Origin of the sequence: Kribbella sp. VKM Ac-2566 (assembly GCF_004366005.1) — a bacterium.
GTDB classification, from domain to species: Bacteria; Actinomycetota; Actinomycetes; order Propionibacteriales; family Kribbellaceae; genus Kribbella; species Kribbella pratensis.
In genome coordinates this window covers 1,097,408-1,323,738 of the sequence record NZ_SODT01000008.1, presented here as the reverse complement: position 1 = coordinate 1,323,738, position 226,331 = coordinate 1,097,408, and the positions used below count along the sequence as shown (strand labels likewise).

Genomic DNA, 226,331 nt, shown 5'->3' with positions numbered 1-226,331 from the left:
AACGGATTGTGGTCATGAGCGTCCAGACTGAAGCCAGAACGGTGCCGAGCAAGAGGGGCGAGCGTCAGGCGGCACGCGCACGCCGGATCCACGAGCCGCGCACGGACCGCATCTTCTTGTTCTGCGTGTACCTGCTGCTGGCAGTGTTCTTCCTGGTGGTGCTGCTGCCGCTGCTCTACATCGTGGCCAGCTCGTTCAGCAGTCCCGCGGCGGTGTCGTCGGGGCGGGTGCTGTTCTGGCCGGTGGACTTCTCGCTGCGCGGGTATCACGCGGTGTTCGAGAATCCGCAGATCGTCCAGGGGTACCTGAACTCGTTGTTCTACACGGTGGTCGGCACGATCGTCAGCGTCACCATGACGGTCGCGATCGCGTACCCGCTGTCGCGCCGTACGCTCGTCGGCCGCAATGTCGTGATGACGCTGATCCTGTTCACGATGCTGTTCACCGGCGGGCTCATCCCGACGTACCTGGTGGTGCAGTCGGCCGGCCTGCTGGACACCCGGTGGGCGCTGATCATCCCGCAGGCGATCGGTGTCTGGCAGGTCATCATCGCCCGCACCTATTTCCGTACGGCGATCCCCGAGGAACTGGTCGAGGCCTCCCAGCTGGACGGCTGCGGTGACCTCAGGTTCCTGTGGTCGGTGGTGATCCCGTTGGCCAAGCCAATGATCGCGGTGATCGCGCTGATGTACGCGATCATGCAGTGGAACTCGTACTTCGACGCCCTGATCTACCTGAAGAACCCGGACCTGTTCCCGCTGCAACTCGTGCTGCGCAACATCCTGATCCTGAACACCACCGGAGGCGGGGCGGTCGACGCCTCCATCGTGATCCAGCGCCAGGAACTCGCCGATCTGCTCAAGTACTCGCTGATCGTCGTCGCCAGCGTGCCGGTGCTGCTCATCTACCCGTTCGTCGCCCGCTATTTCACCAAGGGAATCCTGATCGGCGCCGTCAAGGGCTGATCCCGGTACCACCTCCGTATCACCCCAACCCCTGTGAGGGACGTAATGTCTGTGAAACTCAGTACGCGGAGGCGTGCCGCGATCGTCGGCACCAGCCTCCTGGCACTCGCCCTCGTGGCCTGCTCCGGCAGCAAATCGGACGACGACTCGGCGAACAAGCCGTTGCCGACGATCACCGGAAATCCCGACGTCACGCTGAACGTCTTCGCGCCGCAGTCGGCCGACACGAACCTGGCCACGAACGACTTCACCAAGCTGATGAAGCAGAAGTTCAACGTCACCATCAAGTGGCAGACCACGACGTTCGACGGCGGTCCGTCGAAGGAGAAACGGCAGATCTCGCTGGCCAGCGGCGACTACCCCGATCTGTACCTGCTGATCCCCTGGGTCGACCAGTTCACCACGGCGGAGCTGCTCAAGCTCGGCAACCAGGGTGTCGTCGTACCGCTGAACCAGCTGATCGACCAGTACGCGCCGAACATCAAGAAGGCGCTGGACTCCACGCCCGAGTGGAAGGCGATGGCGACCGCGCCGGACGGCAAGATCTACGGGATGCCGCAGTGGGTCGACTGCTTCCACTGTTCGTACCCGGACAAGCTGTGGATGAACTCGGCGTGGCTGAAGAAGCTGGGCCTCGAGCAGCCGAAGACCACCGAGGACCTGCGGAAGGTGCTCCAGGCGTTCAAGACCCAGGACCCGAACGGCAACGGCAAGGCCGACGAGATCGCGCTCAGCGCGAACGTCCGCGACAACCTCATCCCGTACTTCATGAACGCCTTCATCTACGACCCGCAAGGGCAGAACAACAGCGGCGGCAACAACGCCACACTGGTTCTCAACAACGGCAAGGTCGACGTCCAGGCGAACAAGGACGGCTGGCGCGAAGGCCTGCGGTACATCAACTCGCTCTACAAAGAAGGCCTGATCGACAAAGGTGCCTTCACGCAGAACCCGGACGCGATGCAGCAGCAGGGCAACCACGGCGGCTCGGTCATCCTCGGCGCGGGCACCGTCATGCATTCGGGCATCTTCGTCACCGTCGGTTCGGCGGACGGGCGGGACCAGCAGTACGACGCGGTACCGCCGCTGACCGGTCCGAGTGGCGCGAATTACGCCAGCTACGTCTTCCCGAGCATTCCCGGCGCCACGTTCGTCCTGACGTCGAAGGCCACACCGGAGAAGCAGATCCAGGCGATCAAGATGCTCGACTACATCTTCACCGATGAGGGACAGAACAACGGACAGTTCGGCATGGAGGGCAAGGCCTGGACCAAGCCCGGTCCCGGCGATGTGGCGCTCGACAAGTCGCTGAAGCCGAGCTTCAAGCAGATTCCCCTGAAGCCCGGGTCGAAACCGCGGAACAGCGGCTGGGGTCCGCTGGCGCAGTACAACAACACCGCGAAGTACCGCAACTCCGAGGTCATCGACACCGACACCCACTCGCAGGCGGGGTACGAACGCAAGCTGTTCGATGCCACCAAGCTGTACGCCGGTCACGAGGACAAGGCCCAGATCTACCCGTTCTGGAAGGTGTGGATCGATCCGACGCTGGCCAACGAGGTCGCGACGCTGCAGACCAACATCGAGAACTACATTCAACAGAACGCGCTCCAGTTCGTGACCGGTTCGAAGAACATCGACACCGACTGGGACAGCTACGTCAAGGGTCTCGACGGCCTCGGCCTGAAGCGGTACCTGGAGATCCAGCAAACGGCGTACGACAAGGTCCCCAACAAGTAGCCCACCCCTCGGGACCGGCCGGAAGGCCGGCCGGTCCCCAGCACTGATGAGGAGTCAAACCGTGGCTGTCGGCCCCTTCGAGCCGTCGTTCGAGTCCCTGACCACGTTCGAGTGCCCGGACTGGTTCCGGGACGCGAAGTTCGGCATCTGGTCGCACTGGGGGCCGCAGTCGGTGCCGCGGTACGGCGACTGGTACGCGCGGCACATGTATCGCCAGGACACCGATCAGTACCGCTACCACCTCCGCACCTACGGGCACCCGTCGACGGCCGGCTACAAGGACGTCGTACGGCAGTGGAAGGCGGAGCGGTTCGATCCGGACGGCCTGATGGAGCGGTTCGTCGCGGCCGGCGCGCGGTACTTCGTCGCGCAGGCCGTGCACCACGACAACTTCTTCAACTACGAATCCAGCCTCAATCACTGGAACTCGGTGAAGGTCGGGCCGGGCAAGGACATCGTCGGACTGTGGAAGGCGGCCGCCGACGAGCGCGGAATCCCGTTCGGGATCACCGAGCACCTCGGCGCCGCCTTCAGTTGGATGGCGGTCAACAAGGGCAGCGACAAGCACGGTCCGTTCGCCGGCGTCCCGTACGACGGAACAGATCCGGCCAACCGCGATTTCTACCTCGACAACAGCCGGTATCTCTCGGACGTCGAGGTCCCGGATCCCTGGTACTGCAACGACCCGCAGTGGCACCGCTACTGGCTCGACGCGGTGACCGAGATGATCGACCGGTACCAGCCCGACCTGCTGTACTCCGACGGGCCCCTGCCGTTCGGCGAGGTCGGTTACACGCCTGGTCTCGAGGCGGTCTCCCGGTTGTACAACACGAGCGTGCGACTCCATGGGACGAACCGTGCCGTCTATCAGCAGAAGGATCGCCGGCCCGAGGTGAGTGCCGTCGGTGTGATGGACATCGAGCGCAGTCAGACCCCGGCCATCCATCCGTTGCCGTGGCAGACCGATACCTCGGTCGGCGACTGGTTCTACAACGTCCGCGACGTGTACAAGACCGCCGGCCACGTGATCGAGATGCTGGTCGACATCGTCTCGAAGAACGGCAACCTCCTGCTGAACGTGCCGCAACAGCCCGACGGCACCGTCGACCTCGAGTGTTCGCAACTGCTCGACGACCTCGGTTCCTGGACCCAGACCTGCGGCGAAGGTATCTACGGCACCAGACCGTTCCGGGTGTTCGGCGAGGGGCCGGCGAGCGTGGTCATCGACGGGTTCACCGAAGACCGCGTGAACTGGACGAGCTCCGACTTCCGTTTCACCCGCCGAGACGACACCGTCTACGCATTCCAGATGGCGTGGCCGACCGATGGACGCGCGGTGATCCGCAGCCTCGCAGGGCACGAGTCCGTCGCCGCGGTCCGCCTGCTCGGCCACGGCCCCGTCCCCTTCGAGCAGGCCCACGGCATCCTGGTGGTCCGGCTCCCCGAAACACGACCGGTCAACGTCGCACACTGCCTAGCCATCGAGGTACACACCGAGTGACCCAGATGCGTACCCTCACCACGGTGCCCGACTGGGGCAGACCGATCGGTGATGTCAACGGGGCGGTCGGGTCCGGCAAGACCTCGGTGCCGATCGTCGTACTGACCACCGACGCCGGTCTCGGTTCACGCGGTCGTAGGGGCTGGGGTCAGGTTGCGGCGGATCCAGTTCTCGATGCCGGCGACGTGCGACAGCGACAACGCGGCGGCGACGCTGGGCTGCCGGTCGCCGATCGCGAGGGCGATCGCGCGATGCTCGCGCTTCGTCTGCTCGAAGGCGTCCTCCTGGGTGACCGCTCGCCAGGTCCGGGCTTGGTGAGTGCGTCCGGCGACGCTGTCGACCAGCGAGCACAGCACCGGATTGCCTGCTGCCGTCGCGATTCGGTGGTGGAACTCGAGGTCGTTCGCGACCATGTCGCCGACCGGGCTGTCGATGTCGACAGCCTCGGTCAGCGCGAGCAGCTCGGCCACGTCGTCGGCGCTCATCAGGAGCGCGGCCTTCTCGGCGGCCATCGGCTCGAGAGCACGGCGTACCTCGAACAGGTCGAGGATGCCCGAGTCCTGATGGAAGTCGATGATGAAGCTCATCGTCTCCAGGAGCAGGTCCGGCGTCAGGCTCGTGACATAGGTCCCGTCGCCCCGTCGTACGTCAAGGATCCGCAGCATCGACAGCACACTGACCGCCTCGCGCAACGGGCTCCGCGAGATGCCGAGCTGGTCGGCGAGATCCGCCTCGCGGGGCAGCTTGTCGCCCGGCTTGAGGCGGCCGTCGAGAATCATCGTCTTGATCTTCTCGATCGCGACATCGGTCAGCGCCATCCCGCTCCCTTCTCAGTCCTTCGGGCGTAGGCGCAGCGTAGCCATGCCGCCGTCGACAGCGAGCGCAGTACCCGCCGTCGAGCCGGAGGAAGGTCCGGCCAGGTAGACGACGGCGAGCGCGACCTCCTCGGCGGACACCAGTCGCCCGTGCGGCTGACGGGCGTCGAGGGCGGCCCGCTCGGCGACGGGATCGGGCGCCGCGTCGAGGAGGCGCTGCACCCAGGGAGTTGCCGCCGTACCGGGGTTCACGCAGTTGACCCGGATACCTTCGCGGAGATGGTCGGCGGCCATCGCCAGCGTCAGCGACTGCACCGCGCCTTTCGTTGTGGAGTAGAGCGCTCGCTGGGGGATGCCGGTGGTCGCGGCGACCGAGGCGACGTTGACGATCGCGGCGGCCGGCGACTGACGCAGGTACGCGAGAGCGGCCCGGCTGACCCGGACCGCGCCCATCACGTTGACGTCGAAGACCCGGTGCCACTGGTCGTCCGGGTTGTCCTCGATCGTGCCCTGGGCGCCGATGCCCGCGTTGTTGACCACCACGTCGATCCGCCCGAACGTGTCGGCGACCTGCTGAACCGCCGTACGCACACTCGCGTCATCCGTCACGTCGGCCTTGATACCGAGCACGCCCTGCGGGACATCGGCGGGTTCGAGGTCGAATGCCGCGACGCGTGCACCTCGTGTGGTGAGTTCGCGGGCGACGGCCGCGCCGATACCCGACCCGCCTCCGGTGACGATCGCGACCAGGCCGTCGAACTCGAGGCTCATTCGGCGGCCTCGAACGCCACGTACTCCTGGCGCTGCCGGCCCAGACCGTCGATCTCGACCTCGACGACGTCGCCGGGCCGCAGGTACGGGAACCGGCCCGACAGCGCCACGCCCTCCGGCGTTCCCGTCATGATCAGATCGCCCGGGTCGAGCACCATGTACTGGCTCAGGTGGTGGATGACCGTCGCGACGTCGAAGATCTGGTCAGCGGTGCTGGAGTCCTGCCGCGGCTCGCCGTTGACGAAGCTGCGCAGACTGAGCTTCTGGTGCTCGATCTCGTCGGGGGTGACCAGCCAGGGACCGACCGGGCTGAAGCCGGCCGCGATCTTGCCCTTGCTCCACTGGCCGCCGGACTGCTCGATCTGGAAGGCACGCTCGGACAGATCGTTGGCCACCACGAAACCGGCCACATGCTCCAGGCTGTCCGCGGGGGAGTCGAGGTACGACGCGCGCTTGCCGATCACTACTCCGAGCTCGACCTCCCAGTCCGTTTTCGTGCTGCCCTTGGGGATCGTGACGGGGTCGTTCGGGCCGGCCAACGTGTTCGGCGCCTTGAAGAAGATGACCGGCGACGTCGGCGGCTCGGCGCCCGACTCGGCGGCGTGCGCGGCGTAGTTCATGCCGATGCAGACGATCGCGCCCGGCCGGGCGATCGGTGCACCGATCCGCAGGTCGCCGGCGTTCTCGAGGAGCGGCAGTTCATCGGCGGCCAGTGCGGCCGCGACGCGGGCCGGCCCGTCCGACTCCCAGAACCCGGCGTCGAGATCCGCGGTGAGTCCGGCGAGGCTGCGGACGCCGTCCTCGGTGACGACGACCGGCGCTTCCGCGCCGAGAGGACCCAAGCGGGCGAACTTCATCGCACTACCTCCAGATCGTATCTTTCACCGCGTCTGAGTGGCTTCGTGGCGGCTCTCGTTCACATTGACAGGTGAAACATATGATGTCTAGCGTGCTGTCCACAGTTCAGAACGCTGGGGAGCAGACGTGATCCCTCGCCGCACGTAGTCTCACCGCTGGCCGCAGCGGTACAGGGTGTCAGGGGCGCCGCCGAGGATGGGCGGACGACCGCCGGTCGCCGACGGTGGCTTGCTGCCGTAGGTCTCGGGGGCCGATCGAACGCATGGTCGGCAACCTGGTCGACAATGCGATCGCCTACAACCGTCCAGGCGGCCGGATCGACATCACCACCGGACGGGAGAACGGTCAAGCGGTACTGCGCATCGGCAACAGCGGAGCCGTGGTCACCCCGGAGCAGGCGCACCGACTGCTCCAACCTTTCGTCCGTGGCGACGGTGCCCACGACGGCGACATCTCCATCACGGCCCGTCCGACCGGCGGCCTGGACATCACGCTCCGCTTCCCTCGGAACGCTCAGCTCAGGCGAGCAGAGCACCGAATCTCTGCTCGACTGCCTTCAGGGTCTGCTCGACTGTCTGACCATCGACCACGATGACGCGCGCGTCGGTCCCTCCGAGCTGACTTCGGACCAGCTCCCAACCCCAGACCAGACCGCTGTGATCGCCGCCCGGATTCCTGCCTTCCAGCCGTGCGAGCTGTTCGTCCTTGGAAGGCATCAGCCACACCGCGTTCTCGGCAACCCCAGCCATCGCGGGAGTGACAAAGGCGCCCTCGACAACAACCGATGTCCCCACCGGCAACGCCTGGACGTCCTCGACAATCATCGGCCGACGATCGAAGTCCCCCGGCCCGCTCCCCAACACATGAAGCCCCGCCGCAGCCGCCCGCTCCTCATGATCGGAGGCATGCGCATCCACGCTGTACCAGACAAATCCGTACTTCCGCGCCAGCAACCGACTGACCGTCGTCTTACCCGCCCCAGCAGGCCCACCCACCCAGAAGATCATATAAATCAAGTCTATCCAGGGCGTCCTAGTCAGCCGGGCCGGTCAGGTGCACGGTCTGGCCGGTGGTGATCGAGTCCTCGATCGCGCAGATGATCTGGGTGACGAGTACGCCGTGGTCGATGTCGGGTCCGAGGTCGCCACCGTCGACGAGCCCGGCCGCGAAGTCCTGCACCATCCACACCGCAGGGCCGACCTGTGATCGCCCGATCCGGCCGGAGACCGGCCACGCCGACCGATACTTGTCACTCACCACGGTGAGGCCCTGATGCGACAGATCCGCGGTCACCGACCCCTCGGTGCCGATCACCTGGAACCGGAAGTCGACGATGCCGTCACCGGCGTCCGGGAGCGTCCACGCCGATGAGAGCGTCGCCGTCGATCCGTCGTCGAAGGTGACCAAAGCATGGACGACGTCCCACGTGTCGACGCCGCGCTTCGCCAGGACACCACGAGATCCGACCGCGCTGACCGATGCGGGCCTCCGGCCCGTAAGCCACAGAACAAGGTCGACGGTGTGGGGCATCAGGAACCACGCCGGTGATGACTGCGCAGCCCACGACAGCATCGTGGTCGGCACGAAGAAGGAGTTGCTCAGGGTGGCTGATGCCGTGATCGGTTCACCAACGCTCCCCATCGCGGCCTTGGCTTGCACGACATGCGGGTTCCAGCGGTTCTCGAACCCGACGAGGCATCGAACGCCCGCGCGGTGGACCGCGACGGCAATGGCGCGGGCATCGTCCAGGGTGGTGGCGACCGGCTTCTCGATCAGCAGGTGCTTACCGGCTTCGGCCAGGTCGACGGCGACCTGGCGGTGGGCGAAGTCGGGTGTCGCCACGATCACGGCGTCCGGATCGAATGCCTCGAGCAACTCGGGATGCGACCCGGTGACAGGTAGACCCGTGGCGGCCCTGGCCTCCTCGGCCACCTTGGCCGAAGGCTCTGCGAGCCCGACGACGGTGACGTCCGGCTGTCCCTCGAGAGCCTCGGCGAACAGCCTCCCGCGCAGCCCGGCGCCGACAATGCCTATGGTGACCATCAGAACAGTGTGAAGCCGCCGTCGACCTTGACGACAGAGCCGGTCATGAAGCTGGACGCCTCGCTCGCGAGGAAGATCGCCACCGGCCCCAGTTCCGGCGGCAACCCGTAGCGCTTCATGGCGGCGGGATCGACACACCACTGCTTGAACTCCGGCTGGTCGACCGGCGACATCTCCGTGAGGAAGTACCCCGGTGCCATCGCGTTCACGCGGATCCCGTGCGGCGCCCACTCGGCCGCCAAGGCCTTGGTCAGTTGATGGACCGCGGCCTTGGACGACAGGTACGACGCCTGCCAGCGGGGCTGGTTGACGATCTCGGCCGACATCGAACCGACGTTCACGATCGTGCCTCCGCCCCGCTGCGCCATCCGGCGTCCGACCGCACGACTGCAGTACCAGACACCGTCGACGTTGACGGAGAACACCTCGTGCCAGGCTTCGTCGGGCGTCTCGAAGGCCCGGCCGGCGACACCGATGCCGGCGTTGTTGAGCAACACGTCGATCTCGCCGAACTCGGTGCTGACCTGCTCGACCGCACGTTCGACGTCCTCCACATCGGACACCTCGAGCTGGACGCCGTACGCGCGAATTCCGAGCTCGCGCAGTTCGTCCGCGGCGGCTTCGGCCGCGGCGAGCGTGCGCGCCGTCACCGCCACCGCCGCCCCCGCGTCACCGAGCGCCTCGGCCATCGCCCGTCCAAGCCCCCGGCTGCCACCGGTGACCAGAGCCACCTTGCCCTCGAGGGAGAACTTCTGCATGGCGTTCATGGCGTCCTTTCGCTCGGGTGCTCCGTCAGCCGGCGTGCCGTGGCTCGAGGATGACACGTGGGGAGCTGTCGTCGCTGCTGTTCATCGACCGGGACGGGGTTATCCGATGAAGGCTGTCATTCGGATCGAGACGAGTAGGCCGGGTAGGTCGGCGCCGAGTTTGGCGACGTATCGCGTCGGCGGATCGGACGGGAACCAGCGCGCGTATTCCTCGTTCAGGCCGGTGAAGTCGGTGGGGTTTGTGAGCAGCACGCCGACCTCGACGACGTCGTCCAGGGTGGCGCCGGCGGCGCGAAGGATCGCCTCGCAGTTCGTCAGTGCCTGCCTTGTCTGAGCTTGGATGGTGCTCTCGACGAGGCTGCCGGTGCTCGGGTCGATGCCGGCGGTGCCCGAGACGATCACGTGAGGTCCGGCTTTGACCCCTTGGCTGTAGAGCGGCGAAGTCGGAGCGTTCGCGGTCGTGATGATCTGCCGGGCCATGAGGGTTCCTCCCTGTTCTCACATTCCGTCCGCCAGGTTGGTCGGTCAGCTTGTGTAGCGGGTTATCAGGGTGTTCATGGCTTCGTCGATGCTGGGGTCGATGCGGCGGCGGGCCGGGTCTTCGTCGTACCAGCTGATGATCTCGCGGGCGCCGGATTCGAACGGGATGGTGGCGACGAAGTCCGGGACGACGCGGCGCAGTTTGGTGTTGTCGAAGACGGCTGAGTGGGTCTTGTCGCCGAGGAGACCGGCGCCCCACGCTGGATGTGCCGCGGCGATGGCGTCCGACGGAACGTGGACGATCTGCGCGGACGTGCCGGCCGCACTGGCCAGCGTCTGAGCGATCTGGTCCCAGGTGAGGACGTCGTCGGAGGTGATCTGGAAGGCCTCGCCGAGGGTGCGGGGGTGGCCGAGCAGCGGAACCAGGCCGCGCGCGAAGTCCCGGTGGTGGGTCAGGGTCCACAGGGAGCTGCCGTCGCCGTGGACCACGACGGGCTGACCGCGGCGCATGCGTTCGACGATCGTCCAGCCGCCGTCGAACGGGACGAGGGTCCGGTCGTAGGTGTGCGAGGGCCGCACGATCGTGACCGGATAGCCCTCGTCGCGGTACAGCGCGGTGAGGAGGTCTTCGCAGGCGATCTTGTTGCGTGAGTACTGCCAGAACGGGTTGCGCAAAGGCGTCGACTCGGTGATCGGCAGCCGGGCCGGTGGTGTCTGGTACGCCGATGCGGAACTGATGAAGACGTACTGGCCGACCCGTCCTCGCAGAGCGTCGGTCCGGGCGCGCACCTGATCAGGTGTGAACGCCAACCAGTCGACCACGACATCGAAGTCCTGGCCGGCCACTTCGGCGAAGGCCGATGCGTCGTCGACGTCGGCGGTGAGCACTCGCGCCTCCGGAGGAAGCGGGCGAGTCGAGGTCTTGCCGCGGTTGACGACCGTGAGGTCGAGCCCCGCCTCAACTGCTTGCCACGAGCAAGCCGAACTGATGATTCCCGTCCCGCCGAGAAAGAGCACACGCACGCCAGTCATCCAGACAACTCCTCGAGGTCGTAGCGCGATCATCGCATGAGCGAACCTGACGTCCAGGGAATGGACGGGGCGTGAGACGGGAACCGGGAGGGCGATTCCCGTTCCGCTGTTCGGAGGTCATCATGAGTACGACACCTGTACCGCCCGTGCCGCCGCTGCCCGATCCGACGGATCCGGACCGGTCCTTCCCGGGCCGGACCGACCCGGACACCGATCCGGACACCACGCCGTACCCGGACCCCGAGCCGCAGCCGGACGAAGACCCCGACGAGCAGCTTCCGAGGCCGGGCGGGATGAGCTAGCCTGCTCCGCCCGCCGACTTCGGGAGGTACCGGGGAGCGGTAGCCGGGGCCCTTCCCTCCACCACCTGCCGGAGGCGGTCGAGGGCACCCATCCACAGAGTGTCGAACTGGGCCAGCAGGCTGTGGCGGATGCCGCCGTGGGTCAGGATCAGGTGCGTTTCGTCGTGCCCTGGGACGACGTCCACCAAGACGGTGCTGGTGGGGTGCGGCGGATCGTCGAAAGCTGCCCGGAAGTAGTGCGGAGGTTCGCAGGCCGTCACGATCCCGGTCTGTTCGGCCCGCGCCTGTGTCGCGACCATGAACCCGCCGTACTGCGTGTCGCTCAGTACGGTCGGCCCGAGCCAGCTACTGAGATGCTCCGCCCTGGTAATGAGCCTCCACAAGCGGTCCGCATCACAACCGAACGTCCGTACATACCTCAACTGCGGCGCCCGATCGGTGCGCGTCGCTCGCGTCTCTGTTGTACGAGCCATACCGGGCCAGTGCCCCTTGACCGGCTTTCGCAATCACGGTTCTGCTGAGTAGAAAACCGACTCGTTGGGCACCCGATCCCCATTCGAAGCCGCACGCCGAAGTGGAGGATCGAGCCGGTGGGTATCGCGTTGGCGCTGGCGTCGGCACTGTGCTTCGGATTGTCGGACTTCGCGGCTGGACTGGCTGCCCGCCGAGTGCGCAGTCCGGTCGTGGTGTTCGTGGGGCAGCTCGTCGGATGCGTGCTGGTCACGGCCCTCGCTCTCGTCGTCTCCCATCCCCATGTCACCGGCGCGGATCTCGGGTGGGGAGCGCTGTCAGGGATCGGTACCGGGCTGGGCGCAGTGTGCCTCTTCCAGGCTATGAGGATCGGCCGGCTGAGTCTCGTCGTACCGCTGAGCGACGTTGCCGGGGTCGCCGTGCCGGTGATCATCGGCGTGTTCTTGCTGCACGATCAGATCGGGTGGACCGCGTGGTGCGGCTTCGCGATCGCCGCACCCGCGATCTGGCTGATGGCCGGCAGCCACCGGACCCGCGGTGCGCATTCCACCGGCGCCGGGTGGGCGCTTCTGTCCGGGGCAGGATTCGCGTTGCAGTACGTCGCTCTCGCGCGCGCCGACGCCGGCGCCGGCCTGTGGCCGCTGGCGCTGAACCGGCTCGTTGCCATGCTCACGGTCGCGCCGCTGGCGGCCCGGCCGGTCCACCTCCGGATGAACCGCCGCACCGCCGCACTCACCGTTGCCTCGGGGCTTCTGGGTACGTCGGCCATCGCGGCATTCCTTCTTGCGAGCCGCGAACAGGCGCTGTCCGTGGCGGTCGTGCTGACGTCGCTGTACCCCGCCGTACCCGTGCTTCTGGGCATCACGGTCCTTCGCGAACGTCTGACACGTCCCCAGGTCCTGGGCCTGGCCTGCGCGACAGCCACCGTCGTACTCGTTTCGTTGTAGTCGCCGGCACGATCGGGACTGGTGCGAAGTTCGGGATGGTGGCAAGCTCTGCCTTGGCGACTGTTGGGCAGTCAGCAGCCGGATGCTTCACTTGGGCTGTCCAGGAGGACCTATGGCCGTTAGCGGCGTTGACACAGCATGAGCGAGATCGAAAATGACGCTCTGGAGTTCGGCGCTCACGAGCCGGCATCCGAAAGCCGGCTGCGGCTGGCCGAGATGGTTGACGAGACGGCCGACATCTTTGCGCGACTGGCGGTCGACTTGCACAGCGCCGGTGGTGTCGAGGAAACCGTTGATGCGGTCGTGCAGTTCGCTCTGCAGGCGTTGGCCTGCACCTATTCCGGGGTGGCGCTCCACACCCGGGGCCGGCGGCCGGAGATCCCGGCCGTGACGGATCCCGTCGTCGCCGAGATCTTCAATCTGCAGATCGATGACGGGACCGGCCCGTTGATCGAGTCGTTGCGTCACCAGAGGGTGGTGCTGGTCCGCGACACCGCGGTGGATGCCCGGTGGCCGGTGTGGGCCGCGGAGGTGGCTCGTCTCGGGGTCCGCAGTGTGCTGGATGTGCCCTTGGCCGTCGGCGCCGCCAGTTCGCGGTCGTTCGGCGTGCTCGGGTTGTACTCCCCGGAGCCGGACGCCTTCGGTCCGGACGACGAGGCGATCGCCCACATCCTCGCCAGACACGCATCGGTCGCGGTCGCCACTGCCAGGCACGAGCAGACGATGGCGCAGGCGGTCGACGCGCGGAAGCTGGTCGGCCAGGCGATGGGGATCCTGATGGAACGGTACGGCCTCGACGGTGACCGCGCGTTCGCGATCCTCAAGCGCTACTCCCAGGACACCAACACCAAACTGCGCGACGTGGCCCAGCAACTCATCGACACCCGCAAGCTGCCCCGGACCTGACGTTCGGCCCGTTTCGTGCCTGCCCGCAGGCCTCGTCAGTGCGCCGAATGAAGTGCGAGGCATCGGGCACAAGGTCCGGTATGCCTGAGCTTCCCGCACCGCGACCTGTCCTGTGGCCGCTCCGGCCGCAGGCGTCGGCCCGCGTCTCGAGGACGGCCGCTGACGGCCAGGTGCGTGTGACCATCGAGCACGCTCCGCTCGCCGGTGTCACACCGGAGATGCTGGCCTGGTGGTACCGGCACGTGCCCGGCACCATGATGTACGCCGGCACCCGGCAGCCGCGCTACCTCGTCTGGCATCCGCTCGACCACATCTCCTACGAGATCGAGTCGCCAGGTGTCGACGGCGGCGTCAGCCCTGGCGCCCGGCTGCACATCACCGAGGCTCTCGGGCGGAATCTGGACACCCTCATCGACATCCACGTCGGTGTCGAGGAGATCGACGACCGCTCGGCCACGATCGCCAAACGCGTCCTCGGGTCGAGCCTCGTCCGCCTCGAGAACGAGTACCACGCGATCGGCGGCGACACCCGCTACGTCACCCACCTGGTCCTCGGAGACGACACCGTCCACGGCCACCTCCTGCTCAACAAGGTCGCCCGGACGAAGGCGTTCCCGGAGCGCAAACTCGGCCCGTGGATCCGCCACCACATCGAGGAGATCGGCAACCTGGAGAACTTCCTCCCCGACCTCGTCCGCTACCACGCCGACAACGAGCCGTAACTCACGATCTGAGCCGGATGCGCTGGGTCGCGAAGTAGGAGCCGGCGAGGATCAGGACACAGCCGAGCAGCTGGAGCGGAGTCGGCCGCTCGCCGAGGATCAGCGCACCCAGAGCGAGGGCGCCGACCGGAGTGAGCATCAGGAGTACGGCGCCGACGTGGCTGGGCAGATGCGGTGACGCCGTGGCGACGAGGAGCCAGCCGAGTACGGTGCCGGCGAGCGCGACACCGGTGAGCCAGCCGATGACCTTCCATCCCGGAGCGAGGTCGACGCCGTGCCACAGCGATCCGGCGGCCAGGGCGACCACGCACGCCGCGGCGATCACCACGGAGTAGTTCTGGATCGGTGAGCCTTGCCGGCCGCCTCGCCGAAGGAGGAACAGGAAGACCGAGTAGCAAACGGCCGCCAGCGTGGCATGAACGGTGCCTGCGAGCGGTTCGGTCCCGGACGCGCCGCCTCCCGCGACCCCTGAGGTGAGAACGACTCCGGCCAGCAGGACCGGTACCCAGGCCAGATAGCGAGCGGTCACGCCTTCGCGATCCGCGACCCACGCCAGCAGGGGAACCAGGACGACTTGTACGTTCACGAGCACCGTCGACAGGCCTGCACCGACCTCGAAGATCGCTTGCGTCCACAGGAGCATGTCGCCCGCGAAGAAGGCGCCGGCCAGCGCGGCGAACGAGACGTCGCGGCCGCGGAGCGGTCCCCCGCGACGCCTCTCGAACCAGGCGAGGACGATGAGCGGTGGCAGTGCCAGCAGACATCGATAGACACTGGCGGTGCCCGGGGTCGCGCCGGCCAGGTCGATGAGAACCGAGGACACGGACACCAGCAGCGCGCCGACCGCGAGGGTCAGCTGCGCCTGACGATCACTGACGAATCGGCGCCCACTCATCTCTCCGTCAGTGCCCTCAGCACGCGACATCATGCGTGCTGAGGGCGGCCGACCCGATCGGGGCTACTCGCCGAAGAGCTGCGGTTCTTTGCCGGGCTCGAGGATGTGGCGGAAGTAGACGGGGTCAGTGAAGGTTGCCGGGACCTTGCCGAGGCCCTGGATGACCGTCGAGGTGCCGTTGGCGTGGCCAACGGCGTACAGGTAGCCGGATCCGGTGTCCTTGTCGATGCCGAGCAGCAGCGATCCGTACGCGCCGCACTTCGTGAGCACCAGCGCCTCGAAGCCTTGCCAGGTCGAACTGCGGACCTTCTTGACGATCGGCTTCATCGGCGAGGTCAGGGGGAGCCGGATCGTGTAGAGGGCGCCGCCCCGCGTGGTCGCCAGGAAGGTGTCGTACGTCGACGTCTGGCTGAGCAACGCCATCGTCTTCACCGCCGCGAACCCGCCTGCGGATTGTGGGTTGGTCCAACCGAACCCGCCCTTGGAGTCCCACCGGGTGAGCGTGCCGTTGCTGCGCAGCGAGTAGTGGTTGACCAAGGCCCAGGGATCGGTATCGTTCGGGTAGCTCGACTCGAGGAAGGTCGCGTCACCCCAGCCGCCACCGACTCGGAAGTTGTGGTGCTGCTCCGGGTCGATCTCGCCGTTCTCCTTGACGATGTAGTAGCCGCTGTAGAGGCCCGAGCCGATCACCACGTGGCCGGAGTACATGCGGCCGGGACTGGGGAGGACGAGTCCGTTGGTGATCGCACTGCTCATCCGAGGCAGGCCCTCGGGGTAGATGTCGGGATAGCTCGGCTTCTCCTGCACCGTTGCCGGCGAGCCGGCGGTGATCACGCGGTCCGTGTGACCGCGAGCGGCGGTCACCGACCCGACCTCGATCTTGCACCCCGCGGTGGCGGCGGTGTCAGCAGCGAGTGCCTCGCCCGGAGTCCCGGCGAGAACGCCCGTCACCAGCGCGGCAGCAGCTGCCACACGCCCCGCCGTACAAAGTCGTCTCGACATGGTGATCATCACTCCCCGAACAGCATCGGGTTGTCGCCCGGGCGGAGGACGTGGCGGAAGTAGACGGGGTCGGTGAACGTCTTGGGCACCTTGCCGAGTCCCTTGATGACGGTGGCGGTTCCATTGGCATGACCAACGGCGTACAGGTATCCCGCACCGGTGTCCTTGTCGATGCCGAGCAGGATCGTTCCGTAGACGCCGCACTTCTCGATCACCATCGCCTCGAAGCCCTGCCAGGTCGAGGCGCGGACCTGCTTCACGATCGGCTTCATCGGCGAGGTCCGGGGGATCCGGATCGTGTAGAGCGCGCCGCCTCTGGTGTTCGCCAGGAAGGTGTCGTACGTCGCGGTCTGGCTGATCAGCGCCATCGTCTTGACCGCGGCGAACCCGGTCGCGGTCTGTTTGTTGCTCCAGACCGTCCCGGAACGGTCGTCCCAGCGGGTGAGGGTGCCGTCGCTGCGCAGCGAGTACTTCGAGGTGAGGACCGGGGGATCCGGATACTTCCAGTACGTCGTCGAGTCGAAGAAGGTCGCGTCACCCCAGCCGCCGCCCACCCGGCTGAGGCCGACCGTCGGCCGGTCGACCGAGCCGTCCTCCTTGAGCAGATAGCCGCTGCCGTACAGCGTCGAGCCCATCACCACGTAACCGGAGAACCGCCCGCCGGTACCGGTGACGTCCGGATCGTTCTCGAGCGACCCGCTCAGCCGGACTTGGCCGTCAGGGTAGATGTCGGTGTAAACAGGGGTCTCCTGCACCGTCGGCGGCGACGTGGCCGTCACGATCGTGCGCGTGTGGTCGCCGCCGGCCGTCACGGATCCCGGGGCCATGCGGCAGGCTGCGGAGGCGGCCGTACCGGCCGTCGTTCGTGCGGTCGCGACGCCGGTACCGGTCCCCGTCAGGAGAATCGCGGTGGCGGCTGCAGTGAGGGCAGTACTCAGACGAACGGACATCATGGTCCCTCGGGTCACAGTACGTGGTAACGCTTCTGCTTACTCGATACCACGCAGGACCGGAAAGTTGCGCCGGGCACGCACAAACCAACACCCGCCGGCGAATGAAATGATTGATTGATGGATCGACCGCAGGTATTCGCGTACTACTTCCCGGACTGGCACCGCGATCCGCGGAACGCGCAATGGTTCGGCGAGGACTGGGACGAGTGGCAGCTGCTCGAAGCGGCGCGGCCACGGTTCGAAGGACACCGGCAACCGCGCATCCCCATCGACGGCCGCTTCGACGAGGCCACGCCGGCCGCGGCGGAAGCGCAGATCCGGCTGGCCAAGCAGTATGGCGTCGACGGCTTCCTGGTCGACTACTACTGGTACGACGACGGTCCCTATCTCCAGGCGGCCCTCGACGACGGGCTGCTCGCCGCCCGGAACAGCAACGACGTCAAGTTCGCGTTGATGTGGGCGAACCACGAACTCGTCGACATCTTCCCGCACGACGACCCATTGAACGACTCACCCCAGCGGCTCAAGAACGGTGCGATCGATCGCGCCGCGTTCGAGAAGCTGGCCAGGCACGTCATCGACAGGTACTTCGCGCGCCCGAACTACCTCACCGTCGACGGCCGCCCGTGGCTGTCGATCTACGAACTCGGCAGCCTTATCGCCGGCCTCGGCGGAGTCGAGGAGACAGCGGACGCGTTGCAGTGGTTCGACGAACAGACCAGACAGGCGGGCTTCGTGGGACTCCACCTGGACGCGGTGATCTGGGGTGTCGGCGTACTGCCCGCGGCGATCACGCTCGACTCGCCGGCCGGCCTGGTGCGGAGACTCGGCTTCCGGTCCGCGACGTCGTACGTCTGGGTGCATCACGCCGACCTCACCGGGTTCGAGTTCCCGCGCGCCGAGATCGGGCCGTTGCGCGAGGCCGCCTTCGCCGAGTACGAGCGGTACGTCGCGGACCTCGACATACCGTTCTACCCGAATGTGACCGTCGGGTGGGACGCGTCCCCGCGCGCCGACCAGAGCCGCCCGTTCGAGCGCGGCCGCTACCCGTGGACAACGACGTTCGATCCGACGCCTGAGGAGTTCAAGGACGGATTACTGCTGGCCAAGTCCTTCCTCGAACGCCACCGCCAACCACATCCGATCATCACCGTCAACGCCTGGAACGAGTGGACCGAGGGCTCGTCCCTGCTCCCCGACACCCACAACGGCTACGCCTACCTCGAGAAGATCCGCGACGTGTTCGGCTGAGAACGGGCGCACCTCGTCCCTGGAGGGGCGCGGCTGGCGGATCCGGAGTGGATGCGATAATGATAACGGTTGTCATTTCACTCCGCTCGAAGATTGGTTCTGCCATGAGTCGCAGACTGTTCGCTGTGCCCGCTGTTGTCACCGTCGTCGCTCTGGGGCTGAGCGGCTGCTCGGGCGGTGCCGCCGCCGGGCCCACCTCGTCGCCCGGCGCGTCCGGCGGCGCGAAGATCAAGGTGGTCGCGTCGACCGACGTCTGGGGCGATCTGGCCGGCACCGTCGGTGGCGACAAGGTCGAGGTCACCTCGATCATCACCAGCCCGGATGCCGATCCGCACGAGTACGAAGCGAACACCCGCAACCAGTTGGCGCTGGCCGATGCCGCGGTGGTGCTCGAGAACGGCGGGGGCTACGACGACTTCATGGACCGGATGCTGAAGAGCGCCGAGAACACCTCGGCGACCGTGCTGAACGCGGTGACCATCTCCGGCAAGAAGGCGGCCGGAGGCGAGGAGCTCAACGAGCACGTCTGGTACGACTTCCCGACGGTCGCGAAGGTCGTCGATCAGATCCAGCAGGCCTACGCCAAGGCGGCGCCCGGCGACGCGTCGACGTTCCAGCAGAACGCGGCCGCGCTCAAGCAGAAGATCGAGGCGCTGACCCAGGAGGAGGCGACCCTGAAGGCGAAGTACGACGGTCAGCCTGTCGCCATCACCGAGCCGGTGCCGGTCTACCTGCTCGACGCGGTCGGCCTGCAGAACAAGACTCCGGACGAGTTCAGCGAGGCCATCGAGGAGGACACCGACGTACCGGCGAAGGTACTGAACGAGACCTTGCAGCTGTACAGCAGGCACGAGGTCAAGCTGCTCGCGTACAACGCGCAGACCACCGGTCCGGAGACCGAGAAGGTGCTGACCGCCGCCAAGCAGAACAACATCCCGGTGGTACCGGTCACCGAGACCCTCCCGAGCGGCAAGGACTACGTGGGCTGGATGTCGGCGAACCTCACGGCGGTCGGCGCCGCACTCGGGCAGTGAGCGTCGTACTGCGCCTGGAGCGAGCCGCGCTCGGCTTCGGCGCTCGCACGCTCTGGGAAGGACTCGATCTCGAGGTCAGCAGTGGCGAGTTGATCGCCGTACTGGGCGCCAACGGGTCGGGCAAGTCGAGCCTGCTGAAGGTCGTTCTCGGCCAGGTCCGGTTGTGGTCCGGGTCGGCGACGTTCCTTGGTACGCCGGTACGGCGGGGCGATCGGCGGATCGGCTACGTACCGCAACAGCGGCTGGCCGAGGACGGCGTACCGCTCCGCGGCCGGGACCTCGTGGCGCTCGGGGTGGACGGGCACCGGTGGGGTGTTCCGATCCCGTCCCGGGCGCGGCGTCAGCGGGTCAACCAGTTGCTCTCGTCGGTCGGAGCGGAGGCCTACGCGTCCACTCCGCTGTCGTCGCTGTCGGGCGGCGAGCAGCAAAGGTTGCGGATCGCGCAGGCGCTGGCGGCCGATCCGCGGCTGCTGTTGTGCGACGAACCGCTGCTGTCGCTCGACCTGCCGCACCAACGGCTGGTCAGCGATCTGGTCGACGACGCCCGCCGGCGGCTCGACCTCGGCGTCCTGTTCGTCACCCACGACATCAACCCGATCCTCGACAAGGTCGATCGGGTGCTCTACATCGCGAACCACCGGTTCCGGATCGGTACGCCGGACGAGGTGATGACCACCGACGTACTGAGTGAGCTGTTCGACGCCCCGGTCGAAGTGATCCGGCACAACGGACGGATCCTGGTCGCGGGTGTGCCGGACCAGGACCCGTACCACCACCCGGAAGCGGCGGTGCTCCGGTGATCGGCCTGGACAGTCTCGGCACAGTCTGGTCGGAGATCTTCGACTTCTCCGATTACGGACAACTCCTGCCCCTGTTGAAGAACTCGATCCTCGCCTGCGTCGTGCTCGGCATCGTCGGCGGCCTGATCGGCGTGTTCGTGATGATGCGCGACATGGCGTTCGCCGTGCACGGCGTCAGTGAGCTGTCCTTCGCCGGCGCGGCGGCCGGCCTGCTTTTCGGCGCCGGCGTCGTCACTGGGGCTCTTCTCGGCTCGCTGACGGCAGCGCTGTTGATCGGCGTACTCGGTGCGCGCGCCCGGGACCGCAACTCGGTGACCGCCGTCCTGATGCCGTTCGGCCTCGGACTCGGGATCCTGTGTCTCGGCCTCTACCACGGACGGGCGGCGAACAAGTTCGGCCTGCTCACCGGGCAGATCGTGGCGATCGACGATCCGCAGGTCACGTCGCTCATCGTCATCTCCGCCGTCGTGGCAGTCGGTCTGGTGGTGATCTGGCGGCCGTTGCTGTTCGCGAGTACGGACGCGGACGTTGCCGCTGCCCGCGGTGTCCCGGTCGGCGTCCTGTCGATCGTCTTCATGATCCTGCTCGGTCTCGCGGTCGCGGTCTCGGTCCAGATCGTCGGCGCGCTCCTGGTGCTCTCGCTCCTGGTCACACCCGCGGCCGCAGCGCTACGGGTCTCCTCGTCACCGGTCTGGGTTCCACTGCTCAGCACGGCCTTCGCCGTGGTCGCGTCGGTCGGAGGAATCCTGCTCGCCGCCGGCAGTTCGATCCCGATCAGCCCTTACATCACAAGCATCTCCTTCGCCATCTACCTGTCCTGCCGCCTCCTGTCCGTACGCCGCACCTCGCATGGATCGCCCGAGCCGGCCCCCGCCACCTGACGTGAGGAACTCGTCTGGCCTAGGGAGCTTGGGTCGTGCCGGTCGTTTTCTTGCGCCGTCGTGGTTCTGCTGACCGTGGCGGCGTTCGACGCATGTGGTCGCGCGCGCGGGCGAGGATGTCGGCGAGTGTCTCGATGTCGGAGCGGGACAGTGGGGCGAACAGCAGGTCGTCGAGCACCGCGATGTGACCAGGGAAGACCCTCGCGAGCACGGCACGTCCCTCGTCGGTGATGGTGACGGTGGTGCTGCGCTCGTCGTCGGAGGACGGCGTCCGGGTCACCAGGTCCCGCTTCTCCAGCGTCTGGGCCTGGTAGGTCAGTCCGCTGCGGCTGTAGACGACACCGTCGGCCAGATCGGTCATCCGCTGACTGCCCGTCGGGGAGTCACCGAGGGTGGCCAGGAGCTGGAACTGCACGTAGCTGAGATCTCCGGCCTCTCGCAGCTGCTGCTCGACGGCGTGCTTCAGCAGGCTGCTCGCCTCGATGAGGGCGAAGTACGCGCCCAGCTGCGTGGCGTCCAGCGAAGGCCGCGGTGAGGTCATGGGCCGAGTTTATCAGTGCTTCTAACTCGAAGTACTTGCTTCGACTTCGAAGCAGAGGTACGGTGGTTCTCAGTTGCTTCGAATCCGAAGCACATCGCCGAAGGGAAGAAATCATGAAGGCAGTACGGTTCCACGCAACGGGCGGCCCGGAGGTTCTGCGCTACGAGGATGCCGAGCAGCCGGTCCCCGGCGCCGGTGAGGTGCGCATCCAGGTCGCCGGCTCGGCGTACAACCCGGCCGACGGCGGCATCCGCGGCGGTTTCCTGCCGATCCCGGTGACGCTGCCGCACGTTCCGGGCTACGACGTCTCCGGCACGATCGACGCGCTCGGCGACGGGGTAGAGGGCCTCACCGTGGGCGAGAACGTCGTCGGGTTCATCCCCATGAACGCTGATGGTTCGGCAGCGCAGTACGTCGTCGCGCCGGCGAGCGCACTGGTGAAGGCGCCGGTGCGTATCCCGCTTGCCGATGCCGCCGGGCTGCCGTCGGTCGGGCTCACCGCCTCACAGGCACTCTTCGAGGCCGGCCAACTCAAGGCCGGTCAGCGGGTGCTGATCAACGGTGCCGGCGGCCCTGTGGGCGGGTACGCCGTGCAGTTGGCCAAGCGCGCCGGTGCGTACGTCATCGCCACAGCGAGCCCTCGCAGCAGCGAGATCGTCAAGGCGGCCGGTGCGGACGAGATCATCGATCACACGGTCACCTCTGTGCTCGATGCGGTCGCCGAGCAAGTCGACGTACTGCTCAATCTGGCCCCGATCACCCCGGACGGGTTCACCGCCCTGGTCACACGGGTCCGCGATGGCGGCGCGGTCGTTTCCACGACCCCGACCGTGACGACGCCAGGCGACGATGAGCGCAACGTGCGCGCGGCCACGATCTTCGTCCACCCCGACGCGGACGTGCTCTCGAACCTCGTCGCCCTCATCGACAGCGGCGACCTCCACGTCGAGATCGCCCGGCGTGTGCCGCTGAGCGAGCTGCCTGCGATCCACCAGCAGGCCGAGGCTGGACAGATCCACGGCAAGGTCGTGGCCGTCCCACCCGCCGTCTGACTTGCTGAAGGTTGGGCTGCTGCAGGCCGTGTCTGTTGGCTGTTCTTCCGAGCCGCACGCCGGGGGAGCGCCGCGGGCGTAGTGTGGGAGGACAGTGTGCGATTGGCAGTGACCGTGAGCATCTAGTTCATGACCTGCAGGCAGCGCGCAGTGCCGATGAGAGGGAAGCGATGGATGTGCTACCCACACCTTTACTGCGGCCGATGATGTTCCGGTGAGCGCCGACGAGCGGGCAGATCTCGCCGATCTGCGAGAGGCGGAGCTGGAGACGCGCGAAAGAGCCGTCGAGGACAAGGAGTCTGCGGCGCTGCTCCGTGACCGGAAGAACCGAGCCATCCTCGAGGCCGCCGAGGAGCGCGACGAGCGGGCTGACGAGCGCGACGTGGCTGCGGATGCGCGCGACCGAGCCGCCAGCCTGGACTCGTTCCTCGGTGACGCCGATTACAGCCCTGGGTACAAGTCCAGGATGTCGGCCGGCCTGGACCGGCAGGATTCGAAAGGCGACCGGGCCTCGGCCGCCGACGACCGGAGCAATCTGACCCAAGACAGCCGGGAGGAGTCCCAGCCCGACGACCAGGAGACGGGCTCCGGCGGTGCCGTCACCGACTAGTAGCCGGGGAAGACCTTTCGGAGCTCGTCGAGTGTGACGTTGCCGGTCACGCTCACACCCGCGGCGTGCTCGGTGCCGAGCCGGCCGGTCAGCAGCCGCACTACGGCCTCTGCGGGACCTTCGAAAGTGGCCGTCGGGTCGCCGACCGCGTTGGTCACGGTGACCGTGTCGGTGATCTCGATACCGCCGCCTCGGATCGCCAGACGGACCTCCTGCTCCAGCTGGTCGGCCTTGCCGGAGAAACCGAGGAGGAAACCCAGGGGCCCGCTGAAGAGCTCGATGAGCAGCTCGGCCGAGTCCGGATCCAAGGTCGCCGACGGGTCGACTCCGACACGTACATCCCAGGAATGGTTGGCGACTTCGTTCAGCCGCAGGCCGAGCGCGACCACCAGCGGCACCGGCTGCGGCAGAATGCCCAGGTCGATCTGGCGATCACGCTGCTCGGGACTGAGCCCGTCGACGGTGTCGAGGTACGCCGCGTTGTGTTTGACGAACGCGGCCGCCTGGTCGGCCGGCGACGAGGCGTCCCAGCGGGCCCAGATCGCCTGGTTGTCCTCGGCGTCGACCTGCTCGCCTGCGGCGATCGCGATCGGTTTGCGAGAGATCTCGGCACCGCTGCCGAGGTGCGAGAGCGCCTGAGCGACGGTCCACTCCGTCGCCCCGCTGCGGGCCCTCAACTGTTGCTCGGACAAGGTCGGCACCAACGCAGCGAGGGCATCGTGGTTGGCACGCAGCGCCGCGACGGCGCGGTCGACAAGAGTAGTCACACGGGCCTCAACCTCGCAGCCCACAACTTTCTTCCGCCCGGCTGAGTAGTAGTACCGATTCCAGGGGTGGCAGGGCCGGGCAGTCTGCTGGGTATGTCGAAGATCTGGGTGTTCTGCGGTGCCGTGGTCGTCACGATTGTCGCGGTCGTGCTGGTCGCGATCGCCGACGTACCACTCCAGGAGATCCTGTCGTTGTTCCTCGGCGTACTGTGCCTGCTCTGGTTGATTCTGCTGCTGACTGTGCCGTGGAACCTTTATTTCCAGGCGCACGCGCTGATTCACGAGATCCGGACGAGCCGTGACCGCGGCATCGACGTACCGGCCGACCGGGAGCCGGAGGCACGACGCATCGCCTCCCGAATGCGCTGGTTCGCGGTGGGGTCGCACCTGGTGTCGGCGGCACTCGTTGCCCTGATCACCTATCTGTCCGACGGCGCGATCGGCTACTACCTGGCCGGCCTCTACCTGGTCAGCACGTTCTTCCGCCCGGCCGGCGCCTACTTCGGCTACCTGCGCGAGCGGATGACCACCATGCTGCAAGACGTCAAGCACCCCCGCGACGACGTGATCGAAACCCTTCGCCGCCTGGACACCATGAAGGCCGACCTCGAGACCCTGCACGACGCATCAGACGATCAACGCCGCCGCCTCACTCACCTGGAGCAAAGCCTCGCGACCGCCGAAGCCGGCGCCACGGCCCGAGACAGAGCCTTGCACGCCAAGGTGGACGCTCACGCCCGCCAGTTCGAACACTCCCTGACCCGCCTCACCGACAACCAGGAAGTAATAGCCGGCCTCAAAGCCTTCCTCCGCCTGGCCCGGTCGGAACTCAGCTGACGCCTCAGCTCTCGGCTTCTGTCTCGACCTTCTTCTGGAGTTCGTCCTTGCTCAGGCCCGAGGTACCGGAGATGCCCGCGTTTCCGGCTTGCTGGGCGAGTTGTTCGCGGGTCATGTCGCCGGGTTGCTCGCCGAGGTGTTGTTTGCGGCTGGCAACGAAGGCTTCGCCGAGCTCCGTACGGCGTTCGTCGGACAGGTTGGACCGCATACCAGGCAGGACCTTGGTCTCCTCCTCCTCGACGTGGTGCGACACCGCGTCGATGAGGTTCTGCAGAACCTGGTCGAACTGGTCCGATTCCGGATCGGTCGCGGCGAGTTTCGCCAGCAACTGGTCGGCCTCGATGTGCTCCTGCTGACTGTGCGAGACCTCTTCCTTCTCGCCGGCCTCGGCGGCCGCGACCGGGTAGACCTCCGCCTCTTCGGCGCGGCTGTGAGCGGTGAGCAACGTGGTCAGCACCGGCAGCAGGTTCGGACGCTTCTCGGGGCTGTCCTTGAGCTCGTCGAACAGTCGCTCGACCTCACGGTGGTCCTGCATGATCAGATCGACAACGTCACTGGCCATCTCATTCGTCCTTTCACCCGTTGTGGTGATCACCCAGTACCCGGCTCTATGCGGCCATGGAGCACCTGCGATCGTGTTGGCCAGCACCGAAGTGTCAGTACCGCAGGTGTCCGCTTGGCTGTCACAGGGAGTTGAACGTGCAGGACGATGTTGTCGACCCCGTTGCCCACAATCGGGCAGCCTGGGACAAGTATGTCCAAGAGGGCAACGAGTGGTCGACGCCGGTGACTACTGAGGAAGTCGAGCGCGCCCGAAGGGGCGACTGGTCGATTGTTCTCATCGGGCATGAGCCGGTCGACCGCTCCTGGCTGCCGACGGACCTGACCGGCAAGGATGTGTTGTGTCTGGCCTCCGGCGGTGGCCAGCAGGGTCCGATCCTTGCCGCCGCAGGCGCGCGGGTCACCGTGTTCGACAACTCACCCGGCCAGCTCGGCCAAGACCAGTTGGTGGCGGCGCGCGACGGACTCGAGCTGCGCACCGTCCTGGGCGACATGAGCGACCTCAGCGCCTTCGGCGACGCGACATTCGACGTCGTGTTCCATCCGGTCTCCAACCTGTTCGTACCGGACTTGGCACCGGTGTGGCGGGAGTGCTTCCGGGTCCTGCGACCGGGCGGAAGCCTGCTCGCGGGCTTCCTCAACCCCGATGTGTACTTGTTCGACCACGAGGCGCTCGACGAGCGCGGCGAGCTGATCGTCGTGCACAAGCTGCCGTACAGCGATGTCACGCAGTACTCGGCCGAGGAACGCGCCACGAAGTTCGGCGCGGATGCCGCTCTTGAATACAGCCACACCCTCACCGCCCAGATCGGCGGGCAGCTCGCCGCGGGGTTCGTCCTCACCGGCTTCGCGGAAGCACCGCACCAGTCCGACGCATCCGCTCAGTACATGTCGCACTATTTCGCGACGCTGGCGGTCAAGCCGAGCTGACCCAGCAGGCCGACACGACCGCGGTCCGGAACGCCGGTGTCCCCCGGGGGATCGCCAGCAGATCCATCAGCCCGAAGAGGGCCGCGAGAAGGGCTCCCACGATGCCGATCAGCCACCCGCTCTGTGCATGTGGCTCATGATTCCTCCGCGACCTCAGTCGCCTATTTCGCCAGTACGCATTGGCGATAGAGGCCATTCCCTGCTGCTCGGGAAGGAGCTATGGGCCGTCTCAGGCGGGTTCGATGAGGACTTGTGGTGGTTGGCCGTTCGACCACTTCGCGGCCCATTGGGTTGCGAAGTGGAGGTCTGCCGGGGTGTCGCGAGGTAGGAGGACCGGTGCCGGGGCGAGGTTGCGCTGGCGGTCTGCTGTCTTTCGGAGGTCGGTGGTGACGTCGGCGAAGCGGTGTCCGACGGGCTTGACGCGGTTGTGTACGTCGAGCAGACCGAGGTCGTACTCGAGTGGCGCGAAGCCGCCGTGATCGGGTCGGATGTCGTGCGATGCCCACCAGGACAATCCGGAGACTCCGGGAACCGACAGGGCCTGACGGATCAGTTGTTCAGCGGCGTCCTCGACGGCGACGTCGGAGACCCATTCCGGGGCGATGCCGATTTCCTGCACCCAGATCGGCCGTGGGGTGGTTTGATGTGCCGCCGCGACCTGGGCGAGGTACGCGCCGATCGACCAGGCCAGGTCGTTGTTCTCGCCGAAGTGGTCGAGGAAGCCGCTGAAGTAGGGCCAGGCGTGGACGGTGGTGATGTCGGGTTCGTTGGCGAGGAGGGCCGGGCTGAAACCGATCTTGTCGGTGGTCCACGGCTGGTGGTCCGCGCCGAGGACGACGGGCAGGTCCGGCGCCGCGGATCGTACGGTCCCGATCAGGGCGCGCGCCCAGCTGTCCAGGTCCTCCTGGGTGACGGTCTGTGGTTCGTAGCCGACCAACATGTTCGGTTCGTTGCCGAGGTCGATGCCGGCGCCTGCCGGGTGTTCGGACACGAGTTCGGCGACCGAGCGGAGCAGGAGCCGGGCGGCGGAGATCGCCAGTGGGTCGGTGAAGAGGTTGTGCTTCGGTAGCCACGGAGGACGGAAGACCCAGCCGGAGAGGAACCCGTTCAGGACGGTCACCCAGACATCCAGGCCGACGTCGTGCGCGCGGTCGAGCACGATGGACAGCCGGGACATCGCGCTGGCCGACACGGAGGTCGGGAAGGGCTGGAAGACCGGCCACAGGCATTGGATGCGAATGTGGTCGCAGCCGAGCGCGGCGATCGCGGTCAGATCGTCGGCGATCGAGTTCTCGTCGAAGTCCAGCCAGGCGCTCCACCATTGCTCGCGCGGCACATAGTTGACCCCGAAGGCGGGCCGGTCCGGAGCCATCATCGGGCCCCGTCAAAGGTGTTCCACGTGATGACCTGCCCCCGGTCGACGAGCCGGTTCTGGAGGTCGGCGATGTCGAGGTTCTGTACGTCGGTCTGCGCGCGGAGTGACTGCACTGCCGCGACGGCCGCGGATTCGGCCAGCACGCAGAAGACCGGCTCCATGCGTGTCGCGGCATAACCGATGTGGGAGGCCGACAGGCAGACCGGAACCAGAAGGTTGCCGCAATCGGCCCTTCTCGGCGTGATGGCCCGGTACGGAACGGGGTATGGATGGCCGGTGCCGAGGTGACCGCCGATGAACATGTCGCCTTCGGTCGCCACGCCGAGCTGCCCGGTCTCCGGGTTGCGGTGCGGAATCCGTCGTACCGGATAGACGTCCACGCCGAAGAGCGCGAGGCCGATGCCGTCGCCGGGCCGGGTCTGGTTGCTCACGTCGTCGCGTGTGACGGTGTAGACGCCGTCGAGGCGTCGCGCCGCCCGCACATACAGTTGCGGCGGCCAGCCTTCGGTCTCCGGAAAGACGCTCGCATCGAGGCCGTACGCCGCTGTTTCCGCGCGGAACTCTGCCGGTACGGCGGGATCGGTCGACAGGAAGTGGTGGAGTCCGCGGAGGTAGTCGATGTGGTGGCGCCAGATCCGGGACCGGTCGTCCCAGTTCCCGTTCTGGTACGCGCGGCTCACTCCAAGCGGAGCGTTGGTGATCAGGGATGCGCGCTGATAGTTGTACTCACCCGAGTTGATCCATCCGGGGAAGATCCCGCGGAGGGCTTCGAGGTTCGGACCGAGGTGCGCGACGTAGCGTCGTACCAGCTCGTAGTCGGCAGGGGAGTAGCCGTCGGGCGGAGTGAGGTTCGCGCGGCGAGCCGGGTCGGTCGTGACGTAGAAGCGGTAGTTGTAGGCCTGCGTGTAGTCGTCGGCCGCGCCTACGGGCAGACCGTGGTCCGGCTCGATGAGGGGGAGCAGTCCGCTGGTCCTGTCTCCGGGCACCACGTACGGGTCGATCGGCGTCCAGTTGGTGACCGGGTGAACGCCGGCCAGGTCCTCACCGTAGGCGTCGCGCGCCTCGCGCCCGGTGCGGTAGGGGACGCCGGCGAGTGCCATCAGATCGCCCTCGTACGACGCGTCGATGAAGACTGCCGCGCGGACGTCGCCGCCGGGCACGGACTCCGAGGCCGGGAGTGGAACGCCCCACTTGTCCGGTCCCGAGGTCTCCAGGTGGATGGCGGTGATGCGGTTGCCGTCGCGGGTGACGGAACGGGCGCGGTGCTCGAAGATCACCTCGATGCCCGCACCGGCGATCCAGTCCTGGAATGCACGCTGGACGTCGTGAGGGTTGTTGCCGAACCCGAAGACCGTCGTACTGGTGAGGCCGCCGACGGCTGCCGGGATCGGGCAGTCCTGGGCCGGCTTGATACCGGCGCTGAGCATGCCGCCGAGCCATCGACTCGGCTCGATCAGGACGACCGATGCGCCTTCCTGATGAGCGGTCATCGCGGCAACGCAACCCGCGGGGGTACCTCCGTAGACACAGACATCGACCATGACCTGCACTCTGGCGCTCTGCGAACCCTCATGGACATGGCGGATCCGGGCATGAGCATGTACTTTTTTGCCGTGCTTACGCTCGACGGCTACCTGCTCGCGCCGCGCCGGGCCCGCTTCAGTCTCACGTACGACACCTACGAGACCTGGAGTCTGCTGTTGCCCCGGAGCGGAGCGTTCGCCTTCGAGGTTTCGGGGGCGCCGCCCGGGGTGGCGAGATTCGGAGACATCGTGATCTGCCCGCCGGGCGGGACGCTCCGGCGGAAGATGCAGACACCCGTGTCCTTCTTCCATGCTCGCTTCAGTACCGAACTGGAGCCACCCGTCGGCTGTCGGCGGGTGCGGGATCTCGACCGTCTCCGCGCCGACCTGTCGATGCTCGAGGCAACGGACGGTCACGCGGACCTGGTCGCGGCTCACGTCGTCACGGACCTCGTCCTGATGACTTTGCGCGCGCACCACGATGCACCCGCGGACGAGCTGGTGGAACGTGCGACGGCGTACATCCACGACCACTTCGCCGTACCGGACCTCTCGCTCGGCGGTCTGGCGACCGTTCTCGGTATCAGCCCCGCACAGCTCTCACGGCGATTCAAAGCGGTTCACGGCGTCACACCGGTCCTCTACCTGCGCCGCCTCCGGATACGGAAGGCGCGCGAGCTCCTCGTCGAGACCGACGACACGCTGCAGGCGGTCGCCGAGCGCTGTGGGTACCGCAGCGCCTTCTACCTCAGCCGCGTGTTCAGCAACCACACGGGCCAATCTCCCTCTCGGTACCGCCACACCAACCGGGTCTGACGGCGACGCCACAGGGCCAACCTGAGGTTGGGTCTGGTGTTTGCGAAAGCGCTTGCGCTACTCTGCGGAAACGGCCGCTCGCGCCCTATCCCCGCTGAGGAGTTCGCATGTACCGACCCCCGATCCGTTCCACCGCAGCGCTCACGACCTCCCTGGTCCTGCTGGCAGGGCTGGTGGCCTGCTCCAGCGCCCCCTCGTCCTCCTCGGCTGCGTCCGGTGGCTCCGGGCAGGTGACGCTCACGGTCGGTGACCGTCCGTCCAGTTCCGATCCCGCCAACCGGGCGTCCTTCGACAAGAAGGTGGCCGACTTCCAGAAGGTCAACCCGGACATCAAGCTGAACCCGGTCGAGACCGTCTGGGACGCGACGACGTTCCAGGCGCAGGCGGCCGGCGGACAGCTTCCCGACGTACTGAATGTGCCGTTCACCGAGCCGCAGGGCCTGATTGCCCGCAAGCAGGCCGCTGACCTGACCAAGGTGCTCAAGGACGACGGCCTGCTCGACGAGCTGAACCCGAACGTCCTGAAGATCGCCCAGGACCGGTCCGGCAATGTGTACGCCGTACCGACCGCCGCGTACTCGATCGGGCTGATCTACAACCGCGACCTGTTCACGAAGGCCGGACTGGACCCGGACAAGCCGCCGGCGACCTGGGACGAGCTGCGGGCGGACGCGAAGGCGATCACGCAGAAGACCGGGCAGGCCGGCTATGCGCAGATGACCACGAACAACACCGGCGGCTGGATGTTCACCACCCAGACCTACGCGTTCGGCGGGTCGATCGAGAACGAGGACGGCAGCAAGGCGACGTTCGACGACGCCCCGTCCAAGGCCGCACTGCAGCTGCTGCACGACATGAAGTGGACCGACAAGTCGATGGGCCAGGCGGTGCTGTACGACATGGACGGCATCTCCAAGGCGTTCGCGGCCGGCAAGGTCGGCATGTACATGGCGGCGCCCGACCAGTACCGCACGCTGGTCCAGACGAACGGCCTGAAGTCGTCGGCGTTCGGCATCGGTTCGTTGCCGCAGCAGGGCGGTGACCACGGCACGCTCAGCGGTGGCAGCGTCCAGATCGTCAGTCCGGATGCGACGGACGCCGAGAAGGCGGCGGCGGTCAAGTGGATCAAGTTCGCCTACCTGAACAAGTACGTGAACCAGGACGCGGCCGTGACGAGCGCCAAGAACAATGTGGCAGCGAAGCTGCCCGTCGGTGTGCCGGGCCTCCCGGTGGTCGCGGCCGACCAGTGGTCGACGTACCAGTCGTGGATCAAGCCGTACGTCAACGTGCCGCAGGAGAACTTCGCGCCGTACACCAAGGTGGCGGCCGACCAGAAGATCATTCCTGAGCCGCCGGTGAAGGCTCAGGAGGTGTACGCCGCGCTCGATCCGGTCGTGCAAACCGTGCTGGGGAACGCGAAGGCCGACATCCCGGCGCTGCTGACCAAGGCGGCCGGCGCCGTGAATGCCAAGCTCGGGCGCTGAGTTGCTCCGCCGCCTGCGCAACGGAGTGCCGGCAGTGCTGTTCGCGCTGCCGGTGCTCCTGATCTTCCTGGTGTTCTCGTGGGGCCCGATCGTCAAGGGCCTGGTGATGAGCGTTCAGCAGACCAACCTGATCGATCCGGTCAAGTGGGTCGGGCTGGAGAACTTCCGGTACGTGCTGACCGATCCGGCGGTCGGCCAGGCGTCGCTGAACACCCTGTGGTTCACCTTGCTCGCTCTGCTGTTCGGCTTCCCCGTGCCGGTGCTGCTGGCGATGTTCCTGTCCGAGCTGCGAGGCAGGTCCTGGCTGTACACGATGCTGGCCTATCTGCCGGTGATCACGCCGCCAGTGGTCGCCATCCTGCTCTGGCGGTTCTTCTACGACCCGTCGCCCAATGGCATGTTCAACACCATCCTCGGCCACGTCGGGCTCGGACCGTTCCTGTGGCTGGACAGCCCGGGCTCGGCGATGCCGTCGATCGTGCTGGAAGCGACCTGGGCCGGCGCCGGCAACGCGGTGATCATCTACCTGGCGGCACTGACGTCCGTACGCGCGGACCTGTACGAGGCGGCTGAGCTCGACGGTGCCGGAGTGGTACGTCGGGTGTGGCACGTGATGTTGCCGCACCTGCGGAGCGTCCTGCTGCTGATGCTGCTCCTGCAGGTGATCGGGACGATGCAATTGTTCACCGAACCGCTGCTGTTCACCGGTGGCGGACCACAGGGCTCGACCATGACGATTCTTCTGCTCATCTACAACTACGCCTTCGTCAACGGGGATTACGGCGCAGCCACCGCGTTGAGCGTCCTGCTGGCGCTAGGTCTCGCCGTACTGTCGGCTGTCTTCCAGTTGGCCACCCGCGGCTGGAGCACCGAGTGAGCGGGGAGCGGGGTGCGCTGTCGGACTCGGACCGCAGACTCACCCGGATCCGGGTCCCGTTCGTCGTCGGACAGGTCGTCGTACTCGTCGGATTGCTGATCGCCGGACTCGGTCCGCTGCTGTGGTTGCTCAAGGCAGCGATCTCGCCGACACAGGACAGCATCCGCTCACCACTCGCGTGGTTCCCCTCCGGCCAGGTGCAGTGGGGCAACCTCGCCACCGCCTGGCAGCAGGGTCACATCGGCTACTACCTGGGGAACACGGCCATGATCGCGGCAGGTACGGCGGTTGCGTCGCTGATCGTCTGTACGACGGCCGGGTACGTGCTGAGCGTCCTACGGCCGCGGTGGGGAGCCGTGCTGTCCGGAGCGATCCTCGCCACGCTGTTCGTGCCGCACATCGTGTCACTCGTCCCGCTGTACCTGACCGTGCTGAAAGTGCCGGTAGTGCACGCCAACCTGACGAACACGTTCTGGGCGGTCTGGCTGCCGCCCGCGGCCAGTGCGTTCAACGTGCTGATCGTGAAGCGGTTCTTCGACAGCATCCCCCGCGAATACTTCGAAGCTGCCCGTATCGACGGCGCCGGTTCGATCCGCGTGTTCACCTCGCTCGTGCTCCCGCTGTCGCGGCCGATCCTCGGTGTGGTCGTGCTGCTCAGCATCATCTCTTCGTGGAAGGACTACCTGTGGCCCCTGCTGGTGCTGACGAATCCGGATCTTCAGCCGGTCTCGGTGGCGTTGCCGAAGATCGCCAAGGTGACGGAGCTCAACATCCAGTTGGCGGGTCTGTTCCTGGCCCTGCTGATCCCGGTGCTGCTGTTCCTGGTCTTCCAGCGAGCATTTCTGCGTGGCGTGGGCCTGTCTGGGGGGATCAAGGCGTGAAGCGTGTTCTCGTGACGGGTGCGGACGGCTCGATCGGCCGGGCCGCCGTCATCGGGCTGCAGAAGAGCGGGTACGACGTCACCGGCCTGTCGCTGCGCTACGACCACACCAGTACGGCGGACCGTCCGCTGGCCGGTGATGCGCGATCGGCGAAGGATGTGACGGCAGCACTCGACGGTGTGGACGCCGTACTGCATCTCGCGGCGATTCCGCATCCCAGTCTGGGTACGCCGGAGGAGGTGTTCGAGAACAACGTCGCGGCGACGTTCAACGTCCTGGCGCAGGCCGGGCAGCAGGGGATCGACCGGGTCGTGATCGCCAGCAGTATCAACGCGTTCGGCGTACCGATGAACGTGAACGAGGTGCAGCCGGCGTACTACCCGCTGGACGAGGAGGTGGAGGCCGACATCGCGGATGCGTACTCGTTGTCCAAGAGCGTCGACGAGCAGAGTGCGCGGATGGCGTGGCGGCGATGGGGAACCAACGTGATCGCGCTGCGGTTCCCGCTGGTGAAGACCCGCGAGGAGCTGTTCAAGTTCGCGGCCATGGCCGAACGCGACCCATCCGTGATGGCTCGGGAAGGCTGGGCCTATCTCGACCTGCGCGACGGCGTCCGGGCGATCATCGCCGCGCTCGAGTCACCGGCCGGCGGGGCACATGTGGTCGGTCTGGCGGCGGACGACATCCTGATCGACCGGCAGACCGACGAACTGTTGCGTGAGTACGCGCCGACGGTGCCGCTGCGGCGGCCTGTCACGGGACGTGGATCGCTGGTCGACACCACCCGGGCGCGGGAGCTACTCGGCTTCAGGCCGCAGTACTCGATCCACGACGAGGATCAGGTGGTCTCCGCGGTCACGACCTGAGGAGCGACGTACTGGATGCCGGGCTGAGTGCCGGGCTCGAGGAGTTGGGCCGCTACCTGGCGGCCGATCTCCTCGAGGCCGACGTCGATGGTGGTCAGGTGCCGGGAGACGCGCTGGTCGTGCATCAGCTGCTCCCAGTTGTCGACGCCGATCAGCGCGACGTCACCGGGCACGTCCCGGCCGGACGCGCGGACGACGCGTTCGACGCCCCGGGCGATCTGGTCGCTGCCGCAGAAGATCGCGTCGACGTCCGGAACCTCGGCCAGCAGCTCGGCGGCCGCGTCGGCGCCCCAGCCCTCCCGCCAGCGGCCGAACCGCACCGGGCTCGCCCACTCGAGCCCGGCGTCCGCCAGCACCTCCTGAGCCCCGGCCGCCCGGCGCTGGGCGGCGTTGTCGCGCGGCTCCGCGGTGATGTGGGCGATCTTCCGGCGGCCCTTGGACAGCAGATGCCGTACGGCGAGCCGGCCGATCTCGTTGTCGTCGGCGGTGATCGTGACGTCGTCGGGGTCCTCGGTGAACGTGAACGCGTAGATCACCGGGACGTCGAAGCGGCTGGTCAGCGACGGCGTCGGGTACGACGTACCGGTGCCGATCACGATCACGCCGTCGATCCGGCGGGCGCGGAGCTGCAGGATGCTCTCGGTGACGTCATGTTCGTCGATCCGCGCGTCGTACAGCAGGATGGCCTGTTCCTTGGCGCCCAACTCGGTGGCGGCGGTGGCCAGCACCACGCGGGTGAACGGGTTCGACGCACGGTGGGTGAGCACGCCGATGGTCTGGCTGCGGCCGCGGGCGAACGAGCGGGCCAGGGCGTTGTGCCGGAACCCGAGCCGGTCCGCGGTCACACGGACATGCTCCCTGGTCGCCTCCGAGATCCGGTCGGTGCCGTTCAGCGCCTTGGAGGCCGTCGACAGCGACACCCCGGCCGCGGCGGCGACATCGGACAGCGTGATCACGGAATCGGCCATGTGCACATCGTAGTCAGCTTCGAGCCGTTGACAGCGGGCTCCGGCGGTATCAAGGTGTGATTTGCGAAACCGCTTTCGCTTCCGAGGAGGAGCACCCATGGCCCGTCGCCGCTCCGGCGTAGTCAGTCTTCTCACGGCCGGCCTGTTGCTGGCCGCCGTACTCCAGTCACCCGCCCGCGCGGCGGCAACCGCTGCGCCGGCCCTGACGATCACGCCGACGACGGTCGGCAACACCTTCACCGCAGGGCAGCAGGTGAAGCTGGGCTTCAGCACCGACGCCACCACCGTCAACTGGACGGTCCGTGACGCTGGTGGGACCGAGGTGGCCAAGGGTTCCGCGCCGGCCGCCACACTCAACGGGCAGCTCACGTTGGCGATCAGTGCGCCGGGCTGGTACCAGACCGATCTCACAGCGGTCGGATCCGACGGTACGACGACACTCGGCGGCACGGACTTCGCCGTACTGAGTCCGCACGACTTCTCGACGTCCACCGACACCCGGATCGGCGTCGCCGGCGCGCTGGCGTTCGGCGGCGCGGCCAATCCAGGTCTGGAAGCCGTACCGCTGATGGCCAAGGGCGGTATCTCCACCGACCGCGACGAGGCGTTCTGGTCGGCCGCGGAGACCACGAAGGGCGTCATTCAGTTCCCGCAGCGGTACAAGGACTACAAGGCCACGCTGGACGCCAACAACATCGACTTCCTGAACATCCTCGACTACGGGAACTCGCTGTACTACCCGGACGAGGCGCCGTCGACCGACGAGCAGCGTGCAGCCTTCACCCGGTACGCCGTTGCGGCCGTCGACGAGTGGGGCACCGAGCACACGACGTACGAGCTGTGGAACGAGTGGAACCTGCGCGACCCGAACGGCGCCGCGAAAGCCAGCCCGGAGAACTACGTCGCGCTGCTGAAGATGGTGAGCGCCGCGGTTCGGGCGAAGCACCCGGACGTGAAGCTGACCGGTCCGTCGCTGGCGGTCATCAACGACTGGCAGGGCTGGTTCACCAAGTTCGCCGACCTCGGCGGGCTGGACTACGTGGACGCGGTCACGATTCACCCGTATGTGCAGCCGCTGGACCCGGAGGCCTCGGTCACCTACGTGAACACCATCCGCAACATCATGACAGCACACGGCTCGAACAAGCCGATCTACATCACAGAGCAGGGCTGGGCGACCGGGACCAACCCGAGCTCGGTGTCCGAGCCCACGCAGGCCCGCGACCTGGTGCGCGGCCACTTGCTGGCCTACGGCAACGGTGTGGCGCGGTACAGCTCCTACAACTTCATGGACTCGGGCACGGACCCGTCGAACGTCGAGCACCGGTTCGGCCTGGTGCGCAACCGGCTCGACTCGCGCGGTGCGCTCGTACCCAAGCCGTCGTACGTCGCGACCGCCGTCCTGGCACGCCAGATCGACGAGTTGCCGTTGATCGGCCAGACCCGCTTCGGGAGCAACGGGTACGACGTTTCGTTCAACGCCGGCGGAGGACAAAGCGTCCACGCAGTCTGGTCCGCCACCCCCGGAGTCGTGGCCGCGACCGCACCTGCGGGCTCGACCGTCAAGGTGACGAACCTGTACGGCGTCGAGACTGCACTGACCGCAGACGCCGGCGGGCACGTCTGGGTCAGCGCAGGGCCGGAGCCGATCTATCTGCGGGGCGCGATCACCGGACCCATGCTGCCGTCGAGCCGATTCGCGTTGTCAGTCGCACCGGAGGTCTCCGGTGACCCGGCCACGGGCACGCTGACGTTCACGAATCCGGACCCCGTCACGCACGCCTTCACTGTCACCGCCGGCGGTGGTCAATCGAGCGGTTCGGTGACGGCGGGCGCCGCGGTGACTGTTCCGGTGAGCTATCCGGCACAAGAATCGACCGGTCCGCGGACCTACTCGGCCTCGGTGAACGTCGACGGCCGATCGGTTGCTTTGCTCTCAGTAGCCGGTACGGCGACCGCACCACTGGCGATCACCGGTTCACACGTTCTCAACGGAGCCGGCAAGGACCTGCTCCGGTTCCGGGTCACCAATGCGTCCTCTCGTCCACTGACAATCGACGGAGTGGACTGGGCATCGGGTTCTGCCTCCGGGACGTTGCTGACCGGTGTCACGGTCGCATCGCACGGTACGTCGTACGCCGATGTGGAGCTACCCGTTACCGCGGCGTCCACCTGGTCGGCCACCATCCGACGTACCGGTGCTGCCGGCATCCGCGCAACGGGCAAGCTCAATCCAGTGGTCGCAGCGACGCACGGTGTCAGGCGCACGGTCGCACTCGACGGCGTCATCGACCCTGGTGTGGCCGCGTTGCCTGCTCTCTCCCTGACCGGCACCGGAACACCGCCTGTCCAGGGATGGGGCGGACCTGACGACCTTTCGGGGTCGCTCTGGCTCACCCATGACGACACGAACCTCTACGTGTCCGCACGGGTGACCGACGACGTGTTCGCACAGCCGAACCGGAACGGCAACATCTGGGCCGGAGACAGTCTGCAGCTGGGCATGTCGGCCGGCGCACCAGGCGAAGCACCACAGGTCCAGGAAATTGGTGCCGCACTGACCGATGCGGGGACGGTGGACACCTGGCGTTGGACGCCGGTGAGTCAGGCCGGGACGCCATCCGGTGTGCAGGCCAAGGTCGGCCGTGACGCGGCCGCGCACACCACGACGTACGAGATTGCCATCCCCTGGACGACACTCCAGTTCGCGCCCGAGGATCGGTTGCTGTCGGCAACCGTGGTGATCAACGAGAACGACGGCACCGGCCGACGCGGCTGGCTGACCTGGGGCAAGGGTGTGGCGGAGGCCAAGAACCCGGCCGGATTCAACCCAGTCTTCCTCGACCCGTCGACCCACTGATGCCATGAAACGCCTACTCGCCATCGTCTTCGCAGTCTGCCTCCTCGGCTTCGGTACGGTTGCCACCGCCCAGGCCGCCGTACTGACGCTCACGCCGATCACTGTCGGAAACGTCTTCACCGACGGCCAGCCGGTGAGGTTCGGCCTCAACACGGACGCGGCCTCGGTCAGCTGGTCGGCGGCCGACGTCAACGGCACCGTCGTCGCCAGCGGCACCCAGGCCGCCGCCAGCACATTGCAGATCCCGCTCACCACCCGCGGGTGGTACAAGCTCACGGTCCAAGCCGGTACGACGACCGCGCAGACCACGTTCGCCGTCGTCAGTCCGGTCAGTACGTCGCCGATCGCCGGACTCACGTCCCACCGGATCGGCGACTTCGAGAACACCGCCGAAGGCTGGACGTTCTATCCCGGGAGCGAATATCCCGGCGCCACCGGCAGTTTCGCCCTCGACAGCACGAACAATCACTCCGGGTCGAGCTCGGGAAAGCTGTCCGCCAACTTCGGTGCCGGCGGCGCGTACGTCAGCGTCAAGCGGCCGTTGGCATCGGTCAACGCGACCAGCGTCAGCTTCTGGGCGAAGTCGCCGAACCTGTCGTTCCTCACGTTCCGGCTGACCGATTCCACCGGGCAGGTCCATCAGCAGCGCCTGACGTTGTCCGGGGCAACCGACTGGCAGGCGCTGGCCGTCACGAGGTTCGACGGGGGTAAGCAGTACGTGCACTTCGGTGGCGCCAACGACGGTGTCTGGCACGGCCCGGCCAAGGCGGTCGAGGTCGTGCTGGACAAGGCGGCCATCTCCGGCGCGACGACCACGACCCTGAACCTGGACGACCTCGCACTGAAGGCGCCGGCCGGCAAACCGACCACACCGCTCGGCGACTACGAAAGCGCGGCCGAGGGCTGGTCGTTCTATCCCGGCAGCGAGTTCCCAGGCGCGACGGGCAGCCTGGCGCTCGACGCGACCTCGGCCGCAGCCGGGACCCAGTCTGCCAAGCTCTCGGGAAACTTCGCCGGCGGCGGCAACTACGTCGCCATTCAACGAACCATGGTTCCTGTCGATCTGACCGCCCTCAGCCTGTCCGTCAAAACCAGCCAACTGTCGGCCATCGGGCTGCGGCTGACCGACGCCACCGGGCAGGTGCACCAGCAACGATTGCCGCTGTCCAGCTCGACCGCTTGGCAGCAACTGAACGTCACCCGGTTCGACGGCGGCACCGGCTACCTGCACTTCGGTGGCGCTGACGACGGCATCTGGCACGGGCCGGCGAAATCGATCGTGGTCACGCTGGACCGCAGCTCGATCATCGGCGGCGGTACGACGGCCACGGTCAACGTCGACGCGGTCGCGGCGACCACGGCTACATCGCTCATTGGCGCCGGTACTCACTTCGGCCAGTCGTGGAGCACGGCCCCGATGCCACTGCTCACTCTGTCCGGCGCCCGCGGTGGGCGTGACGAAGCACAGTGGTATCAGGCCGAGACGACCCGTGGGACCTACGCCTTTCCGGCGAAGGTCACCAACTACCTCCAGTCCTGGCAGGCGAACGGCATCGACCCGCTGCTGATCGCCGACTACGGCAACTCGCTGTACGACGACGTACCGGAGGACTACTTCGACGCACCGTTCACCGACACCGGCCGAGCCGCGTTCGCCAACTACGCCGACGCCCTCGCCACGCAGTTCCCGCAGATCAAGAACCTGGCGATCTGGAACGAGTGGGATGTCAACGCGGCCGGCCCGTCCAACAAGACACCGGAGAGTTATCTCGCGTTGCTGAAGGCAACGTACCCGAAGCTGAAGGCCAACCACCCGGGGCTGACGATCGTCGGCGGCGGTGACACCGACGTCACCCAGGTGGCCTGGTTCGAGGCGTTCTGCCAACTCGGCGGGCTGAAGTACCTCGATGTGGTGTCCATCCACCCGTACAACTTCCTGAACGCTCCCGAGGGGCTCAGCGCCGCGATCGACCGGGTCCGGGCGTTGATCCGGCAGTACAACGGCGGCGTGGACAAGCCGATCTGGGTCACCGAGTCCGGCTGGTACACGGGGACTTACCAGAGCAACGTCAGCGAGCCGACCCAGGCCATGTACGCCGCCCGGGCCCAGCTCGCCGTCCTCGGCCGCGGCGTCGACCGGTACTACCTCTACGACTTCATGAACGACGGCATCGACCCGGCGGACAAGGAGGACAACTTCGGTCTCGTACACAACCCGGCCGATGCTCTCGGTGCATACACACCCAAACCGTCGTACGTCGCCTACGCCACCGGCGCTCGCCAGCTCCGCGGCGCGACGTTCCTCGGCCAGGAGTTCCCGGGCAACGGGCTGATCGACCAGGTCTTCGCCGCCAACGACGGCACACCACTTCGGGCGATCTGGGCAGCCAGCGGCCCTGGCACCACAGTCACAATCAACGCGACCGGCCCGATCCAGGTCACCAACCTCTACGGAGTCTCGACGACCTACACCCCGGACACGAACGGCAAGGTCAACGTGCCGGTCGGCGTCTGGCCGACATACGTCACCGGATCCACCGTCACCTCAGTCACGACCCCATGACCGAGGGGCGGCCTTCGGATTCCTGAAGGGCCGCAGATCAGTCGTCCTCGTCGTCCTCGTCGTCCTCGTCGTCCTCGTCGTCCGGGGCGTCGGGGCGGCGGGTGGCGCCGGCCGCCTTCAACGCGCGGGCCTCGGTGAGGGCGTCGTCGTACGATTCCCAGCCCGGCGACTCGTAGACCATCTGATCACTGACCAGGAAGGTCTGGTTGGTGAAACCGTCCGCGGAGTTGAAGATCAGCCACTCCTCGTACGGCGTGACCCGGTAGCCCGCGAACATCTCCGCGGCGACCGGAGGGATGCCTTGCGGGAGATCCTCGTTGTGATATTCGGCGAGCCGCGCGTACGCACGGTCCAGCCTCTCCTGATCGATGCCCTCCGGCATACCCGTCCTCTCCGTCCCACTCACTTCGCGACCCCGTCCATCCACTTCTGACCTGGTCACACACAGCTGGAAAGGCATCGTACGTGGCCCTCCCGCCCCTGAAGTTCGCGGCGGGGAACGTTTGCTACCGTGGAAGGCGAGATTTCTGGAGGAGATCAGACGTGGTGGGTGAAGACGACATCTCCGGGTGAGTCCCGAGGTGACAGGCCGCTGGCTCGTGCAGCCGTGGCCATTTTGTCGTTCCGCCATCCCGTCTCCCGCTGAGCGGCGGCTGTTGCCTGCTCGGCAGCTCACCTCGAGGTCTTCTGCATGTCTGACGCCTTTGTCGTTGTGTCCGATCTGTCCTTCTCCTGGCCTGACGACACGCCTGTCTTCGACGGGCTGTCGTTCGCGTTCGGTGCCGGGCGCACCGGTCTCGTCGCGCCGAACGGCGCCGGCAAGAGCACTCTGCTAAAGCTGATCGCCGGCGAACTCAGCCCCACGGCGGGCAACGTCTCCGTCGAAGGCGTGGTCGGCTATCTGCCGCAAACTTTGCCCCTGGCCGGCGATCTGACCGTCGCGGAGGTGCTCGGCGTCGCGCCGATCATCCAGGCGCTCAACGCGATCGAATCCGGCGACGTCGCGGAGGAACACTTCACCACCGTCGGCGACGACTGGGACATCGAGGAGCGCACGATCGGCCAGCTCGACCGGCTCGGCCTCGGCCATCTCGAGCTCGAGCGGAACCTGAGTACGCTCAGCGGTGGCCAGGTCATCTCACTCGGCCTAGCGGCCCAGTTGCTCAGGCGACCGGACGTCCTGCTCCTCGACGAACCGACCAACAACCTCGACTTGGTTGCCCGGCGCAAGCTGTACGACGTACTCGAGGACTGGACCGGCTGCCTGGTTCTGGTCAGCCACGACCGCGCGCTGCTCGACCGGACGGACCGCATCGCCGAGCTGGATCGCGGCGAGATCCACACCTACGGCGGCAACTTCACGGCGTACGAGGACGCCGTGCAAGCAGCCCGCGAGGTCGCCGAGAAGAACGTGCGGAACGCCGAACAGGAGGTCAAGCGGGAGAAGCGTGAACTCCAGCAGGCCCGCGAACGTGCCGCGCGGCGAGCCGGCAACGCGAGCAAGAACCTGGGCAACGCGGGCCTGCCGAAGATCTTCGCCGGGACGATGAAGCGCAACGCGCAGGAGTCGGCAGGCAAGGCGAACGAGACGCACACCGCGCGGGTCAGCGATGCCAAGGCCCGGCTCGACGAGGCCGGCCGGGCGGTCCGGGACGAGCAGAAGATCGCCCTGCAACTCCCCGCGACGAACGTGCCGGCAGGCCGCACGCTGTTCCACAGCGAGGGTATTCGGGTCGAGCTGGGCGGCCGCGAGATCATCGCCGACGCCGACCTCACCATCCGCGGCCCGGAACGCATCGCGCTCATCGGCCCCAACGGCGCCGGGAAGTCCACCCTTCTCAGGCTGATCCACGGCGACCTCACCTCCTCGGCAGGCGAGATCAGACGAGCTGAGGGCCGCATCGCCTACCTCTCCCAACGCCTGGATCTGCTCGATCTCGACCGCACCATCGCCGAGAATCTCGCCGCCTTCGCCCCCGGCATGCTGCAAGCACAACGGATGAACCTCCTGGCCCGGTTCCTCTTCCGCGGCTCACGGATCCATCTACCGGTCGGTGTGCTGTCCGGCGGCGAGCGCCTCCGCGCGACCCTCGCCTGCGTCCTGTACGCCGAACCTGCGCCGCAGCTGCTTCTCCTGGATGAACCGACCAACAACCTCGATCTCCTCAGCGTGAGCCAGCTCGAAAGCGCCTTGAACGCCTACGAAGGTGCGTTCGTCGTCGTGAGCCATGACGACCGCTTCCTCACCGAGATCAAGGCGTCCAGATGGCTCCGCCTCGACGAACGGCGGTTGCTCGAGGCAAGCGCTCAGGACATTCGAGGCGCCGATGGCCGTGGCTGATCTACCTGCGGATGGTCGCGGACCGGCCTTGATCGCTCGGGATCTGGTCCGCACGTTCGGCACTCGGCGAGTGCTGGACGATGTATCGATGACCGCACGACGGTTCTGGCGACTCACGACCGCTGGCTCCGCACCCACTGGACTCATCAGCAGTTGTGCCTGTGAGGTGCGTCTTGGTTGATCAGAGGTCCGTTGCTGTCTCACGGCTTGATGAGAACGACCGTCTTGCCCTTGGCTCGCTCGGTGGAGTTGAAGGTGGCGACGGCGTCGTCGAGTGTCGTGGTCGTTCCGATGTTCGTGCGCAGTCTTCCGTCTTGCACCCGCCGGGCGATCTCGGTCAGTTGGCCGCGATCGGCCTCGACGACGAAGTCCACCACCCGGCCGTCGGCCGGCGCGGCCTCGACCGGGCCGACGATCGATACCAGTGATCCGCCGGCCTTGATCATGGCCGCGGACCTTTGCTGGATGTCGCCGCCGATGACGTCGAAGACCAGATCAACCGCACCGACGTCCTCCAGTGCGTCCTTCTCGAGGTCGACGAACTCGTGGGCGCCGAAATCGAGCGCCTTCCCACGGTCGGCGGCGCGGCCGGTACCGATGACGTGGGCGCCGGCCTCGCGAGCCAGCTGCGTCACCATCGTTCCGACTGCGCCGGCCGCACCGTGCGCGAGGACGCTCTGTCCAGACTTCAGGCGCCCGTGCTGGAACAGCCCTTGCCACGCGGTCAGCCCCGAAATCGGTAGGCTCGCGCCGACCGTGACGTCGAGGTCGTCGGGCAGCGGCGCGAGGTTGCGGGCTTCGATCGCCACGTACTCCGCCAGCGAACCGTCGCGGTGCCAGTCAGCGATACCGAACACGCGCTCGCCGACGGACAATCCCGTCGTACCGTAGCCGAGGGAAGTCACGACTCCGGCCAGCTCGTGCCCAGGGATCGAAGGTGCACGGTCGCGGCCGGCTCGGTCGGTCCATGTCGACGGCCACTCCAGCTCCGTCGAGATCCAGCCCGACGCATGAACTCGGACGACGACATCGTTGATGGCGGCCGCGGGCTCCGGACGCTCGGCCAGCGTCATCCCGGCTGTCCCTCCAGCCTGGTCCTGCACAACAATCGCCTTCATCAGGTGCCTCCTGTAGTCGGTTGTAGCCTTCACTGCGATCAGACGAAAGTGAACAGTTCGTCCGTATCGAACCGCGAGATCGGGTTGCTGTACTGCTTCTTGGGGTCGGGGTAGCCGAGTGCGAGCAGGACCGTGGTGGCGTGTCCGGTCTCACGGATCTTGAACGCCTTGTCGACAGTGGTGGGGTCGAACCCTTCGAGCGGCATGGCTTCGACACCGAGCTCGGCGGCCGCCATCATGGTCAGACCCATCACCAGATAGGTCTGCTTCTCCATCCAGTGGTTCACGTCCTTGTAGCCGAAATTGCGCAGGTCGAGGAAGTCTCGGGTCATCGACTCCCACAGTTCATGTTTCGCCGGGTCGGGGAACCGGCCGTCCGCGCGTTCCTTGCCGAACACCGCCTCGACGTGGCTCTCCGGCAGATGTGCCCGGGTGGTGAGGATGATGGTGTGTGAGGAGTTCAGGATCTTCGGTGAGTTGTCCTGGAAACGTTCGCCCAGGTTGTCCGCGAGCTGCCTTTTTCCTTCCGGCGTGGCAATGACGTAGAAGTGGTTCGGCTGGATGTTGGTCGACGTGGGCGTCGAGCGCAGAAACCGCAAGATCTGCTGAAGGGTCTCCTCGGGGATCGTCCTGCTCGGATCGAAGTACCTGGTGAGGTGCTTGCTCATGAGCTTGTCGAGATCCATGGCAATCTGCTTCCTTCGGGCGATCGTTGATGACGGGTGGATGGTTGGATTGACTCCGGCCGTCCGGCAGCTCGGCGACGGTGAGAACTTCGTCGGCCGGCGACACGAGGACGTTGACCGGTTTCGGTGGGCATGACGAGACCACCGTCGCGGGTGTGCAACGCCATGAACTTCTCGGCGAGCTCGGAGCCCGGCATATCGCATCGACCTCCACTAGGGGTTCGTGACTGGTTAGCGTCGAGCTGAGGCAGGTTCTTACCGCCGCGGCCGTAAGACGGAGGACGCTCATCGTGGCGACGCGGTGGTCAGGTGGCGGCGATGCCTTCCGCGCCCGCGGCGTTCGGTACGACGGTGGTGCCCGAGCGCGCGGTGACGTCGCAAGCCTTCGGACCAACGGGTAGAGGTGAGAGTCATGGCCGAGTGGAGGGAGACACTTGATCGATTCCTGGCCGCTGACCCGCGGGATGTCGGCTGTGACGAGGTGATGGCCGCGTTCTGCATCTGTACGCCGAACTGCAGGCGGCCGGTGTCGATCCGGCCGAGCAGTACCCCGGGGTCGCCTGCCACCTGAAGTTGAGCGGTGACGGGTGGACCAGGGGGATCCGGCCCGGGCCGTAGTCGCGGTAGGCACGGACGGTCTCGGTCAGGTTCTTCTTCGCCGCGGCGCCGAGATAGTGCTTCTGGGCATAGGTGCCGATGAGAACCGTGAGCCGGAGTTCGGGCATCAACCGCAGGATTCTCGGGTGTCAGAGTGTCGCCCGCTGGCGTCGTTCCAGGGGCGCTTCAGATCGGGTTGGACTAGACCGACCAGTTGAATTGACATTCCTGAGTGGACGACCTCCTAAAAGGACGATGTCGTCCATGTTATTGTCACGCCGGGTCGGCAGGGTGGATCCACGAAGAGTGAAGTCTGCGAGTCCTTGCCTCAGCTACGGGCCCTCTCTGCGGAGGCGGCGGCGGAGAACAGAGCCTGGGTTCGCGATCTGAGCGGTGGTGGCGTACGGCGTGAGTTGGCGAGCCGACGGCTGTACGACGTACTGCTCCGTGCGGCTCGTTCGGAGGTGGGTCGGCGAGCGGCGAGGCAGCGGCTCGCCGGTCCCGAGCTGGACGACATCGCGCACCAGGCTGCCGCGGACGCCCTGCTGGCGATCTGCGGCAAGGTCGAGACGTTCCGCGGCGACTGCAAGTTCACCACCTGGGCGTACAAGTTCGTGATCTTCGATGTGGCGGCCAAGGTCAACCGGCACTTCTGGCAGCGGGCCGGCATGGCCTTCGACGACGAGGACTGGGACCGTCTGCCGGCACGCCTGGGGATCGAGCCGGAGGCCCAGGCGGAGAGCAGGGATCTGATGCGAGCCGTCCATCGGGCCGTCGACGAGAAACTGACGGCGAGGCAACGGACCGTGTTCGTCGCGTTGGTGCTGAACGGGATGCCCAGCGACGTGCTCGCGGATCAACTCGGAGCGACACAGAATGCGATCTACAAGATGATGTTCGACGCCCGGCGCAAGTTGCGGACGGCACTGGCCGACGCCGGATACCTGCCGAACCAGCAGCTCGCGTAAGCATGCGGCGCCCTCGGGGCTACTCGACAAGCACTCGAGTGGTGTCGAAGGCGACGTATCCGGTGAAGTTGCGCCCCACCGTTTCGATCGCTGTCTGCTTGGGATGCGGATAGCACCACGCGGCGTCGACGTGCTGGTTGTGCGGGGTCGTCACGCTGTAGTAGCGCGCTTGTCCCTTCCACGGGCACACGTACGGCGTCGGGCTGTCCGTCAACGTGCCGATCGTGAGCGAGTCCAGGGGAAAGTAACAGTTCCCCCCGATCGAGATGATGTGTTCCGGTTCCGCATCGGCGAGGAGAACGCCGTCGATCGTCGCGCGCACTGTCGTCCTTCCGGTAGAGGGCCTGCACAGACTCTGTGTCCCGTCCGTGCGACGTCCTTACCGGCGAACACCGAGCCGGCCGATCTCGGCTCGGATAGGCTCTTGGCGTGCCCGAGACAGTGAACGACGTCGACCGCCGCCTGACCGCGCGCGGCGCGGCCACCAGAGCTCGGATCGTCGCGTCCGCCGACGAGCTGATCGCCCTCAAGGGCGCCGCCGCGACGACCCTCGACGAGGTGACGGCGGCGAGCGGGACCAGCAAGTCACAGCTCTATCGGCATTTCCCCGAGAAGAGCGCCTTGGTCCAGGCGGTCATCGCACTGCGCGGCGGCCGGGTGCTCGAGCGGGAGGAGCAGCACCTCCGCCGGATCGACTCCTTCAGCGGCCTCGACCGCTGGTGCAAGGCCATTCTGCAACGCGTCACCGCTCGCCGCGGAGCGATGGGCTGCGAGCTGGGATCCCTGTCGACCGAACTGTCCGATCACGATGAAGCCGCGCGACTCGACCTCGACGCCCACCTGACCACGTGGATCTCCCTCCTGGTCGCCGTACTCGAGCGGATGCAGGCCAACAACACCCTGTCCGCGGAGGCTGATCCCCAGCGCCTGGCGACAGGCATCATGGCTGCGATACAAGGTGGTTACGTTCTGGCTCAAGCGGCGCGAGATCCCGGACCGATGCAGATCGCGCTCGAGCTGGCGATGGACTCGGTCCGGGCATACGCGACGACAACTGGCAAGTAGGTCAGCGACCACTCTCGGCGAAGGAGCTGATGCGGTCCAATGCCATGTCCAGTGCGTCGGCCATCGGTGTGGAGTTGCGCGCGTTCTGGGCGAGGACGTAACCGCCTTGCAGAGCAGCCAGCAGGCCGGTTCCGAGCTTGTGAGTGTCGACGTCCGCCGCGAGGATTCCCTGATCGCGTAGGCGTTCCAAGGCATCGACGATGAGCTGTTGCCAGCTTCCGAAGGCCAGCGCGAGTGCTGCTCGGGATCGCTCGTCCTTGTCGGACAGCTCGGTCGACATCGCGCCGAGGGCGCATCCGTAGGACCCGTCCTGAAGGGTGTTGGACCGGACGAGCGCGTCGCGCCAGCGCCGCAGACCGGCAAGGGTGCTCACCGCCGCCAAGCGGCTCTCCTCCCGGGCGAGTACAGAGCGGGACTGTACGTCGATGACGGCGCGGATCAGGCTCGTCTTGTCCCGGAAGTGACCGGAGAGCTGCGATTCGCTGGCGCCGCTGGCCGTCTGGACGTCATTGAGCGAGGTTGATGCGACTCCTTTGGTGTAGAAGAGCGTGGCGGCGGAGTCGAGGATCCGCGCACGCGTTTCGGGATCAAGCGTGTCCTGCTTCGCCATAGCTTCACCGTCCTGACTGTTCGTTGCCCGAGCCAAGGATCAGACCGGCCGCGGCAGGGCGAGGAGATCGCCGTACTCGGGATTCTCTTCGACGAATTGGCGCACGATCGCGCAGTAGTTCGACACCGTCAGGAACCTTGTGCGGATGTCGTCGAGTGCGCGCCGGATGAGCTCCCACGACAGTCCTCGCCCGCGGTAGGCTTGGTCGATGACGGTGTGCGTGATCGACAGGTGGGAGCCGATCACGTGATAGACGAGGATGCCTGCCCGCTGCCCGTCGACGAGGAGCTCGTAGAACTCGTCGTCCGCGTGATGAGCCAGCGTGACTGATGTCAGCTCACGTATGTCGGGGTCTACGCCGTCGACGGTCAAGAAATCGGCCAACGGCGCGGTCCAGCCGGCGTCGAACGCTTCAGCGGGGAGACCGGCATGCCAGGTGAGACCAGATCCGGCCCGATTGCGGAAATGCAGAGTGAGCTGCCAGGTGCCCGCGGCGGCGTGCAGCGAGGACTCCGTCCGCAGTCGCACCCGCGTACTACTCGGAAGCGAATTGAGCATCAGTGCCTGCGTTCGCAGCGGCAGGACCAACAGGCCGTCCTCTGACCGCACGCCGCTCAAATCACCCGGCTCCGCGCTGCTCCAGGAGGCGACCACGACGTCCAGGTCGGTGCTGCCGAACAGACCCGCGGTGATGCTGAAGTCGATCGGCTGCTCGAACGCGATGACTTGCTCGGCGAAGCCGGCCATCGTCAGCTCGCCGCCGGCGAGGTAGAAGCCCGTTCCATCGGGCCGAACGACGTGCTCAGTCATCACCACTCCTGTTGCGCTTTCCGAATCCACCCTGACGCCGGCGTCGGAAGTGGACTATATCGTCCATGATAGAGGAAGTCCGCTCGGCCCCGCGACGGGCCGGGCGCTGATGCGATGGGCTCGCCGGGTCCGGCCTCAAGGACGAACGCGGATGATCGTCTTGCCTTTGACCCGCTCGGTCGGGTTGAGGGCGGCGACGGCGTCGTCGAGACTCGCGACGTTCCCGATCAGCGTCCGCAGTCGCCCGTCCCGCACCCGCTGGGCGATCTCACTCAGCTGACCGCGGTCCGCCTCGACGACGAAGTCGATCGCCAGACCGTCGGCGGGTCGAGCCTCTGGCGGACCGGCAATGGTCACCAGCGTTCCGCCGGCGCGAATCAGGTCCGACGACCGCTTCTGGATCTCGCCGCCGAAGATGTCGAACACCAGGTCGACCGCACCGACATCTGCCAGCGAGTCATCCTCGAGGTCGACGAACTCGTGGGCGCCGAGGTCGACTGCGGCCTGGCGGTCGCCGGCTCGTCCGGTGCCGATGACATAGGCACCGGCCGCCCGCGCGAGTTGCGTCACCATCGAGCCGACTCCACCGGCAGCGCCGTGCACCAGAACGCTCTGTCCCACCTGGAGGCGACCGTGCACGAACAGTCCCTGCCATGCGGTCAGACCTGAGATCGGCAGGCTGGCACCCACTGTGAAGTCGACATCGCCCGGCAGCGGCGAGAGGTTGCGCGCCTCGACGGCGGCGTACTCCGCCAGGGTGCCGTCGCGGGTCCAGTCAGCGAGGCCGAAAACCCGCTGGCCGACCGACAGCCCCCTCGTGCCGTAGCCGAGAGCGCAGACCACTCCGGCCAGTTCGTGCCCGGGAACCGACGGTGTCCGGTCACGACCGAGACGGTCGGTCCAGGTCGTGTCCCAGTCAAGCTCTCCCGGAGTGAAGCCCGACGCGTGAATCTCGACCAGTACGTCGTTCCCCGCCGGCTCAGGCACAGGTCGTTCGGTCAGCCGCATCCCGGCCGTTCCCGCGGCCTGATCGGCCACCACAATCGCCTTCATCCGGCACCCTTTCCGCAGGTTGCCGATCGAGGTCCCGGCAACTTCTCTGGACCGGTAGTCCAATTGGTTGACGCTAACCCGCTGACGACTTGGAATCTGGGTCCACTTGGGCCGTGCGAACGGGGACCACTCAGGGGTTCATCGCAGAGTGCGGACCAGTGCGTCCAGGGCGCCCGACCAGGCGCTGGCCGACGGTGTGGCGAATCCGATGGCCACGCCGTCACGATCCGAGCGGGATCCAGGGTGCCGGAAGGCGTCGAGCGGTTCGATCGTCAGTTGTTCCTCGGCGGCGCGGCACACGAGCTCGGCGCCGGTCCGGCGGGGGTGTTCGACAACGATGTGCAGTCCGGCGGCCATCCCGGTCACCCGTACCCACGGCGCGTGCCGGCTGATCGCGTCGACCAGTTGCCGCCGCCGGCGGCTGTACTGCGAACGCATCGCGCGAATGTGCCGGTCGTACGCCCCCGACTCGACGAAATCGGTCATCGCCAGCTGGTTGACGAATCCGACGGTCTCCTCCGCCCACCCCTTCTCCGCGAGAGTCGACTCGACCAGGTGATCGGGGACGACAAGCCACCCGAGGCGCAGGCCGGGCGCCAGCGACTTGCTCGCGGTTCCGAGGTAGATCACGCGGTCGTGATCCAGCCCCTGCAACGCGCCCACCGGAGATCGGTCGTAGCGGAACTCCCCGTCGTAGTCGTCCTCGATGATCAGCGCGTCCCGGCGCCGTGCCCAGTCCACGACCGCGGCCCGCCGGTCGGACTGCAGGGCCACGCCCAAGGGGAACTGGTGCGACGGCGTGAGCAGAACCGCTCCCGGGATGGGCGCGTCGTCGAGCGTGGACACGTCGGCGCCGTCCGCGTCCACTGAGATCGGGACGGCGTCGAGACCGGTCAGCAGCAGTGTCTCGCGCTGGGTCTGCAGGCCGAACTCCTCGACCGCAACAGTCGTCACGCCGGCCTTCGCCAGCACCGCGGCAACGAGCCGCAAGCCTTCGGCCGCTCCGCTGCACACCACGATGTTGTCGGCTCGCGCACGCAGTCCCCGCGCCCGAGCCAGATACCGGGCGATGGCGTCACGCAGTTCGCCGTGGCCGTGTGGGTCGGCGTACCCGAAGGCTTCGCACGGCGCCGTGGTCACCGTCCGCTTCACCGCCCGAACCCACTCCTGGCGCGGAAACGACGACAGGTCCGGCCAGCCTGGCCGCAGATCGTGCATCAGCGGCGGCCGTGCGGCCGTCGGCCGCTGTGGTTGCCGTTCGGTCGGTTGCTCCGTCGCCCGCTGTGCCACTTCGGTGCCGGAACCGTGCCGGGCCAGCAGCCAGCCCTCGTTGATCAGCTCCGAGTAGGCCCGTACGACGGTGTTCCGGCCCATCCCGAGATCGTCTGCCAGCACCCGGCTCGAGGGCACCCGGGTCCCCGGCGCCAGACGTCCCGTGCGGATCGCCTCCCGGAAGGCATCCATGAGCTCCGCTCGCCGATTGCGCCCGAGCTGACCTACGTGCAGGTCCAGGCCGGAGGTCCGGAGACCACCGGCCGATTCTTCGCCCATACTCGACGACGATACGGAACCGGTCGGCGAAGCGATCCGATCCACCGACCTTCGATCGATCAAACCGCCAGGCCGGCACCGCCCGGCACCGCCATCTCCTGCCGGTGAGGACGATTTGGTCCACTTTGGGGTGCGCGCCTCGCTCGAATGGTTCTCGTGCTCCGTAAGACGCCGCGACGGATCGACACTCACACATGGACGAGTTGGTGGTGTTCGAGACAGGAGAGAGGCACGCGTCAATGCACAACGTTGCCCCCGCGATCCGCCCGGTTCGCAACCCCAGGGCGCTGCGCCTTGTCTTCGCCGCTACCGTGGTCACCGGTGCAGGGCAAGGCATCGCGATCAGTGCTGCCACCCGCGGACTGCTGCACGGCAGCACCGTGGCCGACCGCGCTGCGATCTTCAGCGTCATCTACCTCATCTGCTACAGCTCCGCCGCCTTTCCGAGCCTGATCTCCGGCCAACTCTCGAAGACGTTCCCACCGCCGCAGATCGCCCTGGGGTACGGCGTCCTTGCCCTCGGGGCAACTGTGATCACTGTTCTCGCCGCCCGCAACCCAGACGCCGTACACAATGAGGAACCACGATGAAAGTGAGGGGCCGATGAGCGAGGAAGAGCTGATCGACAACACCGAGCAAGGTCGCTTCGAACTCCACCGCGACGAACACCTGGTCGGCTGGCTCTACTACACCCGCCTGAGGCCCAACCGCTACGCCCTCCGGCACACCGAAGTCGAAGCTGGTCATCAACACCAGGGCGTGGCGAGCGCGATGATCCGGCGAGTGTTCGACGAGATCCGTACGCGCGAAGGCACCGTGACTGCCATCTGCCCCTTCGTGGCCGACTTCGTCTCGCGTACGTCGACGTACGACGACCTGATCGATCCCCGGCACCCGGGCTATCCCGACCGCGCCACCGCGGAGGCGGCACAGCGAAAGACAACCAGCTGACCCCAGCCGACCCGAGCGACCTCGGCCCAAGGCGGAGAAACTCCGGCCGCGGGGCCGTGACGGCCTCGGCGTACAGGACTTCGCCCTGAGGCGGTCCGTTGGCGAGAATGCCGGGATGGATCTCCATCTGCACCTGGGCGAGGAGGGCGGGCTGGTCGAGCAGATCTACGCACAGCTGTACGAGCGAATCAGCACCGACGCTTTGCCCGCAGGAACGGTGCTGCCGTCCTCGCGTGACCTCGCCGCCCGGTTGTCGGTGTCGCGGGCGACGGTGGTCGCGGCGTACGAGCGGCTCGCCGCGCACGGGCTGATCCGCTCGCGCGCCGGAATCGGAACGATCGTCATCGATCGACGTAGCCACGCTTCGGCCGCACCGGCCGCGTCCCCGCTGCGGCCGCGCCCGATCTGGGCCGCCGAGCAGCTCGCAGTTCCGGATCTCGCCAGATCGGAACCTGAATTCGACTTCGGTCCCGGCATCCCCGGGCGCACCCAGTTCCCGTTCGCACGGTGGCGGGCGCTGCTCAACGACCAGCTGCGCATGCGTACCGAGGTCAACTACGCCGACCCGGCGGGCTCGGCCCGCCTGCGTGATGTGCTCGCGCGGCATCTGGTGGTGAGTCGTGGCGTCCGGATCGCGCCTGAGCAGCTCGTGATTACGACGGGTGCGCAGCAGGCGTTCGACATCGCCGCGCGCATTCTGCTCGAACCGGGCGACACGGTGGCAGTCGAGGATCCCGGTTACCTGCCGGCGTACCGAGGATTCCTCGCGCACGGAGCCCGCGTCGTCGGGGTGCCCGTCGACAATGAGGGGCTGGTTGTCGACCAACTCCCGGCCGAGGCACGGATGGTCTACGTGACGCCGTCGCACCAGTTTCCGCTCGGCATGCCGATGTCCGAGTCGCGCCGTACCGCGCTACTCGCCTGGGCCGCCCGGCACGACGCGGCGATCGTCGAGGACGACTACGACTCGGAGTTTCGCTTCACCGGACGTCCGCTCACGCCGCTGCAGGCGACCGACAGTGAGGGCCGCGTCCTGTACGTCGGGTCGTTCTCCAAGACGCTGCTGCCGGCCTTGCGGGTCGGGTTTCTCGGCGTTCCGGCGACGTTGGGTGAAGCCGCACGCCGCGCGAAGCTCGTCGCCGACTACGGCACTGCCGGCCACCTGCAGGCCGCGCTCGCAGCCTTCATCGAGGAGGGCGGCCTGGCTCGCCACATCCGGCGGATGCGGCGCGCGTACGAGCGCCGGCATCACTTGCTGATCGGCACTCTGCGCGAGCACTTCGCCGGCATCCTCGAGCCGATCGAGTCCATCGGCGGAACGCATATGGCCGCGCTGCTCGCGCCCGGACAACCGGATGACACGATCCTCGCCGCGCGCGCTCTTGCGGCGGGCGTGAGCGTTGGCACGATCTCGCGCTGGGGGATCGACCGCTCCGGTCCGAACGGCTTCGTCTTCGGGTACGGCGCCATCGCGTCCGAACGGATCCCCGACGGACTTGCCGCGCTGCGCCGCGTTATCTGATCGAGATTGGACTGGCGCAGAACAGCTCGAACCGGCCGTGCCACCGGGTCGGCGCCGTTCCTAAGCTGCCGCGGACACCCATCACCAGGAGGCCCGATGAAATCCCTGCGCATCGCCGCATTCGCGATCGCCTCTGCCTGCGCCGTCGTCGGCACATCCATGGCCAACGCCTCGCCCCGATGCGAGCAGATCGACGCGACGATCTACGACAAGGTCGTCACGGAGGGCTGCCCGCCCCCGGCCCAGGCCTGCGTCATCGGCACCGCCCGCGGTAAACACGGCTTCGACGCGAAGACCGTGTTCGTGCTCGGCTCCCGTGCCGATCCACCGTCGACATCACCCGGCTATCGCGCAGTCAGCGGCACGATCACGTACACCTTCAAGGACGGGGCGACGCTGACGGCCCTCGAGACCAGCATCGGCAACGTCAACACCACCACCGGCCTCGGCCACGCCGGCGGCACCCAGGAGTTCACCGGCGGCACCGGCCGTTACGAAGGTGCAACCGGCTTCACCTACCTCAGCCAACACTTCGAGACCGACCACTTCGTCACCCGAATCCAAGGCGAAGCCTGCCGCGCAAAGAGCTGACCGATGACAGGTCCGGCGCTCTGGTCCAGACACCAGACGTCCGCGGATTCGGTCAGCTGTCTCCACCGCTCCTGCGGGCCCGCCTGCTGCTCGCTGACCAGTAACGGAGAAATCTATGGCGCAGACGCAACTCGACCCCGCTCACATAATGCAGGTGGGCATGGGGTTCTGGCCCTCGAAGACGCTCCTCTCGGCCGTCGAGCTCGAACTCTTCACAGAGCTCGGCGACGACTCGATGACCGCCGAGGCGATCCGCGACGCGCTTGGCCTTCATCCGCGTGGGATTCTCGACTTCCTCGACGCGCTCGTCGCGCTCGGGTTCCTCGAACGCGACGGCGAAGGAAGTGAAGGCCGTTACTGCAACACCGCGGAAACCGCGGCCTTCCTCGACAAGCGGAGCCCCACGTACATAGGCGGCATCCTCGAGATGTCGAATGCACGGCTCTACGGCTTCTGGGGCGACCTGACAGAGGCGCTCAAATCGGGCAAGCCACAGAACGAGGTGAAGCACACGGGCAAGCAGATGTTCGAGGAGCTCTACGGCGACCCGGCGCGACTCGAGCAGTTCATGCAGGGGATGACGGGCTTGTCGCTCGGCAACTTCGAAGCGCTCGCCGAGACGTTCGACTTTTCACGCTACAAGACTGTCTGCGACATAGGCGGCGCAACCGGACAGCTGTGCGCCGTGCTCGCCGGCCACCACCCACACCTGCGCTTGACGACCTTCGACCTGCCCGTCGTAGCCCCGATCGCCGAGCGGGCAGTCGCCGCAGCGGGACTGGACGACCGCATCAGCATCGCCTCCGGTGACTTCTTCGCCGACCCGCTTCCGCAAGCGGACGTGATAACGATGGGCATGATCCTCCACGACTGGAACCTGGAACGGAAACAGCGCCTGGTCCGGGCGGCCTACGAGGCGCTCCCCGACGGCGGCGCCTACATAGTCATCGAGAACCTGATCGACGACGCCCGGCGCGAGAACTCATTCGGACTGATGATGTCGCTCAACATGCTGATCGAGTTCGGTGACGCGTTCGACTTCACCGGCGCCGATTTCGCCGGATGGTGCCGCGAGGCAGGCTTCCGCAACGTCGAGGTCCTGCCCCTCACAGGTCCCGCAAGCGCAGCAGTCGCCTACAAGTAGCGCGAGGGAAAGAATTACGCGTGGCGGCCGTGATCCTTTCTACAGCGGTCGAATTGGGGCTGGCTTTGATGAAAGCGAAATGAAAGCCGCGTGTGTTTATGGGGACTGGTCAGCGTGCGGTGGCTTCGGGCTCAGGCAGCCATGCTCCGTCTGGAACTGCCAACCAGTCAGTACTCGACAGCTCGTCGACTGCTCGGTGGAGGGCGTCGAGGCCGGGGTGGCGGAGATCGGCCCGCCAGATCATCGTCCACGGATACAGGGCAACGGGGTCCACGAGTGGACGTAGTACAGCACCGGCAACGGGCCGTTGCGTACTCATCGTCAAGATCGGCGCATTCCGGTTCCGGATGTGCTGCGCGAGTTCGTCGTTCCCCTCGACGTGCGGATGTGCGCCGGCGGGATCGACCCCGATCGACGCCAGGAGTTGCCGTACGGCGTGCTCCCAGCCCGGCGTTGCGTGATTCCCCGCCCGCGAACACAGTGCAGTACCACGCAAGGACTCCAGCGGTACGACGGCGAGCTCGGCCAGTGGATGCAGGTGAGGTAGTAACACGGCCAGCGGTTCGTACCGTACGAGGCGTTGCCGCAGACCATCCGCCGTACCGGGTACCCGACCGAAGGTAACGTCGAGTCGCTCCGCCAGGAGCAGCGGTATCGCGTCCTCACCACCGGTATGGAAGCGGGCGAAGAACTCCAGATCGGGCGCATGCAGCCGTGCGGCGGCGAGCACGAGGGCAGGACTGAGGCCGGGGCCGACCACGTCCACCGTCAAGGACGGAGCCTCGCCGCGGAGTTCTCGCACGACCTGGTCGTGCAGCTTCAGCAACTCCCGAGTACGGGCCAGGAACTTCTGGCCGGACGGCGTCAGCTCGACCTGGCGAGTGGTCCGATCCAGCAGCCTGACACCCAAACGGTCTTCCAGCCGGCGGATGTCGCGGCTCAGTGCCTGTTGCGCGATGAACAGTCGCTGCGCGGCGCGGCCGAAATGGAGCTCCTCAGCCACCGCGACGAAGTAGCGCAGCAGCCGGATATCCAGGTCGTCCACCGCACCATTAACGCACATTCTGTTGTCAATCGGCGGACAACAGGTGTTGGCCCTGACCCCAGTTATTCGGCGAGTGTTGAGGCACCGGAGCGCACCGGGCATCCGCAGAAGAAAAGCACCTGACTGCAGGGAGCAGGGAATGAACAACGTCATGACCGTCGGCAACAGCTACACGACCAGCCTCATCATCGCCAAGACACCCAGGGAGGTGTTCGCCGCCGTTCTGGATCCACGGTCCTGGTGGTCCGAAGGCATCCAGGGCGACACCGCCAAGGTGGGCGACGAGTTCCGTCACCGCTACCAGGATGTCCATTTCTGTCGTCTTCGGGTGACCCAGGTCGTTCCCGACAAGCTGGTCGAGTGGCTTGTTGTGGAGAACTCCTTCAACTTCGTGGCGGACAAGACCGAATGGGTCGGTACGACGGTCAGCTTCGTGATCACCGAGGTGCAGGACGGCACCGAACTCAGGTTCACCCATCACGGACTCGTCCCGGAGTACGAGTGCTACGACGCGTGCAGCCAGGGGTGGAACTTCTATATCGGCGAAAGCCTGTACGGCCTGGTCGCCACGGGACAGGGACAACCGAACGCGGAAGGCACTGCCCGCACCGCCGCCGAGCGCGATCTGGGCAGGTCGGGAAGATTCTCCACGGGATTCATGACCGACGCCGCACCCGACGTGGTCGTCGAGGCCATCCTCGACGCGCGCGGATGGTGGTCCCGCAGTATCGAGGGCAGCACCAACAGCCGGGGTGACGAGTTCACCTTCGAGGTAGCCGGTGTGCACTGGTGTCGCATCCGGCTGGCCGATGTTGTCCCTGGCAAGCAGGTCGTGTGGGACGTGCTGGATGCTCGGATCGAGGGCCTCGACGACCAGCGCGAGTGGATCGGCACGCGCATCGTCTTCGACGTCGCGGCCGAGGATGGAGGTTCGGTCGTCACGCTGACCCACATCGGGCTCCAGTCCGACCTGGAGTGTTACGAGCAGTGCTCCACGGCGTGGCAGCACCTGATGAGTGACAGCCTTCGTACCCTGATTGCAACCGGACAAGGTCACCCGTACCCGTGAGTGGAACGGCGGCCGGCCGGCGTTGCGGACAGTTCGATACCAACCCGGCCCCGGGTTATGGTCGTCGGATCGCTGACGGCGGGGGCGCCGCCGGCCGCCGGCACCCGGAGAACGCGGAACATGCGCGCTGCATTGGGCTGGAAGTGGCGGTAGGACCACGAGAAGATCGTGCGCGGATCCTCGCTGTCGTCACAGGTCAGCGCGTCGAGCGGAGCGTCCCGCAGCGAGGACACCACCTTGTCGAGGGACCAGGTCGGCCGGAGCTCGAGTTGGGCGGCGACCAGGGTGAGCGCCAGGGGAAGACCGGCGCACCGCGTGATCAGTTCGTCGATCGCGGCTGCGTCCTGACTCAGGCGATCCGACCCGACTCGCGCCGCCAGTAGCTGCCTGGCATCGGCCGGCGTCAACAGATCCAACCGGACCGGACGGGCCTGCTCCGCTGCGACGAGGCTGACCAGTTCGCTGCGGCTGGTGACCAAAGTGAGGCAGTTCGGACCGGTGGCCAGCAGCGGCCGGACCTGGTCCGCGGACCGGGCGTTGTCGAGCACGACCAGCACCGAACGATCAGCGAGAACGCTGCGGAACAACGTCGCTTGGTCCCCGACTGCGAGTTGGTCGGGCGAAAGCCCCAAGGCAACGAGGAACTGGTTCAGCACGTCCGCCGGTTCGGCCGGCTCTGCCGAGGGCGCGAAGCCCTTCAGATCGACATACAGGACGCCGTCGGGGAATCGGTCAGCGATGCGCCGGGCCCATTGGACCGCCAAGGCTGTCTTGCCGATTCCCGCTGGGCCGATGAGCAGCACTACGCCGGACCGGCGATCGTCGTGCAGCATCTCGTCGAGGTTTCGGAGCTCAGCGGTCCGGCCGGTGAACGCTCGGAGTCCGATAGGGAGCTGTTGTGGGATGACGGTGCTACCCGGCTCGGTCACGGCCAGCAAGGCTTGATGCAGCTCTCGCAACTCGGGCCCGGGGCCGGCCCCGAGCAGGTCGGCCAGGCGCCGCGAGACGTCGCTGTACGTCGCGAACGCGTCCGCCGGTCGACCGACAGCGTGCTGTGCACGCATCAGCATCGCCCAGAGATGCTCCCGGGTGGGATGCCGTCCCACGAGTTCCAGTAGTCGCGGAATTACCGCCGCGCTTTGTCCGAGTTCCATCTGAGCCTCCAGGTGGAGTTCGACGGCGTGCAGCCGTTCTTCCAGCAGCCTGGGAACCCCGTTCCGCGTCAACGCTTGGGTGTCGAGATCAGCCAGCGGCTCACCGCGCCAAACTTCACAGGCTTCCGCCAGCAGGGCTGCCCTGATCTCGGCGGAGGACTCTGTCTCAGCCTGTTCGACGAGTCGGCGGAATTCCGTCAGGTCAAGCTGCTCGACGTCCAAGTGGATGCAGTAGCCGGTCCCGTCGGTGCTGATCAATCTCCGGTCGACGTCACCGAGGGCGGCGCGCAGCCGTGACACATAGACCTGTAGTGCGCTGCGTGGCCGGCTGGGAAGCTCGTCGTCCCGCCACAGCAGATCGATCAGTTGACCGACCGGTATCGTGCGGTTCGGTCGCAGGAGGAGTGCTGCCAGCAGCACCCGCGGCCGATGCGACGGCAACTCGACAGGTCGCCCGTCCATCACTACCTCGACCGGGCCGAGGATGCCGAACCACCGTCCGGCTTGCCGACCTGATGAGCCATCCGACGCAACCATCTCCGGGCCTTTCTCACTAGCCGCCGACGATGACCGCGATGCAGGTAGACCGTCGGTACGTGGACCACGCCCGATGCCGAGGTCGCGGGCCGGGCCACTTCGGGAGGTGGTGGCCCGGCCCGCGGGGGAGGGTGTCAGCTTGGGGCGTCCAGGTAGGTGCCCTGGTCCAGGACGCCCAGCCAGTGACCGTGCTTGTACGTGTAGGTGACCGTGGTCAGCGCCCGCTGGTGGTAGTCAATGGACGGGATGTCGTACGTCGCGTCGTAGACGATCACCGCCGTACGGCAGCCGTCGACCCGCCGCGACAGCTCGGTCCACGACCAGATCGCCCACTTGCGCTCGAAGTGGGTCTTCGCGCCGGCCATGATCTGCTCGATGCCGTACGCCGCTTTGCCGCTCGGGTCGATGCTGATCGCCTCTGTGTCGTGCACCGCCCGCCACTCGTCGGCCTTGAAGTCGCGGAACGATTCCATGTCCTGCCGCTGGACGGCGTCGAACCGCTGCGCGCAGCGCCGGTCACTGTGGCCGGCGGCCGCGGGCGCCAGTGGTGCCGCGGCAGTTGCGGCGACGACAGCGACGCCGACGAGGTGCTTGATCGTGAACTGCATGATGCCTGACCTGCCGATCGGTAGCCCGGAGGACTGTCGGTCAGCACGCTAGTCAGCCGGGCACGCCCTGCCACGGGCCAGAACCGCACCGATCGACCTGGACCGGTCGCGAAAAGGTCACGGCACCGGCAGACATTGCCGCAGCAGCCGCAGGCCGTCGGCGATGTGGTTGACCGGGATCCCGCCGTACCCGATCAGCAGACCATTGCGGCGTTCCGTGATCGCGAACCTCGACAGCGAGTCGATCGCGACCCCGGCGTCTTTGGCACGCGCGACGACGCCCCTGTCCATCGGGCCGCCGGCGGCGATCGTGGCCGAGAGATGAAGGCCGGCCATCGCCGGCACCGGTTCCAACAGCCCGTCGAACTCGCGCCACAGCGTTTCCCTGATGGTGTGATGACGTTCGGCGTACAGGCGCCGCATCCGCCGAATGTGCCGCGCCAGGGAGCCGTCGTCGACGAAGCGCGCGAGCGCCGACTGCAGTGGAACCGCCGTGTGCCAATCGGTCAGCTGCTTGGCCTTGCGGAACGCAGCACCCAGCGTCGGTGGAACAACCAAGAACCCCAGCCGCAGCGTCGGCAGCAGCACCTTCGAGAAGGAGGCGGCGTAGATCACGCGGCCGTTCGGATCGAGACTGTGCAGCGGCTCGAGCGGCCGCCCGGCGTACCGGAACTCGCTGTCGTAGTCGTCCTCGACGATCACAGCTCCGACTCGTTCGGCCCAATGCAGCAGGGCCGTTCGCCGCGTCGGTGACATCGCCATGCCCAGCGGAAACTGATGCGACGGTGTCACGTAGACCAACCGTGCGTCGTCGGGCAGCGCATCGACGACCAGGCCTTCGCCGTCCACTGGGACGCCAACCACTCGGGCGCCGGCGGCTTCGAAGAGCAGCCGCGGCGGGTCGTACCCCGGATCCTCCACCGCTACGGTATCGCCGGGTTCGAGCAGTACCTTCGCCGTCAGGTCGGCTGCCTGCTGGATACCGCTGGTGACGATCAGGTCTTCGACCCGTGCGCGCACGCCCCGGGACACCGCGACATGTCGGGCGAGTGCTTCCCGGAGGGGCAGCAGTCCGGCCGGAGTGATATGAGCGCCACGACCGACCGCGCGCGGGCGTAGTTCGTCGGAGACGAGGCGGCGCCAGGCGGCGTACGGGAACGCGCCCGCGTCCGGAATACCGGCTCGGAAGTCGTAGGCCGGCGCGGCGGCCGACAGGTCGTCGAACTCGGGAATCAGGTCCCACGCCGCCCGAGCCCGCAACGGCGCACTGGGAGGGTCGGCAGCCGCCCGCGCCGATGGTGGTACGCCGTTGACGGTCGTACCGACGCCTGTTCGGCTGGTGAGGAAGCCCTCGGCAACCAGACGGTCGTACGCCACGGCGACGGTATTGCGTGACACGCCGAGCCGGCCGGACAGCTCGCGCGTCGACGGCACCGTCGCTCCGGCGCGCAGCTCATTCGCCAGGATCCGATCACGGATCTGCCGGTAGATCTGCCCCGCCAACTCCCGTTGCCCCACCAGGTTCAGGTGCAACTCCACCACTTCACCCTAGACCCGCCACCCGCCCTTCCAGCTGAGCCGCCGCCACGCCGCCCAGATCGCTCACACGGCCGGCGGTAGCTCAGCAGGAGCCGGGGTGGTGGCCGGGTCGTACTCGTGGATGTCGGCGACCGGGTACATCCCGACGTACACCTTGCCGCCGGAGACGGTCGCTCCCCAGCCGCCGGTGCCGGTCGACAGCGTCTGGTGCGCCACGATGGTGCGCGAGGCGAGATCGAACCGGCCGATCACGGCGGGCTGCAGCCCTCGCGTCACCAGATACAGGTCGTCGCCGTCGAGGGTGGCTCCGACCAGCGGGGCCGAGATGATGCCCGGGCCGAGCGGGGTGGGGCTGCAGCCGCCGGCCGCGACCGCCCGCACACTCGGCAGCGAAACCGCCGCACCGGCACCGGCTGCAAGACCCAGGAATTGTCTTCTGTGCATGATCGCCCCTAGCTGCCGGCTGATAACGGCAATGACCGTAATTCGCGTCAGCGGCCCTGTCAACGGCGGGTGAGCTCATCGCGGCTGCACGCGAAGTCGGCTGTCCTGCGCCCTCTTCTGCTGAGTGATCAGCCGAACCAGGTGCGCAGGTGGGGAAGCAGATCCTGCTGCTCTTCGCCGGCCCAGGCGACGTGGCCGTCCGGGCGCAGGAGTACGGCGGGGACGTCCAGGTCCTCGCTGGCGTCGACCACGTGGTCGACCCGGTCCTCCCAGCCCGCAACCGACAGCCGGCCGGTCTGGTCGAGCAGCAGCCCGCGGCCCGTACGCATTCGCTCGTAGAGCCGGCCGCTCTTCAGGTTGACGTCCCGCATCCGTCGGCCGAGCAGGTGATGGCCCTCGCCGAAGTCGTAGCGGATCCCGAGCCCGGTGATCTTCTCGATCAGATAGGTCTGCACCTCCGGGAACTCCATCAGCTCCGACACCAGCCGGCGCGCCGCCTGCGGACCTGGCTCGATGGACATCAGCTCGCTCTGCGCGCGGGTGTTGTCCAGTACGGCGGCCGCCACCGGGCGCCGTTCGGTCTCGTAGCTGTCCAGCAGTCCCTCCGGCGCCCAGCCCTTGATCTGGGCGGCCAATTTCCAGCCGAGGTTGAAGGCGTCCTGCATCCCGAGGCCGAGGCCCTGGCCGCCGAGTGGCGGGTGGATGTGCGCCGCATCGCCGGCCAGCAGCACGCGGCCGTCTCGGTACCGCTCGGCCAGCCTGGTCGCGTCGGCGAAACGGGACAGCCAGGTCGGCGAGTGCACGCCGAAGTCGGTGCCGGCGAACGCCTGCAGCTGTTGCTTCAGCTCGTCCATGGTGGGCGGAACCGTCCGGTCCTCGGCCACGGTGGCGGCCGGTACGACGACGCGATACAGATCTCCGTCGGACGGCCCGACGCCGAACCGCAGATCGGTCTTGCGGATTTCGGTGACCACGGCAACCACTTCTTCCAGCGGAGCGGTCACCTTCATCTCGCCCGTCAGCCATTGGGTGTGCGGCGGCTCGCCGGGGAAGTCGATGCCGAGCAGCTTGCGCACGGTGCTGCGGCCGCCGTCGCAGCCGACGAGGTAGCGCGACCGTTCCTGCGTGCCGTCTGACAGCTCGGCTGTCACTCCCTCGTCGTCCTGGCTCAGCCCGACCAGCTCACAGCCGCGCCGGATCTCGACACCGACCTCGGCGGCGTGCTCGATCAGCAGCCGCTCGACGACCGGCTGCTTGATGGCGAGAGTGAACGGATAGGGCGTGTCGAGGCGCACCGGCTGCGGCTTGGTGATGCCGGCGAAGTGGTTGCCGACCGGGTACTGCTGGCCCAGCTCGAAGAACCGGTCCAGCAGGCCGCGCTGGTCCAGCACCTCGAGACTGCGGACGTGCAGGCCGAGCGCGCGGATCTCCTTGGTCGGCTCCGCCAGCCGTTCGAGCACGAGCACACCGATGCCGTGCAATCGCAGTTCGCTCGCCAGCATGATGCCGGTCGGTCCGCCGCCGGCAATGATCACGTCAAACATGAATCCCCTGGGTCGAAGTTGCCTTCCGGCCGGCTGTTCCGCGGCCCTGCGCATCCCTCGCAGTTCCGGCGGGTTCCGGCCAAGGCCGAGGATTCTCCAGCACGACCCGGGGCTTGCGGCAAGTCCCCCCGTGCGCTATAGATTGGAAATGTGGCGAGGAGTTCAACTCCTTGCTAGTTAAGGAACCCGCGCCAGGTCACGGGACCATCAGTTGCCGTCAGCATCTACCTCGTCGTCGAATGAAGGCTGGGTGACTGAACTCTTCAGCGCGCCGATCGGCGTATTGCCACACCGTGCTGGACCGATCCCGGACCGTCAGCTGGGGGCGGTGCAGTCGAGGCGTACCTGGTCGGCGCCGATCAGGCCGAACTGCACCGCTTGCGGCGGCATGACGGTGTTGATCGCCCAGTCTGTCGCGGTCCGGGTGCGGTTCCCCGGCAGCGAGAGCAGGTGGTATCCGCGCGTGACCGCTTTGGCGGGGAGCCCGGACAGCGGGACCCCGAGCGGGTTGGCGGCCGACTGCCATCCGCCGAGATCGACCAGGAAGCCGAGATCGTGGTGCTTGTACGGCTCGAGGTCGGCGCCTGCCAGCGAGGCGGCGACGTTGCGGGCGACCAGCTTGCCCTGGCGCTGGGCGTGCTGCGCGGTCATCCCGGTGACCGACCCGGGCCGGGTGACGTCGGGGACGGCGGCGCAGTCCCCGACGGCGAACACGTGCGAGCGGCCCTCTACGACGAGCGTCTCGTGAACCCGGAGCCGGCCGCGATCGATGGGCAGTGAGAGCCCGTCGACCAACGGGTCCGGCCGTACCCCGACACACCAGATGAGCGATCGGGTGGGGATCTCCTCGCCCTTGGTCATCCGCAGGCAGTCCGGCGCGGCGTACTCGACGGACTCGCCGGTGCGGACGTCGACGCCGCGCTTGCGTAGTACGCGCTCGGCGGTTGCTGACATCCGCGGGTGGAGTCCCGGCAGGAGTCGGTCCGCGAGGTCGGCCAGCACCCAGCGCACCCGCTGGTTGCGCAGTGCGGGTAGTTGCTTGAGCAGCCGGCGGGTGAACAGCTGGCCTTGGGCGGCGACCTCGGTGCCGGTGTATCCGGCTCCGACCACGACGAAAGTGCATCGCGCGTCGCGTTCGTCACGGTCGTTGGTCGCCGCCGCGAGTTCCAGCTGACGGGTGATGTGGTCGCGCAGGAACAGCGCCTCGGAGATGCTCCGGAAACCGTGTGCGTACTCGGCGACGCCGGGAATCGGCAGCAGCTTGTTCACGCTGCCCGACGCCAGCACCAGCCGGTCGAACTCCGCCGTACTGCGTCGCCCTTCGGGGTCGACCCATTCGACGCCGTGGCCGTTGATGTCGATTGCCGTGACCATGCCGAGTTTGAGCTTCACCTTCGGTAGCCGCTCCGGCAGCGACACGCAGATCCGCCGCGGTTCCAGCACCCCGGCCGCGACCTCAGGCAGCAACGGCAGGTACAGGAAGTAGTCGGTCGGATTGATCAGCACGATCTCGGCCTCAGGCGCGACCCGCTGCAACCCTCGCGCCGCGTGATACCCCGCAAACCCCGCACCCACGATTACCACCCGCGCACTGCTCATCAGCTGTCAGGGCCACCAACCGGTGATCCCCTCCTCCTCTCGTCCACTCACGAACGACCACACACCAGCCAAGCATGGCTGATGACTTGGCGACGACCCTTACGGTCTACTTTCGGTGGTTCCGGTGAGGCCATCGCGAAGGCGACCAGCCTGCTGGCGCCTGGCGACGGCCGCGATGCCCTCGCGGTCAGCCGGCGACAGGGTACCGACTGGTGATGGCGACGCGGTTGAAGGCGTTGATCACTGTGACCAGCCAGGCGACGGCCGAGATCTGGACCGGGGTGAGGGCGGCCGCGGCGGCGTCGTAGTCGGCGTCGCTGACGTGCCCGTCCGACACGAGGGTGATCGCTTCGGTCAGGCGCAGGGCGGCGCGGTCGGTCTCGGAGAAGTAGCCGGTCTCCTCCCAGGCGGGCAGCACGGCGATCCGGTCGGGATTTTCGCCCTTCTTCCGGGCATCACCGGTGTGCATGCGCAGGCAGAACGCGCAGCCGTTGATCTGGGAAGCGCGGATCCTCACCAGCTCGACCAGGAGCGGGTCGAGGCCGGCCGCGGCGGCGTTGTTCTCCGCCTCCACGGACAATGCGATGAGGGCTTTGTAGGCGGTCGGGTGCTGCTTGTCGATGCTGACCCGCTGCGTGTTCGTCACGATTCCTCCGATTGTTTGGGTGGCCCTACGGCCGGTGGGTTTGAGGTAGGCGCCTGGCGGGTCAGGTCGGCCAGGGGGCTGACCGGACGCGGTCGACCACGCTGAGCCGACGGAAGCCCGGTACGAATTCCGCCAGTACGTCGGCGTTCATCGTGCCGAAGGTGGTGTCCGGCCGGTCCTTCAGCGCGTCGACGAACGTCTGCAGGAACTCCTGCTTGAAATCCCCGCGCGGATCGGCCGCCGTCACCGCCGCCACGTCCGCCGGTTCCAGCTGGTCGAGACCAAAGCCGATCGCGTCGGTCATCACGCCGTACGTCGTGACAGCGATCTCCGGCCCCATCCGGCTGGGCACCTCCGGCGTCGTGTGCAGCGCGATGGCCGTCCACACCACATCCGCCGCGCCCTTGCTGAATCCGCGCTCCAGCAGGAACCGGCGGGCGTGGTCCGCGCCGTCCAGCTCGAACCGCTGCTCGGTACCGGAGAACGGCGTGAGCAGGCCGGCGTCGTGAAAGAGGGCGGACAGGTAGACCAGCTCCGGATCCGGCTCCAGCCCCAGCAGCCGGGCGTGCAGCATCCCGAAGACGAACACCCGCCGGGAGTGGTGATAGATGAGCGGGCTGGAGTGCTCGCGGACCCACTGCGCGGCTTCGGCGGCCGCTGGTGTCTCGGGGATGCGCACTGCTGCGATGATCTCGGTCATGGACCTTGCACTTTCCGGTGTCGTTGCGGCGAACGGTTCGCCCGGTCTCCACGGTCACGCACTCCCCGTCTCGCGCGCCGCCTCGGTACGGCCATGAACCACCCGCATCCGGACACGCCTGCCCCACAGGTGTCGTCCGGGCCGCACCAGGTGGCGATCCTCGTGTACGACGGCGTCAAGTTGCTCGATATCGCGGGTCCGGCCGACGTGTTCGCCGAAGCCAATCGGTTGGGCGCCGAGTACCAGGTGGTACTGGTGTCGCCGACTGGTCAGCCCGTCACCTCGTCGATCGGCATCCGCATGGATGTCGACGGCGACACCGGCGCGGCGCCGGCCGCCGACACGTTCCTGGTCGCCGGTGGCGATGTCTACCCCCGAACCGCGATCGACCGCGACGTGGTCGAGGCGGCCCGCACACTGGCTGCACGTGCGGGCCGGGTGGGATCGATCTGCACCGGCGCGTTCGTCCTGGGCGCGGCCGGACTGCTCGACGGCAAGCGGGCCACGACGCACTGGAAGGTGGCACACGAACTCGCCGATCGGCACCCCTCGACGACGGTCGAGCCCGACTCGATCTACGTCCGCGACGGTACGACGTACACGTCGGCGGGCGTGAGTGCCGGCATCGACCTGGCGCTGGCACTCGTCGAGGAGGACCACGGGCCCGAGCTGACCCGGAACGCGGCCCGTCACCTCGTCGTGTACCTGCAGCGCTCGGGCGGTCAGTCGCAGTTCTCCGTCCCTCTGCAGGGCCCGCCGCCGAAGACGCCGGCGCTGCGTACGATCGTCGATCTGGTGACGGCCGATCCGTCCGGCGACTACTCACTCGCCGAACTCGCTCGGCACCTCAACGTGAGCCCGCGGCATCTCACCCGGCTCTTCCACGACGAACTGGCCACCACGCCGACGCGGTACGTGGAGCTGATCCGGTTCGACCTGGCCAAGGCGTTGCTCGACCAGGGCCACACCGCGACACAGGCGGCTGCGCGCGCCGGCTTCCCGAGCTACGAGAGCCTGCGTCGAGTCTTCGCTCGCGAGCTGGCGATCTCGCCGGCCGCGTACCAGCGCCGGTTCAGCACGGCGCGACGCGGCTCGAGCTAGCCGCCGCCGACCAACAGCCGCCGTCGTGTCGCGGAACTTCGCTCGAGACCCGGTGCTTGATCGAGCAGATATTGATCCCATGATTTTCTGGGGTCATGGCGGTCGTGTGGAGAATAGGTCATACTGGACGACGCTGGAGGGGAAGAAAGATCCCATCTATCGCCGATTGCGAGGGAGCCTGCCGTGACGAACTGCCTGGCTGTCGGCCTGCGGATCGAGTGAGATGTCGCGGATGTCTGACGCGGGGTTGCTGCGAACGGTCGTTGGGTCGGGCGGGCAGACGGAGCTGACGGACGGACCGGCGAAGGATCGATGGCGGCTGAACACGCGCTACCTACGGAGTCTCAGCGCCGGCAACCTGCTGCGGCCGTACCGTGTGGAGGCCGGCCTGTGGAGCTACTCCGGGTCGTGGGGTACGACGATCGGCGCCGCGGCCGCCGACGGGCCGGAGGACTGGCACTGGGGCTGGGAGTCGATCACCTGCGAGTTGCGTGGCCACATCCTCGGACATTGGCTGTCCGCAGCGGCCCGGATCGGCCGCCAGGACCCTGAGGTAGCCGCTCGAGCGTCCATGATCGTCGCTGAGCTCGCCGCGTGCCAGCGCGCCAACGGCGGACGATGGGCGGCGTCCATCCCACCGGCGTACTTCGAACGGCTGGTCGCGGGCAAGCCGGTGTGGGCTCCGCAGTACGTCGTCCACAAGACGCTGATGGGATTGCTCGATCAGTACCGGATCGCCGGCAACGAAGAGGCCCTCGGCGTGGTTTCGGCCTTCGCCGGTTGGTTCCACGACTGGACCGGGAAGCTGTCGCGCGAACAGTTGGACGACGTACTCGACCAGGAGACGGGTGGGATGCTCGAGGTGTGGGCGGACCTCCTCGCGTTCACCGGCGACCAGCGCGCCGCCGATCTCGTCGAGCGCTACGACCGTCCGCGGTTCTTCGAGCCGCTGCTCGCCGGTATCGATGTGCTGACCAACAAGCATGCGAACACGCAGATCGCAGAGATCTTGGGCGCCGCGCGGGCGTGGGAGGTCACTGGCGTGCAGCGCTGGCGCGACATCGTCGAGGCCTTCTGGAACGCTGCTGTGGAAACGCGTGGAACCTACTGCACGGGCGGCAGCAGTTGCGGCGAGGTCTGGCAGCCGCCGGGTGAACAGTCCGCACGTCTCCACGCGGTGCAGGAGCATTGCCTTGTCTACAACCTGATGCGACTCGCCGCCGTCTTGTTCCGCTGGACCGGCGATCACCGGTACGCCGACTACTGGGAACGCAACCTGGTCAACGGTATCTGGGCGCAGCAGCACCCGGATACCGGCATGCCGGCGTACTTCCTGCCCTTGGCAGCCGGAAGCCGCAAGCAGTGGGGCCGGCCGACCGAGGACTTCTGGTGCTGCCACGGAACGTTGCTCCAGGCACACGCCTCGATCGACGAGGCCGCGCTGTACGTCGACGGCACCGGGATCTCGATCAGCCAGTACCTGAACTCGGTCACGACCTGGCCCGATCTGTTCGGCGGACGTGTCCAGGTCACCATCTCGGCCGACCCCGAGGAAGGGGTCGTCCTCGGGCAACGACAGACCCTCCACGGTGCCGCCGGAATCCAGGAATTGCTGTCACGACCGCTACCGCCGCGGCGGCCGAACCACCGCGTCTACGTTGTCGACGTTCACTGCCATCGGCCGTCGAGGTTCGAGCTCAGGCTTCGGGTTCCGTCATGGGCCGTCGGGGCACCGATGCTCGAGATCGACGGCAAGCCGGTGCCGGTGACTGTGGACAACAGCTGGATTGTCGCCTCGCAGGTCTGGAGCAGCCAGCACATTCGGCTGACCGTGGGGTCAGAGCTGAGCACAGTGCCATTGGCGGATCAGCCCGATACGGTCGCGGTGCTCGACGGCCCGGTGGTCCTTGCCGGTCTGACGAGCCAAGAGTCCGTCCTGTTCGGCGAACCGGACGAGCCGACGAGTTTCCTCACACCCGACCAGGAACGACACCACAGTTGGTGGCGGACGGGGACCTATCGAACCGTGGGTCAGCCGACAGGCATCCGCTTCGTCCCGCTCGCCGAAATCCGTGACGAGCCGTACACCGTCTACTTCCCCCTGCAGGCCCAAAGAGCTTCTGATCGGGAGATGCCTTGATGACCGACGTGCGACTGGCGTACGGCGACAACGGATTGCGACTGGCAGTAGACCCGGATGTGACGACGGTTGTCGAACCAATGCACAGTGTCGCGGCTGCCGACCAACTGAAGGCCCTTCGCATGGCGCTGCGCGAGCCGGTGGCCGGCCTGCCGTTGCGTGAGCGGGTTCGCCCCGGGCAGTCGGTAGCCATCTCGGCCTGTGACGGTACCCGGCCACAGCCGCGGCAATTGATGATTCCTGCCATCCTCGAGGAGCTGGACGGAATCGTGGCCCTGGACGACGTCGTCGTCCTGGTCGCTACCGGCACCCACCGTGGAAACACCGAGGCTGAACTCCGCCTGATGTTCGGTGACGAGATCGCAGATTCGGTGCGGATCGTGAACCACGACAGCCGGGATTCGTCACAGTTGGTTTGGCGCGGCACGCACGGCAACGACGTACCGGTGTGGCTGAACCGGGAGTGGACCGAGGCGGACGTCAGGATCACCACCGGTTTCGTCGAGCCGCACTTCTTCGCGGGTTTCTCCGGAGGCCCGAAACTGGTGGCGCCCGGCCTCGCCGGCCTGGAGACGGTCCTGGTCCTGCACGACGCATCGAGGATCGGTGACTCGAGGGCGACCTGGGGTGTCACGAAGGGCAACCCGGTTCACGACGACGTCCGAGCCATCGCCGAGGCGACCGGCGTGACGTTCGCGCTGGACGTCGTACTGAACCGGGACAAGGACATCGTCGCGGCGTTCGGCGGTGATCTGCTGCCGATGCACACGGCCGCGGCGTCTTTCGCGCGCCACATCGCGATGCGGCCCGTCGACAGACGGTTCGATGTCGTCGTGACCACGAACTCCGGCTTCCCGCTCGACCAGAACCTGTACCAGGCCGTCAAGGGCATGTCGGCCGCCTATCAAGTCGTCCGGCCGGGCGGAACGATCATCTGTGCGGCCGAGTGCCGTGACGGGTTCCCGGACCACGGCCTGTACCGCAAGACCCTCGAGACGGCTCCTTCGCCGCAGGCGCTGCTGACAGAGATCGCCTCCCGGTCGGTCACCGTTCCCGATCAATGGCAGATACAGATCCAGGCCAAGATCCAGTCGGCGAATCGGGTCGTCATGCACACCGGATACCTGAGTGACGCGGACCTCGCCGCCGTCCAGCTCGAGCAGACGCACGACATCTCGGCAACCGCCGCAGAGGCCCTCGCGGCCGCCGGCCCGGGCGCGACGATGTGCGTCCTCCCGGAAGGACCACAAACCATCCCGTACCTGGCACGAGAGCACTAGCTGCCTCAGGTACGCGCTCCTCGGATCCCGCGGAGTGACCGGGCGGCGGGTTCGGTGGCGGCGGACGTGAGGCCACGAAGGCGAGTCCGAGCAACTGAAGCTCGATCGTCGTTGTTTCGGTCCAGGCCGATCCCCATGCTCAACCCCTTCGCACGGTCTGCGTCGGAGCACCGCCGGAGGCCGGAGTACGGCGCTGGATCCAGCCGGTGTGCGGTGTCGGGGTAGGTCGTCCCGCGCTCGACGACGTTGTCGGCGACGGGCGGCCGCGACCGCATGCGCAGCGCCGCTTTACGACGTCGGACGTGCGGCTCGGAGGGTGCTGTTCGCCACGCACGGCGGATCGTGGCAGGGCTGACGCCGGGCAGCCGAGGGCGCGGGATTGTCGGCTCGCTGAGCAAGACGCCGATCGGCGTCTTGAGGTAGCACGGCGCGACGCGGGGCGAACTAGCCGCCGTCGCCGACGATCAGCACGGTCCTGCCCGGCGCGCGGCCGCCGGGAGTGAGATGAAGGGCCTCGATCATGAGCAAGGCCGACCGGCGTCAGCCTTTGATGCCGGTCAGGGTCACGCCTTCCACGAAGTACCGCTGGAGGACGAAGAAGATCAGGATGATGGGCAGGATGACGACCAGGGAGGCGGCCATCAGGAAGCCCCACTGTGCGGTGTAGGTGGACTGGAATCCGGCCAGGCCGAGGGCGAGGGTGAACTTGTCGTCCGACGTGAGGTAGAGCAGCGGTCCGAGGAAGTCGTTCCAGACGCCGATGAAGGTGAAGATCACCACCACGACGACGACCGGCTTCGACAGCGGCATGACCACGCCCCAGAACACCTTCCACGGATTCGCGCCGTCGATGTACGCCGCCTCGTCGAGTTCGTACGGGATGGTCAGGAAGAACTGGCGGAACAGGAAGATGTTGAACACTCCGCCGCCGGCGCCCGCGAACCAGGCGGGCACGGTGAGCGGGACGAACGTGTCGAGTGCGCCGACGGAACCCCACATCACGAAGGTCGGGATGAGCGTCACGGCGTACGGCAGCATCACTCCGGTCAGCAGCAACCCGAAGATCAGGTTGCGCCCGCGCCAGCGGAGCCGGGAGAAGGCGAACGCCGCCAGCGCGCAGGTCAGCACAGTGCCGGTGACGACCAGCACCTCGATGATCATGGTGTTCAGGAAGTAGCGCGCGAATGGTTGTGAGCCGAGTGCGCCGCTGAAGTTCGACCAGGCGAACGGTTTCGGGATCCATTCCGGTGGCGACACGAAGATCTGGTTGTCGTCCATCAGCGCGCTGCGCACGAGCCAGACGAACGGCATGAGCATCACGAGCGCGCCGGCGCCCAGCAACACCCAGATGCCGGTACGGCGGATCACGCTCATCGGGCTGCTCCCATCTCGTAATACACCCATCGCCTCGCGTTCCGGAACAGCAGCACGGTGATCACGAGCACGATGACGAACAGCACCCAGGCCAGCGCACTGGCGTACCCGATCTCGCTGTCGGTGAAGGCCTTCGTGTAGAGGTAGTAGATGTAGAACTCGGTTGCGTTGTTGGGTCCGCCCTGCGTCATGATGTACGCCTGGTTGAACACCTGGAACGTGCCGATCACCCCGGTCACCAGGTTGTAGAAGATGACCGGTGTCATGAACGGCAACGTCACGTGCCGGAACCGGGCCCAGGTCCCACCGCCGTCGATCGCGACCGCCTCGTACAGTTGCTGTGGCACGCCCTGCAAGCCGGCGAGGAAGATCACCATCGCGTTGCCGAAGCCCCAGACGCTCATCAGGATCAGCGAGGGTACGGCGCTCTTCTCGCCGTAGATCCAGCTCGACTCCGGCAATCCGGCCTGTCTCAGCATGCTGTTCAGCAGTCCGAAGTCAGGGTTGAAGATCCAGATCCACAGCACCGAACTGGCGACTGCCGGCACCAGTGTCGGCAGGTAATAGATCGTCCGCCACAACGACCGGCCGCGGATGCCCTGGTTGACGAGGATCGCGATGACGAAGCCGACCAGGAGAGTCAGCGGCACGACGCCGAGTGTGTAGTAGGTGGTGACGTTCAACGACTTCCAGAACAGGTGGTCGTGGGCCAATCGGTCGTAGTTGCCCAGACCGATGAACCGGGCCGGTCCTCCGATCCGCCAGTCGGTCAGGCTGAAGACCGCGGAGGCGATCATCGGCCCGATCGTGAAGATCAGGAAGCCGAGAATCGCCGGTGCCGCGAGCAACAGTCCCCAGCGGGCCTCGGTTCGTCCGAGCCGCTCCTGGCGGCCCGGACGAACCGGCGATCGGTGCTCCGCCGCCGGCGGCGCCTTGGTAGTCCGGGTTGCCGTGCTCATCAGTTGCCGTCGGTGGGGTAGGTGCCCTTCAGGAGGCCGCCGTTCAACTTAGCGGCAAGGGGCTTGAGGACTTCGGCGGCCGGGGTCTTGCCCTGCTGGATGACCTGGATCGCGGGCGTCAGGACCTTGTCGATCGCCTCGATGTTGCGCAGCTTCTGGTAGAAGTACGGCGCCGAGTTGTTCACCGTGTAGTCGATCGCCGCGGTCTTGTACTCGGGCGGATGCGCGTCGTTCTTGGTCCACACGTCGATGTCCTTCGGGTCGGTGTAGTACCGCTTCTCCAACGGCATCCACAGGCCCGTGCTGAACAGGTCGACCTTCGTCGGGTTGTCGTGGAACAGGTACAGCTCGACCGCTTCCTCCACGTGCTTGGTCGAGGAGAAGATCGCCGTCGCACCGCCGAGCGTGATCGTCATCGGCTTGGCGTACTTCGGCAGTACGCCCATCCCGAACTCGAGCTTGCCCTGCGCCAGGTCCAGCAACGTCCACTGCCCGTCGATGACCATCGCCACGCGGCGGGTCTTCAGCTGCACCGTCGTACTCGGCGCGTTGTTGCCGAGCTGCGCAGGCGTCGGCGCCACGCGGTGCTTGTACATCAGGTCCGCGAGGTTCTGGAACACCTCGATCGCCTCGGGGGTGTCCAGCATGCTCTTGCGCCCGGTCTCGTCGGCGAAGTCGATGCCACGGCTGAGCAGCAGTGGATGCCAGACGATGGGACTCATCGCGGCGGAGACGCCGTACTGCCGGATCCGCTTCGGGTCGAAGCCGTCCTGATCGGGGTGCTTGCCGTTCTGGTCGACGGTGAGTTTGTAGGCGTTCTGGACGAAGGTGTCCCAGCTCCATGCCTTGTCGGCCTCGGCCGGTGGTGTCTCGATACCGGCGTCCTTCAGAGCGGGCTTGCTGTACCAGAGCGCCATGATCTCGTTCGCGCTCTGCGTGCCGTACGTCTTGCCCTTGTCCCACCAGAAGTAGGTACCGGGCAGCCGGTTGGCCAGGTCCGGGTACTTGTCGAAGTAGGGGAACAGGTTGACCAGCTTGCCCTGCTCGGCGAGCCGGTACCCCATCGGCGACTGCATGTAGCACAGGTCCGGCTGGCGATTGCTGGCCACCAGCGCGTTCAGCTTGGTGTCGTAGTCGGCCGGGGTGAAGACGGGCTTGACCGTGACACCGGACTTCTCCTTCTCGAAGTCCTTCAGCATGCCCGCGATCGCCTTCTGCTCGGCCGTCGAGCCCCAGAACATGAACTGCAACTGCTTGGCGTCTCCGCTGCCGCCGGAGCCGGTGTCCCCGAGCGACTTGCCGCTGCAGGCCGACAGTCCGGCGCCCAGGGCGGTCAGCCCGCCGAGCTCGAGCAGCCGGCGACGGCCGATGGATGATGACGGTGCCATGGAATTCTCCTCAGCTGAACTCGTGGACGTCGACACGGGTGCCGCGCTCGAACGAGGCGATCGCGGCCTGCGCGAGCTGCAGCGCCCGGCGGCCCGCGGAGGCGTGCACGGGTGGCGGGTCACCCGCCCGGAGCGCGCTGACAACCCGGTCGACATGACGGTCGAAGGTCGAATGGAAGGAACGCATTTCATCGTTGAAATAACCCGCCTGCCAAACAGCCGCGGTGTCGTCACCGGCCCGGCTCAGGGTGAGCTGCCGGACTGTGTCGTGGATGGTCGCGCGGCCTGTGGTGCCGTTGACCTCGATCAGCTGGCTGTCGGGATAGGCGTACGACGAGTCGTAGGTCCCGAGAATGGTGCCCACGGCCCCTGACTCGAAGGCGAGCGCGAGGGCGACCGTGCTGTACGCGCCGTAGGTCTTGTTCGTCATCTGCGCGGCGACCGAGGTGATCGGGCCGCCCAGGTGCTCGAGCATGTCGAAGCCGTGGCACTGGGTCTCGATGATGTTCGCATGCGGGGAGTTGCCGTAGTTCGCCTCACCGCCGAAGCGCCAGGTGAGGAAGAGCAGGTCACCGAGCACGCCGTCCTGGATCGCCTGCCGGGCGCGCAGCACGGGCTCGGCGTACCGGTGATTGAAGTTGATGCCGAAGAAGACGCCGCGGTCCTCGGCCCGGCGCAGCAGGTCGTCGGCCTCGGCCAGGTCGAAGACGAGCGGCTTCTCGACCAGCAGGTCGACTCCGGCGTCGATCAGCGTGCGGGTCGGTTCGAAATGTCCTTCGTTCGGGAGGCAGACGGTGACCAGGTCCGGACTCGTCTCCTTCACCATGGTCAGCAGATCCGTGTACGGCGCGGTGCCGAACTCGGCGGCCCGCCGCGCGGCGGACTCCGGCGTCCGGGCGGCGATCGCGATCAGGTCGCAGTCCGGCCGTCCGGCGAAGATCCGGGCGTGCTCGCGGCCCCATCCGCCGGCGCCGACTATCGCGACTCGTAGCGTCATGCGCCGGCCTCCTGCGTGACGACAACCTTGCCGGTCTCGCCGGAGAAGAACAGCCGGAACGCCTCGTCGAGATCGCCGACCGGCATCCGGTGCGTGATGACCTTGCCGATGTAGTCCTGGTGACGTTCGAGGAGCTCGAGGTTCTCCGGGAGTTCGTCGTACCGGAAGTACTCGCTGCCGACGATCGCGCGTTCGGGGGCGATCAGATCACGCGACACGTCGATGGACAGGCCTTCGCCGTGGCCGACGCAGATCAGCCCGCCGCGTTTGCCGCTGGCCTTCAGCGCGAGTTCACGGGCGGCCTGTTTCCCGGACGAGTCGAAGCTCATGTCGGGGGAGGCGTCGAGGATGGCCTCGTTGTCGCCGGCATCGAACGTCACGCCGCCGAGGCTCTCGGCGAACCTGCGTCGCCAGGCGCTGACGTCGGACAGGTAAACCGGGAAGTCCGGGCCGAAGCGGACCTTGGCCATCACGAGGAGGCCCAGCCCGATCGGGCCGGCGCCCGCGACGAAGATGCTCTCGATGTCCGGGCGGATCGCCCGGGCCCGGGTGAGGGCGTGCGAGCTCGTGCCCATGACGTCCAGCAGCATCGTCGCAGTGCCGAGGTCGAGGTTGTTGCCAACGGCAAAGAAATTCGTCTCGTGCACCACGGCGTACGGGCCGTAGCCGCCGTCGGTGTTCTGGCCGACGTCACCGCGCTTGGCGAAACACTGATTGGTCGCACCGGCCCGGCAGCTGCGGCAATCCCCGCAGTAGTCCATCAGGTAGACGACACCAGGGCTGCCGGTCTCGGTCGTCGTACCGGGACCGGCGTCGACGACGATGCCGGCCGCCTCGTGCCCCGGGACGATCGGGCTGCCGTCGTAGTACTCGTGCCTGTCCGTCCCGCAGATGGCGTTGGCGGCGATTCGGAGCCGGAGTTCGCCGGGGCCCGGCTCGCGGTACTCGTGATCGGCCCATTCGATCAGGGCGCCTCCCCGGAAGCGGGGAACGACAGCGGAAACGGGCACACCGGACTCCTTCACTCGACAGTGTGAGAGGCCACCGAAACATCACGGCAACATGTTTCCCGACTGTATGGGCGTGGGACTTCCTGGTCAAGAGCCGACCGCAGGCCTGCCACGGAAATCAGGTCAGCGGTCGGGTATGGTTGTTTCCGGAAACAGCGATCAGGGAGGGAATGCTTGAGTCAGGAGCGTCGATCGACGGTGCGGGATGTCGCGGCACGGGCAGGGGTATCGCCCGGCACCGTGTCGAAGGCGCTGAACGGTACCGGTCAGATCAGCGACGCCACCCGGGAGCGGATCCGGGCCGCCGCGGAGGAGATCGACTTCCGGCCGAACGCCCTGGCCCGAAGCGTGTTCGAGCGGCGCAGCTACACGGTCGGCATGATCACGACGGACAGCTTCGAGCGATTCAGCGTGCCGGTCATGCTCGGCGCCGAGGACGCGCTCGGGGCCGGCCAGATCTCGGTGTTCCTGTGCGACGGCCGTGGCGACCCGATCCGGGAGCAGCACTACGTGGATGTGTTGCTCGGCCGCCGTGTCGACGGCTTCATCGTGACCGGCCGTAGCTCGAACCGCCGGCCGCGGCTGATGGGCGCCGGTGACGTACCTGTCGTCTACGCACTGACACCGTCGGAGAACGAGTCGGACTGTTCCGTCGTGGTCGACGACGTCGCGTCGGGACGGATCGCGGCCGAGCACCTGCTACGGATCGGCCGCACGCGGATCGCCCACGTCACGGGACCTCAGCACTTCGACGCCGCCCGATGCAGGCACGAGGGTTTCGTCTCCGCACTGGCCGAGGCCGGCAAGGAGCTGACCGGATCGGTGATGTACGGCGGCTGGACCGAGGCGTGGGGGCGGCAGGCGACGCACATCCTGTTCCGCGCGCACCCGGACATCGACGCGATCCACTACGGCAGCGACCTGCTCGCCCGCGGTGGCGCGGACGCCCTGCGCGAACTCGGCCGGCGGATCCCCGAGGACGTCGCGATCGTCGGCACGGACAACTGGGAGATCATCGCCGAGGGTGCCCGTCCGCCGCTCACCTCGGTTGACCTCCGGCTGGCCGACGTGGGCCGGGTGGCCGCCCAGCGGTTGCTCGACGCAATCGAAGGGCGGCCGCACTCGGGCACGGAGATCGTGCCCTGCCAGCTGGTGGTGCGGGCGTCGACCGACGGGAACGCCGGCTGATCAGGCGAGGGGCAACCAGACCTTCATCGGGCCGATGTCACGGTTCGCCCACCGGTAGTAGGGCAGTGCGGTGATCTGTACGGCGTCGCCGAGCTCGGCGGGCTGATCGTCGTACAAGGCTGTCGATGCCTTCTGGCTCGCGCCTGTCCCGGCGATCAGCGGCGGTCCGTCCGTGGACGGGAGCTCGGTCAGGACAGTGCTGGTCAGCACGAGGTCGTCGACGACGACGCCGTCGGGCTGGTCGGCGTGTTCGACGGCGTACAGCAGCGGGCCGCGGCAGATCGCCACCGAGCCGCGGATTCCCTCGACGCGCGGATGGCCGTGCACCAGGCGGGGCGTCATCGGCAGGTCGAGGACCAGGCGGTCTCCGGGCTCCCAGGCCCTGTTGAAGCTGATGTAGCTGCCCGCGAGAGCGGCGTGTCTCTCGCCGTTGACCGTGATTTCCGCGCCGTGCGCCCAGCCGGGAACCCGCAGCGAGATCGCCTTGGCCTCCGTGGACGCCTGGTCGACCGCGACCGAGACCCGGCCGTTGAACGGGTAGTCGGTGACCACGGTCAACCGTAGGCCGGCGCCTTCGATCGAGCCCGCACCGTACTGGTGAATCTGCAGTCCACGTTCGGTTTCCGTTGCGACGTAGTGCTGGAGCGACGCGAACGTACGCATCAGGTTCGTCGGGCAGCAACTCGTCCCGAACCACGCCTGCCGGCCGTTGCTCGGAGCGCGGCTGTCGGCGTCCTCCGCGCCGGCGCGGACCTGAAGGGCGTTGACGTAGAAGTACTTCGATCGGTCGAGTGAGACGCCTGGCAGTACGGCGTTGTAGAGCTGCCACTCGATCAGATCGGCGTACTGCGCCTTGCCCGTTGCCAGTAGCAACCGCCAGGTCCACTGGATGCTCGCGATCGCGGCGCACGTCTCGCCGTACGCGACGTCGGACGGCAGTTCGTACGGGTTGCCGAACGCCTCGCCGTCCCACCGGCTGCCGAGGCCTCCGTTCACGTACATCTTGGTCTGCACCATGTTGGTCCACTGCGTCTCGAGTGCCTCGAGCAACTCGGTGTCCCCGGTCTCGATTGCCACGTCCGTCGCGCCGCCGGCCAGGTAGACCGCTCGTACGGCGTGCCCTTCCGGAGCCGTGGTCTTGCGAACGGGCACTCGGTCGGACAGGTAAGCGGCACGCTGCACGTTGCCGGGCGCAAGGAGTTGACGACCGTGGGCGTCGACGAAGTACTTCGCCTGGTCGAGATACCGCTGTTCACCGGTGGATCGGTAGAGCTCGACCAGCGCGTACTCGGCGAGCGGGTGCCCGCAGAAACCCTCACGCTGGTCCGTCCTGGTGCCGAACTCGCGGTGCAGGTGGTCGGCCGCCCTCTTCGCCACGTCGAGCAGCGTGGTCAGTCCGGTCGCGCGGTACTGAGCGACCGCCGACTGGATCAGCGCGCCCATGTTGAAGATCTCGTGGTCGAAGTCGAGCCGGCCGTACCGTTCGTCCCGCTGACCCGATTGCACGAAGGTGCCGATGTACCCGTCGTCGGCCTGCGCGTCGGCGATCAACTCCGACCGCGTCGCCAGCCAGTCGAGCAGCCGGGGGTCGTCACTGCGCGCCGCCTCCCAGGCAACGGCTTCGAGCCACTTGTATGCCTCACCGTCCTCGTAGTTCGGACCGTGGTACTCCACGCCCGTGAGCCCTTTGGCCACGTTCCGGTAGTTGTCCCACTGGTGCTCTAGATGCTCGGCCCCCAACGGGATCGACACCGCGCCGTTGCTGGCCTGCAGGTCGCCGAGAAAGCTTCCGTCAAGTCGTACGGCGCGCAGTCCGAGCGGCAGTAATGCCGTCCCAGCCACCGGCGCTACCGGTCCGAAGTCTTTGGTCATGAACACCCATGCTGGCAAATCCGGGATCCTTGGGCAACATGTTTCCGCAAGTTTCCTAAGTCTCCGTCGTGGCGTTTGGCTGTGACGTCGCGTGGCCCACCCGCTGCTGCCGCTGTGTATGTGCTGAACCGCACGCGTGGTGGCGCGTTCCTTGCCTTGGGGTTCAACACCGCTCGTCAATGCGTGACGAGGTCCCCGCGGCAGGACGCGGTCGCCTTGTCAGTCAGCGCTTGGTGACGGAATGGCTGTGCCTTGTTTGGGATGACATAAGCGTATAGGCTTTGGTTATGTCATCGAATACGGCGCGGTTCGGGCTGGTGTTGGCGCCGGGTGGGTTGCGGCTGGCGCAGGAGTTGGTGAACACGGCGCTCGACGAGTTGCAGGGAACCGAGGACCAGCTTGCTGATCCGGCCGCCGCGAACAACTGGTTGCGGGATGCGCTGACTCGGTGGGCGGATGCAACCGGCAAACCGGTGCCGGACCTGTGGCTGAGCGAGGCCGACCTCCCGCCGCTCAGACGTCTGCGTGAACAACTGCGGCAGGCGACTCGAGCACAGGCAGAGCATGTCCACCCGCCGGCTACCGCGCCTGCGGAGTTGGTGCCGGTCGACATCCGGCTGCAGCTCGAACCGGACGGGCATGTCGGCTACCGACCCGTGGAGCGCGGCTGGGAGGGTGTGGCCGCGCTGGTGTCCATGGAGTTGTTGCTTGCCCACAGCAACGGAACGCTGCCGCGGTTGAAGTCCTGCGCGGGAACGCGCTGCGGCGTCAGCTTCTACGACGAGTCACGCAACCAGGCACGTGTCTGGCACGACTCCAAGGTGTGCGGCAACGCCCCGAACCTCCGGGCGTCCCGCACCCGGCGCAAAAACCAACAATGAGGAGTACCCCTATGTCCACAGTCGTCGTCTTCGGCGCGACCGGTTACGCCGGCGGCCAGATCACCGAGGAACTGCTGAACCGCGGTCACAGCGTCGTCGGCGTGGCCCGCGACGTCAGCAAACTACCCGAACATCCACGACTCACGGCCACTGCAGGATCGGCGTACGACGAGGCGTTCGTCCGGGACGTCAGCAAGGGCGCCGACATCATCGTGCTCGCGATTCCCTCGATCCCGCCAGGAGCCCCGGAGCTGAAGGACGTCGTACCGACCATGCTCCAGGCCGCAGCCGAAACCGGCGCGCGCCTCGGCGTGGTCGGTGGAACCGGTAGCCTCGCTGCCTCGCCGGGCGGTCCGCTGGTGCTGGACCTGCCCGAGTGGCCGGCCGAGTACCTCGGTGAAGCACAAGCTCACGCTCGGGCCCTCGACGTACTGCGTAGCACCACGGTGGACGCCGACTGGTTCTACCTGAGCCCGCCGATGCTGTACGGATCGTTCAACCCGGGCACCCGCACCGGCAAGTTCCGAATCGGCGACGACATCCTGCTGCGCGACGAGAACGGCGTCTCCCAGATCTCCGGCCCGGACTACGCGATCGCCTTCGCCGACGAACTCGAGACGCCCAAACACCACCGCACCCGCTTCACCGTCGCTTACTGAACCAGCAGACGCCGCAGGCCTTCCGTCGCGACGGAAGGCCTGCGGATCACCCAGGGAGCGAGGATCAGCGGAGGTCGACTAGTTGGTTGAGAGCGACTGTCAGGTCGTGGTCTCGGCCGGCCGCCAGCATCCGTTGGTAGGTGGGGTCGCTGGAGGCGGCTTGTGTCATCAGGGTCAGCTGCAGGGTCAGGCGTTCGGCGATGAGGTCGAGGATGTCGCGGGTGGTGCCTTGCCAGTGGTATTCGCGGAGAAACAGCGAGAGTCGGGCCAGGCGTGAGTCGAAGTCGGTGAAGCCTTCGGCGGCCACGACGTGTGGAGCATGCAGTGGCGTCCAGGAAAAGGCGACCCAGGCGACGTCCAGCTCGACGCGTACCGGCCCGGCCATGTCCCAGTCGACGAATCCGACCAGGCCGTCGCTGTTCCATACCGCGTTGTACGGCGCTGCGTCGTTGTGCGCGACGATCATGCCTGGCCGCCACGCTTCTCCTTCGCGCCAGCGCGCATCTTGCGGCGGAACGAAGTCGGCAACGGCCGCGTGATAGCGCCGCAGCCATCGTGCAACGTCGGTCAAAGCCGAGGAGCTGTGTGTCCACGACGGCCAGGGCCGCGTGTTCCCGACCGTCTGCCCGGGTAGATAGCTGACCATCTCCCGTCCGTCGGTGTCGACACCCAACGGCCGTGGTGCGCCCGAGAACCCAGCAGCCTCGAGATGACCCAGGAGCGCATGGACCGAGGACGTCCAGGCTCCCGCGGTACGCCGTACGACGCCATCGACCAATGAGGCCCCACCGTCGAAACCACCCTCCAGCCGCTCGTCCATACCGACATCCTGCCAGCCGAAACCGCTCCAAGCGCCTCCCACAGTGCGCGGCGACGATGGCGTCGGCATCCGCGGTTCAGACTTTGAGCTCGCGGATCGTGAGGGCGCGGAAGGTTGCCTCGCCGTCGTTGACGAACAGCCGGATGTGGTCGTCGCCTGGAAGTGGGAAGACGCGATGCGAGTGCACGTGGCGACCTTCGTCGATGAAGTACTCGACGCTCGAGCGGTCGACAAGCGCGCGGATCGCCAGTCGACCGGTCGAGGGGTCGATCTGCGTCTGTGACTCGCCACCTGTCGGGTTGACGGTGGGGCGCCGGTTGACGTAGGCGTACGGCCCGTTGAGGAAGGCGCCGACGGCCACGTGCCGGCCGCCTTGCGGTTCGCGGCGCAGTTCGAATCCGATGTTGGACGGTGCCGACGCGGGGTTCCAGACCAGTTCGCAAGAGAGTTCGTACGCCGTCGCACGCAGATCCGGGTCGCGCACGCCGGATAGCTGTACGTCGCCGATCTGATGCGTGCGGGTGACGTAGTTCCGTAGCGCTGCCGTCGGGGACGAGGCGAGCGCGTACCCCGCGCCCGTCCGCAGCAGCCGGACGTCGTGCGTGATCATGTCTGTGCGGTGACGCACCAGCCGCAGTGGATGGCGATCATGGCCGGCCCGCGTTGCAGCGTCGGCCGCAACCTCGACGACCAGCCGTGGCTGGACCTGAACCAGTAGACGCCGCAGGCCTTCCGTCGTTGCGACGGAAGGCCTGCGGTCATCGGTGGATGAGGTGATCAGTCAATGCGCCCCGGTGTCTAGCCGATGAATGTGACGGAGTCGAACTGGTTGATGGCCGATTGGTTCACGTCGTGCGAGGTGGAGAAGATGCCGGCGTCCTGTTGTGCTGCGGCCGAGGTCAGGGTCACCGGGGCCCCGACCGGAGCGTAGTTCTTACCGTCGTAGGAGTAGGAGGCGCTGAACGACGTACCGGATCGGGTGAGCTTCACCCACACGGGACGGTAGCTGTCGACGCTCGCGCGCGCCTCGCTGTCCAGGTAGCCGTCGCCGTTGGCGTCCCACTCGAACACGACACCGTTGCGGGCGGTGGCCGCGACGACCGCGTAGCCGGCGGAGGCGCCCGCCTTCGTCATGTCGTTGCGGACCATGACTCCGGACTTGGCCCAGGCGTTGGCGTCGTTGACCGAGACGACCCTGGCAGAAACGCTCGCCTGTGATGCGAACGCGCCGGCCTTGTAGATCGAGCCGAACTGGTCGTCGTGCTGACCGCCCCCGCCCCAGACATCGGCACCGGCGGCCGCGATCCCGAAGGCTCCGCCACTCTGACCGAAGTACGAGCTGACAGCCGAGGCTTTGGCCGTGGCGAACCCGGAGGCGACAGCTGCATCGACCGAGCAGCCAGTGAAGCCGAACTGGTTCGCGTTGAGCGAGGTCCGGTACTGCGGTTCGACACCTGCAGCGCAGATCACCTCCCGCGCGCCCGCCGGCCAGTTGGCCCCACTGATCTTCACGTTGTTGATCAGCTTGTTGTTGTGCGCGGCGGCGTTGGGCGTGGAGGCCCCTCCGGAGTTGTACCAGTTGTTCTGGATCACGTTGTCGCTGGTGTTGTTCCGGAGGCTGTAGGCGTTGGTGAAGACGAACGAGCCGCCCTGGACCACGTTGTTCTCGTAGGTCATCGAGCGCGAGCCCTCGTCGAGGTACAGGCCGACCCCCGAGATGTTGAACAGGTAGTTCTTGCTGACCACCGTGCCGGGGCTCGCCGACAGGTTGTAGACCGATCCGCCGTCGGCGAAGCGTGCCTTCGTGTTGTGCACGAGGTTGCCCTCGACGCGGTTGTCCTTGAGCGTGGTCGGTGTCGAGTACAGCGTGTTCCACTTGTAGTAGCCGCGGTCGACGTAGTCGTTCGACCCTCCGGCGTCGTTGATCCCCCAGCCGTAGCCGGTGTCGATGCCGTCGTACGGCACGTTGGAGACCTCGTTGTGGAGGATCCTCGCGTCGGTGACGTAGGTGCTGAGGATGCCGCTGTTGTCCTTGTAGTCCACGGCAACCCGGTTGATCGTGTTGTTCTCGACGAGGATGTCCTGGTTGGTCATCCGCGGGTCGCTGGGGTGGTGCGCGTCGGGCAGTACGCCGCCGACGGCGACGCCGTGGCCGCTGCTCTCCGTGAACCGGTTGCCGACCACGTCGATGTCGCTCGCGCCGAGCCCGACTCCGGTGGTGGTGGCGTTCGCGTCGTTCCCGATCCCGAGTGCCGACTGTCCGAGGTTGGTGAACGTGTTTCCGGTGAACGAGATGCGGCCCGCGGCCGACACCTGGACCGCGGCCGGTTCCTGGTACCACGTGGTGCGCGCCCGCTCGAACATCTCACAGCCGCGCGAGCAACGGGCGAAGGCGTCGGCGGGGCGGTAGTCGTAGGAACCCTTGATGAACAGCCCGTTCTGCTGGTCGGCGTACCCGTCTGTCGAGGGGCCGAGCCACGACGTACCGGAGAACTGGATGCCCTCGAAGGTGAGTCCGGTGACCGGCTGGTCGTAGGTCCCGCCAATGCTGATCAGTGACTGCAGCCGGGGGAGTTCGACATCGAGCTGGTTCGGGTCCACGCCGTCGGCCGGCTTGTAGTAGAGCTTTCCGCCGGTCGGATCGATGTACCATTGGCCGACCTGGGTCAGGAAGCTCAGCGAGTTGTCGAGGTACCAGCTCGGCCCGGCCAGGAACGAGTTCTGGACCGTGTCCCAGCCCCAGGTGTTGTTGTCCCAGGCCGGCTGCGCCATCGTGATCTCGCTCGTGCTGATGCTCTTGACCGGAGAGTACCGGTTGGTGAAGTCGCCCAGTGACTCGAACTCGATCCTGCTCTGGTCGGGAAGCGTTGCCAGATAGCTCAGGGCAGGGTTCTTGATGGTGAGACCCGTCGCCGTCGGTGTGACGTCGGCGTTGGCGAGGCGGATGGACGCACGTGGCGCGATCACGCCGTTCACGTACAGCTGACGAGTGTCGAGGCCGCTCGGGGTGTCCGCCACCCAGATCCCGCGCCCCACGTCGGACTGGGACCAGCCGGTGACCTTCGACGCGCCCGTGATGACGGGGTGGGCGCCGGGTGCGGCAGTCCAGCGGATGGTGTGGTCGCCGCCGCCGTCCTCGGGCCCGAACCTGAGCGGCGCGTCGAGACGGTAGTTGCCATCGGCAAGTTGAACGGTCGCGTCGCCGTACTTCGCGGCGGGACGGACCACGTGCTGCGCTCGCTCCAGAGTGCACGGCATCGCCTGGCTGCAGTGTCCGGAGTCCTTGCCGTCGGGCGCTGCGTAGTAGACGGTCGCGGGCGCGGCCTGCGCACTCGACGGGCTGAGCACCGAGGCGATGACGGCGGCGGCGCCGAGCAACGCGAGAACGGCCGATCTGCGCCCCCCGGGCGTGGCCATCGAGCGTCGCGATTCAGACGTCAATGTCGTGTTCGATCGCTTCCTGTTGAGGGGGCGTCGATACCCCGGAACAGAGTTAGCATACGTATGATGTTTGCGACAAGAGCTCGTACGGCGTGAGTATGCCTAGCTCCGCCGGGCGGGGTCCGGGGCGAGACCGCTTGCGTGCAGCTCCTCCCAGAGCGACTCCGGGATGTCTTCCCGGTACCGGCTCACGGTGCTCCGAACGTGCTGCTCGGTCCGCATCCCGGTCACCACCGACACGACCGCGGGATGACGCAGCGGGTACTGGACGGCGGCCGCGGGAAGGCTCACGCCGTGCCGTTCGCAGACCTCGGCCACCCGGACAGCCAGGTCGACGACGGTGCTCGGCGCCTGCGAGTAGTCGTAGTGCGCTGAGGTGTCGACCGTCGCCTTGCTGAGCAGTCCGGAGTTGTAGATCGCCGCGGCGACAACGCCGACGCCTCGCTCATCGGCGATGGGCAGGAGATCGTCGAGAGCCGACTGGTCGAGGAGTGTGAACCGCCCGGCGACCATGACGACATCGACGTCGGTCCGCCTGACGAACTCGGTCAGCATCGCCGCTTGGTTCATGCCGGCGCCGATCGCGCCGACCACGCCTTGGTCCCGAAGCTCGACCAGGGCCGAGATTCCACTGGTGGAGGCCGCCTCCCAATGGTCGTCCGGATCGTGCAGATAGGCGAGATCCAGTCGGTCGGTACCGAGTCGTACGAGCGACTGCTCCACAGAACGGAGGATCCCGTCACGGCTGTAGTCCCAGACCCGTCTCTTCGTCGCCGGTACGACGAACCCGTCGTCGTCGAGTCGATCGGCCGTCTCCGGGCTCTCGACCAGCAGGCGCCCCACCTTCGAGGAGACGAGGACGTCGACGGCGATGTCGTGCAGGGCCTGGCCGAGCCGGTGTTCGGACAGACCCAAGCCGTAGTGGGGTGCCGTGTCGAAGTAGCGGATCCCCTCGTCGAGCGCTGCCTCGACGGCGCGCGCCGATTGCTCGTCGGTGGTTTCCGTGAACAGGTTGCCGAACTGGGAAGCGCCCAGTCCCAGCTCGGTGAGTTGGTGGCCGGTGCGAAGACGTCGCGTCGGCAACGGCTGAGTGGCCGCGCCGGAAGGGTGGTCGTTGTCCATGGCTGTGGACGGTATCGCATTTCAACATACGTATTACGTTTGTATCGGTCCTGGGTTAGGCTGCGCAGGCCCGCCGGCCCTTCCGGCCGCGGTGCCGATCGAGAAGGAAGTGAGAGCGATGTTGGCGGTGAACTATGTGGGTGACCGGACGATGGCGGTCGAGGAGCGCGCACCGGCCGATCTGCGCCGCGGCGAGGTCCGGATCGCGGTGGCCTATGTCGGCATCTGTGGCACCGATCTCCACGTGTTCCACGGTGACATGGACGGCCGCGTCAGCAAGCCGGCGACCATCGGGCACGAGATGTCGGGCACGATCGTCGACCTCGGCCCTGGTGTCGAGGGCTGGTCGATCGGTGACCCGGTGACCGTGATGCCGCTCGTCTGGGACGGCACGTGTCCCGCCTGCCGGGCAGGTAATGAGCACATCTGCCAGCACCTGGACTTCATCGGCATCGACAGTCCCGGGGCTCTCCAGCAGTACTGGAACGTCCCGGCATCGACCCTCGTACGACTGCCCTCCGGAGTCTCGCTGCGTGACGCCGCTCTCGTGGAGCCGGTAGCCGTCGCGGTCCACGACGTACGTCGGTCCGAGATCGAGGCGGGCGACAAGGCTGTCGTCATCGGTGCGGGCCCGATCGGTGTCCTGATCGCGACCGTCGCCGTCGCGTTCGGTGCTGAGGTCGTGATCGCGGAGATCGACCCCGCCCGCAGGGCCACTGCTGCCGAGCTAGGACTCGCAACGCTGGATCCTTCGTCCGTGGATCAGGCCGCCTGGGTGGAGGAGTGGACAGGTGGCGCCGGAGCGGATGTCGTGTTCGAGGTCTCCGGCTCCGCGGCCGCCGTTCAGGGCGCCACCGATCTGGTGAAGGTCCGCGGGACCCTCGTCGTGGTGGCCATCCATGCGCAACCGCGCCCGCTGGACCTTCATCGCGTGTTCTGGAGAGAGCTGCGGATCCTCGGCGCGCGGGTCTACGAGCGACGCGACTTCGAGCGCGCCGCCGAACTCGTTGCCGAAGGCACGATACCGGCGGACAAACTCGTCACCGCCGTCCTGCCGCTGACGGAGGTCCAATCGGCCTTCGGCGTCCTCGAAGCGGGGCAGGCGATGAAGCTGCTCGTGGAGCTGAACGCCTCATGAATCCCTTCGATCTGACCGGCCGCCTCGCTGTGGTGACCGGCGCGAAGCGCGGGATCGGGTTCGCTGTTGCCGAGGCGCTGGCTGCTGCCGGTGCCGACATCGTCGGTGTGTCGGCCACTCTCGACCCGGCGTCGTCGGCGATCGGAGATCGCGTGCGTCAGCTTGGCCGCGACTTTTCGGGACATCGCGTGGACTTCGCCGATCGCACAGCGGTGATCGCGTTTGCCGAAGCGCTCGCCGCGGCGGATCGTCAGGTAGACATCCTGGTCAACAACGCCGGAACCATCCGCCGCGCTCCCGCGGCCGAGCATCCCCTCGACTGGTTCGACGAGGTGCTCGAGGTCGATCTCACGAGCACGTTCGTGCTCAGCCAGATTCTGGGTCGGCGGATGCTGCAGGCCGAGTACGGCCGCATCGTCTTCACAGCCTCACTGCTGTCGTTCCAGGGCGGCATCAATGTCCCGGGCTACGCGGCCGCCAAGTCCGGTACGGCGGGGCTGATCCGCGCCCTGTCCAACGAGTGGGCGGGGCGCTGCGTGACGGTGAACGGCATCGCTCCCGGCTACATCGCGACCGACAACACGCAGGCGCTGCGGGACGACCCTGATCGCTCCCGGGCCATCCTCGAGCGGATCCCGGCGGGGCGATGGGGTACGGCGGAGGACATCGCCGGCGCTGCTGTCTTCTTGGCGTCGGACGCCGCTCGCTACGTCTCCGGGACGATCCTCCCGGTCGACGGCGGTTGGCTCGGCCGGTGACGTGACCACTGTTCTCAGCGTCACGGGTCTACTGGCAAACATCATACGTATGCCCTATAGTCTCGAATCACGACCCACTCCGATTCGTCAACGGAGTCGACAAGACAAGGACAACTCATGGCCGGAATCCACACTGGGGTTCGTTCGCGCCGCAGGTCGGCGCTGACAGTCGCCGGGCTCTGCGTCGGGACGGCGCTCCTGGCCCTCGCCGGTTGCAGTACCAAAGGCACCTCGGCGAACGGGTCGTTCGGCTTTCCCGAAGTGACGCAGGACGCGTCCGCGACGATCACCGTCTGGGTGGACGCCGACCGTCAGGCCGCCGCGAAGGCGTTCCAGAAGGCCAATCCGGACACGAAGATCGAGGTTGTCGCGTACGACGGGTCGGCGAACGGATCGAACTCGTTCCGCACGAAGATGCAGCTCTTCGACCGGGCCGGCAGCGGCTGGCCCGACGTCGTGTTCTCGACCCAGAACAACGACGCGGCTTGGGCCAGTCAGAAGAGCGGCGGCAAGCAGGCGTTCGCGGCCGTGCTGGACAAAGGTCTGGTCCCTGGTGACACGCTCGCGAAGTTCACCGGAGGGTCGCTCAACCCTTGCACTGTGGACGGCCAGGTGTATTGCCTCCGCAACGACCTCGCTCAGGCTGTGCTCTGGTACAACAAGAAGCTGATGGACCAGTTCGGCTACGCCGTGCCGACCACCTGGGAGGAGTACCAGGCCCTCGGGGAGAAAGTGGCGAAGGAGCATCCCGGATACATCATCGGCACAGCTGGTGACGCATGGACGCCGGAAGTGTTCCTGTGGGCCAGCAAGTGCCAGGCCAACGGCATCACCGGTCCCAAGTCGGTGAAGGTGAACACCGACACCACCGAGTGCAAGCGAGCGGCGTCGATGCTCGACACGCTCCGCGGGAACGGAACCGTCCCCGTCGTCAGCGTCTTCACCCCGGAGTTCGTGAAGAAGTACTCCGGCAAGGTGCTGATGATGCCCGGGCCGGCCTGGTATGCCGGGGCGATCTTCAACAACCCGCAGTCCCTGAACGTGCCCGCCGGCCAGCTCGGTATCGCCGCGCCGCTGCCGTGGAAGGGCGACGACAAACCTGTCACGGGCAACGTGGGTGGCGGGACATGGTTCGTCTCCAGCCATTCCAAGAACCTCGCGGCCGCCGAGAAGTTCGTCCAGTTCGTCACCACCGCCGACGACTACCAGGTGAGTGTCGCGCCCGGCTACCCCGCTTATGCGCCGGCGGCTGAGAAGTGGGTCGCGAAGCAGGAGTCCAGCAAGTACTTCGCAACCTCGCTTCAGCCGGTGGTGACCGCTGCCTCGCAGGTATGGGACGGCTGGGGTTACGGCATCTTCAGCCAGGAAGCGATCTGGGCGAAGACGATGACCACCGCGATCACCGGCGGCAAGTCGATCGTCGAACTGCTGCCGACGTGGCAGCAGGCGATCGAGAACCAAGCCAAGGTCAACGGATACTCGGTGAACTGAAATGACCATCGCTCCACCGAGCGACGAGCTGGCCGCCGGCGCCTTCGAGCGTCGGCGGCCGGGCCGGCCGACCGGCCGGGGACCCGGTCGCACGCCGATCGGCTACGTCTTCGTCTCGCTCTACGCCCTGCTCGCGCTCGCATTCGGGGTTGTTCCTTCGCTGTACGCGGTCCTGCTGGCGTTCACGAACGCCGACGGCGGGTTCGCCGGCGTCGGCAACTTCACGAAGGTCGTCAGTGACTTCAGGTTCTGGCCGGCTGTGCTGCATGTGACCCTCTACCTGGTCATCTGGCTCGTCGCGCTGGTCGTCTTCGTCGTGGGTCTGGCGTTGCTCGTCCACGCCGTACGTCTCCGGTGGGCGAGCACGGCACTGCGCTTCGTCTACTACCTCCCCGGCGCTCTCGCCGGCGCGTCCAGCGTCCTGCTCTGGCTGTTCGTCCTCGATCCGACGGCCAGCCCGGTCAGCGGCCTGCTGCGGGCGTTCGGGTTCGACAGTTTCGTGGCGGTCATCCAGCCCGGGAACCTGCCGGCGATCTTCGCGATCATCGCGTTCTGGACCGGAGCCGGCGGATGGATCGTGATCATGTACGGCGCGCTCAACAACATCAGCACGGAAGTGCTCGAAGCGGCCCAGGTCGACGGCGCCGGCGCCGTACAGATCGCACTCCGGATCCAGCTGCCGATGCTCCGCAAATGGATCGCCTACATGGGGGTCATGTCGCTCGCGGCCGGCACGCAACTGTTCGTCGAACCGCAACTGCTCAGTCAGGCCAGCAACGCGGTGGTCCCCAACGACTATTCGCTGAATCAGCTCGCCTATCAGTACGCGTTCCAGCAGAACGACTTCAACGGCGCAGCCGCCATCTCGCTGATCCTGCTGGTCGTCGCGCTGCTGCTGTCCTGGGTGTTCGTGACCCGCGGCGGCCTCTTCGAGAAGGAATGACCATGAGTGCAGTTTCCGCCGAACCTCGCCGCGTGAGCCTCCGAGGATGGAGCGGGCGAGCCGTTGCGGGCTTCGTCCTGACCCTGTTCGTGTTCTTCTTCGCCGTCCCGATCGTCTGGCTGCTGTTCGCGGTCACCAAGTCCGCCAAGGCGCTGACTGTCTCCAATCCGTTCGCGCTCGGATCATGGAGCGACTTCGTCTCCAACTGGCATCAGCTGTTCGGCTTCCAGGACGGCGCGGTCACGACCTGGATCGGGAACTCCGCGTTCTACGCACTGGGGGCTCTGGCGCTCACGCTGCTCGTGAGTGTCCCCGCCGGATACGCACTCGCGCTCACCGAGTTCAAGCTGCGCAAGGCGCTGCTCGTACTGACCCTGGTCGTCATGCTGATCCCCAGTACTGCGTTGGTGCTGCCGATCTTCCTGGAGCTGAACAGCGTCGGCCTGATCGGAAGCCCGCTGTCGGTGATCTTGCCGATGTCGTTCTTCCCCTTCGGCGTGTACCTCACCTACATCTACTTCTCGACGAGCATCCCGCGTGACCTGCTTGCGGCAGCCCGCATCGACGGCTGCACCGAGTTCCAGGTCTTCACGCGGATCGCCCTTCCGCTGGGCGCGCCGATCGTCGCTCTGGTCGCCTTCTTCAGCTTCGTGCAGAACTGGAACAACTTCTTCCTGCCGTTCGTGATGCTGCCCTCCAGCGACGGGTACCCCATCCAGGTCGGCCTCACCTCGCTGCTCGCCGCGACGCCCGCGTTCAACCCCAGCTCGGCCGGATCGGACTCCGTCCAGTTGCCTACCCTGGCGCTGGCGACAATCGTTTCGATCCTGCCCGTGCTGATCGTCTTCCTCTTCTCCCAGCGATTCCTCGTCGAGGGAATGACGGCGGGCGGAACCAAGGAATGACGACCGCCCCGGTTCTCAAGGAGGATTGACCATGAAGATCACTGGATATCGCAGCTTGAGTACGGTTCACGACTGGGGGAGGGTCACCGGCGACGTCAACGGCGTACAGAGTGGCGACACCACGCCGGTCCCCGTGCTCATCATCGAGACGGACGCCGGCATCGAGGGCGTCGGGCTCGGTCTCCACGCCGACATCGCGCGGGTCTTCCCCGCGGTCGAGGGCGAGGACCCACGGTCGGTGGTGGCTCTGTACGACCGGATGCTCGACTGGGTGTTCAAAGCCGGTCATTCCGGCCCTGTGTTCGGCACGATCGGGGCCGTCGACATGGCGCTGTGGGACCTCAAGGCCAAGCTGGCGGACGAGCCGCTCTGGCGGACTCTGGGGGCGCGCGAACGCTTCGTCCCGGGATACGCGTCGGGCCTCGAGTACGGCCTGACCGATGAGGAAGTCGCGCAACTGTACGGCCGGTTCGCGGACCGCGGGTTCAAGGCGGGCAAGGTCAAGGGCGGCCGCGACCTGGACCGTGACCTGCCCCGGCTGGAGATCGTTCGGGCGGCGCTCAGCCGCAATTCCCGTCGGCCGGCGCTCATGTTCGACGCCAACGAGTCGTGGAACCAGGCGCAGGCCGCCCGGTACGTGGCCGCCATCGAGGAACATCTGGACCTCACCTGGGTGGAGGAGCCGTTACGCCGGTGGGACGCGGCAGGATTGGCGGCGTTGCGCGGCAAGATCCGTGCGGCGATCGCGAGCGGTGAGAACCTGACCGGGCTCGAGCAGTATCGCCCACTGCTCGACGCCAAGGCCCTCGACGTCGTCCAGGTGGGCAACGTGTGGGGGATCACCCACTTCCTCCGGGTGGCGACGCTGGCGCACGGACATGACCTGCCGGTGAGTCCCGTGGCGTACAACGCGAATCCGATCGCGCACGCGGCCGCCGCCGTACCGAACCTGCTGACCTACGAGGTCCAGGATCTTCATTTCCCCGTCGGTCTGGACGTCGACCAGGAGTTCGACGACGGAGGGATCATCCTGGGCGACCGCCCGGGCATCGGCATCCTGGTGGACGAGTCCCAGCTGTCATCGGGAAACTCCGAGGCATCAGTTCCGGCAGCGACAGGACCGCACATCCGGCCTGAGCGCGCTGCTCTGCGGCTGGTGGCCGAGCCGGACGTCATCGACGTTCCCGCCGCACCGCTGAGGCCGGTCTCGTGACGCGCGCACCGGAGCGCCGGGCGTTCGTCGTCGGCGTACGACCCGAGAAGCGTGAGGAGTACCTGTCGTTGCACCGCGCCGTCTGGCCGGGTGTCGAGCAGAAGCTCGTCGAGTGCAACGTCCGCAACTACAGCATCTTCGTCTTCGGCGACATCTTGTTCGCGTACTACGAGTACGTCGGGGAAGACCACGAGGCGGACATGCAACGGATCGCGGACGACCCGGTCTCGCAGGAGTGGTGGACGCACACCGATCCGTGCCAGGTGCGGATCGCCGAAGAGCGGAACCCGGGGGCGTTGTGGCAGCCCGTCGACGAGGTGTGGCACCTCGGATGACCGCCGGCATCGACGCGCATGTGCATCTGTGGGACCGAGCGTTGGACCCGCAGGACTGGATCGATCCGGAGACAATGGCGCCGATCGCCCGTGACTTCGGCTCGTCCGACCTGCAGGTCATGCTCGCCTCGACGGGTCTCGGGCGTGCGGTGGTCGTCCAGTCGAGCAACAGCTTGGCGGAGAGCGTTCGGCTCGCTCGACTGGACCCGTCCGTCGTCGCCGGCCTGGTCGGCTGGGTCGATCTCTCCGCGCCCGTCGGTCCACAGCTCGACCAGATCCGTCGGCACGCAACCGTGACCCTGGTGGGAGTGCGGCACCTGGCACACATCGACCCGGATCCCGAGTGGATGTTGCGGGAGGATGTTGCCCTCGGCTTCACCGCGCTGGATCGCGAGGGCCTTTCTTTCGACCTGGTCGTTCGCGACTGGCAACTGCCGCAGGCGGCAGTCCTGAGTGGTCGGTACGAAGGAATGCGCTTCGTGCTCGACCATCTCGGCGGACCACCCGCGCCGGGAGCGGATACGCGGGTATGGGCAGCTGGACTGCGGGAGCTGGCTCGTCGTCCGAACGTCGTCGCGAAGCTGTCGGGCCTTGTTTCCGGCCTTGCCCCGGGATCTTGGCGGGCTGAGGATCTCGCCGATCGCGTGCTGATCGCCCTCGATGCCTTCGGTCCGGAACGCCTTCTCTACGGCTCCGACTGGCCGCTGGCCGAACTCGGCGGGGGAGCGGTGGCATGGAAGGCCGCGGTCGACCGCCTGTTGAGCGGGCTGTCCAGCGCAGAACGTGCGCAGGTGTTCGGCGGCAACGCCACCGACATCTACTGCCGCTTCTGACTGCGCTTGCGGCCACGTGGCCGGGGAGGCTGGTCGGACAGCCGACGGCGCTCCCACGACCCGTGGATGTGATCGTGCATCGCCTTCTCGGCGGCGGCCGCGTCGTTACGGGCGATGGCCTTGACGATCGCCTCGTGCTCCTTGAGGGTGAGGGTCACGGCGTCCGGCGGATTGATGCCCTGGTACCGGCTGGACTCGACGGCTCGTTTGTAGATGTGCTTGGCGATGTTCTCCGCCAGCCGGTTGCCGGAGATCTCCATGACCGCATAGTGGAAGACCACATCGGCCTGCCGGAACGAGTCCGTCTCGGACTCGCTCTCCCGCATCGCCGTCAACGCATTCTCCAGCCGCCGCAGCTCGTCGGCGGTGTGTGAGTTGGCCACGGCACCTGCCATCGCCGCTTCGAGACTCGCGCGCACGATCGTCAACTCGTCGAGGACGCCCACGCTCTCGTCGTTGTCGATCAGGGCCGAGAGCACCACTGGGTCGAGCATGTTCCAGTACCCCGGCGCCCGTACCTGAGTGCCACGACCCTGCGAGACGGTCACCAGGCCTTTTTCCTCGAGCCTCTTCACCGACTCACGCAACACCGTCCGGCTCACGCCGAAGTGCTCACTCAGCGGTCCTTCCGGAGGCAGCAGGTCGCCCTCCTTCAGCCGGCCGGTCACGATCAGGGCGACGAGCTCGGCGACAACGGACACCCCGAGCCGACCCACGGGAAGACGTCGCGGGATGAGCGGCACCGCGGGAACGGAGTTCTTCGCCATACGTATGATCTTAGGCGACCCGCTGGACCCTTCCTCAGCCGATCGCCGCCGGTCAGAAGATTTAGCATGCGTACTATTTTTGGGCGGCCCCGGACGCTGAGGCGGTTGCCTGCTCGGGGGGCGAGGCGAAGGCGGTGCGAGGCCGCGTGCGTGACGCGGTGAGGTGTGCGGGTACGGCTCGCAGACGCCGCGTTCGTACCAGCGCTCGGTTGACGGAGAGTATCGTCAGTTGGGACATCCGACCGAGTTAGCAGGTGGGGTTGTGAATGTGTATGACGTTGTAGAGGCTCTGCCTGCGCCGCCCCTGCGCGAATACGTGCGTTGCTACCACTACGCGCGGGTCGACCTCGGAGACGCGGTTATTCGGAAGCCGCTCACAGCCCGCCCGGAACAGATGATGCAGTTCAATCTCGCGCAACCGTTCGCTGTCGTGGATCGCCGTTCTGGAGCAGAAGCAAGCGCGCCGGATGTCGTCATTGTTGGTCGCCAGACGCGCCGAAATCTCGATCTGCGGGCAACAGGCCGACTCATCACGCTGACGGTCCACTTCCAACCGACTGGGTTCTATCGGCTGTTCCACGTCCCGCTTCGTCACGTTACCGATCTGACCCCTGACGCGACCGATGTCGTGGGAGTCGATGTGAGAGAAGTACACGAGCGCGTTGTCGAGACGCCCGATGACCTGTGGTCGATGGTCGCCATCCTCGAGCGGTTCCTTCTCACGAAGGTCTCGGATAGCCGACCCCTTCATCCGGTGCAGTCGGCCGCGCGTTCAATGCTGCATGGCTCGGCTCCGGTCGGCCTTGGGACGATGGCAGCGCAGAGCCAGATCAGTGTCCGGCAGTTCGAGCGTGTCTTCCTCGAACAGGTTGGTGTCGCCCCACAGATGTTCGGACGTATCGCGCGGTTCGCCCGCGCCCTACAGTCCAAGAGCGACGAACCTGACCGCACGTGGTCGGAGGTTGTGGCGGATGCCGGCTACTACGACCAGATGCACTTCGTCCGCGATTGCCGCGCGTTTGGGGGCGACACCCCGACGGCGCTGATGCGGACCTGGATCGACTGCCGCCCCTGAGCATCGCCGCCTGCATGTCGCGTCCGTACTATCCGTGGCGCTGTCAGGCATCTACGGTTGATCATCGGGGGATGATGACGAACGGGGAGGCCCAATCATGGGATCGAGAGGTCGCGTCGTGCCGCCGAGCGAAGGGAGCCGGCAGACGTTCATGCCCGGGGAACTCTTCACTTGGAAGATCTCCGGGGCCGAAACCGGCGGGGTCATCGACTTCGGCGAACTGTTGCTGGCGCCGGACGTCGGGGCTCCGGAGCATATCCACCACGAACACGACGAGGCGTACTACATTCTCGACGGCACGTATCGGTTCAAGATCGCCGACGACGTCAGCGAGGCGGCGGCGGGGGCCTTCGTGTTCATCCCACGCGGTACGCCGCACGCATGGGCAAACATCGGCGGCCAGCCCGGTCGAGTCACGGTCATGTTCACGCCCGGCGGGATGACGGGCTACTTCAAAGAACTCGAGCCGTTGCTCCCAGAACTGATGGCGGCCATGCCAGACCTCTCGAAGGTTGATCCCGACGTTCTTGCGAAGGCCGAGAACATCATGCGTCGGTATGGCTACGAACTCGTCGGACCTCCGTTGACCTGAATGTCCGCGCACCTCGGACCTTTGTGAGAGTCTGGACACCATCGAAACCAAGTCGTAGTCACGCGATTCGTCGATGCCTGCAGTATGGCCACGTTGCCGCTGGCAGCAAGCAGGTTGCCCGGGGCAACCTGGCGAAGGCCGCGGCGATCACATTCATCTGAACCCACCATTCACCGCCGGCCGCGCGGAGCCGGTGAGCCTGGGCGCGGCCGGCGGGGTGTCGCCGGGGTCGGGCACGTTCAGGTTTCCGCGGCCGGGGCCAGGTCGATGACCTGGCCGTCGAGGGCCTCGATCAGGTCGCGGTGGTCGGGTTTCAGGTCGCCGAGGAGGAGCGGCTGGACGCCGTGCCCGGCCAGGCCGAGCGCCATCCGACGTACCACCGTTGACTTCCCGAGCCCAGGCTTGCCAAGCACGAAGGCCGACGGGTTGGAGACAAGCCGCGACCGCGCGAAAGCAGCTGATCGGGTCGCAGCACACCGTGGCGTCGGAGTTGAGGGCGCGACCGAGACCCCACGACTCACCGTTTCCTGCAGGCTGCCGATCAACCGGCCCGCCGACTGGCTTCCCAATTCACCCGCCCGGGAACGGGCGACCACCGGAGCGAGGCCTTCGCCTTTGACGCGGACGATGGTGTGGGTGATCTCGACGGTGCCGGCTTCAAGGTCGACTTGGGACCAGGGGACGGCGAGGGATTCGCCGATGGGGACGCCGGTGCCGAGCATGAAGGCGACCAGGTCGGGTAGGTCGGCTTCGGCGGCGCGTTCGTCTGCGGCGAGGCTTGTTCGGAGGAGGGTGACTTCGTCGTTGGTCAGGGCTCGTGGCGGGCTCTTCGGCTGGGCCTCGATGGTCTCGATCTCGCGGACCGGGTTGACGGTGATGGCGCCGTAGCGGACGGCGAGGCTCATCATTCCGGACAGGACGGCGCGGCAGGTCTTGGCTCGTGGGGCGCCGGCGCGTTGCTTGATCTGCGCGACGACTGTGTCGATGCGGGGTGTGGTGGCTTCGCCGATGCGGAGTTCGCCCAGGGCGGGGCGGATGTGGTTCTTGATAGCGCCCTGGTAGTTGTCGAGCGTGGTGGGTGAGCGCGTGCCGTCCTTGACCCATTCGGTGAACTTCTTCTCGAACAGGTCGATGAGGTCGTTCATCTTGTGCATCGCGGTCAGTTCGCCGGCGTGGCGGCCTGTCTTCGCGCGGTCCTGGAGCTTCTTCAGGAGAGCGCGCTCAGCGGCGGTCTTGGTCTTGCCGTAGGCGGAGACCGGCCGGACATGGCCGTCGTAGTCGCGGAATCTGGCCTGCGACTTGTGCTTGACGGCGCGGCCCTTGTCGTCGGTCCACGACCCAGGTCGAGATCGCACCCCAGGTTCCGATGGGCAGTGGTGCTCTCGGCATGTCGGGCCTCCAACCGGTACGACGGCTGGCTGCTCAACGCTTGACGGCACGAAGAATCCGAGAAGTCGGCAGCGACGCGAAGCGATGTGATGTGACGCACAGTCACGATCAGATGAAGCCCGCAGGGAAGAGGTGGGGCGAGTGCCGACGGACCAGATCGGCGCAGAGATCCGGGAAAGTGGTGCGTAAGTGGTGCGCGATGGACACAAAGAAACCCAGGGCACCTTGGTGACCTGGGCTTTTGTGCGCCGCCAGGGACTCGAACCCCGAACCCGCTGAATTCCACCGCAGACTGATCGACGTTTGCCGATGATGAGCGAAAACTCTTACTGGTAGGGGATTCGAAGGTTGTCTCGTACGCATTGGTTCTCATCGCTCACCATCCTCTCGCGCTGATTGAGGTGCGTAAAGAGGTGTGTGGGTGCGCCTCTCGGATGGCTGCCGTGTCGTGAACCGAGTCCTTCTTTAGGCGCGACCGTCGGTGACGGCTACGACCGCTGTCGAGCCGGCCCATGTCGTTCGACCGGACTGGGATCCTCCGGAACAGATTGGATGAGCATGCCCGCCACCATGTGGCCACAACGTCTTTGTGATCCGCGTTGGTGCGGCTGCAAGCGGCGTCAGTGGCTTTGTCTATCTCACGGTGAACTTGCCCTTGCTCTTGGCTGTGCCGAGTGGTGTTGTGACGGAGATTGCTGCTGTTTTCGCTCCTGAGGGGACTATGGCGGTGATGCTCGTGCTCGAGTTCACCGTGAACTGCACGGCCGGGACGCTGCCGAAGGTGACGGAACTAGCGCCGAGCAGGCTGGTCCCTTGGATCGTGACCTGTGCGCCGACGCGGCCCGAGATGGGCGTGAATCCGGTGATCTTCGGCGGCCCGGCGAGAACTGATGCCGTCGTCGACCCGGTGATTGTCACTGAACTCTGAGCATCCCGGTAGGACGCCGCGATGGAGGCCGTACCGACGTCGACTCCCTTGAGCACGCCCTTCGCGTTGACCGTCGCGACCGCAGACCTACTGGACGTCCACGTCGACTTAGACGTCGCAGCCACAACTGTCCCGTCGGACATCGTCACAGTGGCAGCAAGCTGTACGCTTCCTCCGACCGTTACCAGCGGCGCCGCCGGCGCAATCACCAAACTCCGGGGCTCGACCGCCCGTACGTTGACGATGATCGTCGTCTTGATCGCAGGATTTCCGGTCAGTGTCGCAGTAATCTGCGCCTGCCCGACCGACACACCCTTCACTGTCAGACCGTCCACGGACACAGTCCCTGGCTTGTCACTGCTCAAGGTGACCATCGACGACGCATCCCCGGTCGTGCCGTCCGCATAGGTGGCCGTCACCGAAAGCGCCTTGGAATCGCCCTTCGCCAAGGAGACCGTCGACGGCGCGATTGCCAGAGTCTTCACCGGAGTAGTGCCGTGGATACCGGCCGCCCAATGCGACAGCGCGGTTTCGATGGCATTGGCGTAGACTTGGGCGCCTGCTTCGTTTGGGTGGCCCATCGAGGCGACAAGGCACTTGCCCTTGTCGAACGCAGTGGACCGCAGGATCGGTGCAGCATCCACGCAGCTCACTGCGCGGTCGACCCACATCGGATCGTTGGCGCCGGCATACAACTTACTGTTCGAGTCGAACAGGCCGTCGCCGGTGACGAATGTGGGATCGGCGAACACGAGCCAGGTTCCCGGCTGAGCAGCGAGTGCATTGTTGACGCTGGCAGTGGCCTGGAGCCTGAAGGCGTTGTCGAACGTGCTGGACCTGGCCTTCAGGAACTCCGAGGTCAATCCGGCCGCGGCTGCCTGTGAAATGCCGAACGTGCGGGCAAGTTGCAGCAACTGCGTGGGACTCAAGGTTTGATCGATGATCGGGTAGTACCCGGTGTATACGATCTGGGCGCTGGGGTGATCCGCGTGCAGCTTCAGCAACAGGTCGGTCACCTGTTTGCCGCACTTGTCCTGCACCGCCGTGTAGAGGTCGGTCAGCGGGTTCAGCAAGATGTTGACGACGTTGATGTCGTTGATACATCCGTCCACCAGGATCAGATCGGCTGCGGTCGACCCGACCGTCCCGGCCTGGCACTTTCCGATGTCCGGAGTAGACGTGGGCACCTCTTGGCCGGCTTCGTACCCGAGACTGGCCGCGACATCCGGCGAGCAGCCTGCGTTCGGATTGACGTTCGCACCCGAATGGGCGACGTTGTCGACCCAGGACCGGTACTCGACGGCGCGACCGGTCTTCCCGGTGATCCACGTCGAGACGAGCGCGGGATACTTCTTGTCGTCGAGCAGGCCTTGTCCCCAGGCAATCGAGTCGCCGAGGACAACCATCTTGATTCCGCCGCAGGCCTTGCTGAGCGAGGCTGTCCACATGGGGCCGGTTCCCACGGTGTCAGTGGCCTTGACCCGCAGGACCGAGCCCTCAGCCTTGATCTGAGCGGCGTTGACGGTGAAGCTCGCGGAGCCGTGGCGACCTGAGAGAGCGTGGTTTCCGCCGGTCGCGTAGTCCGCGCCATCCAGTGTTGCTGTCCAGCCGGTCAGGTCGGCGAAGGCATCGTCGAACGAGGCCGAGACGCTGACGTCGGCACCACACGAAGCGGTACTGGACAGCTTGACCCGCGTCCGCGGCTCGATGGCCTCTGTTGAGGGGGTGGCGTCGACGATGGGGTGAAGGAGGGTTCGGCGGCCGTTAACGATCGTGCTCACGGCGAACCACGCCTCGGAGCCTTGGGCGAGAGGTATTGTCGTCGTCGTGGCGTCGGCCGGCAGCGTCTGTACGGGTGCGGCGGGGAAATCGGTGATGCGATCGGGCGTCGAGTAGATCTCGTACCCGGTTGCGCCCGGAACGCTTTCCCACTTCAGACCCACGCGGTCCTTCAGACCCGATGCGGTCAGCAGCGGTGCGGTCGCCGGTGTTTGCTGGGGGGCATGGGTGGTGATCTTGGGGGTTGGGCCTTCGGCACCGGTGGCTTGGGTGATGAAGGTGGTGGCCAGGTTGAGGGTGCCGGAGATGTCGGGGGCGAGGATGTAGTCGTCGGTCCAGAACGTCGCACCGGGGTCGATCTGGGCGGTGGTTTGGCGGAGGGCTTCGCGGGGTTGATAGAGGTAGTGTTCCTTGCCCTGGCTGAGGAGTTCGACGGCGGCGTTGTAGATCGGTACGTCGGCGACGTTCTTCAGGCCGACCCGGACGTGGTACGGGTCGCGGTCCCAGAGGTCGTTGTCGGCGTCGACGGTGATCTCGATGGCCGATTTACCCCACACGTGCAGAGGTTCCGGCGTGGCGGCGTTCACCGTGATGGTGTCGCCGAACGGCTCGAGACCGGCGGCGTACGAGCTGGTCAGGTCATAGAAGCCTTCGGTATCACCGCGAACCACCCACGTCGCCGTGGCGCTCGATCCGCCCGGGATATCGGGCATGCTGACGGTCTGCGTCTGTGGCGATCCGGTCGGCGCGAGCGACAGTCCGCTCGGTAGCGGCAGCGTCGCGCTGCCGTGGTCGAGCACGAACGCGGGATCCGCGAGGTTCGTCACCATCATCTGGATGGAGAAGAACTCCTTGAGCCAGCTCGCCTTGGCGGGGATCACCAGCCAGACCAGCTGCGGCTGACCATGGGTGTACGACGTGTGCACCGTGATCACGTACTCATTCGTGACGATGCGCGCGGTCGAGTCCTTGCAGGTGACCTCGATCCCGTCAGCGGTGGGGCAGACCGGAAAGCCTCCGGTCGCCGCGTAGCCTCTGAACGAGGTACTGGACGGGCCGACCGCGAGGTTGACGGTGAACTGCTCGACCAGTTGGTTCGCCGGGTCGTCCGGGTCGATGCCCGCGGCCACGATCTGGTCATACGTCAGCGGGGTGGAGGTCAGGGAGGCCGTGGCGACCTGACCCTGCTTGAGAGTGAGCTTCGCGGTGCCGGCGTCATTGTTCACGGCAGCCGTGGTACTGGCAGGCACGTAGCCGCTCTTCCAGCCGTACACCGCGTACGATCCGTCTGCCAATCCATGCAGGTGTCCGGCGCCCGATTGGTCGGTGTGTGCTGAGTACTTCTGGCCGGCGCTGTCGATCACGACGAGCTCGGTGTCCGGCAGCGGGTTGTTGCCTTCGTCCTGCACCGCGACGACCAGACCACTCTCGGTCGGCGGTTCCTTCACGGCCACGATGGCCGTGTCCTCCGAGGTCTGGCCGTTGCTGGTCACCGTCAGCTTGGCGGTGTACGTCCCGACAGCAGCGTACGTGTGATCGGCAACAGCTTCTGAGGTGCTGCTCCCGTCACCGAACGTCCAGCGGTACGCCTCGATGCCGGCCGACGGAAGCGAAGCCGAACCATCCAGATGTACGGCGCTGTTCAGCGTGACCACCTGGTCGTCGCCGGCGTTCGCGGTCAACGGTCCGGACAACGCCGCGACGACGGTCGCCGTCCGCACGGTCGTCAGCTTACCGTCCCCGACCGCGAGACGTACCAGGTACGTCCCTGCCCTGGTGTAGGTGTGCGAGATGGGGGCCTGAGGCAATGAACCGCCCGCAGCTCCGGTGCCGTCGCCGAAGTCGAGCTTGTACGTCAGCGGATCGTTCTCCGCATCCGTCCCGGCAATCGTCGCGACGATCGGCAGCGGAACCATGCCGGCGGCGGTGTCGAGCGAGAGCCCGGCGGTAGGAGCCGTGTTCGCAGTCCCGGCGACCGGAATGTCGATCGCTCTGGTCGACGCTGCCCCGGCCGAGTTCGTGACCACGACCACGGCCCGGTACACGCCCGGGTTCGCGTACGTGTGCGGAACCTCGACCGGTGTGTATGGCGCGGCGACATCACCAGATGCTCCCGAGCCGCCGTCACCGAAGTTGACGCTGTAGTGCACGGTGCGGGCCGCGGGATCCGAGGTCTCGATGTGCAGCGTGGTCTGCAGCGGCGCGGGCCCGGTGGCCGGCGTGGCCGCGACGGTGAGGGGGAGAGCAGTCACGTCGACGACGACCGGGACGTCCGTCGCAACCCAGCTGTGACCCACCCCGAATGGATCGATCGAGGACACGACGGTTTGGAGCGTAGCGGGTCCGCTCTGCAGCGTTCCCGCGTACAGGCTGGTCCGCCAGGATCCATCCGGGGAGGCGTTGTAGATCGTCGCGCCGCCGCCGGTGTTGAAGTACGCCGAGACCTGGCTGACCGGGTATCCGGAGGTCGGCTGGAAGGCGAGCGTCGCCAGGCCGGCCAGGGTGTCGCCCGGTTTGGGCGCCGTCATACTGCCCGGTGTCCGCGTGTCGACGCCGATCTCGACGGTATCGTCGCCAGTCTTCCCCGCGCTGTCCACGGCGTGCAACCGGACCGTGTAGACGCCGTCGGCAACAGTCTTCCCGGTGTCGTCCGCGCCGTCCCAGCTGAAGTAATTGTTCCAGGTGCCGCAGCCAGGAATGCCCGTTCTTGCAGCCGGTTCGAGGGTCCGGATCGTGGCGCCGACCGAGTTTGTGATCGTCACGTCCACGGTCGCATCTGCCGAGAGACAGTAGTAGACCGTCGTGGCGTCGTCCTGGCCGTCGCCATTCGGGCTGAAGTATCGGCGGGAGTACGGATCGTAGATCGAAGTACTAGGGGCGTTTCCAATCGTCACGACGGTCGGTGGCGTGCTCCAGCTGCGGTAGTTGCCAAATGCATCACTCCAGCTGATGACAGCAGTCAAGGAGTTGGTACCTGCTCGACAACCGGTCGAATCGCCAGATCCGGTGAAGGATCCGTCGGGATCGGCCGTTGCCTTGTCGCCGAGCCACGTGCCCACGCAGTAGACGGCCACGCTATTCAGGTTGAATCCTGCGGTGGGCGTCACGGTCCAGTTCACGGTTCCTGTCAGTGCGGCGTTGGCGACAGGAGCGGTTAGCACACCCGGGTTCCGGACGTCGACGCCGATGTCGACGGTGTCGTGGGCGCTTCGCGCGGAGGCATCCACCGCGTGCACTCGCAGCGTGTAGATCCCGTCGGGTACGACCGTGCCTGCATCGTTCTTGCCGTCCCAGGGCAAGAAGTTGTTCCAGGGACCGCAGTTGTTGCCCCCGACTCTATTGGCGGCAGACTCCAGCGTGCGGACCAAAGCGCTGGTTGAGTCGGCGACGGTGATGGTGACGGTCGCGTTCTTCGAGAGACAGAAGTAGATCTCAGTGTCGTCATCTTGCCCGTCGCCGTTCGGGCTGAAGTACCGATGCGAGTACGGCCCGGATATCGTCACCTGCGGCGGGTTGTCGATCGTCACCAGAAGGGGGCGGCTGCTCCATGAATGGTGCGAGCCGAACGCATCGGTCCACGACGTGGTTGCGGTCAGCGCGTTGGCTCCGGGTTTGCAGTGAGAGGTGTCGCCCGATCCGCTGTAAGTCCCGTCGGGTGCTGTACTGGTCGCGGAGCCAAGGTACGAACCGTCGCAGTAGACATCCACCTGGTAGAGGTCGAAGGCTGCGTTCGGGGTGAACGTCCAGTTTGCCGTTCCCGAAAGCGTTGCGTCCTGTGCGGGGGCGGTCAAGGCACCCGGCGCCCGTGTGTCGACCCCGACCTGCACCGTGTCCTCCGCCGTACGGCCGGACGAGTCCGTAGCGGTGATCCGCAGCGTATAGATTGCGTCTGGAACGACCTGGCCGGCGTCGTCCTTGCCGTCCCAGGTGAGGTGGCTGTTCCAGCCGTAGCAGTTTGTGCCGCCTGTCGTCGGGGTTGCATCGACTGTACGCACGATCGTTCCGGTGGGATTCACAACGGTGAAACCGACGGACGCGCTCCTGGATAGGCAGTAGTAGACGTTGAGCGTGTCGTCCTGAGTGTCTGCGTTAGGACTGAAGTAGCGATGGCTGTTGGAGGAGATGCTGACCTGTGGAGGATTGTCGATTGTCACCGGAACCGGCAGCGCCGTCCAGGCGTGGCGACCGCCGAAAGGATCGGTCCAGTAGGCACTGGCGGTCAGCGCATTCGTCCCCGCGTTGCATTGCGCAGTGTCGCCCGAGTTGGAGAAGGTTCCATCCGAACCGGCGGTGGTCGTGTATCCGAGGAACCCACCGGCACAGGAGAGGTCGACCTCGTACACGTCGAAGCCCGTGGTGGGAGTAAAGGTCCAGTTCACCGTTCCCGACAGCGTGTCGTTGGGCGCGGGAGTGGTCAACGACCCGGGCGCACGAGTTTCGATACCGACCTCTACCGAGTCGTCCGCGGAATCGCCAGTGGCGTTGACGGTGTGAACGTGCACCGAATACAACCCGTCGGGAACGACGGTTCCGGACTCGTCCTTCCCGTCCCAGGACGTGTAGTTGTTCCAGCCCGAACAATTGGTTGACCCAGCGTGCGAGACGCCCGCCTCCACCGTGCGTACCAGCCGGTCGGCAGAGCTGACGGTGATCGTGACGTTGGACGATTCATCGAGACAGTAATAGATCCATCCGGTGTCTTCCTGCCCGTCGCCGTTCGGGCTGAAGTAAGTGTGCGATGCCGGCTCGTAGATCGTCACGCCAGGCATCGCCGCATCGCTTGCGAGGCCAAACGCGACCAGGCCGATGAAACCGGCAACCAACGCAAGCAACAGCCGACGTGGGTTTCTTACCAGCCGAGACGCGATTGCGCGCAGCACAGCAACACCCCGGACAGGCGACATAGTGGTCTCCCCCCACCGTCCCAGACCCCCAGGTGGACGAGACAGTACACCCAACTGGCCCAGACCGGGCAGGGTTCACCAATAAATCAGTCATTCGACTGAATTGACAAGGGCATTTGCCGCGCTCATCCTGGCGAATGCTGGCGCAAATCCTCGGCGGCACTATGATTCGCTACTGCGATCGCTCGAATGACCCTGCGCCGAGAACGATCAGACACTTCATCGCTAATGTCACTACCGTGGTCGGCGTGGGTTCGTGCGAGGATGAGTCGCGGAGCGTCGAGAACGGGGGACTGCATGGCGACGGCGCGCGTTGAAGCTGATGCGCGGGCATTGTGGGGGCGTCTCGTTGCAGAGAAGCACGTGCTGCCGGCAACCTACGACCGCGATCTGGTCGATCAGTTGCGGCAGGCAATGGGCCTGCCAAGCCGACGGGACATTGGGGTCGATCTTGCTGGTGTGTCGGCGCAGGACCTGGTCCGGTGCCTGCTCGGCATCGCCGAGCCGTTTGCCGCAGATGCTTGATGACTTGTTTCGGTTGTACGCGGACGTCGGTGCTCGTACCGCCGATCCGGAGAACTTGCGGCTGCGGTTCGACTTCGGTCGCGGTGATCCGCTCGATCTTCTCCTCTCCGCCTTCCGAGAGCAGGTGGAGCAGGTCCAGCAGGCCATGGTGGCGCGCAACGCCCGTCACTGGACGAGTGAGTCGCTGTGGGACTTGACGCGTCTGACTCCGCGTCATCGTTCACGCGAGAGCGACGACGAGCGGTTTCGCGCCTGGCAGCGTGAATACGACGGCCGGCGATGGCCGGACGTCGTCCCGCGACCGACCGGTACCGGCGTGACGATCGCAGACGAGGCCATTGCCAGCTGTGTGGCCGTCCTCGAGCAATTCACGCAGGATGCGCGATCGGCGGCGAGCGATCGCAACGCACTGAGACCCGCGATCTGGGGGAACCCGGTTCACGATCGGGGAAGCGCGGACCAGGCTGATCCGTCTGGGGTGACTATTTCGATGTGTACTGGGCTTGCCGCTGGTGCTGCCGAAGGTTCGCGACCTTAGGGAAGCGCTACATCCCCTTCGGCTGACCGCTGGCGTCTTCGTTGACGCCGTTCCGGGCCAACGTGGCCAGCCGGGAACCCCTGTTGCGTCACCCGTCGGACTGGGCACCTTGGATCTGCTGGACCTGACCCAGTCGACCCCTGTCCCTCCTCCGTGCCTCCCGCTATGGTGCCATCCATCGATCGCGGATGAAGACGATCCAGAGGGGGAGTTCCGTGGGCATTTTCGATCGCAAGGACAAGGAATCCAGGGAAGCGACTCTGCGCGCCCGTGAGGCTGAAGCCGAGCGGCTGGAGCGCGAGCGAACAGAGAATGCCGACCCTGCGCTGCAGTACTTCCTTGAGCTGATCTTCGAAGACATGCGCAAGGACTATGCCAGGGGTGCCCCGTACTACACCCTGCTCTACGGATCTGGCGGTCCCATCCCGCAGAAGGTCCGGCAACGATACGGACACGGCTACTTCGCGATCAAACACGAGGTGGTCGCACGGATTCTGCTGGAACGCGAGGGCTTGGTCTGCATCCGCAGCCCGATCCCCACTGGCGGCTGGGAAGTTCATTTCCCGAAAACCTGAGAGGAACGGACGATCTGGTCATATCAGCGTCTTCGCCACGCTGACCAAGCCGGCTGTCCTCTGGGTTCAGATACTGACGGGAATGTTCAGCGTGCCGGTCTTTGCCCCGGGCCATCGTACGGGTTGGTGCTGTCGGTGGTGCGTAGGCGCTTTGCGGGACGGTGGTCCAGCATGGGAAAGCGCGGAAGGCATCGACCCACTCGATGCTCTGCGTGAGTCGCGGCATGCGTCGACCAGCCCGAGGCGTGCGAGGTGGTCGGCAATACAGCGAAGCAGACGGCCGGTTCAAGAGGGTTGACTCGGCAGGTTCGTCCTCGACAATCAAACGCAGCTCGCAGAGCGGGCGCTGGTCTCGGTGCAAGCTAAGCAGACAATCGATCGTAGCCATCTTGATAACTTGGTCGATGAGTGCTGGGGGCACCGCGCGGATGGACATGCCTCCGCGGTCAGAAGTCACCCGTCCGATGCGACTGAGGGGGCGCTCGGCTCGGCGACTCCGATGTCATGACGTCGGGCAGCCAACGGGAGAAGCATCAGGTTCTGGGCAAACCTGGACGGAGGGTCCGTTGCGTGCCAAACGACCGACGTAGCGATTTGTAACGCCAGGACGGATCATTGCGATGTACGAGAGAACCGGCCTGGTGAATGGCGGGTCGCTGAACGCTGTGAGGCCATGAGCGTGGGGGGAAGATGGATTTCGATCGCTTGTTTGATCCCGGATATAGTGCGATCGACCTTTTTACCAATCGCTCGGCGGAAAACCTGTCATTCACGCAGGCCCTGACGACGCACGCGGAGCGCGTGTTCGACGGCTCGGCGAGACTGGATGCCGTGGAACGACGCAACGTCCTGACGTTCTACGGCATCGGTGGGATTGGTAAGACAGAGCTGTCGCATCGTCTGGAGGCGTGGGTTCGAGGCGAGCTTGCCGACCCGGGGGACTGGGGTGAAGCGCCACGGTTCGACCAGGAAGTCTCGGCTGTGCGTGTGGACTTCCACGGCAGCGCGGTCGTCGATGCGGTAGACATCGTTCTGCGTCTGCGCACTGTCCTCGGCGGAGCAGGTCGGCGTTTCCCGGCGTTCGATCTCGGATTGGCAGCCTGGTGGGCCCTCGCCCGCCCGGGATCCGAGCTACCCGAACTCCGTACTCGGAACGGATTCGATATTCGGGGGCAGATCGGAGACACCGTCAACGACTTACTTGGGGACCTCGTGGTCGGCCTGGGCGTCGGCGCGTTCGGAGTACGTTTGGCGGCCCGGGCGGTGGAGGCGATTCGCACGCGTCGGCTTACCGATCGGACGCTGGGCGACTGCGAGCCGTTGGTAACACTGATCGAAAAGGCGCGCACAGATCCCTCGCCTTACGTGGCGGCTACTTTGGCCGGTCTCCTGTCGTGGGACCTGGATCGGCTCGCAATGCCGCAACGACCGCTCGTTGTGGCGTTCGCAGACGCGATCGAGTACGTCCAGGACGACAATCGGGTGCAAGAGCGACTGTTCAATCGCGTCGTTCACTTGACTCCGGCTGTGTTATGGGTGATCACTTCGCGAAACAGTCTGGATTGGGATTCTTCGGAGCTCAATCGCCTGCTGCCGGCGTCAGGTCCCAGGGTGTGGCCCGGGCTCCGACTCGACGCGTGGGGAGAGCCGCGCCAGCACCTGGTCGGTGATCTCTCGGATGCAGACGTCGACCGCTATCTCACCACTGCCTCGGGCATGGCCGGCAATCCGCGACTGTCTCCCGATGTGATCGCCCGAGTCCGGGCCGGCGCCCATGGACTTCCGCTGTACCTTGATCTGTCTCTGACGATGGCGAGGGTGGCCGCGGCCGACGGAGATGGAGAGCTCGCCCCAGAAGCATTCGGTGGTCCGCTGCCGGAGTTGGTCGGGCTGGTGTTTTCCGATCTCCCGGAGGACGAACGCGAAGTCGCGCGTACAGCGAGTCTGCTGCCTCGCTTCAGCCCGGAGCTGGTTGCGAGGGCGTCCGGACGGTTGGTCGGTGCTGCACGCAGGTTCTGCCGGCGGACCATGGTGAGCCACGACGGCCACACGCTCTTTCCGTTCCGGCTGCACGATGCTGTGCGGTCTGCAATTGCCGGCGAACCGATCACGATGAGAGGCGCGTGGGCCGAAGCGGACAGACGTGATCGCGCCCAAGGGCTCGTTGACGCACTTCAGCAAGAATTTACCGCGGCTGTCGACAGTGTTAGTTGGCAGCGTGACATCCTGGAACTGACTGCAGGTCTCTGTGCCACCCACGACCTGCAAACGCCATGGTTGCTTGACGCTCTCGTGGATGTACCCGGCATGGCGCTCACCGCGGAGCGTATGCCGGCCGCAGATCCGGCCAGTTGGATCGGACAGGTGTCGAGGTTTCTGGATTGCTACCGCCAGCCAGACACGCCCCGGCGGATGGCTGCTCTCGAGTCGTTCATCGCGGAGCCACTCAGAGATGACGTTAGTGTGATGGCGTCACGCTTCCTGGCCTACGCTCTGCGTTCCGCCGCTACCGCAACACAATCGCAGCGGGGGCAAGCGCTGGCGATTTTGCAGCGTCAACTAGCTGCTGAGCCGGATTCGCAATTGCTGCGCTACCAAGTGGCGCGGACACTGAACTATCTCGAGGATTTCGAGCAGCTATCCACGCACCTCAGCCGATATCCGATGACAGATCCTGCCGCCGAACTGCGGATGCGAAGTGATCTCGCCTACCGGAATGGCCGACTTGCCGAGGCGATTGCTGGAGCCTCGGCTCGGGCCGAGTACCTACGATCTGTCGGCCGTCATCGGGTGGCTCTGGAGAATCAGGTGGTGGTGCTGTGGCGATCAGCACTGCTCGGTCGGACCACGGCGGCTGACTGTGATCCGGCCATCGCCGCCACCGACCGGTATGGGATGCGAAGCCCCATGCGGACGGCTATGGCTGCGAAGAGCCTGTGTCTGGCCGACGACGAGAGTTCGGTGCGGCAGTTCCTCGCAGACGGTGCTGCGCTGTCCCAGTTCCGCGGCGGAAAGCCTGGCTGGCGTGAGTGGTCAGTTTCCTTGATCCACGCCTTGCGCCGCGGTGCGTACCGCAGCGTGCAGGACATCAGAGGTGAGTGGGTTGCCGATCCTCGACCACCGACCTACGACTACCGGGTGATTGACCGCATCTTCGTCTACGCAGGCTACCCAGCCACGTACGATCCGCCCCAACTCGGCGGCTCGGACGGTGTGGCGGCGAGCTATGCGCGCTGGCACCAGGTTATCGACGATCTCGTCCACGGACGGCGGCTGGGAACGTAGCTGACGATGGAATTGACCCCGGGAATCCAGGAGGTGCGTCTGATGGGCTGAAGGCTCAATCGGCGACGGCCCACACAAGTCATCTGTTGGGGGCGAAGGTCCAGTTCCTGACTGAGATGTACTTGGTCGAGGTGAAGGCGCCGGGATTCGCGCGCCCGCGGCAACCGGACCTGTACAACGTGCCGTTGCTCGCCTTCGACTGAGTCCTGGATTTCGGCTGCCGGGTTCAGGGAGCGTCCGCTCGTGCTGAGGCTCGTTGTATGGGTAGCAGCCATGGGGGAGCAGGGAACAGGTTTCGCGTCACGGTCGATGATCTCCGTCGAGCTGTAGATGCCGAGGTGCAGCGGAACTGGTCTGATCGTCAGTGGATGCGATGGCTTGATGCGGCAGCGGATCTGCGTGGCCAGACGTTCAGGAACGTGGTTCTGATCAAGTTACAGATGCCTGATGCCATCTGGGTCGACGGCCGGCCTGGATGGCAGCGCCTGGGACGTCGCGTCGCGCGTGGTGCGTCGGGCATCCGGATCGTCGCGTCGGGGCGAGATATTGATCGGCTTACGGGGCCGGTGCAAGGGCACGGGGTTGCGACGGTCTGGGACGTGACGCAGACGGAGGGTCGCTTGCCCTCGCGGGGAATGGTCGGGACTGTACGACCACAAGATGTATACGCCGTGCTGGCGCGTGTCGCTGCTGATGCCGGGTTTCGGGTCGAGCGAGGACCGTTGCGGGACGCGCCGAGTGGTGCGGTCACGGACTTGCAGCGGCGGCGAGTCACCGTGAGCGAGGAGCTCGACGGCTCAGTGGCGGTGATGAGCCTCGCTCACCAGTTGGCGCACTTGCGCATGCACAAGCTGTCTCGTAACTCAGGCTGCCATGGCCTGGTCAGGTTGGAGGCGGAGTCGGTTGCCTACGTGACGCTCGCACGATTCGGCGTCCTGCCGGAATACCAGATGGCCAGTTCTGTAGCAACGCTCGGGCGCCGGCCCCCAGTGCGGCTTGTCGAGACGCTAGGTGGCCGTGTCGTCGCTGCCGCGGGACGCCTGATCGATTCCACAGAGCGGTACTTGCCAGCACCGCAGATCCTGCGCGGCGCCGCACGCAGTGAGCCGATCTCCTTCGATACCCAGGACCGAGAACTCGACCGCGGCCTCTGAGCTGTCGATTGCGTTCCGGTGCCGGTGGTCCAGGTCACCGCAGGCTCGTTGCCTGATACAACGAGTGATGGGAAGGCCGACGTTGCGCATGCCGTATCGATCTGCGCATGGTGGATAGGTGGACACGGCAACGGCGGCCCTGCGGCTGTACGGGTTGGAGCCCGAGCAGTTCACCGCGGCGCGTAATGAGTTCGCCAGGTCCGCGAGTGCTGCCGGGGATGAGACGACGGCGGCAGCGATCATGGCGATGCGGAAGCCGACGGTCACGGCATGGCTGGCCAATCAGCTTGTCCGCACCGACCCGGACGGTATCCATGCATTGACCGAACTGGGAGAGGAGCTGCGTCAGACCTACCTGTCGGCCGACGCTGCACGGCGCCGCGAACTCACTCGCCTACGGTATGAACTCGTGAGCGGCCTGGTGCGGACGGCCCGAGAACGAGCCGCCGGCGGCAGACGCGTCACTCCGCAGACCGCCGAGCGACTGGTCGAAACCCTCGATGCCGCCCTGGTCGATCCCGGCGCCGCACAGTTGCTCAGGTCGGGACAGCTAACGAGCGGGCTGCGGCATGTCGGTTTCGGCGTTGTCGACGAGAGCGGCGATCCAGCCCAGCTCGCCGCCATTCGGCCCCGGGTCGTCAGACGCTCGCCACCTCTGCGACCGGAATCCTCCAAGATCACGCCGCGTCGACAGCGCGCTGCGGAGCGCCGCCCGACGGTCGAAAGAACTCTTCAGGATCGCCGGGACGCGCAGCGCGCACGGGTCGACCAGGCCGAGGAGGACTACGCGGTGGCCGAAGCGGAGCGCGAGCAAGCCGAACTTGTCCTCGACGCACACCAGCACCGAATCGCCGACCTGGAAGCCGACCTCGTACGGCTCAACGACCAACTCGAGCAGACCCGCGAGACACTACGCCAGGCCCGCAAACAGACATCAAGTCTGCAGTCCGCCTTCAACCGGGCCGCCCGCAATGCTGCCGCCATCAAGAAGCGCCGCGACACTGAGCACCTGCGACTCAATCAACTCGACGGATGACTCGTCGTGTGCCGCTCCGGCAGGTCGAAGGCGCGGCAAACATGCGCATCGCAGTGCAACGGGTACGGGCTCGAAAGCCGCGCTTCGGGGCACTGGTTGCGGATCGCCTCGTGCGCGCTCCTGGTCCTGCCCGTCTTCGACGTCCGACAAGCGTCACAAACGATCGGGTTCAAGCGCGGCGCGGCTTCAGTAGTTCTGGCATCAGGCATCCATTCCTCTTGCTGAGCGCGCCAGCCAAAAACCGTCGAAGTACCTGACCGATTGCCTCACATAGTCGGCGACGACGGTATCCCGCGACTTGACGCCCAGCGCATCTGCAAGTCCACCGAGATCGAGGGCGTACAGAAGCGCTTTGAAGCCGGCAAATGCATGTCAACCGCCCCAGCGCCGAATCCCCCATCAATCCGCCTATTGTTTTCAGCGAAATGAAGGTCTCCGGCTAGGTTTGTATCTGGCTCCCGAGCACGAAGGCTTCACAGCAGGCTGCGTCAGACTCGCTGTGGCGACTGGATGGGGAGTAGGTAGATGCCGGTGTCCTCGGCTGCGACGTAGCGTGCAATCGGCGGAGCGCCAGAGGCGGGGTTTGCGAGTGCTTCGTGGTTGGTGAGATGCATGGTGGGGGCGTAGTACGTCAGCGTTCCGAGCTGGTAGGTCTTTCCGTTGAACTGGAACGTAGCGTTCTCGACGGACATGCGTATTCCGGCCCCTGGCCGGTTCGCGTGGGCATGGAGGAACTCGCTCACCTTGTCCGGCGCGATGTTCAGCACCAATTCGTCCGTCGCGAGCTGGACAGACTCGCCACGGATTGCGCATGCGATGCCTTCGAGGGCGCGTAGCTCTCGCGTGGATACGTCACCTGGCACGGTGATGTCCCGGCCGGTGTGGTCTTGGAGGGTGATGAGGTTTGCGACTAGGCCGGCGAGGTTCTGCAGGGTTGCCAGCTGGGGGAGGCCTGATGGCGCCTTTCCTCGGGCTTTGATTCCGCGGCCGAACCGGATCTGGAACTCGTCCCCGTCGTACACGGCGAGCAGAACCTGGAGCGTGGACTGGACGGGATCGGCGAGGCAGCCTGCGAATGGCCCGACTTCCAGCCGAACGGCTGGCTGAAGCTCGGCAGGCGCACTCGGATCGGGCACCGGGAGTTCGAGATGCAGACCGCCCGACTCATCGCGGGCATAGAGCGTGGCCCCGAACTTTCCCCGTCGTTGTTCGTACGACGTGATCCGCGTGCTCGCCGTGACCCGGGATCCGGCGCCGACGGACTCGAGGAAACCTGGCCGCGCGGGCGCGTCCGCATCGGGCGGCGTTCCAAGCTCGATCGACTCGACCGGTCCGGTCAGGAGATTTCCGAACAGGCGTGAGGTCTCCTCGGAGGCGGTGATATCGATAGCCTCCAGATATCGCCTGCCTATCGACATCTGTCCGCCGAATGCCACGACCTGGTCATAGGTCGCTTGTGCAAGCTTGATCGCGGCATGGTCGGTCGCATCAGGAGATCCGAACTGCAACTCGACCGCGATCGGGTCCAGTTCAGCCGACTCGGCGCTCTTCGGCTGAACGTGAATCACGGTCTGGCCATCGATCGTCGCAGGTTCGATCCGCCAGAACGGTGAAAGCTCGGTCGCGCGTTCGCCGAGACCGGTCTGACGTGCGGCGAGGTCAGGTATGCCGTCTGCGAGTACAGCCTGCTCCATCGCGTGCTGTTGTGCTCGCTTGAGTAGTCGGCTGTCCGGTCCTTCGACATAGCGGATGAGGTCTTCACGTGAGGCGAACTGTCCGTCGAGCCAATCACGTCCCCACCAATCAAGCGTCACCGGCGCAGCAAGCGAGGCGAGCGTTTGCGTGAACCATTCCTCCTCGCCTGGTGTGTGGTCGTGTGGGATGACCAGAACCCACTCGCTGATCTGCTGGTGGGTCAGCACGACCTGCAGGGAGCGTTGAATGTTGCGGCGTTGGCCGCCGCTGAGCGTGCGCGCGTGCGACTTGATCTCGAACACACGCATCCTGCCGTCCTGCAGCAGATACGCATCGCGCCCGCCGTCACCTCCTGACCCGTCCATGCTCCGTAGGCCGGGGTAAAGCTCGCGCAGCAGGATCTTGATCGCGCGCTCGACCTTGAGTGGATCGAGATCGTGCCAGTTGAGCATTTGCCCTCCCTGGTAGGCCTGTTCTGTTAACGGAGTCAGATGACGTGACGCCGGTCGAACGACTGAGGTCAGGGAGAAAAGGTTCCGGCGAGGTCCTTGCAGAGCTGGTTTCCGAATCGGTAGTCGAGGAGACGACGCCTATGCATCTGGTGAACGGCGACCCCGGGCGAGACTCCGACGCGCCGCGCGGCTGCAGCGATCGCGCTGTTGGTCGTCAACCCCTCGAACGGCTGCATCCCGGATTCGCCGAACAGGACTTCCATGGCGAAGGTGTTCGCGTTCCGCTCGGCGGCGCTGTTCCGCTTCTTCTCGGTCTTGTACTCGAGGTGCATCTCACCTCTCGGGTCATTGAGAACATGGCCGATCTCGTGGAACAGAGTCCAGATCACAAACCCGTCCTTTCCCCAGCGGCCCGTCTGCTGGATGACCGGCACACGCTTGTCGATCCACCTCGTCATGCCAAGCAGCGGGAACTTGGCTGGCGGCTCGACCACCATGAACACAACGCCGACCCCAGCCAGACCGCGGGCAATGTCTTGCAACATGTCTCCGTCCGGCCGTGCAGCACGGTCGCGTAGCTCTGGAAGAACCTCCCTGAGCCGGTCAGGATCGTAGACATAGCCACGTCCACGCTCGAATGTTTCTGAAAGCTCACCGGCACGGAGCCAGGTCGTCAGGACAGTGATGTCGATGGTGGCGCCCGCGTCCTTGAGCGCAGCGAGCGCGTAGTCGCCCGTCGTGGCTGACTCGTGAAGGTGGGTGTAGGCGGGCCAGGTTCCACATCGGTGGAAGGCGAGAAAGTCTGAGACGAGTCTTCCCGGGTCTCGTCGGGTCGCTCGTGTGGCCCCGAGGCGGCGAAGATATGCGATTGCGTTCGGGTCGATTTCGTCGATATGTGCGGCGAGATTCTCCTCGTCGGCGATCCGAGCAACGTCAGCACGGTAGGCGGCCTCATACCGTAGCCACGAGGCTGCAGGGATGCCTACCACCCGCTCCAGTCGCATTGCGGTCTCGCTTGTTACTGGCGCGTGGCCGTTGATGATCTCGTTGACCTGCTTTCGGCTACAGCCGAGAAGATCTGCGACACGCTGCTGAGACAAGCCTTCTTCGGCGATCCATTCCTCCAGGTACTCACCTGGGGCAACGGCATAGTTGGTCGCGGTCATGGCTCTCCTTCCGAGTCTCAGTGGTAGTCGACGATCTCGATCACGGTGACAGTTACGGCCTTCCAGGACTCGGCATCCCCTTCGGGCCTGATCAGCAGCCGGAAATTCCCGCTTAGCTTGCCGGCCCACATGCCATCCCTATCCGCACCAAGCTCGTGCCAGTACCCAATCGGATCGAGCGTCTGCAGCTCCCCGACCGTCTGTGCGATCTGCAGTGCGTTGATCCGCAGCCGGAGCCGGCTGGCGATGTCGGCCCGCTTCTTCCGCATCTCTCGCTCGTCGGTGCACAGCTTCTCGAGCTTCGAGTCCTCGTATCGTACTTCCACCTTGGTGTCACCGATCTCGTTACAGTGTAGCGCGCATGTTCGCACTATCATGCCCTAGTTGGTCAGTGGTATGTGCCACATCCACGTCGGCGCGTTCGCTGCGTCTTGCCAGACTGTTGTGAAGAGGTTTTGGGACTGTGAGGCGGCAGTGGTCGCACGTCAGGTACCTGGCGGCAGATTGCGTTGAGGATCGTCGATTGGCTCCGTGGCCGGGGCGATCTGCACCGGCACCTCCTGGTCCCCTGACGTAGAGCGGGACGTCGTACTCGGCCAGGCAGCTCGTCAGAGTCGGGCGGTCGCGGTCGTCGGTCGAGGTGCTACGGCTCTGATGTCCTGCTCCGTCACTGCTCCGTGGGATGTTGGCAAGCGTCGATCATCGGCGCGCCTCGACGAGCAACGAATGCGCAGGTCAGAGGCCAAATTGGAGCGGTTTGAGCACGAGCGGCCCTGAGCACCAGGATGATCCTCGACATCTTGGAAGGTCAGCACCACGCCCATCCGCCTCCGCAGTTCGTGGTCGTGCAGCCGATTCTGTCTTGGCCTTCAGGGCAGATCTAGATCGTCGAAGGCGTGTTCGAGGGCCTGGGCGGCAGCGGGGTTGGCTGCCTGGCGGCCCATGTAGATGTCTTGGGTGATGGAGACTTTGGCTTGGCCTAGTTGGTCGGCTATTTGGCGGGCTGTGTGGCCGGCTTGGTCTAGGGCGGTGGCGGTCGTCTTGCGGAGGGCGTGGGACCGGATCCAGGCGAGTTTGTCGGATTCGGCCGGTCGGATCGCGTCTTGGACCTGGGCGCGCAGACCGTGGAGATGGTCGAGGTCGATGCCGTATGTCGCGACGAGGGTTGTGACGAGTTGGTGGTCGACCTTGATGCGGCCGGTTTCCATGAGCTCAACCCTGGTTTGGGGCCAGTTGAGATGGTCGGCGACCTGTTTTCGGGTCATGCCGGTCTCGCTGCGTAGGGCTCGAAGGCTCAGGCCTAGGTCTCGACGGGCGGTGCTGCCGACGGGGGAGAGGGCGGTGCGGAGGGCTCGGCGGGTGTTGGAGGGATCGCGGTAGCCACCGCGTGTGTCGGCGAACACTGGGTCGTCGAGGCGGATGCCGGCAGCGTGGCGGGAGCGGAGGACGGCGAGTGTCCAGTTGGGGAGGTGGAGGAGGCGTTCGCCGGCCTTCGACTTGGTGGCCTTGCGGATGAGGCCTTCGCCCTTGATGCGGGCGATGGTGTGCGTGATTTCGACGGTGCCGGCTTCTAGGTCGATTTGCGACCAGAGGACGGCGAGGGATTCGCCGATGCGGACGCCGGTGCCGAGCATGAAGGCCACCAGATCGGGTAAGTCAGCCTCCACTGCGCGTTCGTCGGCTGCCAGGCTCTTGCGGAGGAGGGTGACTTCTTCGCCGGTGAGGGCGCGAGGTGGATTCTTGGGCGCGGCTTCGATGGTGTCGACCTCGCGGACCGGATTGACGGAGATGGCGCCGTAGCGGACGGCGAGTTTCATGGCGCCGGAGACGATGGCGCGGCAGGTCTTGGCGGTGGCGGCCCCGGCGGTGGTCTTGATTTTGGTCAGGACGGTGCCGATGCGTGGAGTGGTGGCCTCGCCGATGCGGAGTTCGCCGAGGGCGGGGCGGACGTGGTTCTTGAGGGCCCGCCGGTACGTGTCCAGAGAGGTCGGTGATCGTCTCCCGTCGGCGACCAGTCCTTCGAATCTCCCCTCCCACTGGTCGAGCAGATGGTTGATCTTGTGCATCGCTGTGAGGGCGCCGGACTGGTTGGTCCTGGCGCGGTCCTGGAGCTTCTGCTTCAGCGCGGTCTCAGCACCTGTCTTGCTCGTGCCGACCGCGCTGACTTGGCGGACGTGGCCATCGTGGTCGCAGAACTTGGTCTGCGCCTGGTGCTTGACGGGCTTGCCGTTCTTGTCGGTCTTGATGACCTTGGTGGAGATGCTTCCCCAAGTGCCGATGGGCAGCGGCGGTCTCGACATGTCAGGCCTCCAACCTGTCTAACGGTTGGAAGCTCAACGCTGGCTGGAGCGCCGAATCGGACAAGTCGGCAACGCTGCGAAGCGATGTGATGTGACGCACAGTCACGAGCAGATCGAGGCTCAGACGGTGCCGCGAAGAGTCGTGGCCGGGGTCCGCTGTGCGGTGCATCAGCTCAAAGTGATGAGTTTGAGATGACCTACGGACATGCAAAAGCCCAGGACACCGTCGTGACCTGGGCTTATGTGCGCCGCCAGGGACTCGAACCCCGAACCCGCTGATTAAGAGTCAGCTGCTCTGCCAATTGAGCTAGCGGCGCTTGGTGTTGCTTTCGAACGAAGAGGATCGTAGCAGGGGGATCGGGGAGATGCGAAATCGGTTAGCGGGTGAGGATGGTCATGGCGGCGTTGTGGCCGCCGAGGCCGGAGACGGCGCCGCCGCGGCGGGCGCCGGAGCCGCAGATCAGGAGGTTGGCGACGTCGGTTTCGGTGCCCCAGCGGCCGGTGTCGGAGGGGTCGGTCGCCCAGGGCCACTGGAGGTCGCCGTGGAAGATGTGGCCGCCGGGCATGCCGACGGATTCCTCGATGTCGTACGGCGTCTTGGCCTCGATGCACAGGTTGCCGTCGGCGTCGCGGGCGATGCAGTCCTCGAGCGGCTCGGCGAGGTAGGAGTCCAGGCCGGCCAGTACGCGCCGCGCGGACTCGGCCCGGGCCGAATCGTTGTCAGAGGCAAATAAACGGGCAGGGAAGTGCACGCCGAAGACGGTCAGGGTGTGGTGGCCGGAGGCAACCAGGTCGGGGGAGAGGATCGACGGGTCGGTCAGCGAGTGGCAGTACACCTCGGACGGCGGTACGGCGGGCAGTTCGCCGGACGCGGCGGATCGGTACGCCGTCTCGAGCTGGCTGTAGTCCTCGTCGATGTGGAACGTGCCGGCGAACGCCCGCGCAGGGTCGTCGCCGGACTTCAACGCCGGCAGGCGACGCAGCAGCAGGTTGATCTTCAGCTGCGACCCTTCCGGCTTCTCGACACCGGTCTGGCCACGCAGCGCAGCCAGCGTCGACGGTGCGACGTTGGACAGCACCCAGGAGCATTCGACGGATCGCTCACCGTCGCCACCGAGCCACGTGACCGAGCCACGGGTCCCGTCTGCTTCGACCGCGGTGACTGCTGCGTTGGTGACCAGTGCGGCACCAGCACGCCGAGCGGCAGCGGCCAGTGCGTCAGTGACCGCCCCCATACCGCCGACGGGCACCCGCCACTCGCCGGTGCCGTTGCCGATCAGGTGGTAGAGGAAGCACCTGTTCTGGATCAGTGACTCGTCGTGCAGCCCGGCGAACGTTCCGATGACGCCGTCCGTCGCGACGACCCCACGGACGGTGTCGTCGGTGAAGCGTCGCTCGATGGTCTCTCCGAGCGGCCGCTCGATCAGCTCGTCCCACAGTGCGCCGTCCACACGGGAGCGAAGCGCAGCTGCCGGCTGGAGCGGCTCTAGCAGAGTGGGAGCGACAGCGGCGGCCAGCGAAGCGACAGAGCCGTAGAAGTCCGTCCAGGCCTCGTACTCCGCGTCGCTCCCGGTGAGTGCGCGGAACGAGTCCCTGGTGCCGGCGCCTTCCGGCCGCTCGACCATCAGGCCGACGTCGCGTCCAGAGCGGCGTACCGGGGTGTACGACGCGACTGCGCGGGACCGGAGCTCCAGGTTGAGACCCAGGTCTGCGGCGATCTTGTCGGGCAGCAAGCTGACCAGGTACGAGTAGCGCGACAGCCGCGCGTCCACGCCCGGGAACACTCGCTCGCTGACCGCTGCGCCGCCGGTATGCGACTGCTGCTCCAGGATCAGCGTGGAGAGCCCGGACTGGGCCAGGTAGGCGGCGGCGACGAGACCGTTGTGCCCGCCGCCGACTATGACGACGTCGTAGAAGTCCTTCATCCCACCGGCCAATCCAGCTTGTGGTACGCGGCGTCCCAGAACATCCATTCGTAGCGGCACGTCATAGCGAAGTGCTGGTGACAACGTTCCCGCTCCGCGGCTCCCACGTCCAGCCCGTCCGTGACAGCGAGCACGGACTCGACTACAGCGTCGAACTCCTCGGAGCCGTACGTCTCGATCCACTTGCGATATGCCGGGTCCGGTGACGACCTCTTGAGTAGCTCGCGCCCCACGTCCCGGTAGATCCAGTAGCAAGGCAGTACGGCTGCCACGGCCTCGGCGTACGTACCTGTGGCGCACACAGCGGTCAGATAGGACATGTACGCCGTGGTGGTCGGACCGGATCCAGCCGCGTCGACGTCTTCAGTAGTCAGCCCCAGTGACGCCAGCAACGAGGTGTGGAGTTCCCGCTCTACCGCGATGGCGTTGGCGGCGTGCAGCGCGAACATGCTGACCGCATCCTCGTCGAGGGCGCGACCGGCGATCAGGCTGAGCGCCCGCGAGTACGCGCGGAGGTAGTGGCTGTCCTGGACGATGAAGTACCTGAACGCGTCGTGGTCGAGGGTGCCGTCGGTGAGCCCCGTGATGAACGGGTGCCGGACGATCTCGTCGTACACGGAGGCCGCCCCGCGCTCCCACAGCTCGCTGGAAAACGTCATCCCCACTCCTCGCCGTCGACTGGCACCGACCCTATCCAGAGGGCACCCGGTCAGGACGAGACGCAGATCACTCCTGGCCATACTCTGAGACATGAACATCCAGGAGATGCCGCCGGAGTCGCCGTTGCTGCGGCGGATCCGGGCGTCGGTGATCGGTGACGACCAGGTGATGCCGGGTCCGTACGGTCCGCGCCGCGTCACGTACGCCGACTACACCGCGTCCGGGCGGGCCTTGACCTTCCTGGAGGACTTCATCCGCGAGGAGGTTCTCCCGCGGTACGCGAACACTCACACCGAGTCGAGCGGGACCGGTCTGCAGACGACCCGGCTGCGTGAGGACGCCCGGCGCATCATCCACAACAGCGTCGGCGGCGACGACGAGACCGCGCTGATCTTCTGCGGCTCCGGCGCGACCGGGGCGATCGACAAGCTGATCGGGATCATGGGCCTGCGGATCCCGGCCGAGCTCGACGACAGGTATCACCTGACCGACCAGATCCCGTCCGAGCAGCGACCGGTCGTCTTCATCGGCCCGTACGAGCACCACTCGAACGAGCTGCCCTGGCGCGAGTCGATCGCCGATGTCGTGGTGATCTCCCAGGACGCGGACGGTCATATCGACATCGACCAACTCGAGGCGAGACTGCAGGAGTACGTCGACCGCCCGCTGAAGATCGGCTCGTTCTCGGCGGCGAGCAACGTCACGGGCATCGTCAGCAACACGCAGCGGGTCTCCGCTCTCCTGCATCGGTACGGCGCGCTGTCGTTCTGGGACTGCGCCGCGGCCGCGCCGTACGTCGAGATCGAGATGTACGGCGGACGCGACCAGGACCCGTTGTCGTACAAGGACGCGATCTTCCTCAGCCCGCACAAGTTGATCGGCGGTCCGGGGACGCCCGGCGTACTCGTTGCGCGCCGCGAACTGCTTCGCAACCGGGTGCCCGACGTACCGGGTGGGGGCACCGTCGCGTATGTGAACCCGCTCGAGCACCGGTACCTGGACGATCCGGTGCACCGCGAGGAGGGCGGGACGCCGGCGATCATCGGGTCGATCCGGGCCGGGCTGGCGTTCCAGCTGAAGCAGGCCGTCGGAATCGACGTGATCCGCGCGCACGAGGACGCCTACCTGCGGCGCGCGGTCGAGGCGTGGACGGCGGAGCCGAACCTGCAGATCCTCGGCAACCTGGACGCCGAGCGGCTGTCGATCGTGTCGTTCGTGGTGAAGGCGCCCTCGGGCCGGTACCTGCACCACAACTTCGTGGTCGCGTTGCTCAACGACCTGTTCGGTATCCAGTCCCGCGGCGGCTGCTCGTGTGCGGGCCCGTACGGTCACACCCTGCTCGGGATCGACCTGGACCGGTCGCACGAGTTCGAGGAGGAGATCCTGCACGGCTGCGAGGGGATCAAGCCCGGCTGGGTGCGCGTCAACTTCAACTACTTCATCTCGGACGCCGTCTTCACGTACGTCGTCGAGGCCGTCAAGCTCGTCGCCCGCGAGGGCTGGCGGCTGCTCGGCGACTACCGCTTCGACCCGGCCAACGGCCTGTGGCGACACCACCGCGGGCCGGTGGAGCCGCCGATGCGGCTGTCGCAGGTCGGGTACGACGCCGACGGCAAGCTCAGGTATCCGCGCCACGACCACACGGCTCCCGAGTCCGCCCTTGACGATTACCTCACCGAGGCCCGTGACCTGTTGTCCACCTGTCAGCAGAACCTCACCGATCCCGAGGGCCGGGTCAACACCGATTTCGACCACCTCCGCTGGTTCGAACTCCCGTCCCGCTGCCTCACCCACGACTGAAGGCGTCGCACTGCGCGACTTCTAACGGGCCTCGGCGGCGCGGAGGGTCTTTGCGATCTCGTCGTAGCCGCGGGACTCGGCGTGCCGCAGTGGGCTGACGCCCTCGGCGTCCGCCAGGTTGGGGTCGGCGCGGGCGTCGATGAGGATCTTGACGATGTCCTGCCACTGCTGCGTGCCCTTGCCGAGGATGATCGCCTCGAGCAGAGCCGTCCAGCCGAGGTTGTTCACGTGGTTGACGTTGATCTTCGTCTTGACGACCCGCCGGACGTAGTCGACGTGGCCGCGCTCGCTGGCCGGGATGACCGAGACGCCACCGAAGCGGTTCCGCAGCGTGAGGTCCGGGTTTGCGGGCAGCAGCGTCTCCAGCATCGCGACGCTCCCGGTGACGCCAGTGACCAACCAGGCAGAGTCCTGCCGGTCGTCCTGTGCGTCGGGGTCGGCACCGAGCGCGACGAGCAGCCTGGCGACCTCGACCCGGTAATTGAGCGAGGCGAGCAACAGCGCCGTACGGCGATGGTCGTCGCGGGACTCGATCGGCGCACCGGCAGCGAGTGCCGCGGCGACCTTGTTGGCGTCGCCTGATGCCGCAGCGGCCAGCAGCGCTTCGACCGCGGCGCGGGTGTCTCGGAGCTCGCCCGCAGTGTCGAGTACGGCGCTCACCGCTGTCTGGCCGCGGTCCTTTGCGGCCTGCATCGGGGTGGCACCGTCGCGGACAGCCGGCTTGGTGCGGTCCGCCCCGCCGGCGATCAGGAGCCGCACGGTGTCGACGTAGGCCGGCGTGCCCTTGCCCAGGATGACTGCCTCGTGCAGGGCGGTCCAGCCGAGGTTGTTGACGTGATTGACCGCCACGCCGGCCTTGATCAGTCGGCCGACCACGGCGGCGTGACCACGCTCGGCCGCCCGGATCAGCGCCGTACCGTCGTAGCTGTCGAGACTGCGGACGTCGGCACCGTGAGCGAGGGTCAGATCGAGGAGCTCGAGGTAGCCCTCGCTGGCGGCGATCAGGAACGCGCTCTGGACGGTGTCGTCGACCGCGTTGACGTCCGCGCCCGCGGTGATCAGGCGCTCGGCCTCGGCCACGTCGTTCTTCCAGGCGGCGGCGATCAGCTGACTGTCGAGGGTGGACGGCACAGCGGCGCTCCTAGAGGGCGAGCTAGTAGGTGAGGCAGCAGGCGTGCTGCGGGTCTCAGTGGAACATGCGGTGGTCACCGCCATCAGCAGGACGGCGCCCACGGCGATCGGAGGTCGCTTCATCGGCGCGGATTCAGGGTGATGACCTGGTACGGCGGGACCGCGGTCGCCTCGTCGAACTTGCTGTCGACCACCAGCAGCCGTCCCTGGGCGAGCTTCGCGGTCGTCAGCACCCGGTCCGGGTCGGTCGGCGTCGCGGACACGAGCCGTGCGGTCCGGCCGTCGGCTGACAGCCGCAGCGTGCTCAGCACCTTGGAGAAGTTGCGCACGACCCAGAGGCTGTCGCCCTGCTGGACGAGGCCGTCGGCGTTCACGAGGTCCGCGCGGCCGGTGTCGATAGTGGTGGCCTTCGCGGTCCGCAGGTCGAACCGCCACAGCTTGCCGACGTTGCTCTGGGCCACGACCAGCGCCCTGCGGTCCGGCGAGAGCACGATCCCGCCGAGGTTGAAGCCGGTCGTCGTTTCGATCGTCCCGGTCGCGTCGGCCCAGGTCGTGACGGTCCACCGGCCGTGCTGCTCGGCGACCCGGAAGATCTGCGGAGCGTTCGAGTTCGTGAAGTACGCCGCGCCGTCCGGACCGATCACGAGGTCGTTCAGGAACGCGTTCGGTACGCCGGTCCGCAGCGCGGCGAGCAGCTGCCCGTCGCGGTCGTACACCCACAGGTCCGGCGCGCCCGGGTGGTCGATCCCGTTCGGCCCGCCGGCGACGTACACCCGGCCCTGGGAGTCGACGTTCACACCGCGGGCGGTCCAGCGGCCGTCGGTGCCGTCGCCCTTCAGCCACTCGACCGCGTCGCCGGAGCGGAGCAGGCCGCGGTGGATCTCACCGCCGGTGGTCTCGGACACGTAGTAGTTCTTGGTACGCGCGTCGTACCCGATGCCCTCGAACTTCGACCCGCCGGCGTCACCAGGCAGCTCGTAAGTGGTGGGCCGTGCGGCGAAGGCCGTCGAGGCGCCGGCGCCGAGCAGAGTGGCGGAGAGCGCGAGGGTGGCGGACAGCGAACGGACAGACATCTAGGCCCCTAAACGGTCGGTGGATTTCGAGCTGCCTCCAGCGTCCGTCCGTCGGGCTGTCGGTACGACGGGTGTTCGGCCACCAATCCATAGCCGAACGGATGATTCGGAACCGGGTCTACGCCGCCTACGATCAACTGAACATGTCTACTGCACACACCCCGTCGATCCTGAGTCATGCGACCCGGCTGGTGACCGCACTGCACGCGGCCCTGGTGGTTCTCGTGCTGGCGTCGGTGGTCCGGTACCTCACCGGTCACGGGTTCGACGACCGCGGACCGTGGGTGCTGGTCGGGGCAGTGGTCCTGCTGGCGACGTACGCCGCCTACAGGGTGCTGCCCAGCCGGGTCTGGCTGGCGTTGCTGGTCGTGGAGTGGTGTGTGCTGGTGTTACTGGCGCCGTCGTTCGCTTGGTGCGCGGTGCCACTGTCTTTTGTTGCCCTGCGCATCCTGTCGTTCCGGCCGGCCTGTGTGGTCGTTGCGGGCATGGTGGTGGTCACCGTGGTGCAGTGGACCCGGATGACCGACCGCCTGGACCCGACGATCGTGCTGGGCCCGGTCTGCGTCGCAGTGCTTGCCGTGGGCGCCTATCGAGCGCTGGAGCGGGACGCACTGGCCAGACAGGCGCTGCTGGACGAGCTGCACGCAGCACAGGGCGATCTGGCCGACGCACAGCACCAGGCCGGTGTCATGGCCGAGCGGGCGCGGCTGTCGCGCGAGATCCACGACAGCGTGGCGCAGGGCCTGTCGAGCATCAACCTGCTGCTGCAGGCCGCAGAACGCGAGTGGGACGACAGACCGGCCGCTGCACGCGAGCACGCAGCTCAGGCTGCTGCTACGGCACGCGACGGACTCGACGAGGCCAGGAGGGTGGTCCGCGACCTGGCACCGGCAGAGCTCGCTGGTGGTCTACCGGAAGCGCTCCGCAAGACGTGTGAGCGTTTGATGGCCCACACAGACATCAAGGTCAACGTGCAGGTGCACGGAACGCCGGTCACGCTCGACTCGGAGGTGGAGACAGCACTGCTCCGCACGGCCCGCGGCGCCCTCGCCAATGTCCTCGAACACGCGCACGCGAAAGCGGCCGTGGTGACACTCACCTACCACCCGGACGCGGTGGTTCTCGACGTTGTGGATAACGGCCGGGGACTTCCGCGATCTCATGTCAAGATCGATTCCGACCGCGGCCACGGACTGGCCGGAATCCGGGAACGGCTGAGACAACTGGGAGGAACGCTGGTGCTGGAGAGTGAACCGGGAGACGGTACGGCGCTGGCCGCATCGATCCCGCTGCCAACGATGGCGCCGCCAACGACACCGGAGCGCCCGTGATCCGGGTTGCTCTGGTCGACGATCATCCCGTGGTGCGCGCGGGAGTTCGGGCGCTGCTCGAAGGGCAGGACGACCTGACCGTCGTCGGCGAGGCATCCGACGCGCACAGTGCCCAGCAGCTCGTCGCGGCCCTGCACCCGGACGTCGTTCTGATGGATCTCAACCTCGGGCCCGGCGCCGGCGGGGCCGAGGTCACCGCGCGCCTGCGCGCTTTGGCCGAGCCGCTGTACGTGCTGGTGCTGACGACGTACGACACCGAGGCCGACATCATGAGCGCGATCGACGCGGGGGCCTCCGGCTACCTGCTGAAGGACGCGCCGCCGGAGGACCTCTTCCGCGCGATCCGCGGCACCGCCCGCGGCGAGACAGTACTCGCCCCGGCCGTCGCCGCACGGCTGGTACGACGATCCGGCCCGACGCTGACCGAGCGCGAGGTCGAGATCCTCGGCCTGCTCGCCACCGGCAGGTCGAACCGCGACCTGGCCAAGAAGCTCTATGTCAGTGAGGCGACGATCAAGTCCCACCTGGCGCACATCTACTCGAAGCTGGAGGTGGACACCAGAGCGGCGGCCGTGGCACGCGCGATCGAACAGCGCATCATCCGGCCGGTCAGCTGAGTAAGGTCTGACTGTGAGCAGCTCGGAGGACGACGCATCCGGGGGCGAGAGCCTTCTGACAGTGCTGGTCGCGCTCGCGGCGAACCTGCTGATCGCCCTCGCCAAGACCGTGGTCGCCGTGATCACCGGGTCTGCTTCGATGACGGCGGAGGCGGCGCACTCCTGGGCCGACACCGGCAACGAGGTGTTCCTGCTGGTGGGGGAGCGGAGGGCGCGGAAGCCGGCCGATCAGTCGCATCCGCTCGGGTACGGGCGGGTCGGGTACATCTGGTCGATGTTCGCCGCGTTCGGGCTGTTCACGGTCGGCGCCGCGGTCTCGGTGTGGCACGGCATCCAGTCGCTGCAGCACGGGGATGCAGAAGGTACGTCGTACGGCTGGGCGTACGCCGTGCTCGGGGTCTCGTTCGTGCTCGAGGGGATCTCGTTCGCGCAGGCGCTGCGGCAGACCAAGGCGGGTGCGCTGGAGCGGATGCTGCGCCCGTGGCGGTACGTGCGGCTGACGTCAAACCCGGTGCTCCGGGCGGTGTTCGTCGAGGACCTGTCCGCGCTGATCGGCATCCTGATCGCGGCGCTGGCGATCCTGCTGCACCAACTGACCGGTAACGCGGTCTGGGACGCGATCGGCTCGATCGTGGTCGGGATCCTGCTCGGTTGTGTCGCGCTGTTCCTGATCGGCCGGAACATGGACTTCCTGACCGGTGAGGCGGTCACGCCGCTGGCCCGGAACCGGGTCCTCCGCGCGCTGCTCGCGCACCAGGACATTGAGCGCATCAGCTTCCTGCACATGGAGTGGGTCGGCGCCGACCGGATCTTCCTGGTCGCCGCGGTCGACGTCGTGGGCAACGACGTCGAGTCCGAGGTCGCCGCCCGCCTGTACGCGATCGAGGACGCGCTGAACGCCCGCCCGGAGATCCAGCAGGCGATCCTCACACTCTCCCGCCCCGGTGACCCGACGAGCCTCGAGCCCGGCGAGCTACCGCGCTGGTACGTCGAGCGACCCGTCTAGGGCACGTTCGCGAGGAAGCGTTCGCGGTCGACCACGACGCGTTCGAGCTCGCCGTCCGCGATCAGTTGCCCGGCCGAATTGGTGGCGCGGACCTGGAAGCGCAGATGGCGGCCGTCCACCTCGGGACCGTCCGCGACGACGTCCACGGTGTCGCCGACCCGGGTCGGCAACCGGTGGCGGACGCGTACCGACGTACCGACCGACGTCTGGCCGGGACCGAGCGCGCTCAGAGCTAGCTGGGCAGTCGTGTACTCCAGCCAGGTGATCAGGCGGGGGGTCGCGAGGACCTCGACGTCGCCGCTGCCCACAGCGAGTGCGGTGTCGGCGGCAGTCACCTCGTGGCGCACGGCGGGTCCTCTCTGAGCCGTGTACGCTCCCGACCGTGGAGCCCGTACACGTTGCGGTTTCGGCGTTGGCTGCATTGTTGCCGATCATGAACCCGATCGGCGCGCTGGCCACCTTCGCAGGTCTGACGGAGGGCGTCGACCGCGCCGCGATGAAGCGCCAGGCGGTGATGACCGGCGTCTACGTCCTGGCGATCCTGACCGTCTTCGCCCTGTTCGGCACGCTCGTGCTGGAAGGGCTGGGCATCGGTCTGCCCGCGCTGCAGATCGCCGGCGGTCTGGTGGTCGCGCATTCCGGCTTCGGGATGATCGTGGCCCGGCAGACCCTGACCGAGGACGAGAAGACGCACGGGTCGATCAAGCCGGACGTGTCGTTCTCGCCGATGGCATTGCCGCTGATCGCCGGACCGGGCGCGATCGGCGTGGTGATCGCCCTGACCGCACGGCACCCCGGGATCACCAACCGGCTGAGCGTGATCGTGGCGTCGGTCGTGATTGCCGCTCTTGTGGCGGCCCTGTTGCGCTTCGGTACGCCGCTCGTCGACAAGCTCGGCCCCACGGGCCTGGGCGCCCTGAGCCGCATCATCGGCTTTCTGACGCTCGCTATCGGCGTCGAGCTGGTAACCCACGGCGTACTCGCGGCGAAATAGCGAGCCCACCGCGTCCCTCCGACGAGGGGACGCGATGGGCTCATCGCACCTCTACTTCATGCCCTTCGAGGGGGAGACCGGAGGGAGTTTCCAGGCCTTGCTCTTCGCGAGGGCCGAGAGGTCCTCGACAGAGAGGAGGGGCTTGGGGCGGGTGTGCTGCTTGCCCTTCTCCGCCGGGCCGTTGTAGCTGGTGAGGTTGATGTTGCGGCCGTCGCGACGGAACAGGACCACGTAGTTGCTGACGACGCCGTACTCCGCCTGACGGCTGTCGGAGTACACGGGCGACTCCTTGGAGACGTAGAGGACCGACCCATCAGGCAGTGTGCTGCACCCCGCGCGCTTGGGGACGCACGGGTTCTGCTCGCCGCCGCCAGAGAGCAGTACGTCGACGCGGGCGGCGCCGTGACCGTCATTGACGACGTACGCCGCACCTGCGAAGTCGCCCTCGCCCCAGGTCTCGGGGTTCGAGAAGGTCCGGCCAGGCGCCGCGACCAGCCCCTTCAGCGTCGCCAGCGTCTGCTTCAGGTTCACCCCCGCGGGCTTGGCCGTCGGGGTGACCTTGGCCGACGGCTTTGCCGAGGGCTTGGCGGTCGGCACGGGCGAACCGGCGACCGCGGCGTTCGTGGGGGAGCCGGCCAGCTGGATCCCGCCCGCGATCAGCCCCGCGGTGGCCAGCACGGCCCCAGCACCGGAGGCCGTGGCGATCGCCGTACGCCGACGGCGCAGCCGCAGCCCCTGCGCAACGCTGCGTTCCAGCAGATCGGGTGTGACCGGCTCGAGGTTCTCGGTGGCCCGGTGCATCAAATCGGTGAGTTGGGTGTTCATGATTCTCCTCAGGCTCAGAGCGCGATCAACTGGTCGGCACCGTCACCGAGAACCGCCCGCAGACGGTCCAGGGCGCGGGCGGTGCGAGTGGTGATCGCACTGGTCTTCTTGCCAAGATCGAGCGCCACCTGCTCGACGCTGCGATCTTCGAAGAACCGCAGCACCAACACGGCCCGATCCAACGGCGCCAGCTCCGCCAGGGCACTCTGCAAAGCCATCCGCAGCTCCGGATCCCCGACCCGCTCGGCAGTCTCCGGCAGCTCAGCGGTAGGCCGCTCCGACCAGCTCTTACGCCGCCGCTGCGAGATGTACGTCCGCACCAGAGCAGTCCGCGCATAAGCAGCAGGACTGTCGATCCGCTGCCAGACCTTCAGCAGATTCGCGAGCGTCTCCTGCACCAGATCCTCAGCATGATGCCGATCCCCAGCCAGCAACCAAGCAGTCCGGTACAGCCGCGGTATCTGCACCCGCGCGAACTCCTCGAAGTCCTCAGTCGTACCCATCCACACCTCCTGTAGGCGCCTCTGCCACAAGAGACGCACTGAGGAGACGCTCAGATCACACCCAACTCAGAACACCTTCGAAAGAACCCAAACCGAGAACGCCAAGACCCCCACCACAAACGTCACAAGTACAACGACCGCATACCCAAACCACGCGCTCCCGCTCAACTTCACCAGAACATCCTCCCACGCGAGCTATCACCTACAGGCGAACTGGACCACCGCACCCGAGCGAACCGCCCAACCCAACCCCGCACCCGAGCGAGCCGCCGAACTGAACCCCCGCACCCGAGCGAACCGCCGAACTGAACCACCGAAGCCGAGCGAACCGCCGAACTGAACCACCGAAGCCGAGCGAACCGCCGAACTGAACCACCGAAGCCGAGCGAAGCGAAGGCGAAAGGGGGTGCGGGTGGCGGAGCCCCCGCCGGCGGCAAGCGAAGCGCAGCCGCACAAAATGACGAAGCCGACCAGGCCCGCGCTCTCCGCGGGCATGGCCGGCCATCGGGTGAGTGACGGGACTCGAACCCGCGACCACCTGGACCACAACCAGGTGCTCTACCAGCTGAGCTACACCCACCATTGCCGTCCGAACCGCGACGGCTGAGCAATCATAGCGACGAACTGTCCGGACCAGAAATCGAGGGCGGATCCGCAGGTCAGGCGCCGGTTGTGCTGTCCTCGGCGGGTGCTGCGACGAGGCTGGCGGCGGCCCGGGCGGTGCTGGAGTCGGGGCCGGGCTGCGGGACGAACACGGTCTCCCGGTAGTACCGCAGCTCGGAGATGCTTTCGGTGATGTCGGCGAGGGCGCGGTGGTTGCCGGTCTTGGCCGGCGTCGCGTAGTACACGCGCGGGTACCAGCGGCGTACCAGCTCCTTGATCGAGCTGACGTCGACGTTGCGGTAGTGCAGGTGGGATTCGACGCGCGGCATGTCGCGGACCAGGAAGGTCCGGTCGGTGCCGACGGAGTTCCCGGCGAGGGCGGCCTTGCGGGGCTCTTTGACGTACGACGTGATGAAGTCGAGGACCTGTTCCTCGGCGTCGGCGAGCGGGATGCCGCTGGCGAGCTCTTCGAGCAGCCCGGACGCGGTGTGCATGTCGCGGACGAAGTCACCCATCTGTTCGAGCGCGGCCGGTGGCGGCGCGATCACCAGGTCGATCCCGTCGCCGAGCACGTTCAGTTCGTAGTCGGTGACCAGGACCGCAACCTCGATCAGGGCGTCGTTTGCCAGGTCGAGGCCGGTCATCTCGCAGTCGATCCACACCAGCCGGTCGTTCATGGGCACCCACCTTACGGTGGCGGGCCGACAGTGCGGCGACGGCGTGCCTTGTCAGCGCGGCGCGTGCCCCAGGTGGACGCTGCGGACGGACAGTACGGCGAGGTCGGTGCGCCGCCCGAGGTAATGCGCGCTCGAGGGGTCCAGCAGCTGCCGCCAGGCGTCCAGATCCTCCGGAGCCAGCCATTCCTCGTCAGAAACCACGTGCCCATGACCGTGCCCATGACCGTGACCGTGACCGTGACCGTGATCGGAGCCGTGATCGGCGCCGGTGAGTCGCTCGATCCGCGTCCGGAACGCGCGTACGACGCCTTCGAGCCGCTCGGGCGGCAACGGCGCCGGCACCTCGGTCAGTACGCTCCGCGTGGTCGCCTCGGTCAGCCCGGCCCGGGTCAGCGCCTCGGTCCACCCGTACGGCATCGGCACCGACCGCGGCAGTGAGTCCCGCATCACCTTGAACCACCGGTCCTGGGCCAGGTCGAGCCGCAGCTCCAGCCCGGGCTCACCGACTCCGAGGTCCCACGGGAGGTGCCGCGCGGGCAGCCCGCCCTCAGCGAGCGCGAGCCGTCCGCCAGGCGCGAGCAGCGATGCCAATGCGTCCACAGCGGCCTGCTGGTCGGCAGCGTGGTGAACGGAGGCGGATGCCCAGATCAGGTCGGCCGGAGCGTCGATTGCCCGGCGCAACGGTTCCGCCCCGTCGTCCATCGACGCCAGCTCACACCGCACGAGGCCCGCGGTGTGCTCCCGCGCCTGCTCCAGTACGTCGGGATCCGCATCGATGGCCACCACCGTCGCGCCGGGCAACGCCTCGGCCAGTGCCTTGGCCATCCCGCCACCGCCGCAGCCGATGTCCGCGACGACCTTGTCGCCGTCCCGCACCAGACTGCGAGCCACTGCCGCGTTCCAGTCGGTCTCGCCCTCGGCCGCCGCGCGCAACCGTCCGGCCTCTCCAGCCCAATCGATCTCGATCATGACGACAGTCTCGTCCTCGCCGCCGACGAAGCCCACGTCATGTTGCCGGTACGGCAAATGGCGTTACCGTTGCGCGGGTGATCGCCACGGACCGCCTCACCCTGCTGCCGCTCGAGGTCGAGTACGCCGAACCGATGGCAGAGGTGCTGTCCGACCCCGCCCTCTACACCTTCACAGGCGGCGAACCGCCGTCCGTAGCGGCTCTGGAGGCACGCTACCGCCGCCAACTGGCCGGTCCGGGACGTCCGGACGAGCAGTGGCTCAACTGGGTGATCAAGTACGACGTCGCGCTGATCGGCTACGTCCAGGCGACCGTCATCGACGGTACGGCGGAGATCGCGTGGGTGATCGGCACCGCTTGGCAGGGCCGCGGGTTCGCGAAGGAGGCCGCCCAGGGGATGGTCACCTGGCTACGGGCTCAGAGAATCGGCCGGATCATCGCGCACGTACATCCGGACCACACCGCATCGGCTGCTGTCGCGGCCGCGATCGGTCTCGCTCGCACCGACGTACTGGAAGACGGCGAGTACCTGTGGAACACGGCAGACCCGGCGTGAGCCGGGTCTGCCGTTTACAGCATCAGACCGGGCGGACGTTCTCCGCCTGCAGGCCCTTCGGGCCCTGCGCGATCTCGAACTCGACCCGCTGGTTCTCGTCCAGGGAGCGGAAGCCCTGCGTCTGGATCGCCGAGTAGTGCACGAATACGTCGGCGCCGCCGTCCTCCTGGGAGATGAAGCCGAAGCCCTTCTCGCCGTTGAACCACTTAACTGTTCCCAAAGCCATGATTTTCTCCTGATACGACAAAACGCCCGGCGGATCACAAATCCGCGGGCGCTTCGACACGAACGTGGAACTGCAAAACTGCTATCGAGCCAAAACCCTAGCACGCTGGATGAGTCGTCAGCCACCCCTCGCCACGCCGTACGTCGTACTCGTCCGGGTGAGCGCTCAGCCGGAGGTCCCCGCGCTCACCCGCGAACGGGTACGGCGGCTGCTAGGGCCGGACGTACGTCGCCAACGATGCCGCGCCGGTCTGGACGACCGAGGCGAGCTGGAAGTGGACGGGTGCGTCGGACGGACCGAACAGCTTCTCGCCGGTGCCGACGACCGACGGGAAGGTCATCAGCCGGTACTCGTCGACCAGATCGGCTGCCTGCAGCGCCCGGATCACGCTGAGACTGCCGGTGACCGCGATGGTCCGCGACTCGGTCCGTACGTAGTCCGTCAGTGAGCCCTCCATGAGGGTCGAGTTGGGGAAGGCCGACAGGTCGGTCAGCGAGTGTGACGCCACGACCTTGGCCATCTTGTTCATCCGGAGCGAGAAGTCGTCGGTGCGGTTCGGCCAGAGCCGGCTGAACAGCTCCCAGGTGGTCCGGCCGAGCAGCAGTACGCCGCTGTCCATCAGTTCGCCGAGCCGGAACTTGTCGCCGCCGACGGTTTCGGGGCCGTGGCGGAACGCCCAGCCGCCGGTCGGGGTACCGCCGGAGCCGTCCGGGTCGGTGACGATGCCGTCGAGGCTGACGAATCCGGTGACGATGACGTGGCCCATGGTTCCTGCTCCTCGTGTCGAGTGATTCACGCCGGTACATACCGCCGAGCAGGCCCCGATTCATCGCCGCGCACCGAACTTTTTTTGGCGAGCGCTTGCCGCGGAGTGTGATCTTGACCGCATTCAGCCTCCAGCCTACTGTATTCGGTATACAAGCCTCCCGGAAGGCAGGGACCCTTATGAGAGTTGCGGTTCTCGGCGCCGGTGCGATCGGTGCGTACGTCGGCGCGGCGCTACACCGTGGTGGGACAGAGGTCCACCTGGTTGCCCGCGGCGCGCATCTGGAAGCGATCCGGTCGGACGGCGTGACGGTGCTCAGCCCACGCGGTGACTTCACGGCCCGGACACCGGCCACGGACGACCCGGTCGCGATCGGCCCGGTCGACTACGTCTTTCTCGGGCTCAAGGCGAACTCGTACGCGAACGCCGGCCCGTTGCTCGAGCCGCTGCTGCACGACCGCACGGTCGTGGTCGCGGCGCAGAACGGCATCCCCTGGTGGTACTTCCACGGTCTCAAGGGCCCGTACGAGGGCCGCCGGATCGAATCGGTCGACCCGGGTGGCGCCGTCACCCAGGTGCTCGACCTCGACCGCGCGATCGGCTGCGTCGTGTACTGCTCGACCGAACTCGAAGGTCCAGGCGTCGTACGGCACCTGGAAGGCACCCGCTTCTCGATCGGTGAACCCGGCGGCGGGCAGTCGGAGCGCTGTACGGCCTTCAGTACGGCGATGATCGCCGGCGGACTGAAGTGCCCGGTCGAGGACGACATCCGCAACGACATCTGGATCAAGCTGCTCGGGAACGCGGCGTTCAACCCGATCAGCGCGCTGGCCCGGGCGACCATGGTGGAGATCGCGACGCATCAGGGCACCCGGCAGATGGTCCGGCTGATGATGGAGGAGTCGCTGGAGATCGCCGCGGCGCTCGGCTGTCACCCGGACATCTCCGTGGAGAAACGGCTCGACGGCGCCGAACGCGTCGGCGGGCACAAGACCTCGATGCTGCAGGACCTGGAGAAGGACAAGCCGCTCGAACTCGACGTCATCCTCGCCGCGGTCGTCGAACTCGCCGACCTGACCGGCATCAAAGCCCCCACCCTACGAGCAGTCCACGCCGTAGCCGACCTACTAGCCAGCAAGATCGGCGTCTAAGCCGGGTGGGTCCGGCAAAACAGCGACGCCGGACCCACCTGTTCCAGTGCGTCCGGCTCGCCGTGCGCGGCGACGTGTTGACGCAAACATGTCTAAACTCCTCCACCACGGGAGGTGCCGGGTGGAAGGAACCTTGGGGAGGCGGCGGCGAGGTCCGTCGATGGCGGATGTGGCGCGACTGGCCGGGGTGTCCGGACAGACCGTGTCCCGCGTCGCGAACGGCCGGCAGAACGTCGACGCGGTCACCCGGGCCCGGGTCAAGGACGCGATGCGCCAACTCGGCTACCGACCCAACGGCGCCGCCCGCGCCCTGCGCAGCGGCGAGTTCCGCAGCATCGGCGTGATCGTCTTCGAGCTCTCCACCTTCGGTACGACGCGGACCCTCGACGCGATCGCCACGGCCGCGACCGCCCGCGGCTACTCGGTCAACTTGATGCCGGTGCTCGCGGTCAGCCGCCAGGCCGTGGCGGACGCGTTCACCAGGCTGGCGGAGCAGGCCGTGGACGGCGTCATCATGATGATCGAGGCGCACGTGCTCGACGACATACAACTGCCCGTGGGCCTGCCGGTCGTGGTCGTGCATGCAGGAGTTCACTACGACCACCCGGTCGTCGACACCGACCAGGCGCAGGGTGCCCGGCTGGCGACCGAGCACCTGCTCGGTCTGGGGCACAGGACGGTGTGGCATCTAGGCGGACCGCCGTCGTCGTTCGCCGCGGACCAGCGCCGCCGGTCCTGGGAGCAGACGCTCCGCGATCACGATTGCGTCGTACCGCCGCCACTCATCGGCGACTGGTCGTCGGCGGCCGGGTACGACGCGGGCTGCCGGCTCGCCGCGGACGAGGCCGTGACGGCGATCTTCGCCGCCAACGACCAGATGGCGCTCGGCCTGCTCCGCGCCCTGCACGAGCACGGCCGGATGGTCCCGGAGGACACGAGCGTGGTCGGCTTCGACGACATGGAAGAGGCGGCCCATTTCTGGCCGCCTCTCACCACAGTCCGTCAGACCTTCGCCGACATCGGCCGCCGCAGCGTCGACACCCTCCTCGCCGAGATCCACGCCACCGACCATCACGCCCCAATAGCAATCCCCACCGAACTGATCATCCGCCGCAGCACCGCTCCACCCCATTCCGGTGATCCCAACCCCTCGCGCCGAGCTGGAGGGTTCCACGGCGGCGCTGGCTTGGTGTGACGTGCAGTTCGACAGGAGGTGCCGGGTGGCCGGCTAGTGCACCTGAGCGTGAACGTGTCCGTGTGTACGGTGTCTCGCCGGTGCTCTACCTGTCGAGCTTGCACATCACGTGGCCGCGAGAAGCCGTGCCGCCATCAGCTGGGAGGTTGGTCAGGCCGGCTGGTGGGTGGAGGAGAGGGTGGTGCGTAGTAGGTGGGCGGTTTCGGTGGGGGTTTTGCCGACGCGTACGCCGGCTGCTTCCAGGGCTTCCTGTTTCGCGGCCGCCGTACCCGACGAGCCCGAGACGATCGCGCCGGCGTGGCCCATCGTCTTGCCCTCCGGTGCGGTGAAGCCCGCGACGTACCCGACGACCGGCTTGGTCACGTTCTCCTTGATGAACGCGGCCGCCCGCTCCTCGGCGTCACCGCCGATCTCACCGATCATCACGATCGCGTCGGTGTCCGGGTCGTCCTGGAACGCCCGCAGCGCGTCGATGTGCGTGGTCCCGATGATCGGGTCGCCGCCGATCCCGATCGCGGTCGAGAACCCGAAGTCCCGCAGCTCGTACATCATCTGGTACGTCAGCGTGCCCGACTTCGACACCAGACCGATCCGGCCGGGTCCCGCGATATCGGCGGGAATGATCCCCGCGTTGGCGCACCCGGGGCTGATGATCCCCGGACAGTTGGGCCCGATGACGCGCGTGCCATTGGCCTGTGCGTGCGCGAAGAACGCCGCAGTGTCGTGAACAGGGACGCCCTCGGTGATCACCACCACCAACGGGATTCCCGCATCGACGGCCTCGATGACGGCTCCGCGCGTGAACCGCGGCGGCACGAACACCACCGACACATCCGCGTCCGCCGCCTTCACCGCGTCCGCGCACGACCCGTACACCGGGATCGAGCGCCGCGCGAAGTCCACCGACTGCCCGCCCTTGCCGGGCGTGACGCCGCCGACGACATTGGTGCCGGCAGCAAGCATCCGGCTGGTGTGCTTCTGTCCCTCGGACCCGGTCATGCCCTGCACGACGACCCGGCTCTTCTCGGTCAGGAATATGGCCATCTCGAACAGTCCCTTCTAGGCGGCGAGTTCGGCGGCACGCGCCGCAGCGCCGTCCATCGTCTCGACCACGGTCACCAGCGGATGGTTGGCCTTGGCAAGGATCCTCCGGCCTTCCTCGACGTTGTTACCGTCCAACCGGACGACCAGCGGCTTGTCGGCCTGATCGCCTAGCAGCGCCAGTGCCTGCACGATGCCGTTCGAAACCGCGTCGCACGAGGTGATCCCGCCGAACACGTTCACGAAGACGCTGCGCACCTGCGGGTCGGACAGGATGATCCCGAGCCCGTTCGCCATCACCTCGGCCGACGCGCCGCCGCCGATGTCGAGGAAGTTGGCCGGCTTCACGCCGTACGGCGAACCCGCGTACGCGACCACGTCGAGTGTCGACATCACCAAGCCTGCGCCGTTGCCGATGATCCCGACCGAGCCGTCCAGCTTCACGTAGTTCAGGCCCTTGGCATGCGCCTCGGCCTCGAGTGGATCGGCGGCCGCCTTGTCGTCGAAGCCGATGTGATCCGGGTGCCGGTACGCCGCGTTGTCGTCGAGCGTGACCTTGCCGTCGAGCGCCTCCAGCGATCCGTCGCCGAGCTTCACCAGTGGATTCACCTCGACCAGCGAGGCGTCCTCGGCGATGAACACGTCCCACAACCGCTGCACCACCACGGACGCCTCGGCCGGGAACCCGGCAGCCGTCACGATCTCCGTGGCCTTCGCCTCGTCGACGCCAATCGCGGGGTCGATCGACACCTTCGCGATCGCGTCCGGGTTGGTGTGCGCGACCTCCTCGATCTCCACGCCGCCTTCGGTGCTGGCGATACACAGGTACTCGCGGTTCGCCCGGTCGACCAAGAACGAGAAGTAGTACTCCTCGGCGATGTCCGCGGCCGGTGCGAGCAGGACCCGCTGCACGGTGTGGCCCTTGATGTCCATCCCGAGGATCTCGGCCGCCTTCGCCTGCGCCTCGTCCGGGGTGGCGGCCAGCTTCACGCCGCCCGCCTTGCCGCGACCGCCGGTCTTCACCTGCGCCTTCACCACCACGCGCCCGCCGAGCTCGCGGGCCGCATCCGCGGCGTCGGCCGCGTCCTCGATCACCCGCCCCAGCGTCACCGGAACGCCGTGCCGAGCAAACAACTCCTTGGCTTGGTACTCCATGAGGTCCACGTCGCCTCCAAGAATGTGTGATGACGACTGTATGCGGTATGCAATCTGTCGACAAGAGTGACGCCTCAGGTCTGGACAGGTCGCAGCCGGAAGGAGTACCACAGACTTCATACGGTATGCAGTAGTCACGGGGCCCCCGGCCTGGACTGAGGAGCGGAGGGAGCGAAGCGACCGGAGCGACGAGGGAAGGCCGGGAGTCCAGGCCCCGTGACGACCGCGCGGATGCGCGGTATCAACAGAGTCAGGAGGCGATATGAATCACGTGACGCCCCGGGATGTGCGTGATGTCTACGGCCGGCGGTACCGGATCGGCGAGGACGCCCGTGAACTGACCGGGCACTCGCGCCGCTGGCAACTCTGGGCGGCCTGGGCCTGCATGGTCGCGATCAGCCCGTTGCAGTACTCGTTCGGTACCGCGGCCCTCGGCCTGGCCTCGGATCGGGGGTGGGGCGCGGCCCGAACCCTCTGGCTGCTCGCGGTCTTCGTCGCCTGCCAAGCACTCGTCGCGATCCCGGCCGCCTGGGCCCATCGGGTACGGCGGGCAACGCCGACGCAGCTCGTCGTGGGCGGTGGGGTGCTCGCGGCGATCGGCCTCGTCATGCTCGCCCACGTGCACAGCTACGCGACGGTCCTCGTCGGTTACTCGCTCCTCGGCGGCACCGGTGCGGGCCTCGTGTACGCCGCGTGCATCACCACGTCGGCGCGCTGGTTCCCGGACCGGCGTACCGCGACGATCGGCTTCGTCACCGGTGGATTCGCGGTCGGCGCCGTACCGAGCATCTTCCTGCTGACGCGGACGGATCAATCGACCGTGTTCGACCTGACCGCTCTGGTGGCGGTGCTGGTCGTCCTGGTCGCCGGTGGCCTGCTGAAGGATCCGCCGCGGCACTGGTGGCCTGCGGAGATCGACGCTCAGGTATGGGCCACCGACCGCAAGCTGAACCGCAGCATCCCGCACAACGCGCCCGCGGTCCGGCAGTACCGTCCGGGTGAGGCGATGCGGACCGGTGCGCTGCCGCTGATGTGGTTGCTGCTAGCAATCAGTACGGCGTTGTCGCTGCTCGGAATCGGCTTCATGGTGAGCTACGGAGTGAGCGCCGATCTCGGTCTCACGACGGCGGCGACGGCGGCCGGATTGCTTGCCGCAGTCAACGGTCTCGGCAGATCGTTCGCAGGCCACCTGTCCGATCGGTTCGGTCGCCGCCGGGTGCTGGCCGCCGTACTGATGATCGAGGGTTTCGCCCATGTCGGACTGGTCGCTGTCGACGTCGGCTGGGCGTTCGTCGTCTGCGCGATGTTCGCGGGCCTGGGAGGCGGTGCGTTCTACGCGATCATGGCCAACCTCGTGCTGGAGTTCTTCGGCGAGAACAGTCTGCTGCAGAACCAGGCCATCCTGTACTCCGCCAAGGCGGCCGGCGGCTTGATCGGCATCGGCGTCGCGGCGTCCGTGATCGCCGTGGTCGGTTACCGACCGTTGTTCCTCGGTGCCGGTCTGCTCGGCGTACTGACTGCGCTGAGTGTGCGCCTCCTCAAACAACCCGGTCGGCCGGCGTTGCCCGTGCGGCCCCAGCTCGGTACGCCGGTGGCGGGCGAGTGAACGGCTACGGGAAGGTTCGGCGACCCGATCCGTGCGTGATGGAACTGGTGTCCCGCCTCGCGCGGGAACCGTGGACGGACCGCCCCGCGTGCGTGCATCCCGTCCTGAGCGCGGTTGCGCGGGCAGCCCACGACCACAGCAGCTCGGCCGGTCGTCGGCACCTGCTGCCGCTCGCGCCACGCTTCATCAACACCAGCAGGGTTGGCTTCGAGGCATCGGCCCGTCTGGTCGCAGTGTGTGTTTCCACTGCGCTCGCGACCGGCGAGCTGACCGGTGACGAGCGGCGGAGGATGGCGAGGGCCCATCGGACAGCGCTGCACCTGCTCGGTACCGAGGAGGATCCTGGTGGAGCGGCGCGCTGGTGGCTGCCCACGCTCGGCCGACTGGGCTGGAGCGAGCCGTTCTACCGCACGTTCGTCGCCACGGAGCAGGCAGCAGAAGCAGTCGCGGTCACCGCTCGGACTGCGAGCGGTGACCGCGACGTACGCCTGCGAAGCCTGCTGAAGCTGTGCCTCGCAACTCAGCCCAGGCCTTCGTGCTCGACGTCTGCCCAGAACTCGGGGTCGTAGTCGTCGTCGGGGATCGCCACCAGTTCGTGCCGGCGCGGGGCTCGGACCTGCTGTTCGAGGCGCCGAAGGTCCGTCGTACACCGCTCCAGATCGTCCAGCAGCCGCAGTACGTCGAGATGCGGACCGACGCGATTTCTCAACGCCATAAGGGCTTTCTCCAGGGCGAGGAGCGCGGCGCGGCTCCGGTCGAGTTCGTCGGAAATCGTCATCACAGCCTCCTGGTGCCGAGCTCTGGACAACCACTACGCCCTGGGATAAGACTACGACTACACCATACGGTATGCAATCTACATCAAGCCGGATCCCGGCCGTTCCGAGGAGTTGACTGCAGATGGCGCAGACAGTGTCGGAGACCCAACCCACAGCGGTGGTCAAGGAGCCGGAGACCATCTCCGGCGGTCACCTCGTCGCGAAGGCCTTGAAGGCCGAGGGGATCGACGTGATCTTCACGCTCTGCGGCGGTCACATCATCGACATCTACGACGGCTGCGTGGACGAGGGCATCGCGGTGGTCGACGTGCGGCACGAGCAGGTCGCGGCGCATGCCGCCGACGGGTACGCACGGGTCACCGGCAAGCCCGGCTGCGCGGTCGTCACCGCCGGGCCCGGTACGACGGACGCGGTCACCGGCGTCGCGAACGCGTTCCGCGCCGAGAGCCCGATGCTGCTGATCGGCGGCCAGGGCGCACTGAACCAGCACAAGATGGGGTCCCTGCAGGACCTGCCGCACGTCGACATGATGACGCCGATCACCAAGTTCGCGGCGACCGTCCCGCACACCGCGCGGGCCGCGGACATGGTGTCGATGGCGTTCCGCGAGTGCTACAACGGCGCGCCCGGCCCGTCGTTCCTGGAGATCCCGCGCGACATCCTGGACAACTCGGTGCCGGTCGAGTCCGCGACCGTCCCCGAGGCCGGGCACTACCGGGCCTCGACGAAGAGCATCGGCGACCCGGCGAGTGTCGAGGCGCTCGCCGACCTGCTGGTGCGGGCCGAGAAGCCCGTCGTACTGCTCGGCAGCCAGGTCTGGACCTCGCGCGGCAGCGACGCGGCGATCGACTTCGTCCGGACGCTCGACATCCCGGCGTTCATGAACGGCTCGGCCCGCGGCACGCTGCTGCCCGGCGACCCGCACCACTTCCACCTGTCCCGGCGGTACGGCTTCAACAACGCGGACCTGATCCTGATCGTCGGCACGCCGTTCGACTTCCGGATGGGGTACGGGCGCCGGCTCCCGAAGAGCGCCACCGTCGTACAGATCGACCTGGACTACCGCACCGTCGGCAAGAACCGCGACATCGACCTCGGCCTCGTGGGCGATCCGGGCGCGATCCTGGCGGCCGTCACGCAGGCCGCGTCGGGCCGGCTGCACAAGACGGATCGCAAGGCCTGGTTCGCGGAGCTGCGGGCCGAGGAGGACGCGGCCTACCAGAAGCGGCTGCCGCGGCAGCTGTCCGACGCGAACCCGATCCACCCGCTACGGCTCGCGCACGAGATCAACGAGTTCCTCACCGAGGACTCGATCTACATCGGCGACGGCGGCGACATCGTGACGTTCTCCGGTGGCGTCGTACAGCCGAAGTCGCCCGGCCACTGGATGGACCCGGGCCCGCTCGGCACGCTCGGCGTCGGCATCCCGTTCGTGCTCGCGGCGAAGTACGCGCGGCCGGACAAGGAAGTGGTCGCACTGTTCGGCGACGGCGCGTTCTCGCTGACCGGCTGGGACTTCGAGACGCTGGTCCGCTACAAGCTTCCGTTCGTCGGTGTCGTCGGCAACAACTCGTCGATGAACCAGATCCGCTACGGCCAGGAAGCCAAGTACGGCAAGGACCGCGGCCGGATCGGCAACACCCTCGGCGACGTGAAGTACGACGAGTTCGCCCGGATGCTCGGCGGGTACGGCGAAGAAGTTCGCGACCCGAAGGACATCGGGCCGGCGCTGCTCCGGGCCCGCGAGTCGGGGCTGCCGTCGCTGATCAACGTCTGGGTCGACCCGGACGCCTACGCCCCCGGAACCATGAACCAGACCATGTACAAGTAGCGGAGGACCGCCATGACGAAGGCCCTCGAGGGTGTCCGTGTTCTCGACATGACCCACGTGCAGTCCGGACCGTCCTGCACCCAGCTCCTCGCCTGGCTCGGCGCCGACGTGATCAAGCTCGAGGCACCGACCGGCGACATCACCCGTCAGCAGCTGCGCGACCTCCCGGACGTCGACAGCCTCTACTTCACGATGCTGAACTGCAACAAGCGCAGCATCACGCTGAACATGAAGTCCGACCGCGGCAAGGAGATCTTCGTCGACCTGGTGAAGAACTCCGACGTCCTGGTGGAGAACTTCGCCCCCGGCGCGATCGACCGGATGGGCTTCACCTGGGAGCGTCTGCAGGAGCTCAACCCCGGCCTCGTGTTCGCGTCGATCAAGGGCTTCGGCCCCGGCCGGTACGAGAACTTCAAGGCGTACGAGGTCGTCGCCCAGGCGATGGGCGGCGCGATGAGTACGACGGGGTTCGAGGACGGACCGCCCACCGCGACCGGCGCACAGATCGGTGACTCGGGCACCGGCATCCACCTGGTCGCCGGCATCCTCGCCGCGCTGCTCCAGCGGACGCACACCGGCAAGGGTCAGCGGGTGACCGTGGCCATGCAGGAAGCAGTTCTGAACCTCACCCGGGTCAAGCTGCGCGACCAGCAGCGGCTGGCGCACGGGCCGCTGCGCGAGTACCCGAACGACAACTTCAACGGCGAGGTGCCGCGGTCCGGGAACGCGTCCGGCGGCGGCCAGCCCGGCTGGGCGCTGCGCTGCGCACCCGGCGGACCGAACGACTACATCTACGTGATCGTCCAGCCGCCGGGCTGGGCGCCGATCGCCAACCTGATCGGCAAGCCCGAGCTGGCCGAGGACCCGGACTGGGCGACGCCGGCCGCGCGGCTCGACAAGCTCGACAAGATGTTCGCGCTGATCGAGCAGTGGACCGAGCAGCACACCAAGTTCGAGGTGATGGACAAGCTCAACGCCCTGAACGTGCCGTGCGGGCCGATCATGTCCACCCGTGAGCTCATCGAGGACGAGACGCTCGCCGAGCTCGGCGCGGTGGTGGAGGTCAAGCACCCGCAGCGCGGCAGCTTCAAGACGGTCGGCTGCCCGATCAAGCTGTCCGACTCCCCGGTCGAGGTCCAGACCTCACCGGGCCTCGGCGAACACAACTCCGTCATCTACGGCGCGCTCGGCATCGACACGGCCGAGCTCTCCGAACTCAAAGCCGCCGGCGTCATCTAAAGGGAGATCGTTGCAATGACCTATGACAAGGCAGCAGTCCGGACCATCCTCGACCAGGCTCTGGCGGACGGCCGCACCTCGCTGAGCGCGCCGGAGGCCAAGCTGGTCGCCGATGCGTACGGCATCCCGACGCCGGGCGAGGGGCTGGCCACGACTGCCGAGGAGGCCGCCGGCCTCGCCGCCGAGATCGGTTTCCCGGTCGTGCTGAAGATCGTCTCGCCGGACATCCTGCACAAGACCGACGCCGGCGGCGTGGTGGTCGGCGTCGACACCGAGGATGCCGTGTTGGCGGCCTACAAGCAGATTGTCGACAACGCGACAGCCTACAAACCAGATGCAGACATTGTCGGCGTCCAGGTGCAGAAGATGCTGGTCACCGGCGGTGACGTGCAGGAGGTCATCGTCGGCGCGGTCACCGACCCGACGTTCGGCAAGGTGGTCGCGTTCGGGCTCGGCGGCGTACTCGTCGAAGTGCTCAAGGACGTCACCTTCCGGCTGGCTCCGCTGAGTGACGACGACGCGCGGGCGATGGTCGACGGGATCGAGGCGCACGAGATGCTCGAGGGCGTGCGGGGCGCGCGGCCGGTCGACAAGGAGATTGTCGGCAATCTGATCAAACGGGTGTCCGACCTGGTCACGGACTTCCCGCAGTTCGCGGAGGTCGACCTGAACCCGGTGCTCGCCGGGCCGGACGGCGCGACTGCGGTCGACTTCCGGATCATCGTGGACGCCGAGGCCGGCAAGCCGGTCGAGCGGTACAGCCAGGAGGAGATCCTGACCGCGATGACCCGGATCATGAAGCCGCGCGCGGTAGCCGTGATCGGGGCGTCCAACGAGGACGGCAAGATCGGCAACTCGGTGATGAAGAACCTGGTCAACGGCGGGTACGCCGGGGACATCTACCCGATCAACCCCAAAGGCGGCGAGGTCCTCGGGCTGAAGGCGTTTCCGAACATCTTGGATGTACCGGGTGACGTCGACGTTGCGGTGTTCGCCGTACCCGCCAAGTTCGTCGGGGCTGCGCTCGAGCAGTGCGGTCAGAAGGGTGTCGCGGGCGCGATCCTGATCCCGTCCGGGTTCGCCGAGACCGGTGAGCAGGCGCTCCAGGACGAGGTCGTCGCGATCGCCCGCAGACACAACGTCCGCATTCTGGGACCGAACATCTATGGCTACTACTACCTGCCGGAGAGCCTCTGCGCGACGTTCTGCACGCCGTACGACGTCCGCGGGTCCGTCGCCCTGTCGTCACAGTCCGGAGGCATCGGGATGGCGATCCTCGGATTCAGTCGGTCCAGCCGGATGGGAGTTTCCGCGATCGTTGGGGTAGGCAACAAGGCCGACATCGACGAGGATGACCTCCTGACGTTCTTCGAGAGCGACGACAACACCAACCTGATCGCCATGCATCTTGAGGATTTGAAGGACGGCCGGGCGTTCGCCGAGACGGCGGCCCGGGTGTCGAAGAAGAAGCCGGTCGTCGTACTGAAGGCCGGGCGTACCTCCATGGGCGCGCGGGCCGCCAGTTCGCACACCGGCGCCCTGGCCGGCGACGACAAGGTGTACGACGACATCCTCCGGCAGAGCGGGGTGGTCCGGGCGCCGGGGCTGAACGAGATGCTCCAGTACGCCCGCGGTATCCCGCTGCTGCCGACACCGAAGGGCGAGAACGTCGTCATCATCACCGGCGCGGGCGGGTCCGGCGTACTGCTGTCGGATGCGTGCGTGGACGCCGGGCTGACGCTGATGGACATCCCTTCCGACCTCGACCAGGCCTTCCGGAAGTTCATCCCGCCGTTCGGTGCGGCCGGGAACCCGGTCGACATCACGGGCGGTGAGCCGCCCTCGACGTACCGGAACACGATCGCGCTCGGGCTGTCCGACGAGCGGATCCACGCGCTGATCCTGGGGTACTGGCACACGATCGTGACACCGCCGATGGTGTTCGCGAAGCTGGTCGCCGAGGTGGTCGAGGAGTTCCGGGCCAAGGGCATCGACAAGCCCGTGGTCGCCTCGCTGTCCGGTGACGTCGAGGTCGAGGAAGCCGGCCAGTACCTGTTCGACCACGGTGTGGTCGCGTACCCGTACACCACCGAGACCCCGGTCCAGGTCCTCGGTGCCAAGTACCGCTGGGCCCGCAACGCCGGGCCGCTCGGCATCAGTTGATTGGAGGAAGGAGCGCGCGGGGGAATTAGGGCCTACCGGACGCTTCCCCGCCTACTGCGCGGCACTCGGCACCTGCTCGCTACGGCGGGGAAGCGTCCGCCACGCCCATGATCCGCTAGTTGGCGTCGAACTAAGGAGTCCGCCTTGGACGTCACGAGCAAGACCTCAGAAGTTCCCGAAGAGCCGGCCGCGGCCGCCGTGACCGAGAAGGTCTGGAAAGCGGGCAGGCTCGAACCGATGCCGATCCGGAAACTTCCGGACGCACCGCCCTCCTTGCACATCCTCGGCCCGACCGTGTTCCTGGTCGCGCTCGGTGTGGGTATGGGGGAGTCGTACATGTGGCCCCGGCTCGTCCTGGTGTTCGGGCCGGACATCCGCTGGTTGTTCATGGTCGGTGTCACGCTGCAGGCGTTCGTGCTGCTGGAGATGGCGCGGTACGCGATGGCCACCGGGGAGAGCATCTTCTTCGGCGCGGCCCGGATCTTCAAACCGCTGATGTGGTTCTTCTACGCGGCGGCGATCCTGATCTACATGTGGCCGGGCCATCTGTCCGCCGGCGCGGCCGCGTTCGAGGAGATCTCCGGCATACCTTGGCAGGTCACCGCGTGCGTGGCTCTGGTGTTCGTCGGTGTGCTGTTCAGCCTGCTGTCGGTGATCTACAACTTCCTCGAGAAGCTGCTCGGTCTGCTGATCGGGTTGCTGGTCGTCGGTACGTCGGTGATCGCGGCGATCGTCGGCAACTTCGACGACCTCGGCCGGACGGTGTCCGGGATGTTCGCCTTCGGGTACTTCCCCGACCAGGCGATGACGTCGGCCTGGTTCCCGGTCGTGGTCGGTTCGATCGCGTTCGCGGGGCCGTCCGGGATGCAGCAGATGTGGTACACGCTGCAGCTGCGCGACAGCGGGGCGGGCATGGGAGCGCACATCCCGAAGATCCGCGGGCTGCGGGCCGCGAACGAGGCGGAGTCGATGCCGTCGCGCGGGTTCATGTTCGACACCGAGGACCCGGCCGAGATGGCGAAGTGGAAGGGCTGGCGCAAGTGGGTGACGTTCGACGCGCTGCTGCTCTTCTGGGGCATCACGATGCTGGTCACGATCTCGTTCACCGTGCTGGCCATGTCGGCCTCCCGGGAGAACCCGAACGTCGCCACGCTGATCGAGGGCGGTGACCGGGAGGCGGCGCTGAAGGCGATGTCGGACGCGTTCGCGTCGGCCGGCTCGCCGATCCTCGGCACCTTGTTCTTCGCCTTCATCGCACTGATCGGGCTGAACGCGACCCTGGGGCTGTTCGACTCGTTCTCCCGCGGCCAGGCGGACATGACGTACTACTTCGTGCCGGGCGCCAAACGGTTCTCGATGTCGAGGCTGTACGCCGGGTTCCTGTGGGGCGTGATCCTGTTCGGCATCCTGATCCTGCTGTTCGGTCCCGCCGACGGCCCGGCCGGGATCCTGGACACGCTCGCGTTCCTGTCCACCTTCGCGATGGGCGCGTACTGCATCGTGCTGCTGCTGACCAACAACATGCTGCTGCCGAAGAAGATCCGTCCCGGCCCGGTGCGGAACGTGATCATCGGGTTCGGAGCGGTGTTCTACCTCGGGATGCTGTTCTACTGCCTGTTCCGCTTCGGCGTGGCTGTGGGCTGACCATGACCGACGTGAAGCAGTTGGCGCAGTACTGCGTTCCGGCCGCGTCGGTGGGCGCGGCGGCGGGACTCATTGCCGGTGGACTGGCCGCGTTCGTCGGCCAGCCAGCCGGTTGGGCAGTCGTCACCGGGCTCGGTCTCGGCGTACCACTGATGCTGTTCGGGTCCGGGTACGCCGTACTGGTTGCGCTCGGCAAGGTCCCCGCAGGCGTGTTCGCGCCGGCGGCGGTCTACTGGGTGATCGCGTTCCCGCTGGCGCTCCTGGTGCACTCGGTGGTCACCGCCTGGGTGATCACCGGGTCGCCCGGCCTGCCACCGGAACCGTGGAAGTTCCTCGCCTTCCGTGCTCTGGTGAGCATGGGATTCGCGATCGGCTTCCTCTGGATGCAAGAACAAATAGGGCGCTTCTGGTGGCCCCACATCCTCGACCGCAACGTCTACGCGCGACGGGTCGTGGAGCAGTACACCCACCTGGCCACCGCCCTAGCAGCCCGCAAAGCCGCCACCGGCCGCAACCGCTAACCCGCCAGTCGCCCGCAACCACCAGGCTGCGGGCGACTGGCGGCTGAAAAGGACACCGCTTCGCGGCGGCAGTTCTGTTGCCGCCTTCGGCGGGTGCGCGTCTCGTCTTGACAGCAACTGTGACCGACGCAGGTACTGGGATGGGTTTGAAAACCATGTGTCACGGCGGGTCGCACTACCCGTCGGGCCCAGCGGAGGTTTCCGGAACATTTCTGGCGGCCGCTCCGTGACGATTTTGTTCCGCTGTGAGCCCGCATGGGCGCTCAATGAGCGGCAGGTGGCTTGGCTTCGGCAAGCAGTTCGAGGTGAACTGGCACCTGGAGTGGCTCGACCATTGAGATCAGGGTTCGGGAACTTCACCGGATCCGCTGATCAGGGCGACGATCGTCGTGCCTGCGGGGAATGCGCCGCGACGTACCAGATCGAACAGCGCGTACATCATCTTCGCCTCGTAGACCCAGTCCAGCAGCAGACCGTGCCGCTTCTCGAACTCCTCGATGAATGCGTCCAGCTCGGCTGTTCGCTTCGCGTAGCCACCGAAGTGATAGTCGCACTCGAGACGCCAGGTGCCTGACCGCGCGCCATACGCCGATGTCTGGAGCTCGACGACCTCGCCCTCGAGGAAGGCACCACCTTTCAGAACCGGAATGCCGACAACGGACTGCCGCCCGTCAAGGCCTGCGGCAACCCCGGCAAGTGTGCCGCCGGTACCGACCGCGCAGAACAGCAGATCGAACGGCTGGGTCAGCTCGGCGGCGAGTTCCGCGCACCCTCGGACTGCCTCCGCGTTACTGCCGCCTTCGGGCAGCAGATAGAACTCGCCGAACTCCCGGTGCAACTCGTTGATCACGGCATCGGACGTCTTGGCGCGGTAGGCGGTTCGGTCGAGGTAGGTCAGCTGCATGCCGCGGGCGACGGCATACGAGAGCGAGGGGTTCAACGGCAGGTGTTCCTCGCCACGAATCACGCCGATGGTGTGGAAGTTCCCGTAGCGGCCGACAGCCGCGGTCGCGCGAATGTGATTCGAGTAGGCGCCGCCGAACGTCAGTAGCGTGTCGAGACCGAGCCTTTGCGCCGCGACGACGTTGTACTTCAGCTTGCGCCACTTGTTTCCAGAGATCTCCGGATCGATGAGGTCGTCGCGCTTCAGTAGCACCCGAACTCCAGCAACGCTCAGGCGGTCATCGCGAAGCTCCGACACCGGCGACGGCAACAAAGGAGTCACCGACCGAAGATCATCCACCACTCCACGATCGCACAAGGCTGGTGGAGCGGTGACACCAAACGACCCGGTTCGCGGTGGCTGTCTGTGGACACCTCCGATCGGCCGTGTGATGGTGGCGGTGATGACCATGAACTGGCGTCCTGCGACTGCCAAGGACGCGGTGTTTCTTGCTGAGTTGGCGAGCGTGGTTTCGGGTCGCGACTTCAGTGCCGACCAGGCGTCGGTGTTCCTTCGGAACTGGGATGTCGAGATCGCCGAGCACGATGCTGCCGCGGTGGCCGTACATCTGCCGACGGAAGGCCGTGGCAAGGGTTACGGCGCATGGTGGGTGAGCGGAGGTTCGGACCGGCTCACTGAGATCGCAAGCCGCTTGGTGCAATTGGCAAGCGCGACGCCCGGGCTGAGCACTCTGCAAGTCGCTCGGCCCGCCGACGAAGCCGTCGGTGATCCGCGCTTCGAACTTGCCTACCCGCTATGGACGATGGTCCACGACGGCACCACCTGGCCGCGGCCGCGAACAGAACTGCCGGCGCCCCTCCGCCATGCCCAATGGTCGGATGTGGTCCCGAGGGAGTTCCAGTCCGCCTACGAGCAGGCCTATCGCGACCAACGGGTCGTCGAGCCACGCGATGTCTCTACCTGGCAACGTTCCGCAGACGTCAGCGCACTGGCCGTATCTCCTGACGGTCGAGTGGCCGGATTCGTGCTCGGCTTCATCGAGGATCACGGTGCTGTCGAGCTCGGTCCGATCGGCACGGTCCCGTCGTGGCGTCGCCGCGGTGTGTCCTCTGCACTGCTGGCGTCCGTGCTGAAGCGCTGCCGCGAGCTGCGGCTAGGTCCGGTGACCCTCACGGTCGACGGCGACAGCCCGACAGGAGCTCAGGACATCTATCTGCGGCACGGGTTTCGGATCACCGAGAGCCTTGTCGCCTACCAGGTGCGGCTGTAGTCAGCTGGACCGGCGACGTCGGCGGGGGGCGTCAGGCTCGGGGGTTTCCGCCGGGGCGGTGGCTGCCTGGAGGTCGTGGTAGGCCTTGCGGGTGTGTTCGGTGTGTTCCCGCATGATCTGGGCGGCTTTGTCCTCGTCGCCTTCGCTGATCGCCTTGACCAGGCGGTTGTGTTCGCGCCAGGAGGCTGCGCCGCGGACGGGGGCGACGGGAGTGTAGTACCAGCGGACGCGGCGGTCGACCTGGGCGGCGAAGTCGACCAGGAAACGGTTGCCGGACATCTGCGTGATCAGGGTGTGGAGTTCGCCGTTCGTCCGCACCGTGCCGTCGATGTCGCCGGCTTCCTGGTACGTCGTGCCGACCTTGCACAGCTCGCGCAACTTGGCGACGTCGTCCTTCGACGCGTGCCGGGCCGCGAGCCGAGCGGACTCCGACTCCAGCGCCGCACGGGCCGCCAGCAACTGGTCGACCTCGTCCTCGGCGGGCACGTGCACCATCGCACCGAACCCGGGCCGCAGATCGACCCAGCCTTCGTTGTTCAGCCGCTGCAGCGCCTCGCGCACCGGCTGCCGCGAGACGCCCAGGATCCCGGCGAGCTCGACCTCGACCAGGTGCCTGCCGCGCTCGAGCGTGCCGTCGATGATCATCTCGGTGAGGGCCTCGTACACCGACTCCCGCAACGGCGTCGGCCGCTTGACGTGCCGCACACCGGCCGGTTCCGCACCCGCCCCTGGCCCCGCACTGATCGTCGTCATGAGGTCCCTTCCGGTCCTACAGCGATGGCACTTGGTAGACAGTCTACCAAGTGCCATGCCTTGACATATACCTCCGGCGCCGGTCGCCCGGTACGCCGGGTCAGGCCGCGGACTCGTCCGCGTTCCGGCGGCCGTCGTCGTGTGCGCCACGGGCCTCTCGGGCGGTCAGCTCGGCGAGCTCGGCATCGAGATCGACCGGCCTGTTCAGCTCCTGCAGCTCCGGGGCATCCGGGAACTGCGGCCGCGCCGCCAGAGCACCGAACCTACGGGTGAAAATCATCTCCAACATCTCCTTCTGAATTCTGGCTTCTGTATACATTCAACCAGCCGTACTCACCGGTTATGCCCCCGTCCCCTGTGATCCGGGTTACGTACGGCGTGATCCCCGTCTCATGCTCCGCGGAAGCGACGGGCCAGGAGAGCGTCGAAGGGGTGGAGTTGTACGCCGAGGCGGGCGCGGAGGCAGGCGGCGTCGTGGGCGAGTTCTGCCGTCCGCTCGGCGTCACCGCGGACCGCGGCGACCCAGCTGAGTCCTTCCAGACTTTCGGCCGCTCCCCACTCGGTTCCGGTGCCGTTCTGGACGAGTTCCGCCGCGAAGAGCTGCTCGGCGCGTTCCAGTTGGCCGTTGAGGAGGGCTGCGGCGGCAAGGTGGCGGTTGGCCCGCCTCAGGTACGTCTCGTCGCCCATTTCCGCGTACTGGCGCGCCGCGTCGACGAAGTGGTGTTCCGCTGCGGCGACGTCACCGGCGTGCAGTTCAGCCAGGCCGAGATTCAGCGCGGAAGTCGCGATCAGCCAAGGCTCGTCGGTCCCGCGCAGCGTCTCCTGTGCTGTGCGGAACGACGACCGCGCGGCGTCGGTTGCTCCCACTGCCATCTCCGTCATGCCACGAAGCGTCAGTGCGTTCCGTCGATGTACTGCGTCACGCGTGCGCTCGGCGACTCGCAGCAACTCCTCGACATAGATCGCTGTCTGCTCGACGTGGCCCTGGTGGAATGCCAGCCAGCCGGCGCCCCAAAGAGCCTTCGCCCGGTACTGCGGTTCACTGCCGTCGTCGGCGTCGAGCGCCTCGGTCACCCAGCGGTGGCCCTCTGGCATTCCACCTCGCCACAACCAGAACATCCACAGCGAGCCGGCCAGGGCAAGTGCGCGTGGTGGGTCAGTGGCGAGCAGCCGGCGATGAGCGCTGCGCACGTTGGACAGGTCGGCATCGAGGCGTAGGTGGGCGGCGCTCTGGCCCGTCGTACGCAGCAACGGCTCGAGGTCCTGGACCAACCTGAGGAAGTAGTCCGCGTGCCGGGCCTGCAGCATGGTGGTCTCGGCATGTACGGCGGCCTCGTGCGCGGCGTACTCACGGACCACATCCAGCATCTGGTACCGCGTCCCGCAGATCTCATGAGGTGACGCGGTCACCAGGTTGTGGTCGAGCAGCGTGGAGAGCAGCTCGAGCGAATCCTTCCCGCAGACGGCATCGGCAGCTTCGAGCGTCCACCCTGCGAAGACCGACAGCCGCCTCATCAGGACCTGCGCGGCCGGCTCCAGCAAGTCGTAGCTCCAGGCGACAGTTGCCTGCATCGACTCCTGACGTCGCGGCAGATCCCGCGGCCCACGCGCCAGGACGCGGCTCCCGCTCTCGAGTTGTCGCGCGAGATCGGTCAAGGACAGGTGGCGTGTCCGGGCCGCGGCCAGCTCGATGGCCAGCGGTACGCCGTCCAGCCGCCGGCAGACGTCCGCGACCAGCGATGCGTCGACGGCCACGTGACGGTTGGCGGCGTGCGCGCGATCGACGAACAACTCCTCCGCGGCCGCCATCGTCGACGCGTCGGCCGCAAGCAGCAGTGGTCCAAGTGCGAACTCGCGTTCACCGTTCAGCCGCAGCCGTGCCCGGGTCGTCACCAGCAGAGTCAGTCCGGGACAGCGGGACAGGAGATCGGACAGTCCCGGCGCTGCGGGCAGCAGATGCTCGAACGTGTCCAGGACCAACAGGTAGCGCCGTACGCCGATCGCTCGGGCCAAGCCGCCGAGCACGTCCGCGGCGATCGCGGTCGCGCCGACGGATCTGGCGATCTCGTGCAGCACCAGCGTGTGGTCCCCGAGTTGGCCGAGTTGCACCCAGTGGACCTCGGACAGCCTCGATGCGCGCGCTCGTGTTGCTTCCAGCGCGAGGCGCGTCTTACCGACGCCACCAGGCCCGGTGACAGTGATCAGTAGTGGGGGATCGCCGGCCAGCAGCTCGCCCAACTCCGCGAGCTCCCGCTGCCGCCCGAACAACGCCGTACGCGGCGCGGGAAGGTCACGGCCGGTGTCCGTCGGTGAGACGACGGGTGAAAGCCCGCGAGCGACCCGCTCGAAAGCGCTGCGGTCGGCCGCCTCCAGTCCCAGCGCGGTCGCGAGCTGTCTGGCGGTGGCTGGATAGATCCGGCGCCGGGCTCCGCGCTCGATGTCGCTCACGGCCCGCACGCTGATACCGGCTCGCTCGGCGAGCTCCTCCTGAGTCAGTGCGGCCAGCGACCGGAAACGCCGCAGTACGGCGGCCAGATCGGCCATCGCCGCACCTCCTCCCCGCCGCGGACCGAGCCGGTCAGCAAGTCGGTGGGTCAGTCGTCATGTTCTAGCCGCCCTCCGCCGGTCACGCTGAGAACGTCCAGATCCAGTCAAGGGAGGCCACGATGTCCACCGAGAACAACAAGCTACTCGTCCGGCGGCTGTACGACGAGGTGCTCAACCAGCAGCGCGCCGACTCCGTCGCGGAGCTGGCGACGCCGGACTACGTCGAGCACGATCCGGTTCCGGGCCAGGGTGAGGGCCCAGCCGGGCTGACCGACCGCATCCGCCTGCTGACGTCGGCGTTCGCTCCGCGGTTCGAGATCGAGGACCTGGTGGCCGAGGGAGACCGGGTCGTGGTCCGCTGGACGCACACCGGCACGCACATCGGCGACTTCGCGGGTATCCCGCCGACCGGCCGTTCCTTCCAGATCGCCGGCATCGATATCTACCGGATCGAGTCCGGCCGCCTCGCCGAACACTGGCATGTCATCGACGAGCTCCGCCTGCTCCAGCAGATCGGCGTGGTTCCAACCTTCGACGCTGCTTCCGCCTGAGATCTGGGCGTGGATCACTTCTGGGTTCGTCAGGCGTCTGCGGTCAAAGACTTGCTCGCTATGTCGAGATAGCCCGAGCCCATCAGGTGCACGTCGAGCAGGCTGTCCAGGGACTTGTGGACGCCGGCTTGCCGGGCGACGTCGAGCAGGGCGCGGGCGAGTACGGGTTCAGGGCTCCGGGCGGCGATCACCAGGCCGACCCGCGGCCCGTGCGCCGGGCGTTTGAGCGGCACGACGCGCATCCCGTCCGGTACGCCGAACATGTGCAGCCACGCGTGCGAGATCACCGTCGACCAGTGGTTGCCGTGCAGGTGACTGTAGAGACCGGAGACCGTGTCGCTCTCGATCGACGGTGTCGCGATCGCGCCGTCGTCGGTGAAGTACCCGTTCATGATCCGGCGGTTGCGCATCTCGGGGGAGAGCAGGCAGAGCGGCAGTTCGGCGACCTGCGCCCATGTCGCCACCGGCAGGTCGGCGAGTTCGGTGTCCTTCGGGGTGAGCAGCAGGTACCGCTCCTCGTACAGCGGCGTCTTGCGCACCTGGCCGAGCGTGTCGTCGTCGAGGTACGTCATCGCGACGTCCAGCTCGAACTCGGCCAGCTTCTGCGTGATGTCCCGCGACGACAGCGACTCGAGCGTGACGCGCGTGTTCGGGTGGCGCTCGCAGAACGGTGTCGTCAGCAGCGAGACAACCGGCATCGCGGTCGGGATCGCGCCGAGCCGGAGCGTTCCGTTCAGGCCGCCGCGCATCATCGACAACTCGTGCCGGAGCGCGTCCTGTTCGGCGAGGATCCGCTGCGCCCAGAGCAGCACCCGCTCGCCCTCGGGAGTCAGGCCCTCGAAGCGTCGGCCGCGGCGCACGATCGGTACGTCGAGCTCCTGCTCGAGCTTGCGGATCGCGGCGGACAGCGACGGCTGGGAGACGTAGCAGGTATCTGCCGCCCGGGCGAAGTGCTTCTCGCGGGCGAGGGCGACGAGGTACTCCAGTTGCCGGAGCAGCATCAAAGAGTCCGGATCGGTGTGCAGTCTCCTGTATACATAATCCAACTGTAGTGATGCTTCTGGCGAGCGGGAAGGTTTCGCGGTCGTGTGAGGTGGATCACACTGTGTCTGTCTGGTGACCCCTCGCTCGACGGTTGGGCAGAGACCTGTTCGGCAAAAGGAGTTTGTGATGGAGAAGATTGTCTCGAAGGACGGCACCGAGCTCGCGTACGACATCTACGGCAGTGGCCCCGTACTCGTGCTCGTCGCCGGAGGGTTCACCGACCGCTCGCGGTACTTTGAGGACGCCACAGCGCTCTCCGCGACGTTCACCGTCGTGAACTACGACCGGCGGGGCCGTGGTGATTCCGGCGACACGTTGCCGTACGCGGTGGAGCGTGAGTGGGAGGACCTCGACGCCGTGCGCACGGCGACCGGCGCGCGGTTCGCGTGCGCGTACTCGTCCGGGTCGATGGTGTTGCTGCAGGCCGGCCTGCCGTTCGAGAAGCAGGCGATCATGGAGCCGCCGTTCCGGGTCGATGGCGCACCGCCTGCTCCTGAGCGGTACCTCGAGCGGCTCCAGGAGTTCGTCGCCGCCGGGAACCCGGGTGGAGCGGCCGAACTGTTCATGGTCGAGGCAGTCGGCCAGCCGAAAGAGGTGGTCGACCAGATTCGGCAGACGCCGATGTGGGCCGGGTTGGAGGCCATCGCGCACACGCTGGTGTACGACGCGCTGCAGCTGGGGGACAGCTCCGTACCGGTGGAGCTGCTGGCGTCGGTCGACGTACCGACGCTGGGGCTGTACAGCAATGCCAGTCCGGAGTGGCTGCGGAGGTCCGTGCAGGAGGCCGTTGCTGCGTTGCCGCAGGGCACGGTGCAAGGACATGACGGGACGTTCCACACGCTGCCGTCGGCGACGCTGGCTCGGGTGCTGTCGGACTACTTCCTCACTGCGTGAACCACTCGACCGGGTCCTCTTCGACCGGGGAAGGCCCCGGTCGAAGAGGCGCGTGAGACGTGGCGCCAGCGGCCGCTCCACGCCGTAACGGGTGCCTCCGCTGGGTCTGTGTTTTCTGGTTGGAGCTGTAGATCGCGGGTTGGCATCAGGTTGGTAGGCGCATGGGCATCAGGATGTAGGCGGAGTCGGAGGTCGGCGCGTCGTCGGGGGAGTGCAGGCCGGTCAGGTTGGCTGGTTTGGTGGGTTGGGTGAAGGCGAAGTGCGCGATCGGGGCGCCCAGCGACGTCAGGCCGTCGAGCAGGTAGCCGGCGTTGAAGCCGGCCACGACCGGTTCGCCGGTGAGCGTGACCTCGACGGACTCCGAGGCCTGCGCCTCTTCGCCGTTGCCCGCGTCGAGCGTCGCCGTACCGTCCGCGAAGGTGACTCGCACCGGCGACGACCGCTCCGCCACCAGCGCCACCCGCTTGACGACCTCGATCAGCGCCGCCGTCTCCACCGTGATCGTGCTGGTGATCGCGCTCGCGGCCGGGATCAGGCCGCGAACCTTCGGAAACTCGCCGTCGATCAGCCGGCTCGTCGCCCGCCGCCCACCACCCTCGAACCCGATCAACCCGTCCCCAGTGCGGGTTGAACCGAGCGCAAGCGTCAGGTCGTGACCGGACATCGCCTTGGCGACGTTCAAGAGCAGTTTGGCCGGAACCAGCACGTTCGCCTCGACGCCGGCATCGGCCGGCTCCCAGGGGAACGTCCGGAGCGCCAGCCGGTACCGATCGGTGGCCAGCAGTGAAATGGCCGACCCGCGGAGCTCCAGCCGGATCCCGGTGAAGACCGGGAGTGTGTCGTCCCGGCCGGCCGCGCTCACCACCTGAGCGACCGCGTGCGCGAAGACGTCTCCGTCGACAACGCCACTCACCGCGGGCATCTCCGGTAGCGCCGGATACTCGTCGAGTGGCAGGGTGTGAAGGACGAATCGGGCGGACCCACTGCTCACCTGGACCCGAGCCGCCTCACTGCTCAGATCCACCGAGTCCCGGGGCATGCTCCGGCAGATGTCCGACAGCAACCGCCCGGACACCAGCACCCGCCCCTCGTCGGCCACCTCGGCCGGCACGCTGACCTGCCCCGAGCTCTCGTAGTCGAATCCGGACAACGTCACCTGCCCGTCCGCGGCCTCGACCACCATCCCGGCCAGAATCGGCACGCTCGGCCTGCTCGGCAGCCCACGCGCAACCCATCCGACCGCCTCGGCCAGCACCTCACGCCCGACTCGAACCTTCATCCCAGCTCCTCCCCATCGACAGGCCCAACTCAATCAGCTGCCTCCGACAGTTTCCGAAACGCGAACGATCCGGCCGCACACCAGGCGCGGCCGGATCGTCGACGAGCGAAGGTCAGTAGACAGTCACACCGTACGCCGACGCGGCTTCGGTGACGGGCTGGAAGAACGTCGTACCTCCGCTGCGGCAGTCGCCGCTGCCGCCGGAGGTGATGCCGATCGCCTTCGAGCCGTCGTACAGCGGACCGCCGGAGTCGCCAGGCTCGGCGCACACGTTGGTCTGGATCAGGCCGCCGACTTTGCCGGCGCCGGAGTACCGCACGGTGACGTTGAGGGCTGTCACCTTCCCGCTGTGGATGCCGGTCGTCGAGCCCTTGCGGGTGACGCTCTCACCGACGAACGCGTTCGCCGCCGTGAAGCCGCCCGGGTGGCTCAGCGAGGTGTTCGTGTACTGCACCAGCGCGTAGTCGTTGCCAGGGAAGCTGTAGCCGGCTGTCGGGCCGATCAGCGTGCTGTGGCTCGAGTTGGTGTACCAGGTCTTGGCGACCTTGCCGCAGTGGCCGGCTGTCAGGAAGTAGTAGCTGCCGCCCTTCTGCACGTTGAATCCGAGCGAGCAGCGGTACTGCCCGCCGTAGATCGCGTCGCCGGCTGACAGGAGCGGCCTGAAGACACCGCTCGTGCGGTTGACCTGAACGCCGTCGCGCTGCAGCGAGGCAAGGTCTTTGGCGGACACGGTGCTGTCGGCTGTGACGACAACCTTGCCCGCAGCCGCGTCGGTGTACCAAGCGACCCCTCGTACGGCGGACTGCTCGACAGCAGACTGCGCCGCGGCCAGTTGCGCAGCCGGCGACGGAGCCTTCGCCTCCGCCGGTACGGCGTACAGGGATGCTGCGACCGCACCGACGACGGCTAGGAGTTGGGCGGTGCGGCGCACGCGTGACGTACGTTCGATCCTCACGGGTTCCTCCTGAGGCATCACGGGACCGAGTGGGCGGGGTCCCTCGACACCAACATGTTCCCGCGTGAGGTCAGCGGCAACCAGACCTCGCGTAGTGGTCACCGAACGCGATCTGCTCCACCTGATCGGCTTCGCGCCGTGACAGGACCACCGCCGACAGTGCCCCCGGCACCACGCTGCCCGGGTCGCTCGCTGCCCTCGCGACCACGTCCGGCCACCGTCTGCAGTGGGTCTGCATGCTGGTCGACCGCACGACCCGTCCGCGGGCCCACTGGCCGGAGCGAGCTACGTCTCCCGGTACGTCGAGGAGGATGAGGTGCAGCGGAAGGCCTGCTTGGCGGGCACGCCAGCCGATGAGGTGTCGTGCCCAGGGACGGGTTGCGCAGTCGTGGATCACCAGCGGCCCGCGGCCGGGGCGCATCGCGTTCAAGAGGGTCACGTAGTACACCAGGTGCACGAGTGGTCGCCAGACGGCGTAGGGGATTGCGCCGAGGACAGGCATCCAGCGCTCCCGGATGTGGGCGGAGTCGAGCACTCGCACCGTGCTGTGGCCGGCGAACACTCGACGCAGGAACGTGCTCTTTCCTGCGCCGGGTATGCCGGCCAGCACTACGACAGCGTCAACGGCGTACCTCAGCTCCCGTCCCCGTACTACTCCTTCGATGACTCCTGCATGCATCAGGTGCGTCCTTCCCACGCGTACCGGTAAGACGAACGGCACGCGTGGATCGCCCCGAGAACGAACTGAGAAGTCGCTAGGAACTCCCTGAGATTCACGGTCCCGCAAACGTCCGGGCCCGGAACTTGAGTGGGAGATGCGAATCGTCGGCCGAGGGGTTGCGTGGGTTCGGAGGCGGTCAGAGACTGGCAGAAAGGGCCCCTCCGCCCCAGGGCTGTCGCCTTCGGTGAACCCGGCCGAAACTCCGAGGTGCCTGATGACCGAACCCCCGCCTACCCCCACTCCCTGTCCGATCCTGCACCTGGATCTAGGACCCCTCGATCTGAACCTACTGGGGCTCCACGTCCACCTGAACGAGGTGGTGCTCGACATCGAAGCCATCCCCGGCCCCGGCAACCTGCTGGGCAACTTGCTCTGCGCCATCGCCGGATTGCTGGACGGCATCGATCTCAGCGGGGTGCTGGGCAACCTGCTGCAGAATCTGATCGACGCCCTGATCCGGCTGCTCGAAGGCCTCGGCGCCGGCGGTGCGGCACGCCCGGCCGTCCCACCCACGTGAACGGTCCGCTAGACGACTCCGCTCAACAGATCGAGCGGGCGACCGCCGACCTCGAGGACCTGCGGCGACTGCTGGTGCGGGCGGGTGAAGGAGAGATCGATCCCGCCGAACTGCGGTCGGCGCTCGAGGCGTACTGGAGCGGCAACCGTCCCGTTCTGGTCGCGATGGCCGCATGGTTGGGCGAGCAACTGCGGGTACAGACCCTGCAAGCGCTGTACCAATGGCGGGCCGAGCTGACCCGATCCGTGTCGCCACGCCGTGATCCGCCCCGGTGACCATGTCGTGGGCTCCCGGCTCGTGACCTGGGAATTTGCGCAGCGCCCCCGGCAGGACTCGAACCTGCGACCAACGGATTAGAAGTCCGACGCTCTATCCAGCTGAGCTACGGGGGCGTATGGCACGGAAGAGTCTCTCAGATCTCCGGGTGATCGCGCCTCTGGGTTCCCGATCGTGGGGGTTCCGGGCGCGGCGAAGTACAGGGCTGTCGTTCCATCCCGGTAACGCTGAGTGGGTGGTCCTGCCGCTGGATCTGCACCCCAACTAGGCTGCGGGGCATGAGTTACCCCTCACCAGGCCAGTCCGGCGCGCCGCAACCCGCGGCGGGGTCGGCGTACTCGCCCGGCGGACCGTACCCGCAGCCCAACGTACTCGGGGAACATCCCGTGCCCGGGCAGCGGCGGAACCGCGGTGTGCTGATCGGCATCGTGATCGCGGTGGTCTTCGCGATCGCGGGTCTGGTGATCTTCGGGATCGTGGCCAAGTCGACCGGCGCCGGCGGCTTCACCTGGGGCCTGGTCTTCGCGTTCGTCCCGGTCATCCCGGTGATCGCGCTCTACCTCTGGCTGGACCGGTACGAGCCCGAGCCGACGAAGTACATCGTCTTCGCGCTCTGCTGGGGCGCGTTCATCGCCACGCTGGCCGCCATCTTCATCAACACCGAGGTGTCGCACCGGCTGGCCGAGACCGGCGTCGGCGGCGACCGGTCCGCGGTCTTCGTCGCGCCGCCGGTGGAGGAGTTCGCCAAGGGCTCCGTGATCCTGCTGCTGGCGCTGGTCCGGCGCAAGGAGTTCGACGGCATCATCGACGGCCTGGTGTACGCCGGGATGGTGGGCGTCGGCTTCGCCTTCACCGAGAACATCCTGTACTACGGCCGCGTCTTCAACACGCTCTCCGAGGAGGCCGGCAGCGACGCCGGTCTGCGCGGTGCGTTCGCGCTGTTCATCATCCGCGGCGTGATCTCTCCGTTCGCGCATCCACTCTTCACGTCGTTCACCGCGATCGGCATCGGCGTGGCGATCCGGCACCGAAGTACCGTCGTACGGTATCTGGCCCCGGTGGTCGGGTATCTGGCCGCGGTACTGGCGCATGCGGCGTGGAACGCGTCCGCGAGCTGGGCCGGGGGCGGGGGCTTCATCCTCGCGTACCTGTGCCTGATGGTCCCGCTCTTCATCTGCCTCGTGGTCTTCGCGCTGATGATGCGGTCACGGGAGGGGCAGATGATCGCGTCCAGGCTGTACGACTACGTGCGGTTCGGGTGGCTGGTGCCGCAGGACGTACCGCTGATCGCGACGCTGCGCGGGCGCAAGGCGCTGCGGCAGAACGCGCGGCGGTACGGCGCCCAGGCGGAGGTGGCCGCGAAGGCGTTCCAGCACAACGCCACCGAACTGGCGTACCTGCGAGACAAGATCGTCCGCCAGGTGATCGGGCCCGAGGCGCTGGAGACCGAGAAGGCGCTTCTCGACGAGCTCCGCGAGCGGCGTTCGACCGTCCCGTTCCCACCGATGCCGGCGTTCGCCCAGGCCGCCCCGCTGTACGCCGGTGCACCGGTGCCGCCTGGTGGGCCGATCGGACCCGGCGGGGCGATGCCCGGACCGGGTGGTGGACCAGGTGGCCAGGGCGCGTATCCGCGCCCGCAGGACGGTTATCCGCCCGCTCAGCCCGGGTATCCCGCTGGGCAATCCGGTCACGGGGCCGGTCAGCCCGGTTACCCACCGGGACCCCCTGGTCAACAAGGACCGCCGGGAGGATACGGTCCGTATCCACCACCGCAGTGACTGCCACCCGTCCACGCCGCCAAACGGGGATGACGATGACTTTGCTTCTGCGCTGTCCGACCGGGCACTCTGTGCTCGTGGGCGGACACCGTGGCTGACATCAGGTCAGCAGCTGGCGACGGTTCGGAACCGCGGGTTCCGAACCAGGATCAGCCTGCCCAGGAGCTGGCGAACCTCATCGCCCAGTCAACTCCCAAGCCCCGAGGCTTCTGGCGCCGCCGGCGCCGCAAGTCCACCCCTGAAGAACCAGTCCCGACCGACCAGCCCACGTCCCCGCCCGCCGACGCCTCGGGCGACGGCTCCGCCTCGGACACCCAGGCGAGCGACGGCGCAGATACTCCGGCTGAGGACAAAGCCGTGGCCGGGGACAAAGCAGTGTCTGGGGACGGTGCAGTGTCTGGGGACGTCGGCAGGTCAGCTGAGGATGGTTCCGTGGGTGGGTCGTCCGCGGAGGCCGCAGCTGAGTCGGCAGGCGCCGAGTCTGACGGTGCTTCGGGCGATGGTCCCGGGGAGGACAGCCAGGCTGAGGGGCGCACGGACGAAGAAGCAGGAGATCGTGCAGACGACCAGGCTTCGGCTGGGTCCGACGGCGTGGACGCTGGTACGTCGGGGGCCGAGCGCGACGACGTACCTGCGGACAACGCGGACGGCCGGCCGCGGTCGGCTATTGGGATCGTGTACGAGCCTGACGAGTCTCCTGACGGCTTCCCGCTTGAGTACGGCAACATCATTGTCGGTCTTCCTAAGCAGTCGGAGACGTCCGAGGCGTCGGCCGACGCGGATGTCGCGGGCGATGAGCAGGTAGGCGATGAGCAGGCGGGCGATACGCAGGCCTCGGTGCAGGCTGACGAAGCGACAGGCGCCGACGCGACGGCAGCCGGTGACAGCGCGCCCGCTCACGACGCTGCGCCTGTCGCCGCAGATCAGCCCGCAGACGACGCCGCGGATGAGCCTGCAGATGAAGTTGCAGCTGACGCCGACGATGGCGATGACGTTGCGGCCGAGAGCTCGGACGGGGCCGACGCCGTAGATGCGGATGACGCCTCCGGTGAGTCGGCGACTGATTCGACGGAGGGCACCACCTCCGACGGTGAAGCTGACGTTGCCGACGACGAGGGTGCGCCCAGCGACGCGGGAGTGGACGGCGTCGCGGTTGCAGATGCGCAGGCGGACGAAGCTGCCGAGGCGGACGTAGCTGACGAGGACCCGGGCGCGACCGGGGCAGATGCTGTGGGCAACGACCCGGTTGGCGCGGACGAGGACGACGCTGCTGGAGCGGATGAATCGGCCGGCGCGGACGCGGACGCTGCTGGTGAGGACCCGGGGACGGATGCGGCGGGTGCTGCTGGCGAGGAGTTGGCGGATGCTGCGGGCAACGACTCGGTGGGTGGGGACGAGGACGGTGCTGCGGGTGCTGGAGCCGGTGCAGTTGCGGATGGTGTTGGGGACGTCGACGAGGCTGTAGGCCAGGTTGATGGTGCTGGGGATGTGTCGGCGGATGGCTCCGGCGAGGGGTCGGCGGATGCTGCGGGCGACGACTCCGCGGGTGGTGGGGACGAGGACGGCGCTGCGGGTGCTGGATCGGGTGAGTCGGCTGGTGCGGACGCGGGTGCTGCTGGCGAGGAGCCGGGGACGGATGCGGCGGCTGCTGCCGGCGAGGAGTCGGCGGATGCTGCGGGCAACGACTCGGTAGGTGGGGACGAGGACGGTGCTGCGGGTGCTCAAGCCGGCGCGGCTGCGGATGGTGTTGGGGATGCCGACGAGGCTGTAGGCCAGGCTGATGGTGCTGGGGATGTGTCGGCGGATGGCTCCGGCGAGGAGTCGGCGGATGCTGCGGGCGACGACTCCGCGGGTGGTGGGGACGAGGACGCCGCCGCGGGTGCTGGATCGGGTGAGCCGGCTGGCGCGGGCGCGGGTGTTGCTGGCGAGGAGCCGGCGACGGATGCGGCGGGTGCTGCTGGCGAGGAGTTGGCGGATGCTGCGGGCAACGACTCGGTGGGTGGGGACGAGGACGGTGCTGCGGGCGCTGGAGCCGGTGCAGTTGCGGATGGTGTGGGGGACGTCGACGCGGCTGTAGGCCAGGCTGATGGTGCTGGAGACGTGTCGGCGGATGGCTCCGGCGGGGAGTCGGCGGGTGAGGGTGCGGGGGCTGATGCTGAGGAGCTGACTGCGGAGGAGTTGGCTGAGCGGTTGGCGGCTGAGCAGGCTGCTATGGCTTTGATTACTGCTCTGATGAAGTTGCGGGGTGTGCTGGCGGGGAGTCAGTTGCCGTTGGAGGTTGTGGGCGCTGATGAGGCTCGGCAGCAGCAGAAGTCGATGCTGGATCAGCTGGACGACTACCTGCTGCCTCGGCTCGTGCAGCTCGAGGCGCCGATTCTGGCCGTGGTCGGTGGGTCCACCGGGGCCGGGAAGTCGACACTCGTCAACACGGTGATCGGCAAGGTCGTGAGCGAGCCGGGCGTACTGCGGCCGACGACGCGGTCCCCGGTGCTGATCCATCACCCGGCGGACGCCGACTGGTTCGTCGGAGACCGGGTGCTGCCGGGCATGGCGCGGACGAGTTCGGACGAGCCTGGCGGGATGGAGGACGCGGGACAGTTGCGGCTGGCGGCGGCCGACAGCGTTCCGCGCGGGCTGGCGATTCTGGACGCGCCGGACATCGACTCGGTCGTCGAGGCGAACCGTGATCTTGCGACCCAGCTGCTCGCGGCGGCCGATCTCTGGCTGTTCGTGACGACCGCGGCCAGGTACTCCGACGCGGTGCCGTGGGAGTTCCTGCAGAGTGCCTCGGATCGCAGTACGGCGGTCGCGGTGGTGCTCGACCGGGCCCCGAGCGAGACGATCGACGACATCACCGGGCACCTCGCGCAGATGCTGCTCGAGCGCGGGCTCGGCGACTCGCCGCTGTTCTCGATCCAGGAGACGGTTGTCGACAGCAACGGAATGTTGCCGGAGCAGTCCGTTGCCTCGATCAAGGACTGGCTGGTCGACCTGGCCGCCGACGCGGAGGCGCGGGCGGCCGTCGTCCGCCGCACCCTGCAGGGCGCGGTCAGCGCGATGGTGAAGAAGACCCCGTCGTTCGCGGCCGCGGTGAGGGCGCAGGCCGAGGCCGCTGTCGAACTGCGGACCTCGGTGGAGTCGGCGTACGACCAGGGCGTCAAGGACATTGCGAAGGCGTGCCAGGACGGGACGTTGTTGCGCGGCGAGGTGCTGGCGCGGTGGCAGGAGTTCGTCGGGACCGGCGAGCTGCTGAAGGGGCTGCAGTCCAATGCGGGCCGGTTGCGGGACCGGTTGAAGGGCTCGCTCGGCAACAAACCGGCAGAGACCCGCGACGTCAGCGACGCGATCCAGTCCGGCTTGGAGTCGCTGCTGCGCGAGCACGCGGCTGCTGCGGCGGAGCGCGCCGAGAAGGCGTGGCAGGCAACCGCTCCGGGTCGCCAGCTCCTGGCCGCCGCCGAGGCCGGCCAAGCCGCTAACGGTGCCGAGGGCAACGATGGCCGGTCGCTCGGTGCGATGTCGGAGGAGTTCCCGGCAGCGGCGAGCCGGACGGTGCGGGAATGGCAGACGTTCGTCCTCGATCTGGTCCGCAGAGAAGGCGCGGACAAGAAGTCGACGGCGCGCATTCTGGAGTACGGCGTCAGCGGGCTCGGCCTTTCGCTCATGGTGGTGGTGTTCGCCAGCGGGGCCGGCATCCCGAAGGGCGCTCAGACCAGCGCCGGAGCGGGCAGTGCGGTCGTCGGGCAGCGGCTGCTGGAGGCAGTTTTCGGCGACAAGGCAGTTCAGGGCATGGTCGATAGGGCGCGCGAGGATCTTGACGGTAAGGTTCATGCCCTGATGGATGCCGAATTCGCCCGCTATCTGGCTGTCCTTGACCAGCATCCGGTCGACGCCGAGACGGCCAGGCAACTGACGGAGGCCGCGCGCGCGGTGGAGGACTGCACGTGACGGAAACAGTGGATACGGTCGAGACCCCGACGCGGGCCGAGACCGATGTCCTGAAGAAGATCGACGCGCTCAAGGCGGCCTCGGAGGCCGGCGACGGACGGCTGGATCCCGTCGTGCTCACGGAGGCCACGCAGATCGTCGACCGCGCCGGGCAGCGCCTGCGCATGTCGGGCGACCTGACGGTGGTCGCGCTCGCGGGCGCGACGGGCTCGGGGAAGTCCTCGCTGTTCAATGCGCTGACCGGGCTCGACCTGGCCGCGATCGGCACGCGCCGGCCGACCAGTTCGATGCCGCTCGCCTGTGTCTGGGGTGACGAACCGGCCGGTGAGGTGCTGACCTGGCTGGGTATCCCGCGCCGGCACCAGGTCCAGCACCGCAGCTCGCTCGAGGACGCCCGGTCCGAGGACCTGGACGGTCTGGTCCTGCTGGACCTTCCCGACCACGACTCGACCGAGGTGGAGCACCGCTTGATCGTCGACCGGCTCGTTGAGCTGGTCGACATGCTGGTGTGGGTAGTGGATCCGCAGAAGTACGCCGATGCGGCACTGCACAACCGCTACATCAAGCCGTTCGCCTCGCATTCCGGGGTGATGGTGTTCGCGCTGAACCACATGGACAAGCTGACGCCGGAGCAGCGGAAGAGCTGTCTCGAGGACCTGGACAAACTGCTCAAGTCGGACGGTCTCAAGTCGCCGACGGTCGTTGCCACGTCGGCGGTCAGCGGCGACGGTCTGGAAGAGGTTCGCTCCCTTCTGGTCAAGCGGGTCAGCAACAAGCGCGCAGCGCGCGTACGGCTCGCGGCCGATGTCGATCGGGTCGCGGACCGGATGGCGAGCCAGTGTGGCAACGCCAAGACGCCCGAGATCGCCGAGGCCGACGTCACCGAACTCGTCGACTCGCTCGCGGACGCGAGCGGATTGACGGTCGTGTCGGACGCCGTACGGCGCTCCTACCTGCAGCGCGCCCGGGCTGCGACGGGGTGGCCGCTGACCAAGTGGCTGGGACGGTTCCGTCCGGATCCGTTGCGGCGGCTGCACGGCGACCAGATGTCGCGCGAGGAAGGCAAGGCGTTGCGCAAGTCCGCGGCGAGCGAGGTCGCGATCGCCCGCTCTTCGTTGCCTGCGGCAACTCCTGTGCAGCGGGCCCGGATGGATGCGGCGGTCCGCACGATCACGAACAAGGCCGCCGAAGGGCTGTCGCGTCCGTGGGCGGACTCGGTGCGTTCGGCGATCCGGCGGCGCGAGGAGTCGCTCGGGGACGAGCTCGACCAGGCCGTCGCGCGGACCGACCTTGGTGTGTCCAGCAATCCCGGGTGGTGGAGCTTCGCCCGGGTGGTGCAATGGCTCCTCTTCCTCGTGACGCTCGGCGGCGCCGCCTGGCTGATCGCCTTGCTGGTGGCGCGGATCGCTGACCGGAACGAGCCGCCGCTGCCCGAGTGGAACGGCATTCCCTACGCGTGGATCATGCTGGTCGGTGGTGCCGTCCTGGGATTGGCGCTCTCCTTCGTCTGCCGCCTGGCCGCCACGAGCGGAGCGCTGCGGCGGTCCCGGCAGGTGGCGACGGCGCTGCGGGCCGAGCTGGTGAATGTCGCCGACAGCCACGTGGTTGCTCCGGCCCGCGAGGAGCTTGCGGCCTACACCAAGTGCCGCGACAGCGTCGCCACCGCCCGCCAGTAGTCGTACCGGCGGGCAGGCGACGCCCGCCCGCCGCACCTCCCGAGTAAGACTCAGAGCTCGGCGTCTGGCGCGTACTGCGACAGGGAGATCTTGGCGGCGCTGAGGAGATCCTCCTCCGCGGTGGTGCCGGATGCCCGGATGGCTTCGATCCAGGCGCGGACGGACTGCTCGTTGTAGTCGATGACTTCGGGGGAGTCGGCCATCTGGACCGGGTCGGCGTCGGGCGGCAGCTCGCCGGAGACGTAGAGCGCCAGGCCGAGCAGGCCGCCGTCCCAGCCCGGACCGACCCACAAGGCGCCGGCGCCACCCGGGGCCGGGGCCTCGCCCATCGAGTGTTCGAGCTCGAGCTCCGTGGAGGCGCCCGCGCCGGGCAGCAGCCGCAGCTCGAGCAGGCTGTTCGGACCGCCGAAGGTCACCTTGAAGCTCTTCGGCGGATCGCACTCCAGGATGTCGCCGCCGGCGTTGCCCTCCAGCTGGAACGAACCGCCGACCTTGAGGTCCCCGGTGACGGGCATGAACCAGCGCCGCATCCGGTCCGGGTCCGTCAGGGCGTCCCACACCTCCGCCGGCTCGGCCTGGTAGGAACGGCGCATCAGCACCGTCACGGTCTCGCCGGTGCGGCTGACCTCGCGCTGGACCGCGTTGATGTGCTCGAGGATGTCGATCACGGATGATTCCCTCTCCTGCTCGGCTGCTGCGACGATCCACAGAATGCCGGTCAGGACTTATATAAGTCAACATTGAGATAGTCATGCCGCCTCCGCGGTCGCGGACAGCGGGAGAGGCGCCACGGAGTACTCGTCGGGCGGGTACGGCGCGGCGGTCGTCTCGGTCGGGCGCTCGGCGGACTCGGCGGACCCGGCGGGCGTGCGGACCGAATCCGTGCGCGGCGCGTTCTTCGCGAAGGTCGTCGTACCGCGGTTGAGGTCGTGGCCGAGGGAGAAGGCTTCGAGGATGACGCGGCTGTGTTGCTCGCCGGAGTCGTCGGTCCATTCGTGGGTGCGGAGGCGGCCGCTGACGATGACGGGGTGGCCGACCCGGAGGGAGTCGAAGGCGTTCTGGGCGAGGCTCCGCCAGCACTGCACCGTGTACCACGTAGTGGGCTTGTCCACGTAGGTGTTGAGGGATCTGTCGAACTGGCGGGGTGTGGAGCCGAGCCGGAAGCTTGCGTGCGGAGTCTGGCGGATCTCCTTGAAATCGGGTTCGCTGCCGATCCAGCCCAGAACAGTGAGGTAGGTGTCGCCGAGGCTCATGACGGGTTCCTTCCGTTCGGAGAGCGTGTGCTGTCACCCGGAGAAGGTGCACCTGTCGCACCCCGATCGGCGGCCCGAACTTCGGGTCTGTGGACAACCGCCACGGCCTGGTTGGGAAACGGGCCACCCCAGCACATAGGCTCTGGGGTATGGCGGAATTCATCTACACGCTGCGCAACGTCCGGAAGGCGCACGGCGACAAGGTCGTTCTCGACAATGTCACGCTGAACTTCCTCACCGGCGCGAAGATCGGCGTGGTCGGGCCGAACGGCACCGGCAAGTCCTCGCTGTTCAAGATCATGGCGGGGCTCGACCAGCCCTCCAACGGCGAGGCCCGGCTGGCCGAGGGTGCGACGGTCGGGATCCTGCTGCAGGAACCGCCGCTGACCGAGGGCAAGACCGTGCTGGAGAACGTCCAGGAAGGGGTCGGCGACACCAAGCAGAAGCTGGACCGCTTCAACGAGATCTCCGCCGAGCTGGCCGATCCGGACGCCGACTACGACACGCTGCTGGCCGAGATGGGTGATCTGCAGACCGAGCTGGACCACCGCAACGCCTGGGATGTCGACGCCCAGCTGGAGCAGGCGATGGACGCGTTGCGTTGCCCGCCGGCCGACGTACTGGTGGACAACCTGTCCGGTGGTGAGCGCCGCCGGGTCGCGCTGTGCAAGCTGCTGCTGCAACAGCCCGACCTGCTGCTCCTCGACGAGCCCACCAACCATCTGGACGCGGAGTCCGTGCTCTGGCTCGAGCAGCACCTGCAGAAGTACTCCGGCGCCGTCATGGCGATCACCCACGACCGGTACTTCCTGGACAACGTCGCCGAGTGGATCCTCGAGCTCGACCGCGGCCGGACGTACGGCTACGAGGGCAACTACTCGAAGTACCTGGAGACCAAGCAGCAGCGGCTGGTCGTCGAGGGGCAGAAGGACGCCAAGCGGCAGAAGATCCTGGAGCGCGAGCTCGAGTGGGTCCGGTCGAACGCGAAGGCCCGGCAGACCAAGAGCAAGTCCCGGCTGGCCCGGTACGAGGAGCTCGCGGCCGAGGCCGAGCGGTCCCGGAAGCTGGACATCGACGAGATCAACATCCCCGGGGGTCCGCGGCTGGGCAGCACCGTGCTCGAGGTCTCGAAGCTGGTGAAGGGCTTCGGTGACCGCAAGCTGATCGACGGCCTGAGCTTCAGCTTGCCGCGGGCCGGCATCGTCGGCATCGTCGGCCCGAACGGCGTCGGCAAGTCGACGCTGTTCCGGATGATCGTCGGCGAGGAGCAGCCGGACGCGGGCTCGCTCAAACTCGGCGAGACGGTCAAGATCTCGTACGTCGACCAGTCGCGCGGTGGCCTGGACCCGAAGAAGACGGTCTGGCAGCAGGTGTCCGACGAGCTCGACTACATCAAGGTCGCGAACTTCGAGATGCCGAGCCGGGCGTACGTCGCCTCGTTCGGGTTCAAGGGCCCGGACCAGCAGAAGCCGACCGGCGTCCTGTCCGGCGGTGAGCGGAACCGGCTGAACCTGGCGCTGACGCTGAAAATGGGCGGCAACCTGCTGCTCCTCGACGAGCCGACCAACGACCTGGACGTCGAGACCCTGCAGTCGCTCGAGGACGCCTTGCTGGAGTTCCCGGGCTGTGCGGTGGTCGTGTCCCACGACCGGTGGTTCCTGGACCGCGTGGCGACCCACATCCTGGCCTGGGAGGGCACCGGCGACGACCCGGCGAAGTGGTTCTGGTTCGAGGGCAACTTCGCGTCATACGAGGCGAACAAGGTCGAGCGCCTCGGCCCGGAGGCCGCCCGGCCGCACCGCGTCACGTACCGCAAGCTCACGCGCGACTGAACGACCGAGCGATCGAGCGACTGGGCGACCGAGCAAGCCGTCGAAGGACCCCGCCTCCACGCAGGAGCCGGGGTCCTTCGTGCTTCTCGACACTTAGCCCTTGCGCTAACTATCGAGCCGTGCCAATACTTAGCCTCATGGCACAGTATTCGGCGGACGTCGACGGCGTGTTCGTGGCGCTGGCCGACCCGACGCGGCGGAGGGTGATCCGGCGGCTGGGACAGGGGCCGACGAGCGTGGGAGAGCTCGCGGCCGAGTTCCCGATCACGTTGCCGTCGTTCATGAAGCACGTCCGGACGCTCGAGTCGAACGGCCTGATCCGCACGGTGAAGACCGGGCGGGTGCGGACGTGTGTACTCAATCGGGAGCGGCTGGAACTGGTGGACGACTGGCTCGCCGAGCAGCGGCGGATCTGGGAGAACCGCACCGACCGGCTGGAGCGTTTCGTCACAACGGAGGGACCGGTGGAGGAATCGTGAGTCGTGAATTGTTCGATCCGGAGCTGGATCTGCTGGTTGAGCGGGTGATCCGTGCGCCCCGGGAGGCCGTGTGGCGGGCGTGGACCGATCCGGAGCGGTTCGAGCAATGGTGGGTGCCGGCGCCGGCGGTCTGCCGGGTCGAGAGGCTGGACGTGCGGCCGGGCGGGGCGATCGTGACGCGCTTGAGCGAGGACGGCGGTGAGTTCGTCCCGCATCTCGACGCGGTGATCCTGGCCGCCGAGGAGCTCGAGCGGATCGCGTTCACGAATGCGATCGACAGCACGTGGCGTCCGGCGGATCCACAGCCGATCGCGGTGACGGCCGACGTGTTCCTGGACGATCACCCCGACGGTACGGCGTACCGGATGGTGGCTCGGCACGGCGATCCCATGAGTCGCAAGCGCCACGCGGAGCTCGGGTTCGCCGACGGTTGGGGGACTGTCATCGTGCAGCTCGCGAAGTTGGTCGAGAAATGAGACTCGTGCTGACGGAGTTCGTCACCCTGGACGGCGTCAGTCAGGGGCCGGGGTCGCCGACCGAGGACACGACCGACGACTTCACCCGCGGCGGCTGGCTCGTGCCGTACATCGACGAGCTGTTCGTACGGCGGACCGCCGAGTGGCTGGAACAAGCCGACGGCCTCCTGCTCGGGCGACGCACGTACGACGCGTTCGCGCGGGACTGGCCGCAGATCACCGACCCCGACGACCCGTACACCGACCGCATGAACTCACTGCCGAAGTACGTCGTGAGCAGCACGCTCACCGCGGGCACGTGGCATCCGACGACTGTCCTGCGCAGCCTCGACGACGTGGAAGAGCTGAAACGACAGGCGGACGGTGAGTTGCAGGTTCATGGCAGTGCGCGTCTCGGGAACGCGCTGCTGAAGGCAGGGGCGGTCGACCTGATGCGCTTGGTCGTAGCGCCGACCGTGCTCGGCAGGGGGAGGCGGTTGTTCGAGCAACCCGGTGACGCGGCTGGGCTGCGGCTCAAGGCGCAGGAGGCGACTCCGAGCGGTCTCCTGCTGCTCGAGTACGAGACGGTGGGCGCGGCTCCGGTGGCGGAGTACGAAGGCGTGACGGCGTACCTCTGAGTCAGCCGTCGCCGCCGCCCCCTCCGTCGAAACCACCGCCGTCGAAACCACCGCCCCCGTCGAAGCCACCGAAGTCGTGTCCACCCGGGTCTCCCCAGCCGCCGACCGCGCCACCCTGCGTCTGGAAACTGGCGAGCGCGATGTAGCTCGCGCCTGCACCGGCTGTGAAGTACCCCATGCCGTACGGCGTGATTGCGGCGCCGGCCTCCCAGTACGGGACGCGGCGGCTGCCGTACCGGACGTGGCGGACCTCCGGCTCGTCACCGGCGCGGATACGGGCCGCGTCCTGCGCACACGCCGGTACGGTCCGGGTGCCGACCTTCGGCTGGGTCCAAACGATGTCGATCGCTGACGGCCCGTGCTGTGGATTGAAGAAGCACGGCACCCGTCGCTCCGGCACGGGTACGCCCCGCATGCGCGCCTGGACGCACGTGATCGCGTAGCGCCCGGTCGCCAAGGTGTCGGTGACCGCGCTGATCCCCTCGGCCTTGCGGATGCCTTTGACGGCCCGCTGCGCCGCTTCGTACGCGTCGAGCGCGACCTGGTAGTCCGATCGCGCGTCCGGGTCGAGCGGGCGACCTTCGACCTGCGTGTCCAGCCGCCGCAGCTCCTCGCCGAGCAGCGTCACGTCCTCGTCGGCCAGCTTGCGGATCTCCTCCAGCTCTTCGGCGTCACCGCGCTGCGCGGCTCGCCGGTCCCAGAGGTACCTGCCCGCGAGTGCTGTCCCTCCGCCCCCCAAGGCGGCCAGCAACCACCACATCTTCCGAAGGTAGCGCCGTCGAGCAGTCGCGTCTGCGTCCTAGGCCGTCTGAGTTCGGTAGTCGGTCAGGACGTTGTCGATGACCCGGAAGTCCTCGGTGATGAGGGCCTTCCAGAGGGCCCAGCCGCGGGCGCGGGCCCACGTGCCCGGGTCCTGATCGACAGCGTCACGGAACGTGGCGCGGGACGAGCCGGAGAAGAACGTGTAGGCGATGACCAGGTCGCAGGCAGGGTCGCCCACACCCGACGTACCGAAGTCGATCACGGCGGACAGATGACCGTCCTGGACCAAGAGGTTGCCGTTTGCGATGTCGCCGTGGAACCACACCGGCGACTGATCCCATGACGTCGCCAGCGCCGCGTCCCACACCTCACGCGCGAGATCGGTGTCGATCCTCCCCTTGAGTACGGCGAGGGCCGCGAGCGTCTCGTCGTGGTAGTACTCCGGTGGCGCGCCGCGATGGAAGCTGTGCGCACCGGCGGCTGGTCCACCGGTCGCGTCGATGCCCTGCAAGGCCAGGATGAACGCCGCGATCGACCGTGCGAACTCGTCCAGATCGGCAATGGTTTCGACCGACGCGGTCTCGCCCGGGATCCACCGCCGGATCGCCCACGGATACGGATATCCCTCACCGGGTGCGCCCTTGGCCACCGCTTCGGGAATCTCGACCGGGAGCTGCGGGCCGAGAACCGGCAGCCACTGGTGCTCCTTGTCGACGGCAGCCACGTAACTCGAGTGCGTCGGCAGCCGCGCGGTCAGCCCGGAGCCGAGCCGGTACGTCCGGTTGTCCCAGCCGTCGATCTTGACCGGCGTCACCGGCAGGTCGGCCCACTGCGGGAACTGCTGTGCGAGCAAGCGCCGTACGAGATCTGCGTCGATGCCGGCGCGGCCGTCCTGATGGAAATCCGTCATCGCACAAGCGTCCCGGAACCCGTCGACGGTCTCAAAAGGGTTTAGTCAGGGACTACAGCGTTGTCGATCGCGTCCTTGAGGAAGGCCGAGATCGTCCGGAGCTCGGTCTCGGAGCGGGTTGCCAGGACCGCCTGCATGCTCTCGCCCTGCTCGGCGTACAGCGGCACCAGCTTCTCCTGGATCGCCTGCAGCGACGGCGTGACGACGACCTTGCGGCGATCACGCGGATCGGCCTCCCGGGTGACGAAACCGTGCGACTCCAGCCGGTCGATCACGCCGGTCACCGTGCCCGACGTCAGGCCGGTGTGCTCGGCGAGTTGCCGGGGCGTCATCGGGCCGAAGGTCTGCAGAAGCGTCATGAACTGGGAGTCGCTGGCGCCGAGGCCGACCTTCGCGGAGACCGCGTGGTTGAACAGCACCACGCCGGCGATGAACCGAACCATCCGCTGCTGGATCTCGCCGGCGAGCTCTTCTCGGGAACTGGTCATGGTCCGCCTCAGCATAGAGCTTGCATTTCTCTCGGATCTCCAAGACACTCGAAACTCCAAGATACTTGAGAAGGCGAGAGATCATGAAGGTGCTGGTAATCGGCGGCGGGACCGGCGGGCTCGCGTTGGCGCACGGACTGCAGCGCGCGGGGATCGAGGTATCCGTGTTCGAGCGCGACGCGCTGCGGACGGACGGCCTGCACGGTTATCGGGTCGGTATCGACCCGGACGGCAGCCGGGCGCTGCACGCGCTGCTGCCGAAGGACCTCTACGACACGTTCGTGGCCACGAAGGCGCGCGACCCGAAGTACTTCAACATGCTGACCGAGGACCTCAAGGAGCTGCTCTCGCTCGAGCTGCCGGAGTCGACCGACCCCGTGGAGAGTGAGAAGTCGATCAGCCGGATGACCCTGCGCCAGGTGCTGCTGACCGGCCTCGACGGCATCGTGGAGTTCGGCAAGGAGTTCACCCACTTCGAACAGCACACAGACCACGTGACGGCGTACTTCGCCGACGGTACGAGTGCCACCGGCGATCTCCTGGTCGCCGCCGACGGTTCAGGATCCCGCGTACGCCGTCAGTACCTGCCGCAGGCGAAGACCGAGGAGACCGGGATCGTGGCGATCGCCGGCAAGCTGCCGATCACCGAGGAGAGCGCGAAACTCCTGCCGCCGAAGGTGTTCGAGGGGATCTCGCTGGTCAACGCACCGCGTGGGTTCGCCTGCATCCTGCACGTGATGGAGTTCCAGTGGGACCACGACGGGAACGTCAAGGACGGGATCGGCGGCAACACCGAGGAGCTGATCCGGCGCTGGCCGGGACTGCAGTTCGACAACACCCGCGACTACATCAACTGGGGACTGTCGGCGGCCAAGGACAAGCTGCCGGCGAACATCATGGAGCTCCGCGGCGCGGAACTGATCGAAACAGCGCTGGACGTGACGCCCGACTGGCATCCGAATCTGCGCCGGCTGTTCGAGCTGACCGATCCGGGCACGTGCTTCCCGGTGAACATCTGGACGTCGGTCCCGCTCGACCCTTGGGAGAGCAGCAATGTCACGCTCCTCGGCGATGCGATCCACACCATGACGCCGGGCCGCGGTGTCGGCGCGAACACCGCACTGCGCGACGCCGTGAACCTGTGCCGGAAGCTCATCGACGTCCGTGACGGCAAGCAAGAACTCGTTCCGGCCGTACGTGACTACGAGGCCCGGATGATCGAGTACGGCTTCGACGCGGTCCTCAAGTCACGCGCGCAGATGACGTCCGACGACCCGGTGCACAAGCCGGGCATCGGCCGGCTGGCGCTGGCAGGCATGCGTACGGCGATGCGCACGGTCAATCACCTGCCGCCCGCCAAGCGCCGGATGCGCGACCAGATGATGACCTACCGCGGCGCCAACCGCGACGAGCTCACCCTGGAGATCGCCCCGCGGCCCTGACTAACGCTGGCCGATGTGCTCGGAGACGGCGTCGAACACGCGGCCGACCGCGGCGAAGTCCTCGGGGCTCGCGAGGTCGACCAGGTTCTCCCGGACGCCTTCCACGTGGTACGGCGCGGCCTGCTCGAGCAGGGTGAAGCCGGCGTCGGTCAGCTCGGCCCAGACGCCGCGCTTGTCGCTCGTGCACGACGTACGGCGGACCAACTCGGCGGCCTCGAGGCGGCCGACCGTGTGGGTCAGGCGGGACCGGCTCTGGTGCAGCCGGTCGGCCAGGTCGGCCATCCGGAGCCGCCGGTCGGGCGCCTCGGAGAGCCGGACCAGGATCTCGTAGTCGTTGATTCCGAGGCCGAACTGGCGCAGGTCGTCGTCGAGTTTGGCCATCAGGCGTGCGGTGCCCAGCAGGTACGCACGCCACGCGACCTGCTGCTCGGCGTTGAGCCACCGAGTCCCCCGGTCCATCTCAGTCTCCATCGTCACGGGAACAGTGTAGCGGGAATGTAGTTGACTTTTAAACCGTTACTGCCTACTGTCGTAGTCATCGGTTGAAGTTTTAACTATAGACCTGGCTGCGTCGCCCCCGACCAGCAACAGCACTTTCCGAGAGGACCCCATGAGCGACACCACCACCGGCACCCTGACCAGCAGCATCCCCGGCCTGGTCGCCGGCACGTATGCCATCGATGCCGCGCACAGCGAGATCGGCTTCACCGTCCGTCACCTGATGACCAAGGTGCGCGGCACGTTCCAGGAGTTCAGCGGCGAGATCGTCGTCAAGGACACCATCGAGGACTCCGCGACCAACGTCTCCGTCGAGCTGGCCTCCGTGCACACCCGCAGCGAGCAGCGCGACGGGCACCTGCGCTCCGGCGACTTCTTCGACGCCGAGAACAGCCCGAAGATGACCTTCGTCAGCACCGCGATCAAGCCCGAGGGCGACGACTACGTCCTGGCCGGCGAGCTGACCATCAAGAACGTCACCAAGCCGATCGAGCTCGCGGTCGAGTTCCTCGGTGTCGACCAGAACGCGTACGGCCAGACCATCATCGGTTTCGAGGCCTCCGCGTCGATCAGCCGCAAGGAGTGGGGCATCGACTTCAACGTGCCGCTCGAGGGCGGCAAGCTGCTGATCGGTGACAAGGTGGACATCCACCTCGACGTCCAGGCCGCGCTGCAGGCCTGATCTCCGAGAAACCCCCGCACCAGGTGGTGCGGGGGTTTTGTCATGCCTGGACCATGCGGTGCGCGAGGTCGGCGTACAACTTGCCGAGAGCTGCGGGGTCGCCGCGGTGGGGCGTGTACCAGCGGGCTACGTCGATCGACAGCGAGAGCACGGCGAGGGTCGTGCCGGGCAGGTCGGCGACGGCGAAGGTGCCGTCCTGTACGCCGTCTGCCAGCACTTGCTCGATCTGGGCCGAGATGGCGCGGCGGATCGTCGCGACCTCTGCCAGGTGCTCGGGGCTCAACGCTGCGAGCTCGTACTGGACGACGCGCGCGATCGTGTGGTGTTGCGCGTGCCAGGCGGTGAATGCGGCGACCAGAGAGCGCAGCCGGTCCGCAGGTGTCGGGCCGGCGTCGGCGGACCGCAGTACGTCGAGGGCCGCGTTGTGGCCGTACAGGCTGATCTCGAAGAGCAGGCGTTCCTTGGACGGGTAGTGCACGTACAAGGCGGCCGGGCTCATACCGGCGCGAGAGGCGATGTCGCGGGTCGTCGTGGCCTGGTAACCGCGCTCCGCGAACGCGTCGACGGCACCGGTGAGCAGCCGGCGGGCTGCGGCCGGCTGAACGTGCTCCCACACCAGGGGATCGGTGACTGCGGACACGTTGACACCTTGCACCAAACGCGTGAAGCTAAGCAAGCGCTTAGCCACGCATCTCACACCTTGGGGAGGCCTAGATGGAGCGCGTCATCTTCAACGAGGACCATCACGCATTCCGAGCCAGCGCCAAGGAGTACTGCGAGCGCTCGCTGGTGCCGCGGATGGAGCAGTTCCTCGAAGAGAAGACGATCGACCGTGCTGCCTGGCTGGAGGCCGGCAAGCAGGGCTTCCTCGGGCTCGACGTGCCGGAGGAGTACGGCGGATCCAGCGTCGGCGACTACCGGTTCAACGCCGTGTTCGCGGAAGAGGTGTCGAAGGTCTCCGCGTCGCTGTCGAGCTGCTTCGGCATCCACTACGACTGCTGCGCGCCGTACTTCGTGGATCTCGGGACCGAGGAGCAGAAGCAGCGCTGGCTGCCGAAGTTCTGCGCCGGTGAGTACGTCGCCGCGATCGGGATGACCGAGCCGTCGGGCGGTTCGGACCTGGCCGCGCTGAAGACGACCGCGAAGAAGGCCGCCGGCGGCTGGGTGCTGAACGGGTCGAAGACCTTCATCACCAACGGCGACATGGCCGACCTGGTCATCGTCGCCGCACGGACCGACCCGTCGAAGGGCGCCAAGGGCATCACGCTGTTCGTGGTCGAGGAGGGCATGGAGGGCTTCGCCCGCGGCCGCAAGCTCGACAAGGTCGGCCAGACCGAGTCCGGTACGTCGGAGCTCTTCTTCGAGGACGTGTTCGTCGGTGACGACAACGTGCTCGGCGAGGTGGACCGCGGCTTCATCCACATGATGGAGCGGCTGGCGCAGGAGCGGGTCGGCGCCGCGGTGTCGAACATCGCGCACGCCACCCAGATCCTCGACGAGACCATCGAGTACGTGAAGCAGCGCAAGGCGTTCGGCCAGCCGGTCGGCTCGTTCCAGTACAACAAGTTCCTGGTCGCCGAGCTGGTCACCAAGGCCGAGGTCACCCAGGCGTACGTCGACAACGCGATCGTCGCGCACGACGAGGACCGGCTGTCCGCGGTCGACGCCGCGAAGACGAAGTGGTGGAGCGCCCACGTGCAGAACGAGATCCTGGACGCGTGCGTCCAGTTGCACGGCGGGTACGGCTACATGAACGAGTACCGGGTCGCCCGCGCCTGGCGCGACGCCCGCGTCACCAAGATCTGGGCCGGCTCGAACGAGATCATGAAGGAACTCATCGGCCGCGACCTGGGCCTGTAGAAAGGAACCGTTGTGCCTGAAGCAGTCATCGTGTCCACGGCCCGCTCGCCGATCGGCCGTGCGTACAAGGGGTCGCTGACCACGATCCGGCCGGACGACCTCGCCGTACAGATGATCAAGGCGGCGGTCGACAAAGTCGGGCTGACCGGTGACCAGATCGAGGACCTGGCGCTCGGCTGCGCGGAGCCGCACGACGAGCACGGCGGCAACATGGCGCGTCGGGTCGCGGTCCAGCTGGGCTGGGACAACACGCCGGCCACCACGGTCAACCGGTTCTGCGCGTCGTCTACGCAGACCGCGCGGATGGCGTACCACGCGATCAAGTCCGGTGAGGGCGACATCTTCGTCAGCGCCGGCGTCGAGTGCGTCTCGCGGTACAAGAACTTCGGCTCGGCCGGGGTCGGCGACCCGAGCTCGTTCAACCCGGTCTTCACCGACGCGGTCGCGCGGACCGAGAAGTACGCCGAGACCAACGACACCTGGCACGACCCGCGTGCGGACGGGCTGATCCCCGACATCTACATCTCGATGGGCCAGACCGCGGAGAACGTGGCGACGCTGCGGGGGATCAGCCGGGAGGATCAGGACGTGTTCGGCGTCCGCTCGCAGAACCTGGCCGAGAAGGCGATCAACAACGGGTTCTTCGAGCGCGAGATCACTCCGGTGACGCTGCCGGACGGGACCGTGGTGAGCAAGGACGACGGGCCGCGGGCCGGTACGACGCTGGAGAAGGTCAGCCAGCTGCAGCCGGTGTTCCGCCCCGACGGCACCGTGACGGCCGGGAACTGCTGCCCGCTGAACGACGGCGCCGCCGCGGTCGTGATCATGAGCGACACCAAGGCGCGCGAGCTCGGACTGACGCCGCTGGCGCGGATCGTGTCGACCGGTGTCAGCGGGCTGTCGCCGGAGATCATGGGCCTCGGTCCGGTCGAGGCGTCGAAGCAGGCGCTGGCGCGGGCCGGGATGAGCATCAGTGACATCGACCTGGTCGAGATCAACGAGGCGTTCGCGGTCCAGGTGATCGGGTCGGCGCGTGAGCTCGGCATCGACGAGGACAAGCTGAACGTGCACGGTGGGGCGATCGCGCTCGGCCACCCGTTCGGCTCGACCGGCGCGCGGATCATGACCACGCTGGTGAACGGCCTGCAGTTCGAGGACAAGCAGTTCGGTCTCGAGACGATGTGCGTCGGCGGCGGTCAGGGGATGGCGATCGTTCTCGAGCGCCTCAGCTGATGGCGCTGGACGGCCGAACGGCGATCGTCACCGGAGCGTCCCGCGGTATCGGGCTGGCGATCGCGCAGCGCCTGGTGGCCGACGGCGCTCGCGTCGTCATCACCGGCCGGACCCAGGAGACCCTCGACGAGGCGGTCAAGACCCTGGGCGGCCGGAAGCACGCGCTGGCCGTGGCCGGCAAGGCGGCCGACCCGACGCATCGGGGCACGGTCGTCGCCGCGGCGGTCGCGACGTACGGGTCGGTGGACCTGCTGGTCAACAACGCCGGCATCAACCCGATCTACGGGAAGCTGCTCGACGTCGACCAGACGGTCGCGGCCAAGATGGTGGACACCAACGTGCTGGCCACGATCGCCTGGGTGAAGGCCTGCCGGGACGCGTGGATGCGCGCCCACGGCGGGGCTGTGGTCAACCTGTCCTCGGTGGCCGGTCTGGGGCCGTCGCCGGGCATCGGGTGGTACGGCGCGACCAAGGCGATGCTGTCCCGGGTCACGCAGGAGCTGGCGGTCGAGCTGGCCCCGGAGATCCGGGTGAACGCCGTGGCTCCGGCGGTGGTCAAGACCAAGTTCGCCGGAGCGCTCTACGAAGGGCGTGAGGACAAGGTGGCGTCGACGTACCCGTTGCGTCGGCTGGGCCGGCCGGAGGACGTCGCCTCGCTGGTGTGGTTCCTGCTCTCCGACGAGGCGTCGTGGATCACCGGCCAGACCATCACCATCGACGGCGGCCTGATGCTGAACGGCGGGATCGCCTAGGGCCGGCGGCCCTGCCAGCCGGCCAGTTGGTCGTACGGCACGGCGTCGTCAGCCACTGGTACGACAGGAGCGAACGGAACGTGCCCGCCGCGTTGCTCGGCCGGGACGAACTGGCGCACCATCGGAAGCACCTGTGTCGCCAGAGCGTCGTCCAGCTCGTCCAGACGACCAGTGGCCTTCGCCAGGTCCCACGAGTGCGTGGTGAGCTCACCTGTGTACGCAGCGATCGCAGCTGCGCCGGGCAGAGTGCCCCACGGCAGCCTGCAGGTCCGGCCGAGTACGGCGTCGTCGGCGAGGGTGGCGTCCAGAGCGACGCGGCGTTCCTTCCAGGCAGCCGGTACGTCGTCGACTCCAGTGGTGACGACAGGGATGGTCAGCGGGTCGCCGCCGTTCAATGCGAGGTCGATGCGCGCGACGACGGTCAGCAGGTGGCCCAGCAGTGTGCGGACGTCGTACTCGTCGCAGGGGGTCGGTAGGACGAGGTCGTCGGGCCCGGTGGTGTCGACGAGTTGCTGGGTCTGGTCGAGTGCGCGGACGAACAGTGCGCGTGGGTCGTTGGTCATGGAGACAGCTTCCAGGGCTATATACGACATCTTCTGTCCCATATTGTTGGTGACATGCGAGCGGACCGGTTGTTGCAGATCATCCTGTTGCTGCAGCGGCACGAGCGGTTGAGTGCGCGGGACCTTGCCGAACGGTTGGAGGTGTCGACGCGGACGGTGATGCGCGACATGGAGGCGTTGTCCGCGGCCGGCGTACCGGTGTACTCCGAGCGGGGGCGCAACGGGGGCTGTGTGTTGCTGCCGGGGTACCGCGCCGACGTGAGTGAGCTGACACCGCGTGAGGCGCAGGCGTTGTTCGCGTGGTCCGGGCGGGCGGCGTTGTCGGAGGAGCTCGGGCTGCAGGATGCGTTGCACTCGGCGATGGGGAAGCTGTCCGCGACGTTGCCGGTGGAGTTGCAGGGGGACGCGGACGCGTTGTCCGGTGCGATCGTCGTGGACCGGCGACGGTGGTTCGCGGAGGCGGAGGACACCGGTGCGTTGCCCGTACTGCGGCAGGCCGTCGTCAAGCGGCGGCGGGTGCGACTGCGGTACGCATCGGCGAGTGAGGGCGTTCAGCAACGAACTGTGGACCCGTGGGGGCTCGTCGAGCAGGCAGGGCGGTGGTACCTGGTGGCGGCGCATCGCGGGGCGGCGCGGATGTACCGGGTGTCCCGGGTCGAGCAGGCCGACGTACTGGAAGAGGCGGCGGACCGGCCCGACGGGCTGGACGTTCGCGCCGAGTGGGAGCGGCTGCGGTCCGGCCTCGAGCGGCAGGCGCCCGTCGGGGTCGACGTACTGGTCCGGGTACGGCCGGAGAAGGTGGAACTGATCCGGCGGATCGCTTCGCCGATGCTCGCCAAAGGCGAGGTGGCGCGCGATGTCCCGTCGGACGACGAGTGGCCGCACTTGCGGTTGCACTTCCGGGTCCGGGAGGCGGCGTCCGGCGTACTGCTCGGATTCGCGGGCGACCTGGAGGTGCTCGAACCCGGCGACCTGCGCTCCCGGATGCTGGAGCTGGCCCAGGCCGCGCTGGCGACCTACGGCTGAAAGTCGGACGCCCCGCCGCCGGTGACCCCGTCGCGTGGAACCACGATGGCACTTCCGGCGGTCGGGGCGATCAGTCCGACAGCACCGCGCCACTTTAGTACGAGTCCGCTACACAGCCGAATCACAGGACTCTCGCCGCCGTTGCGATCGCGTTGCGCCTTGTTAATGCGTGGCGTGGGTACGGCGTGCTGGCTAGGGTCCGGGGCATGAGGACCCGGGCGGTGGTACGGCAGGCCGTGGCAGACGACGCCGAGGCAGTGGCGGCGGTACGGCGGGTGGTAGCGCCGTACAAGGTCATGTCGCCGGCGGCGACGCGGCACATGCTCACCGTCCAGTCGCCGGGGGAGCGGTTCCTGCCGTTGGTCGCCGAACGCGATGGCGAGGTCGTCGCGTGGGCGTCGGCCGGCCTGAACGTCTGGACGAGCGAGCCGGGCCAGGCCCACCTGAGCATCTACGTGCACCCGGACCACCGCAAGCAGGGCATCGGCAGCGAGCTCGCCGACAGACTGCACCAACACCTCACCGAGGTCGGAGCGGTCCGTGTGCGGACGTTCGTGCAGCCCGAGGGCCTCGAGTTCGCCCACAACCTCGGGTACGACGGGACACGACAGATGCACTTCTCCGGCGTCGAGCTGACGTCGTTGCCCGAACAGCCGGACACGCCCGAGGGGATCGAACTCGTCGCCTTCGACACCGTGGACCCGCACGCGGCGTACACGGCCGACGCGATCGCCTCGCTGGACGAGCCGAGTGATTCGCCGCTGGACTCGGTCGACTACGACCGGTGGCTGGAAGAGATCTGGAACGGCCCGGCACTGGACAAGTCGCTCAGTGTCGCGGCGATGGCCGGCGACGAGATGGCGTCGTTCACCGTCGTCGAGACGCACGGTGACCGGATGTGGTCGGGCATGACCGGCACGATTCCCGGGCACCGCGGGAGAGGGCTGGCGAAGCTGGTGAAGTCGGTCGCTCTGCGGCGGGCGGCGGCCGCCGGAATAAGCTCGGCGTATACCTCCAACGACGACGAGAACGGGCCGATGCTTGCCATCAACAACTGGCTCGGGTACCGACGGGTGCAGACTGAGTTGGGCCTGCTCAGAACCCTCTGAGACAGACCTGTAACGGGTTGCCTTCCGGTATGCACCTGAAATGGCGTTAGATTCCGGGGGACTTCGCTGTCGTTGGAGTGCCCAAGGAGTTTCAGATGGAGATCAGGGCGGCTGAACCGGGGGATGTGGACGGGGCCGTCGCGCTCCACGACGCGCTGGTGCCGTACCTGGTCGTCACCCGGAACTCGCTGGTCCGCAGACTCGCCGGGCCGACCGCGCCGGGGCGCGGAACGTTCGCGGCGCTGGGCGACGGTGAGCTGGTGGGCTGGGCGTCGTGCGGACTGATCGGCGGCTCGGACCCGCTGGGCGGCGAGCTGCGGTTGCTGGTGCGGCCGGAGGCCCGCGGCCAGGGGATCGGCACCCGGCTGCTCGAGGAGATTCACGCCGATCTGCGGTCGGCGGGAGCCACCTCGGCGCGGGTGTTCGCGGACCCGAACAGTGTGGAATGGGCGGCGCGATTCGGTTACCGGCAGACCCGGCAGGTGCACTACGCAGGGATCGATCCGCGCAAGGTGCCGGACCTTCCCGAGGTCCCGAGCGGGGTGGAGCTGGTCCCGTTCACCGCGGTCGATCCGCGGTTGCTGCACGCCGCCGATGAGGTTGCCCAGCGCACCAAGCCGGGTGACGCGAAGATCTCCTCCCAGCCGTACGACGGATGGCTCGCCGACATCTGGAACTCGCCGGACCTGATGCGCGCTGTGAGCGTGGCTGCCAGGTACGAGGGCCGGATCATCGCGTTCACCCGTAACCACGGCGACGGCACCAAGATGTGGTCGAGGATGACGTCGACGCTGCCGGAATACCGCGGTCGCGGGCTCGCCAAGCTGGTCAAGACCGCCGCGCTGCACCGCGCCGCCGAGGCCGGCGTGCAGGGCGCCTACACCGCCAACTACGACGGCAACACGCCGATGCTCGCCGTCAACGAATGGCTCGGCTACCACCGCATCGCCACCCACGCGGTGCTGATCTGCCCGCTCTAGGCACGAAAACTACGGCACGAGCAGTACGACGGTTTCCGCGACGCAGGCGGGCTTGGTGGAGCCTTCGAGCTCGATCACCCAGTTCAGTGAGACCTGGACGCCGGCGGCCGTCTCGACGGCATTGGAGATCGAGGCGCCGGCGCGGACCCGGCTGCCGACCGGGACCGGGGCGGGGAAGCGGACCTTGTTGACGCCGTAGTTGAGCTTCGCGGTCACGCCCTCGACCTTGAACAGCTCCTCGCCGAAGCGGGCGATCAAGCTCAGCGTGAGGTAGCCGTGTGCGATCGTTCCGCCGTACGGACCCTTGGCGGCCCGCTCGACGTCGACATGGATCCACTGGTGGTCACCGGTCGCCTCGGCGAACTGGTTCACCTGCTCCTGGGTGATCTCCAGCCACACGGTCTCGCCGAGCGGCGTGCCGACCGCGTGCACCACCTCGTCGACGCCGTCGAACGTCTGCGGCATGTCGGCTTCTCCTCAGTTCCCTGTTAGTTGCGGGGTCCGCCGGCGACGTACAGGACCTGGCCGGACACGAACCCGGCCTCCTCGCTGCAGAAGAACGAGGCCGCCGCGGCGATGTCCTCCGGCTTGCCGGTCCGCTGCACCGGGATGCTCGCGGCGGTGGCTTTCTTGAACTCCTCGAAGTCGACGCCGACCCGGGCCGCGGTGGCCGCGGTCATGTCGGTCTCGATGAAGCCCGGCGCGATCGCGTTCGCGGTGACGCCGAACTTGCCCAGCTCGATCGCGAGCGTCTTCGCCAGACCCTGCAGACCCGCCTTCGCGGACGCGTAGTTCGCCTGGCCGCGGTTGCCGAGCGCCGAGGTCGACGAGAGGAAGACGAGCCGTCCGTACTTGGCCTCGACCATGTGCGCCTGGCAGGCCTTCGACATCAGGAAGCTGCCCTTGAGGTGCACCGACATGACCGTGTCCCAGTCGTCCTCGGACATCTTGAACAGCAGGTTGTCCCGCAGTACGCCGGCGTTGTTGACCAGGATCGTCGGCGCGCCGAGCTCCGCGACCACCCGCTCGACCGCGGCCGTGACCTGGTCGGACTTGCTGACGTCGGCGCCGACCCCGATCGCCTTGCCGCCGGCCTCGGTGATCGCCTTGACAGTCGCGTCGCAGGCGCCCTCGTCGAGGTCGATGACCGCGACGGCGTTGCCGTCCGCGGCGAGCCGCTGCGCGACGGCCGCGCCGATTCCCCGGGCCGCCCCGGTCACGATCGCCACCCGCTGCTGCGTGCTCACGCCTCCACCTCGCTTCGCTCGGCTCCGGCGTGAGCACAGTGGGCTGCTCTGCTATTTGTTCGCTCGCTACGCTCGCTCACGCCACTCCAATCGGTGCACTGGTCTGCCGGGGATGACATTACCCACGGTCAGTCACCGGGGTAGTGCCCCGGATGACATGATCGTCGTGTGGATCATCACAACCGCCACGTCTACCACTGCCCGTTGCGCTGGGGCGACATGGACGCACTCGGACACGTGAACAACGGCCGGTACGTCGACTACCTCCAGGACGCCCGCGTCGATTTCCTGTTCCGGACCGCCAAGGAGCTCGGCGCCGACAACCTCGAGACCGGCCTGCTGGTGGCCCGGCACGAGGTGCAGTACCGCTCGCCGCTGCACTTCCGGCCCGAACCGGTGCGGATCGAGCTGTGGATCAGCGAGATCCGGGCCGCGTCGTTCACGGTCGACTACGAGATCCTCGACGCCGAACCGGACCGCCGTACCTATGTCGAGGCGAAGACCAAGCTGGTCCCGTTCGACTTCGCGGCCAACCGCCTGCGCCGGATCACCCCGGTCGAGCGGGTCGCCCTCGAGAAGTTGGTGGGCGCGTGATGTACACACACCCTGTTCTGGTGCGATGGTCGGACATCGACTCGTACGACCACGTGAACAACGTGCGGTACTTCGACTACCTGCAGGAGGCGCGGATCGCGTTCCTCGGGCAGGTGATGGAGACCACGGGCGACTTCTTCGCGCAGTACCCGTGTGTGCTGGTCAGCCAGACGGTGGACTACCTGCGGCCGATCCTGCTGCGGCACCCGCCGTACGACGTGGACGTGTGGATCGCATCCGTCGGTACGTCGTCGTACACGCTCGGCTCGCGGATCGTCGATCGCAGTGGCGAGTCGGAGGACGTGTATGCCAAGGCGGAGTCGGTGATCGTCGCCGTGGACGGTACGACGCATGCGAAACGACCCCTCGGAGACCCCGAACGGGCAGCCCTGCTCAAGCATCTTGTGACCACTTGAGAGACTAGATCCCGAGATGACTGAGCAGCAGAGCTTCTACGACGCCGTCGGTGGGGCGGAGACCTTCCACCGATTGGTGGCAGCGTTCTACCGTGGTGTTGCCGCCGACCCGGAACTGCGGGCGATGTACCCGGAGGAGGACCTCGGTCCGGCCGAGGTGCGCTTCCGGATGTTCCTGGAGCAGTACTGGGGCGGCCCCAAGACGTACTCCGAGCAGCGTGGGCACCCCCGGCTGCGGATGCGGCACGCCCCGTTCGCCGTCACCCCGACCGCGCGGGACCGCTGGCTCGGCCACATGCGGGCCGCGCTCGACGAGATCGGCCTGTCCCCGGAGCGGGACGAGGAGATCTGGCGCTACATGGTGATGGCCGCCCACAGCATGGTGAACACCGACGAACCGCAGTACCCGGGCGCGATCGACGTGTCCGGCCGCTGAACCTTCTTCTAAGGAGAAACACGAGCATGGCTGCTACCCGTACCGCCAAGGCCCACTGGGAAGGCTCGCTGCTGGAGGGCGGCGGTCAGGTCAACCTGGAGTCGTCCGGGCTGGGCTCCTTCGACGTGACCTGGGCCGCGCGCACCGAGCCGGAGGCGAGCGGCCGGACCAGCCCCGAGGAGCTGCTCGGCGCTGCTCACTCGGCGTGCTTCTCGATGGCGCTGTCGCACGCGCTCGCGCAGGCCGGCAACCCGCCGGCGTCGCTGGACACCCAGGCCGACGTGACCTTCCAGCCCGGTGAGGGCATCACCGGCATCAAGCTGTCCGTGAACGGCAACGTCCCCGGCCTGACCGCCGACGAGTTCGCCGAGTTCGCCGAGGGCGCGAAGAAGAACTGCCCGGTCTCGCAGGCACTGACCGGCACGACCATCACCCTGGACGTCACCTTCACCGCCTGAGCCTCCGGCCCCGAACGCCTCCCGCGCAGAGTCCTGCGCGGGAGGCGTTTTGTCGGTGGGGCGGTGCAGACTCCGCGCATGTTCGGCTCGTGCCCTGGAGTGGAGCGGGGTGGGAAGAGCGGTTGGCCGCGGCGGGGTTCGAGGCTGCCGAGGTGCTGGTGCACATGGAGGCGCCGGCCGGGTCAGCGGTTGGAGAGCCGGTGGCTGCGATCGACACGGAGGCGGACGCGGTGGCGTTCGCCGAGGTCCAGAGTGCGGTGTTTCTCGACGTGGGGGAGCCGGACTACGACTGGTGGCAGAAGATGTTCGTCCAGCAGGCCTTGCAGAACTACCGGCAGCCCGCCCAGTCGCTCTACCTGCTACGCGTGGACGGAGATCCAGCCTCGATCACGTTGGTACTGCGGACCGGGTCGGTCGCCGGCGTGTACGCGGTCGCGACCAAACCGCAGTACCGCGGCCGTGGTCTGGCGACGCGGCTGCTCGCGCAGGCGCGCCGGGACGCGGCCGGCGGGCGGCTCACCTTGCAGGTGGTCGAGGGTTCGGACGCCGAGCGCCTGTACCTCAGCGTCGGCTTTCGTCCTGCTTACCGCTCGCCACACCTTCGTCGGTCTTGACCTCTTCTTCCTTCTCGGTGGCGGAACCGACACCGGAGGAGGCGCCGCTGTTCGGGTCGCGGCTGGTCAGGTTGCCGACCCGGAGCACTTCGCCGTTGCGGACGTACCAGGTGGTGCCGTCCTCGCCGCGCAGGGTGGTGATCCGCAGGCCCACCGCGACCACGACGCCGGTCGCCTTCTCCATGTCGATCAGGTCGCCGACGCCGTACTGGTCCTCGAAGATCATGAACACGCCGGCCAGGAAGTCCTTCACGAGCGTCTGCGCGCCGAACCCGAGCGCCACGCCGATGATGCTCGCGGACGCGATCACCGGCATGATGTTGAAGCCGAGCTCGGCGAGCACCATCACCACCAGGACGGCACTCAGCACGATGGTGACCGCACTGCACAGCAGCGAGGCGATCGTCTCGGCGCGCTGGGACCGGCGCTCGGTGGCGAGCGTGCTCTCCACGAACCCCTGGCCGAGCTTCGACTTGGCCAGGACACCGGCCACGGTGCCGTTGCCGGTCCGCCGGGCGAACCGCCGGATCACCTTGTGCAGCAGCCAGCGGAGCACGAAGAAGCCGATGATCAGGCCGGCGATCCGGGCAGGCACGACGACGACCTGGTCGGTCACCTCCAGCTTGCCGTCGTTGCCGGTCCGGAAGAAGGTCGGGAAGGCATCTGGCAGGCTCAGCAACGGTGAAAGCAGGGGGTGACTGACTAAGGACACAAGGTAGCTGGTCAGAATAGGCATCTCGCCGCCTGATGTTAGTAGGGCAGACAAGGAGACGGAAAAGCATGTCGAGCCGGCTGGACGACGAGCTTTCCAGGCTCGTGAGTGCTGGTGTGCTGCGCCAGTACCAGGCCGACTCGATCCGGGATGCCGCCGACGCGGAGATCGACGCGGCACTCGCGGACCCAGGTCGGCCGCGCCCGCCGCAGGAGCCCGAGGGGCCTGAGTCGGCCGAGGCGGAGCCGCTGCCCGTTGCGGGCCACACCAGCGCGCTGGTCGAGGTGCTCGGCTACATCGGCGGTGCCCTGCTGCTCGGTGCGGTCGCGCTTCTGACCTTGGCGAACTGGGGCGAGATGGGGCGTGCCGCGCGGATCACCACCGGTTCGGCGGCCGCGGTCGCCCTGCTCGTTTCGGCCGTGGTGCTGGCGCTGCTGCGGCGCCGGGAGCAGCTGAGTTCGGCGCTCGCCGCCCTGGGGTGTTGTGTGGCCGGGTTCGCGACGTTCGTGGCGATCGAGGGGGAGGCCGGGCGGGTCGTCGGGGTGGCGGTCGCACTGGCGCTGGCCGCCGGTGGACTGTGGTGGCTCAAGGAGCCTTCGTTGCTTGTGGCAACGTTTGGGATCCTGGCCGTGGGTGTGTTGGTGATCACGGCAGATGTCCTCACTCCGGACACCGGATCGGCTGCCAACAGCGCAGGGATCGCCGGCACCGGGTTCATCCTCGTCGCGTTCGTGTTCGCGATGCTGGGTCTGGTCCGCGATCAGGTGACGTCGTGGTCACTGGCCGGAGCGGCGATGTTCAGTTCCTCGATCTGCTGGCTCGTGCAGGAGCGCGGCGAGATCATGGCGCTCGCTGTCGGTACGGCGGGACCCGCGGCGCTGCTGGTCGCGTACGGTCGGACACGGCGTTCGGCGTACGCTGTGGTGGGCTGCTCGATCCTCCTGGTCATCTGGCCGACCGCCCTGTACCAGCTGACCGACAACCTGGCCGGCGTGGCCATCGGCCTCGTCGTAGCCAGCGCGGTCCTCCTGCTCGCCGTACTGATGCTGAGCCGCCGCCGCTCGAACGAGTAGCGCAACGCGCGCCGTTTGGCCGTTGGTGGCGTTGATGCGGCAGACTCGCTGGGGTGACTGCTCCCACTCCGGACCTTGTCGAGCTAGCGGTCGCCCATGGCGTGGCGACGGAGTACTGGAACTGGCAGGGCGAGCATGTGATCGTCTCCAGTGAGGTCGTGGCCGACGTACTCGCGGCACTCGGTGTGGACGCGTCGACACCGGAGAAGGCAGCCCTGGCGTTGGCCGAGCACCAGCAGGCGCGCTGGCGTCGTACGTTGCCCGCCACTGTGGTGATGCGGGAGGGCTGGACCCCGTGGTTCGCCGTACACCTGCCGCACGGGTCGTCTGCGGAGGTGTGGGTCGACCTCGAGGACGGCGGTCAGCGGCGGGACATCCCGCAGCAGGACCACTGGGTCGAGCCGGAGTGGGTCGACGGCGTACAGGTCGGTGAGGCGACGTTACAGCTGCCGGGGGACCTTCCGCTCGGGTACCACCGGCTGTGCGCACGGATCGGTACCAACCCGGAGATCTCGGTCAGCACGCTGATCGTCACGCCGACGAAACTGGAGCCGGAGAAGCTGCACCGCACCTGGGGCTGGGTGCTGCAGCTGTACTCCGTTCGCTCCCGGCGCTCCTGGGGCATCGGTGATCTGCACGACCTGGCCGACCTGGCCGCGTGGTCGGCGCACGACCTGGGCGCCGGTTTCGTGCTGGTGAACCCGCTGCACGCTGCGGAGCTGGCGGGCCGCATGGAGCCCTCGCCGTACCTGCCGGCGTCGCGGCGCTTCGCGAACCCGATCTACCTGCGGATCGAGGACATCGAGGAGTACGGCGACCTGGCCCCGGCGGAGCGCGACCGGGTCCGGACGCTGGCCCTGCAGGCACGGGCACTCAGTGAGGACTCGACGGCACTCGACCGGGACACGGTGTGGGCGGCGAAGCGTGAGGCACTGCAGGTGTTGTTCCGCGTGCAGCCGTCGGTGGGGCGGATCGCGGAGTACGGCGCGTACTGCGACCGCGAGAGCCAGGGGCTGATCGACTTCGCCACCTGGGCCGCGATCGCCGACGTGCACGGGCCGGAGTGGAGCAAGTGGCCCGAGGAGCTTCAGGAACCGACGACACCGGAGGTCGTTGCCTTCCGCAACGAGAACCCGGATGCGGTGGAGTTCCACTGCTGGCTCCAGTGGCAGCTCGACGAGCAGCTCGCGCGGACACAGGCCCGTGCGAAGGCGGCCGGCATGTCGCTGGGCGTCGTACACGACCTGGCCGTCGGTGTTCATCCGGACGGTGCGGACGCGTGGGCTCTGCAGAACGTGCTGGCGCCGAACATCCACGTGGGTGCGCCGCCGGACGCGTTCAACCAGCAGGGGCAGGACTGGTCGCAGCCGCCGTGGCGGCCCAACGCGCTGGCTGAGACCGGGTACGCCGCTTGGCGGGACCTGGTGCGTGCGGTGATGCGGCACGGTGGCGGATTGCGGATCGACCACATCCTCGGGATGTTCCGGCTGTGGTGGGTGACGTCGCCGGAGCGGCCTACCGAGGGCACCTACGTGCGATACGACCATGAGGCGCTGATCGGCATCCTGGTGCTGGAGGCGCAGCGGTCCGGCGTGACGGTGATCGGCGAGGACCTGGGCACCGTAGAGCCCTGGGTGCGGGACTACCTGACCGAACGCGGCATTCTCGGTACGTCGGTGTTGTGGTTCGAGCGGGATGCCGACGGGAAGCCGCTGGCGCCGGAGCGGTGGCGGGAGCTGTGCCTGGCCACTGTCACGACCCACGACCTGCCGCCGACCGCCGGGTACCTCGCAGGCGATCACGTGGAGCTGCGGAACCGTCTTGGTCTGTTGACTCGCCCTGTGGAGGAAGAGCTCGCTGTCGACGAGGCGGACCGTGACGCCTGGCTCAACGCGCTCCGCGAACGTCATCTGCTCAGCAACACCGACGGCGACGTCGCGCGGATCATCGAGGCCCTGCACCGGTACGTCGCCCACACGCCGGCCAAGCTCGTCGGTGTCGCGCTGACGGATGCGGTCGGGGAGCGGCGTACCCAGAACCAGCCCGGCACCACGGACGAGTACCCGAACTGGCGGGTGCCGCTCGGCGGGCCGGAGGGCGAGGCCCTGCTGATCGAGGACCTGCCGAACAACCAGCGCCTCCGCCGGTTGATCGGCGCGCTGAACATCTAGCTTTCCGTATTCGCCTGCTCACGAACCGTTGACAATAGATTTGAACGGTTGTTTTCTATTGAGCAGGAGAGGCGCCCTTCCTTCACTGTCCACCGCCCCAACAGTGCAGGAGTTCGCATGCTGCGACAACGGAAACTCAGCATGGCCGGAATTGCCGTCGGAGCACTCGCTTTGACGGTGTGTACGTCGGTTCCGCTCGCCTACGGCCACGGGTACACCACCGGGCCGGTCAGCCGGGCCAAGAACTGTCAGAACGGGGTCGTCGCGAACTGCGGGCAGATCCAGTGGGAGCCGCAGAGCGTCGAAGGCCCCAAGGGCTTCCCGCAGAGTGGTCCGGCGGACGGGAAGCTCTGCTCGGCAGGGCTCGGTCAGTTCGCCGAGCTCGACGACCAGCGCGGCGGAGCCTGGCCGGCCACACAGCTCCAGGGTGGCCAGGGGTTCACGTTCTCGTGGCACCTGACTGCGGCGCACTCGACCACCGACTTCAAGTACTACATGACCAAGCAGGGCTGGGATCCGACGCAGCCGCTGACCCGGTCCGCGCTCGATCTGAATCCCTTCCTCACCGTCTCGATGAACGGTGCCCGGCCGCCGAGCGACGTGTCGCACCCGGGCACGATCCCGACCGGTCGGTCCGGACGGCACATGATCCTCGCGGTCTGGACCATCGCCGACACCGCGAACGCCTTCTACCAGTGCTCGGATGTTAGTTTCTAATTCAACCTGAGGTTTCGCCAATAACTTTCTTGGGCAGTGCACTCCTTGAAATAACCGCCCCATATTTCAAGGAGTGTCCCCATGAAGTCATTGCTCCGTCGCGTCGCCGTACCTCTCGTCGCCGTCGTCGTCGGCCTGCTGCCCGGCGTGGTGGCGGTCGAGCAGGCGTCCGCCCTGACCAAGCTGACGCACTCGCAGGCGACCTCGATCTTCCGGGCCGCCGGCATCACCTGGTCGTCCAGCGGTGGCTGCTCCGACCGCTACAACTCCACTTGCACGTCGTTCGAGCAGATCAACGACAGCACGGTGTACGGCGTGCGCACGCTGAAGACCGCCAGCGGGTGCGCGGTCAACATCACCGGTGGCACCGAGGTGGGCCACGCCAGCGGCACGTACAGCCACTGGAACGGGTACAAGGTCGACATCTCGAAGTACACGTGTGTCGGCAACTACATCCACAACACGTTCACCCGGATCGCGAACCGCGGCGACGGCGCCGCCCAGTGGCGCTCGGGCGCCGGCAACATCTACGCCGACGAAGGAAGCCACTGGGACATCACCTACTACAACTGCGGCGGCTGCTGACAAGAACAACAAGCAGCCGCGCTCCGCGCGGGTTGTGAAGGAGGACTGCGGCGGCTGTTGACAAGAACGACAAGCAGCCGCGCTTCGCGCGGGTTGTGGTGGAGGACTGCGGCGGCTGCTGACCGGTCGCTGGGCCTGGACGGGAGGGGTGTCGGCCCCTCCCGTGCAGGAGGTACTAGGCTTCAGGCCGTGATTGTCGAATTGTCCGGGCACTCGTTGCTGGTGTTCGTCGGGATTCCTGTGCTGGTCATCGCCGTGCTGGCGCTGCTGGTGTTCGCGTCGTCGATCGCGAACGGGCCGCGGTACCGCCCGGGCCTGTCCTGGTGGGCCCCGCCGGTCTGGATCAACGGACCGACGGCGACCAAGCCGGACCCGGCCAACCTGCCCGAGCTGCCTGAGCTGAACAGTGCGCCCGGTTCCACCGCGACTGCCGCCACCGGCGTCGCCCGCACGCTCGGAGGCGCAAGTGCCAGCTGGTGACGCATTCACCCCGGACCAGCTCTACGACATCGAGAAGGCCGTCCGGTACGCCGAGGAGACCTCCGGCCTGCACTTCTCGGTGTACGTCGGCGGCGCGGACTCGGAGACCCGTCCGTTCGCCATCGAGCTGCTGAACGAGCTGGACGACCCGGACCGCTCGGTCCTGGTGTACGTCGACCCTGCCGGCCGGCGTCTCGAGATCGTCATCGGCGAGCTGGCCAAGCGGCAGCTGTCGGACTCGTCCGCGGGTCTGGCCGCACTCACGATGCAGACGTCGTTCGCCACCGGCGACCTGACCGGCGGCCTGGTCACCGGCGTGCAGCAGCTGGGCACGCACGCGCATCAGCCGCCGATGCTGCACGCCAACGACGAGGCGCACAAGCTCTGACGTGCCTGCCCTGGAGCCGCATCGCATCGACCTGGGCGACGTAGTACTCCGCCCGTTCGTGGCGTCCGACGAGCCCGCGGTGGCGCTGGCCCTGCAGGACCCGGGGATCCTGCGCTGGACCGCGGGTACGGCAGTGATCAGCTCACCCGCCGACAAGCGTGCCCGCCGTTGGCTGGAGCCCCGCATCGACGGCTGGGCGCGCGGCAACGCGGTCTTCGCGATCGCCGACGCGGAGACCGATCAGGTGATCGGCAACGTGGCACTCCGGGACGTCCACCGCGTACCCGACCAGGCGGTCGCGGCGTACTGGGTGAGTCCGCTGGCCCGTGGCCGCCGGCTGGGCGCTCGCGCGCTCGACGCGGCCGCGCGGTGGGGCTTCACGAGCGGCCTCCGGCTGCACCGCATCTCGCTCGACCATTCACTGGTCAACGAGGGGTCGTGTCACGTCGCACAGCGCGCCGGATTCCAGCTCGAAGGCGTGATGCGCGACTACTACGTCGAGGTGACGGGGCAGCGCCATGACTCCCACCTGCACGCCCGGCTCGCGACGGACGCACCACCTGACCTAGGACCTCAGCCTGCTGGTTCGTAGGTCGGGCAGGCGCTCTGGTACGCCGCCTGCGTGCGCGGATCCAGGCACAGGTTGAGGATCTGCTCCGAGGACGTGCCCGGGCCGAGGTACACCACCCAGGTGCCGGTGACCGGTGCCAGTGAGCTGTTGGTGATGCCCGGGTACTGACCGTTGACCAGCATGGCCTTCGCCGGGATACCGGCCCGCGTGATCCTGGCTGCGGTGTCCTTGGCCATCTCACCCGCGTCGGCCGGGTACTTGTCCAGCATCGCGATCCACTGGCCGTGCTTGAACTTCGGCGAGGTCGGACCGGTGTTCACAGGTGGCGGTGTGGTCGTCTGGGCCTTCGGCGTCGGGTTCGGCGCCGCAGCGGACACCGGCGGCCTGCGATCCGCCTTCGTGGCGCTCCCAGTGGCGCTGGTGGTCGGCTCGGCCGGTGCAGCGGCGCCGTTGTCGGTGCCCGAACCCATCCGGAGCCCGTCGGCCGGCGAATCCGACGCCGTACCCCGGGTGAGGATGAACGCGAACACCGCGACCATCGCCAGGCCGGCCACGATGGCCGCTCCGATGGCACTGTGCGAACGCTGGGCGCGCGCGCGTGGCTTGCGGTGGTCGACGCGTGTCACGGCAAGGGCCCCTCCCCAGACACCCTGGATGGATATATCCGGTGCAGCTTAAACCCAACCACTGAGTAAATGAGCCTTTCTCAGGTGGCGATAATCTCTTTCTCCGCAACGGAATCGCGCACCGCGCACGTCGTTTCACGATCCGCCGACGAGCAAGCGTTTGAACCGCACCGAACGCAGTCGGGCGGGTACGAAATCGCGATGTCCCTAGGTGCCGGAGGGAATGCCGTTGGGGTGCGGTTCCGGGCGGGTGTCCAGGGCGTCGTCGAGCCAGGAATCGACGTCCACGTCGGCGGAGAGGATGTGCTTCACGTACGACGTGCGCTCGTGGCTGAGCACCTCCAACTCCCACACGCACGGAGCGGCGCCGATCGGAGCCGGCCGGAGGTCGTCGACGTCCATGCCGCTGAAGATGCTCAGGCGGGACTGGAAGTCCTTCGCCCAGCTCTGCACCACCAGGTAGATGCCGTCGTCGCCGAGGTGCAGTACGACGACGCCGAGTCCGACGGACCCCATCGCGTCGTCGAACTCGAGCTGCCGCGTGGCAGTCGTACGGGCGATATCGACCATCTGGTCGTCCCACTGCCGTCCGCGTGCTGTGACGACGTAGGGCTTCACGAGGCGGTTGGCGTAGCGCCAGGGCATCAGTGGGGTGACTGGGCGGGGTAGGTACGCGTCTGCGAGTCCGGTCAGCGCAACAGCTGCCGCACCGGCCAGGGCGGGGTCAGAGGCGGGCACCGGTCCAGTCTTACCGCACTGCGAGGTTCAACGCGACAGGGCCGGTCTCGGATGAGACCGGCCCTGTCGGAGACGTCGGTCAGGCGACGCTGTCCTGCGCCTGCGCGGCGATCGCGCGGGTCAGGTCCGCCTGGGCCTCGGTGACGTACCGGAGCGTCGGAGCGTCCACAGACGACGACTCCGCGGCCAGCCAGCCGGTCAGCGCGTCCAGCGCCGACTGGTCGGCCAGGTGCCGCGGCGACAGGTACACCAGCACGTTCTCGCCCATCGACGAGCCCAGCCGGGTGTACACGTCCTTGGCCGCGTTCAGGTACTTGTCGACGTACGGCCGCAACAGGTCCTCCTGGCCCGGCTGCTGGAAGCCGAGGATGGTCCGGAACTGGGTCTCGTTCGGAGTGTCCTCGGACTCGACCGCGATCCGCCAGGCCTCTTCCTTCGCCTCCGCGGTCGGCCGGGCGGCACGGGCCTGGGCGGCCCGCTCCTGACCGGTGATCGTGGTGTCGCGGGTCAGCTCGTCCTCGATCTCGTCCGCACCGATCCGGCCGAGCCGGGCCAGTGCGACGATCAGCGTCCAGCGCAGGTCGGTGTCGACGACCAGACCCTGCGGCAGATCACGGCCCTCCAGCCAGCCGGCGAGCCGGTCGGCGCCGCCGTCGGAGAACACCGCCGAGCTGTACGCCCGGACGAACGCCAGCTGGTGGTCGCTGCCCGGCTCGGAGTCGGCGACCAGTCCGGCCAGCGCCTCCTCGAACTGCGCGCGCAGGGCGGGCCGGTTCTGTGGAGCGGCGTACTGGTTGATCGCGCTGCTCGCCTGGTTGAGCAGGGAGCGGACACCGGTCAGGTCGGTCTCGGCCCGGATGCCGCGCAGCACGATGCCGACGTACTGGCTGGCCGGCATCTCCGCGTCCCGGGTCATGTCCCACGCCGAACCCCAGGCGAGCGCCCGCGGCAACGACTCGGTGAGCTGGTCGATCGACTCCACCAGCGTGGCCCGCGACCGCTCGTCCAACCGGATCTTCGCGTAGGTGAGGTCGTCGTCGTTCAGCAGCACCAGGTCCGGCTGGGTCGCGCCGGTCAGCTCCGGGAGCTCGGTGCGCGGCCCGTCGATGTCCACCTCGAAGCGCTCGGTCCGGACCAGGCCGGACTCGGTCCGCCGGTACAGGCCGACCGCGAGGCGGTGCGGCCGCAGGACCGGGAACTTCTCGGTCGCGGTCTGCTCGATCGCGAACGACGTGAACGCGCCCTGGTCGTCGACTGTGAAGTCGGCGCGCAGCGTGTTCACGCCGGCGGTCCGCAGCCAGCGCTCGGTCCAGTCGTCGAGGTCACGGCCGGACGCCTTCTCGAGCGGCTTCAGCAGGTCGGCGAGCTCGGTGTTGGAGAACGCGTGGTCGTGGAAGTACTCCTTCAGCGCGGTGACGAAGGTCTCCTCACCGACGAACGCGACCAGCTGCCGCAGCGTCGATGCGCCCTTGGCGTACGTGATGCCGTCGAAGTTCACCTCGACCGCGTGGAAGTCGATCATGTCAGCCGCGATCGGGTGCGTCGACGGCAGCTGGTCCTGCCGGTACGCCCAGTTCTTCCGGGCGTTGCAGAACGTCGTCCAGGCGTCGGAGTACTTCGTCGTCGCGACCACCTGGGCCCAGTGGCTGGCCCACTCGGCGAACGACTCGTTCAGCCACAGGTCGTCCCACCAGGTCATCGTCACCAGGTCGCCGAACCACATGTGCGCCAGCTCGTGCAGCACGGTGTTGGCGCGGGCCTCCAGCTCCGCGTGCGTCGTACGGCTGCGGAACAGGTACTCGTCCCGGAGCGTCACGCAGCCCGCGTTCTCCATCGCGCCCATGTTGTACTCCGGCACGAAGGCCTGGTCGTACTTGTGGAACGGGTACGGCGTACCGAACGCCTCCTCGAACAGCGCGAAGCCCTGCTTGGTGACCTCGAACAGGTCCTCGACGTCCAGCGCCTCCTTCAGCGACGGACGGCACAGCAGCGACAACGGGTACGTCCCGTGCGGACCCTCGTACACGTCCGTCACGACGTGGTACGGACCCGCTACGACCGCGGTGATGTACGTCGAGATCCGCTCGGTCGGCGGGAACTCCCAGCGAGCCAGCTCCTCGGCGTTCGGACCGGCGTACTGCGTGGGCTCGGGCGTCGGGGCGTTCGAGATGACGACCCAGCGGGCCGGTGCGGAGACGGTGAAGGTGAACGGGGCCTTGAGGTCGGGCTGCTCGAAGGTGGCGAACACCCGGCGGGCGTCCGGCACCTCGAACTGGGTGTAGAGGTAGGTCTCCTTGTCGGCCGGGTCGACCGAGCGGTGCAGCCCTTCACCGGTCCGTGAGTACAGGCAGTCGGCCACCACGGTGAGCTCGTTGCGCTCGGCCAGCCCGTCGAGCTGGATGCGGGCGCCGTCGTAGACCACCTCGGGGTCGAGGGCGACGCCGTTCAGCGTCACCTCGCGGACCTTGTCCGCGATCAGGTCGGCGAACGTGCTCGCGCCGGCGGTGGCCGCGAAGGTGATGGTGGTCACCGACGGGTACGTCGGGGCGCCACTCGGGGCGTTGGCCAGATCGAGCTCGACGGCGTAGCTCACGTCACTGACCACGCCCGCACGGGAACGCGCCTCGTCGCGCGTCAGGTTGGTTCCAGGCATGTCGGCATCCTATGCACCTGGCTGACGGCTTGGATGCGGGTTTCCCCCCGACATGGGGTATTGGATACCGAGTCGGTATAACCGTTCCTTCAACTTTGTATGATGGTGAATATGACTGCCTCTGCAGATTTCTGGTTCGACCCGGCCTGCCCCTGGGCCTGGATGACGTCCCGCTGGATGCTCGAGGTCGAGCAGGTCCGGGATGTGAAGACGACCTGGCACGTGATGAGCCTCGCCGTGCTGAACGACGGTCGCGACGAGCTCGACGAGAAGTACAAGGCCAACCTGCGCAACCTGTGGGGCCCGGTCCGGGTACTGATCGCCGCCGAGCAGGCGCACGGCAACGACGTCCTGCTGCCGCTCTACACCGCACTCGGCACCCGCATCCACGTCGACGGCCGCGGCGTCGGCGACGGCAAGGGTGACGTGGTGAAGGAAGCACTCGCCGAGGTCGGGCTGCCGGCGTCGCTGATCGAGGCGGCCGACACCGACCGCTATGACGACGCGCTGAAGAAGTCGCACCACGCCGGCATGGACCAGGTCGGTATGGAGGTCGGTACGCCGGTGATCTCGGTGGAAGGCACCGCGTTCTTCGGCCCGGTGGTGACCCCGGCGCCCAAGGGCGAGGCGGCCGGCAAGCTCTGGGACGGCGTTCGCCTGGTGGCCGGCACCGAGGGCTTCTTCGAGATCAAGCGCACCCGGGACCGCGGCCCGATCTTCGACTGACGGTTCAGGGGTTGAACTGGAGCCGCCCGGCCGGTGAAAGTTGCTCACTCAGGAATCCGTCCAGTTGTGAGTAGGTTTCAGATGACCTTGCCCCAGACCCTGACCGCCGGCATCGCCGTGTTCGATCGCGAGGCAGGGCAGTTCGTCCACCAGCAGGACGCCGACCGGCAGTTCCGGTCGGCGTCGGTGGTGAAGCTGCTGATCGCGCTGGACTTCCTCTGGGTCCGCGGTCCGGAGTACCACGTACCGCCCGCGGACCAGGAGCGGCTCGGCGTCATGCTGCGGAGCAGTGACGACGACGCGGCGAGCTACTACTGGGAGCAGCTCGGCGGCGCGGCCATTGTCGAGCGCATGGTCGAGCGGCTCGGTCTGACGCACACGGCCGGGCCGCCGGCCAGTCACCCGGGCTTCTGGGGGTACGTCGCGATCACGGCCGCTGACACCGTCCGGATCTACCGCTATCTGCTGGAGGAGGCTCCGGTGCCCGTGCGCGAGTACGTGATGGGACAGCTGCACCAGGCGACCCGCCACGGCACCGACGGCTTCGACCAGTACTTCGGGATCGCATCGGTCTTCGAGACGGGCTACAGCATCAAACAGGGCTGGTCCGGGTTCCACGGGTCCAGCGGCTACCGGTCCGACAAGGAGAAGCCGCAGTCAGTGGTGGACCTGGTCAACGACGCACTGCATACGACCGGGACGGTCGGAGCGGACGACCGGAGCATTGTCGCGGTGTTCACGTTGCACCCGAGCGGTACGCCGTACGACAAGGCCTATGCCGCTGTGACGCAGCTGACCGCGGGCCTGACGGTGCCGGGCGGCGTACGCGTGCCGACGGCCGACAAGTAGATTGCGGGCCATGCGAGTGCACATCGGCTCCGACCATGCCGGCTTCGAACTGAAGAACCACCTGGTGCAGCACCTGACCGCTGCCGGGCACGACGTCGTGGACCACGGTCCTGCCGTGTACGACGCCGTCGACGACTACCCGCCGTACTGCCTGCGCACCGGACAGGCGGTGGTCGACGAGCCGGGCAGTCTGGGCATCGTGGTCGGTGGCTCGGGCAACGGCGAGCAGATCGCCGCGAACAAGGTGAAGGGGGTCCGGGCAGTGCTGGCCTGGAGCACCGACACCGCACGCCTCGGCCGCGAGCACAACAACGCCAATGTCATCAGCGTCGGCGCCCGGATGCACTCCGAGAAGGAGGCCACCGGGTTCGTCGAGACGTTCCTGGCGACCGACTACTCCGGCGAGGAGCGGCACACCCGCCGGATCGAGATGCTGTCCGGTTACGAGTCGACCGGCGAGCTCCCGCCGTTGCCCTGATCGTCCTGCTCGTCCGCGTCGGTCTTGGGCAGCACCGGCCGCCGTACGACGGGCTGACGGGGCCGCGACACGTCACGAGCCCGCATACTCCGGCCGGTGCCGACCACGGCCGGAGTGGGTGCCTTGGAACCACCTGTCGTCCCCATAAGAGGAATCATGCCTGAAGGTCATACGCTGCATCGGCTGGCGAACGACGTCTGGGATGCGTTCGGCGGCCGTCCAGTACGGACGTCGAGTCCGCAGGGCCGGTTCGCCGAGGGCGCCGCGCTGCTCGACGGGCACCTGCTGCGTCAGACCGAGGCCCATGGGAAGCACTTCCTCGCCGACTTCGAGGGGGCGGGCTGGCTGCACATCCATCTCGGGCTGATCGGCAAGATGGACATCCGTCCGGCGCCGGTGCCGGAACCCGTCGGCCAGGTCCGGCTCAGGCTGCAGAACGCCACGTCGTACGCCGATCTGCGCGGCGCGACCGTGTGTGAGGTGATCACCGACGAGGAGCGCGACAAGCTGCTCGGGCGGCTCGGTCCGGACCCGCTGCGCGACGACGCGGATCCGGACCTGGCATGGAACCGCATCCACCGTAGCAAGCTGCCGATCGGTCAGCTGCTGATGAACCAGGACGTGCTGAGCGGTGTCGGCAACGTGTACCGCGCCGAGGTGCTGTTCCGGGCGAAGCTGAACCCGATGACCCCCGGGAACGTGGTGAAGAAGCGCGAGTGGCAGGGCATGTGGGACGACCTGCTCGCGCTCATGAAGTACGGCGTGGAGACCGGCCGGATCGACACCGTTGCCGACGACCACACCCCGGAGGCGATGGGCCGTGACCCGCGCCGGGACGACCACGGCGGTGAGGTGTACGTGTACCGGCGCCAAGGGCAACGGTGCTACGTCTGCCAGTCGGTGATCCGGACGAAGATCCTCGCGGGCCGTAACTTGTTCTGGTGTCCCAGATGCCAGCGAACCGGACTCACTCGCAAGAGCTGAAAGCCATCGGTTGTGTTGCGAATTGATGCGCGGACCGATCGGTACCGTTATGTTCTTCACACCATGAGGAAGCGCGGCGGTCTTGTGCTGGCACGACGCATCGGCCGCCGGGTCGAGGCGCTGGGCCGTCGTGCCCGCCGTTCTCACCGGGTGGCGTTCGTCGCCCTCGTGCTGGTGCAGCTGGTCGTCTCCGTCGCGAGCGGGATGTGGACGACCGTCGTCCCGGAGTCCTTCCTGATCGTCCCGCTGGTGGTCGGCGGCGTTCTGCTGCGGTTCGGCGAACTGGTGGCGCTGACCGGGATCACGACGGCGTTCGGTGCGTACGTCGTCCTGTCGCGGGGACTGACGATGCCCCGGATCGGTTTCCTGCTGGTGCTCCTGATCGTCGGCTGGATCATGATCACCAGCGCCAAGGTGCGCAGCCGGCTGGGCGTCGCCGGCACCCGGAGCGAGTCGATGCTGATGGAGTTGCGGGACACGCTCACCGCGCAGGGGGAGATCCCGCCGTTGCCGCCGGGCTGGCGGGTCGAGGTCGCGATCCAGTCCGCCGGCGGGTCGACGTTCTCCGGCGACTTCGTGGTGTCGACGATGCACGACGACCTGCTCGAGGTGGCGCTGGTCGATGTCTCCGGCAAGGGAATCGACGCGGGGACGCGCGCGCTGCTGCTGTCGGGTGCGTTCGGCGGTCTGCTGGGAGTCGTACCCGTCGAGGAGTTCCTGCCGTCGGCGAACCGGTATCTGCGGCGCCAGGACTGGGACGACGACTTCGCGACCGTGGTGCATGTCGTCGTGGACCTGCGGACCGGCGACTTCGACGTACGGACGGCCGGTCATCCGCCGGCGATCCAGTTCGACGCGTGGTCGGGGCGGTGGCAGACGCGGGACGCGGACGGTCCACTGCTCGGTCTGGTGGAGGCGCCGGAGTTCGAGGTGAACCACGGGCTGCTGCGGTTCGGGGACGCGTTGTTCCTCTACAGCGACGGGATGGTCGAAACGCCGCGGCAGGACATCGGTCGCGGCACGGACCGGCTGACCGGGTTCGCGGAACGGCTGGTCGGACAGGGGTTCGTTGGGGCGGCCGACAAGTTGGTCGCCTCGGCCGGCGGACCGGGAGACGACTCGGCGATCGTCATCATCCACCGCACAGCCCATGCCTGAGGCAACCAAGTCTCTCGTTGTCATTCCCCGGTTTTGTTGACTTGGGCAACGAGAGGGTCATACTGCAGATGAGAAGTCTGCCCGGCTGTGACCGCAGGTAGAACAGGGGACTGGGGATGCTCACCATGGGGGTTCGCGCTCAGGCTGCCGCAATTGTGGCGGCCGCTGGAGCGCTCACGATTCTGATCGGTGCCGGTGCGATGCTGGTCCGGCCGGACGAGGTCTTCGGGCCGGCCGGTGCGGCGATGGCCGCGCCGCCGGGGAACAACGGGACCATCAAGATCGACGGGGTGGAGGTCGGCGACAAGCCGCCGGAGAACAACCCGCACCAGGGATGTTCGTTCACCGTCGAGTTCTACAACTTCGACCAAGGGCCGTACAACGCGCAGGTGATCTTCCAGGACCAGGCGCCGACGGCCGACGGCGGGCTGCAGGTCGTGTCCGGTGACCTCACGCCGTTCATCGGCGGTGATCCGGCGGGTGGCGGCAACGATCTCGACGCTCGGCAGGTCTACACGCTGAAGTTCACCGGCGAGCCGCATCCTGTCCAGGGCTATCACGTCAAGGTGACCGTGCACGCCCCTGGCTCGCAGGGCAACGACACCAAACACAAGGTCTTCTGGGTCAAGGGTTGCGACACCCCACCCACCACGCCGCCGACCACGCCGCCGACCACGCCGCCGACGACACCGCCCACTACACCTCCGACGACGCCGCCGACGACACCGCCCACCACGCCGCCGACTACACCTCCGACGACGCCGCCGACCACGTCTACGACAGTGCCTCCGTCGAGCACGGTGCCGAGTAGCGCGCCGCCGACCACATCGCGTTCGAGTGCGCCGTCGACGAGTTCGACGCACCGCACGAGTTCGACGACCTCCGGCCTGCCGACTGCCGTGGATGCCGGTCTGCCCGGTCCGCCGACCCACGCGGTCGCGGCAACCAACGACAGCCGGCCCAGCGAAACCGGCGGCATTCTGATGACGCTCGGAGGCATGCTCCTCGCGGGTGGGGCGATCGCATCCCTCCGCCGCCACGGCCGCCACGCCAGGTAAGCCGAATCACGCCCGGCAGTCACAACGATCGACCGCGCGGTTGTCCACAGGCTTCATCGCGAAGGCCTGTGGACAACCGCACGGACACGACGCCAATCGTTACCGAACGACCTTGACTGCTGTAACGGAACCGAAATACTTCTCTAGGCTTACCCCCTGCACTCTCGTACGAGGACGGATATGACCCACACGGGCGTTCGCTCCAGGGCCGCCGGCATCTTTGCCGGCGCCGGAGCACTTTCCCTGCTTCTCGGCGCAACGGCACTGCTCGTCGCGCCCTCCGCCAACGCCGACCAGACCGGCCACACCGGCCAGACCGTCGCGACCGGCGGCCAGAAAGGCAACCCGCCGGGCAACAACGGCACGGTGAAGATCGAAGGCGCCGACATCCAGAGCGGCCCGCCGGACAACAACCCGCACCAGGGCTGCACGTTCACCGTCGAGTTCTACAACTACGACAAGGACGACTCGTACAAGGCCAAGGTGACCTTCGAGGACCAGGCCCCGACGGCCGACGCCGGACTGCAGGTTGTCTCCGGCAACCTCAACCCGTTCATCGGCGAGGACGCGGCCGGCGGCGGCACCGACCTGGACGCGCGCGAGGTCTACACGCTGAAGTTCACCGGTGAGCCGCACCCGAAACAGGGCTATCACGTGAAGCTCACCGTGAACGCGCCCGGCTCGATCGGCGCCGACAAGAAGCACAAGGTGTTCTGGGTCGAGGGTTGCGACACCACGCCGCCGACCACGCCGCCGACCACCCCGCCGACGTCGACGGACACTCCGCCCACCACGCCGCCGACGACGCCTCCGACGACCACGGACACTCCGCCGACGACTCCGCCGACCACGACGGACACTCCGCCGACCACTCCGCCCACGACGACGGACACTCCGCCGGTGAGCCCGTCGGAGAAGCCGTCCACGACGCCGACGTCGCCCGGTACTTCGACCAGCCCGTCGGACACGCCCCCGACGGTCACCGAGTCGACGCCGGCCTCCGACGTACCGAGTGACACCCCGACGGCCGGTGTGCCGACCGAGGTCGACGCCGGTGCGGCCGGACCGGGCTCCAACTCGGTTGCTGACAGCAACAGTCCGTTCGGTCTCGCGGGTGGTCTGCTGCTCGCGGCCGGCGGTGCGATGCTGGCCGGGGCCGGAATCGTGTCGCTCCGTCGACGCGGGACGCACAGCGCCTAGCCGGACCTTGTAGGACTCGGTATGACCTCTGCCCGTCGACGCGGCCGCCCTGCTCCACTTCGGTGGAGTGGGGTGGTCGCGCTCGTGGGTGTCGGCGTACTCGGGGTCGGCGCCTACCTGCAGTTCGGTGGTAACCAGCAAGCCGGGGCGACCCCGTCGGCGACATCCGCGTCGCCGTCAGCAGCGGCCTTGGGCAGGCCTGCGGTCGTTCCGAAGTCGTCGGCCGGCCGTACGTCGACAGCACGTGCCGGAAGGCCCACGCGCATCGACATCCCGCAGTTGGGCGTTGTCGCACCGGTCGTGGCGATCGACGCCGTACATGCCGCGTTGACCCCGCCTTCCGACGCATCCACGGTCGGCTGGTGGTCCGGAGGAGCGCAGCCCGGGAGCAAGCGCGGTTCCGCGGTCATCACCGGCCACACGGTTCACAACGGTGGCGGCGCGTTCGACAACCTCGGCAAGTTGGTGCCCGGATCCGTTGTGCGGGTGTCGACGGCTCGTGGCCAGTTGCCGTACCGGGTTGCCACTGTGACGACGTACCGGAAGGCCACGCTGGCGAAGCGTGCCGCGCAGTTGTTCGACCAGAGCGTTCGCGGCCGGCTCGTTCTCGTGACGTGCGAGGACTGGAACGGCGAGGTCTATCTCAGCAACGTGGTCGTCGTCGCCCTGCCGATGGCGTAGCCTGCTCCGTCGTGACGATCGATGGGCTGGGCGACACCTTCGGCGCTCGCGCGGATCGGGCGGCGCCGGACGTCTCGTTCGAGGAACTGGTCGCGATGATGCCGGAGGCGTTGCGGGAGGTGTTCCCGCCGTACCGCTGGCAACTCGCGAAGCTCTGGGAGCTCGATCTGAAGGTCGAGCCGGTGGAGATCGCGGACCTGGTCTGGATGTTCGACCTGCCGCTGTGGCAGCTCGAGGGTGAGCGGTTCAAGGTCACGCCGCATCAGGTCGCGGAGACGCCGATGAACTTCCGCGCGCACTACCAGCGGGTGATGGACGCGGATCTCGACTTCCCGATCAACCTGGTCGCCTACCGCGGCCGGCTGGTCGTGCTGGACGGCGTACACCGGCTCCTGAAGGCGCACTTCCTGCGCCGCCGGTGGGTCGAGGCGACCATCGCGACCGCGACGCAACTCAAGTCGTGCGCCGTTTGAGGGGCAGGATGGTCGGCATGGACAGCGTTGAGCGTGAGGTGTACGTCGAGGCCCGGCCGGAGACGGTATGGGCCGCCGTGACGCAGCCCGAGGTGTTCGCCCGGTGGTACGCGTTCGGCGGCGCGGAGATCGACCTGCGGCCGGGCGGGCGGCTGGTGATGCGGTGGGACGAGCACGGGGAGTTCTTCGGATTCGTGGAGAAGGTCGAGCCGGGCCGGCGGTTCGCCTACCGGTACGCCGTCGATCCCGGAGTGGAACCGGCGCCGGGTAACGCGAACCTGGTCGAGTTCACCCTCACCCCGGAAGCCGAAGGCACCCGCCTGCTGGTCGTCGAATCGGGCTTCGACCGCCTGGACGACGAACAGAACCCCGACCGGTCCGCGCAGGCCTGGGACAACGCCCTCACTGCCCTGACCGCCGTGGCCCCGACACTCTGACCACGCCGGGAGGTGTCGATGTTGATGTGTCACCATTATCATTGGTGACATGACATCGAACAATGACGACTACGCTCCGAGCCCCACCGGCTGGGTGCGGGACCAGGTCGAGAAGGTCGCCGCGGCCGGGACCACCGAAGCGGTCGACATCATGGGTATGAAGGTGGTGCTGCTGACCATGCGCGGCGCCAAGTCCGGCAAGATCCGGAAGGTCCCGCTGATGCGCGTCGAGCACGACGGCGTGTACGCCGCGGTCGCCTCGCTGGGCGGCGCTCCCAAGAACCCCGTCTGGTACTACAACTTGAAGGCCGACCCGAAGCTCACCCTGCAGGACGGCGAGACCACCAAGGAGTACGTGGCCCGCGAGATCGAGGGCGAGGAGTACGACGAGTGGTGGCAGCGGGCCGTCGCCGCCTACCCGCCGTACGCCGAGTACCAGACGAAGACCACCCGGAAGATCCCGCTCTTCGTGCTCGACCCCGTCACGTAGTTCCCCGGGCCCCGTGACTGACCCAGAGGTCCCGCGGACCTCTGGTCCTTGCAAAGATCTGCGGGAGATGACGGTCGGTCACTGGGGCGGGACCAGGCTTGTGAGACGCTGGCGGAGGCTGGGTCCACCTCGACCCGGCCCGACGCGCTGCGTCGCCTGAGTTCTGGGAGTTGTCCTGACCACACACGACGCGGTGCGGGAACCGTTCGTCGGGTCGACGCGGCTGCGTCTGGCCGGACTTGCACTGCATGCCTATACCGCGAGCGGAACGGTGCTCGCGTTGCTGATCGTGATCGCCGCTATCGACGGCGACGCCGTCCGGGCGCTCTGGCTCGGGCTGGCGGCCCTGGTGATCGACGGAACCGACGGGATGCTCGCACGCCGGCTGCGGGTGAAGGAGACCATCCCGTGGTTCGACGGCGCGATGCTGGACAACATCGTCGACTACCTGACGTACGCGTTCGCGCCGATCGTGCTGCTGTGGACCGGTGGCTATCTCCCGTCCGGGAGTTGGGGTGCGGTCCTCGGTGCACTGCCGCTGCTTGCGTCCAGCTATCAGTTCTGCCGGGTCGACGCGAAGACCGAGGACCACTTCTTCCTCGGCTTCCCGAGCTACTGGAACGTAGTTGCGTTCTATGTGGTGGTGCTCGGCCTCAGCCCGGTCAGCACCGGCATCATCCTGGTGGTCTGCTCGGTGCTCGTCTTCATCCCGGTGAAGTACGTGTACCCGTCGCGCACGAGGGCATTCCGCTCACTCAACCTGTTGACGACCGCGATCTGGCTCGCGTCGTACGCCGTACTGCTCGCGCAGATGCCGAACCCGAACGCGATCGTGGTCGCGATCTCGCTGGCCTACCTCGTCTACTACGGCGGCCTCAGCCTCTACCTCACCTGGCGCCGTAGGATCGTTTCGTAGTGGTTCTCGGTCTCGGCGCGGCGCTCGGCGCCGCGGTGCTGTTCGGTGTCGGGGCGATCCTGCAGGCCGTCGGTTCGCGGAAGGTGCCGACCGAGTCGGAGCTGGATCCACGGCGGCTCGGTGGGTTCGTGGTCGCGCTGCTCAGGCAACCGGCGTTCCTTGGTGCGCTGGCGCTGAACCTGGCTGGTTTCGGGCTGCACTTCGTCGCGCTGCGGTTGCTGCCGTTGTATCTGGCGCAGGCGGGGATCGCGGTCAGTCTGGTCGTGACCGCGTTGCTCGCGACCCGGTTGATGTCGGACAAGCTGAGTACGCTCGAGTGGTCCGCGGTGATCGGTGTCTGCGTCGGGCTCGGTCTGCTCGCGGTGGCGGCGGGCGATGCGGGCGCCAGCGCGCAGCATCACGGCCTCACGATCGGCATCATCGTGGGACTCGTCGTCATCGCCGTACTCGGTGCCGTTGCCAGTCGTTCGCAGCACGGTGTCTCCACGGCGCTGCTCGGGATGCTCGCAGGACTCGGGTACGCCGGGGTTGCGATCTCGGCGCGCTTGTTGCAGGACGGGTCGATGAGCGAACTCGTCCGGAGCCCAACGCTGTACACGCTGCCGATCAGCGGAGCGCTCGCGTTCATCCTCTACTCGTTGGCCCTGCAGCGTGGTTCGGTGACGCTGGCCACCACGCCGATGATCGCGTTGCAGACCATCACCCCGGCCGCGGTCGGCGTGTTCGTCCTCGACGACGCCGTACGCGCCGGATGGTGGCCGGCCGCGATCGCCGGCTTCGTCCTGTCCGCGGCCGGATCCGTGATCCTCGTCCGCTTCGAGAGCGTCAAGCCTCCCGACGACAAGCCCTAGCGGGTCGGCCATTTCCACGGCGGCTCGTCCAAGGGGCCTTGGCCGGTGATGGTGGTCGCGCCTTTCTCCTTCACGAGTTCGATCGTCGAGAGGTCGGGGGAGAGGGCCTCGATCGACGCGATGAACGGGCGGGAGTGGGTGACGACGATGACCTGGGTCTCCTTCGCCGCGGTGATCACCAGGTTGGCCAGCGCCGGGAGGAGATCGGGGTGCAGGCTCGTCTCGGGCTCGTTGAGGACGAGGAGTTCGGGTGGTCTCGGCGTGAGCAAAGCGGCGACCCACAGGAGATATCTGAGGGTGCCGTCGGAAAGCTCGGCGCCGGAGAGCGGACGCAGCAACCCGTGCTGGTGAAAGGCGATCTCGAAACGCCCTGCGGTGTTGGTGATCTGGACGCGGCTGCCGGGGAACGCGAGCTCGATCGCCTCGTCCAAAGCTCCTCGAGGACCTAGCTCCCGCACCGTCTGCAGGGCCGCAGCCACGTCCGCGCCGTCCGCGGAGAGTACGGGGGTGCGCGTACCGACCTGAACTCGGCGAGCGGGCGCTGTCGCGTCGGTGCGGAAGTGGTCGTAGAACCGCCAGCCCCGCAGGCGTTCCCGCACCAGGAGCAGTTCGGGCGCGCGCTCCGGGTCCGCGAACTCGCTCAGCATGCTGTCGAACGTCTGCAGCTGGTGCCCGCCCCGCTGCCATTCGCCACTCGCCGTACGGATCCGCACCTCGTGGTTGGTGCGCTCGACCAGCAACGCCGCCGGCCGCAGGAACGGCCCCGCCCACAAGGCTTCCCGCTTGATCTCCGGATCCAGATCGAACTCCGATCCGTTCGGGATCGGCAGCCCGAGATCCATCAGATAGCCGTAGTCGTCCCCCGCGAACCCCATCCGCAACGTCACCGGACCGGTCCTCCGGGTGCCTTGCGTGGGCCGGTCCTTCCGGACATGCTCAGGTCCCGCCCACAGCGTCGACTGCAGACCGCCCTCCCGAGCCAGCGCCGCCACCGCACCGTTGCGCGAAGCATCAGCCAGCAACCGAAGAGCCCGGTAGAGACTCGACTTCCCCGTCCCGTTCGCGCCGGTCACGACATTCAGACCACGCAACGGCATGACCACCCGCCGCAGCGACCGGTAGTTCTCCACCGCCAGCGTCGTCAACATGCCCTTCACGGTACCGACGCCCTGCGACAGTTCTGCGCCGTTGTCATGTCACAGGCGGCGGTGCTGTCTCGTCTCGGGAGCGAAGCCGAACGAGGAGCGTGTTGAAGATGCGGGTGTTCGTGGCAGGTGGAAGCGGTGTGCTCGGGCGGCGGCTGGTGCCGCAGTTGGTGGCTCGTGGGCATCAGGTGACGGCTAGTACGACGAGTGCGGCGAAGCTGGAGCTGATCGCGGCGGCAGGTGCTGAAGGTGTGGTGATGGACGGGCTGGACGGGGCCGCGGTCGGCGAGGCGGTCGCGCTGGCGAGGCCGGACGTGATCGTGCATCAGATGACCGCGATCTCGATGACGCACGCGGGGAAGCCGGACATCAAGCATCCGGACCGCTGGTTCGCGAAGACGAACAGACTGCGTACCGAGGGCACTGACCACCTGCTGGCCGCAGCCGAGGCAGTAGGCGTCCCGCACTTCGTTGCGCAGGGCTACGCGAGCTGGAACGGCATCCGCGGGGGCGGCTGGGTCAAGACCGAGGAGGACCCGCTGGATCTCCTGGAGGGAACAGCGGCGTACGTCGGCCTCAAGGCACTCAGCCGCATCGAGGACCTGGTGCTGAGGATCGGCGGGGCTGTGATGAGGTACGGCGCCTTCTACGGGCCGGGCGCCATCGACGACCAGGTGGAGCTGGTGCGCAAACGCCAGTACCCGCTGGTGGGCCGCGGGACTGGCTACAGTTCCTGGGTGCATCTCGATGACGCTGCTAGCGCTACCGTGCTGGCTGTCGAACAGAAGGTCACTGGTGTGTTCAACATCGTCGACGACGACCCGGCGCCGGCCAGCGACTGGCTGCCGTACCTGGCGGAGTGCGCGGGTGCGAAGCGGCCGCTGCGCGTGCCGGTGTGGCTGGCGCGGCGGCTGGCGGGGGACCAGGCTGTGGTGATGATGACCGAGGGACGCGGCTTCTCCAACGCCAAGGCGAAGCGGGAGCTCGGCTGGGAGCTGCAGTACCCGTCGTGGCGGCAGGGCTTCAAGGCAGAGCTGGCGTGATGCGCACGCGCGACGAGGAGTTCGAGGAGCTGCGACCGCTGCTGTTCTCGATCGCCTACCGGATCCTCGGCAGCGTCAGCGAGGCAGAGGACGCCGTACAGGACACGTGGCTCCGGTACGCCGGGTCGCGAACGGAGCCGGTGTCACCGAAGGCCTTCCTGTCCGCGGTCGTCACCCGCATCTCTGTCGACGTACTGCGGTCTGCTCGTCGCCGGCGGGAGGAGTACGTCGGGCCGTGGCTCCCGGAGCCGTTGCTGTCCGACCCGTACGAGGACCCGGAGCGGGCGGCTGAGCTGGCTGACTCGGTGTCGATGGCCGCGCTGCTCCTGCTGGAGCGGTTGTCCCCGCTGGAGAGGGCGGCCTTCGTGCTGCGGGAGGTGTTCGGGTTCGGCTTCGCGGAGGTGGCCTCGGCCTTGGGACGCTCGGAGGCGGCGTGCCGTCAACTGGTGGTCCGTGCCCGTCGGCACATGGATGCGGGACGGCCGAGGTTCGCAGCTGACCAGCGAGAGCGGGAGGAGCTGGCAGTGCGGTTCTTCGAGGCGTTCAAAGAGGGTGCTGTCGGCAACTTGATGGAATTCCTGGCCGCGGACGTGCAGCTGGTCGGCGACGCGGGCGGCAAGGCGCCGCAGTGGGGCCGAGGTGTCGTTGCCGGCGCCCGCAACGTGGCAGGACTGCTGGCTGCGCTGGCCGGGCCGTTCGCGCAGATCGGCGGCGTCGTGGAGCCGCAGTTGGTGAACGGTCAGCCGGGAGCGGTCTTCCGCGACAGCGACGGCAGAGTGGTCAACACGTGGACGCTCGACATCGCCGACGGGCAGATCCAGGAGATCCGCGCGGTCGTGAACCCGGACAAGCTCCGGCACGTCGGACCGGTCGCCGACGCGTGGGCCGTCGTACAGGAGACGAATGCGGCCCGCCGTAGAACGTAGAACGGACCGGGCGCATGGGGAGAACCCCACGCGCCCGGTGCCGTCAGGCCAGTGAGTCTTCCCAGGCCTGGTGGAGTCCGGCGTAGTGGCCGTCGTCCATGGTGATGAGGTGGTCGGGAGGGCCGTCCTCGATGATCCGGCCGTGTTCCAGGACCAGGACGCGGTCGGCGGTCTCGACGGTGGACAACCGGTGCGCGATGACGATCGCCGTACGGTCGGCCAGGATCGTCTTCAGCGCCCGCTGGATGAGGCGTTCGCTGGGGATGTCCAGGCTCGACGTCGCCTCGTCCAGGATCAGTACGGCGGGGTTGGCCAGGAACGCCCGCGCGAACGCGACCAGCTGCCGCTGACCCGCCGAGAGCCGGGAACCGCGCTTCTCGACCGCGGTCTCGTACCCGTTGGGCAGCGCCATGATGAAGTCGTGCGCGCCGATCACCTTCGCGGCCTCGACGACCTCCTCCATCGTCGCGTCCGGTTTGCCGAACCGGATGTTGTCGGCGACCGAGCCGGTGAACAGGAAGTTCTCCTGCGTCACCATCACGACCCGCTCGCGCAGGTCGTCCTCGGCCAGGTCCCGGAGGTCGACGCCGTCGAGCAGCAGATGCCCGCTCGTCGGGTCGTAGAACCGCGCCACCAGTTTGGCGATCGTGGTCTTGCCGGCACCCGTCGTACCGACCAGGGCGAGGGTCTGACCGGCCGGCACGTCCAGCTGCAGACCGGGCAGCACCGGTACGCCGTCGACGTACTCGAAGCGCACGTTCCGCAGCTCCAGGTGACCGTGGGCCGGGCCTGGCTTGGCCGGCTTGATCGGCTCCGGGACGTCCGGCGTCTCGTTCAGCACGCCGGACAGCTTCTCCAGCGCCGCCGACGCGGACAGGAACGTGTTGTAGAACTGCGAGATGTCCTGCAGCGGCTCGAAGAACTGCCGCAGGTACAGCAGGAACGCGGTCAGGACGCCGACCGTCACGTGACCGTGGTACGCCTGGTAACCGCCGTACGCCAGGATCGCGACGATGGTGATGTTGCCGACGCCCTTGATCGACGGCATGAAGATCGCGTTCAGCCGGAACGCCTCGAGGTTCGCCTTCCGGTAGCGGTCGTTGACGCCGTGGAAGATCTCCTCGTTGCGCGGCTCCCGGCGGAACGCCTGCACCGCGCGGATGCCGGTCATCGACTCGACGAAGTGCACGATGACCAGTACGACGGCCTCACGCGTCTGCCGGTAGACGGCCCCGGACCGCTTCCGGAACCACGCCGTCAGCACCATCAGCGCCGGGAACGACAGCAGCGCGATCAGACCGAGCTTGACGTCCAGCGTGAGCAGGATGATCGCCGTACCCACCAGCGTCAGGAGCGCGGTCACCAGACCGTCGAACCCGTTCGCCAGCATCTCGTCGATGACCTGTACGTCGGACGTCAGCCGGGAGATCACCCGGCCCGACGTGAACTTGTCGTGGAACGCCGGGCTGAGCCGCTGGAAGTGGTCGAACACCCGGCGCCGCAGACCGAGCAGGATGGTCTGGCCGAGCCGGCCGGAGCGCATCAGGAACAGCTGCCGCGCCCAGGCCTGCAGGAGCGCCGACGCCAGCACGGCGATGACGATCGTGATCAGCTCCTGGGAGCCCTTGCCCGCCAGGATCGGCGGGATGCCGTTGTCGATGCCCAGGTGGACCAGGTACGGCACGGCGAGCCGGGCGCCGTTCTCGACGATCACGATCACCACGAGCAGCCAGATCAGCTTCTGGTAGGGCCGGAGCAGCTCACCGAGCAGCTTCCGGGAGTCCTCCTTCAGCCGGATGCTGGTCGCGCGCGAGACCTCCCGGTCGGGGTCGTCCTCGAAGACGCCCCGCCACTTCTGCTCTTTCGGTTGCTGCTCGTCCTCCTTCGCCTCAGAGGCCTCCGGAGGTGTCTGCTGGGTCTGGGTCGTCATGCGTGCACCTCCTCTTCCTCCGCTGCGAGCAGGTGCCGGTACGCCGGGACCGTTGTCAGCAGCTCGTGATGGGTTCCTACGTGGGTGACCGTGCCGTTCTGCAGCAGAGCGACCTGGTCGGCCAGCATCACCGTCGACGCGCGGTGCGCGACCACGATGCCAGTGGTCTCGGACAGCACGTTCCGTAGTGCTTCCTCGACCAATGCCTCGGTGTGTACGTCGAGAGCCGACAGGGTGTCGTCCAGCACCAGTACGGCGGGCTTGGCGAGCACTGCACGGGCCAGTGCGAGCCGCTGCCGCTGACCACCCGACAGCGACATGCCCTGCTCACCGACGCGTGTCTCCAGGCCCCACGGGAGGTCGTTGGCGAACTGCGCCTGAGCGACCTCCAGCGCCTGCTGGACGTCTGCCTCGGATGCGTCCGGACGGCCGAGGGTCAGGTTCTCCCGGACGCTCATGGAGAACAGCGTGGGGTCGTCGAACGCGGACGCGACAGCCGTCCGCAGCGACACCAGGGACAGGTCCCGGATGTCGTGCCCGTCGATGGTGATCCGCCCGGCGGTCACGTCGTACAGCCGGGGGACCAGTGCGGTCAGGGTGGTTTTCCCGGACCCGGTGGCGCCGACCAGTGCGAGCGTCGTACCAGGGGTCAGGTCCAGGTTGATGTCGTGCAGCACCTCGGTGGAGTCGTCGGAGAACCGGAACCCGACGTGCTCGAAGCGCAGGTGGCCCCGCGGGTTCGTGAGCTCCTCCGAGCCGTCCTTGATCACCGAATGGGTGTCCAGGATCTCGCTGATCCGGTCCGCCGCGGTCATCGACTCCTGCGCCATCGCCAGGATCGCGCCGAGCGAGGTGACCGGCCAGACCAGGGACAGCATCAGCGTGATGAACGCGACCAGGGTGCCGAGCGTGATCGCCTCCCGGCCGACGGCGAGCGCGCCGAGCAGCAGCACGATCACCAGGGTCAGGTTCGGGATGACGCCGAGGAAGCTCCAGAACCGCGACGCGAGCCGGACCTTCTCGACCTCGGTGTCGTACAGCCTGGTCGCCTCGTCGTCGAACTGGCCCTGGACGTGCGGCCGCCGGCCGAACGACTTGATCACCCGGAAGCCGAGCGCCGACTCCTCGATCCGGGTGGCCAGGTCACCTTGCTGGTCCTGGACCTTGCGGGAGATCCGCAGGTACTTCTTCTCGAACTTCAGCGACACCATGACGATCGGCACGGCGGCCACCAGGACCACAAGGCCGAGCGGCCAGTACAGCTGGAGCAGCAGGACCGTGACCACGGCCAGCTGCAGGATGTTCATCACCAGGAACAGCAGGCCGAACCCCATGAACCGGCGGATCGTGGACAGGTCGGTGGTGACGCGGGAGAGCAGCTGACCGCTCTGCCAGCGGGTGTGGAACTCCATCGGCAGTGACTGCAGACGGACGTACAGGTCGTGCCGGAGCGTGGCCTCGAGGTCGCTGACGGTCCGGGACTGCGCCCAGCGGCGCATCCAGACCAGGATGACCTCGGAGATGCTGAGCCCGAGGGCCAGCAGTGCGAGCGGGACCAGCATGCTCAGCTCGCGGCGGGTGACCGGACCGTCGATGATGGCTCGGGTGACCAGCGGAACGGCGAGGCTGACGCCGACGCCCAGCATGGCGGTGGAGAACATCACCGCGAGGCGCCAGCGGTGTGGCTTCAGGTAGGGACGGAGCCGCCACAGGTTGCGGCTGCGTTCTGGGGCACGGGTGGTAGGGGCTGCGATCGACGGCGCTTGGACAGTGTGCTCTGAGGGCATCTGGACGGGCGCACTTCCCATCTACTTCGACTCAAAAGGGCTTTGACGACCGGAAAACGGCGCACTTTCCAGTATCGCTCAGTAGGTAAGCGCTTGTCGCGCGAATTCCATTCCCTGCCAATGAAACGCAATAGCCCACCCGATGCCCAGGCGGGCATCCCCTCTCGACCTATCACGATCCGCGATCAGTCCTACGCCATCGATCGCCCGACCGGTTCCCCTTCGGGCAGATCCTGCAGCCCGCGGAGCGAGGAGAAGGCGGCGACCAGGAGGCCGGCGAGCATGCCGGCGGTGCCGATCAGGAGGGTGGGGCGGATGTCGAGGGCGGTGGCGAGCACGCCGGAGGCAGCCGCGCCGACCGTCTGGCCGCCGATGACCAAGGTGCGCCAGGACGCGGTGACCTGCCCCACGAGGTGCGGCGGCGCGAGCGCCTGGCGCAGGGTGCGTTGCGGGACGCCGAACAGGGACATACCGAGTCCGGCGAGTACCTGCCCGAGGAGGATCACCGGCGTCACACCGGTGAACAGAGCGACGCCGTTGAACGACGCGAGGAACACGCCGGTCAGATAGGAGCGGCCGAGGCCGACCCGGCGGCACCAGGCGGGAGCGATGAAGGTACCGGCCACGGCAGCGGCTCCGAACGCGGTCATGGTCAGCCCCACGAACGCCGGTGACTTGTCGAGCTCGCGGATCAGGAAGAGAACCACCAGCGGGCCTTGCATCGATCCGGCCATGGCAGCGATACCTGCCGAGAGCACGAGCGGCCTGAGCATCCGGTGGCCGAAGAGCACCCGCAGTCCCGCCGAAAGTCGTACCTCGGACCGCTCGGGTGCAGGTGCGCGGGTGGGCTCGCGGAGCAGGTACGCCGCGATCGTGGACACGACGTACGACGCCGCGTCGACGAGGATCGCGAACGGTGCTGTGAGCACCTGGACGAGGAACCCGGCTACGGACGGTCCGAGCGTGGAGGCCAGGTTGAGATTGAGCAGGGCCGCGCTGTTCGCCCGCATCAGGTCCTCACGTGGCACCAGCCACGGGATCATCGTCTGCGACGCGGTGTCCGACAGCAGAGTCAGCACTCCGGTCAGTACGGCGACGGCGTACAGCTGCTCGATGTGCAGCCACCCCAGTGCGGCCGCAGCAGGCACCGAGCCGAGCAGGACGAGCCGTCCGACGTCGGACCAGATCAGCACGCGACGCAGGGGCCACCTGTCGACCCAGACGCCGGCCAACAGCCCGAGCACCAGATGCGGTGCGATCGTCAACGCTGACAACGCACCCATCTCCACAGCCGACGCCTGCAGCGTCACCACAGCCACCAGCGGCAGCGCGACAGTGGTGACCGCGCTGCCCGACGCGGACACCAGCTGCCCGATCCACAGCTTCCGGAACTCGCCCCTCACAACCCATGCCATCCCGTGAACCTGTCACTCAGCAGAGCCACCCAACTACACCTGTTCGCCCGCAGCAGACGCTGTTCACTCGACGCGAAATACAGGACCCCTGGCGGTGAAGGGGAGGGATGTGCTGCGGGGGATCAGCCAGGCGTGTTCGCGCCGTACGCGGACGACGTCGCACTGGCCGTCTGTGATGAGAAGGATGGGGCCGTGGGCCGGGAAGTCGTCTGCTCGCTCCAGCAGGTCCACGCCGGGCTGTAGAACGGTCCCACCGCGACCGTGGATCTTCACGCGTCCGGCGATGTCGTCCACCGGCACGTAGCCGGCGTCGTACGCCGCGGCGTCGCAGTAGACCACTCGCGCGGCCGGTACGTCGCGAGCGCGTGAGTACGACGCGATCGCTCCGAGTGCCTTGCCGAGCAGCTCGCGGTCCATGGAACCCGAGGTGTCCAGGACGACGCCGTACGTCGGGAGTCGTTCCAGCTCGACCGGGCGGATCCAGCCGGGGCGCGGGATGTCCGGCGTACCGGATTGGCGTCGGGAGGCGCGTGCGTACGTGCGGGCCTTCTCGACCGCGGGGACGTGCTCCTCGAACCAGCGCGCCAGCTGTGCGTCCCAGGCGAGTGGCGGGTGGTCCAGCGCGCGGATCTCCTCGACCAGTCCGGCAGGCAGTGTGCCGCGTGCTGGGTCGTGGTACGCCAACCCGGTGCTCAGGGCACGTCGGTAGATGTCGTCGAGACCGGCTGCCCGTGCGGCCTCACCGGAGTGTGGGAGCGGGTGGCCGAGTACGTCACCCAGACCGACGCCGCGCAGCGTCGCCAGCTTGCGGTAGCGCCGCAGGTCCGTAGCGATGCGGTCGTAGACCTCCTCCGCGGACATGCCCTTCAGCGCCGGGTCGTAGAGCCCGCCGTCGGGCAGGGTGCCGACACCCATCTCCACGAGCCAGCCGTTGATCACCAGATCGGCGGCGACGTTCCACAGGTACGGGTCACGGCCGCCGACGCGCTCGCCGTGCCGCAGCGCGGCGTGCAGCATCTCGTGCGCCATGACGAACCGCCACTCGCTCAACGTCAGGCTGGTCAGCGGGTTCACGTAGATCTCGCCGGCGGACGCGTTGACCGCCGCGACCCGGATGTCCCAGCCGCGGGCGAGCTCGGCGTCGGCGACGACCGTCATGCTCGCAGCGATAGCACCGAGCAGCGGGTACGACGAGACGAACCAGCCGAGGGCCAGGTCCCACTTGTCCCGGCCGCCGCTGCCTGCACTCAGCGACGAGCGTGCGCCACCAGCAACCTCGACAGCCGCAGCAGCCGCGGCGGACAGACCTGCGGCGAACAGTTCGCCCCAGTTCGGCGGCGTGCCCCAACCGTTCCAGCGGGCGGTGTGGACATCAGGCACGTGACCTGCCACGCCCAGTCGCTCGTACTCCGCCGGTACGCCGGCGCGCCGCCACAGTCGCGCCAGCGCGTCTTCGTCCATCGCGGGGAAGTCTGACGGCAGTTCAACGACCGGCGTACCCAGTTTGAGCGACTGGAGGTAGCGGTTGACCGCCACGTCGTTTGCGGTGCTGGTGGCCTGGTCAGGTGCTGGCAGATCCCGTTCGGCGTGGCCGAGGCCCAGGTGGATCAGGAGGTGCGCGAAGACCCACGCCCACTCCTCTGGTGTGGCGCGACGCGTCCGGTGCGTGTGGATCTGCCCGTTCGAGTCGATCGTGGCCCAGCCGTCCGCCGGGCAGCTGTCGTCCCTGAGCGGGGTGTGCGCCCAGTCCGCCATCGGTGCGAACAGCGGGTGCCGCACGATGACGCCCCAGCCGGAGTGGATCGCCTCCCACGCCGGGTCCCGGTGCGAATTCTTCCGCTTAGGCACGGGCCGCCACCAGCCGCGGCAGGTCGCGGCTGACTTCGACCAGGAACCACGTCGGAAGCACCGGGCGGCCGTCGTCGTCGGCCGCGATCACCACCTGCGCCACCTCGAGCGAGATCTCCGCGAGCTCGACCAGCAGCGCCTTGCCACGATGGGCGAGCTGACGAGCCGCAGGGCTCGCCGACGCCTTGTCCGCGGCCAGCTCCTTGATCAGGCGGGCACGGAACGTCTCGGCCAGGAAGTACAGCAGGTCCCGGTCCTCCGGGGCGGACGGCCAGCCGGTCTCACCCTTCAGCACGGCATCCAGCCCGAACGCGTGCCGGACCGTCTTCACGTACGCGCGGAACGCCGACGCGTGCGCCGCGGACAAGGTGCCGAAGGCAAGGACCCGGAGCGTCTCGTCGGACACGTCGGCGCCGTACGAGTGCAGGGCGTCCGACAGCATGTGCCAGCTGCGCGGCGTCGAGAACGGCTCCTCGGTCTTCGGCGGCGCGGTCCACAGGTGGTCTGGTCGGTTGCGCAGGTAGTCGAGGACCCACGGGTGGATCCCAGCCGTAACGGCCCATTGCAGCCAGTCGGTCGCGGACGCGCGCAGGTGGATGTGCACGAGCCGGTTCACCAGGGCGCTCGCCATCGGTCGGGCCAGGGCGTTGTCCGTAGCCCGGTTGCCGGCGCCGATCACGACAGACCCCGCGGGCAGCTCGTACTCGCCGATGCGGCGGTCCAGGATGAGCGAGTAGAACGCCTTCTGCACCTCGGCCGAGGAGGCGTTCAGCTCGTCGAGGAACAGGCAGTACGGCTCGTCGCGGGCGATCGCCACGGGTGGTGCGAACCGGCTGCGGCCGTCGACGATCTGCGGTACGCCGATGAGGTCCTCCGGCGCGAGCTGCGTGCCCAGGAGCGTGACGCACTCCAGACCGAGCGATTCCGCGAACGCCCGCACCAGGCTGCTCTTCCCGATCCCCGGTGCGCCCCAGAGGAAGACCGGGCGTACCACTGCCACGTGCAGCAGTACCTCGGGCAGTTCGGCCGCCGATACCGTGATTCCCGCTTGCATCCGTCCCTTTCGTTGCTGGTCAGCCTTTCAGGATCCTCTTGAGGTCTCGGGGTGTCACCCGGTTTTCCACGGCGCTTCCGTTACTGGTGGTTACTGACTAGGGTGCGGCGCGAAGTCATCGGTGTACTGGGGGTCTCTCGTGCTGGGCTTACGTGTCAAGGCGGCCGTGGTGTGTGCCGTCGTACTGCTGCCGTTGACGGCGTCACAGGTGATGGCTGCCGATCCACCGCAGCACCTGGGGGAGGGCGTCCTCGTTCCCGGGCGTACGGCGGTCGACGTCGGCATGTCGGGCGCCCGCGTGGTCGTTTCGAACCCTGTCTACGAGACGAGCAACAACGGGACCACGTGGACAGCCTCCGGCGGCTCGAACGACGGCAAGCCGATCCAGGTCGAGGGGCCTTCGCTACTGACATTCGACGGGAGTACGGCGAAGGTCGGTGGGCTCACGTTCCCCGCTGCGGACGAAGTGGTGCTCGGGAAGGGCGGCAAGCTCGTCTCGCATCGTGCACCGGCTGCTGCGACCGCTGAGGTGTACAACGTCGCCAGTAAGACCAAGGTGGCCGACGTCGCCCCGCCGTTCGCGCTGTCCGGTGACACGGTGTGGAAAGTGACCGAGCCGGGCCACCTGGACGGTAAGAACCTGACCACCGGTGTCGTGAAGACCGTACTGGTCGCCAGTGCGTGCACCGTCGGCCCGGACGACGTCAACGGCCGTTGGGCGCTACTAAGCGGCTGCAACCAGGTTGTAGACGTCAACGGGCCGCAGCCGCCGCGGAACCTGACCGTGGCCGCGGACGCCCAGCTGGGCAACGGATTCACCGTGCAGGCCTCCGGCTCAGACCTGCTGGTCACGGACCTCAACGACCCAGCACTGGGACAGCGCCGCTACGGGCCGATCCGCACCACCACCCCCAGCTTCCGGGCAGACGGATCCGGCCTGGCGAAGATCGTGTACGCCGACGCGACCAGCAAGCCCCGCGTGATCAGCCTGACCTGGCTGACCGCCGACCCGCAGCAGCACCCGGACACCGTCGCGCCCGTACTGACCAACGCGTCCGCGGGCGATCGCATCCGCGACAACACCAGCCTGTCCTTCGAGTGGGCGTACGACGACCCGCAGGACCCGAACTCACCTGCGACCGGTGTGGACAGCTACGACCTGCGAATCCAGCAACGCCCCAACCGCACGTCGCCGTACGGCGCCTGGAACCAGGTGCCCGCGTGGCAGGGGCTCAAGACCACTGGAGCGAGTCTGACGGCACCGATCGGCACGGACACCTGCTGGCAGGTGCGTGCGCGCGACTACGCCGGCAACCTGAGCGCCTGGAGTACGTCGTACTGCAGTGAAGTGGACGGTACGGCGCCCTCACTGGTCACGTGGCGCATCGGCGACCGCGTGCAGCTGAGCGGGTCCGCGACAGTCCGCTGGGCCTACAAGGACGACACCGACATTGCGTCGTACGACGTGGTCTACAAGGTGGCCGCAACAGGTGCCGCGTTCGGCAAGTGGATCTACCCGGCTGTCTGGCAGAACACGCGCATCACCGGGATCACCTGGTCGCCGCGACTCGGCTGGGACGAGTGTTTCATGGTGCGCGCCCGCGACTACCTGGGGAACCTGTCCGCCTGGTCCGCACCGATCTGCTCGGTCGCGCCGGAGGACGACCGTGCTCTGACCTCTGCCGGTACTGTCACGCGTTCCACCAGCACGCTGGCCTTCCAAGGCACCACGACCATCCTCAAAGCGAACGGCGCGTACCTGACCAAGGCCACCGAGTCCGGCCTGCGCATCGCCCTGGTAGCGATTCACGGCCCGGGCCAAGGCCGCGTGGACATCTACCACGCGAACATCAGGATCGGCACGGTCTCTCTGGCCGCAACCACCACCAGCCGCGCCGTCACCTACCTCCCCACAACCCCCTTCCGTACAGGGGCTCTCAAGATCATCTCTACCTCCACTGCGCCCGCCAGTGTCGACGGCATCGCATTTCTGAGAGCCCCGTAGGAATTTCGGCACGTATCGGTCCGGTTCGCGGTTTCAAGCCGTTGGGCGCGGGTAGGTTGCGGGCGGGAGACACCACGAAGGACCGACTCGGGGACTGGACTGGGAGGGAACCCTTGTCAACGCAGTGTCCGTCGGCCGCCTGGGCCGACGACAGGCAATACCTGCTGCCCGCTGACGGGCCGATCGCTTCACTCGAGGAGCTGCCTTCTCGAGCCGGATAGCGACTTCCTATGGATGCCAACGCCCTCCAGCGCAGCTGGGACCGGGTGACAGAGCACGGAGAACAGGTGCCGCTGTACTTCTACTCGCACTTGTTCGTGTCCTATCCCGAGGTGCGGTCTATGTTTCCGCTCTCCATGTCGCACCAGCGGGACAAGTTCGTCGGCGCCCTCGGCCGGATCGTCAGCCATGCCGATCAGATCGAGAACGATGCGGCGTTCCTGCAGCATCTCGGCCGCGATCATCGCAAGTACGCCGTACTCGCGGAGCACTACGACGCGGTCGGAGCCTCGTTGTGCGCGACCCTGAAACACTTCCTCGGATCCGAGTGGGACGAGGAGCTGGCCGGCCATTGGACGGCGGCCTACCAGGTGATCGCGCGGATGATGGTCGAGGCCGCGGAGACCTCCTCGGAGTCCACTCCTGACTGGTGGGACGCCGACGTGGTCGCGGTCGAGCGGCGGACCATGGACCTCACGCTGCTGACGATCCGGCCGCGGCGCGAGTTCCAGTTCCTCCCGGGCCAGTCGGTCTCCATGGAGATCCCGCAACGGCCCCGGGCGTGGCGGTACTTCAGTCCGGCCAACGCCCCGCGCCGGGACGGCTCGATCGACCTGCACGTGCAGCAGATCGACGGCGGCCAGGTGAGCCCGGCCGTGGTGCGGTCGCTGAAGGTCGGCGACGTCGTGAAACTGGGCGCCCCGGTCGGTGAACGGCTGACTCGGCGCACAGACGACGTACGGGACGTGCTGATGGTCGCCGGCGGAACCGGTCTCGCCCCACTGCTCGCGGTGCTCGAACAGATAGACAACGAGTGGGCGCGGTCGCGCACCGCTCCACGGGTCCATCTGCTCCACGGGGTCCGGATGCCCTGGCACCTCTACGACCGGCCGCAGTTGCGGGAAATGGCGCAGAAGCGGCCCTGGTTCGAATACACCGAAGTTGTGTCCGACGACGCGTCCTATCCCGGGACGCGCGGGAAGGTCGGCATGGTCGCGGCCCGGCAGGACCTGTACGGGCGGACGGCGATGGTGTGCGGCGGCCCGCAGATGGTCGCGCACACGCTGGAGCGACTGGCCGGCGCCGGCATGGACCCCGAGCACATCAAGTACGAGCACTTCTACTACGCGCCCGTGGACGAGCACAGGGCCGATCCAGCGCTCACCAGGTCAGGAGACAACCAGTGACTAACGGAAAGCACCGCCACGGCTCTCCGCACTACCAGACCCCCGATGCGATCCGGGGCGAGACGTTCCGGCGCAGACTCCGGGGGCTCGATTCGGACCAGGTGTACGGGTACATCGACCTGCTCGCCGACCAGGTGCACGCGACCGCGAGAGAGGTCAGCGAGTGCCGCGCCGAGAACGAACGGCTCCAGGCGGAGCTGCGGCGAGCCCGGGCGGAGGTGAAGCGTGTGCAGAGTGAGCTGGACGAGTACGAGCAGGTCGGCGAGCGTGTCAACGACCAGATCGTCCAGCTGTTCAGCCAGGCGCAGCTGGTGGCCGAGGAGATGGTCGAGGACGTCAGCCGCGACACCCGCGAGCGCATCGGCCAGGCGCGCGCCCACGAGCGCAGGATCGTCGAGGAGGCCATGGACACGGCCGGGCAGCAGGTCCGGTCGTACGCCCAGAACGCGCAGAGCCGGATGCAGTCGATCGTGGACTCGTTCTCGACCGAGGTCGAGCGGCTCGGGAGCACGGGACAGGCCGGCGAACAGGCGTCCCGCGAGAAGAAGGACGCCTGGTTCGACGACCTGAGCGATTGGCAGGTCCGCCTGCAGAACGGGCATGCGAACGGGAACGGGCACGGGGGAGCGAACGGTCGCGGTCCGGGGTCTCCGGGCTCGGAGTGACCCGTGCGAACTCTTCCGAACCCCGCCCGGACGGAGGAACACCGCGCGGAAGCTCCGACAAGCCGGCAGCCTGCCCGTAGCCGTCGGCCCTTGGCGCTGCCACTCGCAGTCCTCGGACTGGCCGTGGCAGGCGCCGCCCTCGGCGCGCTCCAACTCGGCCGGAGGGCGCCCATCGGTGTCTCGACCGAGCTGGCGATCGCGCTCAGCCTCGCAGGTCTTCTGCTCGCCGTAGGAATCTGCGTCCGACAGGTCGTCTCGGCCGGCGCCGGGGAGCAGCTGCTCCAGGTCGCCGGCACGCGGTGGGGCACAGCCCGGCGTGCCCGCCGTACGGCGTCTCGGTACGCCGTGAGGGTCACACCGCCGCCTGATCACCCGCCGGTGCCTGATCATCCGCCAGTGTCCGGTCACCCGCCGGTGAGCCGGTCCGAGCCGGAACTCGACGTCGAGACGGTCCGTGCCGCGGCGAAGGAGTTCCTCGAGCTCTACCACGGCGAGGACCCGCACGCCGGGCCGCTGGAGCCCCGGCTGACCGAGGTCATGCGCGAGATCGACACGACCGGCACCTACTGGCACACCGCCGAGGAGTTGGCGTTCGGTGCGCGCGTCGCCTGGCGCAACAACAAACGCTGCATCGGCCGCCTGTACTGGCACAGCCTGCAGGTGCGCGACCTGAGAACGGTCTCCGACGCCGGCAGCGTCGCCGCGCACTGCTTCGAGCATCTGAGCACGGCGTACAACGGCGGCAAGATCCGGCCGATGATCAGCGTCTTCGCTCCCGAGACGCCGTCGCGGCCCGCTCCGAGGATCTGGAACGAACTGCTCATCCGGTACGCCGGGTACGAGCAAGCGGACGGTCGCACGCTCGGGGATCCGCGGTACCGCGCTTTCACGAGCAAACTGATCCAACGCGGGTGGCGACCGCCTGAGCGGCCGGGAGCGTTCGATGTGCTCCCGCTGGTCGTGGAGACGGTCGAGGAGGGGCCGCGGATGTTCCAGTTGCCCGACCAGGTGGTCCACGAGGTTCCGCTCGAGCACCCGGAGCTGAAGTGGTTCGCGGACCTGGAACTGCGGTGGCACGCGGTCCCGGTGATCAGTAACAACCGGCTGGAGATCGGCGGTGTCTCCTACCCGGCCGCGCCGTTCAACGGCTGGTACATGGGCACCGAGATCGGGGCCCGCAACCTGGGCGACAGCGACCGCTACGACATGGTCCCGGTGGTCGCGGAGCGGATGAGGCTCGACACCTCGCACGAGGCGACCCTGTGGCGGGACCAGGCCCTGGTCGAGATCAACCGGGCGGTCCTGCACTCGTTCACCACGAACGGCGTGACGGTCACCGACCACCACACCGAGTCCCGCAGGTTCCTCATCCACCTCGAGAAGGAGCAACGCGCCGGCCGCGGCTGCCCCGCCGACTGGAGCTGGATCGTCCCTCCCATGTCCGGCTCCCAGACCCCGGTCTTCCACCGCTACTACGAAGCCGACAACCAGGTCCCCAACTTCGTCAACGACCCCGAATCCACCTGCCGAGCCCTAAGAGGCGGCCCCCCAGCATTCCCCTGAATCAACACCTTGTTCAACCGCCACCCAGCCCAAGCCCCGCGCCCGACCACCCAACCCAACCCCAACGCCCGCGCCCGACCGCACAACCCGAGCCCAACGCCCGCGCCCGACCGCACAACCCGAGCCCAACGCCCGCGCCCGACCGCACAACCCGAGC

219 protein-coding genes and 3 tRNA genes (1 of these 222 cut by a window edge) are annotated in these 226,331 nt (G+C 67.3%); 123 read left to right on the top strand and 99 right to left on the bottom strand.

Features of this window, described 5'->3' with window-relative positions:
- From EV647_RS09255 to EV647_RS09240, 4 genes are all read left to right on the top strand, one after another.
- Positions 1-18 carry the 3' end of a sugar ABC transporter permease gene (locus tag EV647_RS09255; RefSeq protein WP_134000967.1) on the top strand. 975 nt of this gene lie to the left of the window's left edge, so only the last 18 of its 993 coding nucleotides appear in the window; the start codon falls outside the window, past its left edge; it ends in the stop codon at positions 16-18.
- Entirely contained in the window at positions 15-965 is a 951-nt protein-coding gene (locus EV647_RS09250) for a carbohydrate ABC transporter permease (protein ID WP_134000965.1), read from the top strand. The genes EV647_RS09255 and EV647_RS09250 overlap by 4 nt, the downstream gene beginning before the upstream one ends.
- Positions 966-1,016: 51 nt before the next feature.
- A complete protein-coding gene (locus tag EV647_RS09245; RefSeq protein WP_238177112.1) occupies positions 1,017-2,705 on the top strand; it encodes an ABC transporter substrate-binding protein in 1,689 nt (562 codons plus the stop codon).
- A 61-nt stretch (positions 2,706-2,766) separates the two neighbouring features.
- Positions 2,767-4,206 (top strand): alpha-L-fucosidase, encoded by a 1,440-nt coding sequence (locus EV647_RS09240; protein WP_202876084.1) that lies wholly within the window; start codon positions 2,767-2,769, stop codon positions 4,204-4,206.
- Between the two features lie 125 nt (positions 4,207-4,331).
- Here the strand turns inward: EV647_RS09240 and EV647_RS09235 are convergent, their stop codons facing one another.
- From EV647_RS09235 to EV647_RS09225, 3 genes are read right to left on the bottom strand one after another with little or no spacing between them, the layout of a single operon-like run.
- The gene (locus tag EV647_RS09235) at positions 4,332-5,024 is read right to left on the bottom strand and encodes a FadR/GntR family transcriptional regulator (RefSeq protein ID WP_134000959.1); all 693 of its coding nucleotides are present in this window, start codon (positions 5,022-5,024) and stop codon (positions 4,332-4,334) included.
- 12 nt (positions 5,025-5,036) lie between these two features.
- Positions 5,037-5,792 carry an SDR family NAD(P)-dependent oxidoreductase gene (locus tag EV647_RS09230; RefSeq protein ID WP_134000957.1) on the bottom strand — a complete coding sequence of 252 codons (756 nt, stop codon included), beginning with the start codon at positions 5,790-5,792 and terminating at the stop codon, positions 5,037-5,039.
- A complete protein-coding gene (locus EV647_RS09225) occupies positions 5,789-6,649 on the bottom strand; it encodes a fumarylacetoacetate hydrolase family protein (protein ID WP_134000955.1) in 861 nt (286 codons plus the stop codon). Before EV647_RS09225 ends, EV647_RS09230 begins: the two co-directional genes overlap by 4 nt.
- Before the next feature lie 263 nt (positions 6,650-6,912).
- Between EV647_RS09225 and EV647_RS43650 the strand changes: the two genes are divergently transcribed.
- The gene (locus tag EV647_RS43650; protein ID WP_134000953.1) at positions 6,913-7,245 is read left to right on the top strand and encodes an ATP-binding protein; all 333 of its coding nucleotides are present in this window, start codon (positions 6,913-6,915) and stop codon (positions 7,243-7,245) included.
- Here the strand turns inward: EV647_RS43650 and EV647_RS09215 are convergent.
- The 5 genes from EV647_RS09215 to EV647_RS09195 form a co-directional block, all read right to left on the bottom strand.
- On the bottom strand, positions 7,169-7,603 hold the full coding sequence (locus EV647_RS09215; protein WP_134000951.1) for a hypothetical protein: 435 nt from the start codon (positions 7,601-7,603) through the stop codon (positions 7,169-7,171). The two genes, EV647_RS43650 and EV647_RS09215, sit on opposite strands and share 77 nt — an antisense overlap.
- Positions 7,604-7,682: 79 nt before the next feature.
- Positions 7,683-8,693, bottom strand: coding sequence for a Gfo/Idh/MocA family protein (locus EV647_RS09210; protein WP_134000949.1), 1,011 nt, complete (start codon positions 8,691-8,693; stop codon positions 7,683-7,685).
- Positions 8,693-9,460 carry an SDR family NAD(P)-dependent oxidoreductase gene (locus EV647_RS09205; protein ID WP_134000947.1) on the bottom strand — a complete coding sequence of 256 codons (768 nt, stop codon included), beginning with the start codon at positions 9,458-9,460 and terminating at the stop codon, positions 8,693-8,695. Before EV647_RS09205 ends, EV647_RS09210 begins: the two co-directional genes overlap by 1 nt.
- A 99-nt stretch (positions 9,461-9,559) precedes the next feature.
- Entirely contained in the window at positions 9,560-9,940 is a 381-nt protein-coding gene (locus tag EV647_RS09200) for a RidA family protein (RefSeq protein ID WP_134000945.1), read from the bottom strand.
- 45 nt (positions 9,941-9,985) lie between these two features.
- Positions 9,986-10,972, bottom strand: coding sequence for an NAD-dependent epimerase/dehydratase family protein (locus tag EV647_RS09195; protein WP_134000943.1), 987 nt, complete (start codon positions 10,970-10,972; stop codon positions 9,986-9,988).
- A gap of 122 nt (positions 10,973-11,094) precedes the next feature.
- Here EV647_RS09195 and EV647_RS09190 point away from each other — a divergent pair, with 122 nt between their 5' ends.
- Positions 11,095-11,274: a hypothetical protein gene (locus tag EV647_RS09190; protein ID WP_134000941.1), complete on the top strand. Its 180-nt coding sequence runs from the start codon at positions 11,095-11,097 to the stop codon at positions 11,272-11,274.
- Here EV647_RS09190 and EV647_RS09185 read toward each other — a convergent pair.
- Positions 11,271-11,657 carry an SRPBCC domain-containing protein gene (locus tag EV647_RS09185; protein ID WP_166679835.1) on the bottom strand — a complete coding sequence of 129 codons (387 nt, stop codon included), beginning with the start codon at positions 11,655-11,657 and terminating at the stop codon, positions 11,271-11,273. The two genes, EV647_RS09190 and EV647_RS09185, sit on opposite strands and share 4 nt — an antisense overlap.
- Positions 11,658-11,864: 207 nt before the next feature.
- Here EV647_RS09185 and EV647_RS09180 point away from each other — a divergent pair, with 207 nt between their 5' ends.
- From EV647_RS09180 to EV647_RS09170, 3 genes are all read left to right on the top strand, one after another.
- A complete protein-coding gene (locus tag EV647_RS09180) occupies positions 11,865-12,692 on the top strand; it encodes a GRP family sugar transporter (protein ID WP_134000937.1) in 828 nt (275 codons plus the stop codon).
- Positions 12,693-12,908: 216 nt separating this feature from the next.
- On the top strand, positions 12,909-13,598 hold the full coding sequence (locus EV647_RS09175) for a GAF and ANTAR domain-containing protein (RefSeq protein WP_134001905.1): 690 nt from the start codon (positions 12,909-12,911) through the stop codon (positions 13,596-13,598).
- Positions 13,599-13,678: 80 nt separating this feature from the next.
- Entirely contained in the window at positions 13,679-14,320 is a 642-nt protein-coding gene (locus tag EV647_RS09170; protein WP_134000935.1) for a hypothetical protein, read from the top strand.
- Between the two features lies 1 nt (position 14,321).
- Here EV647_RS09170 and EV647_RS09165 read toward each other — a convergent pair whose 3' ends face one another.
- The 3 genes from EV647_RS09165 to EV647_RS09155 all read right to left on the bottom strand — a co-directional run bounded on the left by EV647_RS09165 (position 14,322) and on the right by EV647_RS09155 (position 17,167).
- Complete coding sequence (locus EV647_RS09165) at positions 14,322-15,215, bottom strand: DMT family transporter (RefSeq protein WP_134000933.1); 894 nt, start codon at positions 15,213-15,215, stop codon at positions 14,322-14,324.
- Between the two features lie 63 nt (positions 15,216-15,278).
- Positions 15,279-16,217, bottom strand: a complete 939-nt coding sequence (locus EV647_RS09160; protein WP_238175235.1) for a hypothetical protein — start codon at positions 16,215-16,217, stop codon at positions 15,279-15,281.
- 8 nt (positions 16,218-16,225) lie between these two features.
- Complete coding sequence (locus EV647_RS09155) at positions 16,226-17,167, bottom strand: hypothetical protein (RefSeq protein ID WP_238177111.1); 942 nt, start codon at positions 17,165-17,167, stop codon at positions 16,226-16,228.
- Between the two features lie 120 nt (positions 17,168-17,287).
- Between EV647_RS09155 and EV647_RS09150 the strand changes: the two genes are divergently transcribed.
- The 4 genes from EV647_RS09150 (at position 17,288) to EV647_RS09135 (ending at position 21,136) form a co-directional block, all read left to right on the top strand.
- A complete protein-coding gene (locus tag EV647_RS09150) occupies positions 17,288-18,421 on the top strand; it encodes a glycoside hydrolase family 99-like domain-containing protein (RefSeq protein ID WP_134000924.1) in 1,134 nt (377 codons plus the stop codon).
- A gap of 104 nt (positions 18,422-18,525) precedes the next feature.
- Complete coding sequence (locus tag EV647_RS09145) at positions 18,526-19,455, top strand: metal ABC transporter solute-binding protein, Zn/Mn family (protein ID WP_134000922.1); 930 nt, start codon at positions 18,526-18,528, stop codon at positions 19,453-19,455.
- Positions 19,452-20,255: a metal ABC transporter ATP-binding protein gene (locus EV647_RS09140; RefSeq protein ID WP_134000920.1), complete on the top strand. Its 804-nt coding sequence runs from the start codon at positions 19,452-19,454 to the stop codon at positions 20,253-20,255. The genes EV647_RS09145 and EV647_RS09140 overlap by 4 nt, the downstream gene beginning before the upstream one ends.
- Before the next feature lie 5 nt (positions 20,256-20,260).
- Positions 20,261-21,136, top strand: coding sequence for a metal ABC transporter permease (locus EV647_RS09135; RefSeq protein WP_202876129.1), 876 nt, complete (start codon positions 20,261-20,263; stop codon positions 21,134-21,136).
- Positions 21,137-21,155: 19 nt separating this feature from the next.
- On the opposite strand, the gene EV647_RS09130 is transcribed toward EV647_RS09135, so the two are convergent.
- Entirely contained in the window at positions 21,156-21,677 is a 522-nt protein-coding gene (locus EV647_RS09130) for a MarR family winged helix-turn-helix transcriptional regulator (protein ID WP_134000916.1), read from the bottom strand.
- A gap of 113 nt (positions 21,678-21,790) precedes the next feature.
- Between EV647_RS09130 and EV647_RS09125 the strand changes: the two genes are divergently transcribed.
- Positions 21,791-22,729, top strand: a complete 939-nt coding sequence (locus EV647_RS09125) for an NADP-dependent oxidoreductase (protein WP_134000914.1) — start codon at positions 21,791-21,793, stop codon at positions 22,727-22,729.
- Positions 22,730-22,943: 214 nt separating this feature from the next.
- Complete coding sequence (locus EV647_RS09120) at positions 22,944-23,339, top strand: hypothetical protein (protein ID WP_134000912.1); 396 nt, start codon at positions 22,944-22,946, stop codon at positions 23,337-23,339.
- On the opposite strand, the gene EV647_RS09115 is transcribed toward EV647_RS09120, so the two are convergent.
- The gene (locus EV647_RS09115; RefSeq protein ID WP_134000910.1) at positions 23,336-24,106 is read right to left on the bottom strand and encodes a maleylpyruvate isomerase family mycothiol-dependent enzyme; all 771 of its coding nucleotides are present in this window, start codon (positions 24,104-24,106) and stop codon (positions 23,336-23,338) included. The genes EV647_RS09120 and EV647_RS09115 overlap by 4 nt on opposite strands.
- Before the next feature lie 93 nt (positions 24,107-24,199).
- On the opposite strand from EV647_RS09115, the gene EV647_RS09110 reads away from it, so the two are divergent.
- On the top strand, positions 24,200-24,943 hold the full coding sequence (locus tag EV647_RS09110) for a hypothetical protein (protein WP_134000908.1): 744 nt from the start codon (positions 24,200-24,202) through the stop codon (positions 24,941-24,943).
- A gap of 4 nt (positions 24,944-24,947) precedes the next feature.
- Here the strand turns inward: EV647_RS09110 and EV647_RS09105 are convergent, their stop codons facing one another.
- The gene (locus EV647_RS09105) at positions 24,948-25,505 is read right to left on the bottom strand and encodes a hemerythrin domain-containing protein (RefSeq protein WP_134000906.1); all 558 of its coding nucleotides are present in this window, start codon (positions 25,503-25,505) and stop codon (positions 24,948-24,950) included.
- A 137-nt stretch (positions 25,506-25,642) separates the two neighbouring features.
- Between EV647_RS09105 and EV647_RS09100 the strand changes: the two genes are divergently transcribed.
- Entirely contained in the window at positions 25,643-26,434 is a 792-nt protein-coding gene (locus EV647_RS09100) for a class I SAM-dependent methyltransferase (protein WP_134000904.1), read from the top strand.
- A 229-nt stretch (positions 26,435-26,663) separates the two neighbouring features.
- Here the strand turns inward: EV647_RS09100 and EV647_RS09090 are convergent, their stop codons facing one another.
- Both EV647_RS09090 and EV647_RS09085 read right to left on the bottom strand, forming a co-directional pair.
- Positions 26,664-27,809 (bottom strand): cellulase family glycosylhydrolase, encoded by a 1,146-nt coding sequence (locus EV647_RS09090; protein ID WP_134000900.1) that lies wholly within the window; start codon positions 27,807-27,809, stop codon positions 26,664-26,666.
- On the bottom strand, positions 27,806-29,350 hold the full coding sequence (locus tag EV647_RS09085) for an FAD-dependent oxidoreductase (RefSeq protein WP_166680256.1): 1,545 nt from the start codon (positions 29,348-29,350) through the stop codon (positions 27,806-27,808). Before EV647_RS09085 ends, EV647_RS09090 begins: the two co-directional genes overlap by 4 nt.
- A gap of 72 nt (positions 29,351-29,422) precedes the next feature.
- Here EV647_RS09085 and EV647_RS09080 point away from each other — a divergent pair, with 72 nt between their 5' ends.
- The 5 genes from EV647_RS09080 to EV647_RS09060 all read left to right on the top strand — a co-directional run bounded on the left by EV647_RS09080 (position 29,423) and on the right by EV647_RS09060 (position 34,256).
- Positions 29,423-30,148: a helix-turn-helix domain-containing protein gene (locus EV647_RS09080; RefSeq protein ID WP_166680255.1), complete on the top strand. Its 726-nt coding sequence runs from the start codon at positions 29,423-29,425 to the stop codon at positions 30,146-30,148.
- A 107-nt stretch (positions 30,149-30,255) separates the two neighbouring features.
- Entirely contained in the window at positions 30,256-31,632 is a 1,377-nt protein-coding gene (locus tag EV647_RS09075) for an extracellular solute-binding protein (RefSeq protein WP_134000896.1), read from the top strand.
- Complete coding sequence (locus EV647_RS09070; protein WP_134000894.1) at positions 31,613-32,509, top strand: carbohydrate ABC transporter permease; 897 nt, start codon at positions 31,613-31,615, stop codon at positions 32,507-32,509. Before EV647_RS09075 ends, EV647_RS09070 begins: the two co-directional genes overlap by 20 nt.
- Complete coding sequence (locus tag EV647_RS09065) at positions 32,506-33,390, top strand: carbohydrate ABC transporter permease (protein ID WP_202870894.1); 885 nt, start codon at positions 32,506-32,508, stop codon at positions 33,388-33,390. Before EV647_RS09070 ends, EV647_RS09065 begins: the two co-directional genes overlap by 4 nt.
- Entirely contained in the window at positions 33,387-34,256 is an 870-nt protein-coding gene (locus EV647_RS09060; protein ID WP_202870893.1) for an NAD(P)-dependent oxidoreductase, read from the top strand. The genes EV647_RS09065 and EV647_RS09060 overlap by 4 nt, the downstream gene beginning before the upstream one ends.
- On the opposite strand, the gene EV647_RS41925 is transcribed toward EV647_RS09060, so the two are convergent.
- Positions 34,229-35,224 (bottom strand): LacI family DNA-binding transcriptional regulator, encoded by a 996-nt coding sequence (locus EV647_RS41925; protein ID WP_166680254.1) that lies wholly within the window; start codon positions 35,222-35,224, stop codon positions 34,229-34,231. The genes EV647_RS09060 and EV647_RS41925 overlap by 28 nt on opposite strands.
- Before the next feature lie 97 nt (positions 35,225-35,321).
- Between EV647_RS41925 and EV647_RS09050 the strand changes: the two genes are divergently transcribed.
- Both EV647_RS09050 and EV647_RS09045 read left to right on the top strand, forming a co-directional pair.
- Positions 35,322-38,084 (top strand): sugar-binding protein, encoded by a 2,763-nt coding sequence (locus EV647_RS09050; protein WP_134000890.1) that lies wholly within the window; start codon positions 35,322-35,324, stop codon positions 38,082-38,084.
- Positions 38,085-38,088: 4 nt separating this feature from the next.
- Positions 38,089-40,647: a glycosyl hydrolase gene (locus EV647_RS09045; protein ID WP_134000888.1), complete on the top strand. Its 2,559-nt coding sequence runs from the start codon at positions 38,089-38,091 to the stop codon at positions 40,645-40,647.
- A gap of 37 nt (positions 40,648-40,684) precedes the next feature.
- On the opposite strand, the gene EV647_RS09040 is transcribed toward EV647_RS09045, so the two are convergent.
- Entirely contained in the window at positions 40,685-41,029 is a 345-nt protein-coding gene (locus EV647_RS09040; RefSeq protein ID WP_134000886.1) for a hypothetical protein, read from the bottom strand.
- Positions 41,030-41,338: 309 nt separating this feature from the next.
- Between EV647_RS09040 and abc-f the strand changes: the two genes are divergently transcribed.
- Positions 41,339-42,988, top strand: a complete 1,650-nt coding sequence (gene abc-f, locus EV647_RS09035; RefSeq protein ID WP_134000884.1) for a ribosomal protection-like ABC-F family protein — start codon at positions 41,339-41,341, stop codon at positions 42,986-42,988.
- Positions 42,989-43,188: 200 nt separating this feature from the next.
- Here abc-f and EV647_RS09025 read toward each other — a convergent pair whose 3' ends face one another.
- Together EV647_RS09025 and EV647_RS09020 are read right to left on the bottom strand one after the other, a co-directional pair.
- The gene (locus EV647_RS09025) at positions 43,189-44,106 is read right to left on the bottom strand and encodes an NADP-dependent oxidoreductase (protein ID WP_134000880.1); all 918 of its coding nucleotides are present in this window, start codon (positions 44,104-44,106) and stop codon (positions 43,189-43,191) included.
- Between the two features lie 38 nt (positions 44,107-44,144).
- Entirely contained in the window at positions 44,145-44,792 is a 648-nt protein-coding gene (locus EV647_RS09020; RefSeq protein ID WP_134000878.1) for a nitroreductase family protein, read from the bottom strand.
- A 412-nt stretch (positions 44,793-45,204) separates the two neighbouring features.
- Between EV647_RS09020 and EV647_RS41920 the strand changes: the two genes are divergently transcribed.
- On the top strand, positions 45,205-45,363 hold the full coding sequence (locus EV647_RS41920) for a hypothetical protein (RefSeq protein WP_166680253.1): 159 nt from the start codon (positions 45,205-45,207) through the stop codon (positions 45,361-45,363).
- 349 nt (positions 45,364-45,712) lie between these two features.
- Positions 45,713-46,357: a sigma-70 family RNA polymerase sigma factor gene (locus EV647_RS09005; protein ID WP_134000872.1), complete on the top strand. Its 645-nt coding sequence runs from the start codon at positions 45,713-45,715 to the stop codon at positions 46,355-46,357.
- 19 nt (positions 46,358-46,376) lie between these two features.
- On the opposite strand, the gene EV647_RS09000 is transcribed toward EV647_RS09005, so the two are convergent.
- Complete coding sequence (locus EV647_RS09000) at positions 46,377-46,679, bottom strand: DUF427 domain-containing protein (RefSeq protein WP_134000870.1); 303 nt, start codon at positions 46,677-46,679, stop codon at positions 46,377-46,379.
- Between the two features lie 107 nt (positions 46,680-46,786).
- Here EV647_RS09000 and EV647_RS08995 point away from each other — a divergent pair, with 107 nt between their 5' ends.
- Positions 46,787-47,422, top strand: a complete 636-nt coding sequence (locus EV647_RS08995; protein ID WP_134000868.1) for a TetR/AcrR family transcriptional regulator — start codon at positions 46,787-46,789, stop codon at positions 47,420-47,422.
- A gap of 1 nt (position 47,423) precedes the next feature.
- On the opposite strand, the gene EV647_RS08990 is transcribed toward EV647_RS08995, so the two are convergent.
- The 4 genes from EV647_RS08990 to EV647_RS08975 all read right to left on the bottom strand — a co-directional run bounded on the left by EV647_RS08990 (position 47,424) and on the right by EV647_RS08975 (position 51,446).
- Entirely contained in the window at positions 47,424-48,032 is a 609-nt protein-coding gene (locus EV647_RS08990; protein WP_134000866.1) for a TetR/AcrR family transcriptional regulator, read from the bottom strand.
- A gap of 39 nt (positions 48,033-48,071) precedes the next feature.
- Positions 48,072-48,842, bottom strand: a complete 771-nt coding sequence (locus tag EV647_RS08985; protein ID WP_134000864.1) for a GNAT family N-acetyltransferase — start codon at positions 48,840-48,842, stop codon at positions 48,072-48,074.
- A 135-nt stretch (positions 48,843-48,977) separates the two neighbouring features.
- Positions 48,978-49,895: an NADP-dependent oxidoreductase gene (locus tag EV647_RS08980; RefSeq protein ID WP_134000862.1), complete on the bottom strand. Its 918-nt coding sequence runs from the start codon at positions 49,893-49,895 to the stop codon at positions 48,978-48,980.
- Positions 49,896-50,033: 138 nt separating this feature from the next.
- Positions 50,034-51,446 (bottom strand): PLP-dependent aminotransferase family protein, encoded by a 1,413-nt coding sequence (locus EV647_RS08975; RefSeq protein ID WP_134000859.1) that lies wholly within the window; start codon positions 51,444-51,446, stop codon positions 50,034-50,036.
- 239 nt (positions 51,447-51,685) lie between these two features.
- Here EV647_RS08975 and EV647_RS08970 point away from each other — a divergent pair, with 239 nt between their 5' ends.
- From EV647_RS08970 to EV647_RS08950, 5 genes are all read left to right on the top strand, one after another.
- Positions 51,686-52,036: a hypothetical protein gene (locus tag EV647_RS08970; RefSeq protein WP_202876082.1), complete on the top strand. Its 351-nt coding sequence runs from the start codon at positions 51,686-51,688 to the stop codon at positions 52,034-52,036.
- Between the two features lie 13 nt (positions 52,037-52,049).
- Positions 52,050-52,397: a GNAT family N-acetyltransferase gene (locus EV647_RS08965; RefSeq protein ID WP_166679831.1), complete on the top strand. Its 348-nt coding sequence runs from the start codon at positions 52,050-52,052 to the stop codon at positions 52,395-52,397.
- A gap of 115 nt (positions 52,398-52,512) precedes the next feature.
- The gene (locus tag EV647_RS08960; RefSeq protein WP_134000855.1) at positions 52,513-53,919 is read left to right on the top strand and encodes a PLP-dependent aminotransferase family protein; all 1,407 of its coding nucleotides are present in this window, start codon (positions 52,513-52,515) and stop codon (positions 53,917-53,919) included.
- Positions 53,920-54,015: 96 nt separating this feature from the next.
- Positions 54,016-54,510 carry a hypothetical protein gene (locus tag EV647_RS08955; protein ID WP_134000853.1) on the top strand — a complete coding sequence of 165 codons (495 nt, stop codon included), beginning with the start codon at positions 54,016-54,018 and terminating at the stop codon, positions 54,508-54,510.
- A 115-nt stretch (positions 54,511-54,625) separates the two neighbouring features.
- Complete coding sequence (locus EV647_RS08950; RefSeq protein WP_134000851.1) at positions 54,626-55,654, top strand: methyltransferase; 1,029 nt, start codon at positions 54,626-54,628, stop codon at positions 55,652-55,654.
- Between the two features lie 109 nt (positions 55,655-55,763).
- Here the strand turns inward: EV647_RS08950 and EV647_RS08945 are convergent, their stop codons facing one another.
- Positions 55,764-56,699, bottom strand: coding sequence for a LysR family transcriptional regulator (locus tag EV647_RS08945; protein ID WP_238177109.1), 936 nt, complete (start codon positions 56,697-56,699; stop codon positions 55,764-55,766).
- A 139-nt stretch (positions 56,700-56,838) separates the two neighbouring features.
- On the opposite strand from EV647_RS08945, the gene EV647_RS08940 reads away from it, so the two are divergent.
- Entirely contained in the window at positions 56,839-57,768 is a 930-nt protein-coding gene (locus EV647_RS08940) for an SRPBCC domain-containing protein (RefSeq protein WP_238177108.1), read from the top strand.
- On the opposite strand, the gene EV647_RS08935 is transcribed toward EV647_RS08940, so the two are convergent.
- The 8 genes from EV647_RS08935 to EV647_RS08900 all read right to left on the bottom strand — a co-directional run bounded on the left by EV647_RS08935 (position 57,753) and on the right by EV647_RS08900 (position 66,539).
- Positions 57,753-59,384, bottom strand: a complete 1,632-nt coding sequence (locus tag EV647_RS08935; RefSeq protein WP_166680252.1) for an AfsR/SARP family transcriptional regulator — start codon at positions 59,382-59,384, stop codon at positions 57,753-57,755. The two genes, EV647_RS08940 and EV647_RS08935, sit on opposite strands and share 16 nt — an antisense overlap.
- A 209-nt stretch (positions 59,385-59,593) precedes the next feature.
- The gene (locus EV647_RS08930; protein WP_134000844.1) at positions 59,594-60,067 is read right to left on the bottom strand and encodes a hypothetical protein; all 474 of its coding nucleotides are present in this window, start codon (positions 60,065-60,067) and stop codon (positions 59,594-59,596) included.
- Between the two features lie 117 nt (positions 60,068-60,184).
- A complete protein-coding gene (locus EV647_RS08925) occupies positions 60,185-61,606 on the bottom strand; it encodes a PLP-dependent aminotransferase family protein (protein ID WP_134000842.1) in 1,422 nt (473 codons plus the stop codon).
- 63 nt (positions 61,607-61,669) lie between these two features.
- Entirely contained in the window at positions 61,670-62,050 is a 381-nt protein-coding gene (locus EV647_RS08920) for a hypothetical protein (protein WP_134000840.1), read from the bottom strand.
- Positions 62,051-62,178: 128 nt separating this feature from the next.
- Positions 62,179-63,594: a rifampin monooxygenase gene (rox, locus tag EV647_RS08915; RefSeq protein WP_134000838.1), complete on the bottom strand. Its 1,416-nt coding sequence runs from the start codon at positions 63,592-63,594 to the stop codon at positions 62,179-62,181.
- A 315-nt stretch (positions 63,595-63,909) separates the two neighbouring features.
- Positions 63,910-65,169 carry an NAD(P)/FAD-dependent oxidoreductase gene (locus EV647_RS08910; RefSeq protein WP_238177107.1) on the bottom strand — a complete coding sequence of 420 codons (1,260 nt, stop codon included), beginning with the start codon at positions 65,167-65,169 and terminating at the stop codon, positions 63,910-63,912.
- A gap of 211 nt (positions 65,170-65,380) precedes the next feature.
- Positions 65,381-65,839, bottom strand: coding sequence for a carboxymuconolactone decarboxylase family protein (locus tag EV647_RS08905; protein WP_134000834.1), 459 nt, complete (start codon positions 65,837-65,839; stop codon positions 65,381-65,383).
- Between the two features lie 61 nt (positions 65,840-65,900).
- On the bottom strand, positions 65,901-66,539 hold the full coding sequence (locus EV647_RS08900; RefSeq protein ID WP_134000832.1) for an HD domain-containing protein: 639 nt from the start codon (positions 66,537-66,539) through the stop codon (positions 65,901-65,903).
- A 93-nt stretch (positions 66,540-66,632) separates the two neighbouring features.
- On the opposite strand from EV647_RS08900, the gene EV647_RS08895 reads away from it, so the two are divergent.
- The 3 genes from EV647_RS08895 to larA all read left to right on the top strand — a co-directional run bounded on the left by EV647_RS08895 (position 66,633) and on the right by larA (position 71,060).
- Complete coding sequence (locus EV647_RS08895; protein WP_202876080.1) at positions 66,633-67,640, top strand: GlxA family transcriptional regulator; 1,008 nt, start codon at positions 66,633-66,635, stop codon at positions 67,638-67,640.
- A 232-nt stretch (positions 67,641-67,872) separates the two neighbouring features.
- A complete protein-coding gene (locus tag EV647_RS08890) occupies positions 67,873-69,780 on the top strand; it encodes a beta-L-arabinofuranosidase domain-containing protein (RefSeq protein ID WP_134000830.1) in 1,908 nt (635 codons plus the stop codon).
- A complete protein-coding gene (gene larA / locus EV647_RS08885) occupies positions 69,780-71,060 on the top strand; it encodes a nickel-dependent lactate racemase (RefSeq protein ID WP_134000828.1) in 1,281 nt (426 codons plus the stop codon). Before EV647_RS08890 ends, larA begins: the two co-directional genes overlap by 1 nt.
- 540 nt (positions 71,061-71,600) lie before the next feature.
- On the opposite strand, the gene EV647_RS08880 is transcribed toward larA, so the two are convergent.
- From EV647_RS08880 to EV647_RS08860, 5 genes are read right to left on the bottom strand one after another with little or no spacing between them, the layout of a single operon-like run.
- Positions 71,601-72,434, bottom strand: coding sequence for a carbohydrate ABC transporter permease (locus EV647_RS08880; protein WP_238177106.1), 834 nt, complete (start codon positions 72,432-72,434; stop codon positions 71,601-71,603).
- Positions 72,431-73,393 (bottom strand): carbohydrate ABC transporter permease, encoded by a 963-nt coding sequence (locus EV647_RS08875; RefSeq protein ID WP_134000824.1) that lies wholly within the window; start codon positions 73,391-73,393, stop codon positions 72,431-72,433. Before EV647_RS08875 ends, EV647_RS08880 begins: the two co-directional genes overlap by 4 nt.
- Entirely contained in the window at positions 73,393-74,781 is a 1,389-nt protein-coding gene (locus EV647_RS08870) for a sugar ABC transporter substrate-binding protein (RefSeq protein ID WP_134000822.1), read from the bottom strand. Before EV647_RS08870 ends, EV647_RS08875 begins: the two co-directional genes overlap by 1 nt.
- Positions 74,782-74,791: 10 nt before the next feature.
- Positions 74,792-75,778 carry a Gfo/Idh/MocA family protein gene (locus EV647_RS08865; protein ID WP_134000820.1) on the bottom strand — a complete coding sequence of 329 codons (987 nt, stop codon included), beginning with the start codon at positions 75,776-75,778 and terminating at the stop codon, positions 74,792-74,794.
- Complete coding sequence (locus EV647_RS08860; protein WP_166680251.1) at positions 75,775-76,788, bottom strand: alcohol dehydrogenase catalytic domain-containing protein; 1,014 nt, start codon at positions 76,786-76,788, stop codon at positions 75,775-75,777. Before EV647_RS08860 ends, EV647_RS08865 begins: the two co-directional genes overlap by 4 nt.
- Before the next feature lie 174 nt (positions 76,789-76,962).
- Here EV647_RS08860 and EV647_RS08855 point away from each other — a divergent pair, with 174 nt between their 5' ends.
- A complete protein-coding gene (locus EV647_RS08855; protein ID WP_134000816.1) occupies positions 76,963-77,976 on the top strand; it encodes a LacI family DNA-binding transcriptional regulator in 1,014 nt (337 codons plus the stop codon).
- Here EV647_RS08855 and EV647_RS08850 read toward each other — a convergent pair whose 3' ends face one another.
- A complete protein-coding gene (locus EV647_RS08850; protein ID WP_134000814.1) occupies positions 77,977-79,848 on the bottom strand; it encodes a glycoside hydrolase family 127 protein in 1,872 nt (623 codons plus the stop codon). It lies immediately after the preceding gene.
- A 287-nt stretch (positions 79,849-80,135) separates the two neighbouring features.
- Between EV647_RS08850 and EV647_RS08845 the strand changes: the two genes are divergently transcribed.
- The gene (locus EV647_RS08845; RefSeq protein WP_134000811.1) at positions 80,136-80,729 is read left to right on the top strand and encodes a CGNR zinc finger domain-containing protein; all 594 of its coding nucleotides are present in this window, start codon (positions 80,136-80,138) and stop codon (positions 80,727-80,729) included.
- A gap of 11 nt (positions 80,730-80,740) precedes the next feature.
- On the top strand, positions 80,741-81,388 hold the full coding sequence (locus EV647_RS08840; RefSeq protein WP_134000809.1) for an NAD(P)-dependent oxidoreductase: 648 nt from the start codon (positions 80,741-80,743) through the stop codon (positions 81,386-81,388).
- A gap of 64 nt (positions 81,389-81,452) precedes the next feature.
- On the opposite strand, the gene EV647_RS08835 is transcribed toward EV647_RS08840, so the two are convergent.
- The 4 genes from EV647_RS08835 to EV647_RS08820 all read right to left on the bottom strand — a co-directional run bounded on the left by EV647_RS08835 (position 81,453) and on the right by EV647_RS08820 (position 86,771).
- Positions 81,453-82,208: a phosphotransferase gene (locus EV647_RS08835; RefSeq protein WP_134000808.1), complete on the bottom strand. Its 756-nt coding sequence runs from the start codon at positions 82,206-82,208 to the stop codon at positions 81,453-81,455.
- Between the two features lie 76 nt (positions 82,209-82,284).
- Positions 82,285-82,818 (bottom strand): GH32 C-terminal domain-containing protein, encoded by a 534-nt coding sequence (locus EV647_RS08830; protein WP_134000806.1) that lies wholly within the window; start codon positions 82,816-82,818, stop codon positions 82,285-82,287.
- Positions 82,819-83,006: 188 nt separating this feature from the next.
- Positions 83,007-85,625 carry a right-handed parallel beta-helix repeat-containing protein gene (locus EV647_RS08825; protein ID WP_134000804.1) on the bottom strand — a complete coding sequence of 873 codons (2,619 nt, stop codon included), beginning with the start codon at positions 85,623-85,625 and terminating at the stop codon, positions 83,007-83,009.
- 126 nt (positions 85,626-85,751) lie between these two features.
- A complete protein-coding gene (locus EV647_RS08820) occupies positions 85,752-86,771 on the bottom strand; it encodes an aldo/keto reductase (protein WP_134000802.1) in 1,020 nt (339 codons plus the stop codon).
- Positions 86,772-86,889: 118 nt separating this feature from the next.
- Between EV647_RS08820 and EV647_RS08815 the strand changes: the two genes are divergently transcribed.
- The 8 genes from EV647_RS08815 to EV647_RS08780 all read left to right on the top strand — a co-directional run bounded on the left by EV647_RS08815 (position 86,890) and on the right by EV647_RS08780 (position 94,387).
- Positions 86,890-87,909 (top strand): zinc-binding dehydrogenase, encoded by a 1,020-nt coding sequence (locus EV647_RS08815; protein WP_134001889.1) that lies wholly within the window; start codon positions 86,890-86,892, stop codon positions 87,907-87,909.
- Positions 87,906-88,667: an SDR family oxidoreductase gene (locus EV647_RS08810; protein WP_134000800.1), complete on the top strand. Its 762-nt coding sequence runs from the start codon at positions 87,906-87,908 to the stop codon at positions 88,665-88,667. Before EV647_RS08815 ends, EV647_RS08810 begins: the two co-directional genes overlap by 4 nt.
- A 117-nt stretch (positions 88,668-88,784) precedes the next feature.
- A complete protein-coding gene (locus EV647_RS08805; protein ID WP_134000798.1) occupies positions 88,785-90,158 on the top strand; it encodes an ABC transporter substrate-binding protein in 1,374 nt (457 codons plus the stop codon).
- A gap of 1 nt (position 90,159) precedes the next feature.
- Positions 90,160-91,101 (top strand): carbohydrate ABC transporter permease, encoded by a 942-nt coding sequence (locus tag EV647_RS08800; RefSeq protein WP_134000796.1) that lies wholly within the window; start codon positions 90,160-90,162, stop codon positions 91,099-91,101.
- 2 nt (positions 91,102-91,103) lie between these two features.
- Positions 91,104-92,006 (top strand): carbohydrate ABC transporter permease, encoded by a 903-nt coding sequence (locus EV647_RS08795; protein ID WP_202870887.1) that lies wholly within the window; start codon positions 91,104-91,106, stop codon positions 92,004-92,006.
- Positions 92,007-92,037: 31 nt separating this feature from the next.
- Positions 92,038-93,219, top strand: a complete 1,182-nt coding sequence (locus tag EV647_RS08790; protein ID WP_134000792.1) for a mandelate racemase/muconate lactonizing enzyme family protein — start codon at positions 92,038-92,040, stop codon at positions 93,217-93,219.
- Positions 93,216-93,554: an L-rhamnose mutarotase gene (locus EV647_RS08785; protein ID WP_134000790.1), complete on the top strand. Its 339-nt coding sequence runs from the start codon at positions 93,216-93,218 to the stop codon at positions 93,552-93,554. Before EV647_RS08790 ends, EV647_RS08785 begins: the two co-directional genes overlap by 4 nt.
- Positions 93,551-94,387 (top strand): amidohydrolase, encoded by an 837-nt coding sequence (locus EV647_RS08780; protein ID WP_202870886.1) that lies wholly within the window; start codon positions 93,551-93,553, stop codon positions 94,385-94,387. Before EV647_RS08785 ends, EV647_RS08780 begins: the two co-directional genes overlap by 4 nt.
- On the opposite strand, the gene EV647_RS08775 is transcribed toward EV647_RS08780, so the two are convergent.
- Entirely contained in the window at positions 94,372-95,154 is a 783-nt protein-coding gene (locus EV647_RS08775; protein WP_134000786.1) for a FadR/GntR family transcriptional regulator, read from the bottom strand. The genes EV647_RS08780 and EV647_RS08775 overlap by 16 nt on opposite strands.
- Before the next feature lie 262 nt (positions 95,155-95,416).
- Here EV647_RS08775 and EV647_RS08770 point away from each other — a divergent pair, with 262 nt between their 5' ends.
- Positions 95,417-96,229 (top strand): helix-turn-helix domain-containing protein, encoded by an 813-nt coding sequence (locus EV647_RS08770; protein WP_134000784.1) that lies wholly within the window; start codon positions 95,417-95,419, stop codon positions 96,227-96,229.
- A 151-nt stretch (positions 96,230-96,380) separates the two neighbouring features.
- Positions 96,381-96,821, top strand: coding sequence for a dimethylsulfonioproprionate lyase family protein (locus tag EV647_RS08765; protein ID WP_166679828.1), 441 nt, complete (start codon positions 96,381-96,383; stop codon positions 96,819-96,821).
- 239 nt (positions 96,822-97,060) lie between these two features.
- Here EV647_RS08765 and EV647_RS42500 read toward each other — a convergent pair whose 3' ends face one another.
- Together EV647_RS42500 and EV647_RS08750 are read right to left on the bottom strand one after the other, a co-directional pair.
- On the bottom strand, positions 97,061-98,176 hold the full coding sequence (locus EV647_RS42500; RefSeq protein ID WP_202876079.1) for a tyrosine-type recombinase/integrase family protein: 1,116 nt from the start codon (positions 98,174-98,176) through the stop codon (positions 97,061-97,063).
- A gap of 667 nt (positions 98,177-98,843) precedes the next feature.
- The gene (locus tag EV647_RS08750) at positions 98,844-105,686 is read right to left on the bottom strand and encodes a PKD domain-containing protein (protein ID WP_166680250.1); all 6,843 of its coding nucleotides are present in this window, start codon (positions 105,684-105,686) and stop codon (positions 98,844-98,846) included.
- Positions 105,687-106,118: 432 nt separating this feature from the next.
- Between EV647_RS08750 and EV647_RS08745 the strand changes: the two genes are divergently transcribed.
- The 6 genes from EV647_RS08745 to EV647_RS08715 all read left to right on the top strand — a co-directional run bounded on the left by EV647_RS08745 (position 106,119) and on the right by EV647_RS08715 (position 112,934).
- Complete coding sequence (locus tag EV647_RS08745; RefSeq protein ID WP_134000778.1) at positions 106,119-106,346, top strand: hypothetical protein; 228 nt, start codon at positions 106,119-106,121, stop codon at positions 106,344-106,346.
- Positions 106,339-106,884, top strand: coding sequence for a hypothetical protein (locus EV647_RS08740; protein ID WP_134000777.1), 546 nt, complete (start codon positions 106,339-106,341; stop codon positions 106,882-106,884). The genes EV647_RS08745 and EV647_RS08740 overlap by 8 nt, the downstream gene beginning before the upstream one ends.
- Positions 106,885-107,099: 215 nt before the next feature.
- Positions 107,100-107,459, top strand: a complete 360-nt coding sequence (locus tag EV647_RS08735) for a hypothetical protein (protein WP_134000776.1) — start codon at positions 107,100-107,102, stop codon at positions 107,457-107,459.
- Positions 107,460-108,149: 690 nt separating this feature from the next.
- Positions 108,150-110,744, top strand: coding sequence for a hypothetical protein (locus EV647_RS08730; protein ID WP_134000775.1), 2,595 nt, complete (start codon positions 108,150-108,152; stop codon positions 110,742-110,744).
- 368 nt (positions 110,745-111,112) lie between these two features.
- Positions 111,113-111,898 (top strand): hypothetical protein, encoded by a 786-nt coding sequence (locus tag EV647_RS08720; RefSeq protein ID WP_134000774.1) that lies wholly within the window; start codon positions 111,113-111,115, stop codon positions 111,896-111,898.
- Positions 111,899-112,052: 154 nt separating this feature from the next.
- The gene (locus tag EV647_RS08715; RefSeq protein WP_134000773.1) at positions 112,053-112,934 is read left to right on the top strand and encodes a hypothetical protein; all 882 of its coding nucleotides are present in this window, start codon (positions 112,053-112,055) and stop codon (positions 112,932-112,934) included.
- Positions 112,935-113,422: 488 nt separating this feature from the next.
- Here EV647_RS08715 and EV647_RS08710 read toward each other — a convergent pair whose 3' ends face one another.
- From EV647_RS08710 to tenA, 7 genes are all read right to left on the bottom strand, one after another.
- Complete coding sequence (locus EV647_RS08710) at positions 113,423-115,081, bottom strand: hypothetical protein (protein ID WP_134000772.1); 1,659 nt, start codon at positions 115,079-115,081, stop codon at positions 113,423-113,425.
- 68 nt (positions 115,082-115,149) lie between these two features.
- Positions 115,150-116,247, bottom strand: a complete 1,098-nt coding sequence (locus EV647_RS08705) for a HigA family addiction module antitoxin (protein WP_134000771.1) — start codon at positions 116,245-116,247, stop codon at positions 115,150-115,152.
- Positions 116,248-116,264: 17 nt separating this feature from the next.
- On the bottom strand, positions 116,265-116,573 hold the full coding sequence (locus EV647_RS08700; protein ID WP_134000770.1) for a type II toxin-antitoxin system RelE/ParE family toxin: 309 nt from the start codon (positions 116,571-116,573) through the stop codon (positions 116,265-116,267).
- 543 nt (positions 116,574-117,116) lie between these two features.
- Positions 117,117-118,547 (bottom strand): helix-turn-helix domain-containing protein, encoded by a 1,431-nt coding sequence (locus EV647_RS08695; RefSeq protein ID WP_134000769.1) that lies wholly within the window; start codon positions 118,545-118,547, stop codon positions 117,117-117,119.
- Positions 118,548-118,791: 244 nt separating this feature from the next.
- Positions 118,792-118,864, bottom strand: a tRNA-Lys gene (locus EV647_RS08690).
- A gap of 60 nt (positions 118,865-118,924) precedes the next feature.
- The gene (locus EV647_RS08685; protein ID WP_134000768.1) at positions 118,925-120,472 is read right to left on the bottom strand and encodes an NAD(P)/FAD-dependent oxidoreductase; all 1,548 of its coding nucleotides are present in this window, start codon (positions 120,470-120,472) and stop codon (positions 118,925-118,927) included.
- Complete coding sequence (tenA, locus tag EV647_RS08680) at positions 120,469-121,131, bottom strand: thiaminase II (protein ID WP_134000766.1); 663 nt, start codon at positions 121,129-121,131, stop codon at positions 120,469-120,471. Before tenA ends, EV647_RS08685 begins: the two co-directional genes overlap by 4 nt.
- Positions 121,132-121,222: 91 nt before the next feature.
- Here tenA and EV647_RS08675 point away from each other — a divergent pair, with 91 nt between their 5' ends.
- Positions 121,223-122,932 carry an aminotransferase class V-fold PLP-dependent enzyme gene (locus EV647_RS08675; protein ID WP_134000764.1) on the top strand — a complete coding sequence of 570 codons (1,710 nt, stop codon included), beginning with the start codon at positions 121,223-121,225 and terminating at the stop codon, positions 122,930-122,932.
- Positions 122,933-122,953: 21 nt separating this feature from the next.
- Here EV647_RS08675 and EV647_RS08670 read toward each other — a convergent pair whose 3' ends face one another.
- Together EV647_RS08670 and EV647_RS08665 are read right to left on the bottom strand one after the other, a co-directional pair.
- Entirely contained in the window at positions 122,954-124,063 is a 1,110-nt protein-coding gene (locus EV647_RS08670; RefSeq protein ID WP_238177105.1) for an ankyrin repeat domain-containing protein, read from the bottom strand.
- A gap of 119 nt (positions 124,064-124,182) precedes the next feature.
- Positions 124,183-125,136: an SMP-30/gluconolactonase/LRE family protein gene (locus EV647_RS08665; protein WP_134000762.1), complete on the bottom strand. Its 954-nt coding sequence runs from the start codon at positions 125,134-125,136 to the stop codon at positions 124,183-124,185.
- A 143-nt stretch (positions 125,137-125,279) separates the two neighbouring features.
- Between EV647_RS08665 and EV647_RS08660 the strand changes: the two genes are divergently transcribed.
- Genes EV647_RS08660 through EV647_RS08650 form a run of 3 tightly spaced genes read left to right on the top strand, consistent with a single transcriptional unit; the run spans position 125,280 to position 128,090 of the window.
- A complete protein-coding gene (locus EV647_RS08660) occupies positions 125,280-126,467 on the top strand; it encodes a sensor histidine kinase (RefSeq protein WP_238177104.1) in 1,188 nt (395 codons plus the stop codon).
- Positions 126,464-127,084 carry a response regulator transcription factor gene (locus EV647_RS08655; RefSeq protein ID WP_134000758.1) on the top strand — a complete coding sequence of 207 codons (621 nt, stop codon included), beginning with the start codon at positions 126,464-126,466 and terminating at the stop codon, positions 127,082-127,084. The genes EV647_RS08660 and EV647_RS08655 overlap by 4 nt, the downstream gene beginning before the upstream one ends.
- Positions 127,085-127,097: 13 nt before the next feature.
- Positions 127,098-128,090 (top strand): cation diffusion facilitator family transporter, encoded by a 993-nt coding sequence (locus EV647_RS08650; RefSeq protein ID WP_202876078.1) that lies wholly within the window; start codon positions 127,098-127,100, stop codon positions 128,088-128,090.
- On the opposite strand, the gene EV647_RS08645 is transcribed toward EV647_RS08650, so the two are convergent.
- Positions 128,087-128,437, bottom strand: coding sequence for a thioesterase family protein (locus tag EV647_RS08645; RefSeq protein ID WP_134000756.1), 351 nt, complete (start codon positions 128,435-128,437; stop codon positions 128,087-128,089). The genes EV647_RS08650 and EV647_RS08645 overlap by 4 nt on opposite strands.
- 35 nt (positions 128,438-128,472) lie before the next feature.
- On the opposite strand from EV647_RS08645, the gene EV647_RS08640 reads away from it, so the two are divergent.
- Positions 128,473-129,084, top strand: a complete 612-nt coding sequence (locus tag EV647_RS08640) for a MarC family protein (RefSeq protein ID WP_238175223.1) — start codon at positions 128,473-128,475, stop codon at positions 129,082-129,084.
- Between the two features lie 51 nt (positions 129,085-129,135).
- On the opposite strand, the gene EV647_RS08635 is transcribed toward EV647_RS08640, so the two are convergent.
- From EV647_RS08635 to EV647_RS08615, 5 genes are all read right to left on the bottom strand, one after another.
- On the bottom strand, positions 129,136-129,909 hold the full coding sequence (locus EV647_RS08635) for a hypothetical protein (protein ID WP_134000754.1): 774 nt from the start codon (positions 129,907-129,909) through the stop codon (positions 129,136-129,138).
- A 14-nt stretch (positions 129,910-129,923) separates the two neighbouring features.
- Positions 129,924-130,412: a SigE family RNA polymerase sigma factor gene (locus EV647_RS08630; protein WP_134000752.1), complete on the bottom strand. Its 489-nt coding sequence runs from the start codon at positions 130,410-130,412 to the stop codon at positions 129,924-129,926.
- A gap of 507 nt (positions 130,413-130,919) precedes the next feature.
- Positions 130,920-130,992, bottom strand: a tRNA-His gene (locus EV647_RS08625).
- Positions 130,993-131,071: 79 nt separating this feature from the next.
- Positions 131,072-131,692: an oligoribonuclease gene (gene orn / locus EV647_RS08620; RefSeq protein ID WP_134000750.1), complete on the bottom strand. Its 621-nt coding sequence runs from the start codon at positions 131,690-131,692 to the stop codon at positions 131,072-131,074.
- Positions 131,693-131,743: 51 nt separating this feature from the next.
- Complete coding sequence (locus tag EV647_RS08615; RefSeq protein ID WP_134000748.1) at positions 131,744-132,661, bottom strand: trans-aconitate 2-methyltransferase; 918 nt, start codon at positions 132,659-132,661, stop codon at positions 131,744-131,746.
- A 77-nt stretch (positions 132,662-132,738) separates the two neighbouring features.
- Here EV647_RS08615 and EV647_RS08610 point away from each other — a divergent pair, with 77 nt between their 5' ends.
- The gene (locus tag EV647_RS08610) at positions 132,739-133,218 is read left to right on the top strand and encodes a GNAT family N-acetyltransferase (RefSeq protein WP_238177103.1); all 480 of its coding nucleotides are present in this window, start codon (positions 132,739-132,741) and stop codon (positions 133,216-133,218) included.
- A 22-nt stretch (positions 133,219-133,240) separates the two neighbouring features.
- On the opposite strand, the gene EV647_RS08605 is transcribed toward EV647_RS08610, so the two are convergent.
- Together EV647_RS08605 and EV647_RS08600 are read right to left on the bottom strand one after the other, a co-directional pair.
- Complete coding sequence (locus tag EV647_RS08605) at positions 133,241-133,444, bottom strand: cold-shock protein (RefSeq protein ID WP_130381366.1); 204 nt, start codon at positions 133,442-133,444, stop codon at positions 133,241-133,243.
- Positions 133,445-133,655: 211 nt separating this feature from the next.
- Positions 133,656-134,210, bottom strand: a complete 555-nt coding sequence (locus tag EV647_RS08600) for a dihydrofolate reductase family protein (RefSeq protein WP_134000746.1) — start codon at positions 134,208-134,210, stop codon at positions 133,656-133,658.
- A gap of 179 nt (positions 134,211-134,389) precedes the next feature.
- Here EV647_RS08600 and EV647_RS08595 point away from each other — a divergent pair, with 179 nt between their 5' ends.
- Together EV647_RS08595 and EV647_RS08590 are read left to right on the top strand one after the other, a co-directional pair.
- A complete protein-coding gene (locus tag EV647_RS08595) occupies positions 134,390-135,361 on the top strand; it encodes a 2-dehydropantoate 2-reductase (RefSeq protein WP_134000744.1) in 972 nt (323 codons plus the stop codon).
- Between the two features lie 160 nt (positions 135,362-135,521).
- On the top strand, positions 135,522-136,556 hold the full coding sequence (locus EV647_RS08590) for a LacI family DNA-binding transcriptional regulator (protein WP_134000742.1): 1,035 nt from the start codon (positions 135,522-135,524) through the stop codon (positions 136,554-136,556).
- A 150-nt stretch (positions 136,557-136,706) separates the two neighbouring features.
- Here the strand turns inward: EV647_RS08590 and sucD are convergent, their stop codons facing one another.
- The gene (gene sucD, locus EV647_RS08585; protein ID WP_134000740.1) at positions 136,707-137,600 is read right to left on the bottom strand and encodes a succinate--CoA ligase subunit alpha; all 894 of its coding nucleotides are present in this window, start codon (positions 137,598-137,600) and stop codon (positions 136,707-136,709) included.
- Positions 137,601-137,615: 15 nt separating this feature from the next.
- Positions 137,616-138,761 (bottom strand): ADP-forming succinate--CoA ligase subunit beta, encoded by a 1,146-nt coding sequence (gene sucC / locus EV647_RS08580; RefSeq protein WP_134000738.1) that lies wholly within the window; start codon positions 138,759-138,761, stop codon positions 137,616-137,618.
- A 253-nt stretch (positions 138,762-139,014) separates the two neighbouring features.
- Here sucC and EV647_RS08575 point away from each other — a divergent pair, with 253 nt between their 5' ends.
- Complete coding sequence (locus EV647_RS08575; protein ID WP_134000736.1) at positions 139,015-140,358, top strand: MFS transporter; 1,344 nt, start codon at positions 139,015-139,017, stop codon at positions 140,356-140,358.
- Positions 140,359-140,396: 38 nt separating this feature from the next.
- Complete coding sequence (locus EV647_RS08570) at positions 140,397-140,927, top strand: hypothetical protein (RefSeq protein WP_134000734.1); 531 nt, start codon at positions 140,397-140,399, stop codon at positions 140,925-140,927.
- Here the strand turns inward: EV647_RS08570 and EV647_RS08565 are convergent.
- Positions 140,879-141,136: a hypothetical protein gene (locus EV647_RS08565; protein WP_134000731.1), complete on the bottom strand. Its 258-nt coding sequence runs from the start codon at positions 141,134-141,136 to the stop codon at positions 140,879-140,881. The two genes, EV647_RS08570 and EV647_RS08565, sit on opposite strands and share 49 nt — an antisense overlap.
- A 122-nt stretch (positions 141,137-141,258) precedes the next feature.
- Between EV647_RS08565 and EV647_RS08560 the strand changes: the two genes are divergently transcribed.
- The 5 genes from EV647_RS08560 to EV647_RS08540 all read left to right on the top strand — a co-directional run bounded on the left by EV647_RS08560 (position 141,259) and on the right by EV647_RS08540 (position 148,535).
- Complete coding sequence (locus tag EV647_RS08560; protein WP_134000729.1) at positions 141,259-142,968, top strand: thiamine pyrophosphate-binding protein; 1,710 nt, start codon at positions 141,259-141,261, stop codon at positions 142,966-142,968.
- A 12-nt stretch (positions 142,969-142,980) separates the two neighbouring features.
- Positions 142,981-144,207, top strand: coding sequence for a formyl-CoA transferase (frc, locus tag EV647_RS08555; protein WP_134000727.1), 1,227 nt, complete (start codon positions 142,981-142,983; stop codon positions 144,205-144,207).
- Positions 144,208-144,222: 15 nt separating this feature from the next.
- Positions 144,223-146,370, top strand: coding sequence for an acetate--CoA ligase family protein (locus tag EV647_RS08550; protein WP_134000725.1), 2,148 nt, complete (start codon positions 144,223-144,225; stop codon positions 146,368-146,370).
- A 144-nt stretch (positions 146,371-146,514) separates the two neighbouring features.
- Positions 146,515-148,014: an Nramp family divalent metal transporter gene (locus EV647_RS08545; protein ID WP_134000723.1), complete on the top strand. Its 1,500-nt coding sequence runs from the start codon at positions 146,515-146,517 to the stop codon at positions 148,012-148,014.
- A 2-nt stretch (positions 148,015-148,016) separates the two neighbouring features.
- Complete coding sequence (locus EV647_RS08540; RefSeq protein WP_134000721.1) at positions 148,017-148,535, top strand: hypothetical protein; 519 nt, start codon at positions 148,017-148,019, stop codon at positions 148,533-148,535.
- A gap of 340 nt (positions 148,536-148,875) precedes the next feature.
- Here the strand turns inward: EV647_RS08540 and EV647_RS08535 are convergent, their stop codons facing one another.
- On the bottom strand, positions 148,876-149,889 hold the full coding sequence (locus EV647_RS08535) for a 1-aminocyclopropane-1-carboxylate deaminase/D-cysteine desulfhydrase (RefSeq protein WP_134000719.1): 1,014 nt from the start codon (positions 149,887-149,889) through the stop codon (positions 148,876-148,878).
- Here EV647_RS08535 and EV647_RS08530 point away from each other — a divergent pair.
- The gene (locus tag EV647_RS08530; RefSeq protein WP_238177154.1) at positions 149,870-150,709 is read left to right on the top strand and encodes a GNAT family N-acetyltransferase; all 840 of its coding nucleotides are present in this window, start codon (positions 149,870-149,872) and stop codon (positions 150,707-150,709) included. The two genes, EV647_RS08535 and EV647_RS08530, sit on opposite strands and share 20 nt — an antisense overlap.
- Here the strand turns inward: EV647_RS08530 and EV647_RS08525 are convergent, their stop codons facing one another.
- From EV647_RS08525 to EV647_RS08515, 3 genes are all read right to left on the bottom strand, one after another.
- On the bottom strand, positions 150,710-151,462 hold the full coding sequence (locus EV647_RS08525) for a GntR family transcriptional regulator (protein ID WP_134000715.1): 753 nt from the start codon (positions 151,460-151,462) through the stop codon (positions 150,710-150,712).
- A gap of 100 nt (positions 151,463-151,562) precedes the next feature.
- A complete protein-coding gene (locus tag EV647_RS08520; RefSeq protein WP_134000713.1) occupies positions 151,563-151,742 on the bottom strand; it encodes a hypothetical protein in 180 nt (59 codons plus the stop codon).
- A 110-nt stretch (positions 151,743-151,852) separates the two neighbouring features.
- Positions 151,853-154,006 carry a helix-turn-helix domain-containing protein gene (locus EV647_RS08515; protein WP_134000711.1) on the bottom strand — a complete coding sequence of 718 codons (2,154 nt, stop codon included), beginning with the start codon at positions 154,004-154,006 and terminating at the stop codon, positions 151,853-151,855.
- Between the two features lie 122 nt (positions 154,007-154,128).
- Between EV647_RS08515 and EV647_RS08510 the strand changes: the two genes are divergently transcribed.
- A complete protein-coding gene (locus EV647_RS08510; protein WP_134000709.1) occupies positions 154,129-154,560 on the top strand; it encodes an ester cyclase in 432 nt (143 codons plus the stop codon).
- Positions 154,561-154,589: 29 nt separating this feature from the next.
- Here the strand turns inward: EV647_RS08510 and EV647_RS08505 are convergent, their stop codons facing one another.
- Positions 154,590-155,561: a LysR family transcriptional regulator gene (locus tag EV647_RS08505; protein WP_134000707.1), complete on the bottom strand. Its 972-nt coding sequence runs from the start codon at positions 155,559-155,561 to the stop codon at positions 154,590-154,592.
- Positions 155,562-155,730: 169 nt separating this feature from the next.
- Between EV647_RS08505 and EV647_RS08500 the strand changes: the two genes are divergently transcribed.
- Entirely contained in the window at positions 155,731-156,498 is a 768-nt protein-coding gene (locus tag EV647_RS08500; RefSeq protein WP_134000705.1) for an alpha/beta fold hydrolase, read from the top strand.
- 145 nt (positions 156,499-156,643) lie between these two features.
- On the opposite strand, the gene dnaN is transcribed toward EV647_RS08500, so the two are convergent.
- The 3 genes from dnaN to EV647_RS08485 form a co-directional block, all read right to left on the bottom strand.
- The gene (gene dnaN, locus EV647_RS08495) at positions 156,644-157,777 is read right to left on the bottom strand and encodes a DNA polymerase III subunit beta (protein WP_134000703.1); all 1,134 of its coding nucleotides are present in this window, start codon (positions 157,775-157,777) and stop codon (positions 156,644-156,646) included.
- Positions 157,778-157,889: 112 nt separating this feature from the next.
- Positions 157,890-158,732 (bottom strand): S1 family peptidase, encoded by an 843-nt coding sequence (locus EV647_RS08490; RefSeq protein ID WP_134000701.1) that lies wholly within the window; start codon positions 158,730-158,732, stop codon positions 157,890-157,892.
- A gap of 70 nt (positions 158,733-158,802) precedes the next feature.
- A complete protein-coding gene (locus EV647_RS08485) occupies positions 158,803-159,411 on the bottom strand; it encodes an AAA family ATPase (RefSeq protein WP_134000699.1) in 609 nt (202 codons plus the stop codon).
- 256 nt (positions 159,412-159,667) lie between these two features.
- Here EV647_RS08485 and EV647_RS08480 point away from each other — a divergent pair, with 256 nt between their 5' ends.
- Positions 159,668-159,970, top strand: a complete 303-nt coding sequence (locus EV647_RS08480) for a hypothetical protein (protein ID WP_134000697.1) — start codon at positions 159,668-159,670, stop codon at positions 159,968-159,970.
- On the top strand, positions 159,967-160,245 hold the full coding sequence (locus EV647_RS08475; RefSeq protein ID WP_134000695.1) for a hypothetical protein: 279 nt from the start codon (positions 159,967-159,969) through the stop codon (positions 160,243-160,245). The genes EV647_RS08480 and EV647_RS08475 overlap by 4 nt, the downstream gene beginning before the upstream one ends.
- A 43-nt stretch (positions 160,246-160,288) precedes the next feature.
- On the opposite strand, the gene EV647_RS08470 is transcribed toward EV647_RS08475, so the two are convergent.
- A tRNA-Arg gene (locus EV647_RS08470) sits at positions 160,289-160,362 on the bottom strand.
- A gap of 162 nt (positions 160,363-160,524) precedes the next feature.
- On the opposite strand from EV647_RS08470, the gene EV647_RS08465 reads away from it, so the two are divergent.
- Positions 160,525-162,024 (top strand): PrsW family intramembrane metalloprotease, encoded by a 1,500-nt coding sequence (locus EV647_RS08465; protein ID WP_134000693.1) that lies wholly within the window; start codon positions 160,525-160,527, stop codon positions 162,022-162,024.
- Between the two features lie 414 nt (positions 162,025-162,438).
- Here EV647_RS08465 and EV647_RS42890 read toward each other — a convergent pair whose 3' ends face one another.
- Positions 162,439-163,749 (bottom strand): hypothetical protein, encoded by a 1,311-nt coding sequence (locus tag EV647_RS42890; protein WP_238177102.1) that lies wholly within the window; start codon positions 163,747-163,749, stop codon positions 162,439-162,441.
- Positions 163,750-163,852: 103 nt separating this feature from the next.
- On the opposite strand from EV647_RS42890, the gene EV647_RS42885 reads away from it, so the two are divergent.
- From EV647_RS42885 to EV647_RS08455, 3 genes are all read left to right on the top strand, one after another.
- Complete coding sequence (locus EV647_RS42885) at positions 163,853-164,101, top strand: hypothetical protein (RefSeq protein ID WP_238177101.1); 249 nt, start codon at positions 163,853-163,855, stop codon at positions 164,099-164,101.
- A gap of 155 nt (positions 164,102-164,256) precedes the next feature.
- Entirely contained in the window at positions 164,257-165,969 is a 1,713-nt protein-coding gene (locus EV647_RS42880) for an ABC transporter (RefSeq protein WP_238177100.1), read from the top strand.
- On the top strand, positions 165,966-167,645 hold the full coding sequence (locus EV647_RS08455; protein WP_134000689.1) for a GTPase: 1,680 nt from the start codon (positions 165,966-165,968) through the stop codon (positions 167,643-167,645). The genes EV647_RS42880 and EV647_RS08455 overlap by 4 nt, the downstream gene beginning before the upstream one ends.
- Before the next feature lie 50 nt (positions 167,646-167,695).
- On the opposite strand, the gene EV647_RS08450 is transcribed toward EV647_RS08455, so the two are convergent.
- Positions 167,696-168,313 (bottom strand): SRPBCC family protein, encoded by a 618-nt coding sequence (locus EV647_RS08450; RefSeq protein WP_166680248.1) that lies wholly within the window; start codon positions 168,311-168,313, stop codon positions 167,696-167,698.
- 81 nt (positions 168,314-168,394) lie between these two features.
- Positions 168,395-168,898 (bottom strand): single-stranded DNA-binding protein, encoded by a 504-nt coding sequence (locus tag EV647_RS08445; RefSeq protein WP_134000687.1) that lies wholly within the window; start codon positions 168,896-168,898, stop codon positions 168,395-168,397.
- 149 nt (positions 168,899-169,047) lie between these two features.
- On the opposite strand from EV647_RS08445, the gene ettA reads away from it, so the two are divergent.
- From ettA to EV647_RS08425, 4 genes are all read left to right on the top strand, one after another.
- Positions 169,048-170,730 carry an energy-dependent translational throttle protein EttA gene (ettA, locus tag EV647_RS08440; RefSeq protein ID WP_134000685.1) on the top strand — a complete coding sequence of 561 codons (1,683 nt, stop codon included), beginning with the start codon at positions 169,048-169,050 and terminating at the stop codon, positions 170,728-170,730.
- A gap of 137 nt (positions 170,731-170,867) precedes the next feature.
- Positions 170,868-171,209 (top strand): helix-turn-helix transcriptional regulator, encoded by a 342-nt coding sequence (locus EV647_RS08435; RefSeq protein ID WP_134000683.1) that lies wholly within the window; start codon positions 170,868-170,870, stop codon positions 171,207-171,209.
- Entirely contained in the window at positions 171,206-171,685 is a 480-nt protein-coding gene (locus EV647_RS08430; RefSeq protein ID WP_238177099.1) for an SRPBCC domain-containing protein, read from the top strand. The genes EV647_RS08435 and EV647_RS08430 overlap by 4 nt, the downstream gene beginning before the upstream one ends.
- Positions 171,682-172,302, top strand: coding sequence for a dihydrofolate reductase family protein (locus EV647_RS08425; RefSeq protein WP_134000681.1), 621 nt, complete (start codon positions 171,682-171,684; stop codon positions 172,300-172,302). The genes EV647_RS08430 and EV647_RS08425 overlap by 4 nt, the downstream gene beginning before the upstream one ends.
- 1 nt (position 172,303) lies before the next feature.
- Here EV647_RS08425 and EV647_RS08415 read toward each other — a convergent pair whose 3' ends face one another.
- Genes EV647_RS08415 through EV647_RS08405 form a run of 3 tightly spaced genes read right to left on the bottom strand, consistent with a single transcriptional unit; the run spans position 172,304 to position 174,462 of the window.
- On the bottom strand, positions 172,304-173,062 hold the full coding sequence (locus EV647_RS08415) for a hypothetical protein (protein ID WP_202870881.1): 759 nt from the start codon (positions 173,060-173,062) through the stop codon (positions 172,304-172,306).
- Positions 173,063-173,101: 39 nt separating this feature from the next.
- Positions 173,102-173,974 carry an aminoglycoside phosphotransferase family protein gene (locus EV647_RS08410; RefSeq protein WP_134000679.1) on the bottom strand — a complete coding sequence of 291 codons (873 nt, stop codon included), beginning with the start codon at positions 173,972-173,974 and terminating at the stop codon, positions 173,102-173,104.
- Between the two features lie 41 nt (positions 173,975-174,015).
- Positions 174,016-174,462, bottom strand: a complete 447-nt coding sequence (locus EV647_RS08405) for a MarR family winged helix-turn-helix transcriptional regulator (RefSeq protein WP_202876074.1) — start codon at positions 174,460-174,462, stop codon at positions 174,016-174,018.
- 83 nt (positions 174,463-174,545) lie between these two features.
- On the opposite strand from EV647_RS08405, the gene EV647_RS08400 reads away from it, so the two are divergent.
- A complete protein-coding gene (locus tag EV647_RS08400; protein ID WP_134000677.1) occupies positions 174,546-175,904 on the top strand; it encodes an NAD(P)/FAD-dependent oxidoreductase in 1,359 nt (452 codons plus the stop codon).
- Here the strand turns inward: EV647_RS08400 and EV647_RS08395 are convergent, their stop codons facing one another.
- Positions 175,905-176,363 (bottom strand): MarR family winged helix-turn-helix transcriptional regulator, encoded by a 459-nt coding sequence (locus EV647_RS08395; RefSeq protein ID WP_134001874.1) that lies wholly within the window; start codon positions 176,361-176,363, stop codon positions 175,905-175,907. It lies immediately after the preceding gene.
- A gap of 151 nt (positions 176,364-176,514) precedes the next feature.
- Between EV647_RS08395 and EV647_RS08390 the strand changes: the two genes are divergently transcribed.
- Positions 176,515-177,084: a YceI family protein gene (locus EV647_RS08390; protein ID WP_134000675.1), complete on the top strand. Its 570-nt coding sequence runs from the start codon at positions 176,515-176,517 to the stop codon at positions 177,082-177,084.
- A gap of 40 nt (positions 177,085-177,124) precedes the next feature.
- Here the strand turns inward: EV647_RS08390 and EV647_RS08385 are convergent, their stop codons facing one another.
- A complete protein-coding gene (locus EV647_RS08385) occupies positions 177,125-177,724 on the bottom strand; it encodes a TetR/AcrR family transcriptional regulator (protein ID WP_134000673.1) in 600 nt (199 codons plus the stop codon).
- Positions 177,725-177,798: 74 nt separating this feature from the next.
- Here EV647_RS08385 and EV647_RS08380 point away from each other — a divergent pair, with 74 nt between their 5' ends.
- From EV647_RS08380 to EV647_RS08370, 3 genes are read left to right on the top strand one after another with little or no spacing between them, the layout of a single operon-like run.
- Positions 177,799-178,944: an acyl-CoA dehydrogenase family protein gene (locus EV647_RS08380; RefSeq protein ID WP_134000671.1), complete on the top strand. Its 1,146-nt coding sequence runs from the start codon at positions 177,799-177,801 to the stop codon at positions 178,942-178,944.
- Between the two features lie 12 nt (positions 178,945-178,956).
- A complete protein-coding gene (locus EV647_RS08375) occupies positions 178,957-180,177 on the top strand; it encodes an acetyl-CoA C-acetyltransferase (protein ID WP_134000668.1) in 1,221 nt (406 codons plus the stop codon).
- Complete coding sequence (locus EV647_RS08370) at positions 180,177-180,929, top strand: SDR family oxidoreductase (protein WP_134000666.1); 753 nt, start codon at positions 180,177-180,179, stop codon at positions 180,927-180,929. Before EV647_RS08375 ends, EV647_RS08370 begins: the two co-directional genes overlap by 1 nt.
- On the opposite strand, the gene EV647_RS08365 is transcribed toward EV647_RS08370, so the two are convergent.
- A complete protein-coding gene (locus EV647_RS08365) occupies positions 180,926-181,492 on the bottom strand; it encodes a TIGR03086 family metal-binding protein (protein ID WP_238177096.1) in 567 nt (188 codons plus the stop codon). The two genes, EV647_RS08370 and EV647_RS08365, sit on opposite strands and share 4 nt — an antisense overlap.
- A gap of 54 nt (positions 181,493-181,546) precedes the next feature.
- On the opposite strand from EV647_RS08365, the gene EV647_RS08360 reads away from it, so the two are divergent.
- The 3 genes from EV647_RS08360 (at position 181,547) to EV647_RS08350 (ending at position 184,607) form a co-directional block, all read left to right on the top strand.
- Positions 181,547-182,518: a YafY family protein gene (locus EV647_RS08360; protein ID WP_134000664.1), complete on the top strand. Its 972-nt coding sequence runs from the start codon at positions 181,547-181,549 to the stop codon at positions 182,516-182,518.
- Positions 182,519-182,724: 206 nt separating this feature from the next.
- A complete protein-coding gene (locus EV647_RS08355) occupies positions 182,725-183,627 on the top strand; it encodes a GNAT family N-acetyltransferase (protein ID WP_134000662.1) in 903 nt (300 codons plus the stop codon).
- A gap of 95 nt (positions 183,628-183,722) precedes the next feature.
- Positions 183,723-184,607 carry a GNAT family N-acetyltransferase gene (locus tag EV647_RS08350; protein WP_134000660.1) on the top strand — a complete coding sequence of 295 codons (885 nt, stop codon included), beginning with the start codon at positions 183,723-183,725 and terminating at the stop codon, positions 184,605-184,607.
- A 9-nt stretch (positions 184,608-184,616) separates the two neighbouring features.
- Here EV647_RS08350 and EV647_RS08345 read toward each other — a convergent pair whose 3' ends face one another.
- Both EV647_RS08345 and EV647_RS08340 read right to left on the bottom strand, forming a co-directional pair.
- A complete protein-coding gene (locus EV647_RS08345) occupies positions 184,617-185,072 on the bottom strand; it encodes a MaoC family dehydratase (RefSeq protein ID WP_134000658.1) in 456 nt (151 codons plus the stop codon).
- A gap of 23 nt (positions 185,073-185,095) precedes the next feature.
- Positions 185,096-185,854, bottom strand: a complete 759-nt coding sequence (locus tag EV647_RS08340; protein WP_134000656.1) for an SDR family oxidoreductase — start codon at positions 185,852-185,854, stop codon at positions 185,096-185,098.
- A 168-nt stretch (positions 185,855-186,022) separates the two neighbouring features.
- On the opposite strand from EV647_RS08340, the gene EV647_RS08335 reads away from it, so the two are divergent.
- The 5 genes from EV647_RS08335 to EV647_RS08315 all read left to right on the top strand — a co-directional run bounded on the left by EV647_RS08335 (position 186,023) and on the right by EV647_RS08315 (position 188,372).
- A complete protein-coding gene (locus EV647_RS08335; RefSeq protein WP_238177095.1) occupies positions 186,023-186,448 on the top strand; it encodes a thioesterase family protein in 426 nt (141 codons plus the stop codon).
- 20 nt (positions 186,449-186,468) lie between these two features.
- Positions 186,469-186,864 carry a thioesterase family protein gene (locus EV647_RS08330; RefSeq protein WP_238175217.1) on the top strand — a complete coding sequence of 132 codons (396 nt, stop codon included), beginning with the start codon at positions 186,469-186,471 and terminating at the stop codon, positions 186,862-186,864.
- Positions 186,865-186,880: 16 nt separating this feature from the next.
- On the top strand, positions 186,881-187,300 hold the full coding sequence (locus tag EV647_RS08325) for a globin (RefSeq protein WP_134000652.1): 420 nt from the start codon (positions 186,881-186,883) through the stop codon (positions 187,298-187,300).
- A 26-nt stretch (positions 187,301-187,326) separates the two neighbouring features.
- Positions 187,327-187,758 carry an OsmC family peroxiredoxin gene (locus tag EV647_RS08320; RefSeq protein ID WP_130381255.1) on the top strand — a complete coding sequence of 144 codons (432 nt, stop codon included), beginning with the start codon at positions 187,327-187,329 and terminating at the stop codon, positions 187,756-187,758.
- Between the two features lie 89 nt (positions 187,759-187,847).
- Positions 187,848-188,372 carry a GNAT family N-acetyltransferase gene (locus EV647_RS08315; protein ID WP_134000650.1) on the top strand — a complete coding sequence of 175 codons (525 nt, stop codon included), beginning with the start codon at positions 187,848-187,850 and terminating at the stop codon, positions 188,370-188,372.
- Here the strand turns inward: EV647_RS08315 and EV647_RS08310 are convergent.
- Positions 188,320-189,051: a mechanosensitive ion channel family protein gene (locus tag EV647_RS08310; protein ID WP_238175216.1), complete on the bottom strand. Its 732-nt coding sequence runs from the start codon at positions 189,049-189,051 to the stop codon at positions 188,320-188,322. The two genes, EV647_RS08315 and EV647_RS08310, sit on opposite strands and share 53 nt — an antisense overlap.
- A 101-nt stretch (positions 189,052-189,152) precedes the next feature.
- Between EV647_RS08310 and EV647_RS08305 the strand changes: the two genes are divergently transcribed.
- The 7 genes from EV647_RS08305 to EV647_RS08275 all read left to right on the top strand — a co-directional run bounded on the left by EV647_RS08305 (position 189,153) and on the right by EV647_RS08275 (position 195,090).
- A complete protein-coding gene (locus EV647_RS08305) occupies positions 189,153-190,157 on the top strand; it encodes a DUF2157 domain-containing protein (protein WP_134000646.1) in 1,005 nt (334 codons plus the stop codon).
- A 53-nt stretch (positions 190,158-190,210) separates the two neighbouring features.
- Complete coding sequence (malQ, locus tag EV647_RS08300; RefSeq protein WP_166680247.1) at positions 190,211-192,328, top strand: 4-alpha-glucanotransferase; 2,118 nt, start codon at positions 190,211-190,213, stop codon at positions 192,326-192,328.
- Positions 192,329-192,445: 117 nt separating this feature from the next.
- Positions 192,446-193,045, top strand: a complete 600-nt coding sequence (locus EV647_RS08295) for a lytic polysaccharide monooxygenase (RefSeq protein ID WP_134000644.1) — start codon at positions 192,446-192,448, stop codon at positions 193,043-193,045.
- An 81-nt stretch (positions 193,046-193,126) separates the two neighbouring features.
- Positions 193,127-193,630 (top strand): hypothetical protein, encoded by a 504-nt coding sequence (locus EV647_RS08290; protein WP_134000642.1) that lies wholly within the window; start codon positions 193,127-193,129, stop codon positions 193,628-193,630.
- A gap of 189 nt (positions 193,631-193,819) precedes the next feature.
- A complete protein-coding gene (locus EV647_RS08285; protein ID WP_134000640.1) occupies positions 193,820-194,110 on the top strand; it encodes a hypothetical protein in 291 nt (96 codons plus the stop codon).
- Positions 194,097-194,498 carry a DUF5130 family protein gene (locus EV647_RS08280; protein WP_238156565.1) on the top strand — a complete coding sequence of 134 codons (402 nt, stop codon included), beginning with the start codon at positions 194,097-194,099 and terminating at the stop codon, positions 194,496-194,498. The genes EV647_RS08285 and EV647_RS08280 overlap by 14 nt, the downstream gene beginning before the upstream one ends.
- A gap of 1 nt (position 194,499) precedes the next feature.
- Positions 194,500-195,090 (top strand): GNAT family N-acetyltransferase, encoded by a 591-nt coding sequence (locus EV647_RS08275; protein ID WP_134000638.1) that lies wholly within the window; start codon positions 194,500-194,502, stop codon positions 195,088-195,090.
- On the opposite strand, the gene EV647_RS08270 is transcribed toward EV647_RS08275, so the two are convergent.
- From EV647_RS08270 to pepN, 3 genes are all read right to left on the bottom strand, one after another.
- Positions 195,072-195,695 (bottom strand): hypothetical protein, encoded by a 624-nt coding sequence (locus EV647_RS08270; protein WP_134000636.1) that lies wholly within the window; start codon positions 195,693-195,695, stop codon positions 195,072-195,074. The two genes, EV647_RS08275 and EV647_RS08270, sit on opposite strands and share 19 nt — an antisense overlap.
- 207 nt (positions 195,696-195,902) lie before the next feature.
- Positions 195,903-196,433, bottom strand: a complete 531-nt coding sequence (locus tag EV647_RS08265) for a hypothetical protein (RefSeq protein WP_134000634.1) — start codon at positions 196,431-196,433, stop codon at positions 195,903-195,905.
- 79 nt (positions 196,434-196,512) lie between these two features.
- A complete protein-coding gene (pepN, locus tag EV647_RS08260) occupies positions 196,513-199,086 on the bottom strand; it encodes an aminopeptidase N (protein WP_134000631.1) in 2,574 nt (857 codons plus the stop codon).
- Positions 199,087-199,197: 111 nt separating this feature from the next.
- Here pepN and EV647_RS08255 point away from each other — a divergent pair, with 111 nt between their 5' ends.
- The 3 genes from EV647_RS08255 (at position 199,198) to EV647_RS08245 (ending at position 201,139) form a co-directional block, all read left to right on the top strand.
- Complete coding sequence (locus EV647_RS08255; protein WP_134000629.1) at positions 199,198-199,812, top strand: DsbA family protein; 615 nt, start codon at positions 199,198-199,200, stop codon at positions 199,810-199,812.
- Between the two features lie 81 nt (positions 199,813-199,893).
- Positions 199,894-200,661, top strand: a complete 768-nt coding sequence (locus tag EV647_RS08250) for a hypothetical protein (protein WP_134000627.1) — start codon at positions 199,894-199,896, stop codon at positions 200,659-200,661.
- A gap of 10 nt (positions 200,662-200,671) precedes the next feature.
- Positions 200,672-201,139, top strand: a complete 468-nt coding sequence (locus EV647_RS08245; protein ID WP_134000625.1) for a ribose-5-phosphate isomerase — start codon at positions 200,672-200,674, stop codon at positions 201,137-201,139.
- On the opposite strand, the gene EV647_RS08240 is transcribed toward EV647_RS08245, so the two are convergent.
- On the bottom strand, positions 201,103-201,285 hold the full coding sequence (locus tag EV647_RS08240; protein ID WP_134000622.1) for a hypothetical protein: 183 nt from the start codon (positions 201,283-201,285) through the stop codon (positions 201,103-201,105). The genes EV647_RS08245 and EV647_RS08240 overlap by 37 nt on opposite strands.
- A 10-nt stretch (positions 201,286-201,295) precedes the next feature.
- Between EV647_RS08240 and EV647_RS08235 the strand changes: the two genes are divergently transcribed.
- From EV647_RS08235 to EV647_RS08190, 10 genes are all read left to right on the top strand, one after another.
- Positions 201,296-202,123 (top strand): Fpg/Nei family DNA glycosylase, encoded by an 828-nt coding sequence (locus tag EV647_RS08235; RefSeq protein ID WP_134000620.1) that lies wholly within the window; start codon positions 201,296-201,298, stop codon positions 202,121-202,123.
- A gap of 63 nt (positions 202,124-202,186) precedes the next feature.
- Complete coding sequence (locus tag EV647_RS08230; RefSeq protein WP_134000618.1) at positions 202,187-203,281, top strand: PP2C family protein-serine/threonine phosphatase; 1,095 nt, start codon at positions 202,187-202,189, stop codon at positions 203,279-203,281.
- A gap of 125 nt (positions 203,282-203,406) precedes the next feature.
- The gene (locus tag EV647_RS08225) at positions 203,407-204,339 is read left to right on the top strand and encodes a hypothetical protein (RefSeq protein WP_238177094.1); all 933 of its coding nucleotides are present in this window, start codon (positions 203,407-203,409) and stop codon (positions 204,337-204,339) included.
- Between the two features lie 180 nt (positions 204,340-204,519).
- The gene (locus EV647_RS08220; protein WP_134000614.1) at positions 204,520-205,539 is read left to right on the top strand and encodes a hypothetical protein; all 1,020 of its coding nucleotides are present in this window, start codon (positions 204,520-204,522) and stop codon (positions 205,537-205,539) included.
- Between the two features lie 72 nt (positions 205,540-205,611).
- On the top strand, positions 205,612-206,220 hold the full coding sequence (locus EV647_RS08215; RefSeq protein ID WP_238175215.1) for a class F sortase: 609 nt from the start codon (positions 205,612-205,614) through the stop codon (positions 206,218-206,220).
- Positions 206,221-206,231: 11 nt separating this feature from the next.
- The gene (locus EV647_RS08210) at positions 206,232-206,693 is read left to right on the top strand and encodes a hypothetical protein (RefSeq protein WP_238177093.1); all 462 of its coding nucleotides are present in this window, start codon (positions 206,232-206,234) and stop codon (positions 206,691-206,693) included.
- 17 nt (positions 206,694-206,710) lie between these two features.
- Entirely contained in the window at positions 206,711-207,130 is a 420-nt protein-coding gene (locus EV647_RS08205) for an SRPBCC domain-containing protein (RefSeq protein ID WP_134000610.1), read from the top strand.
- Positions 207,131-207,179: 49 nt separating this feature from the next.
- Positions 207,180-207,620, top strand: a complete 441-nt coding sequence (locus EV647_RS08200; RefSeq protein WP_134000608.1) for a nitroreductase family deazaflavin-dependent oxidoreductase — start codon at positions 207,180-207,182, stop codon at positions 207,618-207,620.
- Positions 207,621-207,813: 193 nt separating this feature from the next.
- Complete coding sequence (locus EV647_RS08195; RefSeq protein ID WP_134000606.1) at positions 207,814-208,536, top strand: phosphatidylcholine/phosphatidylserine synthase; 723 nt, start codon at positions 207,814-207,816, stop codon at positions 208,534-208,536.
- Complete coding sequence (locus EV647_RS08190; protein WP_134000604.1) at positions 208,536-209,387, top strand: hypothetical protein; 852 nt, start codon at positions 208,536-208,538, stop codon at positions 209,385-209,387. Before EV647_RS08195 ends, EV647_RS08190 begins: the two co-directional genes overlap by 1 nt.
- Here the strand turns inward: EV647_RS08190 and EV647_RS08185 are convergent.
- Positions 209,384-210,535, bottom strand: a complete 1,152-nt coding sequence (locus EV647_RS08185) for an AAA family ATPase (RefSeq protein ID WP_134000602.1) — start codon at positions 210,533-210,535, stop codon at positions 209,384-209,386. The genes EV647_RS08190 and EV647_RS08185 overlap by 4 nt on opposite strands.
- 107 nt (positions 210,536-210,642) lie before the next feature.
- On the opposite strand from EV647_RS08185, the gene EV647_RS08180 reads away from it, so the two are divergent.
- Complete coding sequence (locus EV647_RS08180; protein WP_134000600.1) at positions 210,643-211,575, top strand: NAD(P)-dependent oxidoreductase; 933 nt, start codon at positions 210,643-210,645, stop codon at positions 211,573-211,575.
- Positions 211,575-212,501 (top strand): RNA polymerase sigma-70 factor, encoded by a 927-nt coding sequence (locus tag EV647_RS08175; protein WP_134000598.1) that lies wholly within the window; start codon positions 211,575-211,577, stop codon positions 212,499-212,501. The genes EV647_RS08180 and EV647_RS08175 overlap by 1 nt, the downstream gene beginning before the upstream one ends.
- A gap of 43 nt (positions 212,502-212,544) precedes the next feature.
- Here the strand turns inward: EV647_RS08175 and EV647_RS08170 are convergent, their stop codons facing one another.
- The 5 genes from EV647_RS08170 to EV647_RS08150 form a co-directional block, all read right to left on the bottom strand.
- Positions 212,545-214,431, bottom strand: coding sequence for an ABC transporter ATP-binding protein (locus tag EV647_RS08170; RefSeq protein WP_134000596.1), 1,887 nt, complete (start codon positions 214,429-214,431; stop codon positions 212,545-212,547).
- Complete coding sequence (locus tag EV647_RS08165; protein WP_238175213.1) at positions 214,428-216,092, bottom strand: ABC transporter ATP-binding protein; 1,665 nt, start codon at positions 216,090-216,092, stop codon at positions 214,428-214,430. Before EV647_RS08165 ends, EV647_RS08170 begins: the two co-directional genes overlap by 4 nt.
- A 317-nt stretch (positions 216,093-216,409) precedes the next feature.
- Positions 216,410-217,633 (bottom strand): MFS transporter, encoded by a 1,224-nt coding sequence (locus EV647_RS08160; RefSeq protein WP_134000592.1) that lies wholly within the window; start codon positions 217,631-217,633, stop codon positions 216,410-216,412.
- A gap of 63 nt (positions 217,634-217,696) precedes the next feature.
- Positions 217,697-219,481, bottom strand: a complete 1,785-nt coding sequence (locus tag EV647_RS08155) for a hypothetical protein (RefSeq protein ID WP_238177090.1) — start codon at positions 219,479-219,481, stop codon at positions 217,697-217,699.
- Positions 219,474-220,535: an AAA family ATPase gene (locus EV647_RS08150; protein WP_134000590.1), complete on the bottom strand. Its 1,062-nt coding sequence runs from the start codon at positions 220,533-220,535 to the stop codon at positions 219,474-219,476. The genes EV647_RS08155 and EV647_RS08150 overlap by 8 nt, the downstream gene beginning before the upstream one ends.
- A gap of 139 nt (positions 220,536-220,674) precedes the next feature.
- Between EV647_RS08150 and EV647_RS08145 the strand changes: the two genes are divergently transcribed.
- The 4 genes from EV647_RS08145 to EV647_RS08130 all read left to right on the top strand — a co-directional run bounded on the left by EV647_RS08145 (position 220,675) and on the right by EV647_RS08130 (position 226,174).
- Positions 220,675-222,540: a hypothetical protein gene (locus tag EV647_RS08145; RefSeq protein ID WP_134000588.1), complete on the top strand. Its 1,866-nt coding sequence runs from the start codon at positions 220,675-220,677 to the stop codon at positions 222,538-222,540.
- Between the two features lie 230 nt (positions 222,541-222,770).
- Positions 222,771-223,946: a globin domain-containing protein gene (locus EV647_RS08140; RefSeq protein WP_134000586.1), complete on the top strand. Its 1,176-nt coding sequence runs from the start codon at positions 222,771-222,773 to the stop codon at positions 223,944-223,946.
- On the top strand, positions 223,943-224,611 hold the full coding sequence (locus tag EV647_RS08135) for a DivIVA domain-containing protein (RefSeq protein ID WP_134000584.1): 669 nt from the start codon (positions 223,943-223,945) through the stop codon (positions 224,609-224,611). Before EV647_RS08140 ends, EV647_RS08135 begins: the two co-directional genes overlap by 4 nt.
- Positions 224,612-224,701: 90 nt before the next feature.
- Positions 224,702-226,174: a nitric oxide synthase oxygenase gene (locus tag EV647_RS08130; protein ID WP_238177087.1), complete on the top strand. Its 1,473-nt coding sequence runs from the start codon at positions 224,702-224,704 to the stop codon at positions 226,172-226,174.
- The last annotated feature ends 157 nt before the right edge of the window (positions 226,175-226,331 follow it).

What these genes read in the sequence shown, in the direction of transcription:
- EV647_RS08775 (WP_134000786.1), bottom strand. Translation starts at nt 95,154, where the DNA reads ATGGCGAAGAACTCCGTTCCCGCGGTGCCGCTCATCCCGCGACGTCTT.
- sucD (WP_134000740.1), bottom strand. Translation starts at nt 137,600, where the DNA reads ATGGCCATATTCCTGACCGAGAAGAGCCGGGTCGTCGTGCAGGGCATG.
- EV647_RS08875 (WP_134000824.1), bottom strand. Translation starts at nt 73,393, where the DNA reads ATGAGCACGGCAACCCGGACTACCAAGGCGCCGCCGGCGGCGGAGCAC.
- EV647_RS08865 (WP_134000820.1), bottom strand. Translation starts at nt 75,778, where the DNA reads ATGACGCTACGAGTCGCGATAGTCGGCGCCGGCGGATGGGGCCGCGAG.
- EV647_RS08325 (WP_134000652.1), top strand. Translation starts at nt 186,881, where the DNA reads ATGACTGAGCAGCAGAGCTTCTACGACGCCGTCGGTGGGGCGGAGACC.
- EV647_RS09235 (WP_134000959.1), bottom strand. Translation starts at nt 5,024, where the DNA reads ATGGCGCTGACCGATGTCGCGATCGAGAAGATCAAGACGATGATTCTC.
- EV647_RS09020 (WP_134000878.1), bottom strand. Translation starts at nt 44,792, where the DNA reads ATGGATCTCGACAAGCTCATGAGCAAGCACCTCACCAGGTACTTCGAT.
- EV647_RS09205 (WP_134000947.1), bottom strand. Translation starts at nt 9,460, where the DNA reads ATGAACGCCATGCAGAAGTTCTCCCTCGAGGGCAAGGTGGCTCTGGTC.
- EV647_RS08465 (WP_134000693.1), top strand. Translation starts at nt 160,525, where the DNA reads ATGAGTTACCCCTCACCAGGCCAGTCCGGCGCGCCGCAACCCGCGGCG.
- EV647_RS09145 (WP_134000922.1), top strand. Translation starts at nt 18,526, where the DNA reads ATGAGTCGCAGACTGTTCGCTGTGCCCGCTGTTGTCACCGTCGTCGCT.
- EV647_RS08805 (WP_134000798.1), top strand. Translation starts at nt 88,785, where the DNA reads ATGGCCGGAATCCACACTGGGGTTCGTTCGCGCCGCAGGTCGGCGCTG.
- EV647_RS08345 (WP_134000658.1), bottom strand. Translation starts at nt 185,072, where the DNA reads ATGCCGCAGACGTTCGACGGCGTCGACGAGGTGGTGCACGCGGTCGGC.
- EV647_RS08295 (WP_134000644.1), top strand. Translation starts at nt 192,446, where the DNA reads ATGCTGCGACAACGGAAACTCAGCATGGCCGGAATTGCCGTCGGAGCA.
- EV647_RS08550 (WP_134000725.1), top strand. Translation starts at nt 144,223, where the DNA reads ATGACCTATGACAAGGCAGCAGTCCGGACCATCCTCGACCAGGCTCTG.
- EV647_RS08740 (WP_134000777.1), top strand. Translation starts at nt 106,339, where the DNA reads ATGCTTGATGACTTGTTTCGGTTGTACGCGGACGTCGGTGCTCGTACC.
- EV647_RS08535 (WP_134000719.1), bottom strand. Translation starts at nt 149,889, where the DNA reads ATGGTCATCACCGCCACCATCACACGGCCGATCGGAGGTGTCCACAGA.
- EV647_RS08220 (WP_134000614.1), top strand. Translation starts at nt 204,520, where the DNA reads ATGACCCACACGGGCGTTCGCTCCAGGGCCGCCGGCATCTTTGCCGGC.
- EV647_RS08595 (WP_134000744.1), top strand. Translation starts at nt 134,390, where the DNA reads ATGAGAGTTGCGGTTCTCGGCGCCGGTGCGATCGGTGCGTACGTCGGC.
- EV647_RS08970 (WP_202876082.1), top strand. Translation starts at nt 51,686, where the DNA reads ATGCACAACGTTGCCCCCGCGATCCGCCCGGTTCGCAACCCCAGGGCG.
- EV647_RS08405 (WP_202876074.1), bottom strand. Translation starts at nt 174,462, where the DNA reads ATGACCAGTTCCCGAGAAGAGCTCGCCGGCGAGATCCAGCAGCGGATG.
- EV647_RS08590 (WP_134000742.1), top strand. Translation starts at nt 135,522, where the DNA reads ATGGCGGATGTGGCGCGACTGGCCGGGGTGTCCGGACAGACCGTGTCC.
- EV647_RS08890 (WP_134000830.1), top strand. Translation starts at nt 67,873, where the DNA reads ATGTCTGACGCGGGGTTGCTGCGAACGGTCGTTGGGTCGGGCGGGCAG.
- EV647_RS08830 (WP_134000806.1), bottom strand. Translation starts at nt 82,818, where the DNA reads ATGATCACGCACGACGTCCGGCTGCTGCGGACGGGCGCGGGGTACGCG.
- EV647_RS08730 (WP_134000775.1), top strand. Translation starts at nt 108,150, where the DNA reads ATGGATTTCGATCGCTTGTTTGATCCCGGATATAGTGCGATCGACCTT.
- EV647_RS09175 (WP_134001905.1), top strand. Translation starts at nt 12,909, where the DNA reads ATGGTTGACGAGACGGCCGACATCTTTGCGCGACTGGCGGTCGACTTG.
- EV647_RS08540 (WP_134000721.1), top strand. Translation starts at nt 148,017, where the DNA reads ATGACCGACGTGAAGCAGTTGGCGCAGTACTGCGTTCCGGCCGCGTCG.
- EV647_RS08575 (WP_134000736.1), top strand. Translation starts at nt 139,015, where the DNA reads ATGAATCACGTGACGCCCCGGGATGTGCGTGATGTCTACGGCCGGCGG.
- EV647_RS08635 (WP_134000754.1), bottom strand. Translation starts at nt 129,909, where the DNA reads ATGAACACCCAACTCACCGATTTGATGCACCGGGCCACCGAGAACCTC.
- ettA (WP_134000685.1), top strand. Translation starts at nt 169,048, where the DNA reads ATGGCGGAATTCATCTACACGCTGCGCAACGTCCGGAAGGCGCACGGC.
- EV647_RS08955 (WP_134000853.1), top strand. Translation starts at nt 54,016, where the DNA reads ATGAAATCCCTGCGCATCGCCGCATTCGCGATCGCCTCTGCCTGCGCC.
- orn (WP_134000750.1), bottom strand. Translation starts at nt 131,692, where the DNA reads ATGAACGACCGGCTGGTGTGGATCGACTGCGAGATGACCGGCCTCGAC.
- EV647_RS08240 (WP_134000622.1), bottom strand. Translation starts at nt 201,285, where the DNA reads ATGGGGACGACAGGTGGTTCCAAGGCACCCACTCCGGCCGTGGTCGGC.
- EV647_RS08400 (WP_134000677.1), top strand. Translation starts at nt 174,546, where the DNA reads ATGAAGGTGCTGGTAATCGGCGGCGGGACCGGCGGGCTCGCGTTGGCG.
- EV647_RS08600 (WP_134000746.1), bottom strand. Translation starts at nt 134,210, where the DNA reads ATGGGCCACGTCATCGTCACCGGATTCGTCAGCCTCGACGGCATCGTC.
- EV647_RS08415 (WP_202870881.1), bottom strand. Translation starts at nt 173,062, where the DNA reads ATGTGGTGGTTGCTGGCCGCCTTGGGGGGCGGAGGGACAGCACTCGCG.
- pepN (WP_134000631.1), bottom strand. Translation starts at nt 199,086, where the DNA reads ATGCCTGGAACCAACCTGACGCGCGACGAGGCGCGTTCCCGTGCGGGC.
- EV647_RS08395 (WP_134001874.1), bottom strand. Translation starts at nt 176,363, where the DNA reads ATGGACCGGGGGACTCGGTGGCTCAACGCCGAGCAGCAGGTCGCGTGG.
- frc (WP_134000727.1), top strand. Translation starts at nt 142,981, where the DNA reads ATGACGAAGGCCCTCGAGGGTGTCCGTGTTCTCGACATGACCCACGTG.
- EV647_RS08200 (WP_134000608.1), top strand. Translation starts at nt 207,180, where the DNA reads ATGACATCGAACAATGACGACTACGCTCCGAGCCCCACCGGCTGGGTG.
- EV647_RS08250 (WP_134000627.1), top strand. Translation starts at nt 199,894, where the DNA reads ATGACCTTGCCCCAGACCCTGACCGCCGGCATCGCCGTGTTCGATCGC.
- EV647_RS09225 (WP_134000955.1), bottom strand. Translation starts at nt 6,649, where the DNA reads ATGAAGTTCGCCCGCTTGGGTCCTCTCGGCGCGGAAGCGCCGGTCGTC.
- EV647_RS08290 (WP_134000642.1), top strand. Translation starts at nt 193,127, where the DNA reads ATGAAGTCATTGCTCCGTCGCGTCGCCGTACCTCTCGTCGCCGTCGTC.
- EV647_RS08800 (WP_134000796.1), top strand. Translation starts at nt 90,160, where the DNA reads ATGACCATCGCTCCACCGAGCGACGAGCTGGCCGCCGGCGCCTTCGAG.
- EV647_RS08305 (WP_134000646.1), top strand. Translation starts at nt 189,153, where the DNA reads ATGTCGAGCCGGCTGGACGACGAGCTTTCCAGGCTCGTGAGTGCTGGT.
- EV647_RS42885 (WP_238177101.1), top strand. Translation starts at nt 163,853, where the DNA reads ATGCTGCGGGCGACGACTCCGCGGGTGGTGGGGACGAGGACGCCGCCG.
- EV647_RS08520 (WP_134000713.1), bottom strand. Translation starts at nt 151,742, where the DNA reads ATGATTTTCACCCGTAGGTTCGGTGCTCTGGCGGCGCGGCCGCAGTTC.
- EV647_RS09170 (WP_134000935.1), top strand. Translation starts at nt 13,679, where the DNA reads ATGCCTGAGCTTCCCGCACCGCGACCTGTCCTGTGGCCGCTCCGGCCG.
- EV647_RS08850 (WP_134000814.1), bottom strand. Translation starts at nt 79,848, where the DNA reads ATGACCAAAGACTTCGGACCGGTAGCGCCGGTGGCTGGGACGGCATTA.
- larA (WP_134000828.1), top strand. Translation starts at nt 69,780, where the DNA reads ATGACCGACGTGCGACTGGCGTACGGCGACAACGGATTGCGACTGGCA.
- EV647_RS08445 (WP_134000687.1), bottom strand. Translation starts at nt 168,898, where the DNA reads ATGAGCCTCGGCGACACCTACCTCACTGTTCTGGGCTGGATCGGCAGC.
- EV647_RS08835 (WP_134000808.1), bottom strand. Translation starts at nt 82,208, where the DNA reads ATGGACGAGCGGCTGGAGGGTGGTTTCGACGGTGGGGCCTCATTGGTC.
- EV647_RS08895 (WP_202876080.1), top strand. Translation starts at nt 66,633, where the DNA reads ATGAACCACCCGCATCCGGACACGCCTGCCCCACAGGTGTCGTCCGGG.
- EV647_RS09150 (WP_134000924.1), top strand. Translation starts at nt 17,288, where the DNA reads ATGGATCGACCGCAGGTATTCGCGTACTACTTCCCGGACTGGCACCGC.
- EV647_RS09165 (WP_134000933.1), bottom strand. Translation starts at nt 15,215, where the DNA reads ATGAGTGGGCGCCGATTCGTCAGTGATCGTCAGGCGCAGCTGACCCTC.
- EV647_RS08825 (WP_134000804.1), bottom strand. Translation starts at nt 85,625, where the DNA reads ATGGCCACGCCCGGGGGGCGCAGATCGGCCGTTCTCGCGTTGCTCGGC.
- EV647_RS08410 (WP_134000679.1), bottom strand. Translation starts at nt 173,974, where the DNA reads ATGACGGATTTCCATCAGGACGGCCGCGCCGGCATCGACGCAGATCTC.
- dnaN (WP_134000703.1), bottom strand. Translation starts at nt 157,777, where the DNA reads ATGAAGGTTCGAGTCGGGCGTGAGGTGCTGGCCGAGGCGGTCGGATGG.
- EV647_RS08930 (WP_134000844.1), bottom strand. Translation starts at nt 60,067, where the DNA reads ATGCAGTTCACGATCAAGCACCTCGTCGGCGTCGCTGTCGTCGCCGCA.
- EV647_RS08940 (WP_238177108.1), top strand. Translation starts at nt 56,839, where the DNA reads ATGAACAACGTCATGACCGTCGGCAACAGCTACACGACCAGCCTCATC.
- EV647_RS09130 (WP_134000916.1), bottom strand. Translation starts at nt 21,677, where the DNA reads ATGACCTCACCGCGGCCTTCGCTGGACGCCACGCAGCTGGGCGCGTAC.
- EV647_RS09050 (WP_134000890.1), top strand. Translation starts at nt 35,322, where the DNA reads ATGGCCCGTCGCCGCTCCGGCGTAGTCAGTCTTCTCACGGCCGGCCTG.
- EV647_RS43650 (WP_134000953.1), top strand. Translation starts at nt 6,913, where the DNA reads ATGGTCGGCAACCTGGTCGACAATGCGATCGCCTACAACCGTCCAGGC.
- EV647_RS09045 (WP_134000888.1), top strand. Translation starts at nt 38,089, where the DNA reads ATGAAACGCCTACTCGCCATCGTCTTCGCAGTCTGCCTCCTCGGCTTC.
- EV647_RS08695 (WP_134000769.1), bottom strand. Translation starts at nt 118,547, where the DNA reads ATGTCGAGACCGCCGCTGCCCATCGGCACTTGGGGAAGCATCTCCACC.
- EV647_RS08965 (WP_166679831.1), top strand. Translation starts at nt 52,050, where the DNA reads ATGAGCGAGGAAGAGCTGATCGACAACACCGAGCAAGGTCGCTTCGAA.
- EV647_RS08245 (WP_134000625.1), top strand. Translation starts at nt 200,672, where the DNA reads ATGCGAGTGCACATCGGCTCCGACCATGCCGGCTTCGAACTGAAGAAC.
- EV647_RS08975 (WP_134000859.1), bottom strand. Translation starts at nt 51,446, where the DNA reads ATGGGCGAAGAATCGGCCGGTGGTCTCCGGACCTCCGGCCTGGACCTG.
- EV647_RS08515 (WP_134000711.1), bottom strand. Translation starts at nt 154,006, where the DNA reads ATGGCCGATCTGGCCGCCGTACTGCGGCGTTTCCGGTCGCTGGCCGCA.
- EV647_RS08605 (WP_130381366.1), bottom strand. Translation starts at nt 133,444, where the DNA reads ATGGCTTTGGGAACAGTTAAGTGGTTCAACGGCGAGAAGGGCTTCGGC.
- EV647_RS09195 (WP_134000943.1), bottom strand. Translation starts at nt 10,972, where the DNA reads ATGACTGGCGTGCGTGTGCTCTTTCTCGGCGGGACGGGAATCATCAGT.
- EV647_RS08565 (WP_134000731.1), bottom strand. Translation starts at nt 141,136, where the DNA reads ATGACGATTTCCGACGAACTCGACCGGAGCCGCGCCGCGCTCCTCGCC.
- EV647_RS08560 (WP_134000729.1), top strand. Translation starts at nt 141,259, where the DNA reads ATGGCGCAGACAGTGTCGGAGACCCAACCCACAGCGGTGGTCAAGGAG.
- EV647_RS09105 (WP_134000906.1), bottom strand. Translation starts at nt 25,505, where the DNA reads ATGGCCAGTGACGTTGTCGATCTGATCATGCAGGACCACCGTGAGGTC.
- EV647_RS08630 (WP_134000752.1), bottom strand. Translation starts at nt 130,412, where the DNA reads ATGGGTACGACTGAGGACTTCGAGGAGTTCGCGCGGGTGCAGATACCG.
- EV647_RS08790 (WP_134000792.1), top strand. Translation starts at nt 92,038, where the DNA reads ATGAAGATCACTGGATATCGCAGCTTGAGTACGGTTCACGACTGGGGG.
- EV647_RS08795 (WP_202870887.1), top strand. Translation starts at nt 91,104, where the DNA reads ATGAGTGCAGTTTCCGCCGAACCTCGCCGCGTGAGCCTCCGAGGATGG.
- EV647_RS08950 (WP_134000851.1), top strand. Translation starts at nt 54,626, where the DNA reads ATGGCGCAGACGCAACTCGACCCCGCTCACATAATGCAGGTGGGCATG.
- EV647_RS08235 (WP_134000620.1), top strand. Translation starts at nt 201,296, where the DNA reads ATGCCTGAAGGTCATACGCTGCATCGGCTGGCGAACGACGTCTGGGAT.
- EV647_RS08370 (WP_134000666.1), top strand. Translation starts at nt 180,177, where the DNA reads ATGGCGCTGGACGGCCGAACGGCGATCGTCACCGGAGCGTCCCGCGGT.
- EV647_RS08150 (WP_134000590.1), bottom strand. Translation starts at nt 220,535, where the DNA reads ATGCAAGCGGGAATCACGGTATCGGCGGCCGAACTGCCCGAGGTACTG.
- EV647_RS08170 (WP_134000596.1), bottom strand. Translation starts at nt 214,431, where the DNA reads ATGACGACCCAGACCCAGCAGACACCTCCGGAGGCCTCTGAGGCGAAG.
- EV647_RS09085 (WP_166680256.1), bottom strand. Translation starts at nt 29,350, where the DNA reads ATGGTCGATGTCTGTGTCTACGGAGGTACCCCCGCGGGTTGCGTTGCC.
- EV647_RS09250 (WP_134000965.1), top strand. Translation starts at nt 15, where the DNA reads ATGAGCGTCCAGACTGAAGCCAGAACGGTGCCGAGCAAGAGGGGCGAG.
- tenA (WP_134000766.1), bottom strand. Translation starts at nt 121,131, where the DNA reads ATGACGTTTTCCAGCGAGCTGTGGGAGCGCGGGGCGGCCTCCGTGTAC.
- EV647_RS08225 (WP_238177094.1), top strand. Translation starts at nt 203,407, where the DNA reads ATGGGGGTTCGCGCTCAGGCTGCCGCAATTGTGGCGGCCGCTGGAGCG.
- EV647_RS08935 (WP_166680252.1), bottom strand. Translation starts at nt 59,384, where the DNA reads ATGGACGGGCGACCTGTCGAGTTGCCGTCGCATCGGCCGCGGGTGCTG.
- EV647_RS08980 (WP_134000862.1), bottom strand. Translation starts at nt 49,895, where the DNA reads ATGAAGGCGATTGTGGTGGCCGATCAGGCCGCGGGAACGGCCGGGATG.
- EV647_RS09025 (WP_134000880.1), bottom strand. Translation starts at nt 44,106, where the DNA reads ATGAAGGCGATTGTTGTGCAGGACCAGGCTGGAGGGACAGCCGGGATG.
- EV647_RS08255 (WP_134000629.1), top strand. Translation starts at nt 199,198, where the DNA reads ATGACTGCCTCTGCAGATTTCTGGTTCGACCCGGCCTGCCCCTGGGCC.
- EV647_RS08350 (WP_134000660.1), top strand. Translation starts at nt 183,723, where the DNA reads ATGGAGATCAGGGCGGCTGAACCGGGGGATGTGGACGGGGCCGTCGCG.
- EV647_RS08530 (WP_238177154.1), top strand. Translation starts at nt 149,870, where the DNA reads ATGGTGGCGGTGATGACCATGAACTGGCGTCCTGCGACTGCCAAGGAC.
- EV647_RS08485 (WP_134000699.1), bottom strand. Translation starts at nt 159,411, where the DNA reads ATGCATGCAGGAGTCATCGAAGGAGTAGTACGGGGACGGGAGCTGAGG.
- EV647_RS08380 (WP_134000671.1), top strand. Translation starts at nt 177,799, where the DNA reads ATGGAGCGCGTCATCTTCAACGAGGACCATCACGCATTCCGAGCCAGC.
- EV647_RS08675 (WP_134000764.1), top strand. Translation starts at nt 121,223, where the DNA reads ATGAACATCCAGGAGATGCCGCCGGAGTCGCCGTTGCTGCGGCGGATC.
- EV647_RS08160 (WP_134000592.1), bottom strand. Translation starts at nt 217,633, where the DNA reads ATGGCATGGGTTGTGAGGGGCGAGTTCCGGAAGCTGTGGATCGGGCAG.
- EV647_RS09160 (WP_238175235.1), bottom strand. Translation starts at nt 16,217, where the DNA reads ATGTCGAGACGACTTTGTACGGCGGGGCGTGTGGCAGCTGCTGCCGCG.
- EV647_RS08180 (WP_134000600.1), top strand. Translation starts at nt 210,643, where the DNA reads ATGCGGGTGTTCGTGGCAGGTGGAAGCGGTGTGCTCGGGCGGCGGCTG.
- EV647_RS08780 (WP_202870886.1), top strand. Translation starts at nt 93,551, where the DNA reads ATGACCGCCGGCATCGACGCGCATGTGCATCTGTGGGACCGAGCGTTG.
- EV647_RS08750 (WP_166680250.1), bottom strand. Translation starts at nt 105,686, where the DNA reads ATGCCTGGCGTGACGATCTACGAGCCGGCATCGCACACTTACTTCAGC.
- EV647_RS08525 (WP_134000715.1), bottom strand. Translation starts at nt 151,462, where the DNA reads ATGACGACGATCAGTGCGGGGCCAGGGGCGGGTGCGGAACCGGCCGGT.
- EV647_RS08845 (WP_134000811.1), top strand. Translation starts at nt 80,136, where the DNA reads ATGTCATCGAATACGGCGCGGTTCGGGCTGGTGTTGGCGCCGGGTGGG.
- EV647_RS08900 (WP_134000832.1), bottom strand. Translation starts at nt 66,539, where the DNA reads ATGACCGAGATCATCGCAGCAGTGCGCATCCCCGAGACACCAGCGGCC.
- EV647_RS09190 (WP_134000941.1), top strand. Translation starts at nt 11,095, where the DNA reads ATGAGTACGACACCTGTACCGCCCGTGCCGCCGCTGCCCGATCCGACG.
- EV647_RS09155 (WP_238177111.1), bottom strand. Translation starts at nt 17,167, where the DNA reads ATGTCCGTTCGTCTGAGTACTGCCCTCACTGCAGCCGCCACCGCGATT.
- EV647_RS41925 (WP_166680254.1), bottom strand. Translation starts at nt 35,224, where the DNA reads ATGGCCGATTCCGTGATCACGCTGTCCGATGTCGCCGCCGCGGCCGGG.
- abc-f (WP_134000884.1), top strand. Translation starts at nt 41,339, where the DNA reads ATGTCTGACGCCTTTGTCGTTGTGTCCGATCTGTCCTTCTCCTGGCCT.
- EV647_RS08880 (WP_238177106.1), bottom strand. Translation starts at nt 72,434, where the DNA reads ATGAGCGTGATCCGCCGTACCGGCATCTGGGTGTTGCTGGGCGCCGGC.
- EV647_RS08810 (WP_134000800.1), top strand. Translation starts at nt 87,906, where the DNA reads ATGAATCCCTTCGATCTGACCGGCCGCCTCGCTGTGGTGACCGGCGCG.
- EV647_RS08500 (WP_134000705.1), top strand. Translation starts at nt 155,731, where the DNA reads ATGGAGAAGATTGTCTCGAAGGACGGCACCGAGCTCGCGTACGACATC.
- EV647_RS08140 (WP_134000586.1), top strand. Translation starts at nt 222,771, where the DNA reads ATGGATGCCAACGCCCTCCAGCGCAGCTGGGACCGGGTGACAGAGCAC.
- rox (WP_134000838.1), bottom strand. Translation starts at nt 63,594, where the DNA reads ATGTTTGACGTGATCATTGCCGGCGGCGGACCGACCGGCATCATGCTG.
- EV647_RS41920 (WP_166680253.1), top strand. Translation starts at nt 45,205, where the DNA reads ATGGCCGAGTGGAGGGAGACACTTGATCGATTCCTGGCCGCTGACCCG.
- EV647_RS08365 (WP_238177096.1), bottom strand. Translation starts at nt 181,492, where the DNA reads ATGACCAACGACCCACGCGCACTGTTCGTCCGCGCACTCGACCAGACC.
- EV647_RS08205 (WP_134000610.1), top strand. Translation starts at nt 206,711, where the DNA reads ATGGACAGCGTTGAGCGTGAGGTGTACGTCGAGGCCCGGCCGGAGACG.
- EV647_RS08435 (WP_134000683.1), top strand. Translation starts at nt 170,868, where the DNA reads ATGGCACAGTATTCGGCGGACGTCGACGGCGTGTTCGTGGCGCTGGCC.
- EV647_RS08820 (WP_134000802.1), bottom strand. Translation starts at nt 86,771, where the DNA reads ATGGACAACGACCACCCTTCCGGCGCGGCCACTCAGCCGTTGCCGACG.
- EV647_RS09125 (WP_134000914.1), top strand. Translation starts at nt 21,791, where the DNA reads ATGAAGGCAGTACGGTTCCACGCAACGGGCGGCCCGGAGGTTCTGCGC.
- EV647_RS08660 (WP_238177104.1), top strand. Translation starts at nt 125,280, where the DNA reads ATGTCTACTGCACACACCCCGTCGATCCTGAGTCATGCGACCCGGCTG.
- EV647_RS08505 (WP_134000707.1), bottom strand. Translation starts at nt 155,561, where the DNA reads ATGCTGCTCCGGCAACTGGAGTACCTCGTCGCCCTCGCCCGCGAGAAG.
- EV647_RS09090 (WP_134000900.1), bottom strand. Translation starts at nt 27,809, where the DNA reads ATGATGGCTCCGGACCGGCCCGCCTTCGGGGTCAACTATGTGCCGCGC.
- EV647_RS08870 (WP_134000822.1), bottom strand. Translation starts at nt 74,781, where the DNA reads ATGGCACCGTCATCATCCATCGGCCGTCGCCGGCTGCTCGAGCTCGGC.
- EV647_RS08230 (WP_134000618.1), top strand. Translation starts at nt 202,187, where the DNA reads ATGAGGAAGCGCGGCGGTCTTGTGCTGGCACGACGCATCGGCCGCCGG.
- EV647_RS08705 (WP_134000771.1), bottom strand. Translation starts at nt 116,247, where the DNA reads ATGACCGCGACCAACTATGCCGTTGCCCCAGGTGAGTACCTGGAGGAA.
- EV647_RS08320 (WP_130381255.1), top strand. Translation starts at nt 187,327, where the DNA reads ATGGCTGCTACCCGTACCGCCAAGGCCCACTGGGAAGGCTCGCTGCTG.
- EV647_RS08985 (WP_134000864.1), bottom strand. Translation starts at nt 48,842, where the DNA reads ATGACTGAGCACGTCGTTCGGCCCGATGGAACGGGCTTCTACCTCGCC.
- EV647_RS08570 (WP_134000734.1), top strand. Translation starts at nt 140,397, where the DNA reads ATGGAACTGGTGTCCCGCCTCGCGCGGGAACCGTGGACGGACCGCCCC.
- EV647_RS09210 (WP_134000949.1), bottom strand. Translation starts at nt 8,693, where the DNA reads ATGGTCACCATAGGCATTGTCGGCGCCGGGCTGCGCGGGAGGCTGTTC.
- EV647_RS09075 (WP_134000896.1), top strand. Translation starts at nt 30,256, where the DNA reads ATGTACCGACCCCCGATCCGTTCCACCGCAGCGCTCACGACCTCCCTG.
- EV647_RS08175 (WP_134000598.1), top strand. Translation starts at nt 211,575, where the DNA reads ATGCGCACGCGCGACGAGGAGTTCGAGGAGCTGCGACCGCTGCTGTTC.
- EV647_RS08720 (WP_134000774.1), top strand. Translation starts at nt 111,113, where the DNA reads ATGCGATGGCTTGATGCGGCAGCGGATCTGCGTGGCCAGACGTTCAGG.
- EV647_RS08815 (WP_134001889.1), top strand. Translation starts at nt 86,890, where the DNA reads ATGTTGGCGGTGAACTATGTGGGTGACCGGACGATGGCGGTCGAGGAG.
- EV647_RS08615 (WP_134000748.1), bottom strand. Translation starts at nt 132,661, where the DNA reads ATGATCGAGATCGATTGGGCTGGAGAGGCCGGACGGTTGCGCGCGGCG.
- EV647_RS08425 (WP_134000681.1), top strand. Translation starts at nt 171,682, where the DNA reads ATGAGACTCGTGCTGACGGAGTTCGTCACCCTGGACGGCGTCAGTCAG.
- EV647_RS08745 (WP_134000778.1), top strand. Translation starts at nt 106,119, where the DNA reads ATGGCGACGGCGCGCGTTGAAGCTGATGCGCGGGCATTGTGGGGGCGT.
- EV647_RS08185 (WP_134000602.1), bottom strand. Translation starts at nt 210,535, where the DNA reads ATGTTGACGACGCTGGCGGTGGAGAACTACCGGTCGCTGCGGCGGGTG.
- EV647_RS09070 (WP_134000894.1), top strand. Translation starts at nt 31,613, where the DNA reads ATGCCAAGCTCGGGCGCTGAGTTGCTCCGCCGCCTGCGCAACGGAGTG.
- EV647_RS09040 (WP_134000886.1), bottom strand. Translation starts at nt 41,029, where the DNA reads ATGCCGGAGGGCATCGATCAGGAGAGGCTGGACCGTGCGTACGCGCGG.
- EV647_RS08390 (WP_134000675.1), top strand. Translation starts at nt 176,515, where the DNA reads ATGAGCGACACCACCACCGGCACCCTGACCAGCAGCATCCCCGGCCTG.
- EV647_RS08510 (WP_134000709.1), top strand. Translation starts at nt 154,129, where the DNA reads ATGTCCACCGAGAACAACAAGCTACTCGTCCGGCGGCTGTACGACGAG.
- EV647_RS09110 (WP_134000908.1), top strand. Translation starts at nt 24,200, where the DNA reads ATGTCGAAGATCTGGGTGTTCTGCGGTGCCGTGGTCGTCACGATTGTC.
- EV647_RS42880 (WP_238177100.1), top strand. Translation starts at nt 164,257, where the DNA reads ATGAAGTTGCGGGGTGTGCTGGCGGGGAGTCAGTTGCCGTTGGAGGTT.
- EV647_RS08920 (WP_134000840.1), bottom strand. Translation starts at nt 62,050, where the DNA reads ATGCACAGAAGACAATTCCTGGGTCTTGCAGCCGGTGCCGGTGCGGCG.
- EV647_RS08665 (WP_134000762.1), bottom strand. Translation starts at nt 125,136, where the DNA reads ATGTCTGTCCGTTCGCTGTCCGCCACCCTCGCGCTCTCCGCCACTCTG.
- EV647_RS08360 (WP_134000664.1), top strand. Translation starts at nt 181,547, where the DNA reads ATGCGAGCGGACCGGTTGTTGCAGATCATCCTGTTGCTGCAGCGGCAC.
- EV647_RS09200 (WP_134000945.1), bottom strand. Translation starts at nt 9,940, where the DNA reads ATGGCCCGGCAGATCATCACGACCGCGAACGCTCCGACTTCGCCGCTC.
- EV647_RS08765 (WP_166679828.1), top strand. Translation starts at nt 96,381, where the DNA reads ATGCCCGGGGAACTCTTCACTTGGAAGATCTCCGGGGCCGAAACCGGC.
- EV647_RS08840 (WP_134000809.1), top strand. Translation starts at nt 80,741, where the DNA reads ATGTCCACAGTCGTCGTCTTCGGCGCGACCGGTTACGCCGGCGGCCAG.
- EV647_RS08685 (WP_134000768.1), bottom strand. Translation starts at nt 120,472, where the DNA reads ATGAAGGACTTCTACGACGTCGTCATAGTCGGCGGCGGGCACAACGGT.
- EV647_RS08480 (WP_134000697.1), top strand. Translation starts at nt 159,668, where the DNA reads ATGACCGAACCCCCGCCTACCCCCACTCCCTGTCCGATCCTGCACCTG.
- EV647_RS08165 (WP_238175213.1), bottom strand. Translation starts at nt 216,092, where the DNA reads ATGTTCTCCACCGCCATGCTGGGCGTCGGCGTCAGCCTCGCCGTTCCG.
- EV647_RS08355 (WP_134000662.1), top strand. Translation starts at nt 182,725, where the DNA reads ATGAGGACCCGGGCGGTGGTACGGCAGGCCGTGGCAGACGACGCCGAG.
- EV647_RS08990 (WP_134000866.1), bottom strand. Translation starts at nt 48,032, where the DNA reads ATGGCGAAGCAGGACACGCTTGATCCCGAAACGCGTGCGCGGATCCTC.
- EV647_RS09230 (WP_134000957.1), bottom strand. Translation starts at nt 5,792, where the DNA reads ATGAGCCTCGAGTTCGACGGCCTGGTCGCGATCGTCACCGGAGGCGGG.
- EV647_RS08960 (WP_134000855.1), top strand. Translation starts at nt 52,513, where the DNA reads ATGGATCTCCATCTGCACCTGGGCGAGGAGGGCGGGCTGGTCGAGCAG.
- EV647_RS08710 (WP_134000772.1), bottom strand. Translation starts at nt 115,081, where the DNA reads ATGCTCAACTGGCACGATCTCGATCCACTCAAGGTCGAGCGCGCGATC.